This window comes from Micromonospora sp. SCSIO 07396 (assembly GCF_053667945.1).
Genome location: NZ_CM132210.1, coordinates 1,919,503 through 2,150,188, shown reverse-complemented (window position 1 = coordinate 2,150,188; position 230,686 = coordinate 1,919,503). Strand labels below are relative to the sequence as shown.

Genomic DNA, 230,686 nt, shown 5'->3' with positions numbered 1-230,686 from the left:
TCCATGTCCCCGTGGTAGACGTGCAGGTCGGTGCCGCAGATCCCGGTGTAGGCCACCGCGATCCGCAGCTGGCCGGGCCCCGGCGGCTCCGGCGCGCGCCGCTGCACCTCCAGGTGCCTGGCGCTGCGGTAGACCACTGCCTTCATACGTGCTCCCTCGCGGTCGGGTCAGTGCGGGACGGCGGACGGCAGGCCGTCGTGGTGGTGCGTCGGGGCGTCGGGCAGCGGTGTGCCGTACCGCCCGGCCGGGATGGCGGCCGGGTCGGGCCCGGCCAGCAGCCGACGGCCGGCCCGTTCCGGCCGTACGTTGGGACCGTCCGGCGTCGGTACGTCGGAGCGGCGCGGGTAGCTGCCGATCTCCTCCTCGCAGACCGTGACGCCCAGCCCCGGCGTGTCGCCGAGGACGAACGCGCCGTCCTCGACGTGCAGGTCGCGGGTGATCCCGACCGGCGGGTGGAGGTCCTGCAACTCGCTGACCATGTGGTTGGGCACCGACGTGGCGGCGTGCAGCAGGCCGACGGGGTGGTTGCCGATCGGACTGACCGGCAGGTCGTAGGCGTGCGCCAGGGCGGACACCCGCAGGAAGTGGGTGACCCCCCACACCGCGGCCATCTGTACGACGTCGACCGCCGCCGCGGCGATCAGCGGCCGGTACTGCTCCAGGCCGGTGAGGTTCTCCCCGGTGGCCACCGACGCCCGGATCCCGCGCCCGACGACGGCCAGGCCCTCGGCGTCCCACCGGCGGACGGGCTCCTCGATCCAGACGAGGTCCAGGGTGCGTTCGAGTTCGCCGACGTGCCGGACGGCCTGCTTGCGGGTCCACGCCTCGTTCACGTCGAGCATCAGGCCCGGCCGCTGCCCCCGGCCGGCCTCGGTCAGCACCTCCCGGACCACGTGCAACCGGTGCCGGTCCCGCTCGATGTCGAGGCCGCCCTTGAGCTTGGCGGCCCGCAGCCCGTGCCGGGCGTACAGCTCGTAGGTGGCGGCGAGCGCGTCGTCGTCGAGGCCGATGTCCAGGCCGGAGGCGTACGCGGGCACCCGCCTGTCGCGTCCGCCGAGCAGCCGCCACAGTGGTTGCCCCGCCGCCTGGGCCTTGATGTCCCACAACGCGGTGTCCAGCGCCCCGATGGTGCCGAACACCGAGCCGGCGTGGCCCGCCTTGAAGGTCTGCCGCAGCATCCGGTCGTAGAGGGTGGTCACCGCGCGGGGGTCCTCCCCGTCGATCGCGGCGAAGATCCGTTCGAGGTCGGTGTGCGGTCCGAGGCCGACGCCGGTGATGCCCTCGTCGGTCTCGACCAGGACGATCGGCACGGCGGTCACCCCGTCGGCGAACACGCCGTTGGCGTCGCCGACGGGCCGCCCCCAGTCCTGCACGGTGGTCAGGGTCCGGTATCCGGTGATCCGCATGTCAGCCCTTCGTGGCGCCGGCGGCCACACCGTCGGCGATCTGGCGCTGGAGGAAGAGGTAGATCACCAGGACGGGCACCGCGGCGATCAGCACCCCGGAGGCGAAGGTGGGGATGTCGTCGGAGTACTGGCCGCGCAGCGAGGTGACCCCGACCATCAGCGTGCGGTGTTCGGCCGAGGGCATCAGCAGCAACGCGATCAGCACGTCGTTCCAGCAGAACAGGGCGTCGAGGATGCCGACCGACAGCAGCGCCGGGGTGCCCAGCGGCAGCATGATCCGCCGGTAGACCCCGTAGACGCTGTTGCCGTCGATCCGGGCCGCATCGATGATCTCGGTCGGGATGGTCTTGTAGTAGCTGGTCATCAGAAAGATCGTGAACGGCAGGAACTGCGCCACGTAGGCCAGCACGAGCCCCGGGTAGGTGTCGACCAGGCCGGCGTCGGCCATCACCCGGGCCAGCGGCACCATGATCACCTGGAACGGCACGAACAGCGCCGCGAGGCAGCACAGGAAGAGCACCGACGAGCCCCGGAACCGTAGCTGGCTCAACGCGAAACCGGCCATCGAGCCGAACAGCAGCAGCAGGAGCACCGAGGCCGTCACCACGCCCACCGAGTTGGCCAGGTAGCGGGCCATCCCCACGCTGTTCCACGCCGCGCCGATGTTCTCGAAGCGCAGGGCGTCGGCCAGGGAGAACCGGTCGAGGACGTACTCGCGGCGGGTCTTCATGGCCACGTTGAGGGTGAACGCCAGCGGGTAGACGGTCGCCAGGGCCAGCACGGCCATCGGGAGGGCGAGCAGCCACCGCCCCCACCGCCTGTGGGACATCACGCCTCCCTCACCGCCCGCCGGAGCAGGCTGATCTGCAACAGCCCCACCACGAGCATGATGAGGAAGAGCACCGTCGAGGCGGCCGAGGCGAGCGCCGGCCGGTTCAGCTGCCCCTGCTGGATCCAGATGTAGTACTCCGGCAGGTAGGTGGAGCCCTCCGGGCCGCCGCTGGTCATCACGTAGAGCAGGCCGAACATGGAGGTCAGCATCCCGATCATCGTGGTGACGACGACGAACTGGATGGTGCGGGAGAGGCTGGGCACGATCACGTGCCTGATGGTCTGCGGCAGTGACGCACCGTCCACCCGGGCGGCGTCCAGCAGGGAGGCGTCCAGGGTGGCGAAGCCGGCGAGGAACACCACCAGCGCCATCCCGAAGGTCGCCCAGACGTGCACCCCGACCACCACGAACATCGCCACGTCCGGGTCGCCCAGCCAGTCCACCGGCCCGAGGCCGGCCCCGCCGAGCACGGCGTTGAGCGGTCCGTCGAAGGCGAGCAGCAGGTTGAAGATGGCCCCGACGATGACCGGCGACAGCACGGCCGGGAAGAAGTAGACGCTGCGGTACAGCCGGTGCCCGGGGACCCGCAGGTAGATGAAGGTGGCCAGCAGGCCGGGAATCGCCACCGCCACCGGCAGCAGCAGCACGAGCAGCCCGACGTTGCGCAGCGCGCCCCGGAACAGGGGATCCCCGAACAGCTCCCGGTAGTTGTCCAGCCCCACCGCCAGCCCGTCGCGGTCGCCGTCGCCGGTGAAGGAGAAGTTGACCCCGAGCAGCAGCGGCCAGAACCGCAGCAGCAGCAGGATCAGCAGGGCCGGGGCGAGCAGCACGTAGGGGGCGAGACGCTCGGAACGTCGGCCGCCGCGACCGTTCGGCGGGGTGGCCCGCGACCCGGGCGCGGCCCGTCGCGGCGGGCCGGTGGGGGCCGGGCGGAGCGCCGGTGTCACCTCGTCGACCGGCACGGTTCAGCCGGCCTGGTCGGAGGCGGCCAGCTGCTTCACCGCCTCGTCGACGGTGACCGAGCCGCTCAGCAGCTGCTGGGAGAGCCGGCCCATCAGGTCCAGGGTCTTCGAGGACAGCGCCACGTGCAGGGCGGGTTTGCCGGCCTTGAGGTCGGCGACGATGGTGGCCACCGCCGGGCCGCCCTGGGACACGTCGATGGTGGTGTCGGCGGCGATCGCCCCCGCGTCGGCGTAGAACGACTTCAGCGCGTCGGTGGAGGTCAGCGAGCGCACCAGGTCGGCGGCGACCTTCGGGTCCTTCGTCCACTTGGCGACGCCGTACCCGATGCCGCCGTCGAAGGGCAGGTTCGGGGTGGCACCGGGCTCGACGACCGGGGCGCGCATCACGCCCAGCTTCTCGGCCGGGACGAACTCGCTGAAGTCCTTCCAGTGCCCCACGTCCGACATCAGGCCGATGACGTGGGCCGCCTTCGCGGACTGGAAGATCGCGAAAGCGTCGTTGAACATGGCCGTCGAGTTCGCCCCGTCGCTGTTCAGCTTCGCGTCCTGGGTCTCCTTCCAGAGCGCGAAGATCCGCTTGACGTGGGGGGAGGTCCAGTCCCGCTTGCCGGCGATCCAGGCGTCCTGCTCCTGCGGGGTGAGCACGCCGGTGCCGAAGGCGGAGAGGAAGAACTGGATGCCGAAGCCCTCCTTGTTGCCGAGGGCCAGGCACTTCGCGCCGGTCCGCTGGGTGAGGGTGGCGCAGTTGGCGACGAACTCCGGCCAAGTGGTGGCCGGCTTGGCGGGGTCGAGGCCGGCCTTGGCGTAGAGGGTCCGGTTGTAGTAGATCGGGTGGCCCTGCAACGTGACCGGGCCGGCGTAGGTCTTGCCGTCCTTGCTGAACGCCTCCCAGCCGGCGAGCCGCTGCCGGTCCTCGGCCAGGTATTCGTCGAGGGGCAGCAGGGCGTCGGCCCGGTCCCGGAGCTGGCCGCCGCCGTTGAACAGGATCACGTCCGGGCCCTTGCCGGCCTGGATCGCCGTGCCGAGCAGCGTGTAGTACTGCTCGAAGGGCTGGGCGACGAACTCGACGGTGACGCCGGGGTGCTTGCGGGCGAAGTCGGCCTTCGCCTTCTGCAGGTACGCGGCTGAGGACGCCTCGCCGGACTTCCAGTCCCAGACCACCAGTTTCCCGTCCGCCCCGCCGGACGGGGATCGGGTTCCGCCGGCGCTGCCGCAGCCGGCCAGCGCCAGCGCCGCGACGAGGACGGCCGACCACACTGCTCGCTGCTTCATCGCTGCTCACCTTCGAACTCGGTCGATTGCGCTGATCGAGACGCATGAATTGACGAGAAAGTAACTCGTATGACGTATGACGTCAACAGCGGGACGTAGAATTCGCGGCAGTCAGGTCGTGGCGCGGTCCGCGGGAGTCACTGGAGGGGACATGACGGCACGGGAGGCAACCCTGAACGCGTCGACGCCACCGAGCTGGGCCCGACGACCGGCCAACCTCGCCACGGCGGTCACCGCGGAACTGGTGGAACGCATCGTACGCGGAGTTCACCCGCCCGGCGCCCCGCTGCCGCCCGAGCCGGCGCTGTGCGAGGCGTTCTCGGTCAGCCGCACGGTCGTCCGGGAGGCGGTCAAGATCCTCCAGGAGAAGGGCCTGGTGCAGGTCCGCCAGGGCAGCGGCACCATCGTCACCCCACCGTCGATGTGGGACATGCTCGACGAGCTCGTGCTCGCCGCGACCATCGCCGAGGACGACAGCCTGACCATCCTCGACGACCTGGTGGCCACCCGGCGGGTGCTGGAGTCCGACATGGCCAACGTCGCCGCCCGGCTGGCCGACCAGGACACCGTCGACCGGCTGCGCGCCCTGGTCGACCGGATGGACGAACTCGTCGACGACCAGGTCGCCTACCACGAGCACGACCGGGCGTTCCACGACGTGATCATGCAGGCGTCCGGCAACCGGATCGCCCGGGGCGTGGTGCGGTCGCTGGAGAGCCAGGTGGTCAACACCGCCCGCTACATGGGCCGGTCCGAGCGGGCGCTGTGCGTGGCGTCCAACCGGGGGCACCGGCGGATCTACGAGCGCATCGCGGCCCACGACCCGGACGGCGCGGCCGAGGCCATGGTCACCCACATCACCGAGGCCTGGCTGGTCCGGCGCGGCGGGCCGGACACCGGGCGGCTGGTGCGCTGACCCCGGCGGCGGGTGGACCAACCCGTCGTTGCGGCGGACCGGCCCCGCCGGGGCGTCCGCGATGACGCCGAGGTAACCAACGAACGTCAATGGCTTGCGGGTGTTAACGATAACAAGATACCGTCGGCCGCGGGAGCGAAGGGCACGTCTCCCCCGCTCCACCCCCGGGATCCGGGCGGCGGAGCGGAGTGCGGGCACGGGCGACGTCGGTGGGACACCTCCGGGCACCTCCGTGGACGCTGCACGCCGCCGGGTCGCATCGACACCTCGACGTACCCGGATCCCCCGGCGCACGTCGTCCACCGCCACGGTGGGGTCCTGACGCGACCGCGCGCCGACCGCAGTGCCGTAGCCGGCCGGCCGGGAGCGCGATCGCCGACCGTGACGCCACACCTGCGTACCCGCACGGCGGGCAACCCGGACGAGTTCCGACAGCACCGGCGCAGGGCCGGAGCGTCGGCGGAGTCCGGGGAGGCCACCGAGGCGTGACGCCCCACGACACGCATCGCCCACACTGGGAGGTACTGGTGAAACCCGCACTGCCACCGCTGACCCGACTTCGGCGTACCCTCGCCTGGCTGGCGGCCCTGCTCCTGGTCTCGACCCTGCTCCCGGCCGGCACCGCCAAGGCCGACAACCCCATCGTCCAGCACATCTACACCGCCGACCCGGCCCCGCTGGTGCACAACGGACGGGTGTACCTCTACACCGGCCACGACGAGGACGGCTCGACCTGGTTCACCATGAAGGAGTGGCGGGTCTGGTCCTCCGCCGACATGGTCAACTGGACCGACCACGGCTCGCCGCTCAACGTCGCCACCTTCAGCTGGGCCAAGGCCGACGCCTGGGCCGGCCAGGTCATCGCCCGCAACGGCAAGTTCTACTGGTACGTGCCGGTGACCGCGAAGTCGACCAACTCGATGGCCATCGGGGTGGCGGTCAGCGACAGTCCCACCGGCCCGTTCCGGGACGCCATCGGCCGGCCGCTGGCGGCCAACGGCGAGATCGACCCCACCGTCTTCATCGACGACGACGGGCAGGCGTACCTCTACTGGGGCAACCCCAACCTGTGGTACGTCAAGCTGAACGCCGACATGATCTCGTACTCCGGCAGTGTCACCAAGATCCCGCTGACCACCGCCGGATACGGCACCCGTAACGGCAACGCCACCCGCCCCACCCTCTACGAGGAGGGCCCCTGGGTCTTCAAGCGCAACGGGACCTACTACAACGTGTTCGCCGCCGAGTGCTGCTCGGAGTTCATCGGCTACTCCACGGCGCCCGGACCCACCGGGCCGTGGACCTACCGGGGCACGGTCATGCCCCGGCAGGGCGGCAGCTTCACCAACCACGCCGGGATCGTCGACTTCAACGGCGGGTCGTACTTCTTCTACCACAACGGCGCGCTGCCCGGCGGTGGCGGCTACACCCGGTCGGTCGCGGTGGAGAAGTTCAGCTACGGCGCCAACGGCACCATCCCGACGATCAACATGACCAGCACCGGCGCGCCGCAGATCGGCACCCTCAACCCGTACGTGCGGCAGGAGGCCGAGACCATCGCCTGGGGCTCCGGGATCGAGACGGAGGCGTCCAGCGAGGGCGGGATGAACGTCGGCTTCATCGAGAACGGCGACTACATCAAGGTCAAGGGGGTCGGCTTCGGCTCCGGCGCGACGTCCTTCAACGCCCGGGTGGCCTCGGCCGGCAGCGGCGGCACCATCGAGGTCCGGCTGGACAGCGCCACCGGCACCCGGGTGGCCAGTTGCTCCGTGCCGGTCACCGGTGGCTGGCAGAACTGGCAGACCGTCTCCTGTCCGGTGTCCGGCGCGACCGGCACCCACGACATGTACCTGCGGTTCACCGGCGGCAGCGGCACCCTGTTCAACGTCAACTGGTGGCAGTTCAGCGGCGGCGGCACCACGCCGACGCCCACCCCGACCACGACGCCCACCACGACGCCCACCGCGACCCCCACCCCCACCCCGACGACCCCGGCCCCGACGACGCCGGCTCCGACGACCCCCTCCGGGACGGCCTGCACGGCCACCAACACCGTGGTCAACACCTGGCAGGGCGGCTTCGAGGGCAAGCTGACCATCACCAACGGGTCCACCCCGATCACCGGCTGGCGGGTGTCGTTCACCCTGCCCAGCGGGCAGACGGTGGCCCAGGCGTGGAACGGCACCCTGACCCAGCAGGGCAACCAGGTGACCGTCACCAACGCCGCCTACAACGGGCAGCTCGGGGCGGGTGGCTCCACCACCGTCGGCTACATCAGCTCGACCACCGGCAGCAACCAGCCACCGACCGACCTGACCTGTACCCCCGCGTGACCCCGCCGCGCGGCTGACCGTTCCGCCGGCCCGCCCCGCCCCACCGGGGCGGGCCGGCACCCACCACCCGACACCACCGTCCGTACGACCATCCGGACGGGCGCTCGCCCGTGATCCGGTCCGCTGGAGGTTCCCATGTCCGTCCCGTCTCTCAACCGACGCCAGCTTCTCCAGGCCGCCGGCGCCACCGCGCTCGCCTCCGCCGCAGGTGGCACCCTGCTCGGGTCCGGGCCGGCCGGTGCGGCACTGGTGGTCCCCCCGGTCCGCGCCGACCTGGGCGTCTCGGCGTACCCGTTCGAGCTGGGTCAGGTCCGGTTGACCGCCGGCCGGCTGCTGGACAACCAGAACCGGACGCTGAGCTACCTGCGGTTCGTCGACGTCGACCGGATGCTCTACAACTTCCGGGCCAACCACCGGCTGGGCACCAACGGGGCCGCGACCAACGGGGGCTGGGACGCGCCGTCCTTCCCGTTCCGCACCCACATGCAGGGGCACTTCCTCACCGCCTGGGCGCAGGCGTACGCGGTGCTGGGCGACACCACCTGCCGGGACAAGGCCAACTACATGGTGGCCGAGCTGGCGAAGTGTCAGGCCAACAACGGCGCGGCCGGGTTCACCGCGGGTTACCTGTCCGGCTTCCCCGAGTCGGACTTCGCGGCGCTGGAGGCCCGGACGCTGTCCAACGGCAACGTGCCCTACTACTGCATCCACAAGACCCTCATGGGGTTGCTCGACGTGTGGCGCTACATCGGCAACACGCAGGCCCGCACGGTGCTGCTGGCGCTGGCCGGCTGGGTCGACACCCGCACGTCGCGGCTGAGCTACAACCAGATGCAGGCGATGCTGGAGACCGAGTTCGGCGGCATGAACGAGGCGCTGACCGACATCTACCAGCACACCGGCGACGGGCGCTGGCTCACCGTCGCCCAGCGGTTCGACCACGCGGGCGTGTTCAACCCGCTCGCCAGCAACTCCGACCAGCTCAACGGCAAGCACGCCAACACCCAGGTGCCCAAGTGGATCGGCGCGGCGCGGGAGTTCAAGGCGACCGGCACGACCCGGTACCGGGACATCGCCGGCAACGCGTGGAACATGACCGTCAACGCGCACAGCTACGTCATCGGCGGCAACAGCCAGGCCGAGCACTTCCGGCCGCCGAACGCGATCGCCGGTTACCTGACCAACGACACCTGCGAGCACTGCAACACCCACAACATGCTCAAGCTGACCCGGGAGCTGTGGCTGCTCGACCCGAACCGGGTCGCGTACTTCGACTTCTACGAGCGTGCCCTGCTCAACCACGTCGTCGGCGCGCAGAACCCGGCCGACGGCCACGGCCACGTCACCTACTTCACCCCGCTCAAGCCGGGTGGCCGCCGGGGCGTCGGCCCGGCCTGGGGCGGCGGCACCTGGAGCACCGACTACAACTCGTTCTGGTGCTGTCAGGGCACCGGTATCGAGGCGAACACCAAGCTGATGGACTCGATCTACTTCTACAACGACACCACGTTGACGGTGAACCTGTTCGTGCCGTCGGTGCTGACCTGGTCGCAGCGCGGGATCACGGTCACCCAGAGCACCAGCTACCCGGCCAGCGACACCAGCACGCTCACCCTCTCCGGGTCGATGAGCGGCTCGTGGAGCATCCGGGTCCGGATCCCGGCCTGGGCCACCGGCGCGACGATCGCCGTCAACGGCGAGACGCAGGGCGTCGCCACCACCCCCGGCAGCTACGCCACGGTCACCCGCACCTGGGCGGCCGGGGACACCGTCACCGTACGGCTGCCGATGAAGGTCGTCGTGCAGCCGAGCAACGACAACGCCAACGTCGCGGCCCTCACGTACGGCCCGGCGGTGCTCGCCGGCAACTACGGCAACACCGGCCTGAGCGCCCTGCCGTCGTTGAACACCTCGTCGGTGACCCGGACGAGCACCAGCACCCTGGCGTTCACCGCCACCGCGAACGGCTCCACGGTCAACCTCGGGCCGTTCTACGACGCGCACGGCTTCAACTACACCGTCTACTGGAGCACCAGTGGCGGCAGCACCGGCGGCAGCACCCGGATCGTCAACGTGGGCAGTGGCCTGGTTCTCGGCATCCAGAACATGTCCACCGCCGACGGCGGGCTGGCCCTGCAGTGGGGTGACACCGGCACCGCCGACCACAACTGGGTGGTGGTGACCGACGGCGACGCGGTCCGGTTCCGCAACGTCAACAGCGGCAAGGTCCTCGGCGTGGAGAACATGTCCACCGCCGACAACGCCCGCGTGCTGCAGTGGGCGGACAACGGCACCGCCGACCACCGGTGGACCCTGCTGAGCCAGGGTGACGGCACCTACAAGATCCGTAACGTCAACAGCGGGAAGCTGCTCGGCATCCTCAACGGCTCGACCGCCCAGGGGGCGCAGGCCGTGCAGGACTCCGACAACGGCAGCGCGGACAACCGCTGGCGGTTCGTCGCCAACCCGTAGGGACCACCGCCGGTCCCGCACCGCTGGCGAGACGGTGCGGGACCGGCGGTGCAGCGGACGGGGCCGCCCCTGCGAGGGGGCGGCCCCGTCGTGTGCGTGCCGGCCGACGGCCCGACGCGGCGGGCCGCCCGCGTGGCGGTGCCGACGGTACGGGCGGCCCGGTTGCTCCGCTGCCGCGCCCCGGGTCGGGTCAGGGGGTGCTGAGCTGGAACTGACGGATCGTGCTGGTGCCGCCGAGGGCCTGGGTGGCGTGGTTGAACAGGGCGAACCGGTAGCCCATGAAGAACTGCCAGGTGCTGTCGAGGGTCAGCGCGTTGCCCAGCGCGGTGAAGGTGACCCCGTCGGTGCTGTAGGAGAACCGGGCCTGCCGACCGGAGCCGGGACGGATGTCGGCGGTGGCCCGCAGCCAGATCCGGCCCCCGCTGACCGGGGCGGACGCTATCTCGGTGCCGGTGTTGGTGGTCCGCCAACTGCCGTCCATGGTGAGGTTGTTGGTCATCGACACCCGGGTGGCCCCGTTGTCGCGCCGGACGCCGATCCAGGCCGACGAGTTGCGGAGCACCGCCAGCCCGGTCCGGTCGCCGTCGCGCAGCGCCGAGTAGTCGAGTTCGACGGTGGCGGTGGAGGTCGGCCCCTGGATCCGGTGGGTGACCGTGTTCCGGGCGCTGTACAGGTCGTTGGTGACGGTGGCGGTCTGCAGGCGCAGGCCGTTGTTGACCGACCACTTGGTGTTGTCCGGGTTGTGGTTCCACTCCCACTGCGGGCCGAGGGTGCTGCCGCTGAAGGTGTCGGTGCCGGTCAGCGGCTTGACCGGTCGGGTCGGCAGCGGGTTCGGGTACGAGGCGCCCCAGCCGCCGTTGACCGTCTGGATCTGCGGCCAGCCGTCGGCGGTCCAGGTGATCGGGGCCAGCGCCGGTACCCGCCCACCGGGGTAGGCGTCGACGAACGACATGTAGTACCACTGGCCGGCCGGGGTCTGCACCAGGCCGCCCTGGTGCGGCACGCCGCCGCCGGAGATCGGGCCCGGCATGTTGAGCAGCACCTGACGCATCTCGTACGGGCCGAACGGGCTCGACGACTTCAGCACGTACTGCCCGTTGGCCGGCCGGGTGAGCCAGATGTAGTAGCTGCCGTTGCGCTTGTAGAACCGGGCCCCCTCCAGGGTGCCCACGCTCGACGGGGTGGAGAACACCTGCTGGCTGCGGACCTCGCTCTTGCCGTCCGCCGACAGCTGCGCCACGCTGATCTGGGTGTTGCCGTAGGCGACGTACATGGTGTCGTTGTCGTCGACCAGCATGCCGGCGTCGTAGTAGCACTTGTTGATGGTGGAGTGCTGGTTCCAGGCCCCGTCGACGGCGGTGGCGGTGTAGATGTAGGTCTTGGCGAAGTCGATGCAGCCGGCCCAGTAGTAGGTGCGGTTGCTCGGGCGGTAGTTCAGCGTCGACGCCCAGATCCCGTTGACGTACGCCCGAGCGCCGGACATGTCATATTTGGCACCGAAGTCCAGCTTGGGCACCGAGTGACCGGCGAACTCCCAGTTGACCAGGTCGTACGAGCGCAGGATCGGGGCGCCGGGCGAGTAGTGCATGGTCGAGGCGGACAGGTAGAACGCGTCGCCGACCCGGATGATGTCGACGTCGGCGAAGTCCTGCCACACCACCGGGTTGGTGAACGAGCCGCTCGCCGGGGGCGTGGTGGGCGGCGGCGTGGTCGGGGTGGTGCCGCCGTCGACCCGGACGAGCTGCCACTGTTGGTTGGTGCCGCCCCAGTCGGTGTACTGGACGATGTTGCCGCCGTCGGCGGTGGAGGCGTTCTGCACCTCGACCGCCTTGCCGCTGTTGCGGTTGAGCAGCCGGACGTAGCCGTCGGCCGAGTCGGCCAGCCGGAACTGCTGGTTGGTGCCGTTGCCGTCGGTCCACTGCACGATCGACGCGCCGTCGGCGGTGGAGAGGTTGTAGACGTCGAGGACCTTGCCCGACAGGCGCGACTTCAACCGGTAGTAGCCGCCGCCGGAGTCGACGAACTGCCACTGCTGGTTGGTGCCGTCGCCACGGGTCCACTGGGTGATCCGCGCGCCGTCGTTGGTGGCGAAGTTGTACACGTCCAGCGCCTTGCCGCTGTTGCGGTTGACCAGCACGTACCAGGCGGTGGTGTCCACCGTGGCCGCCGCCGCCCCGGTCGACTGGACCACGACGAGCCCACCGCCGACCAGCAGCGTCATCAGCGCGGCGACGACCCGTGACCACCAGCCGCGCCGTCGCCGGACCGTGACCGGCACCTGTCCCATGGCTACCATGACCCTCCCTCACCAACGGTCGATCGACGGTGGCCCCGGTTCCGGCCCGGGGCCACCGTCGTCGCATTGTTCGAAGCCTGCCGATGTCAACGTTCACTCGGCGGCGCGTCCGCGATGGCGCCCGACGCGGCGCAGCGATGGGTCGGGGCTGCCGACCAGCCGCTGCGGGAACGGCTTCAGCTATCCATAGACTGTGAGCGATAACATGATGCTCGTCAAGCTGAAACAGCGCGGACACGATCGACTAGCGCAAATGCCGACACCCCGGGTCGGGTCGGAACTGTCCGACCCGACCCGGGGTGTCCGGGCGAGGGGGTACGACGCGGCGGGTGCCGCGGCATCGGTCAGCGGGAGGCGCCGGCGCGACGCTTGTTGTAGACGTCGAAGGCCACGGCGACGAGCAGCACGAGGCCCTTGACCACCGACTGGATGGACTGGTCGATGCCCATGAGCTGCATCCCGTTGCTCATCACCGCCATGATCAGACCGCCGACCATCGCGCCGACCACGGTGCCGACCCCGCCGGTGACCGCCGCGCCGCCGATGAACGCGGCGGCGATCGCGTCGAGCTCGAACATGTTGCCGGCGGCGGGCTGCGCGCCGTTGGAGCGCGAGGAGTAGATCACCCCGGCCACCGCCGCCAGGAAGCCCATGTTGACGAACATCCAGAAGTTGACCGTGCGCACCTTGACCCCGGACAGCATCGCCGCCGAGAGGTTGCCGCCGATCGCGTAGACCTGCCGGCCGAAGACCGTACGCCGGGTGAGCAGGCCGTAGACCAGCACCAGCGCGGCCAGGATGATCAGGACGATCGGCAGGCCCCGGGCGTGCGCCAACTGCCAGGCGAAGTACATGATGACCGCGCCCACCAGCACCACCCGGGCCACGAACAGCGGGAACGACTCCACCGGCTGCTGGTAGCGGACCCGGGCCACCCGGGTCCGGAAGCCGCTCACCGCGTAACCGGCCACCGCGATCACGCCGATCAGCAGGGTGAACGCGTCGAAGCCCTCCCCGCCGAGCAGGCCGTTGAGGAACCCGGCCGCGACCTGCTGGTAGTCGGCGGGGAACGGGGACAGCGAGATGTTGTCCAGCACCCGCAGGGTCAGGCCCCGGAACAGCAGCATGCCGGCGAGCGTCACGATGAAGGCCGGGATGCCGGCGTACGCCACCCAGAAGCCGTGCCACGCGCCGACCGCGACCCCGACGGCCACCGCGGCCAGGATGCCCACCCACCAGGGGAAGCCCTCCCGGATCACCAGTACGGCGGAGACCGCCCCGGTCAGCGCCACCACCGAACCCACCGACAGGTCGATGTGCCCGCCGATGATGATGATGACCATGCCGATCGCCAGCACCAGGATGTAGGAGTACTGGAGCACGATGTTGGTGATGTTGCCGGGGCTCAGCGACACCCCGTCGGTGAGCACGGCGAAGAGCCCGACGATGACGACCAGGGCGACGTAGATGCCGCTCTGCCGCAGGTTGTTCATGACCAGCGCGCGCAGGTCGCTGGTGCCGGCGTGCAGGGCGACGCCCGGGCTCTTCCCGGTGGGCGGCGGGGACGGCGGCGATGAGGTCTTGACGCTGGTCATCCCACGCGCTCCTTGTCCTTCGTCATCAGATCCATGAGGTTCTCCTGGGTCGCCTCGGCCACCGGCACCTGGCCGGTGATCCGGCCGGCGGCGAGGGTGTAGATGCGGTCGCACATGCCGAGCAGCTCCGGCAGCTCCGAGGAGATCAGGATCACCGCCTTGCCCTCGGCGACGAGCCGGTTGACGATCGTGTAGATCTCGAACTTCGCCCCGACGTCGATGCCCCGGGTCGGCTCGTCCAGGATCAGCACGTCGGGGTTGGTGAACAGCCACTTCGACAGGACGACCTTCTGCTGGTTGCCGCCGGAGAGCTTGCCCACCACGGCCATCACGCTGGTCGTCTTGATGTTCATGTCGCGCCGGCTCTGCTCGGCGACCTTGATCTCCTCGTTGCCGTTGACCCAGCCGAGGCGGGCCAGCCGGCCCAGCGCGGCGGCGGAGACGTTGCGCCGTACGTCGTCGATGAGGTTGAGACCGAACCGTTTGCGGTCCTCGGTGACGTAGGCGATGCCGTGCTCGATGGCCTCCGCGACGCTGTTCGCCCGGACCTCCCGGCCCCGCACGAACAGCCGGCCGCGCACGTCCCGACCGTACGAGCGGCCGAACACGCTCATCGCCAGCTCGGTACGCCCGGCACCCATCAGCCCGGCGATGCCGACCACCTCACCGGCGCGGACGTCCAGGCTGGCGTCGTCGACGACGAGCCGGTCCTGGGTGGGGTGGCGCACGCTCCAGTTCTCGATGCGCAGCACCTCCTCCCCCGGTGACGAGACCCGGTCGGGATAGAAGCTGTCCAGGTCCCGGCCGACCATGCCCCGGATGATCCGCTCCTGGGTGACCTCCCCGGAGGCCAGCGAGAGGGTCTCCACGGTGCGCCCGTCCCGGATGACCGTGGTCGCGTCGGCGATCGCGGTGACCTCGTTGAGCTTGTGCGAGATCAGGATGCAGGTGATGCCCTGACCCTTCAGCCGGCGCAGCAGGTCGAGCAGGTGGGCGGAGTCGATGTCGTTGAGCGCGGCGGTCGGCTCGTCCAGGATGAGCAGCCGGACCTTCTTGGACAGCGCCTTGGCGATCTCGACCAACTGCTGCTTGCCGACGCCGAGCTGGATGACCGGGGTGACCGGGTTCTCGTGCAGGCCCACCGAGGCCAGCAGCTCGGCGGCCTCGGCGTTGGCGCGGTTCCAGTCGATGAGGCCACCCGGGCCGCGCCGCTCGTTGCCGAGGAAGATGTTCTCGGCGATCGACAGGTGCGGCACCAGGGCGAGTTCCTGGTGGATGATGACGACGCCCTGGGACTCGCTGTCGCGGATGCCCCGGAAGTGCACCGGCTTGCCGTCCAGCACGATCTCGCCGTCGTACGACCCGGTCGGGTGCACCCCGGAGAGCACCTTCATCAGGGTGGACTTGCCGGCGCCGTTCTCGCCGCAGATGGCGTGGATCTCTCCCCGGCGCACCGCGAGGGAGACGTCGGCCAGCGCGGTCACCCCGGGGAAGGTCTTCGTGATGCGTCGCATCTCGAGGATGGTGTCGTCCATGGTCAGCGTCCTGATCGTCGAAGCCTGAGGCGGGCTCACGATGCGTCGGGCGCGGCGGCCGTGACCGCCGCGCCCGACGACCGACTTACTTCTTGGCCTGACCGGCGGCGACCTCGTCGGCCGACCAGTAACCGGAGTCGACGAGCACCTTGGTGATGTCGTCCTTGTAGACGGTCTCGATCGGCAGCAGGTACGACGGGACGACCTTGACCTTGTTGTTGTAGGTCGTGGTGTCGTTGGCCTGCGGCTCCTTGTCCTGCAGGAACGCCTCGGCCGCGATGACGGCCTGCTCGGCGAGCAGTCGGGTGTCCTTGAAGACGGTCGAGCTCTGCACCCCGTCGTTGATCAGCTTGACCGACGCGATCTCGGCGTCCTGACCGGTCACCACGGGCAGCTTCTTGGCGCCCTTGCCGTAGCCGGCGTTCTGCAGGGCGGTGATGATGCCCCGGGAGATGCCGTCGTACGGCGACAGCACCCCGTTGACCACGGTGCCGTCGTTGTAGCCGGAGGTGAGCAGGTCCTCCATCCGCTTCTGCGCGGTCTCCTGCTGCCAGCGCAGGATCGCCGCCTGCTCGATGCGGGTCTGGCCGGACTTGACCTTCAGCGTGCCGTTGTCCATGAACGGCTTGAGGGTGTCCATCGCCCCGCCCCAGAAGTACTGGGTGTTGTTGTCGTCCAGCGAGCCGGCGAACAGCTCGACGTTGAACGGGCCGGTCGCGGTGCCCTTGCCGCCGTCCTTGGTCTGCAGGCCGAGGCCCACCAGCAGGGCGGTCGCCTGGGCGACGCCAACCTTGTAGTTGTCGAAGCTGACGTAGAAGTCGACGTTCTTGTTGCCCAGCAGCAGCCGGTCGTAGGAGATGACCGGGATCTTCGCGGCGGCGGCGGCGTCCAACTGGCCGCTGAGCGCGGTGCCGTCGATCGCCGCGATGATCAGGACGTCCGCGCCCTGGGTGATCATCTGGTCGACCTGCTGGGACTGGGTGGGGATGTCGTCGCCGGCGTACTGGAGGTCGACCTTGTAGCCCTTGGCCTCCAGCTTCTCCTTGACCGCCTTGCCGTCGGCGATCCACCGCTCCGAGGTCTGGGTCGGCATGGAGACGCCGATGGTCAGGTCGGCGGGCTTCTTGTCGCTGGTGTCACCGCCGCTGCCGGCACCCCCGCCGCTGCACGCGGCCAGGCTGAACGCCAGTGCCGCGCCGCCGAGCGCGACCAGGAATTTCCTGCGCACAGGTTTCTCCTCTCCGGAACTCCCGCCGACTGCGGGGACCACCTGTCACCTTTCGGGGTAGTGTTAGCGCTCACATCGCCGCCGTCAACAGTCCCCCGGAAATCCGGACGTCACGGTCTCGTAACGGGGCACACCGCGTGGATCACCCGTCCGCCGGGCCCGACCGACCGCCGGGGCCCTGGCCAGCGAACCGGTTCGCGGCACCCCGCACCGGAGGCCGGCCACCGGGCCGGAGCACGCCGACGCGATCGTCACGCCAGGTTTCCGGCTTGTTACGGGCTCGCCATTGACACGACGCGGGCCGACGACCATGCTCTGCTAAATCAGTTTAGCGACCGTCCTTTCTGCATAGTCGGTCGACGCCGGACCGGAACCCGACCCGGCGACCGGCGAGCCGGACCAACCGGCGTCGGGCGGCCGTGTCCCCAGGAAAGGACCCGGATGAGACTGCGCACCGGACTGATCCCGCTCGTCACCACACTCGCGCTGCTCGCCCCCGCCGGCGTCGCGTACGCCGCGCCCGACGCCGACCGCGGCGGCCGGGGCGCGATCCGCAGCATCACCCCGATCACCACCGTCTACACCTACGGCCAGAAGGTCTCCGCGGTGGCCGTCGAGTACGGCGCGACGGTCAACCCCCGCACCCTGGACAACGGCACCTTCACCGTGGCCGACACGATCTACAACTTCCGCTTCAACCCCATCGAGGACCTGCCGAAGCTCGCCGACCGCACGGTCACCCGCACCTACACCAACAGTGCGCCGGCCCTGCGCCCCGACCACCGCTCGGCCCCCGGCCGGTACGTCATCGTCGAGCTGGACCCGGCCGACCCCGGCGGCTGGACGGTCATCGTCTCCAAGTGCCCGACGTTCCTCTGCTCGGTGAAGGTCAACCCCGAGCTGCCCACCCGGGTGGTGCAGCGCAAGGACGTGCACGCCCAGCCCGGCCGGGGCCTCGGCAGGGGCCCGGTGCTGGCCAGGGCGACCCCGGGTGAGTCCCGACCGGTCACCGAGCCGCCTGTCGACCGCGAGGTCGACGCGTTCCGCTCCGGCTCGTTCGTCAGCGCCGGCACCGTGCTGCCCTACCACTACCGGCTGCCGCGCGACTACCGGCCGGGCCGCAGCTACCCGCTGATGGTCGTCCTGCCCGGTCACGGGATGGGCTGGGACGGCGACAACCTCGGCGTCCAACTCGCCGCCGACATCCCGGCGACCGCCTGGTCGCAGCCGGGCTGGACCGGCAGCCGCGAGGACGTGATCGTGCTGGCCCCGCAGCACCAGCGGGTCGGCGGCGTGGCCGAGGCCGACCTGCTGGTCAAGCTGCTCGACAGCTTCGTCGACGAGTACGCCGTAGACCGCCGCCGGGTCTACGCGACCACCGTGTCGTACGGCTCGCAGCTGCTGTGGGAGGCGTTCGCCAAGCGGCCGGACCTGTTCGCCGGCGGGCTGGTCACCGGGGGTTTCCCCGTCGACGCCGGCCAGGCCACCGCGATCGCCGCCGCCGGGGTACCGGTCTGGATCACCCACGGCGAGCACGACCACCTGCTCCCCGTCGCGGGCGCCCGCAACTCCGCGACCGCGCTGCGGCAGGCGTACGAGTCCCGGGGCAGGACCCCGGCGCAGATCGCCGACCTGGTCCGCTACACCGAGTACGCCGACTCGGCGTTCACCCTCCCGGACTACCACGCCGCGTTCGGGCCCACCTACGAGGACGGCCGCATCCTGCGCTGGCTGCTGGCCCAGCGCAAGCCGGCGCCCACCGGCCGCTGAGCCGGCGCGGCGGCCGACGGCAGCGCGCCCCGGGTGTCCCTCGTCGGGACGCCCGGGGCGCGACGCGTCGGGTCCGGCCGGTCAGTCGTCCAGGCAGGCCCGCAGGGCGGCGGTCAGCAGGTTGGCGCGTTCGTCACCCATGCCCTGCATCTGGTTCACCACGTAGCCGAAGCCGACCTGGTGGGCGTCGTCGCCGAAGCCGAGGTTGCCGCCCGCGCCGTCGTGGCCGAAGCTGCGCTCGGACAGCAGCGGCCGGGCCGGCGGGGAGTGCAGCAGGAAACCGGTGCCCCAGCGCTGGCCGGTGTCCGGCGGCCCGTGCCGCTGCTGGCCCCGGGACCGTACGACGGTCGCGTCGTCGATCGACGCCGGCTCGAGCAGGGGCGGTCCCACCACCGGCGACACGCAGGCGGCGTAGAGCCGGGCCAACCCGTCGGCCGTGCTCACCGCGCCCGCGCCCGGGATTCCGGCGGCCCGGATGGCGGGGTCGTTGAAGCTGACCAGGCCGGCGTCGTCGGCGGGGAACGCGAATGCGCCGCCCATGGTGATCCCCCGGTCGGCCACCGGGTCGACGAACGGCTCCGCCTCGGGCGGCGGGGCGACGTTCCAGGCGACCGTGTCCCGTTCGGCGGCCGGCAGCCCCAGCCAGGTGCGCAGGCCCAGCGGCGTCGCCAGGGCGTCACTGATGAACGCGCCGGGCAGCTGGCCGGTGATCCGGTGGATCACCTCGCCGATCAGCCAGCCGTAGGTCATCGGGTGGTAGCTGTGTGCGGTGCCCGGCTCCCACAGCGGGGCCTGGGCCTCGATCGCCGTGATCACCGGGTCCCAGGCGAGCACCTCGTCGAGGGTCAACGGGCGGTCGAGCGCGGGCAGGCCGGACTGGTGGGTGAGCAGCCAGCGCACCGGGATGTCGGCCTTGCCCTGCTGGCCGAACTCCGGCCAGTAGCGGGTGACCGGCGCGTCCAGGTCGAGCCGGCCCTGCTGCACCAGCAGGTAGGCGCAGACCGCCAGGATGCCCTTCGTGCAGGAGAACACGACGACCGGGGTGTCGGCCGTCCAGGGCCGGCCGGTGCGCGGGTCGGCGGTCCCGCCGTACAGGTCGACGACCCGGCGACCGCCGACGTAGACGGTGACCGCCGCGCCGACCTCCCCCCGGTCGGTGAAGTTCTCGCGGAAGACGTCGGCCACCCGCCCGTACCGTTCGTCGGCGTCGCCGTGGATCTGCGGGGCCACTGCTATCCCTTCAGAGAGCCCTGGATCAGGGCCTTGATGAACTGACGCTGGAAGATCAGGAAGACGATCAGGGTCGGGGTGAGGATCAGCAGCGAGCCGGCGCACAGCAGCACCAGGTCGGTGCCCCACTGTCCCTGGAACGCCCCGAGCGCACCCGCCATCGTCCGCTTGGCCGGGTCGTCGACCAGGACGATGGCCAGCAGGAACTGGTTCCACGTCCAGAGGAACATCAGGATGGTCAGCGACGCGATGGCCGGGCGGGCCAGCGGCACCTGGACCCGCCAGAACAGCTGCCAGGTGGTGCTGCCGTCGACCCGGGCCGCCTCGGACAACTCGACCGGCACGTTGCTGAAGTGGGCCCGCATCCAGAAGACCGCGAACGGCATGTAGAGCCCGATCAACGGCAGGATGATCGCCCACCTGGTGTTGAGCAGGCCGAGATCCTGCATCTGGTAGTAGAGCGGGGTGACCACCGCCTCGAACGGCAGGGTCAGCCCGAGCAGCAGCAGACCGAACACGATCCGGCCACCGGGGACCCGCAGCTGACCCAGCCCGAAACCGGCCATCGTGGCGATCAGCACCGAGACCGGCACCACGCCGGCCACGATGAGCAGGCTGGAGCGCAGCAGCGCGCCCATGTTCGCCACCGTGAACGCGTCGGCGAAGTTGCCCCACTGCGGGTCCGACGGCCAGGCCAGGCCGCTGGGCACGGTGCCCCGGGGCTGCAACGCCGCGGAGAGCATGCTGACGAACGGCAGCAGGGTGACCACGACCAGGACGAGCAGGAAGACCCGGCCGGTCAGGTTCTCGCGCCGGCTCAGGTTCATGACTTGTCCCCCCGGGTCAGTCGCTGGATCGGCAGCACGCAGAGCAGCACCAGCAGCATCAGCACGACGGCCAGCGCCGAGGCGAGGCCGACCTGCCGCTGCGAGAAGGCCAGCCGGTAGATCTCCAGGCCGGGCACCGTGGTCTGCAGGCCGGGGCCGCCGCTGGTCGAGATGTAGACGATGTCGAAGCTGGCCAGGGCGGCGATGATGGTCACCGTGAGGCAGACGCCGATCTCCTGACGCAGGCTGGGCAGGGTGACGGCGAAGAACTCGCGGACCGGGCCGGCGCCGTCGAGGCGGGCCGCCTCGTACAGCGCGGGGTCGATCTTGCTCATACCGGTGACCAGCAGGATCGTGCAGAGGCCGAGCAGCACCCAGGCGCCGATGACACCGACGGCGGGCAGCGCGGTGTCGAAGTCACCGAGCCAGGCGCGGGCCACCCCGCCCAGGCCGACCGCACGCAGCACCTGGTTGATCAGCCCGTTCGTCGAGAGCAGCCAGCTCCACGCGATGCCCGCCGCGACCAGCGGGATGACCTGGGGCAGGAACAGCACCGTGCGGACGACGGTGCCGAACGCGCCGGTGGTGATCCGGCGGACCAGGCTGGCCACCAGCAGGCCGAGCGCGACCGGGACGAAGCTGAAGAAGACGATCAGGACCAGCGCGTTTCCGATGATCTTCAACAGGTCGCTGTCGGTGAACACGGTGAGGTAGTTGTCCAGCCCGGCCCAGCGGGCCACCCCGATGCCGTTCCAGTTGTAGAACGAGTACTGGATGGTGAGCGCGAGCGGACGCAGCACGAACACCGCGTACATCAGCACGGCGGGCAGGACGAAGAGCCAGCCCGTCCCGCCCGCGCGGGCCCACCGTTTCCGGGGGGCCCGCGCGGCGGAGGGACGGGTGGGACGGGTCGGTGTGGACACCGGCCCGCCCCGCCCGGCCGGTGCGCTGCCGAGGGCAGACGTCATCGGGACAGTTCCTTCGCGTACTCGGCCTGGACCGCCTTCACGTACCCCTCGGGGGTCTGCTGACCGGCGATCAGCTTCTGCATCTCGGGGGTGATCGCCGCGGCGAAGATGCCACCGGTGGCGTTGGCGGTGAAGTCCACCGCGCCGTTCTCCTCGCCGAGCTGCTGGGAGGCCTTGAGCGTCTCGGCCAGCACGGTGCCGGGGGCGGCGGCGGGCACGGGCAGGTCGCTCGGGCCACCCGGGCTGGAGCCGCCGATCTTGACCGCGATCTCGCGGGCGGTGGCGTTGGTGTGCGCCCAGTTCAGGAAGTACGCGGCGGCGTCGGGGTTCTTGGCCTTGGCGCCGATGCCGAAGGTGTTCGGGGCGGACATCGCCACGTGCTTGCCGCCGGCCGACTCGGTCGGGAACAGGAAGAAGCCGACGTTGCCCGGCATCGTCTTGTCGAGGTTGGCCGACTCCCAGTCACCGTTGAACATGAACAGGCCGTTGTTCTTCTGGAACTCGCCCACCATGCTCGCGTAGTCCAGCGCGTTGGCGTCCTTCGGGAAGTAGCCGGCCTGGGCCCACTTCTGGATGGTCTGGGTGGCCTTGAGCGCGGCCGGGGTGTCGAACGTCGCGCCCGGCTTCTGGAAGATCCAGTCGGCCACCTGGGCCGGGTCGCCGAACTGGTTCTGCAACGCCTGGTGCGGGAAGTTGATGCCGGCGGTGTTCTTGTTGAACTGCATGATCGGCTGCACCCCGGCCGACTTGGCCTTGGCCAGCAGCTCCTCGAACTCGGCGATGGTGGCCGGCGGCTGGGTCATCCCGACCTGCTCGGCCAGCTTCTTGTTGTAGAACACCCCGGTGACGCTGTAGCCGAGGCCCATCCCCCACAGCGACCCGGTGCCCCGGGTGGTGCCGCCGTCGCCGACCCGCAGCTGCACCAGCTGGGAGGCGGGGAACTTGTCCCAGCCGTACGCGTCGAAGTACGGGTCGAGGTTCTTCAGCAGGTCGTCCTTGACCAGGTCGACCATCGTGGGGAGCCGGATGATGTCGGGCGAGTTGTCCGAGGCCATCACCCGGGGCGCGTTCTCCACGATGACCGTGAACTGGTCCTCACGGATGTTGAACTTCACGTTCGGGTGCTGCTTGGTGAACTCGTCGGCCAGCGCCTTGGCCAGCGGGAAGCCGGTCTCGGCGTACATCTCCAGGGTGATCGGGTCGCTGCCCAGCTCGGTGCTGACGGTGGCGTCGCCGCCGGTGCTCGGCGCGTCGTCGGCCCCGGGGGCGCTGCACGCCGTCGCGGCCAGCCCCAACGCCAGGACGGGGGCCAGGAGCGCCGTCCGGCGGGAGAACCTTGCCAGTGGTGTAGCCAATTGAGGACTCCTCGACTCTTCCGTGCGTGCCCCGGCGGCAGTGCGGGCCGGGCCGGCAGACCATCACGGTGGGTGACCAGCCGCAACAGTACGTCGCCGTCGGCGTGCCGCCGCAGCACGCGATGTCGTTACCGATGACCATGCCGAGGGTCACCGAGGGTGCCACCCGACCTGCCAAAAGTAGCCGCTAAACTGATTTAGCAGAGCATGCGCGCGGCGACCTGAGCTGTCAAGAAGCAAACGGCAACGGTCAGGAAACATCCGGTTCACGCTCGCCCGCCCGCCCCACCGGCCGTCGCGGGTGGTGACCGACACACACCCCGGGTGACCACCGCCACCGGGCCGGGGTCGGACCACGCATCATGATGGGCGGGAGCGCGGCCGCGACGCCGCCGGCGATTCGGAGGACTGATGGGCCGCAACAGAGCAACCCTGGCCGACGTCGCGCGGCGGGCCGGGCTGTCCAAGACCGCCGCGTCGATGGTCCTCAACGGCCGGGAGGGCACCCGGCTGTCGGCCGAGGCGCACCAGCGCGTCTTCGCCGCCGCCGAGGAACTCGGCTACCGGCCCAACCTGGCGGCCCGCAGCCTGCGTACCCGCAAGACCGCCACCATCGCGTTCGTCTCCGACATCGTCGCCACCACCCGGTTCGCCGGCGGCCTCATCCGGGGCGCGCTCGACGCGGCCCGGGAGCGGGACCACGTGCTGCTCATCACCGAGACGCAGGGCGACGCCACCTTCGAGCAGTACGCCATCGAGGCGATGCTCGACCGGCAGGTCGACGGCGTGATCTACGCCGCGATGGCCACCCGCCGGCTGACCGTGCCCCCGGCCATCCTCGGCGGCCCGGTGGTGCTGCTCAACGCCACCAGCCCCGACGACCTGCCCTGTGTGCTCCCCGACGACGAGCGGGCCGGCCGTACGGTCGCCACCGCCCTGCTCGACCACGGCCACCGGGACCGGATCGCACTGATCGGCCGCAACCGGCTCAAGGAGGACGACGCCGAGGTCTCCCTCGCCGCGCGGGCCCGGCTGCGCGGCGTCCACCGGGCGCTGGAGGACGCCGGGGCCGACCTGCTGACCGAGTGCTTCTGCGCCGAGTGGCTGCCCGAGCACGGTTACGCCGCCATGCGGACGCTGCTGGGCCGGCCGACCCGGCCCACCGCGATCATCTGTATGAACGACCGGCTGGCCTTCGGCGCCTACCAGGCGCTCGCCGAGGCGGGGCTGACCGTCCCGGACGACATCTCGGTGGTCTCGTTCGATGACGACCCGATCGCCGCCTGGCTGCGGCCCGGCCTGTCCACCACCGCGCTGCCGCACGAGCAGATGGGGCGGCGGGCGGTCGAGGTCCTGCTCGACGGCGGCGGGGCCACGCCGTCACTCGTGCCCATGCCGCTGCGCCGCCGCCGCTCGCTGGCCGCCCCGGCCGGATAGCCCTCCCCCACCGCCCGTCGACCACGCCAGCGCAGGTCGTCGTAGCAGGGCCGACCTGGCCGCTAAAACGATTTAGTGCTAGCTTCCCCGGCATGCTACGTCTACCCGACCACTGGGTGTGGGACAGCTGGTACGCCCGGGACGACACCGACCGGTGGCACGCGTTCTTCCTGCGCGCCTCCCGCGCCCTGCACGACCCGCACCGCCGGCACCGCCGCGCCACGATCGGCCACGCCGTCTCCACGGACCTGCGCACCTGGCAGCTCGTCGCCGACGCGATCGTGCCGGCCGACGCGCCGAGCTGGGACGACCTCGCGACCTGGACGGGGTGCACGGTGCGCGGCCCGGACGGGCGGTGGTACCTGTTCTACACCGGGGTCGGTCGGGCCGAGGACGGGCTGGTGCAGCGGATCGGCCTGGCCGTCTCCGACGACCTGACCACCTGGCACCGGCACGGCACCGGACCGCTGGTCGAGGCCGACCCCACCTGGTACGAGCTGCTCGACCGGACGCTGTGGTACGAGCAGGCCTGGCGTGACCCGTGGGTGTTCCCCGACCCGGACGGCGACGGCTGGCACATGCTGATCACCGCCCGGGTGAACACCGGCCCGACCGAGGCCCGGGGCGTCGTCGGGCACGCCACCTCACCGGACCTGCTGCACTGGACCGTGCAACCGCCGCTGTCGGTGCCCGCCGGATTCGGGCACCTGGAGGTGCCGCAGGTCGCCGTCGTGGACGGGCAACCGCTGCTGCTGTTCTCCACCGACGCCGCCGGCACCCGCCGCGACGGCCACCGGATCTGGGCGGTCGAGGGGCACGACGTACGCGGCCCGTGGGACGTCGCCGCGGCCCGCCCGTTCCCGCACCCGCACCTGTACGCGCCCCGGCTGGTCGCCGGCCCCACCGGCGACTGGTCCCTGATCGGGTTCCTCGACCACGTCGACGGGGAGTTCGTCGGCGCGCTGACCGACCCGATCCCGGTCCGCTACCGGGCCGCCACCGGGCTGACCCCGGTCGGCACGCCCGTCGCCACCGGCTGAGGGTTCCCGACCACCGCCCGGTCGTCCCTTCCGGGCGGACCCGACGCCCACCGCCACCTCGACGGGGGGACGTCGAAGGACCGGGCCCGGACGGTGCCCGCACCACACCGTCCGGGCCCGGCAACCACCGGTCGTCGGCCACCCGGGGTGCCGGGTGGCCGACGACGTCCGGTCAGATCCGGTTCCACCGCTGGTTGGACGCTCCGGTGCAGGTCCACAGGAGCACGGTGGTGCCGTTGGCCGTGCCGTTGTTGTTCACGTCGAGGCACAGGCCGGACTGCACGTTGCTGATCGTGCCGTTGGCGTTGAACGTCCACTGCTGGTTGGTGCCGCCGTTGCAGTCCCAGATCTGGGCCTTGGCGCCGGCGGTCGCGTTGAGCGGCGCGTCCAGGCACTTGCCGAGGGCCTGGAGGGTCTGGCCGTTGGCCGTCCAGCGCTGGTTGGCCGCCCCGTTGCAGTCCCAGATCACCGGCTGGGTGCCGTTGGCGGTGTTGCTCTGCGGCACGTCCAGGCAGCGACCCGAGGAGACGCTGGACAGCGCGTTCGCCGTGGACGGCGGCGGCGTCGTCGGCGGGGCGGTCCCACCGCCGCTGACCCGGTAGACCACCGTGCCGTGCGACGGCACGCTGGCCGAGATGGTGCCGGTGCTGGTGGTGCTGGCATTGGTCCAGGCGTCGACCAGGGTGAAGGAGGACCCGGACTTGCCGATGGCGGCGGCGGTGGTGGTGATGGTGGTGGTTGAGGTGCCTTGGTTGAACAGGGCGACGGCGACGTCGCCGTTGGCGAGTCGTTTGGCCAGCACGCGGCGGGTGCCGTCGAAGGAGATTTGGGTGGCTTGGAGGGCGAGGGGGTCTTGGCTGATGGTGATGAGGTTGGTGTTTTTGAGGATGGTTTGGGTGGCGGTGTTCATGTTTCGGAGGTCGTTGCCGGCGATGAGGGGTGAGGCGAGGATGGTCCAGAGGGCGAAGTGGGAGCGCATTTCGGTGTCGGTCATGCCGCCGCGGCCGACTTCCATCATGTCCATGTCGTTGAAGGCGCCGGGTTTGGCGCGGGCGGCGAGGGGGATGGTGACGTCGAGGATGTTTTGGATGCCCATGGGGTAGCCGTTGGTTTGGCCGCTGTTCCAGGTGTTGGTGATGTCTTCGGTGGTGCGCCACATGTTGGAGACGTCGCCCCAGTCGCGTTGGGGTCCGGTTTTGGAGTGGATGCTGTTGCTGTTGATGCTCAGGACGATGGGTCGGCCGGTGGCGGCGAGGCCGTCGCGCATTTTGGCGAAGGCGCGGGTTTGGTCGTCGATGGTGCCGGTGGGTGAGCACCAGTCGTATTTGAGGTAGTCGACGCCCCATGCGGCGAATTGGCGGGCGTCTTGGGCTTCGCGTCCTTGGCTGCCGGTGGCGCCGGGGTAGGAGTTGAAGTATTGGGCGCAGGTTTTGTCGAGGGGTGCTTGGTAGAGGCCGAATTTGAGGCCGCGGGCGTGGATGTAGTCGCCGAGGGCTTTCATGCCGGAGGGGAAGCGGGTGGGGTCGCCTTGGAGGTTGCCGGCGGAGTCGCGGTTGGGGTTCATCCAGCAGTCGTCGACGACGACGTATTGGTAGCCGGCGTCTTTCATGCCGGTGTTGACCATGGCGTCGGTCATCTGCCGGATCAGGGTTTCGTTGATGTTGCAGCCGAACGTGTTCCAGCTGTTCCAGCCCATCGGCGGCGTCCGCGCCACCCCATTGTCCAACGCCTGCGCCATCGGGGCGCGTACGCCCACCAGGACGCCCGCCAGGAGCAGGCCGGCCGCTGCCGCCCGCCCCCAGTTCCGGGCCCGCACGAATCGCTTCACGAGGTCTCCAATCAGTGGCGCCGCCCCGGCCGGAGCCTGCGCGGGACGCGAGAATCCGTCCGCTCGACCACCCGGTGTGAGCGCTAACAATGGCCCCTCATGTTACGGAAGCGTTTCGAGGTATTCAACTGCTTCCATGGATCGATCCATGGTCCACGGCTCCGCCGCCGGGACGGAGACCGCGGCGGCATCCGTGGTCATGGAGCCATCATGGAGCCATCGACGCGCCTGACATCGAATACGATAGCTCCATGCCATTTGGCTCCAGACCTGGTCGACGGGCCCGCGGTGAGATCGAGGAGCTACCCAGCGGCTCCCTGCGGGTGCGGGTGTACGCCGGCATCGATCCGGTGTCCGGGCGGCGACGCCACCTCACCGAAACGGTGCCCGCCGGACCGACCGCCGCGCGGCAGGCCGAATCCGTCCGCAGTCGACTGCTCGACACCGTACGGCGGCAACACGAGCGTCCGCCGGCACCGCCCACCCCGGCCGGCGACGCCCGGCCCGTCCCCGTCGACCCCACCCGCGACGCCCCGGTACCCGTCCCCACCACGGTGACAGGTCGGGCGACCGGGCCGCAGCGGCGCAGCCGCCGACGGCGCGAACCCACGCTGACCACCATCGCCCAGCTGGCGGACGTGTCGGCACCCACCGTGTCGAAGGTCCTCAACGGCCGCTCGGGGGTCGCGGCGGAGACCCGCGCCCGGGTGGAGGCGCTGTTGCGCGAGCACGGCTACCGCCGCCCGGAACTGGGCACCCCGCACGCCAGCATCGAGGTGGTCTTCTACGGCATGCAGAGCAACCTGGCGGTGACCATCATGCAGGGCGTGCAGCAGGTGGCCGGGGCGCACCGGTTCGCCGTCGGCTTCACCGACGCCCGCCGGCAGGTCTCGGAGGGCCGGTTCTGGGCCCGCGACCTGCTGTCCCGCCGCCCGACCGGGGTGATCGCGGTCCACCTCGGCTTCACCTCCGAACAACACGCCCTGCTCGCGGCGAGCGCGATCCCGCTGGTGGTCCTCGACCCCACCGGAGAGCCGCCGCTGCACGCCGTCCCGTCGGTGACCTCGACCAACTGGAGCGGTGGCTTCGAGGCCGCCCGGCACCTGCTCGACCTCGGCCACCGCCGGATCGGGGTGATCTCCGGACCGACCGAACGGCTCTGCGCCAAGGCCCGGCTGGACGGCGCGCGGGCGGCCCTGGAGGCGGCCGGCGTCGGACTACCCGCGCGTTGGCTGCGCCACGGCCACTGGTTCTCCTTCGAGGACGGCCTCAACCACGGCCAGGAACTGCTCCGGCAGGACCCGACGCCGACCGCGATCGTGTGCGGCAACGATCTGCAGGCGCTCGGGGTCTACGAGGCGGCCCGGCTGGCCGGCCGACGGATTCCCCGGGACCTCAGCGTGGTGGGCTTCGACGACATCCCGTACACCATGTTCTGCGGGCCGCCGATGACCTCGGTGCGGCAGCCGTTGACCGAGATGGGCGCCGCCGCGGCCCGGATGGTGCTGACCATGGCCGCCAACGAGCGCCTCGCCCAGACCCGGGTGGAGTTGGCGACCACGCTCGTGGTGCGGGACAGCACCGCCGTCGCGTACGGCAACTGAGCCGGCCCGGTGACGTGGGCGGATCGCAGAAACCTGTCCTTGTCGTTACCGAACGGTTTCGAGTAGCATCCGATCCGATCGATACGGCGGGTCGGCGGGGCGCGGTTTCCCCACCTGTGGCGCACCGTCGACGCGCCCCCGGCACGCCTGTCGAGGACACGCAGCACCACAGGTCGGCCGGCCCGGCGCGACGCGGGCCGGGCACCCGCGAGGACCCAGGGAGGGACCAGGCCAGCCGTCACCGCCAGTTCGCCCGCCGCCCGCGTTCCGTGATGACGAATATCACGGCACGCGGACGACACTCGGCCGCGTCACCGACCCCTCCTGGGCGACACGCCGCGTAGACTCTCGCTGATCCAGCGTTGTCCACGGCGTGTGCGCCCATGCCTCGTGTCCGTCGTCCCTGCCCGGACGCCGGGCCGGGCCGCTGCGCCGGCAACGGGCTGCGGGGCGGACCGAGAGGTGTGGGATGACTGTGCGCGCTCCAGCGATGAGAGACGTGGCCCGCCTCGCCGGAGTGTCCCACCAGACCGTGTCGCGGGTCCTCAACGGCCATCCACACGTACGGGAACAGACCCGCCTGCGGGTCCAGGCCGCGATCAGCGAACTCGGCTACCGGCCGAACCGGGCGGCCCGCACCCTGGTCACCGGGCGGTCCCAGGTGCTCGGTGTGGTGGCGCTCAACACCACACTCTACGGCCCGGCCTCCCTGCTGTCCGCGTTCGAACTCGCCGCGGCCGAGGCGGGATTCGCGGTCAGTGTGGGCAGCGTGCGCAACCTGGACCGCACCTCCATCACCGCCGTCGTCGAGCGGCACCTCGCCCACCGGGTCGCCGGGATCGTGGTGATCGCGCCGGTCGAGTCGGCCGGTGAGGCGCTGGAGTGCCTGCCCACCGACATTCCGCTGGTCACCGTGGACGGTGATCCCCGGCGACCGGTGCCGCTGGTCACCATCGACCAGGTGGAGGGGGGCCGGCTGGCCACCAGGCACCTGCTCGATGCGGGCCACCGCACGGTCTGGCACGTGTCGGGCCCGGCGGACTGGTTCGACAGTGCCGGGCGGATCGTGGGGTGGCGGGAGACCCTGCAGGCGGCGGGCGCGGAGATCCCGCCGGTGCTCCAGGCCGACTGGTCCGCCGCCTCGGGATACCGCTGCGGGCAGATGCTGGCCCGGACCCCGGAGGTGACCGCGATCTTCACGGCCAACGACGACCTTGCGCTGGGCGTGCTGCACGCGCTGCACGAACATGGTCGGCGGGTGCCGGAGCAGGTCAGCGTGGTCGGCTTCGACGACGTGCCGGACGCTGCATACTTCATCCCGCCGTTGACCACCGTCCGGCCGGACTTCGACACCGTGGCTGAGGCCAGCCTCGACCTGCTGCTCGCGCAGATCGACGCGGGCGTCGACCATCGGTTGCGGCGCACCGTCTCCCCCACCCTGATCACCCGGGACAGCGTCGCACCACCCGGGTGACCGGTCGGCCGCGCCGCCGTCGTCACCGCCGCCACCTCCGGCCCCGACCAGGCCGACGCCGCACCGCGCCCACCAGCTATGGACAGCGGTCACTGTTAACGTTAACGTAACGACAATCGTCAATTCTCGGGAACGACCTCGGACCGCCCGGTGACCTTCCTTCCGATCCCGGGTCCGGCCGACGGCGGCGTGACGCCCGTACCGCACACCTCCGGCGCGGCGCTCCCACCCTGGAAGAAAGGCCATCGATGAAGGGCAGTCTGCGCGCAGCGCTGGCAGCCGTCGTCCTCGGTCTCGCGGCAGCCACCGTCCTGGTGACCGCACAGCCCGCGAGCGCGGCGACCCTGACCAGAGTGACGGGATTCGGCAACAATCCCACCAACCTCAACATGTACATGTACGCCCCGAACACCCTGGCGGCCCGACCGGCGCTGCTGCTCCTGGTGCACTACTGCGGCGGCTCGGCCAGCGGGATCTTCAACGGCAACGGGCACGACTACGTGACCGCCGCCGACCGCTACGGCTACCTCATCGTGGTGCCCGAGGCGACCCGCAGCGGAAACTGCTTCGACGTCTCCACCCCCGCCGCACTCACCCGCAACGGCGGCGGCGACTCGACCGGGATCATGTCCATGGTCGCGTACGCCCGCCAGCGCTACGCCGTCGACCCGGCGCGGATCGTGGTCTCCGGTTTCTCCTCCGGCGCGATGATGACCAACGTGCTCGCCGCGCAGTACCCCGACGTCTTCTCCGCCGCGTCGGCGTTCTCCGGGGTGCCGGCCGGCTGCTTCGCCACCACCGACGGGTCACTGTGGAACAGCAGGTGCTCCGGTGGCACCGTGATCAAGACGGCGCAGCAGTGGGGCGACCAGGCCCGCGCGATGTACCCCGGGTACACCGGCCGCTATCCCCGGATGCAGCTGTGGCACGGCGTCACGGACACCACCCTGGCGTACCCCAACTTCGGTGAAGAGATCAAGCAGTGGACCAACCTGCACGGGTTGAGCACCACGCCCACCGCCACCGACCGCCCGCAGTCGTCCTGGACCCGCACCCGGTACGGCGGGACGGGCCCGCAGTCCCCGGTCGAGGGGATCAGCATCGCCGGGGTGGGCCACCAACTGCCGATGGCCGGCCAGCTCGGGTACGCCATCACCTTCCTCGGCCTGGACGGCACCGCACCGACGCCCACCCCCACCGTGACCCCCACGCCGACGGCCACCCCGACGCCCACCCCGACCCCGACGCCGACGGCCACACCCACGCCGACCCCGACGGTCACCCCGACCACCACGCCGACGCCCACGCCGACGTCGTCGCCGCAGTCGGGGGCCTGCCGGGTCAGCGACACGATCAGCGCGTGGAACAACGGGCTGACCGCGAGCATCACCATCACCAACACCGGGAGCACCACGCTCAACGGCTGGTCCCTGGGGTTCACCCTGCCCGCCGGGCAGGTCATCACCGGCGGCTGGAACGCCAGCTACGCACCGAGCAGCGGCCAGGTCACCGCCACCAACGTCAGCTACAACGGCACGTTGGCCCCGGGGGCGTCGACGACGATCGGCTTCCAGGCCACCCACACCGGCAACGCCACCGCCCCGGCGACGTTCACCCTCAACGGCGCGACCTGCGCGACCGGCTGACCCGCCACGGCCGGGTCACCCCGTCGTCGTCCCCGCGCGGCAGCGGAGGGTGACCCGGCCGCCGGGGCGTACCGCACCATCCGTCCACCACCAGGAGATCCCGTGCGAGAAAACCGATTCCTCCGCCGACGGCCGGCGCTGGTCGCCGCCACCGCCACCGCGCTCCTGCTCGTCACCGCCGCCGCCACCCAGACCTCGGCCTCGGCCGCCGCCGCCGGCTGCCAGGTGAACTACACCGTCAGCTCGTCGTGGCAGGGTGGCTTCGGCGCGAACGTCACCATCACCAACCTCGGCGACCCGGTGGACGGGTGGCGGCTGACCTGGAGCTACGCCGCCGGGCAGACGATCACGCAGCTCTGGAACGGCAGTTACACCCAGGCCGGCGCCCAGGTCACCGTCACCAACGCCAGCTACAACGGCGCGATCCCCACCAACGGCAGCGCCAGCTTCGGCTTCAACGGGGCGTGGACCGGCAGCAACCCCGCCCCCACCGCGTTCAGTCTCAACGGCACCACCTGCACCGGCGGGGTGAACCCGACCACCGGACCCCCGCCGACCACGCCCCCGCCGACCACGCCGCCGCCCACCACCCCGCCACCGACCACCCCGCCGCCCGCCACCAGCCAGCCGTGTGACATCTACGCCGCCGGCGGCACCGCCTGCATCGCGGCGCACAGCACCACCCGGGCGCTCTACGCCGCCTACAACGGCTCGCTCTACCAGGTGCGCCGGTCCTCGGACAACACCACCCGCAACATCGGGGTGCTGTCGCCGGGCGGGCGGGCCAACGCCGCCAGCCAGGACAGCTTCTGCGCGAACACCACCTGCGTCATCACGATCATCTTCGACCAGTCCGGACGCGGCAACAACCTCGGTTACCAGGGTGCCGGCGGCGTCGGTGGCGCCGTGCAGCCGGCGGTCGCGAACAAGGAGTCGGTGACGGTCGGCGGGGACAAGGTCTACTCGCTCTACATCCCCGGCAAGAGCAGCTACTGGCGTGACGGGCACCTGACCGGGGTGCCGACCGGTGCCGCGCCCGAGGGCATGTACATGGTCACCAGTGGCACCCACGTCAACAGCGGCTGCTGTTTCGACTACGGCAACAGCGAGACCACCAGGCGGGCCGACGGCGCGGGTGCGATGGACGCGATCTACTTCGGCACCAGTTGCTGGTTCGGTGGCTGCTCCGGCTCCGGCCCGTGGGTGCAGGCCGACCTGGAGTACGGCCTCTACCCCGGCGGCAGCAGCTCGTGGAACTCCAACCAGCGGGCCTTCACCAGCAAGTTCGTCACCGCCACCCTGAAGAACAACGGCACCTCCCGGTTCGCCATCAAGGGCAGCAACGCCCAGTCCGGCAGCCTCTACACCCTCTACGACGGGTCGCTGCCGCGCGGGTACAGCCCGATGCGCAAGCAGGGCGCGATCATCCTGGGCAGCGGCGGGGACTGCTGCATCGACAACACCAACCAGAGCGTCGGCACCTTCTACGAGGGGGCGATGGTCGCCGGCTATCCGTCCGACGCCACCGAGAACGCGGTACAGGCCAACATCACCGCCGCCGGCTACCGCTGACCCGATGGTCGAGGAGGTCCGATGCACCAGCGTGTCATCCACCCGGCGACCCGACGGGCGGCCGTCCTGCTCGCCGTCGTCCTCCTGCTCATGACGGGCCTGGTCGGCACCCCCGCCCCGCAGCCGGCGCAGGCGTGGGACAACGGGGTCGCCGACACCCCGCCGATGGGGTGGAACAGCTACGACTCGTTCAACTGGAGCGTCACCGAGGCCGACGTCCGGGCCAACGCCGACTACATGGGCGCGAACCTGCGCCAGTACGGCTGGCAGTACATCGTCGTCGACTGGGCCTGGTACTTCCCCGGGCAGCACAACGGCAGCCCCAACCAGGACGCCAACCTGCAACCCCGGCTGCGGATGGACGCCAACGGGCGGCTGCTGCCCGACACCACCCGGTTCCCGTCGGCGGCCGGCGACAACGGGTTCAAACCGCTGGCCGACCACGTGCACGCCCAGGGGCTGAAGTTCGGCGTCCACCTGATGCGGGGCATCCCCCGGCAGGCGGTCGCGGACAACGTGCCGATCCTGGGCACCTCGTGCCGGGCCAACCAGATCGACGCCGGCAACAGCGCGGCCTGGCTCAACCTGATGTGGGGGCTGGACATGGCCAACCCCTGCGCCCAGGCGTACCTCGACTCGGTGTTCCAGTTGCTGGCCGCGTGGGGCGTCGACTTCGTGAAGATCGACGACATCGCCGCGCCGACGTACCGGCAGGCGGAGGTCGAGGGCTACCGGACGGCGATCGGGCGCAGCGGCCGGCCGATGGTGCTGAGCCTGTCGCCGGGGGCGACGCCACTGTCCGCCGGCCCGCACGTGCAGAGCAACGCGCACATGTGGCGGATCGTCAACGACCTGTGGGACAACTGGTCGTCGGTGGACGCGCTGTTCGACCAGTTGCGCAACTGGACGCCGTACCGCAGGACGGGGGCCTGGCCCGATCCGGACATGATCCCGATCGGCCGGCTGTCGAAGTACGGCCCGGTCGGCTCGCCGCGCTACTCGAACCTCAGCGCGGACGAGCAGCGCACCCTCATGTCGCTGTGGGTGATCAACCGGGCCCCGCTGATGTGGGGCGGCAACCTGGTGGAGAACCGGCCGGCGGAGCTGGCGTTGATGACCAACAGCGCGGTGCTGGCGGTCGACCAGCGCAGCGCCAACAACCGGCAGCTCACCGGCGGCACCCGGCAGGTGTGGGTGGCCGACGTGCCGGACAGCACGGACCGGTACGTGGCACTGTTCAACCGGGAGGGTGCCACGGCCACCGTGTCGCTGAACCTCGCCGAGCTGGGCATCGGTTCGGCCACCGCGACCGATCTGTGGTCCGGTGCGGCCCTGGGCACCTCGACGGGGACGTTCAGCCGCGCGCTGCCCGCCCACGGCGCCGGGCTCTACCGGCTGACCCCGCAGACCACCACCCCGACCCCGACGACCGCCACGTTGACTGCCCGGCACAGCGCGAAGCTGCTGGACGTCAGCAACGCCGCCACGACCGACGGCGCGAACGTCGTGCAGTGGGCCGCGAACGGTCAGGCCAACCAGCGGTGGCGGCTCTCCGACGTCGGCGGCGGCTGGTCCACGGTGGTCAGCGTCAACAGCGGAAAGTGCCTCGACGTCTACGGCGGCGCCGGCACGACCGCCGACGGCGCCCGGGTGGTGCAGTGGACCTGCAACGGGGGCACCAACCAGCAGTGGCGGCTCCAGGACGTCGGTGACGGCTGGGTGCAGCTGGTGGCCCGGCACAGCAACAAGTGTCTCGACGTGCTCAACGCCGGGCTGACCGACGGGGTGCAGGTCGTGCAGTGGACCTGCGGCACCGGCACCAACCAGCAGTGGCGACGGACGCCGGTGTGACGCGGCGGGGACGCCTGCGCCGGTGAGCAGAGGCGCAGGGTCGGGTTCGCTCCCCGGCCCTGCGCCTTGTCGCTGGTCGCCCGGAGTGTTCCGGGTGCGACGGGCTCCGGGCGGGCACCTCTGCGGGGGGTGCGCCGCCCGGAGCCGTCGGTCGCGTCGGTCAGCTGGCGGTGCAGGTGGGGGTCATCCCCGCCCCGCTACCGTTGCCCTGGAAACCGAACTCGGTCGACTGACCCGCACCGAGCACACCGTTGTAGTCCACGTTCGTGAACCGCACCGTCCCGGAACTACCACTGGCCGTCGCCGACCACGTCCCGGTCACACTCGACCCACCCGGCAGGGTCATGCTCACCGTCCACCCACGCGTACCCGACGAACCCGCCGTCACCTTCACCGTGGCCACGAAACCACCGGTCCACGAATTCAACGACACCGACGCCGAACATCCGCCGGTGGCCGGCGGAGTCGTCGGCGGTGGCGTGGTCGGGTTCGGCGGTGGCGTCGTCGGGTTCGGCGGCGTCGTGGTCGGGTTCGGCGGCGGCGTGGTGGGGCTCGCGCTGTCGAAGCCGAGGAAGCGGACGGCCTGGGCGGCGTCGAACGGGATGGAGTGCCCGTAGCCCTGGAAGCTGATCGCCTCCACCGGCGGCGTGCCACCGGTGCCGCCGTAGCGGGTGCGGGTGGCGCTGGTCTGCGGGTAGTCGGTGGAGCTGGGGGTCTGCGAGACACCGAGCACGTTGGTCCACTGCTTGACCTGCTCGCCGAAGTTGACGTAGCTCAGCGTGGTGTCGGTGGTGCCGTGCCAGATCTGCATCCGGGGCCGCTTGCCGGTGTAGCCGGGGTAGGCGTTGCGGACCAGGTCACCCCACTGCTGCGGAGTCTTCACGATCCGCCCGCCGGAGCAGTCGCTGTTCCACTCCGAGCCGTTGGTGGTGGCGAAGCAGCCGAACGGGACGCCGGAGGAGCTGACGCCGGCGTTGAAGACGTCCGGGTAGACCCCCGCCATCACGTTGGTCATCATCGCGCCGGAGGAGAACCCGGCGACGCCGATCCGGTTCGCGTCGACCGGGTAGCGGCTCTGCACGTAGTCGATCATCGACTTGAGGCCGACGGGGTCGCTGCCGCCGTTACGCCGCAGCGCCTGCGGGGAGGAGACGTCCCAGCACTTGCTGCTGCGGGTCACCGACGGGTAGATCACGATGAAGCCGTAGCGGTCGGCCAGCGAGCTGAGCCCGTAGCCGGTGTGCAGCGCCGGGCCGCTGCCGGTGCAGTAGTGCAGGGCCAGCAGCAGCGCCGGCCGGGCGGCCACCCGGTCGGGCACGTAGAGGTGCATCTGCAGGTTGGTCGGGTTGGTGCCGAAGTTGGTCACCTGGGTCAGCGTCGCGGCCGAGGCCGGGTTGGGGGCCGTGACCACGGCCGTGACGGTCGCCAGGGCGGTGGCGAGCGCGGCGGCCAGCAGTGCGAGTCTGGGTTTCATCGACGGTTCCTCTGTCGGAATCGGTGGTCAGCGGCGGACGGCGGGCTGTTCCGACGCGCGGGACGGCGGTCCGGACTGGCCCGGTCCGGGGCTGGCCGACGATGGTCCGGCGGCGCGACGCGCCGGCCGGCGGGTGGTGGTGATGCACCGCCGGCCCGACCCGGTACGCCCGGGTCGGGCCGGCGGCGGTGGTACTCAGTTGGCGGTGGTGCTCAGCTGGCGGTGCAGGTGGGGGTCATCCCCGCCCCGCTACCGTTGCCCTGGAAACCGAACTCGGTCGACTGACCCGCACCGAGCACACCGTTGTAGTCCACGTTCGTGAACCGCACCGTCCCGGAACTACCACTGGCCGTCGCCGACCACGTCCCGGTCACACTCGACCCACCCGGCAGGGTCATGCTCACCGTCCACCCACGCGTACCCGACGAACCCGCCGTCACCTTCACCGTGGCCACGAAACCACCGGTCCACGAATTCAACGACACCGACGCCGAACACCCCGACCCACCCGGAGGCGGCGTCGTCGGGTTCGGGGGGGTGGTCGTCGGGTTCGGCGGCGTCGTGGTCGGGTTCGGCGGCGTGGTCGTCGGGTTCGGGATGCCCGTACCGGCGTTGAGCGCGTTCAGCACCGAGTCGTACGCCGGCTTCTTGTTGCCGTTGCAGTCGAACAGCAGGGCGTTGTCGGAGCCGCGCCACGAGTCGCAGTCCCGCACCCCCCACACGGTGATGCTGGTGCACCGCGAGATGGCCATGCAGGCCCGGGTGACCGTGCCGAAGATGTTGGCCTGGTTGCCGCCGGTCATCACGTCCAGCTCGGTGATCTGGACGTCCACGCCCAGGTCGGCGAAGCGCTGGAGGTTGGCCTGGTAGTCGCCCGCGATCGTGGTGCCCAGGTGGGACTGGAAGCCGACGCAGTCGATCGGCACGCCCCGGGACTTGAAGTCCCGCACCATGTTGTAGATGCCGGTCGACTTCGCGTTGATCCCGTCGGTGTTGTAGTCGTTGTAGCAGAGCTTCGCGCCCGGGTCGGCGGCGCGGGCGGCCCGGAACGCCGCCTCGATCCAGTCGTTGCCGGTGCGCTGCAGGTTGGAGTCACGACGCCCACCGCTGCCACCGTCGGCGAACGCCTCGTTCACCACGTCCCAGGCGTAGACCTTGCCCCGGTAGTGGGTGGCGACCTGGGTGACGTGGTTGATCATCGCGCTGCGCAGGGCGCTGCCCGACATGCTCTGCGCCCAGCCCGGCTCCTGCTGGTGCCAGAGCAGCGCGTGGCCACGCACGCCCATGCCGTTGGCCTGGGCGTGACTGACCAGCCGGTCGCCGCCGGTGTAGACGAACCGGCCCTGGGACGGCTCGGTGGCGTCCCACTTCATCTCGTTCTCGGCCGTGACGGAGTTGAACTCACGGTTGAGCACGGTGGTGTAGGTGCTGGTGGACAGCTTGCCCGTCGCGACAGCCGCGCCGAAGTAGCGGCCCTTCTCGGCCGCCGCCGCCCGCAGGGTCGTCCCGGCGCTGGCCACGGGGGCCATCGCCAACGTCATCCCGACGGTGAGTGCGCCGGCCACGGCGAGGGTCGCCGTGGCCAGTAGGGCTCTCTTGGGTCTCATGTCGCATCCTTTTCGAGGTGGGTGCAGCGGTGGTGGTGCTGAGGTGCCCGGTTCCCGGTGCGGTGGGCCGTGCCGGCCTGCGGGGTCCGCCGTCCGGCCGGCCAGGACGCACCATCGTGGCCGCCGTACCCGGCACGGACGAGGGACCGTCGGTGACGCCCCCGTCGCGGTCCGTGCCAGCCGACGAACTCGGTGACCTCGACGCCGGGGCCGCAGCCCGGGTCGGCGCGAGGATCACCGGCTGCGGGCAACGGCGCAGCGCCTCCCGAAAAGGGCGCCATGATCCTCCTTCGAGGAGACCGGGCCGGCCGTCGACGGAGTCGCCCCACCCCTGGTCGGGGCCGGTCACGCCGTCGCCGGCAGCTGCTGATGGAAAGTCCTGACCCGACGTCCCACATGCCCTGGGGGGGACGTCGCGATCCGAGGCTCGACCAGCACGGCTCGCCCGGTGAGCCATCAGGTGCGGTGGTCCTCGACATCGACTGTGAGCGATAACATGTGTTTCGTCAAGTCGTACCGCAGTGAGCTGGGTCGATCGTGGCGACCAGGTTCACCGGCGGAGCGGGCGGGCCGTAGAGTCTCTCGCCGTGATCGAGATCGGCACGCAGGTCGACCTGCTGCACCCCGCTGACCGGGTCTGGCACGCGGTGACCGATCCGGCGCTGCTGGCCCGTTGGTTCGCCGAGGCCGAGGCGGTGCCCGACCGGCCGGGCCGGTGGCGGGTGGGCACCGCCGGGCTGCCCGGCTTCGACGGCGACGTCGAGATCGCCGCCGTCCGCCGGCGGGAGCCGGAACTGCTCGTCGTACGGTGTGTCGAGGGGGTCCGACACACCGAGCTGACCTGCGTCGTCACCGCCACCGGCGAGGGCTGCCGGGTGACCGTCCGGGAGACCGTGCAGCAGGGCGGGTGGTCCGTCGGGCAGGGCGCGCGCCGCGAGGAGTGTTACCGGCAGTCGCTGGCCGGACGCCTGCCCGCGCTGCTCGACTGGCTGGCCTTCCGGGAGGTCGACCTGCGGCGGGACAACGCCGCGCCGACGGCCGTGCTGCCGGTGGCGCTGATGGCCGAGGTGGCCCGCCCGTCGACCCGGGGCCGCACCGGCTGGGTGGTGGTCGGGTCGGGCGCGGCGGTGCTGGCGCTCGGGTTGGCCGGGTGGGCCCTGCTGCCGCAGGATCGGGAGGAACCCACAGTGGCGGCCCCGGTGCCGCCGTCGGTACGTCCGAGCGCCACGCCGGGACCGTCGCGCTCCGCCGCGTCGGCACGCCCGACGTCGGCCCCGCCGTCGCGCAGCGCCACGCCGAGCCGGTCGCCGTCACCGACCCCGTCGCGCACCCCCACCCCGACCCCGGCGGTCGCGGAGCCGCTGCAGGCCCGGTACGCGACGGTGTCGACCCGGGTCTTCGGGTACACCGGGGAGGTGGTGGTCGCCAACCCGGGCGGGACGCGGGCCACCGGCTGGACGGTCGTCGTCACGCTGCCCCCGGGCAGTTCGGCGGCGGAGGTGACAGGTGCCGACTGGCGGCAGGACGGGCAGTCGGTCACCTTCAGCGGCCCGGCCGTCGCGGCGGGCGGGACGCAGGCCGTCCGCTTCGAGGTCCGCACCGCCGACCCGGTCACCAAGGCGCCGCAGGGCTGCACGGTCGACGAGCGCCCCTGCGCCGGGCTGTGACGCCCCGCGCCGGCCGGGGTCCGTCGTGGACCCGGGCGGCGGCGACCCGGCTCCGGTCAGGCGGGCGGTGGTGCGGTGCTGTGGCGTACGGTCAGGGTGGTCGCCAGTTCCAGACGGACCTGGCCGGTCGGTTCCCCCCGACCGAGGGCGAGGGCCAGTTCGGTGGCGGTGACCGCCATCTCGCGCAGCGGTTGGTGCACGGTGGTCAGCGCCGGGTCGACCAGGGTGGCCACCGGCAGGTCGTCGAAGCCGACGACGCTGAGGTCGGCGGGGATCCGCAGCCCGAGCGTGCGGGCGGCCTGGTAGACCCCGACGGCCTGCAGGTCGTTGCCGGTGCACACCGCCGTCGGGCGGTCGGGGCGACGGAGCAGGTCGAGGGCGGCGGCCCGGCCGTCGGCGTCGGTCAGGCCGGCGTACCGGACCAGGTCGGACGCCACCGGCAGCCCGGCGGCCTCCAGGGCGGAGCGGTAGCCGTCCAACCGGGCCCGGCAGCACAGGACGTGTTCCGGCCCGGCGATCATCGCGATCCGCCGGTGCCCGAGCCCGATCAGGTGGCGGGTGGCCGACCGGCCGCCGGCCCAGTTCGTCGCGCCGACGAACGGGACGTCCTCGGGCAGCTCGGTGGTGGGGTCGAAGACCACGAACGGGATGCCCCGGGCACGCAGCAGCCGGTGCTGTTCCGCGTCGAGTTGGGCCACCATGACCAGGCAGTCCGGCCGTCGGGCGAGAGTGTCGTCGATCCAGTACCGGATCGCGTTGCGCTGCGGCCCGAACTCGGTGAGGACGACTCCGACGCGGTGTAGCCGGGCCACCCGCTCGACCCCCCGGATGATCTCCAGGCCCCACATGTCCTCGATCTCGTCGAAGACCAGTTCCAGCATGTTGCTGCGGGTGACCGGGGTGGCCCTGCGGTAGCCGTGCCGGCTGATCGCCGCCTCGACGCGGGCCCGGGTGTCCGCCGCGACGCCGGACCGGCCGTTGATCACTTTCGACACCGTCGGCACCGACACCCCGGCCGACGCGGCGATCGCCGCGATCGTCACCGGTCTGGTGGGAACGGCCAGCGACGCCCGTTCGCCGCCCGGACCGCCCGACTCGACGTGACTCAACCCGGCCTCCTCCCCGGCGGTGGCTGCCGGTCACGCCCGGCAGCTGCGCGCGACCGGGCCGCCGGCACCGTCGCGCCGACCGCCGGCATCGTTCAGGGGGCCCAGGATAACCGACCGCCGACGTCAGCCCTCCGGGTGCGCGGCGGGACCGGAGCGGAAAATTTCCATCAGCCACGGAAAGCATTCGATGTCCACTCGGAACAGAGCGGCAGGTCACGACCGGCGGGCGGGCCCGGCGGACGGTCCGCCCCGGTCATTGACGCACGTCGACCGATACTTGTAAGGTCTGCGGCGGAAACTTTCCGGGATCAGCATCCGATCGTTTCCAGGCGGGAGCCTCGCCACTCATCGCGGACGTCCTGGGCAGCGTCCGCACCCGCTCCGTTCCGGCCGGGCCGCCCGGCCGACGGGACGTTCGACGACCCCCCTCCACAGGTGCCATCCCGGCGAGGAGTTCCCCTGATGAGTACCCAGCACCTCCGACGAATGCGACAGCGGGCCGGCCTGCTCGCCGGCACCCTCGCCGCCCTGCTCCTGGCGGGCCTGATGGTCGCCGGCAACGCCCAGGCCGCCGCCGGCTGCCGGGTGGCGTACACCGTGCCGGCCCAGTGGCAGGGCGGTTTCACCGCCGACGTCCAGGTCACCAACCTCGGTGACGCGGTCAACGGTTGGAGCCTGGCCTGGACCTTCCCGGCCGGCCAGCGCGTCACCCAGGCGTGGAACGTGACGACCACCGCCGCCGGCGACCAGGTCACCGCCAAGAACCTCAGCTACAACGCGACGATCGCCACCAACGGCACCGTCTCCTTCGGCTTCAACGGTTCGTGGACGGGCAGCAACCCGGTACCGACCTCGTTCACCCTCAACGGGGTCGCCTGCACCGGGAGCGTGAGCACGCCGACGCCGACCGGCACCACCGCGCCGCCGTCCCCGACGGTCTCCCCCTCCCCGACGGTCTCGCCGACGACCTCGCCGTCACCGTCACCCGGTGGCGACCCGATGGCGGCGGTGGCCGCGATGCAGCCCGGCTGGAACCTGGGCAACACCCTCGACGCGATCCCCGACGAGACCGCGTGGGGCAACCCGCTGACCACCCAGGCCCTGCTGCGGCAGGTGCGCTCACAGGGCTACCGCAGCATCCGCCTGCCGGTGACCTGGAGCGACCACACCGGGCCGGCCCCGACGTACACCATCGACCCGGTCTGGCTGGCCCGGGTCCGCCAGGTGGTCGACTGGTCGCTGGCCGAGGGCTTCTACGTGATGATCAACCTGCATCACGACTCCTGGCAGTGGCTCAACGGCTACCCGGGCGACCGCACCACGGTCATGAACAGGTACACCGCGCTGTGGACCCAGCTCGCCACCACGTTCCGCGACCACTCGGCCAAGCTGGTGTTCGAGAACATCAACGAGCCGCAGTTCAACGGCACCGCCGACGACGCCCAGGGCGACGAGGTGCTGCGGGAGCTGCACCTGGCGTTCGTCCGCCTGATCCGCCAGTCCGGCGGCGGCAACGCCACCCGGTTGCTGGTGCTGCCCACCCTGCACACCAGCGGCGAGCAGGCCCGGATGGACGCGCTGAACACCACGATCAGCCAGCTGCGCGACCCCAACATCGCCGCGACCATCCACTTCTACGGGTACTGGCCGTTCAGCGTGAACATCGCCGGGGGCACCCGCTACGACAGCAACGTCGAGCAGGACCTGGTCGGCACCTTCGAGCGGGCCCGCGCCTCGTTCGTCGCCCGGGGCATCCCGGTGATCATCGGGGAGTGGGCGCTGCTCAGCTACGACTACACCCGGCCCGGCATCATCGAACGCGGCGAACTGCTGAAGTTCTTCGAGGCGGTCGGCTACCACGCCCGCACCCGCAACCTCACCACCATGCTCTGGGACGCCGGCTCGTTCCTCAACCGCACCACGTTGCAGTGGCGGGACCAGGGCATCTACGACCTGATGAAGGCGAACCTGACCACCCGCTCGGCCACCGCCTCCTCCGACCAGGTCTACCTGCCGCGCAGCGGCACCATCACCGCCAAGTCGCTCACCCTCAACCTCAACGGCACGTCGTTGCAGGGCCTGCGGCAGGGCAGCACCAACCTGGTCGCCGGCACCGACTACACCGTCTCCGGCAGCACGCTGACGCTGACCGCGTCGGCACTGACCCGGCTCGCCGGCAACCGCGCCGCCGGGGTCAACGCCACCATCGAGGCCCGCTTCTCCCAGGGCGTGCCCTGGCAGATCAGCATCATCTCCTACGACCCGCCGACCCAGTCGGCGGCCAGCGGGACGACCGCCTCGTTCGCCATCCCCACCCAGTTCCGGGGCGACCAGCTCGCCACCATGGAAGCCAAGTACGCCGACGGCAGCGGCGCCGGACCGGCCAACTGGACCTCCTACAAGGAGTTCTGGACGCACTTCCAGCCGGACTACACCGCCAACACCATCCTGCTGAAGCCGGAGTTCTTCGCCGAGGTCAACGACGGCCCGGTCACGCTGACCTTCCACTTCTGGAGCGGCACGCAGAAGACGTACCGGATCACGAAGTCCGGGAGCACGGTCACCGGCAGCCCGGCCTGAGCCGGCCGGGGCGTCGCGGACGATGGAGCGCGACGCCCCGGCCAACGGGGTGAGGGTGTCCCGCCGGGCCTCAGGGACGCCCTCACCCCACCGGGGACCACGGCCAGGGCACCCGGTGACCGCCAGCTCCACCGCGCCGGGGCGTCGACACCCGCTGACGGTGTGCCACCCGGGCGCGGACGGTCAGGGCAGCCAGCACGCCTCCGCCGACGCCCGGGACGCCGCCTCCTCGTAGACCGCCAACGCCAGCCAGGACTCGGCGAACGCCTGCCCGTCGTCGTCGGTGAGCCGCCCGAAGGCGTCCCGGGGCCGGGACCGGGCCGCCGATCCCATCGCGGCGAGCAGGTGCGCGCCCAGGTCCAGGCGGGCCGAACGCAGCCTCCGCTCCGTCGGGTCGGCCAACGCCTGGATCGCCCGACCACCCGAGACGACCCGCTCCACCTGCCGACGCAGCAGCCCCAGGGCGGGATCGCCGAGCCGGGGACGGGGAGCGGCAGCGTCCGGAAGCCGGTCGGGCGGTGGCACCGCCGACGCGCCATCAGCCGTCCTGAGCTGGCTCGTGTGCAGCCGGTCGTAGCCGAGGTCGGCGTGACCCGCCCAGCTCTCCGGCAGGGCCAGCCCCGGCCCGTCGCCGTCGACAGGTCCCACGGCGAGCGCCTGGACGGTCGCCCGGCGGGTCGGATCGAGACGACCCACCAGGCGCAGCCGCGCCCCCACCGCCTGCCCCAGCAGGCGCAGGTTGGCCCGGTGCGGCAGGGCGGCGTGCTCGTCGGCGACGGTCAGCGTGAGGACCACCCCGTCGGCGGTGTCGACCAGGACGGTGTGCTCGTGCCCGCCCAGCACCCGTACGGTCAGGAAGAGCAGGTCGGCACCGGCGGGCCGCTCCGGCAGCGGCACGGCCACCGCGCCGAAGGCCCGCCGGACCTGGTCGGGCAGGGGCTGCGTCCAGAGCCCGGCGAGGGGTTCGTCGGCCCAGCCGACCCCGGCGGCCCGGGCCGCGCGGACCGCCCGGCCGGCACCCAACTGCCCCGACTCCGAAGCGGTGCCGCCGGAGACCACCAGCCCGGCCCGGGTGAGCTGCCGGTGGCTGAGCCCCGACTCGCCCACCGCCACCGTCGCGTCACCCGCACCGGCGGCCCGGCCCACGTCCCCCGGGGCGAGGTCGGCGACCATCCAAAGTCGACAGTCGCGGTCGGCCAGGTAGGTGACCACCCCGGCGTACCCGGAATCGGCCACCACCGGGACCGTGCAGAGCCCGTACAGGCGCAGGCCGGCCTGTGGGTCGTAGGCCCGCCGGGCGGTGCCCAGCAACGCGCCGAGCTCACCGGCCGGCGCGTCCCCACGCAGCCGGTGGGACACCGCCAGCAGCTCCCGCAGGTCGTCGGTCAGATCGGCCAGCCGGTGCTGGGGTTCACCCTCCCGGGCGGCCCGCAGCCCCGCCGCGACCCGGGTGCCGGAGGCCGCCGCCCGGTGCAGGCCATTGGCCCGCGCCTCGTGCACCGCCCGCAGCAGGGCCGTCCGCAGCACCACCCCGCAGCCGACGGTCCCCGCTGCGAGCACCGCCACGCCCACCTGCCACAACCCGTCGGCGGCGGCCCGCTGCCGCCCGGTGGGTGCGGGCGGCGACCCGGCACCGGCCGGCACCGCGGCACCTGTCGACCCGGTTGGTGGGTCGACAGCGCCCGGGTCGACGGCCCGCGGCAGGGCCGCCCCGTCCCCCGGAGCCGCCTCGTCCCCCGGAGCCGCGTCGGCGGCCGGAGCCGCCTCATCCACCGGGGTCGCGTCGTGCACCGGAGCCGCCTCGTCCACCGGGGCCAGGGCGAGCACCGCCATCCGGTGCAGGCAGTTCGGCGCGAGCAGACAACTGCACCGGGCGTCGGCGGCGTGGCGCACCACCCCGTCGACCGTCACCAGGGTCACCGTGGTCGCCTCGTCGACCTGGACCGTCACCCCGCCGTCCATGCCGGTCACCGGCCAGCCGCCGGCCCGGACGACCGCGTCGTCGACCTTGCGGCGTAGCCGGGCGGGCAGCGCGTCCAACGCCTCGGCCAGCACCGGGGCGGTCACCGGCGGCAGGCCGGTCACTGCCGCACCTGCTCCCCGACCCACCGGGCCAGCTCCAGCGGGCTCAACGCGGCCACCGGCATCCCCGCCGCGACCAGCTGACCCGCCGCCGCCACCGAGTACCGGGGTCGGCCGGTGTCGTCCAGGCTGGCGCAGCCCAGCACCTGACAGCCCGCCTCGACCAGTGCCCGGGTCTCGGCCAGCAGACCACCCATCGGGTACCCCTCCTCGAAGTCGCTGATCACCACCACCATCGTCCGCTGCGGAACGGTGACCAGCGACCGGGCGTAACGCAGCCCGGCCGCGATGTGCGTGCCCCCGCCGACGCTGACCTCCAGCAGCAGGGCCAACGGGTCGTCCACCCGCTCGGTCAGGTCCACCACCTCGGTGGAGAACGCGACGAAGTGGGTGCTGAGCGCCGGAACGCCGGCCAGCACGGCGGCGGTGAGCGCCGACCAGATCACCGACTCCTCCATCGACCCGGAGACGTCGACGACGAGCACCAGCCGCCAGTCCACCCCCCGGCGGGCCCGGGTGCGGAACACCGGCCGCTCCGGCACCAGCGTCAGCCGGCCCCGCCTGTCACGACGGGCGGTGGCCAGGTTGGCCCGCAGCGTCCGGGACAGGTCCAGCGGCCCGCCCGGCCGGTAGGTGGGACGCGGGGTGGTCAACCCGGTCAGCGCCGGACGCAGCCGGGCAGCCAACTGCCGGGTCAGCTCCGCCACGATCCGGGCCACCAGCGGACGCAGCCGCGCCACCGTGGACTCCGGCAGCCCACCGGCGAGGGTGAGCAGGTCGCGGAGCAGTTCGACGGACGGGCGGACCGCCGCCGGGTCCAGCTCGGTGGCCGCGTCCAGCCGGCCCGCCTCCACCGCCCGGGCCAGCACCTCCTCGCGTACCCCGGGGCCGAACAGGGCGGACAGTTCCCCGGCCCACTCCCGTACGCCGGGAAAGGAGGCCTCCCGACCGGCGCGACCGGCCGCCTCGGCCGCCGCCCCCTCGCCCCGGCCCGCCCCGTACAGCTCGTCGAGGGCGGTGGCGTACCGGCGGGCGCGCGGCCCGACCCGGGTCGACTCCCGGCCGAGCACCAGTCGCCACCGGTCCACCGTCGACAACCCGCCGGCCGGGGTGGACCGGGTGGCCGGTCGCGTCGCGTCGGCGGCCGTCGGCGGCTCCGGCGACGGGTCCGGCGGCTCGGCGGCGAGCAGGCCCTGCGCCTGGAGCGCCAGGCGGCCCGCCGCGTCGGCACGCAACCGGATCAGCAGGGCGTCCGGATCGTCGAGCACCGCGATGTCGGCGTCCGGGCCGGTGTCGTCGAGCCGCCCCCGGACCACCTCCAGCAGCCGGTCCCGGCCGGCCGGGCTGACCACGTGGAAGCCGGCGCGCAACGCCGGCAACCGGCTGAGGAACTCCTCGTCGGGTAGCGTCTCGACCCGCTCCAGGAGCCCGTCGAACACCTCGCCGCTGGCCCGCAGCAGCGGTTCGGCGACGACCAGCAGCCCGGTCAGGTGGCCCTGGAGCTGCTGCCGCCCGGCGGGCGTGGACGCGGTGTCCACCCAGGACGCGACGAGTCGCCCGAAGGCGGCGGGTTCCCGCAGGCCCAGCAGCACCCGGACCGCCCCGGCGGCGGCCGCCATCAGCGGGGTGCCCCGGGCGGCGAGCCGGGCCAGGCAGTCGGCCAGTCGCAGCCCCGCCCCGGCCGCGTCGGCCCGCTGGGCGAGCGTGGCCAACGCCTCGGCGTCAGCGACGTCCTGGGCGCCGGTCAGCCCGTCGACCTGCCGGACCGCCGCGCTCTCCAGCGCCTCGGCGACCCGGCCCAGCTCGTCCGGCGGCAAGTCGGCACCGCCCGGCAGCTGACCGAGACGCAGCCGGTCGAGCAGCGCCAACGCGGTGACCAGCTCACCGAGGGTGCCCTCGGCCGGCACGGTGACCGCCACCTCGGCGAGCCGGCGGGCCGCCAGCCCGCTCAGGTCGCACCGGGCGGCGTCCGCCAGGCCGGTGATCACGGCGGCGACGGTCGGGCCGTCCTCGGCGCGTTCCCGCCGTCGCCGCTGCACCAGCGCGCCCTCGGCGGCCTGGCCGAGGGTCACCCCACGCAGCCCGGCCACCTCGATCGTCGCCTCGGTGCGGGGCGACCACTGCACCCGCCACCGGGTGGTGACCGCGTCGACCCCGCCGACGCCCGTGCCGCCGACCTGTTCGGCGTACGCGACGTCGCAGACCTGGAGCCGGTGCAGGGTGACCTCCCGCCGCCGGTCCAGGGCGGAGCGCAGCGGGTCCAGCCGCAGCTCCCGGGCCGGGTCGCCGGCACCGGGCAGCCGCAGCCCGGCCAGCAGCTCACGGACCGCCGGGGCCAGCCCGGAGCGGGGGGTGCCGGGGGCCAGCACGCCGCGCCGGTCCCCGACGAGCACCTGTTCCATCGCGTGGGCCACCGCCCGGCCCCGGCCGAGCACCTCGCCGTGGGCCAGCACGCTCTGGATCGCCTCGACCAGTTCGCCCCGGCCGGGCGCGGGCAGGCCGCGCAGCCGGGCCAGGTCGAGCGCGAGCCGGACGGCCTCCCGGGCCTCCCCCGGGCCGGCCGGGTGACCGGCCCGGCGGATCGCCGCGCAGACCGCCACCACGGCGTCCGTCGTAGCCGACTCGACGGCGGCCGGGTCGCCGTCGGCGGTGAGGACCGACTGCTGCCACTGCGGGTCACGGATGCCTGCCGGATAGCCCGACCGGGCGTCCAGCAGCCCGAACGTGTACGGCACCAGCGAGGTCACCACCGCTGACGCCCCGGTCGGGTCGGCCGGTGCCGGGGCCTCCTCCCCGGCCAGCAGCGCCGGGGCGTGGAACGCGCCGACCAGGGCGGCGACCCGACGCTGTCCCGCCTCGGCCAGGCACTGCCGCATCCGGGCCTCGCGGCGCAGATCGAGCGGGGACACCCCGGACCCCCGCTCGGCGTCGGCGCGCAGCGCCCAACCGACCGCGAGCGCCGCCCGGCGTACCGCCTCCGGGTCGGCGCCCGGGGCGCGGGCCTCGACCGTCCGATCCCACAGGTCCTCGTCGGCCCGCCCGCTGCCGGCGGCGCGCAGCGCGCCGGCGAACGACAGGCCCGGCGTCGGGGCGGCACCCGGCTCCCGCTGCCGCCAGGCCGGGTCGGCCAGCGGCAGGTCACACGGTACGACCGGGACCCCGTTACGGGCGGCCCAGCGCACCGCGACCAGCTCCGGGGAGAAGTCGGCGAACGGGTAGAACGCCGGCCCGCCGCCGTCGCCGAGGACCCCGGCCAGCGCCACCGGGGCGGCGGTGGCCGGGTCGGCGAGCCACGGCAGCCACCGCCCCAGCTCCGGCGGGAGCTCCAGGAGCAGCACCTCGGGGCGGTATCCGGCCAGCAGCCGGGGCAGGGCCACCGCCAGCGCGGGCGAGTGGTGCCGTACCCCGATCAGGTACGGCCGGCGGTGCCCGGCCAGCGCGGCGACCGCGACCGTGGGGTCGACCGCCGTCGGCTCCCCGGCGGCGGGCGCGGGCGGGTCAGTCGGTGAGGACATCGCGCAGTTCCCACAGCCGCCGCCACAGGCGTGCGCCGTCCTCGGCCCGTCGCCGCACCGCGCCGTCCCAGTAGCCGAGCAGCTTGGCCCCGTCGGCCGGGTCGTCCTTGCGGACCACGCCGAGCAGGTGGCCGGGCAGCAGCGACACCACGTCCCGGTCGCCGGGGAAGTAGGCCGCCGCCAGCGCCAACGACGACGCGACCGCCACCGCCTCGGCGGTGCTCATCACGGTGGACGGCCGTTCCACCTCCCAACCCTCGACCGACTGCCCGGCCCGCAGGTCGCGGAACGCGGTGACCAGCGCCTCCAGCACGGCGTCGTCGACGGCGAACGGGGCGTGCACCCGCTCCAGGGTGGCGCGGGCCTGCCGCTGCACCAGGGCGATCTCCTGGGCCAGGTCGCTGATCGGGCCGACGGTCTCGAAGTTGAACCGGCGCTTGAGCGCCGCCGACATCTCCGACACCCCCCGGTCGCGCAGGTTGGCGGTCGCGATCAGGGTGAACCCGGGCGCGGCGGGGACGGTGGCGTCGGCGGTGCCGGACAGCTCCGGCACCGCGATCCGCCGGTCGGACAGGATGGACACCAGGGCGTCCTGGACCTCCGGCAGGCAGCGGGTGATCTCCTCCACCCGGGCCACCGCACCGGTGCGCATCGCGGACAGGATCGGCGAGGGCACCAGCGCGGCGGCGCTCGGCCCGTGCGCGAGCAGCAACGCGTAGTTCCAGCCGTAGCGGAGCTGGTCCTCGGTGGTGCCGGCGGTGCCCTGCACGACCAGTTCGCTGCTGCCGCAGATCGCGGCGGACAGCAGCTCCGACAGCATCGACTTCGCGGTGCCCGGTTCGCCGACGAGCAGCAGGCCCCGTTCCCCGGCGAGGGTGACGACGCAGCGTTCGACCAGCGCCCGTTCCCCGACGAACTTGGCGGTCACGGTCAGTGTGCGGGGCAGCTCGTCGCGGCGGGCCGACCGGGGCAGCTCCAGGGCGACGCCGCCGCTGCCGACGATGAACGTGACGACCGCGCGCGGCGTCAACCGCCAGCCCGGCGGCCGGGGCCCGTCGTCGTACGCGGCGAGGAACGCCAGTTCGGCGGCGTGGGCATGCTCGGCGGGCTGGACCTGCCGGGCCGCCGGGGTGGTCGTGGTGCTCATCGGCGCCTTTCCGTAACGAGATCGTCGAAGCGGGGTGCGTCGCCCGCGCACACCCGGGCCCAGGCGAGCGCGAACAGCCGGGGCGGGGGGGCCACCGGGGAGACGATGCCCAGCGCGGTCACGCCGCCCTCGCCCCCGATCAGCAGCGGGAGCTTCCACCGTTCCAGCGGCAGCAGCGGCGCCTTGAGCGCCAACCAGCCGCCGGGCAGGAACAGCGACCGTCCGGCCCGGGGCCGTTTCGCCGCCACGACGTGCCCGGTGGCGGCCAACTCGGCGCGGGCCGCCTTGAGCCGGGCCGGCTTCCAGCCGGTCCACCGGGCCACGTTGCGGTCGGTCGGGTCGGGCAGGGCGAGCAGTTGCAGGTAGAGCGCCGCCGCGTCGGCACCCAGCCCGAGCGTCGAGGCGACCGTGGCGACCAGGTCCGGGTCGGAGCGGGTCGGGTCCTGCGCGAAGCCGTCGTCCATCGCCGGGACGACGTGCGACACCACCTCGGTGAGCTGGCCGCCGAGCAGCGCCCGCAGCGCCGCGAGCAGTTGCTCGTTGACGTGGTCGAGGCGGGCCCGCAGCACGGCCAGCGCGGGATCGTCCGTTCCGGACAGCCGCGACGGGTACAACCGGACCCGGTGCCAGCGGTTGGTCGGCGGGATCAGCACCGGGCCGACCTCGGTGCCGGCCGGGCCGGTCGTCACCGGCAGGCCGAACGCGGCGGTGAACGCCGACAGCTTGGCCTCGTCGACGTGCCCGACGAAGAGGGTGAAGCCGGGGTCGGCCAGCCGCTGCCGGGCCAGGTCGGCGGCGACCGGCAGCGCCGCCCGCATCGGGTCGTCGACGGCCAGGTGGTACGCCAGCCACGGCAGCGTCCTGGTCAGCGCGATCAGCGCGTCGTCGTCGTCGATTCCGGTGTCGGCTCCGGCCAGCCACCGGCCGGTGGCCGCGTTGGCGACCCAGTGGAGCACCGTCGAGGCCGGCAGCGGGCTGGTCACCTCGGCCCGGTCCACCTGAACGATCAACTCGTCGGACACGGGTCGCCGTGGCCCGTGCCGCCGCACCCACTCCTGCACGATCAGATCCTGTCGGGGCCCGTCGACCCACAGCCGCGCCGGGTCCTCGGGGATCAGCCGCCCGAGCAGGCTGGCGAAGGCCTGCCGGCCGCGACCGCCGGTGCCCCAGAACCGGGCCGCCGCGGCGGGTGCCGCCGGGTCGGGCAGTTCCAGGATGGTCAGCAGTTCGGCGGGGGCCTGCCCCCACACGAGCCGGGGCAGGCCCGCCAGCAGCAGCACCGCCTCGGCGTGGCTCATGCCCGCCGCCTCGGACAGGGTGCGGGCCCACTCGGGCTGCCACTCCATCGGCTCGTTGGCCCGGGCGAGCCGGAGGAACCCGTCGATCCGCTGCGGCGTGACGTCACCGGTCGGCAGGATCTCCTCCTTGGTGATCCGGAAGCCGGGCACCGCCGAGAACCGTCCGGTCGGCGTCCAGTCGAGCACGTCGAGTTCACGGTCGTCGGTGTCGACGGCGAGCACCAGCAACCGCCGGCCGCCCACGGTCAGCACCTGCCCCCGGACCTGGTCGAGCGGTTGGTGGGCGTCGGCGACCAGGGTGGCCCGCCGCAGCCGGCTGCCGGGGGCGAGGAGCCCGGAGCGGGCGCACACCTCCAGCAGCGTCAGCAGCGCCTCGCGTACCTCGGACAGGCAGATCGGGGCCACCGCCCGGTACATCGCGGCCGGCAGCACCCCCAGCAGGTCGAACCAGTCGAGGTCACCGTCCAGCTGCACCCGCGCAGGCGTCGGGTCGGTGCCGGTGAGCGCGGCACCCGCGCGGGAGATCAGCCGCAGGGAGCTGTCCTCCGCGGCGTAGCAGTACTGGATCAGCCCGGCGAGCCCCTCGGAGAGCAGCCGGTCGACGGCCGGCGATCCGACCGGGGCCTCCTGCGCCGGCAGGGCGTTGTCCTGCTCGCCGTCGAGCACGGCGGCCAGCGTCCGCAGCCGCGCCACCTGCTCGGCGGCCCGGGTGACGAGCCCGGCGACCCCGGCGACGAGGGCGGGCGCGGTGAGCTGCGGCAGGTGCCGGGCGACCAGGGCACGCACCTGGTCGGCGTCCAGCCCGGCCGCCTCGGCCAGCAGCGCGCCGGCCTGCGCGTCGGTGACGCCGCGCAGCGCCGCCGAGCCGGCCTCGTCGCGGGGCCGCAGGAAGTGCCAGTACTCCGCCGGCGGCACCAACCGGCTGCCGGCGGCGAAGGCGGACCGCTCACCGCCGGACGGGTAGCGGCCGAGCAGGAAGCCGTCCTCGGCGCAGAGCAGCAGGTCGCCGTTGGCGCCCCGGCCGCCGTGCAGCAGCCCGAAGGTGGTGTCCGCGCCGGGGAACCGCACCGCCGCCGCGAGCCTGCCGTCGGCGGTGCCCGCCGGCAGGGCGAAGGACCGCCCGTTCACGGCCTCGCCGGACCAGCCGCCGTCCGCCGCGCGTCGCACCCGCCAGCCGGCCAGCCCGTCGGCGCGGCCCAGCGGGCTGTCGGACGACTCGGTGGGGCGCAGCCAGGACGTGCCGGCGTCGAGGGGTCGACCGTCGACGGTGCCGTCCTCGAAGAACGTCGGCCGGGAGAACCGGCCACGCTCGCCCGTCGTCGGGTCGTACTCCTGCCAGCCCAGCGGGTTGTCGGCGGCGCGGACCCAGTAGGTGGTGCCGTCGCTGATGATCCGGCCACCGGTCCGCTCGGCCCGGTCGCCGACCCGCAACGGACGCCGCCCCATGGTGCGCCCGCCGCCGGGCAGCGGCAGCGACAGCTGGGGGTAGGTGGTGAAGGCGTCGTCGGCGAGGGTGAAGACGTCGTCCGGGGTGCCGCTCCAGTAGGCGGCCCGGTCCCGGCCCCGGTCCCAGCAGACCAGCAGTTGCCCGTCGACGTGGCGCAGCACCAGCCGCCAGCGGTACCGGTTCTCCCCGGCCGGGATCCGCATCAGGTGTTCCTGCTCCACCCCGTCCGGCCCGATGACCGTCACCAGGTCGCCGGTGAGCAGCAGCAGGTTCGGCCACTGCCCGGTGAGCTGCATGTCCGACGTCGACTCGGTGAGCCGTTCGGCGGCGGTGTCCAGGGCGGGCCAGCCGTACTCGTCGAGCAGGCCGGAGCGCAGCGTACGGCCGAGGACCGGGCCGAGGTCGTGGTCGACGAGCCGGCGTACCGCGTCGGGGTTGACGGCGAAGCCGGTCGGGCAGGCGACCGTGCCGACCCGGTCGAGGTGCTGGTCGAGCGTCGGCAGCCCCTGTCGCCCGACGGCGTCGGCGAGGGTGTCCAGCCAGCTGCGCAGGGCGGTCCGCAGGCCGGGCACCGCGACGATCTCGCGTACCCGGGGCGTCGGGTCGTGCTGGTCGCGCCCACCGGTGCGCAGTCGCCGTTCGACGCCCTCGACCAGCACCGGCAGGAACCGGGGGTCGGCGGCGACGGCGACCAGGTCACGTCGGCCGTCGGTGTCGTCGGAGAACCAGTTGTCCAGCCGGTGCCGGACGTCGCCGGCCGGGTCCGCGACGGGCACCCCCAGCGCCAGGCAGGTGTCGAGCAGGTCGAGGTCCACGGCGTCGTGGGCGCGGCAGAGCTCGACCGGCACCCCGTCGGCCTTGAGCCGTCCCGCCATCCGCTCCACCAGGGCGAGCAGCCCGGGGTGCCGCTTGCGGACCCGCCACGAGCGGCGTTCCCGGTGCTCGTCGAAGCGGCGCAGCCAGCCGGCGGGCCCGTCGGGCGACTCGGCCTCGGCGGGTACGGCACCAGCCGGCCCGGTCAGCGCGCTGGTGGCGTCGGCCTCCTCCAGCACCGCCAGCCACACGTCGTCGCCGCAGTTGCGGGGGGTGAGCCCGAGCAGCCGGCCGCGCAGCGCGGGGTCGGTCGTGGCGAGCCGGGCCAGTGGCTGCCGGTAGGCCGTCCAGAACGCCTCCGGGGCCCGGTGCAGGGCCGGCGCGGCCAGCAGTTCGCCGAGCACCCGCTCGTCCTCGGTGGCCGGGTCGAGGCCGGCGGCGCGGGCCAGTCGACGCAGGTCGGTGTGCATCGCCGCGTACGGCGGCAGGCCGCCCAGGGTGCGCTCCACGCACAGCCGCAGGAACATCGCGTACGCGTCGGCGGGCGTACGCCGGGCCGCGAGGTCCCGGGCATGGCCGGAGAGCGCCTTCGCGGTCAACGCCCCGGCCAGCGCGAACTCCAGGAACACGGCGTGCTGGCGGTCCTCGTCGATGGTCAGGGCGTAGGCGCGTTCGGCGTCGCGGGCCTTGCCGAACATGGTCGCCGCGTGGGTGACGCTGTCGGCGGCGAGGAACGCCCGGCCTGCCTCCTCGTAGAACGTCGGCAGGAAGTGCGGCACCGACCGGGCCAGCCGCTCGCCGAGGGCGTTGAAGCCGTCCTTGGCCGGGCCGACCCGGGAACGCGCCATGCGGGCCAGCCGCTCGATCTCCTTGACCAGGGCGAGCGCGTGGTGGCCGTTGGCGGGGTCGTGGACCAGGGCCCAGGCCGGGAAGCCGAGCGCCTGCTGGCGGACCACGCCGACCGGGGTCACCCGCTGCGGCCGGTCGAAGCCCAGGAACTCCATGGACAGGTCCTCGGCCTCGCCCAGCGCGTCGCTGACCAGCCGGACCACGGTCCGTCCGGCGAGGACGGGATGGGTGTACCGGCGGGCGGTCAGGGTGTCGGTGGTGTCGTCCTTGGCCACCACCGTGCCGACGGGCAGCACGGCGCCCGCCTCCAACAGGTCCGTCGCGTCGACGCTCACTGGTCCTCCTCCTGCTCTGCTGCCACGACCCGGCCGGCGTACAACGCGGCGGCCATCCGGGTTCCCTCCGACCAGGCCACCGGGCCGACCGCGCCCAGCGGCAGGGCGGTGCCGTGCCGGTCGGTGAAGACGAGATCACCGGTCTCGGTCTCGTAGTAGGGGTCGTCCGCACCGACCCACGACCGGGCCTCGACGGTGACGCCGTTCTCGACGATCCGGCACACCGCGTTGCCACCGCGTACCGGGTAGCCGAGCGACGTCGCGCGGGCGGTCAGGTGCCGGAGCTGGTCGTACCGGCCGCCGGCGTAGCCGCCGTAGCGGGTCGCCGTCGCGTCGACGTCCGCGCCCCGGACCCAGGTCTGCCGGAAGAGCTGGTCGACTGACTGTCGCACCTGGAGTTCGGCGGCGAACTCCCGCAGGTCGTCGAGGTCGTCGAGGGTGACCGGGTGGGGGATGACCACCCGGTCCGCGCTGCGGCGGACGCTGTCGCCGTCGAGGTCGACCAGACCGACCTGGCCGTCGACCACCTCGCGGAGCAGCCCCACGCCGTCCGGGTCGCGCCGGCCGTCGTCGTCGAGCACCGCGACGACCAGGTCGGTGAGCGCGGAGCGCCACGTCTCGTCCGGCCACACCTCGGTCAGGACCGCGACCGGCACCGGCAGCGAACGCACCATCCAGCGTTCGATGTCGGTGCGGCACTGGGTCTCGTGCCGGGTCAGCCACTCGGTGAGCTGCCGCAGCCCCACCACCGTCGGATCGTCGCGCAGGGACGCCGGCACGGAACGTAGTTCCCGCCCCTTGGCGTTCCGGGCGACGACGTCACCGTCGCGGAGAGTGACCTGGTAGCCACCCGACACCTCTGACCATCCCATGTGGACTCCCCACGTCTCGACGGAAGAAGACACCGGAGGCTAGCCCACCCGGGCGACAAAGTCCGGGCGTCGTCCCGCCACCCGGCGGGGCCCCGACAACGGCACGACGACCTCACCGTCGGTGACCATCGATGGGCATGCCAGCACGTGTCCGGCGGACCGCGCCACCCCGCCCGCCCGGCACCGGTCCGCACCCGCGACCGGCAAGGCTTTGCGGACCGCGACCGACGGACCGCCCCGGGGGGTGCGGCACCACCCCGGGGCACCACAGCGGCCCGCCGCGCCGGCGGGGCAGGGCGGCGGAACACGGCCGGCGGTTCACCGCCAGTGATGATTCTTACTCGACGTCGACCGCCGACAGCACCGTGACCTATGGGGTTGGTGGGACGACTGGGACCACCGCGAGTCAGGACACCCGGGCGGCAACCACGCGTCCGGGCTGCCGCGACGCCGAAAACTGACCGAACGGACGGTGACCCACCGTAGCCTTTCCGCGGCCGGACGGCTGTTCGACGGACAGTCGACGGGGCGGCCGGGTCGGCACTCTGGGGTCACCACTGTTCACCTTCCGTGAGGGCCACCGACCATGTCGCAGCTCCTGCCCGCCGCCCGGGCCGACCTCCCGACCAGCGCGCCCGCCTCCCCCGTCGCCCCGCCGGAGCCGGCCGCCGTCGCCGCCGGACCCGGTGCGCGTACCGCCGTGGTGGGCCTCGGCTACGTGGGCCTGCCGACCAGCCTGGCCCTGGTCGCCGGCGGCGCCCGGGTCACCGGGGTGGACATCTCCCCGGCCCGGCTCGACGACATCCGGGCCGGGCGGGCCGACCTGCTCGACGACGACCGGGACCGGCTGCGCGACACGCTGCGGGCATCCGACCCGGCGCTGCGCCTCACCACCGCGGTCGCCGAGATCGCCGACGCCGACACGGTGCTGATCTGCGTGCCCACCCCGGTGGACCGGCACCTCGCCCCCGACCTCACCGCGTTGCGGACGGCCTGTGCGGCGGTGGTCGCCCACGCCCGCCCCGGCCAGACCATCGTGCTCACCTCCACCAGCTACGTCGGCACCACCCGGGAACTGCTGGTCGAGCCGCTGGCCGCCCGGGGCCTGCGGGTCGGGCAGGAGGTCTTCGTGGCGTTCGCCCCGGAACGGGTCGACCCCGGCAACGACCGGCACCGGCAGGAACTCACCCCCCGGGTGGTCGGCGGCACCACGCCGGAGTGCACCGCGCGGGCCGCCGCCGCGCTGGCCCGGATCACCCCGCTGGTGCACCGGCTCGGCTCACCCGAGGCCGCCGAGATGACCAAACTGCTGGAGAACACCTTCCGGGCGGTGAACATCGCCCTGGCCAACGAGTTCGCCGACCTCTGCCGGGACCTGCACCTGGACGTCACCGAGGTGATCGACGGGGCGGGCACCAAGCCGTACGGCTTCATGGCCTTCCAGCCCGGCCCCGGCGTGGGCGGGCACTGCATCCCGTGCGACCCGCACTACCTGCTCTGGCAGGTCCGTGGCCAGCGCCGCGAGGCACCCCTGATCGAGACCGCGATGCGCGGGATCGCCGCCCGCCCCCGCCGGGTCGTCGACCGGATCCGGGAACTGCTCGCCGGGGCCGGCCGCCCCCTGCTCGGGGCCCGGGTGCTGCTCGCCGGGGTGACCTACAAGCCCGGGGTCGCCGACGTCCGGGAGTCCCCCGCGCTGGAGATCATCGGTGAGCTGATCCGGGCCGGCGCGCAGGTCGGCTTCGTCGACGACCTCGTCGACACGGTCCGCACCCCCGACGGCCACACCCTGCACCGGGTGGCCGACCCGGCCGACCGGGAGTGGGACCTGGTGGTCGTGCACACCCGCCAGTCCGGCCTGGACGAGGCGTGGCTGCGTGGGCAACCGATGGTGCTCGACGCCACCTACCGGCTGGCCGGGCTGCCCCGGCGGGAGGTCGTCTGAGATGCCGGCGACCGCCCCCGTCCGGCGCGGCCTGCGTCGGCTGCTCACCGTGCTCGCGCTGCTGCCGCTGATCGTGCTACTGGCCCGGCAACTGCCCCAGTTGCCGTACGCCCCGCTGCTGGCGTTCTACGGCTTCGCCGTGCTCACCGCCACCGTCGCCGTGTTCTACCTGGCCTACGCCCGCTACGTCGACCCCGCCGAGGCCCCGGCGCAGCCCCGGCACGGCGCCGCGTTCCCGCCGCTGCCGCCGGCCCCGACGGTCAGCCTGCTGGTGGCCGTCAAGGACGAGGCCGACGGCATCGAGGCGTGCGTCAGGTCGATGACCGGCAGCGACCACCGCCCGTTGCAGGTGATCGTCGTCGACGACGGCTCCACCGACGGCACCGCCGAGGTACTCGACCGGCTCGCCGCCGAACTCCCGGTCACCGTGCTGCACCTGCCCCGCAACGTCGGCAAGAAGCGGGCCCTGGTGCACGCCGCCCGGTACGCCACCGGCGACGTGCTCGCCTTCACCGACTCCGACTGCGTGCTCGCCCCGGACGCGGTGGGGCGCTGCGTCGAGGCGCTGCTGCGGCGACCGGACCTCGGCGCGGTCAGCGGCCACGCCCGCGCGCTCAACCCCGACGAGTCGCTGCTCAGCCGGGTGCAGGATGTCTGGTACGAGGGCCAGTTCCGGATTTCCAAGGCGGCCGAGGCGTCGTTCGGCGCGGTCACCTGCGTCTCCGGCCCGCTGGCGGTGTTCCGGCGGGAGGCGGTGCTCAACTACCTGCCCGCCTGGGCGGCCGACCGGTTCCTCGGCGGCGAGTTCCGGTTCGCCACCGACCGGCAGCTCACCGGCTACGTGCTGGGGCAACGCTGGATCGGCGACCGGCTCAAGGCGCGGTTCGCCGACTCCCCGTTCGTCCGCGACGAGGACCATCCGCCGCGCGCCTGGCGGGTCGGCTACGTCCGCTCGGCGAAGGTGTGGACCACCGTGCCGGCCCGGCTGCGGCCGTTCCTGCGCCAGCAGACCCGCTGGAAGAAGAGCTACGTGCGGAACCTCTTCTTCACCGGCACGTTCATGTGGCGGCGGGGCGCCGGCCCGGCCGCGCTCTACTACGGGCACGCGCTGTGGGTGGCGCTGGCCCCGGCGATGGCCTTCTCCCACCTGGTCTGGGCGCCGCTGCGCGGCTGGTGGGCGGTGCCGTTGCTCTACCTGTGCGGGGTGCTGCTCAAGGGCACCGCGTGGGGGCTGGCCTACCGGCTGGACAACCCGGGTGACCCGCGCTGGGCGTACCGGCCGTTGATGAGCGTGCTGTCCGCCACCATGTTGTCCTGGCTGCTGCCCTGGTCGGTGGGGACGATCCGGCGTGGCGTGTGGTCGCGGAGCACGGTGTGAACGCCGGGCGGCGGGTGCTGACCCGGCTGGCCCGGGTCGCGCTCACCCTCGCCGGAGCGGGGACGCTGGTGCTGCTCTACGCGGTGGTGTTCACCCGGGGCGAGGTGCTCCGGTGAGCCGGCTGTGGCCCCGCGCGCTCGGCGGGCTGCTGTCGCTGGTCACCCTGCTGGTGGTGGCGGCGCCCTTCGGGGTGTCCTGGTACCTCGACGACCTGCGCCGCCACGTCAGCGGGCAGCACGACACCCCGGTCACCCGGGTCGACCCCGCCGACCTGCGCCGCTTCACCGAGACGGCCGGGCGGCTGCCGGACCGGGCCGCGCCGGTGGTGGTCGCTTACCACGACATCCGGCCGCACGGCGACGACCCCGAGGCGACCGGGCCGACCGGCCGGGAGCACTACGTGGTCACCCCGGAGGCGTTCGACGCCCAGCTCACCGCCCTGCGCACCGCCGGCTACCGGACGATCTCCTCGGCCCAGTACGTCGACTACCTGCGCGGCGGCGAGGTGCCGGCCCGCTCGGTCTACCTCACCTTCGACGACGGCACCCGGGGGCTGTGGTCGTACGCCGACCCGATCCTGAAACGACACCGGATGGTGGCCGCCTCCTACCTGATCACCGGGCAGGTGGGCACCCACCGGCCGTACTACCTGAGCTGGGCGGAGATCGACCGGATGCGGCGCTCCGGCCGGTGGGACTTCCAGGCGCACACGCACGACCTGCACACCCGGGTGCAGACCGCGCCGGGGCGGCTCGGCTCCCCGCTGACCCACCGACGGTGGGAACCGGCCACCGGGGCGCAGGAGAGCCTGGCCGACTACCGGCAGCGGTTGACCGCCGACTTCGACGCGATGTTCGCCGCGTTCACCGACCACCGGCTGCCCCGCCCGCAGTTGTTCGCGTACCCGTTCTCCGAGATCGGCGACGCGACGACCGACCCGGAGGCCGCCGCGTTCAGCCGCGACCTGATCGCCACGCGGTTCGTCGCCGCGCTGACCAACAAGTCGCTCGCCCCGCAGCCGAGCAGCCGCCGGTCGGCCGCCGACGGGCAGGTCGAGCGGGCCGAGGTGTACGCCCGGACCACGGCCGCCGAACTGGTCAGCGCCGTCGTCGAACGCACGGCCGTGCCCGCCGTGGTGACCGACCCGTTCGCCCGCGCCTGGGACTGGCGTGACCAGCACGGTGAGCCGATGACCGAGCTGTCCCCGCTGACCGCCGGCCGGTTCCCCGCCGACAGCCCACGCCGTGCCTACGGCACCCTGCTCGCGTACGCCAGCGCGGACTGGACCGGCTACACGGCCGACGCCACGGTGCGCGGCCTGCGCGCCGACGGCGGCACGGTGACAGTGCTGGTCGGGGTGGACGGTGACGCCACGGTGTCGGTCCGGGTGACCCATGGCCGGGTGGCGGTGCTGCGTGCCGGCCGGGTGGTCGCCGAGGCCACGCTGGACCCGGCCGCCACCCACCGGGTCACGGTCACCGTGCGCGACGGCGTGACGGCGGCCCGGGTCGACGGCGGCCCGGCCCTGCGGGTGCCCACCCCCACCGGGCCGGGGGCCACCGGCGGGTTGGCGGTGGCGATCGACGACGCCGAGGGCCCCGTCCACCCGTCGGTCGCCACCCTGGCGGTGACCGCCGCGGGGTGAGCGACGGTCACTCCCGCCAGCCGGCCAGCTCGACGCCCTTGCCGAGTTCGACCCGGAACCCGAGGGTGATGTCGCCGCCCTCCCCCGGCCCGAGCCGCAGCCGCCAGGTCAGCTCGCCCAGGTCGGTGCGCTCGTCCGGCGGCGGGACGACGGTGGCCTCGCGGACGGTCACCGCTTCGTCGCGGGAGACCGGCAGCTGGTCGTGGACCTCCACCGTCGCCGGTCGCGGGGTGTGGTTGGCGACGCTGATCCGGTATTCCACGTCCCGCCGCCGGGTGGAGCCGAGCGCGGCCCGGGTGTCCGAGCGCCGGGTCAGCTCGCGTTCCACCCGGACCCGGTCGTCCACCCCGAGCGCCACCTCGGTCTCCTCGCCCGGCGCCCAGGTCGGCAGCCGGGTGGTGGCGACGAAGTCGGCGTCGTGGAACACCGCCGCCGGGCCGGGCAGCAGGGTGTGCGTGGAGGTGTTGCGGACCGTCGCCCGCAGGTGCGCCTCGGCGGCCCGCAGCGGCACGGTCACGTGGTCGAGACGGACCGGCAGGTCCAGCACGGCGATGACGGCCCGGTAGGCACTGCCGTCGGCGGGCACCGCCACCGGGCGGGCCGGCCGGTAGGTCGCGGCGGTGACGCCCTGCTCGATCTCGGCGACGCTCTCCCGGACCATCGGGCGCGGCTCGCCCGCGCGGGCCGCCCCGCCGCCGCCGGCCGGGGCCACGCCCGGCGCGGGCGGCGGCGGCGCGCCGAAGCTCGCCGCCGCCCGCGCCACCGGCACCGGCACCGGCCGGACCCGGTCGAGGTACCAGGGCGACAACTCCGGTACGCCGGCAGCCGCCGCCGGGCGGGCGGTGGAGAGCTGCAGCGCGCACTCCGGCCAGTCCTCGCCGGTGTCCTGGGTGACCAGGGCCGACCAGGTGACGGTCATGGCGTCCCCGACCAGCCGCAGGTCGTAGGAGGACTGCCAGCGTGCCCCGTCGACCAGGTAGGTCAGCTCCAGGTCCACGGTGGTGTCGTCGGCGTCCACCGCCACCGTCACGTCGGCGGCCAGCCGGTCCGGCTGCTGCTTGCCGCCCGCGTCGGCCAGCTGCCGTTGCACGGCCGACAGTTCCTCGGTCAGGTCGGTGTGCCGCCGGACCAGCGCGCGTCGGCGGCGGTGGGATTCGGTGAGCTGGGCGGCGACCGTGTCGGCGAAGGCCGTCACGTCGGTCGGGGCGGTGTCACCGGCGGCCAGCGTGCGGGCGTACGTGCCGCCGGCCCGCTCGGCCAGCCGGGTGAGGAACTGTTGCCGCTGCGTCTCGACCTCAGCGGCGTCGTCGGTCTCGGCGAGTTCGTCGGCCAGTTCCCGGGCCCTCCGGGTGAACGCGTCGACCTGGGCGTCGGTGCTGCGGGCCTGCCGCCAGGTGCTCACCTCCACGCCGAGGACGGTGACCGCGCCGGCGCCGCCGGTGCGCAGCGAGTCCCGGCGCAGTCGCATCGGCAGCGGGGCGATCCGGAGCCGGTGCTCACCGGCGGCCAGCCGCAGGCTCGCCCGGCGGGTGACCCGGGCCCGGTCCGGGTACACGGTGACGGCGACCACGGGTGCTTCGATCTCCACAGCGTCCACGGCGGCGAGGGTAGCCGGGGCGCGCACCCCGGCCGCGACGGCGGGCCGACCGGCGGGTGGGTGGGTGGGTTACTCCGGTGGCAGGCAGACGATGTCGAGGCGGCGCGGGCCGTGCACGCCCTCCACCCGGCTCAGCTCGATGTCGCTGGTCGCGGACGGGCCGGAGATCATCGTGATCGGGCGGGTGGGGTCGGGCAGCGCGCCGACCAGATCGGGCACGTCGGCCACGATCTGCGCGGCCCGGACCACGCAGACGTGGTGGTCGGGGACCAGGGTGAGCAGCCGGCGGCCCTGCGCCGGGCCGCCGTCGAGGACCAGGGTGCCGGTCTCGGCGACGGCGAGCGCGCAGCCGGTGAGCACGGCCAGGCCGGGCGCGTCCAGTTCGGTGGCGGTGAGCAGGTCACCGGGGAGGGTGGGCGGGCCGAGCCGGGCGGTCCACTGCGCTGGCGTCGCGGGCGGCAGCACCACGGCGGTGGCCCCGGCCAGCAGGGTGGCGAGCAGGTCGGGCAAGTCGGTCGGGGTGCAGCGGTGCACCCCGGCCCGGTAGTCACCCGCGCGGGCGGCGAAGAGCGCACCCAGCTCAGGAGTCATGGGTCCGACGCCACCAGTCGCGGAAGGACTCCGGGGCCGGCAGCGGGGCGTCGCGGTGCGCCGTCCAGGCCGACAGCGGCCAGGGTGCCCGGCGCAGCCGCCCGCCGTGCCGCCGGCTGAGCACCCGCAGTGGCCGGCCACCGGCGCGGGCCGTGCGCAGCGCCGCCCGCCACCGTCGGCGGTCGCGCATCGTCCAGGCGAGCCACGCCATCGCCGCGCGTTCGGCTGCCGGCTTCGGCCCCGTCTGGCGCAGGTGCACCAGGATCGCCGGGATGTCGATCTTGACCGGGCAGACGTCGTAGCAGGCCCCGCAGAGCGTCGAGGCGTAGGGCAGGGTCGCGTTGTGGCCGGCGTCCTGCCCGGTGAGCTGGGGCGACAGGATCGCGCCGATCGGGCCGGGATAGACCGAGCCGTAGGCGTGGCCGCCGACCCGCTCGTACACCGGGCACACGTTCAGGCAGGCCGAGCAGCGGATGCAGCGCAACGCCGCCCGACCCACCGGGTCCGCCGCCATCCGGCGACGACCGTTGTCGAGCAGCACGACGTGCAGCCGGCGCGGCCCGTCGCCGGGCGTCACCCCGGTGAAAATCGAGGTGTACGGGTTCATCCGCTCGCCTGTCGACGAGCGTGGCAGCAGCCGCAGGAAGTCGCCGAGGTCGGTGAACCGGGGCAGCAGCTTCTCGACCCCGACCACGGCGATCAGGGTGTCCGGCAGGGTCAGGCACATCCGCCCGTTGCCCTCGGACTCGACGACCACCAGGGAGCCGGTCTCCGCCACCGCGAAGTTGGCCCCGCAGATGGCGACCCGGGCGGACAGGAAGGTACGCCGCAGGTACTCCCGGGCGGCGCCGGCCAGCACCGCGGGGTCGTCCGAGTCGGCGGTGAAGCCGGGCATCCGGCGGGTGAACAGCTCGCGGATCTGCCCCCGGTGGTAGTGGATCGCCGGAACCAGGATGTGTGACGGGGTGTCGTCGGCGAGTTGCACGATCAGCTCGGCCAGGTCGGTCTCGACCGCCGTGACACCCACCGCCGCGAGCGCCTCGTTGAGGCCGATCTCCTGGGTCGCCATCGACTTGACCTTCACCACCCGGTCGACGCCCTGCGCCCGTACCAGCTCGGTGACCAGCGCGTTGGCGGCGGCGGCGTCCACGGCGTGGTGCACGGTCGCCCCGGCGGCGGTGGCCGCCCGCGCGAACTGGTCCACCAGCTCGGGCAGCCGGTCGATGACGTCGTCCTTGACCCGGGCGGCCCGCTCGCGCAGCCGTTCCCAGTCGGGCACCTCGGCCACCACGGCGGCCCGCTTGTCCCGGATGGTGCGGGTGGCCCGGCCCAGGGTGGCCCGCAGCTGGGCGTCGCGCAGCGCGCCGGCCGCCGCCCGGGGGAACGGGGTGGCCGCCACGATGGGCAGTCGCCGCCGGGCCGGGGGCGTCATCCGGTCACCCCCGGCCCGGTGGCGGCGAGGATCTCGGCGTAGTGGATGGGTCGCGGGGCGTCGGGGCGTCGGGCCAGGCCACCGCCGATGTGGGCCAGGCAGGAGCTGTCGGCGGCGGCCAGGTAGTCGGCGCCGGTGGCGACCGCGTGGGCGCACTTGTCGGCGAGCATCGCCGCGGAGACGGCGGCGTTCTTCAGCGCGAAGGTGCCGCCGAAGCCGCAGCACTGCTCCGGTTCGGGCAGCGCCAGCAGTTCCAGGTCACGTACGGCGGCGAGCAGCCGCAGCGGCCGGTCCCCCAGCCGCAGCATCCGCAGCCCGTGGCAGGTCGGGTGGTAGGTGACCCGGTGCGGGAAGCGGGCCCCCACGTCGGTCACCGCGAGCACGTCCACCAGCAGTTCGGACAGCTCGTGCACCGGCAGCCGGGTGTGCGCCCGCAGGTGGGCCACGCAGGAGCCGGACGGCGAGACGACGACGTCGTGTCCGGCGAACGCCGCCTCGGTGTGCCGTTCCAGGTCACGGGCCGGGGCGCGGTGGCCGGTGTTGGCGTGCAGCTGGCCGCAGCAGCTCTGCCCGACGGGGAAGGTGACGGTGTGGCCGAGCCGCTCCAGCAGGGTCACGGTGGCGATGCCGACCCGGGGGAAGAACGCATCGTTGAGGCAGGTGACGAACAACGCGATGCGCACCGTGCCCCCTCGCCCTGCCTCCTCGCCGTGCCCCCTCGTCACGCCCCCTCGCCAGCCCGGGACGTGATTGACGGATTCTATATGATCTATGCAGTCGGCGCGGGGTGCGGCATCCTGGCGCACCGGCGGGGGCGGCCCGGCGGCCGTCGCGGCGTGCCGGCCCGGTGGGCGTCGGGCGCGGGTGGGCGTCCCCCGGCCGCCACCGCCCGTCGACGAGGTGCCGAGATGACGGATTTCCGCGGCCTGGTGGCCGCCGTGACCGGGGGTGGTTCGGGCATCGGCGCGGCCGTCGCCGACCTGCTGGCCGCGCGCGGGGCCCGCGTCGCTGTGCTCGACCGCGATCCCGGGACCGGCGGGACGCACCTGCGGCTCACCGCCGACGTCACCGCCCCGCTGGAGCAGACCATGGACCGGGTCGCGGCGACCCTGGGCGGTCTCGACGTGCTGGTGAACTGCGCGGCGGTCAGCGCGGTCGGTGCGGTGGAGGCCGCCGACGACGCCGAGTGGCACCGGTGCCTGGACGTCAACGTCGTCGGGGTGGCCCGCGCCTGCCGGGCGGCCCTGCCGCACCTGCGCCGCTCGACCAGCGCCGCCATCGTCAGCATCACCTCGATCGCCGCGACGGCGGGCCTGGTCGACCGGGCCGTCTACTCGGCCACCAAGGGCGCGGTGCACGCGCTCAGCCTGGCGATGGCCGCCGACCTGGTGGGCGACGGCATCCGGGTCTGCACGGTGGCGCCGGGCACGGTGGACACCCCGTGGGTGGCCCGGCTGCTCGCCAACGCGCAGGACCCGGCGGCGGAGAAGCGACGGCTGGCCGCCCGGCAGCCCACCGGCCGGCTGGTCACCGCCGACGAGGTCGCCCAGGCGGTGGCGTTCCTGGCCTCCCCGGTCTCCGGGGCGACCACCGGCACCGCGCTGGCCGTCGACGGGGGCATGTCCGGCCTGCGGCTGGTCCGCTGACCCGGGGCCGCGGCCCCGGCTCCCGACCGCCGGCTCACCCGTCGCCGGTCAGGCCGCCGCCATGGTGACCCGCTGCCGGCCCAGGCCCTCCACCTCGACCTCCACCACGTCACCGGGGCGCAGGTAGGGGAACCGGCCGGACAGGGCCACCCCCTCCGGCGTACCGGTGTTGACCACGTCGCCCGGGTCGAGGACCGTGTACTGCGACAGGTGCCAGATCAGGTACGCCACGTCGAAGATCATGTCTGCCGTGCGCGAGTCCTGCCGGGGCTCGCCGTTGACCCAGGACCGCAGGCGGAGGTCCTGCGCGTCGGGGATCTCGTCCGGGGTGACCAGCCACGGGCCGAGCGGCTGGAACGTCTCGCACGACTTCCCCTTGGACCACTGGCCACCGGAGTCACGCAGTTGGAAGTCGCGTTCGGACACGTCGTTGGCGACCAGGTAGCCGGCGACGTGGGCCAGGCTCTGCGCGGGCGACTCCAGGTAGCGGGCTCGCCGGCCGATGACCACGGCCAGCTCCACCTCCCAGTCGGTGGCGGTGGCGCCCCGGGGCACCAGCACGTCGTCGTACGGGCCGACCACCGTGTTGGGCGCCTTGTAGAAGACGATCGGGGTCCCGGGCGGAGCGACGCCCGACTCGGCGGCGTGCGCGGCGTAGTTCTGCCCCACGCAGAGCACCACGCCGGGGCGGGCCACCGGTGGACCGACCCGTAGCCCGGTGACGTCCAGCTCCGGCAGGTCGCGGGCCGCCCGGATCCGGTCCGGGCCACCGGAGGCGAGGAACGCGCCGTCGATGTCGGGGGTGAGTGCGGACAGGTCGAAGTACCGGCCGTCGGCGTACAGCACCGGCCGTTCCGCGCCGGCCGGGCCGACCCGCATCAGCTTCATCAGGCGCCCCCTCCACTGACGACAGTGCACGCCATCCTGCCCGACGGCACGGCGACGACGCTCACCACCCACGGGTGCGCCGGCGCTCGCGGGCCTGCCGACGGCGGAGCACGCCGCGCCCTGAGGCCACGGCTGCCCCCGGGGCGGGTCGCCGACGGCTCCTCGACCTGCCCGGGGGCCGGGAGGTCGAGGAGCCGTCGGCCGAGCTGTCAACTCGACGCGGTGGCGGGCTCCCCGGTGCCGTTCTCCGGCCCGACGGCGACCGGCGTGGCCTGCCGGTCGGCCAGGTGCCGGCGCAGCGACCAGGTCACCGACGCCGCCCAGAGCACCGCGACGACCAGATAGCAGGCGTACCGGACGGCGTCCGGAGCGTCGATCCACTCGCTGCGCAGCAGGGTCCGGATGTTGGTCAGCACGATGACCCCGCCGACGGCGGAGCCGAGCACCCGGGGCGGGACCAGTCGCACCAGCCAGGCGGCGATCGGCGCGGCGATCATGCCGCCGAGCAGCAGCGCGCCCACCCAGCCGAAGTTGATGTTCTCCGAGCCGATGCCGACCAGGAAGCCCAGGCTGGCGGCGACCGCCACCAGGAACTCGCTGGTGTCGATCGAGCCGATCACCCGGCGGGGTTCCAGTCGGCCGCTGGCCAGGATCGCCGGGGTGCCGACCGGCCCCCAACCACCGCCGCCGGTGGCGTCGACGAAACCGGCGACGAGCCCCAGCGGGCCGAGGAAGCGCTTGCGCAGGGGCAGGCCGACCCGGTCGCGGGGCAGGCCGGCGACGGTGAACCGGATCAGCACGTAGAGGCCGAGGGCCAGCAGGATCAGCGACATGATCGGGGCTGCGGTCGCGGTCGAGAGGCTGGACAGGAAGGTCGCCCCGGCGAACGCCCCGACCGCACCCGGCACGCCGACCCGGCGGACCACCGTCCAGTCGACGTTGCCGAACCGCCAGTGGGCGGCGCCGGAGACGAGGGTGGTGCCGATCTCAGCCAGGTGGACGGTCGCCGAAGCGCTCGCCGCCCCTGTGTTGAGAGCCAGCAATAATGTGGTGGATGTCACGCCGTACGCCATCCCGAGACTGCCGTCGACCAGTTGCGCACCGAGGCCGACGAGGGCAAGAAGAAGCAGGCTACGCACAATTACCGCCGATCCGGAAGGAGAATTGGGAAGGCCTGCCCCGCCGGGCCTGACCATCGTCGCGGTGATGGCCGTCCCGGCTGGTCGCGGCCTGTGTGAGGTCGGTACTGCCGGAGGAATCGCCCCCGCAGATCGCGCGCCGCGGGCAGGTATGACCACCCGGCGGACTGCGCGTGAAACGTTCGTTAAGGGAGTACGTCAACCGTCGTCATGGGGTGGCGTTTTGCCAGCCCAGAGCCGCTATCGGTGACGCCTGCGGGGCTTCGTCGCCCGGTCGGCGGTCACCGCCGAGGTCAGTGGCGGCGGGTGGGACGGATGCACGGTCGGCGACCTATCCGCGCCCCACCAGGGAGTCTAAAGATCGGAAACCAATCCCACCTCGCCTCACGAATGCCACAGCTAATCGATGGGCAATGACGGCATGAATACCAATACGGATCTTTGATGTACACCGCAATCGATGGCAAGGGTCGTTCCACATAGTGGGATATGGGAAGGATCGGTTTCCACTACCAGGGACTTCATCGTTGCCGGAAAACAGTTTGGAAATAAAACCGCAAATGACTGGACAAGCATCGGTGCCACGATCTGGTGGCAGCGGCGTCACATCGAAGAACATCGTCCCTGGTTAACCCGACGTCATATCCGGTAGCCTTGGTAGGAAATCTTCATCCAGAGCCCGATGATCGTTGGATTTAACCGGGCTGTAACTGGTCGCCGCTAGATTGTGACGCAGCGCGACATTGACTGCGGCAAATCAGCACCGCGCTCGCCGGTCCTCTGCCGGCAGATCCCCTAGTCAGCACGCGATCCTTCGCGACCGAAGTGGGAGCCCGATGAGTAGCGCACCGTACACACGTGACCTGATCCTGGTCGTCAACCCCGTCGGCGTCCTGGAACCCGGCCCACGGATCACGGCCGCCACCGCAGCCGGTGGTGGGCGCGGCATCATCGACCTGGCCACCGGCGACGACTGGTCGCTGCGGGCGCTCGCCCGCGCCGCCAGCTGGTCGTCCGCCCCGATCGGCGTCCGGGTCCCGGCCGGCTGCCGGGCCACCCCCGCCGAGGTGCAGCGCGCCGCCGACGGCCGGGTGGACCTGATCGTGGTCGAGCCGACGAGCCCGTGGCCGCTGGCCGACATCACCGCCCACCACCGGGTGCTGGTCGAGGTGACCAGCCGGGCTGAGGCCCACGCCGCGGCGCAGGCCGGCGCGCACGGGCTGATCGCCCGCGGCATGGAGGGCGGCGGCCGGGTCGGCGAACTCAGCTCCTTCGTCCTGCTCCAGCAGCTCGTCGCCGACGACACCCTGGACCTGCCGGTCTGGGTGGCCGGCGGGATCGGCCCACGGACCGCCGGGGCCTGCCTGGTCGGCGGCGCGGCCGGCGTGGTGCTGGACACCCAGCTCGCCCTGATGCCCGAATCGGAGCTGCCGGCCGACGTACAGGCAGTCATCAGGCGGATGGACGGCTCGGAGACCGTGCTGCGCGACGGCGTACGCGGCATCCGCCGGGGCGGCCCGCACCAGGGCGACAGCGAACTGCTCCCGGTCGGCCAGGACGGCTGGCTGGCGGCGGCCTTCGCCGACCGCTGGGCCGACACCGCCACCGCCGTACGCGGCATGCGCGCGGCGATGCTCGACGCCGTCGACGGCCCCGACGCCGCCGACCTGCTCCAGCCGCACGCCCCCCTGGCCGAGGCCCTCGGGGTACGGGTGCCCGTCGCCCAGGGCCCGATGACCCGGGTCAGCGACGAGGCGTCCTTCGCCGCCGCCGTCGCCGACGGCGGCGCGTTGCCGTTCATCGCGCTCGCCCTCAACTCGGCCGACCAGTGCCGCCGGATGCTCACCGAGACCGCCGCCCAGCTCGGCGACCGCCCGTGGGGCGTCGGGGTGCTCGGCTTCGCCCCCGAGGAGCTGCGCGCCGCCCAACTGGAGGTCATCCGGGAGATCCGGCCCGCCTGCGCGATCATCGCCGGTGGCCGGCCGCCACAGGCCCGCGCCCTGGAGGAGCAGGGGATCAGCACCTTCCTGCACGTGCCCTCCCCCGGCCTGCTGCGCCAGTTCCTGCGCTCCGGCGCCCGCAAGTTCATCTTCGAGGGCGCCGAGTGCGGCGGGCACGTCGGACCCCGGGCGAGCTTCCCGCTGTGGGAGGCCCAGCTGGCGGTGCTCGACGAGTACCTCGACACCGATCCCGCCGCCGGCGCCCAGCTGCAGATCTTCTTCGCCGGTGGGGTGCACGACGCCCGGTCGGCGGCGATGGTGGCCACGATGGCCGCCCCGCTGGCCCGCCGGGGCGCCCGGATCGGCGTGCTGATGGGCACCGCCTACCTGTTCACCGCCGAGGCCGTGACCCACGGCGCGGTCCAGCCGTTGTTCCAGCGTGAGGCGCTCACCGCAGAGCACACCGCGCTGCTGGAGACCGCCCCCGGGCACGCCACCCGCTGCCTGCACACCCCGTTCGTCGACGACTTCCACCAGCTGCGCACCCAGCTCGAAGGTGCCGGGGCCGAGAACCGCGAGGTGTGGGAGCAGCTGGAACTGCTCAACGTCGGCCGGCTGCGGATCGCCAGCAAGGGCCTACGCCGCTCGGGCGACGTCGTCGAGTCCGTCGACGAGAGCGTCCAGGCCAGCGAGGGACTGTTCATGGCCGGCCAGGTAGCCGTGCTGCGCGACCGCGCCACCACCGTCGCCGAGCTGCACGACGACGTCACCACCCGGGTCCGCGGCTTCCACGCCGACCGGCTCGACGCGCTGCGGGCCCGGCTCACGCCGCCGGCCGTCGAGATCGCGGAGCCGCCCGCGCCGCTGGACATCGCCATCGTCGGGATGGCCTGCATGCTGCCCGGCTCCCCCGACCTGGACAGCTTCTGGCGTACGGTGCTCAGCGGCGTCGACACCGTCACCGAGGTCCCGGCGCAACGTTGGGACACCGAGCACTACTACGCCCCCGAGGTCGGGCCGGGGCAGACCGGCCGGATCAGCGTCTCCAAGTGGGGCGGGTTCATCGACCCGGTCCCGTTCGACGCCATCGGCTACGGCATCCCCCCGGCCGCGTTGAGCAGCATCGACCCGACCCAGCTGCTCGCCCTGGAGGTCTCCCACCGGGCGCTGGTCGACGCCGGCTACCCGTACGACGCACCCGGCGCGGACCACGCCCGCACCGGCGTCGTGTTCGGCGCGGAGGCCGGCAGCGACATGGGCCACGCGCAGACCCTGCGCACCATGCTGCCGGCGTACCTCGGCGAGGTGCCCGAGCAGATGGAGGAGCTGCTGCCCACGGTCACCGAGGACAGCTTCCCCGGCGTGCTGGCCAACGTGATCGCCGGCCGGGTCGCCAACCGGCTCGACCTGGGCGGGCCGAACTACACCATCGACGCCGCCTGCGCCTCGTCGCTGGCCGCGATGGACGCCGCCTGCAAGGAACTGGTCGCCGGTGACAGCGACCTGATGATCTGCGGCGGGGCCGACCTGCACAACGGGGTCAACGACTACCTGATGTTCACCTCGGCGCACGCGCTGTCCCCCACCGGACGGTCCCGCCCGTTCGACAGCACCGGTGACGGGATCGCCCTCGGTGAGGGCGTCGCGTGCGTCGTACTCAAGCGGCTGGCCGACGCCGAACGCGACGGTGACCGGATCTACGGCGTGATCAAGGGGCTCGGCGGGGCCAGCGACGGGCGGGCCCTGGGCCTGACCGCGCCGCGCCCCGACGGGCAGCGGCGGGCCCTGGACCGGGCCTACCACCGCACCGGCATCTCCCCCCGGGAGGTCGGGCTGGTGGAGGCGCACGGCACCGGCACGGTGGTCGGCGACCGCACCGAACTGGAGACGCTCACCAAGATGTTCGTCGAGGCCGGTGCCGAACCGGGCAGCTGCGCGCTCGGCTCGGTGAAGTCCCAGATCGGGCACACCAAGTGCGCCGCCGGGCTGGCCGGCCTGATCAAGGCGACGCTCGCCCTCTACCACGGCATCCGGCCGCCCACCATCCACCTGGAACGACCCAACCCGGCCTGGCACCCGCAGCAGAGCCCGTTCGCGTTCTTCACCGAGGCCCGCCCGTGGCCGGTGCCGGCCGCCGAGCGCATCGCCGGGGTCAGCGCGTTCGGCTTCGGCGGCACCAACTTCCACGTCGTGCTCAGCGCCCACGCCAACGCGCCGGAACCCCGGCACGCGCAACGGATCTGGCCGGCCGAACTGTTCTGCTTCCGGGGCACCGACCGGGCCGCCGCCCACCAGGGCGTCCGGCAGCTGTTGGAGCGCCTGGCCGCCGACGGGCCCGGCAACCGGGCGGGACGGCTGGCCGAGCTGGCCGCTTCGGTCGCCGCCAAGGCCGCCAACCGGCCCGGGACGACCCAGGTCGCGGTGGTCGCCCGTGACCTGACCGAACTGGAGACCCTGCTGCACCGGGCGCTGGCCGGCGAGCACGACCCGGCCCGGGGCCTGGTCCAGCCGAGCGGGGTCGACCCGGTCGGGCCCGGCCAGGTGGCGTTCCTCTTCCCCGGCCAGGGCAGCCAACGCCCCGGCGCCCTCGGGGAACTCTTCGTCACCTTCCCCGAGCTGCGGCACTACCTCGAACTCGACAAGGCCGCCGCGGAGCTGCTCTTCCCGCCGGCCGCGTTCGACCCGGACTCCCGCCGCGCCCAGGAGGACGCGGTACGCGACACCCGGACCGCCCAGCCCGTGCTCGGCATCGGCGGGCTCGCCGTGGACCACCTGCTGCGCCGCCTCGGCGTCCGACCCGACATGACCGCCGGCCACAGCTACGGCGAACTCGTCGGGCTCTGCGTCGCCGGGGCGTTCGACGCGGCCACCCTGCTCGACCTGAGCCGGCAGCGGGCGGCGGCCATCCTCGACGCCTGCGGCGAGGACCCGGGCACCATGGCGGCGGTCGCCGCCAGCGCCGAGCAGGTCGCCCAGGTGCTCGCCGGGGCCGGCCTGACCAGCGAGGTGGTGCTGGCCAACCGGAACGCCCCGCAGCAGGTGGTGGTCTCCGGCCCGACGGCGAAGGTGCAGTCGGCGGTGGTCGCGCTCAAGGAGGCCGGCCTGTCGGCCCGCGCCATCCCGGTGGCCTGCGCCTTCCACAGCCCGGTGGTGGCCGGCGCGGTGGAGACCTTCGCCGAGGTGCTCGCCGAAAGGTCGATCAGCGAGCCGCGCATCCCGGTCTGGTCGAACCTGACCGCCGCCCCGTACTCCGGCGACGCCGGCCAGGTCCGCCACCACCTCGCCGAGCAGATCGGCGCGCCGGTGCGCTTCGTCGAGCAGATCGAGGCGATGTACGCCGCGGGCGCCCGGCTGTTCGTCGAGGTGGGCCCCGGCCAGGTGCTCAGCCGGCTGGTGCAGGCGGTGCTCGGCGACCGGCCGCACCAGACGGTCGCCTGCGAACGCGGCCCGGCCGACGGCCTGCGCGGGTTCCTGATCTCGGTCGCCGAGCTGGCCTGCGCCGGCACCCCGGTCCGCACCGACTGGCTGTTCCACGGCCGGATCGCGGACGGCACCGCCACCACCGCACCGACCCGTCGTCCGCTCTGGACGGTCGACGGCCAACTCGTCCGGGACCAGCACGGCAACTGTCTTCCCGGTGGCATGACCCCTCCCCGACGGATCAAGGAGTTGTCGATGACCCCTGCCAATGGCACCGCCACCACCCCCGGCGCCGCCACCGGCACCGTCAGCGGCCCCGCACCGTCGACCGTCCGGGACGTCCGGACCGTCGACGAGCCCGCGCCGGCCACCGTCCGGGACATCCGGGGCGAGCTGCTCAGCGAGTACCTGCGCACCACGCGGGAGATGATCGCCACCCAGCGGGACGTGATGCTCGCCTTCCTCGGAGACCCCGGGGACGGGGGCAGCCGGCCCGCCGGGGAACCCACCGGGACGTACCGGGTCGAGGGGTACGCCGGGCCGGCACCCACGCCGACGCCCGCCCCGGCCCCCCGGTCGCTGCCCGCCGCCGCCCCCGCGCCGGCCCCGACCCCCGCCGCCACCCCGCGCCCCGCCCCGGCCCCCACCGTGGCCGGGTCCAACGGCGGCACCGCGCTGGCCATCGCCCCCGCGCCGACGGTCGCCCGGCCCCGACCGGTCACCCCGGACGTCATGCCGGTCTCCCCCGCGGTCGGCGGTCCCGTCGCGATCCCCGCGCCGGTCGCCGCTCCCGTCGCCGCGCCCGTCGCCCCGGTCGCCGCACCGGCCGGACCGGGCATGGCCGAATTCCAGCAGGCGATCCTGGCGGTGATCAGCGAGCGCACCGGCTACCCGGTCGACCTCATCGAACTCGACCTCGACCTCGAAGCCGACCTCTCCATCGACTCCATCAAGCGCGCCGAAGTCGCCGGCGAGGTCGCCCAACGCCTCTCCCTCAGCGTCGAAGGCGACGAAAGCGAACTCGAAGACCTCGTCAAGGCCCGCACCGTCCGCGCCATGGTCACCTGGCTCGACGAGAAGATGAGCGGCACCGTCACCACCACCGCCACGCTGACCGCCGCGCTGCCGTCGGGCGACCAGATCGGCGTCACCGCAGCGGACTTCCAGCAGGCGATCCTGGCGGTGATCAGCGAGCGCACCGGCTACCCGGTCGACCTCATCGAGCCCGACCTCGACCTCGAAGCCGACCTCTCCATCGACTCCATCAAGCGCGCCGAAGTCGCCGGCGAGGTCGCCCAACGCCTCTCCCTCAGCGTCGAAGGCGACGAAAGCGAACTCGAAGACCTCGTCAAGGCCCGCACCGTCCGCGCCATGGTCACCTGGCTCGACCAGAAGATGAGCGGCACCGTCCACGTCTCGGCCAGCACGACCGGTCCGCTGGCGCTCGCCCCGGCCCCGACGGTGGCACCGGCCGCCGCGCCGGCCGTGGCCGCCGTGCCCGCCGCCGTGGCCGCCGCGCCCGCCGGGGCCAGCCTCGCGGAGTTCCAGCAGGCCATCCTCACCGTGATCAGCGAGCGCACCGGCTACCCGGTCGACCTCATCGAACTCGACCTCGACCTCGAAGCCGACCTCTCCATCGACTCCATCAAGCGCGCCGAAGTCGCCGGCGAGGTCGCCCAACGCCTCTCCCTCAGCGTCGAAGGCGACGAAAGCGAACTCGAAGACCTCGTCAAGGCCCGCACCGTCCGCGCCATGGTCACCTGGCTCGACCAGAAGATGAACACGACAGTCACCGCGACGGTGACCGTCGCCGCGCCGGCCGCCGTGCCCGCCGCCCCGCCGGCGAGCGTCGCCGCGCCGGCCGTCGCACCCGCCGCGTCGCCCGCACCGACCGAGGTCGGGGTGGGGATCGCGCCGAAGCGGCTGGTCGCCCGGGAGAGCGTCCAGCCCGGACAGCGCGTCGACCCGGGCACGCTCGCCGGGATGCGGTTCCTGATCACCGGAGGCGGACCGGTCGGGGCGTACCTGGCGGAGCTGCTCGGCGCGCACGGCGCCGGCGGCCAGCTGGGCGTGCTCGACAGCGAGCAGGCCGACCAGGGCTTCGACGGGGTGCTGGTGCTCGACGGGTTGACCAACCTCGACGAGCCGCTGCTGCCCGCCGTGTTCCCGCTGTTGCAGCGGGCCCTGGCCGCCGGACCGCGCTGGCTGCTCGCCGCCGGGGCGCAGGACGTCGCCGGCGCGGCCGACGGCATGCCCGGCCTGTTCCGCACGATCGCCCGCGAGTACCCGGGGCTGACCGCCCGGTTCGTGGCGGTGGACCCGGCGGCGACGCCGGAGGTGCTGGCCCGGCAACTGCTCGACGAACTGCTCACCGCCGCCGACGCCCCGGTGGTCGCCAGGCGTGGCGACGGGCGCTACGTCGCCGACCTGGTCCCGGTCGAGCTGGGCGCGCTGGCCGCCGGGGGTGCCGGACCGGCCGGCGACGGGGTGTCCGAGGCCGCCGCGATCGGGTTGGAACGCGACTCGGTGGTGGTGCTGATCGGTGGGGCACGGGGCATCACCCCGTGGTTCGCCCGGGCGCTCGCCTCGGCCAGCGGCTGCCGCATCGAACTGGTCGGCCGTACCCCGCTGCCGTCCGGCCCGGAGGACCCGGAGCTGGCCGCCGCCACCGACCGTGCCGCGCTGGTCGGGGTGCTGGCCCGGCGGGGGCTGTCCTCGCCGGCCGAGATCTCCCGCACCGCGCAGGCCGTCCTGGCGGCCCGGGAGGTGACCGCCACGATCGCCGAGCTGACCGAGCTGGGTGGCGAGGTCCGCTACCACGCCCTGGACGTCCGGGACGCGGCGGCGACCCGCGCGCTGCTGGCCGCGATCCACGCCGAGTACGGCCGCCTCGACGGGGTGGTCTACGCCGCCGGGATCATCGAGGACAAGCTGATCGCCGAGAAGGACCCGGCGTCGTTCACCAGGGTCTTCGACACCAAGGTCGACGGGGCCCGGGGGCTGCTGGCGGGTCTCGACGCGCTGCCCGGCGCGCCGCGGTTCCTGGTCTTCTTCGGCAGCATCGCCGCCGCCTACGGCAACCGGGGACAGGCCGACTACGCGGCGGCCAACGACGCCCTGGACGCCATCGGCACCCGCTACGCGGCCCGGACCGGGGTGCGCACCGTGACCGTCCACTGGGGGCCGTGGGCGCCCGGTGCCGGCCACGGCGGCATGGTCACCGCCGAACTGAGCCGCGAGTACGCCCGGCGCGGCATCGGCCTGATCGACCCGGAGGAGGGCGCGCTGGCCCTGCTGCGCGAGCTGGCCTGGGCCGACGCGTCGGTCACCTCGGTCGTCTACACCGCCTCCGGGTGGTGAGGGCGTCGATGAGCCGTCCCGCCCCCACCCGCCCCACCCGTCGGAGGAACCGATGAACAACGGCGCCGCTGCGCCCGGCCAGATCGCGATCGTGGGGATGGCCGCCCTGATGCCCTCCGCCGGTGACCTGGAGAGCTACTGGCGCAACCTGATCGGCGGGGTCGACGCGATCACCGACGTCCCCGCGCACCGCTGGGACGAGGAGTTCTACGACCCGGAGCAGTCCCACCGGGCCGACCGGATGTACTGCCGGCGTGGCGGGTTCGTCGACGAGTTCGCCACCTTCGAGCCGCTGCGGTTCGGGGTGATGCCCGCCTCGGTGGGCGACATCGAGCCGGACCAGCTGATCACGCTGGAGGTGGCCGCCGCGGCGATCGACGATGCGGGCGGCGGGGACCGGCTCCCGGCCCGCGACCGGATCGGCGTCATCCTCGGCCGGGGCGGCATCCTCAGCCCCGCCCAGGCCCGCTACGCCCAGCGGGTGCGGATGTCCAGCCAGGTGGTCAGCATCCTGCGGGAGCTGATCCCCGACGTCGACCCGGCCCGGTTGGAGCTGCTGCGCAAGAAGTTCGACGAGCGGCTCGGGCCGTACCAGCCGGAGGGGACGATCGGCCTGGTGCCCAACCTGGCCGCCTCCCGGGTGGCCAACCGGCTCGACCTGCGCGGCCCGGCGTACACCATCGACGCCGCCTGCGCCTCGTCGCTGATCGCCGTGGACCAGGGCATCACCGAGCTGCTCAACGGCCGGTTGGACGCGGTGCTCGCCGGTGGCGTGCACCACGTGCACGACATCAGCTTCTGGTCGGTGTTCAACCAGCTCCGGGCGCTGTCGCGGCGGGGCGAGATCCGGCCGTTCGACGCCGCCGCCGACGGGCTGCTGATCGGCGAGGGCACCGGCGTGGTGGTGCTCAAGCGGTACGCCGACGCGGTGCGCGACGGCGACCGGGTGTACGCGGTGATCCGCGGCAGCGGGGTGTCCAGCGACGGCAAGTCGGCGAGCATGTTCAACCCGGCCGTCTCCGGCCAGGTGCTGGCGATCCGGCGGGCCTGGGAGTCCGCCGGGCTCGACCCGACCGCCCCGGACGCGCTGGGGCTGCTGGAGGCGCACGGCACCGGCACCCCGACCGGGGACGCCGCCGAGCTGACCACGGTGGCGCAGGTGTTCGGCCCGTACACCGGCGGGCCGCGCCCGGTGATCGGCTCGGTGAAGTCGATGATCGGGCACACCATGCCGGCCGCCGGGGTGGCCGGTCTGATCAAGGCGGCGCTCGCGGTGCACCGGGGGGTGCTCCCGCCCACCCTGCACTGTGAGACGCCGCGCAAGGAGATGGCCGCGACCCGGTTCGCGCCGATCGACACCGCCCGCCCGTGGGAGAGCGACGGCCCGCGCCGGGCCGGGGTCAACGCGTTCGGGTTCGGCGGGATCAACGCCCACCTGATCATCGAGCAGGCCCCGGTGTCGGTGGGTGAGCCGGTGGTGGGGTTGACCGCCCCGGCCGCCGGCCGGGCCGTGGTCGACGAGCCGGACCAGGTGCTCTGGCTGGCCGCGTCGGACCCGGCCGGGCTCGCCGAGCTGCTGGACCGCGACGACCAGGAGGTACGCCGCATCGGCGTCGAGCTGGCCGCCCGCTCCGGCGGGGAGGCTCCGCCGCAGACCCGGCTGGGCATCGTCAACCCGACGGACAAGCTGCTCGCGGTGGCCCGCAAGACGGTGGCCCGGGGGCAGGCGTGGCGGGGCGGGCGGGACATCTGGTTCAGCCCGCAGCCGCTGCTCGGCGCGGGGGCCGGCAAGCTCGCCTTCGTCTTCCCCGGGCTGGAGGCGGAGTTCGCCCCCCGCACCGCCGACCTGGCCGCCCACTTCGGGCTGCCGGACCGCGAGTGGTCCGCCGCCGACCTGGGCCGGCACGGTGCCGGCCTGATCGAGGTGGGCAAGCTGCTCGACACGGCGCTGGCCCGGATCAAGGTACGACCCGACGCGGTCGCCGGGCACAGCATCGGCGAGTGGACCGCCGCCGCGGTCAGCGGCCAGATCAGCACCGCCGCGATGGACGAGTTCCTCGACCTGTTCAACGCCGACTCGGTGGAGGTCTCCGGGTACGTCTTCGCGGCCGTCGGGGCCGGCGCGGACCGGGTCGCCCCGCTGCTCGGCGACTTTCCGGGGGTGGTCCTGTCACACGACAACGCCCCGGCGCAGTCGGTGGTCAATGGCCCGGAGCCGCAGGTCGACCGGCTCGTCGAGGCGCTGCGTACCCGCAACATCCTGTGCCAGAAGCTGCCGTTCCGGTCGGCGTTCCACACCCCCGCCTTCGCCGAAGGGCTCACCTCGATCGGTGCCGCCCTGGGCCGCTGGGAGGTGCACCCGACCCGGATGCCGGTGTGGTCGGCGACCCTGCACGCGCCGTTCCCCGCCGACGAGGAGCAGGTCAACCGGATCTTCGTGCGGCACATGATGGAGCCGGTCTGGTTCCGGCAGACCGTCGAGGCCATGTACGCCGCCGGGTTCCGGGTGTTCCTCCAGGTCGGCGCGGGGCAGCTCGCCTCGCTGATCGGGGACAACCTGCGCGGACGCGAGCACCTGGCGATGCCGGTGAACACCGCGCACCGCAGCGGGTTGAACCAGTTGCGCCGGGTCGCCACCGCCCTGTGGGTGGAGGGGGCGGCACCGGACCTGGGCGCGCTGTCCACGCCGGCCACCGCCGCACCGGCGGCCCCGACCGGCCGTACCCCGGCCACGGGTGGTGTCGACGGCGCGGCGAAGGCCGGCGTCCGCAAGGGCCCCCGGTTGAAGCTCGACCTCGGTGGACCGCTGGTCCGCCTCGGCGCGGACGCCGCCGGCCTGCTCGGGGTCACCGTGTCCGACGGCTCGGTGGCCACGCCGGGTGCCGGCGACGGCGTCACCCGGCCGGTCGTCGCCGGGCCCGGCCGGCCCGGGTCGACGCCGGTCGCGGCAGCGCCCCCGGTGACCCGGGCGGCGACCGTGCCGACGCCCGCCGCCGGGCCGACCGGCGTGCCGGCCACGACGCCACCGGCCGCAGCGCCATCGGCTGCCACGCCACCGGCCGCTGCGTCGGTGCCGGCCGCACGGGCGGCCGGGCAGCCCGGCGTGGCGAAGCCCGCCGCCGCGCCGTCCGGCGACCCGGCGGCCGCGCTGGACGCGCTGCACCGGCTCGCCGGCGGCTCCAGCGCGGCGGCCGAACTCGCCGCCCTGCTGAAGGAGAACACCCGGGGCACGGCCACCGCCGGCACCACGACCCCGGCCCGGCCCGCCACGCCGGCCGCCCCCGTCAGGGCGGCAGCCCCCACCGCTCCGTTGGCGAAGCCGACCGTCACCCCGGCGGCGACGCCGCCCACGGCGGCCCGCCCGACCGGCGCGGCCGGTACGGAGGTCGGCCGGATCACCAGGCGGATCTCCCTGGACACCATGCCGTACCTGCTGGACCACTGCTTCTTCGTGCAGCCCGACGACTGGCCGGACCCGGAGGACCGGTGGCCGGTGGTGCCGGCGACCGCCCTGGTCGCGCACATGATGGAGGCGGTGGAGCAGCTCGTGCCCGGCGTCCCGGTGGTGGCGGTGCACGACGCGAAGTTCAACAAATGGCTGATCGCCGAACCGGCCACCGACGTGGAGATCGTGGTCCGCACCGCCGGGGAGAACCGGTACGCGGTCGCCTTCGCCGGGTACGCCCGGGCGACGATCGAGGTCGGCCCGGCGTACCCGCCGCCGCCGCCGGTCTGGACCCACGACCCGGCCACCGAACGCCCGCCGACCCTCGGCGCCGCCGAGATGTACGCGGAGCGGCTGATGTTCCACGGCCCGCAGTTCCAGGGCGTGACCGAGGTGCACGCGCTCGGCGACATGCACGTACGGGGCATCGTCACCGCGCCGGTGCCACCGGGGGCACTGCTGGACAACGCCCTGCAGCTCATCGGCAACTGGCTGATCACCACCCAGCCGTTCCGCACCGTCGCGTTGCCCGTGGGGCTCGGCCAGGTGCGGTTCTACGGTCCGCCGCCGCCGGCCGGCCGGGCGTTCGAGTGCGTCGCCCGGGTCCGCGCCATCGACGACGGGAAACTCGTCGCCGACACCCAGCTCAGCTACCAGGGGCGGGTGTGGTCGGAGATCGAGGGCGCGACGGACCGCCGGTTCGACAGCCACCCGCAGGCCCGGGTGGCGGAGCGGTTCCCCGAGCGGCACCCGATGTCGCTGTTGCAGCCCGAGGGCTGGACGATGGCGTTCGACTGCTGGACCGACCTGGTCACCCGGGGCATGGCCGCCCGGGGCATCCTCGGCGGGGCCGCCTACGCCGACTACGAGCGGCAGCCGGCCAAGACCCGCAAGCAGTGGATGCTGGGCCGGATCGCCGCCAAGGACGCGGTGCGGGCCCGGCTGTGGGAGGACGGCCACACCGACATCTACCCGATCGAACTGACCGTCGGCAACGACCCGAACGGCCGGCCGTGGGTACGCGGACGGCCCGGCCGGGGGCTCGGCGACTGCGACGTCTCCCTGGCGCACTGCGCCGAGATCGGGGTGGCGATCGCCAGGCGCCGGGCACCCGACGCGGTGCCCGGGGGACCCGGGGTGGGCATCGACGTCGCGGAGGTCACCGACCACCCGGAGAGCACCCTCACCTTCGCCCTCACCCCGGCCGAGTTGACCCTGCTGGCCTCGCTGGCCGGCGGGGACGTCGAGGCCCGACGGTTGTGGTTCACCCGGTTCTGGGCCGCCAAGGAGGCGGTCGCCAAGGCCGAGGGCACCGGACTGGACGGCTCGCCGCGCCGGTTCCGGGTCTACTCGGCCACCGACTCGGGGCTGACCGTGGAGATCGGCGGTCGGGCGTACCGGGTCGGCCACCGCGACGTCGCCAACCCCGAGGACCTGCCGCCGCGCCGGTACGTCGTCGCCTGGACCTGGGGGCCGGAGCCCGCGCCCGCCACCCCGCCCGGAGTGTCCCGGCCGTGAGCCGGCACCCGGCACGCAGCACCGCCCAACCCATCCGATCAGCAGAAGGAGCAACGCCCATGGCCTCGGCCCAGGACACCATCCTCGCCGACCTCACCGAGATGATCGACGCCGTGCTGGGCGACTTCGCGGACGACCAGGTGGTCACCATGGACACCACGTTCTCCGAGGACCTGGGCATGGAGAGCATCGACGTCATCGCGCTCGCCGGCCGGCTCCAGACCCGCTACGGCGACACGGTCAACTTCGCCCACTTCGTCGCCAAGCTGGATCTGGACACCGTCCGGGAACTCAAGGTCGGGCAGCTCGTGAACCACATCGCCGAGTCGCTGGCGCAGGCCGACGAGGTCGGGGCGGGCAGCCGGTGACCATGGTCCGGGCGAACGGGATCACGCTGCACACGCAGCGGCTCGATCCCCCCGGTCCGGCCGTCGACGGCCGGACCGGGCCGACGCCGACCGCCGTGCTGATCCACGGGATGGCGTCGGACACCATGGCGAGCTGGTACTTCACCCTGGCCGAGCCGCTGTCCCGGGCCGGTTTCCCGACCGTGCTGTACGACCTGCGCGGTCACGGGCGCAGCGACCGTCCCGCCACCGGGTACGCCCTGGACGACTTCGTCGACGACCTGACGGCTCTGCTGGCCGCCCTGGACGTCACCGGCCCGCTGCTGTTGCTGGGCAACTCGTTCGGCGGCACCATCGCCTTCGGGTACGCCGCCCGGCACCCGGAGCGGGTGGCCGGCATCGTGACTGTCGAGTCGGCGCCGCCGATCCCGCAGTGGATGCGTCGGGTCCGCGAGCGGCTCGCCCGTGTCGCCGCCCGGCTGCCCCGCGAGGGGGCGGTGACCGAGATCGGGGTGCGGCGGGGTCGGGTCGCCGCGCAACGCGCCGCCGAGACGCACCGGATGCTCTCCGACACCACGCTGGAGCAGGAACTGCCGGCGAGTCCGCTGCCGCCCGCCGAGGCGTTGGCCGCGATCGGCTGCCCGGTGCTCTGCCTCTACGGCGGTGACTCGGCGGTGGTGGAGCTGGCCCCGGAGGTCCGCGCCCTGCTGCCGCAGACCCGGGTCGAGGTGCTGCCCGACCAGCGGCACACGGTGCTGATCGACCAACCGCAGGAGGTCCGCCGGCTGGTCTTCGCCTGGCTCGCCGAGTCCTGCTCGCTCGACGTGACCCAATCCACCACCGCATGACGACGCGACATCCAGGAGGTCTTCCGATGGACACCCCGATCACCGGCCGGTCGATCATCATCAGCAACGGCCGGTGCGGTTCCACGCTGTTGTCCGACCTGATCCACGAGGAGCCGGGCACGCTGTCGGCCCAGGAGTTCTTCATGTCGGTGGCGCCGTGGGCCCGCAGCGCCGAGGTGATCAGTGGTGCCGAGTACTGGGAGGTGTTGTCCAGTCCCAAGGCGGAGCTGGCCACCCTGTTCCGGATCGGCCTGCCGCCGAAGGAGGTCCGCTACCCGGCGACGGGCCGCTGGAGCGACCGGCTGACCGAGCTGCCCCGGATCCTGGCGATCACCCTGTCGAAGCTCACCACCGATCCGGACGCGCTGTTCGACCAGCTCGCCGCGCGGGTGCCGCAGTTCCCCGACCAGGCCGTGACCCAGCACCACCGCGACTTCCTGGACCTGCTCGCCGTGCTGACCGGCAAGACCCGGTGGGTGGAGCGGTCGGGCGGCTCCAGCCACGTGGCGCCCTACCTGCTGCGGGGCTTTCCGGACTGCAAGTTCGTCTACCTGACCCGCAGCTGGGAGGACACCGCCCGGTCGATGAGCCGGCACTCGTCGTTCCAGCTGCTGCAACTGCGGGTGGAGTTCCTCGGCAAGTGCGGCCTGGACCCGTTCCGGATCGAGGACGACCAGGCGGTGCCGGAGGACCTCAAGCCGTACCTGCCGGACCGGCTGACCCCCGACGCGCTGCGCGAGCGGGGTGCGGACCTGCGCCGCTACCTCGGGTTGTGCGCGTTCATGAGCAGCCAGGCCGACCAGGCGCTGCGTGACGTGCCCCCGGATCACCTGCTGCGGATGTCCTACGAGGACCTGGTCGCCGACCCGGTGGCCGAGCTGACCGGCCTCGGCCGGTTCCTGGACTTCCCCGACCCGTCCGGGTGGGCCGAGCGGACGGCGTCGCGGGTCGTCGCCCCGGCCTCCCGGAAGTTGCCGGCCGCCGTCTGAGCGGCCCCTGTGTGTCCCTGCCCGCCCCGGGTCCGCCTCCGTCGGGCCCGGGGGCGGGTGTCCGCCTTCCTTCGAAAGAGAGACTGTTGGTGAATCCACTCCGGTTCTCCGCACGGCGGTTGTCGACCGCCGTCGCCGTACTCGGACTCGGGTCGGTGTTGGCGGTACCCTCGGCGGCGCTCGGCGCGCCACTCGACGCCGCCGACCCCGGCAGCGCGGCCAGCGTGGCCGGCGCGCAGCAGGCCAGCCCGCAACTGCTCGCCAAGGCCCAGCCGGACGAGTGCTTCGCCGGGATCGGCCTGCCGTATCCGGCCGGCCCGCCGTGCGCCACCGGCCAGGCCAAGGTCAACCAGGCGTACCTGTGGGGGATGACCCGGGCCGGCAAGACGCTGTGGTTCGGCACCGGAGCGAACGTCAACTGCCTGACCAGCGGACGGGCCCTGCGCAACACCACGCCGACGGTCAACGACGACTGGGCCTGCGAGTACGGCGAGAGCCAGGTGGCCAAGCGCAATCCGCAGCTGCCCCCCATCCTCGGCGACCACCGGCAGCCGCGGCTGTACACCTACGACACCCGCGCCAACCGGCTGACCGAGAAGACCGACCTGGTGAAGGCGGCCTCCACCGACGACGCGAACCGGTTGCAGACCACGGCGGGCATCCGGGCGGCGGGCAACTTCAACGGGGTGGCCCTGCTGGGCGGCCCGGCGCTGGGCACCAGCGTCAACCTGTTCGCCTTCGACACCGACACCGGCGCGTTCCTGGGTTCCCGCAACTTCCCGATGTACGGCAACATCAGGCACTTCACGGTGGCCGGTGAGGCGCTGTACGCCGGGGTGGGCGTCGGGGCCAACGGCGGTGAGCGCGGCAACGTGCTGCGCTGGACGGGGAGCAAGTCCGACCCGTTCGCGTTCACGGTGGTGGCGAACCTGCCGGCGCAGGCCGCCGACCTCACCGTCCACCAGGGGCGCTTGTTCGTGACCACCTGGCCGGGCTCGGACGCCGAGCTGGCCGGACCGACCGCCGGTGCCGCCGCGCCGACCACGAGCATCGCCGCGGTGTGGATGAGCCCGCTGCTGGCGTCAGGGGCCCCGGGGCTGAACCCGGAGGACGCCGACGGCTGGCAGCAGGTGTGGAGCGCGTCGTCCTACGAGCCGGACCCGGTGGTCGCCCGCGCCTACGCCCTGGGTGGTCTGGCCTCCTACGGCGGGTTCCTCTACTGGGGCACGATGCACGTGCCGATGAAGGCGACCACCCTGCACATGACCACGTACCCGCCGGCGGACGACGCGGCGGCCCAGGCCACCATCCAGAACACCCAGCGGTCGATCAGCATCTACCGGGGCCGTAACTTCGGTTCCCACTTCGAGAAGGTCGAGCTGCTGTACGGCGCGACCGAGCTGCCGGCGTACGACCCGGCGGCCAACGGCGGGGCCGGGGCGTGGGCGTTGCAGTCGACGCACCAGACGCCGAAGTTCGGGCCGCCCGGGTTCGGCAACCCGTACAACAACTACACCTGGAAGATGGTGGTGGCCGGCGGGAAGCTGTACGTCGGCACGATGGACTGGAGTTACCTGGCCAAGGAGCTGGGCGACGAGACCGCCGCCGAGCTGGGTCTGTCGCCGGATCTGGCCGACGACCTGGCCCGCGCGCCGATGGACGCGGCCGGGATGCGCGCGGGCGCCCTGCCGGAGGCGGTCTACGGCGGTGACCTGTACGCCTTCTCGTCGCCGACGAAGCCGGCGACGACGGTGGACAACACCGGGTTGGGCAACTACCTGAACTACGGCATCCGCAACATGGTCGCCGACGGTCCGACCCTGTACCTGGGCATGGCGAACCCGATGAACCTGCGGACCGACCCGACGGACGACGTGCCCGAGGGTGGTTGGGAGCTGATCCGGCTGCGGGGCTACTGAGCGCGCGGGGACGTCGGCCCGGCGACAGCGTCGTCGCCGGGCCGACGGACCCGGCCTGCCCTGCCCCGCCCCGCCCCGGCACTGACGGTTCCGGGTGCCCCTTGCCGAATCCTCGCGCGTCCCTGACGTTGCTCGAACATTCCCGGGCGAAAGTATTGATATGATGCATTTTACTGTTTTTCGCCCTGAAGTCGGGCGGCACCGCACCGGCCGGTCCACCGCCCGGCTCGCGGGAACGCTCGCCCTGCTGCTCGCCCTGACCGCCCCGGCCGGGTGCAGTCCCCGCCGTGACCAGAGCGGCTCCCCCACCGGCCCGGCGGCCAGCGCACCGTCCGGCGCGGCGGGACCGGCGTCGGACGTGCCCGTCGGCAGCTCCACGCACACCCTCACCGTGGACGGGCGGGAACGCAGCTACCGGCTCTACCGGCCGGCCTCGGCCGACCTGAGCAAGCGGGTCCCGCTGGTGGTGATGCTGCACGGCGCGGCCGGCACCGGCGAGCAGGCCGAGCAGGCGTACGGCTGGACCGGCCAGGCCGACCGGGACGGGTTCCTGGTGCTCTTCCCGGACGGGCTGAACCGGGCCTGGGCGATCGGTCCACAGTGCTGCGGGGCCCCCGCCCGCGACGGTGTCGACGACGTCGGGTTCATCACCGAACTGGTCGCCACCGTCGGTCGGGAGCTGCCGGTCGACCCGGCCCGCCGGTACGTCACCGGGATCTCCAACGGTGGGCTGCTGGCGTACAAGCTGGTCTGCGACACCACCACCTTCGCCGCGATCGGGGCGGTGGCGAGCACGCTGACCGGGCAGTGCACCGACCCGAAACCGGTGTCGGTGCTGCACATCCACGGCCAGCAGGACCAGACCATGCCGTACGGCGGCGGGCCCGGCCGGCGCGACAACGGCGGCACCGGACGTAACCCGGTGAAGATCGACGGCCCGCCCACCCCCGAGCTCGCCGCCCGGTGGCGCAGCATCGACTCCTGCGGCGCGCCGAAGGTGACCACCGACGGGCCGGTCACCAGGTCCACCGCGAGCTGCCCCCAGGGCCGCGCCGTCGAGCTGATCACCGTCGCCGGCGCGGGACACCAGTGGCCCGGCGGCCGACCCAACCCGCCCCGGGCGGAGAAGCTGCTCGACCTCGATCCCCCCTCCACCGCACTGAACGCCACCGACACCATCTGGCGGTTCTTCGCCGCGCACCCCCAGCCTTCCGGCGGCTGACGGCACCGCCGCCGGCCCCGGCGGCACCCGCGCACCCCCTCAGGACAGGAGTTGAGATGCCCAGCAGAGACGGGCCGGCCGTGGTCGAGGTCGACGACCTCGTCAAGCGCTACCCCCGCGCCGACACCAACGCGGTCGACGGACTGTCGTTCACCGTCGCGCCGGGCGAGATCTTCGGGCTGTTCGGGCCGAACGGGGCCGGCAAGTCCACCACCGTCGGCATCCTGACCACCCGGCTGCGGGCCACCGGGGGCCGGGCCGTGGTCTGCGGGGTCGACGTGGGCCGGGACCCGGCCGCCGCCCGCGCCCACCTGGCCGTGGTGCCCCAGCACAACAACCTGGACCGGGCGCTGACCCCCCGGCAGAACCTCGTCTACCACGCCACCTACCACGGGGTACGGCGACGGGAGGCGCAGGCCCGCGCGGCGGAGCTGCTGGAGCGCTTCGGCCTCACCGAGCGGGCCGACCGGCGGATCGAGGCGTACTCGGGGGGCATGGCGCAGCGGTTGATGATCGCCCGCGCGTTGACCCACGAGCCGGCGGTGCTCTTCCTCGACGAGCCGACCAACGCCCTCGACCCGCAGACCCGGCTGCTGATCTGGGGGCAGCTCCGCGAGCTGCGCCAGCGGGGGGTGGCGATCGTGCTGACCACCCACGCGATGAACGAGGCGGCCCGGGTGGTCGACCGGGTCGGCATCGTCGACCACGGCCGGCTGCTCACCCTGGACACCCCGACCGCCCTGGTCCGGGGTCTCGCCGGGGACGCGCTGCTCGACCTCACGGTCACCCCGGCCGGCGGGGACGACCCGGACGCGCTCTGCGCCGCGCTGGGCGAGCTGCCCGGCGTACGCAAGGCGGAGCGGGTGGCGACGCCCACCGTGCCGGCCGGTGGGCGGCCGGGCCTCGGTGGGGCCGGGCTGGCCGGGGTCGGGGCGGGCGGCGCCGGGATGCTCGCCGCGCTCGCCGCCGGCGGGGGGCCGCCCGGTGCCGGCCGGCTGGCCGCCCTGGCCGGGGCGGGCCTGCTCGGGCGCGGCGGCGGGGCGGCCGGCAACGGTGGTCGCGGTCGGCTGCGCATCCGCCTGCACCTGGCCGGCGATCCCGCGACGCTGCTCGGCCCGGCGGTGACCGTGCTCGCCGCCCGCTCGGCGGCGGTCAACGCCGTCGACGTCGGCGAACCCAGCCTGGAGGACGTCTTCATCGAACTCACCGGAAGGCAACCGAGGTGACCGCTCTCGACACCCCGACCCCGCTGCGCCCGACGGCCGCGCCACGCCCCCGTCCCGGGACCGGGCGGGTGTTCGCCGCGGTGCTGCGCCGCGACCTGATGGTCACCGGCCGGGAACTCTGGGTCATCCTGGTCCAGGTCGGGCTGACACCGCTGTTCATGCTGTTCGTGTTCGACACCGTGCTGGGCAGCCAGGGCCTCGTCGGGCGGGGCTTCGCCGACGTGTTCCTGCCCGGCATCATCGCGCTGGCCGCCCTCACCACCGCGTTGCAGAGCGTGGCCCTGCCGCTGGTGAAGGAGTTCGGCTTCACCATGGAGATCGAGGACCGGCTGATGGCGCCCCTGCCGACCGGGTACGTGGCGATCGGCAAGCTGGTGATCGCCACCATCCGGGGGCTGCTCGCGGCCGTGCTGATCTATCCGCTCGGCGCGCTGATGGTCGGTTCTGCGCCGTGGCGGCCGGCGGGGCTGCCGCTGGCGTTCGTGGTGGCGCTGCTCGGGGCGTGGATCGGCGGGGCGATCGGGATGAGCCTGGCCACCACCCTGCCGGTGCAGCGGATCAACGTGACCTTCTCGGTGATCCTCACCCCGATCATCTGGACCGGCTGCATCCACTACCCGTGGCCCCGGCTGTCGTCGGTGCCCTGGTACCAGGTGATCACCGCGCTCAACCCGATGACCTACGTCTCCGAGGGGGTACGCGGGGCGTTGCTGCCCGACGTGCCGCACCTGTCGGCGTGGGTGTGCCTGACCGTGCTGACCGGGGTGGCCGTCGTCCTGACCTGGGTCAGCGTCCGCTGCTTCACGCGCCGGGCCGTCCAGTGACCACCCGCACCCGCACCGCCCGCGTATCCGAGAGGTCGAGGAGTTGCCATGGTTGACCCCACCATCGCCGAATCCGACGTGGCGCTGGCCCGCCGGCTCGCCGCCCACGCCGGTGAACTGCTGCTACGGGTACGCGCCGACCACGGTCACGCCGATCCCGCCGCGCTGAAGGCCGCCGGCGACCGGGCCGCCCACGACTTCCTGCGGGCCGAGCTGGCCCGGTGCCGGCCGGCCGACGCGGTGCTCTCCGAGGAGGACGACGGTTCCCGGTTGGTGGACACCGACGAGGGCGTGTCCCGGCGGACCGCCGACCGGGTGTGGATCGTGGACCCGTTGGACGGCACCCGGGAGTTCTCCGAGCAGGGGCGCGCCGACTGGGCGGTGCACGTGGCGCTCTGGGCCCGCGACGCGGCGACCCCGCACGGCCTGGTCGCCGGTGCGGTCGGGTTGCCGGCGCAGAGCCGGGTGCTGAGCACCGACGACCCCACCGCCCCACCGGTCGCGCCGTCCCCGCCCGACGGGGTGATCCGGCTGGCGGCCAGCCGCAGCCGTCCCCCCGCCTTCCTGGCCGCGCTGGCCGACGAGGTCGGCGCGGAACTGGTGCCGATGGGTTCGGCGGGGGCGAAGATCGCGGCGGTGGTGACCGGTGACGTGGACGCCTACATCCACGCGGGCGGCCAGTACGAGTGGGACTCCGCCGCACCGGTGGCGGTGGCCACCGCCGCCGGCTTCCACGCCTCGCGCATCGACGGCTCCGCGCTGACCTACAACGAGGCCGACCCCCGGCTGCCGGACCTGCTGGTCTGTCGCGGTGAGCTGGCCGCGCCGCTGCTCGCCGCGCTGCGGCGGCAACTGGCCGGCACGGCGGCCACCTCCGGTTCCCCCGTCCCCCACCCCGGAAAGGACCCGCGATGAGCAGCGGATCGGCTGCGTACCAGGTCTCCCAGCTCGACGAGTTGGAGGCGGAGAGCATCTTCGTGATGCGTGAGGTGGTCGCCGAGATGGAGCGGCCGGTGCTGCTCTTCTCCGGTGGCAAGGACTCGATCGTGATGTTGCGGCTGGCGCAGAAGGCGTTCGCCCCGGCCGGCATCCCGTTCCCGGTGATGCACGTCGACACCGGGCACAACTTCCCCGAGGTGCTCGACTACCGCGACCAGCGGGTGACCGAGCTGAACCTGCACCTGATCGTGGCGAGCGTGCCGGAGGCGCTGACCCGGGGCCTGGTCCGTGAGTCGGGTGACGGGATGCGCAACCGGATCCAGACGCCGGTGTTGTTGGACGCGGTGGAGAAGCACCGGTTCGACGCGTTGTTCGGTGGGGCGCGGCGGGACGAGGAGAAGGCGCGGGCGAAGGAGCGGGTGTTCTCGTTCCGGGACGAGTTCGGGCAGTGGGATCCGAAGAACCAGCGGCCGGAGTTGTGGTCGTTGTACAACGGTCGGCATCATCCGGGTGAGTCGATCCGGGTGTTCCCGTTGTCGAACTGGACCGAGTTGGACATCTGGCACTACATCGCCCGGGAGCGGGTGCCGTTGCCGTCGATCTACTACGCGCACGACCGCGAGGTGATCGAACGCGACGGCATGCTCTACGCCGTCAACGAGTTCTTCACCCCCCGCGCGGGCGAGGAACCCTTCACCGCCAGGGTGCGCTACCGCACCGTCGGCGACGCCTCGTGCACCGCCGCCGTCCGCTCCGACGCGGACACGGTGGAGAAGGTGATCGACGAGGTCGCGTCGACCCGGATCACCGAGCGGGGTGCCACCCGGGGCGATGACCGGGTCAGCGAGGCCGCCATGGAGGACCGCAAGCGGGAGGGCTACTTCTGATGAGCACCGAGATGCTGGCGCCGGCCGATTCCCCGGCCGAGGCCCGACCGATGGACCTGTTGCGGTTCGCCACGGCAGGCAGTGTGGACGACGGGAAGTCGACCCTGATCGGGCGGCTGCTGTACGACACGAAGTCGTTGTTCACCGACCAGTTGGCCGCGGTGGAGGCGGTCAGCGCGGCCCGGGGCGACGAGTACACCAACCTGGCGTTGCTCACCGACGGCCTGCGGGCCGAGCGGGAGCAGGGCATCACCATCGACGTGGCGTACCGCTACTTCGCCACCCCCCGGCGGAAGTTCATCATCGCCGACACCCCCGGGCACACCCAGTACACCCGCAACATGGTCACCGGCGCGTCCACCGCCGACCTCACCCTGGTCCTGGTGGACGCCCGCAAGGGGCTGGTGGAGCAGTCGCGGCGGCACGCGTTCCTGTGCTCGCTGCTGCGGGTGCCGCACCTGGTGCTGTGCGTCAACAAGATGGACCTGGTCGACTTCTCCCAGGAGGTCTTCGAACGCATCGCCGACGAGTTCACCGCCTTCGCCGCCAAGCTCGACGTGCCCGACCTCGCGGTGATCCCGGTGTCGGCGCTGCAGGGTGACAACATCGCCGCCCGGTCGGAGAACATGCCGTGGTACGAGGGGCCGTCGCTGCTACACCACCTGGAGCACGTGCACATCGCCTCGGACCGCAACCTGGTCGACGTCCGGTTCCCGGTGCAGTACGTGATCCGCCCCCAGTCGACCACCGTCACCGACTACCGGGGCTACGCCGGGCAGGTCGCCTCCGGGGTGCTCAAGCCCGGCGACGAGGTGATGGTCCTGCCGTCCGGGTTCACCAGCCGGATCGCCGCCATCGACACCGCCGACGGCCCCGTCGACGAGGCGTTCCCCCCGATGTCGGTCACCGTCCGCCTCGACGACGAGATCGACGTCTCCCGGGGCGACATGATCTGCCGGCCGAACAACGCACCGACCGTCTCACAGGACATCGAGGCGATGGTCTGCTGGATGGACGAGACCCGCCCGCTGGAGATCGGCGGCCGGTACGTCGTCAAGCACACCACCCGTTCGGCACGCGCCATCGTCCGCGAGCTGCACTACCGGCTCGACGTCAACACCCTGCACCGGGACGAGACCAGCACCGCGCTCGCGCTCAACGAGATCGGCCGGATCAGACTGCGCACCACCGTGCCGTTGCTGGTGGACGACTACCACCGCAACCGCACCACTGGCGGTTTCGTCATCATCGACGAGACCACCAACCGCACCGTGGGCGCCGGGATGGTCATCCAGCGGGACTGACCCGACGCTCCGCATCGGCCGGCCCGGCACCCTCCCCCGCCGGGCCGGCCGAACCCCGTCAGGACCGGTCGGTGCCCGGCGGGCCGAACCAGCGGGCGAGCGCGGCGGTCAACCCGTCGGCGTCCGGCCCGTCCGGCGGGGACTGCCAGGCTACGTAGCAGTCCGGGCGCAGCAGCAGCGCGGTCGGCATGGCGTCGCCGGGCGCGTCGGCCGTCGCGCCGTCCGACGTGAACCGTCCGGTGAGCACGTCGACCCGGTCCCGCCACGGCCCGGCCAGCCCGGCGTGCACGCCGGTGGGGTCGAGCAGCAATGGGCGGGCGGTCCGGGTGAGCTCGGCCAGCCGGACCGGGCCGGCGTCGGTGTGCCACACCAGGTCGGGGGCGAAACGGCCGACCAGCGGCCCGTCCGCGGCACCCATCGGGTAGCGGACGTCCGCCCCGGCCAGCAGGGCGGCGACGTGGGCCGCGTTCTCCGGCCGGTCGAGCAGTTCACCGAGGAGCACCCGCAGCGCGGTGACCTCGCTGCCGGGGGCGATCAGCGCCGACTGGGCCTGGGTCGACATGGTGACCCGCTGCGCGGCCGGCCGGCGTTCCGCCTCGTAGGAGTCCAGCAGCCCGTCCGGGGCCCGGCCGTGCACCTGGGCGGCCAGCTTCCAGCCCAGGTTCACCGCGTCCTGGAGGCCGAGGTTGAGTCCGGGCCCGCCGATCGCCGAGTGCACGTGGGCGGCGTCGCCGAGCAGCAGCACCCGGCCGGCGCGGTACCGCTCGGCGAGCCGGGTGTTGCCACCCACCAGGCGGCGCAGCAGGTGCGGCCCGGGGCCGGCCGGCGGGTCGATCGGCACGTCGACCCCGAGCACCCGGGCGACACTGGCCCGCAACTCGGCGAGGGTCGGCGGCCCGTCGAACCGCGTCGACTCGGGCCACTCGATCGTGCTGAGGCCCGCCGGACGCCCGGTGAAGGGGGCCCACGCGATCAGTCCCCGCTCGGTACGGGTGTGCTGGAACGGTGCGACGGTGCCGTACCCGGGGATCACGAGGCCACCGGTCGCCGCGTCGATCAGCTCCGCGGGCAGGCTGACCTGGGCGGTACGGGAGACGGTGCGGTCCGTCGACACGCCGGGGAAGCCGATCCCGGCCAGCCGGCGGACGATGCTGTGTCCGCCGTCCGCGCCGACCAGGTAACGGCAGCGCAGGGTCGTGCCGTCGGAGAACGTCACGCGTACGTCGTCGACCTCCTGGGTCAGCCCGGTCACCTCGTGCCCCCGGCGGACCTGTACGCCCAGTTCGGCGGCCCGTTCGGCGAGCACCCGTTCCAGGTGCCGCTGCGGGGTCTGGAGCAGGTACAGCGGGTTGTCCGGCACCGCCCGCAGGTCCAGCGGCAGCGCGCCGAAGACGAACCCGGGCGCGGGCTGCGGCGGTGCCGGGTCGTCGACGAGGCGGTGGTGCAGGCCCCGCCGGTCGATCATCCGGACCACCTGCCCGACCAGCCCGTTGGCACGCTGCTCGGTGGTGGGTGCCGGCAGCCGCTCGCACACGACGGGTCGGACGCCGGCCAGGGCCAGTTCGGTGGCGAGCAGGAGGCCGTTCGGGCCGGCGCCGACGATCACGACATCGATCATCGCAAGATCCTTTCCAGGGTGGGGTGGATCCGCTCGCCAGCGGCGGCGGCGGACCGTGGGCATCCCCCGACAGGGGCGAGGGTGGACGTGGTGGGCCGGGCGTGGGCGATTCAGCGCGGGCGGTCGTCGCGGTGCGCGGATGAGGCAGGCGGCGCGGTCGGGCCGGCCGGCCGCGCAGGGTCAGGGATGCACGGTCAGCGGCGGCACGGGAAGCGGGCGGGGACGGGAACAGGGCAGGGACACGGCCGGGGCGACGCAGGGGACGTGGTCATCGCGGCGTGGGCACCGGCAGGCCGGCGGCGAGCTGGGCCAGCGCGTCGGGAAGCAACCGCTGCATCGGAACGGGTGGATCGGCGCGCAGGTAGTGCCGGATCGCGGCGTTCACGGCGGCGTTCACGCTGGCCGCCACGAGGTGCGGATAGAGGTCGCGGTCGGGGTCGGTGCCGGTGCGTTCGGCGACGGCCGCGGCCAGGTCGGCCTCGGCGATCGCGCCCGCGCGCAGCATCTCGCCCTGCAACGCCGGCTCGGCCAGCATCACCGCGAGCCCCTCGACCCACTCGGCGTGTGGGTGAGGCGGCGACTCGGTGACCTCGGGGCCGGGGACGAAGCGGGTCAGCGTCGCCACGATCAGCGCCGGCCAGAGGGGTTCGTCGGCCGGCCGTCGGCGCAGTTCCTCGGCCACCCGCCGGCTGCGGTCGAGGTGCCGGAAGGCGATCGCCTCGGCCTTGCTGGAGAAGTAGTTGTTGAACGTACGCGGGGACACGCCCACGGCCTGGGCGATGTCCTCCACCAGGACGTTGTCGAAGCCCCGGGCGACGGTCAGCCGGATGGCCGCCCAGCTCAGCGCCGCCCGCGTCTCGGCCTTCTTGCGCTCCCGTAGCCCGCTCACCCATTCAGCATAGCCGAAAGTGCGTGGCACGCAATATTACGTGCCACGCACTTTCCTGTTCGCCACAGTGCCCGGTCAGGCGGGCAGCGCATGCTGGGGACGACCGCGACGGCGGAAGGCGAACCCGGTGAACAGAAGCAGGACCACCGCCGACGCGACGATCCCGCCGGTGAGCACCAACCCGGAACGGTCCGTGCTGGTCGCGGCGGCGGCCGTCGACCCGCCGAAGGAGACGGTTCCGGTCGCGGTGCGCTTGGTCCAGCCGCTGGCGAGGTCGAGCCGGGCGTTCCACGGCCCGTCGGGCAGCCTCGGGTCCAGCAGCACCCGGACGGTGGTGGTACCGCCGAGAGCGAGCGTGTCGGCCTCGGCGCGGACCGGCCCGACCGACAGCCCACCCGGGCCGTCGGTGAGACGTAGCTGGCCGGCGAGGTCCAGCGCCCGCTGCCCGGTGTTGCGCACCTCGGCGGTGACCACCGGTGCGCCGTCGCCGTCCCGGTGACCGGTGAGCCCCGACACCTCGAAGCCCGACGGGGGTTCGCCGCCCGGCCCGACCGACAGGTAGACCCGGATGCCGACCCGGCCGATGTTGCGCACGTTCGCGCCGTCGACGGTGGACGCCTCGGCCCAGATGACCGCGTACCGCTCCCCGGCGGACGCCTTCGCCGGCACCACGATGGTCACCGTGAGCACCGCCTCGTCGTCGGGCTCCAGCTCCACCTCGCCCTGGTCGACGGTGATCCAGCTGCTCAGCTCGTTGGGCGTCCGGTCGGGCGCGAAGACGAAGCCGGTGCGGTCGACCTCGGCGGCGGCGGCGTAGACGGCGATCTTCCGCTCGATCTCCGAGACGTTCTGCACCACGATCCGCCGCTTAATGGTGGTCCCGGGGTGGACGTGGTCGACGATGTACTTGTGCGCGCGGCTGTCGTCGCGCCGGTTCACCGGGGCGTCGAGCAGGCGGATGCCGACCGCTGCGGCCGGGCCGCTGAAACTCGGGCTCGGCGGGGGTGACGGCGACGCGGCAGACGCCGGTGTCCCAGCGGTCACCAGGACGGTGACGGCCAGGACAGCAGCGCGGAGTCGGTCAGGCCACCGAATGGGTCACCGTCCCCGTGTAGAGGCCGCCGACGGCTGCGGGCGGGAGGGTGATCCGGAGGCTGGGATTCCAGGTGGCCGAGTTGTTGCCGCTGCCGGAGGTCTTGGAGAAGGCCGTCCGGGGCAGGTTCAGCGTCACCGCGTCGGCCGAGGTGGGCTGTCCGGGCACGAAGGTGCCGGTGCCGGTGGTGGAGATCGCCGGCCCGGACCAGTACTCCACCAGGTTGGGCAGGATCGTCTCCGGACCGGTGCCCCCGCCGGTGGTGAACGCGGTGCTCGTCACCGACGCGGTCCAGGTCGCCGCTAGCGCCGCCCGGCTGTCGGTGACCGTGACGTTGCCGAGCGCGCCGGTGATGGTGGAGCCGGCGAAGGCCGCGCCCAGGTTCACCGAGGCCGGCACGGTGATGTCCAGGTTGGCGGTCGACACGGTGAAGGTGACGATGGTGTCGCCCGACGGGGCGGCGGCGGCGGGCGATGCTACGGCGAGCACCGCTGCCCCGGCGGCCAGGGCGAGCAATGGCTTCTTCATGCCCCCACGCTAAGCACCGAAAGCGCTCATATCTGTCATTCAGCGCGAATCACTCATTAGGCGACAGAGTGCGTGATGGTGCCGGTGTACACGCCTGCCACCGCAGCCGCGGGGATCGCCACCCGGAGGGTGGGTGCCCAGCTCACGCTGTTGCGCTGGTTGCCCGAGGTCTTGCTGAACGCGACCCGCGGCACGGTCAGCGTCACCGCCTGCGCGGCGGTGGCCTGACCCGGCACCTTGGTGCCCCCACCGTTCTGCTTGGTCACCGGCCCCGACCAGTAGGAGACCTGGGTGGCGGCGATGGTCTTGCCCGCACCACCGCCGGCGGTGATGAACACCGTGGTGGACACGGTGGCCAGCCAGGTGTTCGGGTTGGTCGTCCGGGTGTCGTTCACGGTGACGGTGCCCAGCGAGCGACTGAGGGTGGCCCCGGGCACGCCCGCACCGAGGCTGGCCGTGGGTGGCACGGTGATGTCGAGCCCGACCACCAGCGCCATCGCCCGCACACGGGGAACGGGTGCCGCGCCGGGCGGTGCGACACCACCCACGAGCAACAGCGGGCTGACCAGGGCTGCCAGGAAGTGCACGGACGACACTATAAGAGTGTTATGGGCGTTTTGTCCAATACGAAGTGGGGTTCACCCCTCCCCCGAACCAGGACGGGCCCCGGCCATCGGCCGGGGCCCGTACAGCCGGGTCGGATCAGGACAGGTCGAACCGGTCCAGCTCCATGACCTTCGTCCAGGCCGCCACGAAGTCGGTCACGAACTTGACGCCCGCGTCCTGGCTGGCGTAGACCTCGGCGAGGGCGCGCAGCTGGGAGTTGGACCCGAAGACGAGGTCGACCGCGGTGGCGGTCCACTTCACCTCGTCGGTGGCCAGGTCCCGGATCTCGTAGACGTGCTCGTCGGACTCCGACGCCCTCCACCGGGTGCCCGGGGAGAGCAGGTTGGCGAAGAAGTCGTTGCTGAGCACGCCCGGCCGGTCGGTCAGCACGCCGTGCGCGGCGCCGCCCACGTTGTTGCCGAGCGCCCGCAGGCCGCCGACGAGGACGGTCATCTCCGGCGCGGTCAGGTTGAGCATGTATGCCCGGTCGACGAGCAGCACCTCCGGCTGGGTCTTCTCACCCGCACGCAGGTAGTTGCGGAACCCGTCGGCGCGCGGCTCCAGCACGGCGAACGACTCGACGTCGGTCTGCTCCTGGCTGGCGTCGGTGCGGCCCGGCCGGAACGGCACGGTCACCTCGACACCCGCGGCCCGGGCCGCCTGCTCGACGGCGGCCGAGCCGGCCAGCACGATCAGGTCGGCCAGTGAGATCTTCGCCCCACCGGCGTCGTTGAACTCGCGCTGGATCCCCTCCAGAGTGGCCAGCACCGTCGCGAGCTGCTCGGGCTGGTTGACCTCCCAGCTGCGCTGCGGTTCGAGCCGGATCCGCGCGCCGTTGGCGCCACCGCGCTTGTCGGTGTGCCGGAAGCTCGCGGCGGAGGCCCAGGCGGTGCTGACCAGCTGCGCGGTGGTCAGGCCGGAGTCGAGCACCTTCGCCTTGAGGGCGGCGACGTCGGCGTCGGACACCAGCTCGTGGTCGACGGCCGGCAGCGGGTCCTGCCACAGCTGCGGCTCGGCGACCCAGGGGCCGAGGAAGCGGCTGACCGGACCCATGTCGCGGTGCAGCAGCTTGTACCAGGCCTTGGCGAACGCCAGCGCGAACTCGTCGGGGTGCTCCAGGAAGCGCCGCGAGATCTTCTCGTACGCCGGGTCGACGCGCAGCGACAGGTCGGTGGTGAGCATCGTCGGCTTGTGCTTCTTCGCCGGGTCGTGGGCGTCCGGGATGATCGCCTCGGCGTCCTTGGCGACCCACTGCTTCGCCCCGCCGGGGCTGGTGGTCAGCTCCCACTCGTAGCCGAAGAGGATCTCGAAGAAGCGGTTGCTCCACTGCGTCGGCCGGTCGGTCCAGGTGACCTCCAGACCGCTGGTGATGGTGTCGCCGCCCTTGCCGCTGCCGTGGGTGCTCAGCCAGCCCAGGCCCTGCGCCTCCAGCGGGGCGCCCTCGGGCTCGGGGCCGACGTGGTCGTCGGCGACGCCCGCGCCGTGGGTCTTGCCGAAGGTGTGGCCGCCGGCGATGAGGGCAACGGTCTCCTCGTCGTTCATCGCCATCCGGCGGAAGGTCTCCCGGATGAAGTGCGCCGCCGCGAGCGGGTCGGCGTTGCCCCGGGGGCCCTCCGGGTTGACGTAGATGAGACCCATCTCGGTCGCCCCGACGCCGGCCGACATCTCGGTCTCGGAGGAGTACCGCTCGTCACCGAGCCAGGTGTCCTCCGGGCCCCAGAAGATCTCCTCCGGCTCCCAGACGTCCTGCCGGCCGAAGCCGAAGCCGAAGGTCGTGAAGCCCATCGACTCCAGGGCCACGTTGCCGGCGAGCACGAGCAGGTCGGCCCAGGAGATCTGCTGGCCGTACTTCTGCTTGACCGGCCAGAGCAGCCGGCGGGCCTTGTCCAGGTTGGCGTTGTCCGGCCAGCTGTTCAGCGGCGCGAACCGCTGCCCGCCGTCCCCGGCGCCACCGCGGCCGTCCTCGATCCGGTACGTGCCGGCGGCGTGCCAGCTCATCCGGATCATCAGGCCGCCGTAGTGGCCGAAGTCGGCCGGCCACCAGTCCTGCGAGGTGGTGAGCACCTCGGTGATGTCCCGCTTGAGCGCCTCGACGTCGAGCTTGGCGAACTCGCGGGCGTAGCTGAAGTCCTCCCCCAGCGGGTTGCCCTTGGCCGAGTGGGCGTGCAGGACCGAGAGGTCGAGCTGGTTGGGCCACCAGTCCCGGTTGGTACGCGGACGCCCGCCGGTCTTCGGCTTCGGGGAGTCGATCGCCGGGTTCTCGCTCTCGCTGCCCTGCGCGGTCGCCGAGTCGTGCGCGACCGGGCAGCCGGCCGCCGCCTTCTGGTCCACGCCCTGCGCGCTGGCGGGGGCGTTGTCCTGGGTGTCGCTCATGTACTTCCTTCCGAACTGGTGGATCACTGGGAGATGCGGTCGGCCGCGCAGTCGGGGCAGGTGCCCCAGTAGACGACCTCCGCCTCGTCGACCACGAACCCGTGGTCGTCGGAGGCGGTGAGGCACGGAACGTGACCGACGGCGCAGTCGACGTCGGCGATCACGCCGCAGGAACGGCAGACGACGTGGTGGTGGTTGTCCCCCACCCGCGCCTCGTAACGCGCGGTGGACCGGCCCGGCTGGATGCGGCGCACCAGGCCGGCCTCGGTGAGCGCCCGCAGCACGTCGTAGACCGCCTGGTGGGAAACCGTGGGCAGGTCGGCCCGGACCAGCGCGATCACCGTGTCGGTGTCGACGTGCGGATGGTCCCGCAGCGCGGCGAGCACGGCGAGTCGGGGCCGGGTCACGCGCAGCGAGGCCGCCCGTAACTGTGCCTCGAGCTCGGCCGTCATGGGTCGACCCTAGCCCGCTGTTCTGGAGCAAATCAAGTTTACGGCCGGTGTGGCGGCGGACATCCCTCCCCTGGGTGACGCATGACTCACCCAGCGCGACCGGATGGTGACGGGAGTGGGCGGGTGGGCTCAGCGGCGGCGGGGTGGCGCGGTGCTGCCCCGCACCACCAGCGACGTGCCGAGCTCGTACCGGTCCTGCGCCAGCGGCTGGCCGTCGGCCAGGGCCAGCGCCAGCCGGGCGGCGGTGGCCCCGATCTCCCCGAACGGCTGCCGCACCGTGGTCAGCGGCGGCGCCAGCCAGGCCGCCTCGTCGACGTCGTCGAAGCCGACGACGCTGAGGTCGTCGGGAATCCGCAGGCCGGCCTCCCGGGCCGCCGCGTAGACACCCAGCGCCTGAAGGTCGTTGCCGCAGACCACGGCGGTGGGCGGCGCGGGCCCGGCGAGCAGCTCGCCACCGAGCCGCAGGCCGTCCTCGAAGGCGAACACGCCGCTGCGTTCGAGGCGCTCGTCGAACGGTACGCCCGCATAGTCAAGCGCGGCCCGGAAGCCGTCGCGGCGGGCCCGCGCCGACAGGTCCCGGACCGGGCCGGTGAGCACGCCGATCCGCCGGTGGCCGAGGTCGACGAGATGGCGGGTGGCCGACAGCGCCCCGCTCCAGTTGCCCGACCCGACGACGGGGACGGGGAACAGGTTGTCGGCCGGGTCGACGGCCACCAGCGGTATGCCGGCGGCGGCGAAGCTCGTCCCGTCTTCGGCGGTCACCAGGGAGAAGACCGTGATCACGGCGGCCGGTTGGCGCAGCTGCACCGCCTGCGCCCAGGGCTGCCCGGCCCGCAGCCAGTGCCGTACGTCGGTGAAGCCGACCGTGTGGTCCCGGGGGCCGGCGACCTCCTGGACGCCGCGCAGGATCGGCATGGCGATCGAGGAGAGCATCTGGTGGAAGACCACCTCGATGCAGGGCGTGAAGCTTCCGGCCGGCCGGCGACGGTAGCCGTGGTCACGTAGCAACGCCTCCACCCGCTGCCGGGTCTGCTCACCCACCCCCCGGCGGCCGTTGAGCACCTTGGAGACCGTCGGCGGGGACACCCCGGCGAGTTCGGCGATCGTGGCGAGGGGCAGGTCGCCGCGCCGGGGCTTGCGGGAGCGGCGACGTCGACCTTCCTCGATCACGCAGGGAAGTCTACGTGTCCCGGCGTCCCGGCCCGGCGCACCGGCGAGGGCCCCGACCGGACCGGCTCCCGCTCAGTGCGGCGGTGCCGCCGGGCGGTGGCTGAACCAGTCGAACGCCGCGCTGCCCCCGGTGACGTACATGCCGATAACCCGGCCGGTGAACCCGGCGGCGACCTCGGTGGACAGGTAGCGCCCGTCGAGTTCGGCCAGTACGACGGGGCCGGCCGGGCCGGCCACCTCGAAGGTGACCATGTCGCAGCCCGCCGCGCGTACCCCCCGGGGCGCGGTCCGGGCCGCCAGGTCGGCGGCGGAGGTCACGGTCGGCGGGTAGAGGTCGTGGGTACGGGTGGCGACCGTCAGCACCAGCGGGCCGTCCGGGACGGCATGGGTGGCGAAGACCTGCCGGAACGGCCCGGCCCGGCCGATCACCCGGACGGTGCCGGCCCGAACCTCCAGGTCGTAGTGGTGCGCCTCGTCGATGCGGATGGTGAGCCCGGCGACACTGGTGCCCGGGTCGACCCGGACGCTGGTCCGGCTGTCGTGGTACCGCTGGCGCAGCGCCACGATCGTCGCACCGGCGAGGTCGAGGGTCGCGCCCACGGCGTGCAGGGTGAGCCAGCCCGGCCTGGCGGTCAGCGACCAGCAGTCGTCCGGGCGGCTGCGGGGCGAGATCCACTCGGGCGCGAGGACGGCCGCGTCGAAGTCGTCGTGGAAGGCGTCCGGCCCGGCCGGGTCGGCACCGGCCGGGGGGCTGCCGGGAGGCGCGGGGGTGACCTCCCGGACCGGGTCGACGACCGGCCAGCCGTCGACCCAGCGCACCGGCGCGAGGAAGGTCTCCCGGCCGAGGACGTGGTAGGGCGGCCACTGGCCCCGGGCCCGGATGCCGAGCAGGACCAGCCACCAGCTGCCGTCGAGCGCCTGGACCAGGTCGCCGTGCCCGGTGGCCTGCACCGGAAGATCGGTGCTCCGGTGGGTGAGGATCGGGTTGGCCGGCGCGGGGGTGAACGGGCCACGCGGGCTGCGGGAGCGGGCGACCGAGACGGCGTGGCCGGTGTGTGTGCCGCCCTCGGAGAGCAGCAGGTACCACCAGCCGTCGATCCGGTAGAGGTGCGGGGCCTCCGGGTACTGGCCTCCGGTGCCCGACCACAGCGGGATCGGCCCCTCCAGCACCCGGCCGCCGTCCGGGTCGATCCGGTAGGCGTCCACGCCGGAGGTGGTCAGCCAGCAGGTGCCGTCGTCGTCCCAGGCCAGCGAGGGGTCGACGTGCGGCAGGTCGAGGTAGACCGGGTCGGACCAGGGGCCGGTGGGTTCCGGCGCGGTGACGATGAGGTGCCGGCCCAGGCTGACGTTGGTGGTGACCAGCCAGAACCGGCCGTCGTGGTGGCGCAGGGTGGGCGCGAAGATGCCCCGGGACGCCTCGGTGTCGGCGGGCAGCGCCAGCTGGCCGGGCCGGTCCAGGATGTTGCCGATCTGCCGCCAGCTGACCAGGTCGCGGCTGTGCAGCAGGGGTACGCCCGGGAAGTACTCGAAGCTGGAGCAGACCAGGTAGTAGTCCGCGCCGACCCGGCAGACGCTCGGGTCGGGGTGGAATCCGGGGACGACCGGGTTGCGGTAGGACGCTCCGGTGGACACCGCGCGGCACCTCCTCGACGGCACAGGCACAGGCACGATGGACGACGCCGGGGCGGGTTGCCGCGCCCAGAAATGTTTGCGATAACATTTCGCAAACCCGGATGCTACGGAAAGCCGTCCGCCGATTCAAGGGCGGCACCGCCGCCCAGGGTCGCGCGGACGTTGCGCCCCGTGGCCAGGCACCGCCGGAGAACCGGTCCTGAGCTGGCATCCCGCCCGCACGCCCGAACTAGGACGGCGGCCCGTCGGACCATTCCGGACGCCGGCCGGCAACCACCCGGGGCAGCCGACGGACGACGACGCGGACCTCCGGACCGGGCCAGGAACATTCGCGCAACATGGCCGTCATATCTTGACGGAGCCCAAGGAATCCACGAGAGTCCATATGTGGCGAGATGGTGCGCCGCCGGGAGCTCGACGCGCCGTCACGGTAATCATGGATGCCGACGTCAGGGCGCGACGGGCCGCGCCTGTTAGCGATAACAGCAGGGTTTCCGCTGCGGCCGACCGGAACACCGGTCCGGGCCGGGTGGCGGTCGACCGTGTCCCCGGCACCGGGTCCACGGCGGCGGCCGCCAGTGCCGCCCTCCCCCATCCGTACCCGGCTCTGATCCGCACCCCTGGGAGAAAACATGTCTGAAGTGACCCGAAGGAACGTCCTCAAGGCCGGAGCGGTGGGGGCCGGCGCCGCGCTGGTCCCGGTCGCCTGGTCCGCCACCGCCCGCGCCGGTTCGGCCGCACCACCGCAGGTGCTGGCCGCGAACGACCTGGCCCTGTGGTACGACGAAGGGGCCGGCACCGACTGGTTGCGCGCGCTGCCGATCGGTAACGGCCGGCTCGGCGCGATGGTGTTCGGCAACGTCGACACCGAACGCCTCCAGCTCAACGAGGACACCGTCTGGGCCGGCGGCCCGTACGACTCGGCCAACACCCGGGGCGCGGCCAACCTGGCCGAGATCCGACGACGGGTCTTCGCCGACCAGTGGACCTCGGCGCAGGACCTGATCAACCAGACGATGATGGGCAACCCGGGCGGTCAGCTCGCGTACCAGACGGTGGGCAACCTGCGGCTGGCCTTCGGCTCGGCCAGCGGGGTCAGCCAGTACGTCCGGACCCTCGACCTCACCACCGCCACGGTGACCACGACCTACGTGCTCAATGGCGTACGGCACCAGCGGGAGGTCTTCGCCAGCGCACCCGACCAGGTGATCGTGGTGCGGTTGACCGCCGACCGGGCCAACGCGATCACGTTCTCCGCCACGTTCGACAGTCCGCAGCGCACCACCGTGTCCAGCCCGGACTCCGCCACCATCGGGCTGGACGGCATCTCCGGCAGCCAGGAGGGGGTCACCGGCTCGGTGCGGTTCCTGGCCCTGGCCAACGCCGCCGCGACCGGGGGCACGGTCAGCAGCTCCGGCGGCACCCTGCGGGTCTCCGGGGCCACCAGCGTCACCATCCTGATCTCGATCGGCTCGAGCTACGTCAACTACCGCACCGTCAACGGCGACTACCAGGGCATCGCCCGCACCCGGCTCAACGCCGCCAAGGGTGTGGCCATCGAGCAGTTGCGCAGCCGGCACCTGGCCGACTACCAGGCGCTGTTCAACCGGGTGAACATCAACCTGGGTCGTACGGCCGCGGCCGACCAGCCCACCGACGTGCGGATCGCGCAGCACGCGAGCAGCAACGACCCGCAGTTCGCCGCGCTGCTGTTCCAGTTCGGCAGGTACCTGCTGATCTCGTCCTCGCGGCCCGGCACCCAGCCGGCGAACCTTCAGGGCATCTGGAACGACTCGCTGACGCCGTCCTGGGACTCGAAATACACCATCAACGCCAACCTGCCGATGAACTACTGGCCGGCCGACACCACCAACCTGTCCGAGTGTTTCCTGCCGGTGTTCGACATGGTCAAGGACCTGACGGTGACCGGTGCCCGGGTCGCCCAGGCGCAGTACGGCGCGGGTGGCTGGGTCACCCACCACAACACCGACGCCTGGCGTGGCGCGTCGGTGGTGGACGGGGCGCTGTGGGGCATGTGGCAGACCGGCGGAGCGTGGCTGGGCACGTTGATCTGGGATCACTACCTGTTCACCGGCGACCTGGGCTTCCTCCAGGCGAACTACCCGGCGCTCAAGGGTGCCGCCCAGTTCTTCCTCGACACGCTCGTCGCCCATCCGTCACTGGGCTACCTGGTGACGAACCCGTCGAACTCCCCGGAGCTGCCGCACCACTCGAACGCCAGCGTCTGCGCCGGCCCCACGATGGACAACCAGATCCTGCGGGACCTGTTCGACGCCGCCGCCCGTGCCAGCGAGATCCTGAATGTGGACAGCACGTTCCGGTCGCAGGTGCGTACCGCCAAGGACCGGCTCCCCCCGACCCGGGTCGGCTCGCGGGGCAACGTGCAGGAGTGGCTCGCCGACTGGGTGGAGACCGAGCGGAACCACCGGCACGTCTCCCACCTGTACGGCCTGCACCCCAGCAACCAGATCACCAAGCGGGGCACCCCGGCGCTGTACGAGGCCGCCCGCAAGACCCTGGAGCTGCGGGGCGACGACGGGACCGGCTGGTCGCTCGCCTGGAAGATCAATTTCTGGGCCCGGCTGGAGGACGGGGCCCGCGCCCACAAGCTGTTCAAGGACCTGGTGCGCACCGACCGGCTCGCGCCGAACATGTTCGATCTGCACCCGCCGTTCCAGATCGACGGCAACTTCGGTGCCACCTCCGGCATCGCCGAGATGCTGCTGCACAGCCACACCGGTGAGCTGAACGTGTTGCCCGCGCTGCCCAGCGCGTGGCCCACCGGGCAGGTCGCGGGCCTGCGCGGGCGCGGCGGCTACACCGTCGGGGTGGCGTGGAGCAGCGGGCAGCCCGACGAGATCGGCATCCGCGCCGACCGCGACGGCACGCTGCGGGTGCGGTCCCGATTGTTCACCGGCAGCTTCACCATCACCGATGTCGCCGACGGCAGCGTGCCGGCCACCACCCGTCCGGAGACCGACGTCGTCCAGTTCGCCGTCCAGGCCGGGCACACCTACCGGGCGGCCCGGCCGGGCGTGACACCGACCCCGACGCCGACCGCCACGCCCACCGCCACCCCCACGCCGACCCCGACCACCCCGACGCCGACGACCCCGGTCCCGACGACGCCGGTGCCGACCACCAGCTCCCCCGCACCCTCGGGGGCGCGGGCGACGTACGCGGTGACGGGCTCGTGGTCGGGTGGCTTCCAGGCGGAGGTCACGGTGACCGCCGGCGCGACCGCGATCCGGGGTTGGACGGTGTCCTGGACGTTCCCCAACGGGCAGACCATCAGCCAGATCTGGGGCGGGTCACACACCCAGAGCGGCGCGAACGTGACGGTCCGCAACGTCGACTACAACGGGACGTTGGCCGCCGGTGCCTCCACCACGTTCGGCTTCATCGGCACGGTGAACGGCACCAACAACGCGCCGACGAACCTCACCTGCACCACGAGCTGACCGGCACCCACGATCCCCGAGTGAAACGGACGGAAGACCATGAGAAGACCATCTACCCGTAGCCGTCGGCTCCTGACCGCCGTGGCGGCGGGGCTGCTGCTGGTGGCGGGCCCGGCGGTGGCGCTGCGGACCTCCCCGGCACTGGCCCTCGACAATGGGGTGGCGCGGACGCCGCCGATGGGCTGGAACAGCTGGAACACGTTCGGCTGCAACATCAACGAAACCCTGATCCGGCAGATGACCGACGCCATGGTCAACACCGGCATGAAAGACGCCGGCTACCAATACGTCGTCGTCGACGACTGCTGGATGAACCCCAACCGCGACTCCGCCGGCAACCTCCAAGGCGACCCCACCCGCTTCCCCTCCGGCATGAAAGCCCTCGGCGACTACATCCACGCCCGCGGCCTCAAATTCGGCCTCTACCAAGCACCCCTCGACAAAACCTGCGCCCAATACTTCAACTCCTACCCCGGCGCCACCGGCAGCCAAGGACGCGAAGCCCAAGACGCCCGCCAATTCGCCGCATGGGGCGTCGACTACCTCAAATACGACTGGTGCTCACCCACCGGCACCATCGACGACCAAACCCGCGCCTTCGCCAAAATGCGCGACGGCCTCGCCGCCACCGGCCGACCCATCGTGCTCAGCATCAACAGCAACAGCATCCACTCCAAAACCGGACCCCAACGCGACTGGGGCGACGTCTCCAACATGTGGCGCACCACCGAAGACATCACCAACACCTGGAACAGCGGCCAAACCAACGGCTACCCCATGGGCATCCAAAACATCCTCGACGTCACCATCCCCCTCGCCGCCCGCGCCAAACCCGGCGCCTTCAACGACATGGACATGATGGAAGTCGGCCGCGGCGGCATGACCGACACCGAAATGCGCTCCCACTTCGCCCTCTGGACCATCCTCGCCTCACCCCTCATCGCCGGCAACGACCTCCGAAACATGAACACCGCCACCCAAACCATCCTCAAAAACACCAACCTCATCACCATCAGCCAAGACCCCCTCGCCCTCCAAGCCAGCCAGGTCTCCTTCGACGGCACCCGCCGCATCCTCGCCAAACGACTCACCAACGGCGACGTCGCCGTCGCCCTGTTCAACCAAGGCACCTCAACCACCACCATCACCACCACCGCCGCCGCCATCGGGTTGTCGGGCAGCTCGTTCACCCTGCGGGACGCGTGGACCAACACGACCAGCACCACCACCGGGGCCATCTCGGCCAGCGTGCCGGGTCACGGGACGGTCGTCTACCGGGTCAGCGGCACGACCAGCACCCCCACCCCGACCATCACCCCCACCACCCCGGCCCCCACCACGCCGGCCCCCACCACGCCGGCCCCCACCACGCCGGCTCCGACCACCCCGCCCCCGGCGACCATCTCCTGCCAGGTCAGCTACGCGATCACCAGCCAGTGGCCGGACGGGTTCCAGGCCGAGGTGACGATCCGCAACACCGGCACCACGGCGGTCAACGGCTGGAGCCTGCGCTGGTCGTTCGCCAACGGCCAGCAGCTCAGCCAGTCGTGGGGCGTCACCTACACCCAGAGCGGGGCGCAGGTCACCGCCAGCAGCGCCGGCTGGAACGGCCTGCTCAGCCCCGGCGCAAGCGTGGGCTTCGGGTTCCTCTCCAGCTGGTCCGGCAGCAACGCCAAGCCGACCGCGTTCACCCTCAACGGCCAGACCTGCACGGTGGCCTGAGCGGGCCCACGGAAACGACGGGACCCCCGGTCATGACATCGGCCCGGCACCGGGACGCGACATGACCGGGGGTCCCCCGCCACGGCAGGTCGGGTCAGTTGTCCAGCGTGGCCAGCACGGCGGTGGCCATGCCCTGCTCGCCCCGGGCGTTGGGGTGGAAGGGTGCCGCCGCGTTCTCCGGCACCAGGCCCTCCACCCACCGGGTGCCGCTGCTCTTGCAGGTGTCCCGCCCGATCGACGGGGTGTAGACGTCCGCGTAGACCGCGTCGTTCGTCGCGGCGGCGTCGGCCAGCATCGCGTTGAGCGACTTGGCGACCCCCCGCAGGTAGGGCACGTCCTGGTAGGCGATCGGGACCAGCGGCCAGCAGCCGTATCCGCTGTCCGGCACGATCGCCGGATAGCCGAGCACCACGATCCGCGCGCCGGGCGCGGCCTGGCGGACCCCCTGGAGCACGGCGGCGACCTTCGGTGCGGTGGCGGTGATCCGGGCCTGCAACTGGTCGGTGCCGCCGGCGGTGTAGAGGTCCTTGCACGGCGAGCCGAACGGGCTGCTGAAGCTCGCCTGCGCGCAGTCGCTGATGATGCTGGAGAAGCCGATGTCGTTGCCGCCGATCTGCACCGTCACCAGGGCGGTGTCCGCGGTGACCGCGTCGAGTTGCGGGGGCAGCGGGCGGCCCAGCGAGCCGTTGCCGCCGTAGCGGATGTCGTCGGTGGTGGCCCCGGAGCAGCTCACGTCGACCAACGGGGACGAGCCGGCGGACGCGGCGACCAGGGACGGGTAGTTGCGGTTGGAGCGCAGGCAGTTCAGGTCGACCTGGGTGGGGATCAGCGGGCCGGACGTGTACGAGTCACCGAGTGCGACGTAGCGTCCGGTGGGGACGGCGGCGCTGGCGGGCGCGGCGACGCTGAGCACACCGGCGGTGGCGGCGGCGAGTGCGAGCATCCGGGTGGCGGTCCGCAACAGCGGCCGGCGGGAACGGGGCATGACGCCTCCCAGGGCGGATCACGGTGGTGGTGCCGCGATCCTGCGCCCTTGGACGCCGGACGTCAATATAGAACATTGTCATTGAATTCCCCCGGCATGCGCCCCGGGTCCGACCCGACCAATTGACGAAGGTCAAATTCGGACGGGATAATCCGCAGCGGAGCCGGGCTGGCTGCGGGCCGAGGGACACCGTACGACACGACCGGGGTGGGTCGGCCGACGGCGTGTCGCCGTCCACCGCACCCCACCTCAGCACCGCGCGGCCATCAGCGCCCGGAGCGGGACCATCCCTCCCGCCGGCGGAGCCGCCCCGTCGACGCGGCCGACAGTCGTCGCCGCCCCACCCCCTGCGGGAGGATCATCCATGGGACCCACGCGTTCCCGGTTCAGACTGGCGGTGTCACTGTGCGCTGCCACCACCGTCGTCGTCACCGCCGCGCTCGCCGGCACCGTCCCCGCCCAGGCGGCGGCCGGCTGCCGGGTCACCTACACGGTGACGAGCCAGTGGCCTGGCGGATTCGGCGCGAACGTCGACGTCACCAACCTCGGCGACCCGCTCACCGGCTGGCGGTTCACCTGGACCTTCACCGCCGGGCAGGTGATCAGCCAGTGGTGGAACGGCACGGCGACCCAGTCCGCCGGGCGGGTCACCGTCGGCAACGTCGACTGGAACGGCAACCTCGGCACCGGGGCGAGCGCCCAGTTCGGCTTCGGCGCGTCCTGGAACAACGTGGCGAACCCGACGCCCGTCGACTTCGCCCTCAACGGGGTGCCGTGCACCGGCCGTACCTCCGGGCCCACCGCACCACCGACCACCACGCCGCCGCCGACCACCGCACCCCCGACCACGCCACCGCCCACCACGCCACCGCCCACCACGCCGCCGCCCACCACCCCACCGCCCACCACACCGCCGCCGGGGACCGGGGCGCTGGACCAGACGACGACGGTGGGGCGGGTCAGAGCGGTCGGCAGCAGCGCGCAGTACACCTGGCCCGGCATCTACTTCGAGGGCCGGTTCCGGGGCACCGGGGTCGGGATCGTCCTCGACGACTCCCAGAACGACTACCTCGTGCAGGTCGACGGGACGACCGTCGCCACCCTGGTCACCCCGGGCCGGACCACCTACTGGGTGCGCAACCTGACCGACCGCGAGCACACCGTACGACTGGTCAAGCGCACCGAGAGCCCGTGGGCCGTCGGCGAGTTCGGTGGGCTCGTCCCCGCCGCCGGCGGGGCGATCCTGACCCGGCCCGCCCCGCGCAGCCGGCAGATCGAGTTCATCGGCGACTCGTGGACCGCCGGCTACGGCAACATGTCGACCACCCGCGACTGTTCCGGCAACGGTGGGGTCACCCGCAACTCCAACGCCGACGTCACCTTCGGCGCGCTCACCGCACAGAGCCTGAATGCCGACTACCAGCTCACCGCCTGGTCCGGCCTCGGCATGGTGCGCAACTACAACGGTGGCGGCACCGACAACTTCCGCACCTACTACGAGACCGACCTGCAGGCCCTGTGGAACAGCACGGTGTGGCAGAAACCGGCCACCTGGAAGCCGCAACTGGTGGTGGTCGGGTTGGGCATCAACGACTTCTCCACCGCGCTCAACCCCGGCGAACGCTGGGCCACCGTCGACCAGCTCGCGGCCGACTTCCGCAGCGCCTACCTGGCCTTCCTCGACAAGCTGCGCAGCCGGTACGGCCCCGACACGTTCATCGTGCTGACCTACCCCGACCTCTCCCCCACCACCGCGCTGGCCAGCTCCGTGCAGCAGATCGTGCAGACCCGCGCCAGCCGGGGCGACACCCGGATCCGGTCGCTCTACTACGACGACAACGCGCTGGGGCTCGACAAGCTCGGCTGCGACTGGCACCCCTCCCGCCGCGACGACCAGCTCCTCGCCGGCGCGCTCACCCGGTTCGTCAACACCCTGCCGCTGACCTGGTGAACGGCTGACGCCTGGCGGACCGAACGGCGCAGGGGCCGGCGACGCGGACAGCTCCGCGTCGCCGGCCCCTGCGGTGGAGCACCCCGGCGTTTCCCCTGGTCGGGCCGGCACGCCCGGACCCCCTCCGGGACGCACCGCGACCGCCCATGTGTTGACATCATACGTCATACGGATTACGTTCGTAATCATCGATGAATGTGATCAACTGCCCCGGCCGGTGGCAACCGCCGGCACGGCCGGGATCACCGGGTCGCGGCCGGAGTCGGGCGTCCGGTCACACCCCACCACCACGCTGCTGTCGAAGGAGTTCCCCTGATGTCGAGACACCGACTCGTGGCCGGCGTCGTCGCGGCGACGGCGATGCTCGCCCTCGCGCTGGGCGGCGCCGCGATCACCACCGGGGCCGGGCCGGCCGCCTGGGCGAAGGACGCCGGACCGCTCGCGGCGACCGCCGGGTGCGGCAAGACGCCGACGCTGACCAGCGGCACCCGGACGATCTCCAGCGGAGGCCAGAACCGCACCTTCATCCTGCGGATCCCCGACAACTACGACCGCAACCGCCCCTACAAGTTGATCTTCGCGTTCCACTGGAACGGCGGCACCGCCAACGACGTCGACTCGGGCGGCACGAGCGGCTATCCCTGGTCCTACTACGGCATCCGCGCCCTGGCGAACAACAGCGCGATCTTCGTCGCCCCACAGGGCATCGGCAACGGCTGGGCCAACACCGGCGACCGGGACCTGACCTTCGTCGACGACATGATGCGGCAGATCGAGTCGGACCTGTGCGTCGAGACCACCCAGCGCTTCGCCATGGGGTTCAGCTACGGCGGCGGGATGAGCTACGCCATCGCCTGCGCCCGCGCCTCGGCCTTCCGCGCGGTCGCCGTCTACTCCGGCGGGCAGCTCAGCGGCTGCAACGGCGGCACCCAGCCGATCGCCTACATCGGCATCCACGGCCTGCGGGACACCGTGCTGCCCATCTCGACCGGGCGGTCGCTGCGCGACCGGTTCGTCCGCAACAACGGCTGCACCCCGCAGAACCCCCCGGAGCCGGCGCAGGGCAGCCTGACGCACACCGTCACCTACTACTCCGGCTGCCGGGCGGGCTACCCGGTCGCCTGGGCCCCGTTCGACGGCGGGCACGCCCCCAACGCCGTGGACGGCACCGCCGACCCCTACGCGCCCGGCGAGAAGTCCTGGACCCGGCCGGTGGTGTGGAGCTTCTTCACCCAGTTCGACGGGACCACGCCCCCCACCACCCCGCCACCGGTCACCACCCCGCCGGCGACGCCCACCACGCCCCCGGCGACCCCGACCACGCCGCCGCCCGGCGGTGGCGGCTGCACCGCGACCGTGACGGTCAACCAGTGGAACGGCGGCTTCACCGCCTCCCTGCGGGTGACCGCCGGGTCCGCCGGGACCACCGGCTGGACGGTCAGCACCACCCTGGCCGGCGGCGCGAGCGTCACCAACACCTGGAACGCCACCGCCAGCGGCAGCACCGGGACGGTCCGCTTCACCAACGTCAGCTACAACGGTCAGCTCGCCCCCGGCCAGGTCACCGAGTTCGGTTTCCAGGGCAACGGCAGCGGGTCCGGGCTCACCCCCAGCTGCACCGCCCGCTGACCCGGACCGGTCACCGGCCCGACGGCGAACGGCGGGGCCGGTGGGCGGGAGCGCATCCTGCCCACCGGCCCCGCCGACGGCCGTCCCACCGCCACGGCGGGTCGGCCGACGCGCCGCCCGCTGTCACCCGATCCGCCAAATTCGTCACGGCCGATCGGCGATCCCCCGGTCCGACCTGACTCCGGCTGCCATGATGGCGGACGTGGGAGCTGCGAAAACGAATACACCTGCCGTCTCACCGTTGACCGGTGAGCCGATCAAACGTGCCGATGCGGAACGGCTCGCGGGAGTGCTGAAGGCATTCGCCGACCCTGCCCGCCTACGACTGCTCAGTCTCATCCAGTCCGCCCCGCAGGGCGAGGCGTCCGTCACCGACCTCACCGCGCCGCTCGGGCTGTCCCAGCCGACGGTGAGCCACCACCTGCGGATCCTCACCGAGGCCGGGCTGATCGAACGCGAGAAGCGGGGAGTCTGGGCGTACTACCGCACGGTGCCGTCCACCATCGCCGCGATCGCCGACCTGCTGACCCCGCCCCGCAAACGGGCCACGAAGAAGACCCGGTGACCCGTCACCACCCGCTGAACGCCACCAGGAAGGCCACCCCCAGCCCGCCGAGCACCACCAGGTAGCCGACGCCGATGAACAGGGCCCGCCGGTGCCGCAACGGCATCGGCAGGAAACCGACCAGGGCGAGCAGCACCCCGAGCAGGGCGCCCCCGGTGGGAGCGACCAGCACCACGAGTTGACCGGCGGGCCCGCAGATCAGCAGACCCTCGGTGCCCTCGGTGCCGCAGCCGTCGGCCGCCATCGGCAGGAACATCCCGACCAACGCCACCGCCAGGGCGAGCACGACCAGGAGCAGCACCGCCACCACCGCGCCGACGGTGGCCGCTACCCCGCTGCGGCGGGTGCCCGCCGGCACCGCCACGCCGCCCTGCGGACCACCCGTGACCACCATGCCCAGCCTCCCGCCCGGTACCCGTGACCGCCGGCGACCACGGTGGGCGGCGGCACGCCGTCCCGCGTCGGGTCAAGGTGTGCTCCCCGGCCACCAGGTCCGGCGCGAGAGCGAGCGTAGGGGACGGAATCCGGCCGGGAGGAGGACCGTCCGGCCGGAGTGCCGACCCGACCGGCACTGGATGACGTCGTCCTCCCGGGTGCGTCACCTTCATCATATGGGCCGGGCAAGCCGTCCGGATCGTCCCGGATGACGATTTTCGCCACCCCGTACCGCGCCTAGTCTCGACCGGTCCGGGCCGCGGGGCCCGGCGGGAAGAACGGGGGGCCCGTGTCCGAGACGACCCGGCAGATCGCCATCGAACAGCAGGTGGTCGACCACGTGTACGCCCGGCTGGAGGTCATGCGGGCGCAGGCCCAACAACTCGGCGAGGAGGGGCGTCGGCGGGCCGGCGGCGGGCCGGTCACCGGGCTGGTCGAGCGGGACGCCATGGTGCTGGGCGCCGCCGCCCGGATGTCCGACCTCGACGGCCAGGAGGAGGGCATCGTCTTCGGCCGCCTCGACTACGACGACGAAACGTACCGCATCGGTCGGTTGGGGGTCCGCGACGCCGACCGGGAGCCGCTGGTGGTGGACTGGCGGGCCCCCGCCGCAGCACCGTTCTACCGGGCCACCCCCGGCGAACCGCTCGGGGTTACCCGTCGCCGCGTCATCACCTGCGCCGGACGTACCGTGGTCGGCCTCGACGACGAGGTGCTGTCGGCCGCGCCCGTCGACGGGGTGGTCGGCGAGGGCGCCCTGCTCGCGTCGCTGACCCGGGAACGCGGCGCACACATGCGCGACATCGTCTCGACGATCCAACGCGAGCAGGACGAGGCGATCCGCGCGCCGACCCACGGGGTCACCCTGATCACCGGTGGGCCGGGGACCGGCAAGACGCAGGTGGCCCTGCACCGGGCGGCCTACCTGCTCTACCGTGACCGGGGCCGGTTCGCCGGCGGCCGGGTGCTGGTGGTCGGCCCGTCGGCCGTGTTCACCGAGTACATCGGCCGGGTGCTGCCCGGCCTCGGCGAGGACAGCGTGCACCTGCGCGCCATCGGTGAACTGTTCGACGGTGTCGTGGCCACCCGACGCGACCGCGCCGAGGTGGCCCGCAGGAAGGGTGACCTGCGGATGGTGCGGGTGCTGACCGACCTGGCCTGGGACACCCCGCCGAACGTGCCGGACCGGCTGTGGGGTCTCGACGCCGACGACCTGACGCGGGCCCGCCGGGAGGTCCGCCGCCGGTGCGAGGCCGCCGGGATCACCCCCAACGCCGCCCGGCCGCAGGCCGCGACGGTGCTCGCGGAACTGCTGCCCGGCCGGGAGGTCCCCGACGCCTTCCTGACCGCCTGGTGGCCGACGCTGACCCCGCAGGACGTCCTGCCCGCCCAGCGGGGCGAGTGGTCGGTGGACGACGTTCCGCTGCTCGACGAGCTGGCCGCGATCCTGGGCCGGCCGCCACAGGTCGCCGAGGTCCGACCCGGGTGGCAGCGCCGGGAACTGGGCAACGGCGTCCGGCTGGCGGAGACCTTCGTGCTGAGCCCGAGCCTCACCGACGGGTGGCAGCTCTTCGCCCCCGGCCTGGCCACCCCCATGGCGCAGTCCGGGCAGTCGCTGGACAGCGGCCACTGGGGTGCCCAGCGCTGGGCCGCCGCGATCATCCTCCGCGAGGGTCACCAGGTGGTCGGCTGGATCGACGGCGTCGACCCGTACGGCGAGGAGGGCTACGTTCCGGTGCTGGCCGAGCCGCTGCCGGTGGCCGAGGCCGAGGAGCCCGTCGAGGACGCCTACCAGCACGTCATCCTCGACGAGGCGCAGGACCTGTCGCCGATGGAGTGCCGGATGATCGCCCGCCGGGCCGAGTACGCCTCGATGACCATCGTGGGCGACCTCGGCCAGGCGACCCATCCGCTGGCTGCCGGCTCGTGGCCGGAGCTGGTGCGGCGGCTCGGCAAACGGACCGCCCGGACGCTGGACCTGCCCACCGGTTACCGGGTGCCCGAGGTCATCGCCGACTTCGCGGCCCGGGCCCTGCCGCCCGGCATCGCACCGACCCGGTCGTTCCGGCCCGGCGGCAGGTTGGAGATCCGTCGGGTCGACGACCTGGCCGGGGCCGTGGCCGGGGAGACCGGGACCGTCATCGCCCCCGACCACCTGGCCGAGGCCCTGCACGCGGTCCCGGTCAGCCAGGTCAAGGGCCTGGAGTACGACCGGGTGGTGCTCGTCGAACCCGCCGACATCGTCGCCGCCGAACCCCGGGGCATGAACCGGCTCTACGTCGCCCTCACCCGGGCCGTCGGGGAGCTGGTGATCCTGCACCGCAAGCCGCTGCCGGAGCAGTTGACCCGCCCCTGAGCCGTCAGGCACCCGCGCCGATCCCCATCCTGCGCGCCCGTCGCGAGGGGGCCGCCCCGCCCGGGCGCGACCTGACCGGATCGGCCCGCCCGTGGGGCCGACCCGTCGGGGGCCGGCCCCCGCGACGGGTGTTCAGCCGGCGCGACGCGGTGGCACGCCGAGCGCGGCGCACGCCTGCTCGTACATCCGGACCACCTCGCGGCGGATCTCGGCCCGCTCGGTGAGCCGGTGGGCGAACGGCAGCCGCACCGGCACCTCGATGTCGTCGAGGGTGACGGCGAAGTCCATCCCGTCGCCGTCCAGCCCGGTCACCCGCGCCCGGGTGGCGTCCGGGCAGCCGCCGAGGGTCCGGCAGATCAGCAGCGAGTCGGCGGCGTGATCGTCGTTCATGTGCCGGCTGACCGCCGCCACCGTGTCCGCGTCGAACGGCTGCCCGGTCACGCCACCGCCTCCGTGATCTCCGGGCCGTCCGGCACGTGCCGGGCCAGGGCCGCGAACACCGCCGTGTTGTGCCGGTACGCCAGCAGCACCTCGTCGAGCAGCGCCGCCTCGTCGGCCGGGCTCAGCCGCAGTGCGTCCAACCGCGCCCGGTACGCCTCCTTGTACGCCTTCGGCCGGTCGATCCGGGCGAAGGTGTAGAAGGCCGTCCCCGCCTGCCCGGTCAGCCCGTAGCGTCGGGCCACCGCCCGGCCGATGTACAGGCCACCGGAGAGGTCGCCCAGATAGCGGGTGTAGTGGTGGGCGACGAAGTGGACCGGGGAGGTGCCGGCCACCGCCCGGATGCGCTCGGCGTAGGCCACCGTGGCCGGGTGCGGTGCGGTGCGCAGCGCCCAGTCCGGCCCGGCCAGCTCGGTAAGGTCCGCCTCCAGGGCGGGCAGCCGGGTCAACGCGTCGTCGACGAAACCCCCGGCGACCGGGTCTGCCCGCATCGCCTCCGCGGCCGACTCCAACGCCTGGTAGAGGGCGTGGTGCTGGACCACCAGGTCGAGGTAACCGGCGAGGTCCAGCTCACCGGCGACCAGCGCGGTGACGTAGCGCTGGCCCTCGGCGGCGGCGTGCGCGCCCGCGGTGGCGGCCCGCAGCCGGGCCGAGAACGGCAGGGGTGGGGTGTCCATCTATTCCTCCGTGACGCAGGTGGTGCGGGCCGGGCCCCGACGGCGGGGCACGACCAGCGGCAGGCGGGTGTCGGGGTGCGGCACGACCTCGATGTCGTGCCGGTAGACCTCGCTGAGCAGGGGCGCGGTCAGCACCGTGTCGGGAGGGCCGGCGGCCCGGACCCGCCCGTCGGCGAGCAGGGTGACCCGGTCGGCGTACGCCCCGGCCAGGGCGAGGTCGTGCAGCACCACCACGACGGCGTCGCCGGCCTCGGCCCGCTCCCGGGCGATACGCATGACCAACTCCTGGTGGTGCAGGTCGAGGGCGGCGGTCGGTTCGTCGAGCAGCAGTACCCCGGTCTGCTGGGCCAGCACCCGGGCCAGCGCCACCCGGGCCTGCTCGCCGCCGGAGAGCGACGGGAAGGGACGGGCGGCGAACCGGATCACGTCACAGCGTCGCATGGTCTCGGCGACCACCGCATCGTCGTGGGCCTCCTCCGGGCGACCGGCCCAGGGAGAACGACCCATCCGGACCACCTCGACCACCCCGAACGGGAAGCTCAGGACACTGTGCTGGGTCAGCACCGCCCGGCGCATCGCCAGCTCCACCGCCGACCACTCGGCCAGCGGCCGGCCGTCGACCTCGACGGTTCCGGCGGCGAGCGGCAGGTCACCGCTGACGGCGGCCAGCAGGGTGGACTTGCCGGCGCCGTTCGGCCCCACCAGGGCGTGCAGTTCGCCGGCGCGGACCGCGAGGTCGACCCGGTCGAGGACCGGTCGGCCGGCGCGCTCGACCCGGACCCCGGTGGCCCGGATCCGGGTGCCGCCCGGCTCGGGAGCGGTCGGCACCCGGGGGGCCGGCCGGGCTCCGAGCAGCCGCAGCGGCCCCCGTCGCCGACGTTCGTTCACCACGGTCTCCCCTCGGGTGGGCGGGTCGGGTTGCCGGAGCCGCTCACGCCCAACCGCCGGCGCGGTCCCGGGTGCGGCGCAGCAGCCAGAAGAAGGCGGGGCCGCCGACCAGCGCGGAGAGCACTCCCAGCGGCAGTTCCTGGTAGTCGACGAGGGTTCGGGCGGCGAGGTCGGCGGCGACGACGACGATCGCCCCGCCGAGCGCGCTGGCCGGCAGCAGCAGCCGGTGTCCGGGGCCGGCGACCATCCGGACCAGGTGCGGCACGACCAGGCCGACGAAGCTGATGATGCCGGTGAAGGCCACCGCCGCCGCGCCGAGCAGCGCGGTGACCACGATCATCCGGACCCGCAGCCGTTCCACGTCGACCCCGAGGTGCCGGGCGGACCGCTCGCCCAAGGCGAGCAGGTCGAGCCGGCGGGCGTCGGCGAGGGTGGCGAGCAGCCCCACCGCGAGGCAGGGCGCGGCCAGCACGACCGCCGACCAGTTGGCCTGGGCCAGGCTGCCCAGGTTCCAGAAGGCGATGGCCTGCACGCCCGACTCGTCGGCGACGAACATCAGCAGCCCGATGGCGGCCCCGGCGACGGCGTTGACCGCGACCCCGGTGAGGACCAGGGTCACCACCTCGGTCCGGCCGCCGGAGCGGGCCAGCAGGTAGACCAGCCAGGTCGTGGCGAGGCCACCGGCGAATGCGGCGGCGGGCACCGTCCAGCCACCGAGGACGGTGACGCCGGTGACGATGGCCAGCGCCGCACCGACCGCCGCGCCGGCCGAGACGCCGATGACGCCCGGTTCGGCCAGCGGGTTGCCGAACACCCCCTGCATGACCGCACCGGCGCAGCCGAGCGCCGCGCCGACGACGGCGGCGAGCGCGACCCGGGGGAAGCGGACCAGCCACAGTGCGCTCTCGCCGTGTACGGCGGCGGGCCGGGGGCCGAGGTCCAGGCCGAGGCGGTGCAGCACCGAGCCGAGCACCTCCGTCGGGGCGACGGCGACCTGTCCCCGGCCGGCGGCGACCAGGGCGACCAGCAGCAGCCCGACGCTGAGCCCGGTGAGCAGGACCGGCCCCCGTCGGAGCGTGCGGCGAGGGCGGCCGGTTCCGGTGTCCCCGGTGGCCGGTCGGGTGCCGGTGACGGTCATCGTGGGCCCCGGCAGTGCAGCGCGTCGGCGAGCGCCCGGACCACCTGCCCGGATCGGGTGCCGAAGCTGAGCAGGACGCCGTCGTCCATGTCGACGACGCGGCGGGCGACGCCGGCCGGGGTCTGCCCCACCCCGGGGAGCCTGAGCAGGCCCTCGACACCGCCGACGGACTCCAACCCACCGCTCATCACCAGGATCACGTCCGGGGCGGCGTTGATCAGGCCCTCGCTGGTCAGCGGGCGGAACTTCGCCAGGCCGATCGCGCTGCCGGCGTCCACTCCCCCGGCGGCCTCGATCATCGCGTCGCTGCCGGCGCCCCGCCCGCCGATCAGGTAGACCCCGGCGGTGCCGCGCAGGTAGAGGAAGGCGACCCGGGGGGCGGTGCCGCCGCCCGCGCCGGCGCGGGCGGCGGCGATGTCGGCCTCGATCCGGGTGACCAGCCGGTCGCCGGCCGCGCCGACACCGAGCGCCGCCGCGATGGCCCGTACGTGCCCGGGGACGGCGTCGAGGCGCTGTTCGGCGGCGACGAGGACCACCGGGATGCCGGCGGCGCGCAGTTGCCGCAGCGTCTCGGGTGGACCGATGCTGTCGTCGGCGAGGATCACCGTGGGGGCCAGCGCGAGCACCGCCTCGGCGGACAGGTCGTGCCCGGCCGGGGTGACCACCGGCAGGTGCGCGGCGGCCGGGAAGGTGGTGGAGGTGTCCCGGCCGACGACGTTGCCGCCCAGGCCGAGGCTGAACACGATCTCGGCGATCGACCCGTAGAGGTTGACCGGCAGGATGCGGGTGGCGTCGGTGACCGTGGTGACGACGCCGTCGGTGGAGGTGACGGTGGCCGGCAGGGCCGGGGCCGGCGGCGGGGTCAGCGGGGTGACGTCGGTGTCGCCCACGGCGGCGGTGACCGGGCCACAGGAGGTCGGTGTGCCCGGTCGGGCCTCGGCGGCCGGGTCGGTGCAGCCGACCAGCGCCCCGGCGAGCAGCACCAGGACGAGCGGCAGCGCGCGCCGGGTCACGATGCGGCCCGGCGTCGGCGACGCCGGCGCAGGCCGGCGAGCAGGGCCATGACGAGCAGGGGTACGACCAGCGCCACGAGCCACCAGCGGCCGGTGTCGGAGGCGGCGCTGACCCGGGTCACCTGCGCCTGGTCACCGGCATCGGCCGGGCCCGCCGGACCGACCGTTCCACCGGTGCCGGCGGGGGCGACCGCGGTGGCGGCCGACGCCGGTGCGCCACCGGTGGACGCGCCGGCCGGGGTCGCCGCCGGTGGGGTGGTCCGGGCGGCACCGCCGGTGGTCGCCGGGGCGGCGGCCGGGGTACGGGTCGGTGCGGGCGCTGCGGCGGCGGCGAAGGTGACGGGCACCCGGACGTCCTGGGAGCGGTCGGCGGTGCGGGTGTGGTCGGCGCGGGAGGCGACCACACAGCGACTGACGGTGCAGTCGACGTCACCGATGCGGGGGCTCACGGTGAGGGTCACCCGGAACGACCCGCCCGGGCCGTACGGGACGGCCAGTCCCTCCCCGTAGGAGGGTGGGTTGGACGAGATCCAGTGCGACGCGCCGCTGCTGCCGGTGGTGTCGACACCGCCGCCGCACGGGGTGGGGGCGACGCCGACGCCGTTGTCCACGCAGAAGGCGACGTAGATGCCCTTGGTGACGTCGTATCCGCTGCCGCTGACGGTCACCGTCGCCCCGGTGCGAGACACCCCGCTGCTGGGGGTGGCGGTGAGGGTCTGCCCGGCGGGGCCCCGGCCGGTGCCGGCGTGGGCCGGTGTCGACGCCGCACCGATACTGACAGTGACCGCTACGGCGGCCAGGATGGCGCGAGGCAGTGCCCGCATCAGGCTCCTCCCATGACGGATCGGGCCGGCTGCCACACCGACCGTAGTTAAGGTTTGCCTAACCTAAGCGACTGATCCGCTGTTCACAAGGGGTTCTTCGGCCCAAGATCTTCGGCTGCTCGCCGGGTGCCTCGTTGGTTAGGTTTGCCTAACCTCAACCACTGTCCGTATTGGGCATCACAGAGGGAGCACCATGGTCAGATCCAGAACCAATGCCGGTCGGTGGCGGTCGTTGCGCTGGGCGGCGGTCGCCCTGCTCGGCGCGTCGACCGTCCTCGTCGGGGTCAGCCCCGCCCAGGCCGCCGGGACGGAGCTCAGCTCCGGCAGCCTGACCTGGGGTTTCAAGGCGTCCTTCCGCGCCTACGTGAACACCGGCAACGGCAACCCGCCGATCGCCGCCAGCGACGGTGCCCGCATCAACAGCGACGGCACCTTCACCTTCCCCGCCAAGGGCGGCACGTACGACGCCGACACCGACGCCATCGACGCCGCATACGGCGGGAAGATCGTCTTCTCGTACCCGGCGCACTTCTTCACCATCGCGTTGGCCAACCCGACGATCGTCGTGACCGGCGGCACCGCCGCGGTCAAGGCGGACGTCGACCTCACCACCACGGCAGCCGAGCCGGTCTCGGTCCGCCAGGCCACCATCGCCACCATCACCGCAAGCGACGACAACCCCGGTGGCAGCGGCGGCACGGTGACCGCGACCGACCTGGCGGCGACGCTGACCGCCGAGGGCGCCTCGGCGTTCAACGGCTTCTACACCGCCGGCACCGCGCTCGACCCGCTGTCGTTCAGCTTCTCCACCGGTGGCGGCGGCGAACCGGCCGGACCGGCCGTCGGCGTCACCCCCGCCACCGGGCTCGACCCGGCCGGGGCGACGATCACGGTCACCGGCAGCGGCTTCGACCCGGAGGCCAACGGGGCGGCGGGGATCTACGTCTCGTTCGGCCCGAAGGTCGACGAGCACTGGACCAATGCCGGTGTCCTGCAGGTCACCAAGTGGGTCAACAAGACGAACGAGCCGACGGAGGCCCGCGACCGGCTCAACGCCGACGGCACGTTCCGTACCACGCTGCCGATCAGCGCGGTCTACACCGACCGCACCGGCACCCGGGTCGACTGCACGGCCGTGCAGTGCTACGTGATCACCTTTGCCGCCCGGGGCTCGGCCGACCGCAGCCAGGACACCTTCACCCCGGTGACCTTCACCCGTACGCCGGCCGGCGGCGGCGACGCCGACCAGCAGATCACCGCCACCGTCACCGGTGGCGCGCTGACCCTCGGCGTGGCCGGCGCCACGGTCGCCCTGCCGGCGGTCAGCAACGGGCAGGTCACCACCGGGGCGCTCAACGCCGCCACGGTGGCCGACCTGCGCGGCACCAACGCCGGCTGGAGCCTGGTCGGGCAGGTCTCCGACTTCGCCTCGACCACCGGCGGCACCATCGCCGCGGACAACCTCGGGTGGACGCCGAGCGCCACCGTCGGCACCGACGGCCTCGCCGGCACCCCCGGCGTGGTCACCCCGGGCGCGCCCGCCACGCCCGGCGCCGGTCTCGGCACCGCTCGGGCGCTGTGCACCTCGGCGACCGGCGCGAGCAACGGCACCTTCACCTGTGGCGCCGAGCTCCAACTCGGGGTTCCGGCGTCCGCCCTGGCGGGCGACTACAGCGCGGTGCTCACCCTCACCCTCTCCTGATTCGGCACCACCCCGGTGGGGCGGGCTCGCCACCCGCCCCACCGGGCCCGATCACGTTCCCGGAGCCCGGCATGTCCCTGCGTACCATCCTGTCCCGGGCGAGCGCCGTGCTCGCCGTCACGCTGCTCGTGGCCATGGCCCCGCCAGCACCGGCCCCCGCCGCGCCCGCCCCGTCGCCCGGCCCGACGGCCGCCGCCGGCCAGACCGGAGCGGCGCGCTGGGCCGTCCAACCGTCCAGTGCTAAGGGCCCGACCGGGCGCAACTACTTCATCTACGACCTGGCCCCGGGCAGCACCCTGACCGACCACGTCGGCATCACCAACCTCGGCGACCGCCCGGTCACCTTCGACGTGTACGGCACCGACGCCTACACCTCCACCGACGGCGCGTTCGCCCTGCTGCCGGCGGACCGGCCGGCCACCGACGTGGGCTCCTGGATCAGGGTCGAACGGCGCGAATGGACGATTCCGGCGGGCAAGCGGGTCGACATCCCGTTCCGGCTCACCGTGCCGGCCAACGCCACCCCGGGCGACCACACCGGCGGGGTGATCGGTGCGGTCGCCCGGATCCGGACCACCGCCGACGGGCAGCGCGTCCTGGTCGACCAGCGGCTCGCCGCCCGGGTCTACCTGCGGGTCACCGGCCCGGTCCGGCCCGCCGTCACGGTGGAGGCGGTCGACGTCTCCTACGACAACCCGGTCAACCCGTTCGGCGGCGGCGACCTGGTGGTCCGCTACCGGCTGCGCAACGACGGCAACGTGCGGGTCGGCGGCAGCGGCACGGTGACCGTGCGCGCGCCCTTCGGCCGGGAACAGGCCCGCACCTCCCCCACCGACCTGCCGGAACTGCTGCCCGGGGCCACCTTCACGGTCACCGAGCGGATCACCGGCGTACCTCCGCTGCTGCGGCTGAACGCCGAGGTCGACATCGCGGCGACCACCACGGACACCGCGCTGCCGCCGGTGGTCCGGACCGCCGGGGTGTGGGCCCCGCCGTGGCTGCTGCTGGCCCTGCTCGCCGGGGCGGCCGGCTGGGCCGGGCTACGGTGGTGGCGACGCCGGGCCGCTGCCGCCGCCGGTCGACCGTCCACCCCGGACCCTGCCGACACCCCGCGACCGGCCGCAACCTCCGCGACCGGCGCTGCCGCCGACGGGCCGGCTCCGGTTACCGCCACCGGGGCGGCTCCGGGTGTCGACCCGCGTCCCGACGCCCCGCCCGCCCGGTGACCGGGCCGCTGCGTGCCGTCGCCCTGCTGGCGGTAGCCGCCGCGCTGGCTCCGGCCCCGGGGGCGAGCGTCGCGGCCGGTGCCCCGGCGGGTGGTGGTCCCGGCGTCACCGTGCCGGCAGGGACGCTGCGGGTCGGCCAGCGGGTGCTGGTCGGCCTCGACGGCTGGCCCGCCGGCACCGTCCAGATCGAGGTGTGCGGCAACGCCGCCCGGCGCGGCGTGCTCGACTGCGCGACCGGGGCCGCCACCCACGGCCAGGTGCCGCCGTCCGGCCGGGCCACCCTGCCGGTGCTGGTGGCCGCCCCGCCGGTGGCCTGCCCGTGCGTGCTGCGGGTCCGGACACCGACGGGCACGGCCACCGCCGTCGCCGACCTGACGTTGGCCGGGGTGACCGCGCCGGCCGTCGCGCCGGCCGTCCCGGCCGGGTTGACCCTGGTGGAGGTGCACGCCGACGACCGCTCCGGGCCGCGCGGCTGGTTCGGTCTGCCGGGTGAACTCGCGGTACGGATCACCCTGCACAACCCCGGCCCGCAGGACGTCACCGATCCGCCGGTGCAGCTCACCGTCGGGCCGCCCGGCCGGGCCCGGACCATCGTGGCCACCCCGACGCTGGGCACCATCGCCGCCGGGCAGACCCGGGACTACCACCTCGCGGTACCCACCGACGCGGCCCCGTTCGGCCGGTACGAGGTGGACGGTCGGATCGCGGTGCCCGGCCGGCCGCTCGCGTTCACCGTGGCGGCGGCCCGGCGGCCCTGGGGGCTGCCGGTGGCGGCGGCCGTCCTCACGGTGGGGCTGCTGCTCGCCCGTCCGCTGCGGCGGTCGACCGGTCGTCGGTCCACGACCAGACCGGTGCCGCGCGTGGGGTCGGCGGTCACGGCACCTGTGACGCCGACCCCACCCAGGAGGAATTCCGGTGCCCCCGGCCGGCGGTCGCGCCACCCCGCGTCCCCACGGCCGTAGTGGCTGCTCCGCGGTCACCGGGGCGTCGCTCCGGTGCGGGCCTGCGGGGTGGGGCCGATCAACCTCCCGGCGGGCGGGCCCGGGCCAGCCGCGTGGTCGGGCGGGCCGGCCGGCCCTGACGACCCGACGGGAGGAGGAGAGGCCACGCCCGCGAGCGTGGGCCCTTCAGACGCCGTGCCGACACGGGTGCTCATGGTGTGGCTCCTCTGGTCGTGTCAGTTCGCGGTGGACGTCCCGGGGACACGGGCTTCAACCCCGTCCGTGGCGACACCGTGGTCCGGGTCTGGTCAGACCCGGCACCGGTGCGTGGCACCGCCGGACGCCTTGGACACGCACTGCGGCAACCGACCGATGGTGAACACCTCGTCCGGCCGGTTCGTCTTGGCGTACGCGTGGGCCAGCGACACCAGGGTGGTGTGGTGGTGCCAGCCCCGAAACGACCGTCCCTCGAAGTGGGCCAGTCCGAACTCGTCGCGCAGCCGGGCCATCTCGGCGCGGGCCCTCGGCTGGGTACGGATCAGGTCGACCAGTTGCGGAATGCGCGGCGATCTGAGGTTCGTCAACCAGATACCGGTCGGCCGGTGCCGACCGGCTGACCACTCGGCGAGCAGATGCCGTGGCCGGTTCCACCAGAATCCGAGGTCACCCCCCACGGGCCGGGGGAGCACCTGCATCACGAGGCGGGAGGTGGCGAGCAGTCCGCTGTTGTCGTCACGCCAGTTCAGCGAGGTGCTGCCGTTGCCGTTACGGGCCAGGGACGCGGCGAACTCCCCGGCGGTCAGCGCGCCACCGGCCTCCGTGCCGACCGGAGTACCGGCCGCCACCCGGACGACGTATCGCAGTCCGCGCTCGTCGAACGCTTTGAGCAGCGGCTCGACCTGGGTGTCGTGGTGCGCGTCGAGCACGATCGGCACCGGGGCTAACTCCCAGTTCATCGTCATCTCGCAGACCATGTCGAGCAACGACTGCCACCGTGACCGGTGCCGCTCGGTAGACGGGATGTGCGCCCGCGTCCGCCGCCCGGCGTCCGCGTCCCATTCCGGTGGCAGGTGCAGCCGCCAGTTGACCGGCACGATGTCGCTCGGACCCTCACCGACCAGGAACGCGCTCAGCCCGAGTTGGCAGTTCATCACCCTGCCGACGGTCGGCGCGTACTGGCGGGCCACCCCGACCGAGTTCGCACCGTTCTTCGGGAGCACCACCTCCTCGAACACCCAGGCGGTCGGGCGGTATCTGCTGTGGACGAAGGTCGAAAGTTCGCGCCGCACCGGCGCCCACTCCCACGGACTCTGGTTGACGAACTGTTGGATGCCCTGGTCGGCGCCGCCACCGACGATGACCTCGGATATCCCACGGACGGACTTGCGGCCCGGGACCGTCAGCAGCCCCCGGACGTAGACCTCGCCCCATCGCCGCTGGTCCGAGCGCGAGAGGCTGGTCAGCATGTTCTGACAGAACCGGGAGAGCCGGCTCGTGTCTTCGAGTCGAACGGTCGGATTCGGTAGGCCGTACGCCATTGCTGAGCTCCCGTCATTTCAGTCTCGTTGAACGCGTTCCACCAGTTCAGAAGCATTTCTTCTTTCTGACGAACGTGGTTCTCACCACCCCTCGGTGTCTGGTGGGACAACGATTCGTGGCAGCCCGCACCACCGGCTTCGGGGCTGATTCGGAGGGCATCGGGCACTGCCGGGGGACATCAAACGCGGTGAGGCATTTCTCTGCCATCGACGGAGCGGAACAGATGAATTCCGGGGTCGCGGCGGGTAGCACGCCACTCCAACACCACACGAGCTGACCGACAGGCATCGGACACACACTCTAGGTAAACAAGGCGATCAGAAAAGTAACCGGTAGGTAAACTACGGAGAGCAACCTCCGATCCCCAGCCGCAGGGGGTTCGCGCACCGGTCCCGACCCCGACCCACGCCCGCCTGGTGGCCGCGCCAGGACACCCGGAACGGTGGGCGACGACGACAGACCGCCACCCCGTCCACGAATCCGACATCCCGCCCCCCGAATGGACCACGAGGGGCGGGAGACGGCCGACCGCCACGACCGGCCCGGCCGACGGCGTCCACAGCGCCACCGGTGGCGGACCGGCCACGCCGGCACCGTCGGGTCGCCCACCGTGCACCTTCGCGGACGCCGCCGGTCAGGCTCCACCGCCAGGGAAGGCACTACCGCGTCCGACTCCGGACCACGGGACGGAGGCCGCCGCGCCTGCAACATCCACCTACGCACCCCTGGTCGGCAGCACGGCGCACGGTCATTTCCGGTTCTGAGATACACGCTTCCCCCGCGACTGTCGCCAATGCCTATAGAATTGGTATTACATTCTTATGCCGGCATCCAGAAATCGGGGATGGCAGCACTATCAGTACCAGTTCTCACCACATCGAGTCATGCACGGATTGTCACCGAGCTCGACCTGCGATCACGGCAAGCGCGGCACGGACGTCACTCTCAGTGCATGATCAGTAGTGATTTGCACGAGTCCGGACTCAGTTCAAGCTGACTATGTCAACTAAAGGTTGGGCACGGGCAATCTGCCGACAGAATATTGGAACGAACGGCTCCGGCATGGGGCCGTCAGCGCCTTGCAGCAGCAACTATGGGGGTTAGCGTGTCCGCTCGATCGGTCCCTCGCACGGAATGCCTCGACGCAGTCGGCGCGTGGTTGTCGACACCCCGACCAGGACCCCTGATCGTTTCGGGCGAACCCGGGGTCGGCCGAACGAACCTGTTGGCGCAGTTGCTGGCCGTCGTCGACGGACGGGTACACCGGATCGTGTTCCTCGATGCCGCCGGCACGTCGGCCGGCGCCGGCCCGGTGGAACATCTCCCCGCGACGGCAACCGTAGTGGCGGAGCTCCCGGACCCGGCCGACAGCCGACGGCTTCTGGTGGTCCTCGACGACGCGCACCGGATCGGCCATTCGGTCGTGCAGGCACTGCATGACCTGCACCGAAGGACCGGTGCCGCGCTGCTGCTCACCAGGCCGACCGGCCTGGTGGTCAAGCCCGATCCGCTCGACTGCCTGAGGTACGAGTCCGGTGCGACCTTCCTGACGCTCGCGCCGCTCGACAAGGCTCAGACCTGGGTGCTGCTCAACGAGTTGGTGGGCGGGCAGGTCCGAGACGGAACGGTGACCGCGCTGCACGCGGCGACCAGCGGCAACCCGCGCCACCTGACCGACCTCGTGCTCTCCAACCGGCTGGCCGAGCGCCTCGTGGAGCAGGATGGATGGCGGCGGTTACCAGCCGGGCTCCCGGGTCCGCTCCGGGTCGACGAGGCTGGCCGGCGTCGCCTCCGGGAGGCGCTGGAGCAGGCGTGGCGGCAACTGTCCCTGGAACCGCTGCACGACCTGTGCACGCTGATGACGGCTCTCGGCCCCACGGAGGACGTTGCGCCGGTGCTCGCCATGAGTCTGCTCCTGACCGGCAGAGCCGAGCAGGGCCTGCAGCTCCTCGACACCCCGGCACATCGGCGCGACGGCACCGTCGAGGCCCGCACCGTCCTCACCCGGGCCCTGCTGTTGGCCTTCGGCACCGGACGGATCGATGCGGCGGTGGAACTGCTGGGCAGCCCGACCGCCCGGGCGTCGGTGCCCGAGTCCAGACTCGCCGCGGTACGTGCCTGGATCCTGAGCGTGACCGGCCGGGACGACCCGGTCGGTGCGACGCCGCTGGCAGCCGACCCAGCCGGCGACCCGGAGGCGATGGTGTTCGCCCGGGCGGCTGCCGCGACCCGGGAGCTGAACGCCGGGCGGCCCCGGCAGGCGGTGCCGCACCTGCGCCGCGCGATCATTGGCGCCAGACAGCTACACGAGGAGCTGCCATGGCTGTCCCCACTGCTGACCAGCGCGCTGATCGACGCCCTGTTGCTGGCCGGCAGGGTCAACGAGGCTACTGCCGCGGCGGCCAGCTTCCACGCCGCCCAGAACGGCAGCGGTTGGGACGCCGCCGTGTCGCTGTCGGCGCTCATCCGCTCCGCCTCCGTCGCTGAGCTGGCCTTTGTGGACACTCACTGACAGCAAGCCAACACTCATGGTGAACTAGTAAGAATGTGGACCCTCTTCCGGTCGACCACAGAAGAGAGCGGGGCTATCTCTGTTGATGACCAATCACACCAGGTCCGACCTCGCGATGTTCCTGCGCAGCCGGCGGGAGCGCATCATGCCTGCGCACGTGGGTCTGCCCGTGGGGCCCCGCCGGCGTACCCCGGGACTGCGCCGCGAGGAGATCGCGATGCTCGCAGGTCTGAGTCCCACCTGGTACACCTACCTGGAGCAGGGACGCGACATCCGACCGTCGCCGGAGGTGCTGGACAGCCTAGCCCGCGTGCTGCAACTGAGCGAGGACGAACGACGTTACCTGCACCTGCTCGCCGTTGGCGAACAGGTGCAGAGCACGCCCACCCAGCCACGGGACCTGGACAAGGAGATGATGCGCCAGGCCGTCGCCCTGATCGGCCAGGTGGACCTGCCCGTGTACGCCGCCGACGTGTACGGCGACATGGTGGCGTGGAACGCCGCGACGACGCGGTGGTACACCGATTTCGAAACCCTTCCCCCCGGACGCCGCAACATGTTGTGGTGGCTCCTCACCGCCCCCGAGGCACGGTCGCGGTTGGTGAAGTGGGAGGAGGACACCCGGGACGTCGTCGGCCGCTTCCGGGCGGCCTCCGCGACCCGCCCCTGGGACCAGCGCTTCCGTGAACTGATCACCGCGATGCAGGCGGTCAGCCCGGAGTTCTGCACCTGGTGGCCCGAGCACGACGTGCGGGGCCAGCAGATCCGCCCCCGGCATCTCCGGCTGCCCACCGGCGAATCACTCACCACCGAACTCGTCGTGCTACGGATGGCCGACTCGTTCTTCTCCCTGATCATGCACATCGATCCCGGCACGACGGCGGCACCCACCGAAGTGGCGCGGCGTGTGCTGTGCGACAACCCGGAGCATTACGTCAAGTAGCGATTGACCATTCGATTCGAGGAAAGCAGGGTGGCTCTCGGTGGTGCCGCTGCCACCTTCGCCCTTGACTGCCCACCGCCGTGCAGTCGGCCACGCCCTCAGGAGGACGGATGGACGACGCGACGGACGCACGACGCTCCCCGGTGGCGATTGTCGGCATCGCGCTGCGGTTGCCCGGTGCCGCCAACCACCAGCAGTTGTGGGACCTGTTGAGCACTGGCGGGGACGCCGTCGGCCCCATCCCACCCGAGAGGTTCGACATCGAGCAATGGTTCGACCCGCGACCGGGACGGCCGGGGCGGATCGCCACCCGCATCGGCGGCTTCCTGCCCGGGGTCGACCAGTTCGACGCGGGCTTCTTCGGGCTCTCGGCGTACGAGGCGACCCGGCTGGACCCGCAGCACCGCCTCATGCTGCACACGGTCTGGGAGGCGGTCGAGGACGCCGGCCTCACCCTGTCCGGTCTCGCCGGCAGCAACACCGGCGTCTACACCGCCTGCATCGCCGCCGACTACTGGGACACCGTCCGCGAGGCCGGGTTCTTCGACATGCACGCCGCGGTGGGGACCGGTTCCTGGGGGCTCCCCGCCGGCCGCATCTCCCACCTGCTCGACCTTCGGGGCCCGAGCATGGGCCTGGAGGCCACCTGCTCGAGCGCCCTGCTGGCCGTGCACCTCGCCTGCCGCGACCTGTGGAGCGGAACCACCGACACCGCCATCGTCTCGGGGGCGAACCTGCTCCTCGCGCCCGATCTCTACCTCGGGTTGTCCGAGGCCGGCATCCTCACCCCCGACGGGCAGCTGCGTTTCGGCGACGCCGGTGCCAATGGCTACACCCGCAGCGAGGGCGTGGTGACCGTGGTGCTCAAGCGGGCGGATACGGCCCTGGCCGACGGTGACCAGGTCTACGCCACGATTCTCGGCGGCGCAGCCAACAACAACGGGCGCAGCAGCGGAACCCTCATCGCGCCCGGTGCGGAGGGTCAGGCCGAGATGCTGCGCGCCGCGTACGCCGACGCGGGTGTCGCGCCCTCGCAGGTGGACTATGTCGAGGCGCACGGTGCCGGCACGCCGCGCGGCGACCAGGTCGAGCTGACCGCGCTGCGCGAGGTCCTCGGGCCCGGTCGCCCGGCCGAACGGCCCTGCCTGGTCGGCTCGGTGAAGTCGAACATTGGGCACATCGAGGTCGCTGCCGGGCTGGCCGGCCTGGTCAAGGCCGCCCTGGCGATCAGGCACCGGGTCATACCGGCGACCCTGGGAGTGCGCGACCCCCACCCGGTCGTCACCTCTGCCGGCTCCCCCCTCGCCCTCGCGCTCACCCAGCAGCGGTGGCCGGTGACAGGTCACCCGGCGGTGGCCGGAGTCAGCTCGTTCGGTCTCTCCGCCACCAACGTGCACCTCGTCCTTGGAGAGGCCCCAACGGACGTGGCGGCCCCGCACGAGGCCGTGGTGGACGATGCCGTCGTGCTGCCGCTGTCCGCTCGCGCCCCGCACGCCCTGCGGCAACTGGCCGTCGCCGTCGCCGCCCGGATCGAGAACTCACCCGGCGAACTGGCCGACCTGCTGTACAGCGCCGGGGTACGCCGCAGCCACCACGCCCGACGCCTGGCCGTGGTCGGCACCGGTCCCGACGACCTCGTCGCCGCCCTGCGGGACGCCGCGTCCGAAGACCGCCCCGGGCCGTCGGCCCCCGGCCTCAGGCGGGCCGACGTGCCACCCCGGGTCGTGTTCGTCTTCTCCGGTCAGGGGTCCCAGTGGGCCGGCATGGCGGTCGGTCTACTCCGGACCGACGAGGTGTTCCACGCCCGGATGACCGAGTGCGACGAGGCGATCCGGCGGGAGACCGGCTGGTCGCTGATCGACCGGCTGAACAGCGGCGGGCCCTGGGAGACCGAAGACGTGATACAACCCGCGCTATGGGGGATGCAGGTGTCGCTGGCAGCCCGCTGGCGACACTGGGGCCTCCAGCCTGACCTGGTCATCGGACACAGCATGGGCGAGGTGGCCGCCGCGTGCGTGTCCGGCGCGCTGAGCCTGGCCGACGGTGCGGCCGTCATCTGTCGGCGCAGCGCTCTCGCGGCCCGCACGGCCGGCACCGGTGCCATGGTCGCGGTGCAGTTGGGCGAAAAGGAGGCGTGGGAGGCGATCGGCGAGCTGGCCGGCCGGGTCAGCGTGGGCGTGGTCAACAGCTTCCGGTCCACGGTCCTGGCCGGTGACACCGACGCGGTCGCCCGGGTCGTCGAGCCGCTGCGGGACCGGGGGGTGTTCACCCGGCCCGTCCAGGTCCGTTACGCCTCGCACTGTCCCCAGGTCGACGCCGTCGCCGGTCCGCTGGGTGAGGCTCTCGCCGAGCTGCGGCCCCGGCCACCACAGGTCCGGATGTGGTCGACCGTCCGGGACCGGCTACTCGACGACGACCTGCTCGACGCGTCGTACTGGATGGCGAACCTGCGGGAGCAGGTACAGTTCGCCTCGGCCGTCACCGCCGCGTTGGCCGACCCGGGCCCGGTGGTCTTCATCGAGGTGAGCCCACATCCGCTGCTGACCGGGTCGATCGAAGACCTGGTGCACGACCTTGACGCGGACGCCGTGGCAGTGGGTTCCCTCGTGCGCGACGAGTCGGAGGACGTGACGCTACGGCGAGCGCTGGCGGCCGCATACGTGCATGGTTGCGATCCCGACTGGGCGTCGGTGCAGCCCGCCGGGCGGTTCGTCCGGCTGCCGCCCTACCCGTGGCAGAACCGACGGTACTGGGCACGGCCGGCCGCCCCCGACGCCCCGGCCGCTCTTCCCGCCCGGCCTGCCCCGGCCGTCACCGACCCGACGGTGCCCGAAGCCGACGTATACACCCTGGACAGCACGGTGCCCGACGGAGTCGTCCCCGACCTGGGGGTCAGCCTGTCGGCTGCGCTCACCGCCCTGGCCAGACTCGCTCGCGACGGCAGCCTCACCGTGCTGGAGGACATTGTCCTGACCCCGCTGGCCGGAGCCGGCACGTACGCCGTCCGGACCGTCGTCCACCCGGGGAATCCGGAGTGGCGGTTCTCGGTGCGGCTGTGCCGCGACCGGTCGGGTGGGCTGGCGACCTGGGCCGTCACCGCCGACGGGCGGGCCCGTTGGAGCTCCCGGAGCCGGGAGACGGGTGCCGCGCTGGCCATGGTCCGGCGATGGTGCACCGAACCGGTGCCCGACCGGGGGGGTGCGGGCTTCGCGGGCATGTGGCGACGCGACGGCGAGGTGGCCGGCGTGTTGGAGCAGGTGGACCGCCTGACGCTGCCACAGCTGTTGCACGCGACGACGCGGGCCGTGCAGGCCACCATCCCGGACGGCAGCGGTCTCTCCACGGCCGCGTGGACGGCAGTCCGGGAACTGCGTGTCGGCGGCGAACCGGAGGCCGCCGTCTGGGTCCACGCGTGCCTGCGGGGGCTGTCGGAGTCGGGCAACTCCGCCATCGCGGACGTCCTCGTGCTCGACCGGGACGGCCTGGCCGTGGTGGAGCTGCGCGGAGTCCGCCTGGGCCGCGAGCCCGGGACGTTTCCGCCGGCCGAACCTGTCGTGCGCTACCCGGCGGCCGCCCCGAGGTCGGCGGACCGGACGGAGCAGGTGGTGGAGGCGGTCGCCGGCCTCCTCCAGACCACACCGGGCGAGCTGGACCGCCACACGCCCCTACCCCTGCTCGGGATGGACTCGCTGCTCGCCGCCCGGCTGCGCGCCCAACTACAGCGGGAGCTGGGTCTGGAGCTGCCGGTCGGCCGCCTCCTGCAACCGGTCAGCCTCACCGAGCTGGTGCGCGAACTCATCGGATGAGTGCGGCCCGGCCGCGGGACCGGGTGGGTGGGCGGACCCGGGTCGCGCGGCGCTGCGGGCTGTCATGTCCCGTGGCGCAGCGCGAGCATGGTGATGTCGTCGAACTGCTCGGAGTCTTGGACGTGGACGTCCAGCCGGTCCTGCACGACCCCGAGCGCGGTGCGGGGCGACCCCGCGCCGTCACGCAACGCGTCCAGCAGCCGGGAGAAGCCGAACGGCTCACCTTTGCGTGAACGGGCGTCGACGACACCGTCGGTATAGACGAACAGGGTGTCCCCGGGTGCCAGCATCGCCGTACCGAGAGCGAAGCCCCGGTCCGTCACCATGCCCACCGCCGGGCCTGTGGCCGCGAGCAGGGTGTGTTCACCGCTGGCCCGCAGGAGCACCGGGGCGTTGTGCCCGGCGTTGACGAACAGGAGCGCACCGGATACCGGGTCGAGCACGCCGAAGAACAGCGTCACGAAGTAGCCCTGCTGCCGGTGGGTCCGCAACAGGTACGCGTTGGTCGCCTCGACCGAATGGACCAGCGGGCCCGCGCCGACGGCCAATCCGCCGACCCTTCCGGCCGGTGGCGTCGGGGCGTCCGCCGTCTCCAATGCGGTGGTGGCGCCGGCGCAGGTGGCGCTGTGGCGCAGTAGCCCCCGGATCAGTGCCATGAACATGGCCGCGCTCAGACCCTTGTCGCAGACGTCGGCCACCAGGAACCCCCACCGGTGCCCACCCGCCAGGTCGAAGTAGTCGTAGAAGTCGCCGCTGACCTCCCGCGCCGGCCGGAACCACACTTCGGACCCCCAGCCGGACGGCGCCACCCTCGTGTCGGGCAGGAAGCCGGCCTGGATCTCCGCCGCGCCCCGAAGATCCCGCTCATACCGACGCAGCACCGCTTGCGCCGCCATCTCCTCCGCAACGGTCACGAGCCGCCCCCGCTCCCCTGCCGACGCCAGCCGATTGTCCAGCAGGGCGGGCAGGAAGGGCGGGGTGACGTAGTCGAATCCGGCCCGGACACACGCCTCCAGCGCGGACAGGTCGCCCTCGGGAAAGACTAGCACGGCGCACCGCCGGCCACTGCCCAGCCGGTGGCTGAGCAGTGCGACGTGCTGGAGGCCGAGGGACGACGAGACGAACACCGCGTCGACGCCGGCCAGTTCGTCGACGCGCTCGATCAGCTCGTCCGGGGTGACCTGCACGGCGTCCACACCGCCCCCGGTGAGGGCGTGGCGCAGATCGGTGGCGTTCATCGTGGCGATGGTGGTCGCGCTGACCACCATCGCCGTACGTCGTGCCACGTCACTCCCCCGTCGCATCCACGACGCCCTCGCCGTTCCGCCACACCCAGAGCGTATTGTAGTTACAGCCCTCGGTGTATTCGTGGTCGAGCCGGTAGAGGCTCCAGCGCACCAGCAGCAGCCCGCAGCCCCCGGGTCTCCGGGTGACCAGGTCGTCGTCCCGATGCCGGTCCGCCTGTGCCCAGGCGATGCGGGGATCGAAAGGCGGGGCTTCGTCGGAGATGGTCAACCAGGCCAGGTCACCACTGACGCCGGCCAGCAATTCTATCGGTCCGGGCTGATCCCGGTAGCCGTGTCTGAAGACATTGGTGGTCAGCTCGTCGGTGGCGAGCCGCAGCCGGTAGGCCGTGTGCGGGGTCAGACCGGTTCGGGCGGCGAGGTCGGAAACGAACCGCGCCACCTCCGGTGACGGGGGGCGAACCGGCACCAACCGCAGCCGGCCGTGCGACATCAGCCCTCCCCTACCGGCAGCATGGTGACGCCGGCCGCGAACCCGGTGATCCGCATCGTCTCGGCCACCTCCCCGGCGGCGCCGACCACCACGATCGGCACCCCCCGGCCCAGCGCCTGGTGGGCGTTCACCAGGCAGCGCAGGGCAGCCGACGACAGGAACGTCAGCCCGGTGAGGTCCAGCTCCAGCCGGCGCACCGGCGTTTCGAGGAGCCGACCGAGGGCACGGTTGAGCACCGGTGCCGCAGCCGAGTCGGCGTCACCACTCAGGAGCATCCGCACGGTCCCGTCCTCGACGGTGACCTGGGTCCGCAGGCTCACTGTTCCTCGCTCTCCTCAGGTATGGCGGTCAGCAGGACGACCGATCGGGGTGCGACGTCAATGACCGCTTCGGTCAGCGGCGTCTCGTGCCCCGGGGCACGGACGGCGGCGGGTCGCGACACGGCCGTGTCGGCGGCCAGTGCCCACCGGTGCCGCGATGGCGGCTCGGGCAGCCGCAGCCGGGCCGGTTCCCAGTGCGCGTTGGCAGCCAGGTAGACGACGTCGTCGGGGCCTCCGTCCGGGTCCTCGGCCCGGATCATGACGGCGACCAGTGGAAGGTGCCACTGGGGTGTCCACGGTTGCTCGCCGTGCCAGCTCAGCCCCGGCGGCTTCCCGGGTTTACCGGCGTCAGCCCCGGAGAGGTGGTGAGGGGACCGCAGCGCCGGGTGTGCGCGCCGCAGTGCGATCACCTCGCGGGTGAACGCGACCAGGTCCGCGTTCTCCTCGACCAGGTCCCAGTCCAGCCAGGACAGCTCGCCGTCGTGGCAGTAGGCATTGTTGTTGCCACGTTGGGTGCGTCCCAGTTCGTCGCCGGCGGTGATCATCGGTATCCCATGGCTGGCAAAGAGAAGCAGCAGCGCGTTGCGTGCCTGCCGGCCCCGCAGCGCGCGGATCTCGGGATCGTCGGTCGGTCCCTCGTGACCGCAGTTCCAGGAGAAGTCCTCGTGCCCGCCGTCGCGGCCGTCCTCGCCGTTGGCGGCGTTGTGCTTGCCGTCGTAGGCGAACAGGTCGTGCAGCGTCAGACCGTCGTGCGAGCTGACGAAGTTGACCGAGACGAGCGGACCGCGACCGGGATAGAGGTCCGGTGAACCGATCAGGCGGGTCGCGACCTCACCGGCGGAACCGGGATCGCCCCGCAGGAACCGCCGTACCGCGTCCCGGTACGGCCCGTTCCACTCCGCCCACCGGTGGTGGTGTGGGAAACTCCCCACCTGGTAGAGGCCGCCGGCGTCCCACGCCTCGGCGATGAGTTTGCAGTCGCGCAGAACCGGGTCGGCGGAGATCGCCTCGATCAGCGGCGGGTTGCCCATCGGCGCGCCGTCCACGCCCCGTGTCAGGGTGGACGCCAGGTCAAACCGGAAGCCATCGACGTGGAAGGTGGTCACCCAGTACCGCAGGCAGTCCAGCACGAAGCCACGGACGACCGGATCGTTGCTGTTGAGGGTGTTGCCGGTGCCGCTGAAGTTGCGGTAGGAACCGTCCGGACCGAGCAGATACCAGAGCCGGTTGTCCAGGCCCCGGAAGGAGATCGCCGGACCACGCTCGTCGCCCTCGGCGGTGTGGTTGAAAACGACGTCCAGGAGCACCTCGATACCGGCCCGGTGCATCGCCTTGACCAGGGCTTTGAACTCCGCCACCTGCCCGTCCGCCCGGGCGGAGGCGGCGTAGGAGGCCTTGGGGGCGAAGAAACCGACGGTGTCGTAACCCCAGTAGTTGTAGAGCCGTCCGCCGGTGAGCGGGTTGGCACGGTCGTTGGCGCACTCGTCGAACTCGAAGGCCGGCATGAGCTCGACGCAGTTGACGCCGAGCGCACGCAGGTACGGGATCTTCTCGACGAGCCCCGCGAACGTGCCGGGACTAAGCACCCCGGAGGACGGGTGGCGGGTGAAGCCCCGCACGTGGACCTCGTAGACGACCAGGTCCCGCAGCGGTAACCGCGGCGGACGGTCGTCACCCCAGTCGAAGTCGTCGACAGCCACCCGCGCCCGGTACGGGTAGGGGTCACCCGGCCCGTGAGGGCGACCCCATTCCTCCGAACCGCCCAACACTCGTGCGTACGGGTCGGTCAGTATCCGATTGGGGTCGAAGCGGTGTCCCCTCGCCGGGTCGTACGGGCCGTCGACCCGGTACCCGTACTCGAGGTTGGCCGGGTCGAGGCCACCGACGGTCATCGCGTAGACGTCGCCGACCCGGAAGCGGTCCGGAATCGACAGCTCCGCGAAGGGTGTCGCCGCGCCGCGCCGGAACAGCACCAGAGTCACGGCTGTGGCGTCCCGGGAGTGGACCGAGAAGTTGATCCCGTTCGCCACCCGGGTCGCCCCGTACGGGAGGGGCTCGCCGGCACGGATGCGCAGTTCGGTGAGGTCCGGCGCAGCGGACCACGCGGTGGTCATCGGCGCAGCGCCAGCACGCCGGCCTCGACCGTCTCGGTAACGAGGAACGCGTCGATGAACCCGGTCGCCTCCAGGACCGCACGCATGTCCGACGGGACGTCTGCCAGTGCGAGGCGCATGTTGCGCTCCCGGGCCTGCTGATGGACCAGTAGCAGGACCCGCAGGCCGGCGCTGGACAGGTAGGCGACCCCGCCCAGGTCGAGCAGGACCCGGCCGGACCGTGCCACGAGGTCGCTCAGCTCGTTGCGTACCTGCTCGGCGGTCATGCTGTCCAGGTCTCCCGTCAGCGACACCACAGTCACTTCACCGTGCAGCGTCTTGTTGACGCGCATGTCGTCCTCCAAGTCGTCGGGTGTTCCGTGTCAGTCGACCGCCGTGAGCCGAACACGGACCGACAGGGGGGTCGACGCGTCCGGCAGGTTGACCGTCATCGTGGTCGGGTCGAAGTTCCGGTACGGGCGGTCGTCGATGCGCACCCGTTCTAGCCGGACCCGGCCCGGCGGGAGGGCGTCCGGCGCCACCCGGAGCACCCGCCCGGGGAAGCCACCGGGAACCGGACGGAAGTAGAGGTCCAGGGGCTGGCGATGGATCAGCAGCCGCTGGTAGACGGTGGCCAGGTAGCACAGTTCGGCCGCGTGGTACATGCTCATCGAGTGGCTGCCCTTGAGCCGCTCCGTGCCCAGCAGGTAGGGCATGCCGTCGGCCAGGACGTTGAAGTAGATACCACCCTCATCGTGGTCCAGGAAGAAGGCGTTGTAGAAGGCGGCTGACTCCCGGGCGTACCGGTGGAACTCGGCGTCACCGCCGTTGCCGGTCAGGATCAGGTAGGCCAGCACCGCCTGTTCCTGCTGCCACCACGCCTTGCGGTCGTGCCAGGTGTGCCGGTGGCGGCTGGTGGACGTCGCGTCCCGTTCGAGCACGTCGTACCAGCCGCCGCGCTGGGTGTCGGCGGCCAGCGCGGGCATCAGGCGGCCGATCCGTTCGGCGAGCTGCCGGTAGCTGTCCTTCGGCCGAATCGCGTTCATCCGGAGCATGTTCCAGGCGATCTTCAGGTTGTGTCCCACCACCGCCCGGTTCTGCTGCCAGCCCCAGGACCGGTCGGTGCGCCAGTCCTGGTGGAACCGCTCCTGCACGAACGGGTTGCCGGGCTCCGGAAAGTGCGTGACGACCAGGTCGAAGGTGTGCTCCAGCATGTCGGCGTACGACTTGTCACCGGTGGCCAGGTACAAATTGATCAGGTAGGCAGGCGCGTGGTCACCGATCGAGTTCCAGTTCTTGCGCGACCGGTTACGCCCGAGTGAGGCGTGGTGCGGGCTGAGGTGCACCGGGTCGATGTGCGAGTAGTAGCCACCGTGCTGCGGATCGCGGAAGTACTTCTCGAACAGCCGCACCGTCGCCTCGATGTCGGCGAGTATCTGCAGGTCCCCGGTTATCCGGTACGTCTGGGTCATACCCACCAGGGCGTAGATCTGCTCGTACGCCGGGATCGCCGCCCGGTCGTCGTCGAACACGGAGGTGAACAGCTTCGACTCGACTCCGTCCCGGACGTCGATGCCGTGGTACCAGTAGACGACGTCCTCGTCCCGGTCGACGAACCGCATGTGCTCACGCATGTACCGCGTGCCCTCGTCGGCGACGGTGAGCAGGTCCTCGTCGCCGCTGAGTAGATAGGCGCTGGCCATGCCGTAGATCAGGCGGGACAGGGTGTCCGTCTCCTGGACGTGGTGGTCGCTCTTGTCGCCGCCGAGCCGCAGGACGGTCCGGTAGTCGGCGAAGTCCGGCAGGGCCGCGTCACCGAACTGTGCCCGCCGGTAGAACCGGGCCAGTTCGGTGAGCTGGGCGGGCCACCAGTTGGGCCGCTCAAAGACGTAGTCGTCGGGAGCCCGCCCCGGCAGCACGAGGTGGTGGGCGACGAACTCGTACCCGTCCCCGTCAGGGGTGAAGATCCCGTACGCGAACACGTAGCGGTCCGGCAGCAGGAACTGGTCCAACTCCCCGGTGACCCAGATCCCGGGTTCACCGAGATTGCGGATGATCTCGGCGTACATGTCGGGGGAGTAGACGCCCGGGACGTGCCGCCCGTCGCTGGTACGCAGTTCGAACCGGCGCGATTCCAGGTCGTGCCGGACCAGGTAGCCGGCGACCAGATCGGAGAAGACGAAGTCGGGGCGGTAGTCAGCGGCCACGGCCGGACCCGTTCGCCGGCACCGAGGAACGCCACCACCTGCGCCCGCCTCGCGCCCCGCGGGCCACCAGCAGTTCGATGATGGTTCGGGCAAACAGGTGGCAGTGCTCGGCGCTACGCCCGGTGACCAGGTCACCGGAAACGACCACATCCTGGTCGGTGTAGACGGCACCCATGTTGCGCACATCGCTGACCAGGTTGTTGTGGCAGGTGACCGCCCGGCCGCGCACCACGTCCGGGACCGGGGCCACCAGCCACATCCCATGGCAGATGACGCCTTTGAGCACCGACGGTTCGGCGAACGCCCGCCTGATCAGGTCGACCGCCGGCGCCGTGCCGGACGGATGCTCCGCGTAGCGCAGCCGGTCGGCCACCATGCCACCGGGGACGATCAGCGCGTCCAGGTCGCGCAGCCGTTCGTCGTCGACCTGTTCGAGGTCTCCGTCGACGGTAAACGGCACCTGCTGCTCGTGGCCGGTGAAGGTCAGTGCCGGCTGCCCCCACAGCCGGGTGAGGAAGACGACGTCGGCGCCCTCCTCGGCGAACCGACGCGCGTAGTAGTCGATCTCGTACTCGACATGATCGCTCTCCATCAGGATCGCGACAGTCCGGCCCTCCAGAGGGCCTCCGTCGCGACGGACGATGTTGTTCACTGTGCCGGCTCCAGCCGTGAGGTCAGTGTCGGGACCGCGCGTGCCGCCGGCCGGGCAGACCGGCGGCACGCGCGGTGCGGGAGGGGTTCACCCCGTGATGAGGTCCACCAGGAAGGGACCACGGTGCGCGAGCATCCGGCGCACCGCCGGCTCGACATCGTCAGCCTTCTCCACCCGTACCGCCTCGACGCCGAGGCTGCGGGCGAGCGCCGCGAAACCGATGTCCGGCCGGGAGAGGTCGAAACCTTCCGGGTGGGCGTGCGGGTCGATCCCACGCTCCCGCCAGTACTGCTCGATGTTGAGGTCGAGCAGCTCGTACCGGTGGTTGTTGCAGATGACAAACCTGGCCGGGATGTCGTACCTGGCCGCCGTCCACAGCGCCTGGATGGTGTACATGCTTCCGCCGTCCCCGGTGAAGCCCACCACCTCGGCGTCCGGCCGGGCGAGTTTGGCGCCGATGGCGCCGGGGATGCCGATGCCCAGGGACCCGCCCCGGGTCAGGAAATAGTTGCCGGCCGTGCGGGGCGGCAGGTGCCGCGCCAGCCCGGGCGAGGCGGTCAGCGCCTCGTCGAAGACCACCAGGTCGGAGCCGGCCCGGTCGGCCAACTCCGCCGCGAACAGCTCGATGAGGGAGCTGTTCGCGGTGAGCTGCGGTCGTGGCGGCTCCCCCCGGTCGCCCGGGGCCGGGGCCGCGTCGAGCCCCTCGGCCAGGGCGGCCAGGGTCGGCTTCGGATCGGCGATCAGCGCAACGTCAACCGGGAAGTTCTTCGCCACCTCCCAGTCGTCCAGATCGACGTGCACGATCCGGGCGTCGGGGTGGAACGGGCTGTGCAGGGCCGGGAAGACCTCCGGGAAGACGTACGTGCCCACGATCAACACCGCATCGGCGTCGGCCACCGCCGCCGCACTGACCTCACCGAACATGTGGCCGAGCTGGCCCCGGTACAGGGGGTGGGTGGCGTCCATGTTGAACTCGGAGTTGTCCAGGCCCCACACCGGCGCGTTCAACCGTTCGGCGAGCATGGTCAGTTCCGGCTGGGCGCCCGAGACCGCGACCCCGTCGCCCATCAGCACCAAGGGCCGGCGTGCGCCACGCAGAATCTCCACGGCGTGGTCGAGTTCCGCCGGCACCGGCACCACCGATCGGGTCGGAATGGTGCTGGGCACCACCGGCTCGTCGGTCAGCTCGTCGAGCACGTCCATCGGGAGCGCGACGAAGACCGGACCCCGTGGTGGGGTCATGGCTACCTTCACGGCCCGGCGCAGCACCCGCAGCACCGAGTCCGGGTGCAGCACCCGGGTAGCGTACTTGGTCACCGGCCGAGCCATCGCCACCAGATCGGCGGCCATCTGGGAGTCCATCGCGTCGTACCGGACCCCGGCCTCACCGGCTATCACCACCAGCGGCGAGTGGCCGCGCTTGGCCTGGTAGAGCATGCCGATGCCGTTGCCCAGGCCGACCCCGGTGTGCAGCTGCACCAACGCCGGCCCCCCGGTGGCCCGGGCGTAACCGTCGGCGATCCCCACCGCGACGGTCTCCTGGAGCCCCAGGATGTAGCGGAACGCCGGCAGTTGCTCCAGGACGTCGAGAAAACCCTGCTCCACCGTCCCGGGGTTGCCGAACATGGTGGTCATACCGTCCGCCGCGAACTGTTCGAAGATCGCGACCTTGCCTGGTCTGGCGGTCACTGGTCCACCTCCCCACCTCGTTGTCGACCCGCCAGCTCACCAGCCGTAGCGACGGAGACCGTTCTCCAGCACCTCGACCAGCTTCTCTCCGCCGAGGAAGGAGTCGGGGGTGGACCTGGCGGTGATGAACGGGTAGTCCACGAGCACCGAGGTCTCCTTGCCGACGTTCCCGTGGAACCGCCCGTCCGGCCCGGTCGCGTCCCGCAGGATGTACTCCAGCGGGTACGGCGGCGGCCCCATGTTGAAATTGACGCCGACGAATCCCGTGCCGTCCTTGTAGTCGTACTCCTTGCAGTGCCCGGTGACATGCTTGCCCCAGATGATGCTGTCCCGGGTGTCCCAGTCACGGGCGAAGGCCAACGGCGCCACCCCGTAGCACAGGCCGAGGATCGGCTTCTGCGCCCGGTTGAAAGCCAGGATCAGCTCGTGCACCCGGCCGTTGTTCGCCAGATCGACGATCGGGCCGCTGCCACCGACGATGGTGAGCGCGTCATACTGCTCGATGTCGGTATCCAACGATGCCAGTTCCCGGTAGTACGCCTCCATCGCACGCAGCGGATTCGGCACGCTCTCGTAGGGGCGCTCGGGAATCCAGTCGGCGAGGCTGACCGGGTTCTCCAGCCGGTCGGACTCGTCCAGTTCCCGGGCGGCCACCGCCACCTCGGGGGTGGTCACGGCCCGTCCCAGCGGCGGGTCGACGTACCCGGGGTCCAGGCTCGGCGGCAGCGCCACCGGACGCTTGCCGTTCGGGGTGGCGAAGACGCTCTCGTAGCCCTGGTTGTCGAAGGCCACGAGCGGCCCCAACAATTCCTCACCCCAGTATCCGTACTCCGACAGGATGATGAGAATTTTCTTCGACACTTTTCCTCCCAAATTCGGGCCGGTCATCGATGCGGCAGCAGTGCACCGCCGAATTAATTCAATCAATCCCGGGGAATCACTGGCAAGGCGTCAGGGGTTCGTCGTCCACACTCGTACAGGTCAAAAATCCAACGTGACGAAATACCGCCACACCTCAGGAACCGGAAATGGACTCGAGCACCGCACGCCACGGCACCGACACCCAGTCCGGTCGGTTCCGGGTCTCGTAGACCACTTCGTAGAGCGCCTTGTCCAACTCGTACGCCCGCAGCACGGGCGACGCCCCGGACAGTTCCGTCCCGCCGGCCCGGCCGTAGCCGGCCAGGAACGCCTCCCGGGCGGCCGGCAACCACCGGCGCAGCCACGGTGCCCGCTCCGGCGCGAGGCGTTCGACGTGGCCCGCCGCGTAGCTCAACGAGCGCAGCACGCCGGCCACGTCCTGCAGTGGTGACCGCGGGACGGCACGGTCCGCGATAGGCACCACCGGCTCCCCCTCGAAGTCGATGAGCAGCCACCCGGTGCCGGTGCGCAGCGCCTGCCCCAAATGCAGGTCGCCGTGGATGCGCTGGAAGGGCCCGACGCCCGCCGACCGCCCGGCCGGCGCCAGGGCGGTCCGGAGCCGGGACAGGTAGGGCTGAGCGTCGTCCACCTCGTGGACGGCCGTCTCCAGCCTGGCCGACATGCGGTCGCGGACTGCTGCCAGCATCGCCCCGTCCGGTGCGGCGGCACCGAACTCCTCGGCGAGCATCCGGTGCACCACCGCCACGGCGGCACCCAACTCGCGGACCTCCGTCAGCAGCCCATTGCCGGCCCCGAGTGCCCCCGTCACCAGGGTCCACCCGTCGACTGCGTCCGGCACGAACTCCTGCACGATGCCGAGGGTGACCGGCCCGGCATCCAGGCTGGTCTCGATCGCACCGATCAGCGGGGCGAGGTTCGGCCCGGACAGGCGACGGTGGACCTCCAGGTCCGGGTTCACCCCGACATCCAACCGGCGAAACAGCTTGAGGATGAACCGGTCGCCGAAGACCAGTGACGTGTTGGACTGCTCGGCGGTCCCCCGCCGCACCGGCAGGCCCGCACGACTGGCGAAGGCGAGTGCCTGCGGTCTGTCCACGACGAACCGCACACCGTCGATCCGATGCCCCTCAGCCACCGCCCGTAGCAGGGAGGCCATCACCTCCGGATCGCCGGTCGCGTCGTACAGCAGGTCGCCGTCGTGCTCGCCGATCAGGTCGTCGGGCCCGGGACCGCCGTGGCGGTCACCGCGCAGGGCCAGCGGCAGTTGGTGGTGACGCAGTTCGGTGCCGCCCGGACCGCTGACCCGGACCGCGACGATGCCGAGCATGCCGCGCGGACCGGTCGGCCGGTGCCGTGGTCCCAGGTCGACGAGCCGCACAAACTCGACGCCCTCCACCCGGCTTCCGCCGCCACCGAACCAGCGGCGGCCGGGCAGCCACAGGGCGACCGCGGATGCCCACCAGCCGGGCGCGGCGGTCACCCCGACTCCGGGCGGTGGGTGACTCCGAACCAGAAGAAGCCGTGTGCGGCGAGGGTCAACGTCCGTTCCGGCGTCAGCACCGGACCGAACGAGGTACCGCCGGTCAGCTCGACCAACTCGGCGTGCAGGCACGGCGACAGGTCGATCTGCACCAGCTGCGGATGCTGAGACAGGTTGAACACGCAGACCACCGACCCCTGGTCGCCGGCGTCACGCAGGAAGGCCAGGACGCCCGGGTTCGAGGAGGGCAGCTCGGTGTAGTCACCCAGCCCGAAGGCGGGGTGCTCCTTGCGAAGCTGGATCATTCTGCGGGTCCAGCGCAGCAGACTGGCCGGATTGTCGGTCTGTGCCTCCACGTTCACCGCCTGGTAGCCGTACACCGGGTCGAGGATGACCGGCAGGTAGATGCGGCCGGGGTCGCAGTCGGAGAAGCCCGCGTTACGGTCCGGCGTCCACTGCATGGGGGTACGGACCGCGTCACGGTCGGCGAGCCAGATGTTGTCACCCATCCCGATCTCGTCGCCGTAGTAGAGCACCGGTGACCCGGGCAGGCTCAGCAGCATCGCGGTGACCAGTTCGATCTGGTTGCGGTCGTTGCCGAGCAGCGGAGCCAGCCGGCGACGGATACCGATGTTGGCGCGCATCCGGGGATCGGTGGCGTACTCGGCGTACATGTAGTCACGCTCTTCGGCAGTGACCATCTCCAGCGACAACTCGTCATGGTTGCGTAGGAAGATCCCCCACTGCGCTCCGGACGGGATCGGCGGTGTCCGCGCCAGGATCTCCGCCACCGGATAGCGGCTCTCCCGGCGCAACGCGCCGAAGATCCTCGGCATCAGCGGGAAGTTGAATGCCATGTGGCACTCGTCACCGCCCGATCCGGGGTCACCGAAGTAGTCCACCACGTCCTGCGGCCACTGGTTCGCCTCGGCGAGCAGGATGCGCCCGTGGTACTCGTCGTCGACGACCTTGCGGCACAGCTTGAGGAACTCGTGCGTGGCCGGCAGGTTCTCGCAGTTGGTCCCCTCGGCCTCGAACAGGTACGGCACCGCGTCCAGCCGGAACCCGTCGATACCCAGGTCGAGCCAGAACCGCAGGACGTCTGTCATCGCCTCGACGACCCGAGGGTTCTCGTAGTTGAGGTCCGGTTGGTGGGAAAAGAAGCGATGCCAGTAGTACTGCCGCCGCACCGGATCGTACGCCCAGTTCGACTTCTCGGTGTCGATGAAGATGATCCGGGCGTCGGGATACCGGGTGTCGGTGTCCGACCAGACGTAGAAGTCGCCGAACGGGCCGTCCGGGTCCCGCCGCGATTCCTGGAACCAGGGATGGGTGTCCGAGGTGTGGTTGAGGACAAGGTCGATGATGACGCGGATGTCCCGGCGGTGGGCCTCGTCGAGCAGTTCCACAAAGTCCTCCACCACCCCGAAGTCGGGCAGCACGTTACGGAAGTCGCGGATGTCGTACCCTCCGTCGCGCAACGGTGAGTCGTAGAAGGGCGGCAGCCACAGACAGTCCACTCCCAGCCATGCCAGGTAGTCCAGACGGCTGGTCAGGCCGCGTAGGTCACCGCTGCCGTTGCCGTCGGAGTCCTGGAACGCGCGCACCAGAACCTCGTAGAAGACCGCCCGCTTGTACCACTCGGCGTCCGGCTGGGGCGGGCGGGCGCTGGACAGGCCGGGAGCCTGCGTTCGGGAAGTCACTGCTGCCGCCCGGCGATGTGCGCCACGGCCCGCTGCGGATCGAGTTTGACGTAGGTGTCGGCGCCCCAACCGAACAGCTCGCCGCTGACCTCGTCGAGCACGGTGAACCGACCGTCGGCGGGTAGGCCGAGCACCGGCATGTCCCAGTGCACGAAGCCCTCCCGCGGGTGCCGTGGGTCGAGGTTCACCACGACGAGCACCAGGTCCCCGGTGGCGGGGTCCTGCTTGGAGTAAGCCAGCAACGCCTCGTTGTCCGTGGGATGGACATGCAGGCTTCGCAGCCGGCGCAGCGCCGGGTGGGCACGACGGATCTGGTTGAGTCGGGTGAGCCACAGTTCGAGCGAGCGGTCCTGTGCCACCGCCGTCGCCCAGTCCCGGGGACGGAGTTGGTACTTCTCGGAGTCGAGGTACTCCTCGCTGGTCTCGCCGAGGGCCTGGTTCTCGAACAACTCGAACCCCGAGTAGACCCCCCAGGTCGGGGAGAGCGTCGCGGCCAGCGCGGCGCGGACCGCGAACATCGCCGGACCACCGTGCTGGAGGCTGGCGTGCAGGATGTCGGGGGTGTTGACGAACAGGTTCGGGCGGCACTCGTCGGCGTGCGCAACCAGGTCGACGGCGAACGCGACCAGCTCGGCCCGGCTGGTCCGCCAGGTGAAGTAGGTGTACGACTGGCTGAAGCCCAGCCGGGCCAGACCGTACAGCCGTGCCGGGCGGGTGAACGCCTCGGCCAGGAACAGCACGTCCGGTCGCTGCCGCTTCACCGTCCAGATCAGCCAGTGCCAGAAGTCCGCAGGCTTGGTGTGCGGGTTATCCACCCGGAAGAACCGGACGCCGTGGTCGACCCAATACAGCACCACGCGCAGCATCTCCGCCCGAATGCCCTCGGGGTCGTTGTCGAAGTTCAGCGGATAGATGTCCTCGTACCTCTTTGGCGGGTTCTCGGCATAGGCGATGCTGCCGTCGGGGTTGGTGGTGAACCACTCCGGGTGCTCGGTGACCCACGGGTGGTCCGGAGCGCACTGCAGTGCCAGGTCGAGGGCGACCTCCAGGCCCAACTGGGTGGCGCGGGCCACGAAGGCGTCGAACTCGTCGATGGTGCCCAGTTCAGGGTGCACCGCGTCGTGGCCGCCGGCCGCCGATCCGATGGCCCACGGCGAACCGGGGTCACCCGGTGCGGCCACCACCGAATTGTTGCGGCCCTTGCGGTTGACCTCCCCGATCGGGTGGATCGGTGGCAGGTACACCACGTCGAACCCCATCCGGGCGATCCGGTCGAGTTCGGTGGTGGCAGTGGCCCAGGTGCCGTGCACCGGCCGCCCCGCACCGTCCCAGCCGCCGGTCGACCGGGGAAAGAACTCGTACCACGAGCCGAACAGGGCACGTTCCCGGTCGACGTGGACCTCGTAAACGTCGCCCTCGGTCGGAAACTCGCGCAGCGGAAACCCCTCCAGCACCGTCCGGAGGGCGGGGCTGCTGATCGGGCCGAGCCGTTCGTCGAGTGGCAGTCCCTGATCGCGCAGCACCGCAGCCGCCTGTCGCAGCGTCCGGGCGGCCGTGCCGTCCCGGGTGCGGGCCGCCTCGTCGAGCAGGACCGCCCCCGCTACCAGGTCACCGGCGAGCGTCACGGCGTCCTGTCCGGCGGACACCTTCGCCGCGACGGCCCGGCACCAGGTCGCCCAGGGATCTCCCCAGGCGTCGACCCGGAACGTCCAGGTGCCGGGAGCGTCAGGGATGATCGTGGCGGTCCAGGTGTCACTATCGACCCCGTCGGGGACCATCCGGGTGAGCCGCGGTTCCTCATCCGCGGGTCCCTGCCACACCACGGTCGCGGCGAGCGCCAGGTGGCCCTCCCGCCAGACCGTCGCGCGGATCGGGAGGTGCTCACCGACCACGGCCTTGGCGGGATACCGTCCGTCGGAGACGACCGGGGAAACGTCGTCGATCGCTATGCGTTTCATGTTCGTCGCCTTTACATGTCAGGAAAGACGCACGCCGCGGACCCGTGACCGAGCCCGCGGCGTCCCATGGGTCAGGTGGTCCCGGACGGGACCGTCGATCAGCGGGCCTCGGGACCGATGATCCAGTGCTCCCGGGTGAGCATCTCGTTGGTGTACCGGGGCTCGACCAGTTCGGCCAATTCGTCCTCGGCGAGGCGGAACTGGGGCGAGTCGAGCGCCGCCCGGGCGGACTTTACGTCCTCGAACCAGAGTTGGTGGACGGCGTCCTTGACGGTCTCACCGAGGCCGTACCAGGAGTCGCGGGTGACATTCTGCAGGTAGCCACGCAGGCCCGGAACGTCCAGCACGAGGTCCGCGTACTTGCCCAGACTGCGCTCGCGGAAGTCGGCCAGCGTCCGCCCCTCACGGCGCTTCACCAGGCGGATGAGCTTGACGCCCGGCTCCTGCGGCGGGGCCAGCACCTCGTGCGCGTCAGTGTCCAGAACCAGGGTGCGCCAGAAGGCCGCCCACCGGGGCTCGTCGAGCCGCGCCCCGTTGAGGAACTCATCGGTCTGCAACGAGGCGATCTGCTCTTCCTCGTTGGCCAGCCAGATCTCGGCGACACCACTCCACAGGAACTCGTCCGGACGGGGTCCGAAGGGAATGCGGGTATCGATCTTGTACTTGCGGATCTGCGGGATCTGGCTGGCGTACCGGACCGCGTGGACCTCCAGCCAGTAGCGCTGGAACTCCTCCTCGGTCATTCCCGGCTTCGGATGGGCGAAGATGAGTTGGTGGATCATGGGGTTCCCTTCTCTACGATCCTCTGGGGTCAGAACTTGTACCGCTTCAGGACGTCCTCGGCGAATCCGAGATAGTCCCGCAGTGGCCACACCACCTCGAACTCCAGGTACTCGCGCATGGGCAGGCGGCCGAGCGCGGTCCGGTCGAGTTCCTCGGCGTCAGGCGAGTCGATGATGCCGATTACCCTCTTCTGGCCGGCCACCTTCCACAGCCCCACGGCGAAGCCGGAATCCAGCGTCTCCTGTGCGTGCACGGCCTCCTCGGCCTCGATTTCCCATAGCTCGTCGAGACTGATTCGGCCTTCGTGATTCCACTTCATCTGGACGTAGAACAGCACTTCATGCCTCCTGTCTGCAATTTCTGACTGAACGGGTCGGCCACCAGATAGCCGCTTCAGCTAACCATGACGCCCAATCGTCGTGGGCTATTCGCGCGATTTGCCGACTCGGCGGCTCACCAGCCGGCACCAGCTCCGGCGGACTATTTCAATTCTGCTTTCCGGATACAGCTCCGGCAATATCGACCACACGGAGTGGGTACGGTCTCCGCGTCGACGGGTCCGCCGTGCCGAAGGAGCCCGGTCAGCGGTCCAGACGCCAGGTCACGGCGGGTGGGGCAGGGCGGTCGGGGTGTCCTGCGGGCCGCGGCGATACAATCGGCGCGGGGCCGGCGACACTCGACCGCGGGATCGCTCGCCGGGAGCGGAAGCCCGGGCGGCGGGTGTCGACTGACGATCCGACGGGGCGGCCCTGGCGGACCTACGCGTCCGACCTGTCCCGGACGAGGGTCCGCAGGTCGACGGAGTCGTCCCGGAGTCTGGTGGCGTCGACCGGCATGCCGCGGTCGATGGCCCGACGCAGGATCTTCAGATCGGCGGGCCGGTTGATGCTGACCGCTCCGACGGCCCGACCGTCCCGCACCGCCACGGCGAGCAGATCGTCCTGGTCCAGACCGCCCCGTACCACGCTCAGCCGACCCGACTGGGGATCGCCGACGACCTCCAGGTGCAGGTCCGTGCGGCTGGACCAGAACCACGGAACGGACGGCTCGGGAAGTCGCTGCCCGAGCATGGCTGCTGCCGCCGTCCGCCCGGTCCGTAGCGCGGCGTCCCAGTGTTCGACCGGGCGGGCGGGACCGGTTGGACCGCCCTGTTGGGCGACGTCACCGGCGGCGAAGATCTGCGGATGGGAGGTGCGTTGTGCGTGGTCGACCAGGATTCCCACGTCGACGGCGAGGCCGGCCGCCTCGGCCAGGGCAAGATCGCGTTCGATACCGATCCCGACGACGACCACGTCGCAATCGACCGTATCCCGCTGGCCGTCGACCCGGATGCGGACCGCACCGGACCGTGCCTGCACCTCGCGCACGGCACCCGTGACCAGTGCGATCCCGTGCCGACGGTGCCGCAGATGCACCATCTCGGCGATTTCGGAACCGAGCACTGCGGCCAACGGCCAGCGCACCGGATCGATGACGGTGACCGCCGCGCCGAGCGCCGCAGCGGAGGACGCGACCTCCGCGCCGATCAGCCCGCCACCGACCACGCCGAGCCGGACACCCGGCCCGAGCTGTTCCCGCAGTGACTGCGCATCGGCGAGGGTACGCAGCGAGTAAACCGCAGGATGCCTCGCGCCCGGCAGGTCCAGCCGTCTCGGACGACCCCCGGTGGCGATGAGTACCAGGTCGGCCGTCTCCGCCGCACCGGTCGACAACTCCACGCGGGCCGACCTCGGCCGGACGGCACGGACGCCGACCCCGAGGCGCAGCCGGATTCCACGCTCGTCGTACCACCGGTGCGGGTGCAGCAGGGCAGAGGCAGGCTCGGCGGTCCCGCGCAGGACGTCCTTGCTCAACGGCGGCCGGTCGTACGGCAGGCTTTCCTCGGCCCCCACGATGGTGAGCCGGCCGTCGTAGCCGAGCGCCCGTAACTGTTCGGCGGCGCTGACCCCGGCCAGTCCCGCGCCGACGACCACGATGGCCCGGGGCGGGACGGCGTCTCCGGTCACTGGCGGACGTCGGCGTCCGCGACGAGAACGATCATCCCGTCGTCGCCGACCTCGACGCGGTGGGTCACCGCGTCCCGGGTCGCCGGCAGCGCGGTGGCCGTGCCGGTGCTCAGCTCGAACCGTCCACCGTGCAGCGGACACTCGACCTCACCGTCCTCCACCCACCCCTCGGCCAGGGAGGCGAGAGCGTGGGTGCAGGTATCGTTCAGGGCGTAGAACCGGCCGCCGTCGTTGAAGACGGCGATGTCGTCGGAGGCTCCGACCGTGGTCCGGGAGACCCGGACAGCGAATCCGTCCGGAACGTCCCGGGCGGCGCAGACCTGGATGCGTCGGGCGTCCGCCATGTCCCCTCCCCCGCTCATGCTGCCGGCTCGAAGTCGTACCGACCGGCCAGTTCGACGATCAGGTCACGCTGGCTCGGTGTCATCGGCAAGGGGACCTTGCCGGCCTGCGCGTCGACACCTATCGACATGAAGAAACCCTCCATCCCGCCGGGCGTGAACAGGAACAACAACCTGGCGGTATGCTGACCGATGTTGCGAAACCGGTGCCGTGTACCCCGTGGGACGAAGACGAAGTCCCCGCGGCCGGCCGGGAAGGTGTCCTCACCGTTGAGGAACTCCAGCTCGCCGGCGAGCACGTAGAAGGCCTCGTCGGTGTGGTGGTGCCGGTGTGGGGGCGGCCCGCCGCCCGGTGGTACCGACGCCTCGGCGAAGGTGAGCGCGCCGCCGGACTCGGCGGCCGAACACTTGAAGGTGTAGGTGGCGTCCCCGAACCAGATCGTGGGTCCAGCCTCGGCCGGACGGTGGATCACACCAGGCATCCTGGCGCCTCCTTTCAGGACGGACACCGATCGGCGTGCCGGGAGGCCCGGCACGCCGGACCGGATGTCAGAGGGTGGCGACAAAGCCGCCGTCGATGGCAAAGTTGGCACCGACGACGTTGGCCGCGCGGTCACTTGCCAGGAGAAGGACGAGGTCGGCCACCTCCTGGGGATTGGTGAACCGCCCGCTCGCGGCCTGCGCGGAGATCTGCTTCACGAAGGTGTCCGGGTCGATGCCGGTGGCCTTGCGTACGGCCGGCGCGATGCCGTCCTCGCGCAGCCACATGTCCGTCAGCGTCGGCCCGGGGCTCACCGTGTTGACCCTGATGCCCCGGGGGCCGAACTCCTTGGACAGCGCCTTGGAGAAGTTGCTGAGCGCGGCCTTCCCGGCGGTGTAGTCGTACACGTCGGGATCGGGCAGGTACGACATGATCGAGCTGACGTTGACGATCGACCCGCCACCGCGCTCGATCAGGTAGGGAACGGCCGCGCGGATCGTCCGCACCGCCGCCATCAGGTTGATGTTCAGACCCCACGTCCAGTCGTCGTCGGTGATCGACAGGAAGCCCTCGCTGCGGCGGACCACGCCGCCGACGTTGTTGACGACCACATCGATCCCACCGTGCAGGGCCAGGGCCTCGGCGACGAGCCGGGGTCCACCCTCGGGAGTGGCCAGGTCCACTGCGACCGGGTGTACCAGTCCCTCCGTGGCCAGGTCCGTCAGGTCGCCGGCGACGTTGCGGGCACCGGCGATCACTCGGGCACCCTCGTCGGCGAGTGCTCGGACGATTGCCAGTCCGACGCCCCGGCTGGCGCCGGTCACGATGGCGACTTTTCCGGACAGGTGCAGGTCCATCTCTCTTGTCTCCTCTGCTTGTGCTTCGAGGCCCGCAGGTCGGCCCCTGGGTCAGGAGTCGGTGGTGGCCACGGCATGGTCGGCCACCAGGGCAGTTCGCGTCGGGCGAACCGGCCGGCGACGGTTACGGGGCCGCAGCACGTACCACTCCACGAAGACGACGTGCACGGCCAGCGCGGTCCACAGCGCCACGGCCTCCAACTGGTGGGCCGTCGACAACGGCTCAACCCCGTAGGTCTCGGGCAGCGCCGAAAGCGTGCCGTTGATGAACAGCAGTGACAGCGGTCGGGCGGTGATGGTGGAGGTGGTGATCGCGACATTGCGCAGCATCCATCTCCGATGGTCGTCGATCCGACGTTGCAGGATCGCCCGGAAACCGGCGACGACCGAAACGGACCAGAGCAGACCCATCATCAGCAGGGCCGACCGAACTCCCTGCCCCGCCGGTGTCAGGATCGCCACCGGAAAGGACAGGATCGCCGACGGGATCACGCCGCCGAGGTAGTAGACCCAGCCGGCCCGGCGGTGCACCGCCGGGTGCCGTTCCCGCAGCCACGGCCAGACCTGGAGCCAGGCGAGCAGCACCGCGACCACGCCGAACAGAATGTGGATCACCAGCAGGGGGTAGTGCCACGGCACGTCCGGGCGGATCGACACCCGGGACATCCGCTCGTCCAGGGTGCCGTAGGGGTAGCCCCCGAAGATGCCGAAGCCGATGCAGTACACGGCGAGCGCGAAGACCCACCACTCCCGCAGCCACCGTGGTCGGGATCGGGCGGGCCGGATGCCGGAGGTCGGCTCCTGGGCCGGCACGCTGATCGTTGTCACGTCATTTCCCTCCTTCGAAGGTGCACGAATGGACCGCCCCTGGCGGTTCGCCGGGAGGACGGATCAGACGGTCTTCAGCAGCCCGCCGTCGATGACGAGGTCGGCGCCGCTGATGTTGGCCGACCTCCCGGCGAGGTACACCACCAGATCCGCCACCTCCGCCGGCGTGGTCAGCGCGCCAGTGGAGATCCCCGTGAGGGCCGGGAGTCGGGCGATCAGCTCACTCTGGGTGATCCCCGCCGCCCGGGCAGCGGCGGCGCCGATGCCGTCGGGGCCGGTCCACACGTCGGTGGAGACCGGGCCGGGCGAAACGGTGTTGATCCGGACGCCGACCGGACCGAACTCCTCGGCGAGGGCCTTGCTCAGGTTGGTCAGCGCCGCTTTGGCGGCCGAGTAGTCAGCGACGTTGACGTCCGGCCGCCGGGAGTTCACCGATCCGACGGTGACGATGCTGCCCTGCCGTTCGATGAGTGAGGGCAGCGCCGCCCGGGTGGCCCGCACGGCGCTGAAGAAGTTGACGTCGAGGGCCCATTGCCAGTCGGCGTCCCCGATCGACAGGAAGCCGCCCGGTCGAGCCTCGGCAGCGCCGACGTTGTTCACCAGCACGTCCACGCCCCCGGCCGTCCTGGTCGCGAGGTCGACGAGCGCTGCCGGCCCGTCGGCGTGGGCCAGGTCCACCTGGAGGGTGTACGGCGTCACGCTCCGCAGGTCGTCGCCGACGGTCCGGGCACCGGCGAAGACCAACGCCCCCTGCGCGACGCAGGCCCGGGCGACCGCGAGGCCGATGCCCCTGCTCGCTCCGGTGACGATCACGGACTTGCCTTCGATGGTCGAATTCATGGCACACCTTCCATTCATTCGGGGGTGTGTGCGGACCTGCCCTGGTGCCCCACTGCGGCAGAACAGGCAAGGGATCATCCGCCGGCAATCAATTCGACAAGTCGGCAGAGTCGTCGCATATCGACAGTAGAAAATCTATCACCGAATCACCGGTGAATAGCGCTCCGCCGGTGAAGCCGAACCCACTTCGTTAACTTTTCGCCTGCCCCTCCACGCAGAAATGCGCACGCGATGCGTGCGCATTTCTGGTGCCGAACAGGACGACCCGGACCGGGCCGGCTCCTCCCTGAGGGGGGAGGGAGGAGCCGGCCCGGATTCTTTCCGCTAGCGTGGACCTGAACGGCAGCTGTGCTCCACGTGCGGTAGAACCTCACAGGCCAACCACTCCAGCGCTTCGCCCACCAGGCGACCGTCGATGGGCATCCACAACGAGCACATCGTCACGCCCGCGTCGGCAAGCTGGCGAAGATCCTCGATAATGGCCTCGGTGCTGGCGTCAGTGCCGCCGAGCAGCCGACCCGGGACGGGCCGGACCGCCGGAACTCCCTGCGGCACCAGGAACCCGACCGTGCTGATCTCGATCGTGGCCGGGTCGCGTCCCGTACCGACCGCCAACTCCTCGATCCGACGCCGGAAGAAGCGTGCGTCCTCGTGGGTGATGCCGGAGCCGTGCCAGCCGTCACCGAACCGCAGCGCCCGTCGGATCGCCGCATCGCTGTGCCCACCCACCCAGATCGGTGGCCCGCCGGGCCGGTGCGGGGGCACGCCGATGACCGCATCACGGAGAACGGCGAACCTGTCGTCCAGGTCTGCGGTGGTGCCGGACCAGAGTGCCTTCATGATTTCCAGGCTCTCGTCGGTCCGCTGACCCCGGAGCCGGATCGGTACCCCCAGTGCGTTGAACTCCTGGGGATTCCAGCCGGTGCCGACGGCGACCACCAGGCGACCCGCCGACATCACGTCGAGCGTCGCGAGCTGGTTGGCCAGCACCACGGGCCGGTAGTAGGGCAGGACCAGCACACTCGTGGCGATGCCGATGTGGGTCGTCGCGCCGGCCACCGCCGACAGCAGGACCACCGGATCGAGGCCTACGCCGTTCGGATTCTCCAGCACGTGGTTGGCCATGAGGACGTACTCCAGCCCGATCTGCTCAGCGTCACGCGCCGCCCGGAGCATGGCGTCGCCCGCGTCACGCGGCCACGACTGCGGCTCCAGGGAGAGTCCGAACTTCATACCCGTCTCCTGACGATGATGGCGACATGGGAAGCAACGGTTCAGCGGTCGTCGCAGCTCAGACCGGGGCAGGCTTGGCCTCGGCCTTACTCCCCCGCTCCCAGGACGGGACCAGACTCACCACCACCGCACCGACCACGGCGGCGACTGCCGCCACCACGTAGGCGACGTGGTAGCCGTGCAGGACACCGGCCTGACCGTCGGCGCTGACCGTCGACATGGCCGCGACGACCACCAGGGCCGCAACCCCGACGCTGGCGCCGACCTGCTGGGCGGTGACGTTCAGGGCACCGGCCACGCCGTGCCGCTCCGCCGGAACTCCGGTCAGCCCAGCGGTGGTCATGGTGGGGAACACCGCGCCGACGCCGATCCCGATGACGATCAGACCGGGCAACATGTGCACCCAGTAGTTGCCGTCGAGCGGGGTCCACGCCCAGGCCAGTATGCCCAGGCCGATCAACATCAACCCGAGGGCGAGCATGATCTTCTGGCCGAAGCGGGACAGCAGGCGGCCGGTGAAGAAGTTCGCCATCAGGAAGACGCTGAGCGAGAAGGGCATCACCGCGATGCCGGACTGGAACGGCGAGTAGTCCAGCATCTCCTGCAGGTAGAGCGGAGCGAAGAACTGCAGGCCCAGCGCGGCGGTGTAGAGCAGGAACGCCGAGAGGGTCGCCAGTCGTACGGGAACGGGGCGCAGCACCGACAGGGGCAGCAGCGGGTCCGCAGCCCGTCGTTCCCAGGCGACGAAGCCGACCAGCAGCAGGACGGCGCACGCCACCGACCCGACCACTACGGTGTCGTCCCAGCCAGCGGAGCCGCCCCGGCTTACCCCGAAGACCGCCAGCAGCAGACCCGCCGTGACCATGACCGCACCCGGCACGTCCAGGGGATGCGGGTTCCGGGCGGTGGCGGGTAGTGCCGCCCGCAGAGGCAACAGCACCAACAGGCCGAGAACCACCGAGAACGCGAACACCGCCCGCCAGCCGAACAGGTCGGTGAGCACACCGCCGAGCACGAAACCGCCGCTGCCGCTGGCGGCACCGACCGCCGCGTACATGCTGAAGGCCCGGTTGCGGGCCGGCCCGGCAGGGAAGACGTCGGACAGCAGCGCGATGGCGGCCGGGCCGGACAGCGCCGCGCCCAACCCCTGCAACGCTCGACCGACGATGAGCACCTCGACGCTGGAGGCCACGGCACCGGCCAGCGCCGCCGCCGTGAACAGCGCGACCCCGAGGCCGAAGACCAGGCGTCTGCCGAACACGTCGGCGAGACGGCCGCCGAGTAGTAGGAAACCGGCGAACGTGACGGCGTACGCTGTCAAGATCCATTGCAGGACGGAGCTGTCGAGCGCGAACTGTCGCTGCATGCCCGGCAGCGCGGCGTTGATGACGTTCATGCTGCCAATGTCGAGCGCGAGGGCACCTGCGAGGACCGTGAGAGCAAGCCAGTGTCGGGACACCTGGATTGCGTCGTCCTTCGTCTCAGCGTCATGTTCGATGGTCAAGGCAAGCTCCTGACAGGGGCGTTCCGGACAGCGTCGAGCGACCCGGGTCACCGGGCGCACCCGCCGGATGCGGGAATTCAGTTACTGGTGGCGGTGGCGAAGACCGGCTCGTCGACAGGCGCCCTGTCACAGGCCATCGCCGTCTCGGTCTCGGAGACCTGCCGCGCGAGCCGCCGGCGCAGATCTTGCAACGCGGCGATACGCCGATCGAGGGCGCCGAGCCGGTCGGCGGCGATCCTGATCGCGTCGGGACACATGGGCAGGGTGCTCAACGGCTGATCGAGACACCCCTTTTCGATCGAGATCCGAATGTCCTCGACGGTGAGCCCGGACTCCAGCAGCTCACGAATGTTCCGGACCCTGACCACCGAGAGTTCGTCGTACTCCCGATAGCCGTTTGCGGCACGACGTGGTGCGATCAGGCCCTGCTGCTCGTAGTACCGCACTGACCGGGCACTGACGCCGCACTTGTGAGCCAGTTCTCCGATGCGCATCTCGATCATCCCCTCGTGCACATGGCGATGCTAGAACATTGACACTAACGTCAAGGTCAATCATTGCACCGATGTCCGGGGCCGTGTGAACCTGGCCGCAGACGCCACTCCGGTCGCCCGTTCGTGGTACCGGACGACCGGAGTGGGTGTCGGGGTCACAGCGGTTGCGGCTGCTCCAATCGGAACTGCCGGACGTCGATGTCCCCGTCGACGAGCCCGGGCAACTCCGCCATGAACCCCGAAAGGTGCTCCTGCCCGAGGTGCCTGTCCAGGTCCTCGGCCGACCGCCACGCCTCGTAGAAAAAGAGGTTTCGCGGCTGCTCGGGGTCCTGGTGCACGCGGTAGTCCAGGCAGCCCGGCTCGTCGATGGTCAGCCGGGCCAACTCCACCATCCTGGCCTTGAGCTCCTCGATCCGGCCGACCCTCGCGCAGGCGAAGCCGGCGACCACAAGCGCCCTGTCGGTCATGTCACCCACCTCCATGATGTTCGTCAACCGACGCCGTGGTAATCGACGTCCAACAGGCCGAACCCGAGACCCGCCTCGATCGGATCGAAGTACTCGGCGTACAGTCGGATCTTGCCGTTGTCATCAAAGGTGAGCAGGGATATATAGGTGTTCCGGTAGATGTCACCACTGTGCATGACGCACTCGCCGTCGAACTGGACGATCACCGTGTCACCCTCGGCCCACATGCCCCGAACCGGGAAGCTCAACCGACGGAAGGTCTGGGGCAGGTTGCGCCACCGGGCGTGGATCGCGTCGCGGCCCACGATGTGCTCAGGGAACATCCGCCGACCGAACGGGTAGAAGTGCTCGGCGTCCTCGGCCCACAACTCCATCCACGCGTCTATTCGCTTCTCCTCCAGCAACCGGAGGAAGGCCCGTGCCGACGCCTTGTTCGCCTCGGCACGCTGGCTGTTCGCCAATGACATCACCCATCTCCATTCCCCGGCGTGACCGTGGGTGACGCGGCCGCAGGGCCACGTCACCCACGGTCAGTTCGCCTCGGTGTTCAACCCAGGCGCGAACGGATCTCCCGGGGGAGCCGGTGGTCCGCGCCGAAGACCTCCTCGGCCAGGTCGAGCGGGGTCTTGCCATCGTGCCCGACGAGCGTCAGCGACGCACCCGCCTCGATCACGATCTGGCTGCACTCCTCGTACCCGTGCCACAGCGCATCGTGCAGCGGCGTGTAGCCGTTGGTCGCGCCCTGGAAGTCCAGATCCACCCCGGGCCAAGCGGAGATGAGCCGGGTGAGGTCGACGTGCCCGTTGTAGACGGCCTTGTGGAGCGGCACGGCACCGAAGGTGGGCTCGGTCGCGTTCACGTCGGCCCCGGCATCGAGCAGCAGCCGCGCGATCTCCGTGTGGCCGTCACGCGCCGCCACCAGCAGCGGAGTGTGGGCGTCGTTGAAGCCGTTCACGAACGGGAACCGCTCATCGACCTCCGCCCCCGCGGCGAGCAGACGGCGGACCGCCTCGACGTCACCGGTCGTGACGGCCAGCATCAGGCGTTGCCCGGCCACCCGCCGCTCGTCGGCCGCCATCCGGTCCTTGAGGTGCTGCTCCGCTTCGAGGAGCCGCTCCTTACCGATGGTGTTGACGTTCAGTTCGTACTCGAAGTGCTCCTTGAGCGAGAACCCGTAGTGGGTGCTCAGATTGAGGCCGGCACCCATGTCGAGCAGGAACCGGGCCACATCGGGGAACTTGTACCACAACGCGTCCATCAGTGGCGTGTGACCCGTGGTGGGAGCGACGCTGTCGACGAACGCGCCCGCGTCGACCAGCGCCCGCACCACCGCCAGATCGCCGCCCTGGCATGCCTTGTGCAACGCGGTCAGGCCGGCACGCGGCTCCGCGGTCAGGACGTCGGCGCCGCTGTCCAACAGCAGCCGCACCGAATCGGCGTCACCCTGCCCCGCCGCGATCATCAGCGGGGTCAGGCCGCTCGGATCACGGGTGTCGACGTCCGCCCCCGACCGGAGCAGCTCGGCGAGCTCGTCGTGCGCCCGCCGACGAACCGCCTCGACCAGTCGTGGCCCCGAGTCGGCGGTGAAGGCAGCCACCTCTCCGTTGGGGTCGAAGTAGACCTTCCACGCCACGATCCGGCCATCGTCGTCGACGACCAGCTTGTGGGAGTCCTCGATCTCGAACTGTTCCCGTGTCCGCGCGTGCAACGCCTTGGTGTAGATGACCGCGAACGCGGTGTCGCCGTCGGCCCGTAGTTCCCGCATCGCGTAGTCGACGATCTCCGTCGTCTCACCACGCACGACGAACGCCTCGCGGACCGCGTCGATGCCGACGTGGCGCCCCAGGTAGGGGATCACCTCGTTCCAGCGGTCCTTCGGAAGCTCGAAGTCGATGTCGGGGGACAGCGCCGCGAGGGCCGCGTCGAGATCCCCCCTGGCCAGATCGGCGAAGTACGTCTCGACGACCCGCCGTGTGAGTTCGGTACCCATCACAGACCTTTCTCCGGTCAGAACGTCAGTTACTCAGAGTCGGAACCCACCGGGGTCGGCCACGACCACGTCGAGCATCCGGGGGCCGTTCGCACTGAGGGCCTCCCGAAGCGCGGTCCGCAGCCCCTCCGGCGAGACGATCCGCTCGCCGGGCACCCCGAACCCGCGCGCCAGCGCCGCCATGTCGACCCCGCTCAGGTCCCAACCGGCCTGCCACGCCTTCTGGTCCTCCAGGTAGTACTTGAGCGACAGGTAACCCGAGTTGTTCGGGATCACGTAGGTGATAGGAAGGTTGTGCTGCGCCGCCGTCCACATCGAGTGCAGGGTGTACTGGGCGGACCCCTCCCCCATCACGACCACCGCGCGCCGGTCGGGTCGGGCCAGCGTGTAGCCGACCGCCCCGGCGAACGGGAAGCCCAGGGCGCCGCTGGCGGTGGCGAAGTAGCCGTTGTTCGGGCCCAGCGGGATCTGCTCGTGGAAGTCCGCCCTGCCGATCGGCAGTTCCTCGAACAGCACCGCGTCGTCCGGCAGCTCCTGCGCCAACAGGTGGAACAGGTAGGCCTGGGTCAGCGGCTCGGAGGCGGTGGGCGTGGCGATCTGCGGTCTGGTCGAGGCCAGCGGCACCCGCTCCCGTTCCCGCACCCGGGGCACGAGCTGACGCACGGTCGACCCGGTCGGACAGACGAACGCCGTACCGGCCATCGACCAGGCGGCGGCGACCGGATCGTCGGTGACGTGGTAGAAGTCGACCCCCTCCGGGAGTTGGGGCTGGGCGCTCGTGTCCGTCGCCGCCGGGTTGGTCGAGAAGAGGTCGAAGGACGTGAAGAGGGTGAACAGCGGGCTTCCGAAGACCACCACCACGTCGTGCTCGGACAGCCGTTCCGAGATCATCTCCGGGATCGGCGGCAGGACGCCACCGAATAGCGGGTGGGTCTCGGGGAAGCTCCCCCGGGGCCAGACAGGGCTGCCCCACACCCGGGCGTTGAGCCGCTCGGCCAGCCGGACGAGGTCATCGCGGGCCCCGTCCACGTCGACCCGCGGCCCGGCGACGATGCCCGGCCGCTCGGCGCTGTTCAGGACGTCCGCCAGCCGGTCCAGGACCGCCGGGTCGGTGACCACGGCAGAACTGACCTGCCGGACCCGGTGCGGCAAGGGGCTCGCCGGCCGGACCCAGTCGTCCTCGGGAATCGCGACGAACACCGGACCCTGTGGCGACTGCCGGGCGATGTGGTAAGCCTTCTCCAGCAACGCCGGCACGTCCTGCGGCCGGGCCGGCTCCCCAGCCCACTTGATGTACGGCCTCGGCAACGACGTCGCTTCGCTGGCGGTCAGGAACGCCTCGCCGAGCAACAGCTTACGCGCCTGCTGACCACCGATGATCACCATTGGGGTGTGCGCACTGGCGGCGGTGTACAGGGCGCCCATCGCGTTGCCCAGACCGGGACCACCGTTGATGACGACCAGGGACGGCTCACCCGTGGCCTGGGCGTGACCGTCGGCCATGCTGACGACCGACGCCTCCTGGAGCCCCATGACGAAACGGAAGTCGTCCGGCCACGACTCGAACAGCTTCATCTCGGTGTGACTCGGGTTACTGAAGACCGTGGTCATGCCCAGGTCCCGCAGCAGATCGATGGTCACCTCTCGGATCGTTCTTGATTCACCCTGTTCTGCTGGCACAGTCAGCACTCCTCCTGTGATCTGGGGGCCCGGCGAATCCGACGTCGTCCGAACGGTGGCGCGCTTTTCCGGCGTTGACTGGCAGACACGGCCGGTGAGCCTTGAAACGCGTCGGTCGAATCAGTCGGGCATCTCCTTCGTAAGGAAGATGTTTACGAACCGGTCGCACAGGTGACAAGGCGGCAGGACCGAAGTATCGGCACTTCGTTAGCACAGCGCCCGTACTTCGTGTGGTCACCCGCCGGCGGAGTGACGACCTCTGCTGGGCGGACTGCCGTAACGGTAGACCGGGGCCGGATCCCGGAATCATTTCCGCCCTCGATAATCAACGGATGAGGCCGACCACTTGACCTGAACCGGATTTCCTGCTTGGGTGATGAAACGTCCTTTACCGCGATGCGGTCCCCGACGATCCAACAATGCTCGCGACGTGATTATCGGTTACGCACCGGGCACCGGGCGGCCACCCTACCGGAATTCCTCACCGGCTACCGTCGCCCTCGGAGGGAGTTGATGGTGCACCACACGGGTACTGACCGCCACGAGGTCAGCCAAACATCATACCGCGTCGACGGTGACCGGGCCGCACCGGTGGGCCCGTGAACCGGGTCACCGTGGTCTCCGGAGCCAACCGGGGCATCGGCCGCGCGGTCGCCCGGCTGTTGGCCGAGGCAGGCGACACCGTCTATCTGACCGCCCGGCACGCCACCGCTGCCGAGCGTGCCGTCACGGACCTGGGTCCCCCCGCCGGGGAGGGGAGTCTGACGGCCCATCAACTCGATGTCACCGATCCGGCGAGTATCGCCCGCCTGGAGCACACTCTGCGCGAACGGCATGGCAGGCTCGACGTCCTGGTCAACAACGCGGGCATCCTCTACGACACCTGGCAGAGCGCCACCGACGCCGACCTGTCCGTCGTTCAGCAGGCCCTCGACACCAACCTGTACGGCGCGTGGCGCACCACGATGCGGCTCCTGCCCTTGCTGCGCGCCGGCCGTCACGCCCGGGTCGTCAACGTCTCCAGTGGCGCGGGGTCACTGGCCGACATGGCGGGTGGCCTACCGGCGTACCGCATCTCCAAGGCCGCGCTGAACGCCCTGACCCGCATCCTCGCCGCGGAGTTGCGCGCCGACCGAATCCTGGTCAACGCCGTCGGCCCCGGCTGGGTCGCCACCGACATGGGTGGCGCGGGCGGCCGCCCGGTCGCCGACGGTGCCGAAGGCGTCGGATGGGCCGTCGACCTGCCCGACGACGGCCCCACCGGTGGCTTCTACCGGGACGGCCGCCCCGTACCCTGGTGAGGCGAGCGCCGCACCCCGGAGTACGGCGCGCTCACCGGACAGGCGGACCGCCCGTGGGCCGAGGATGGGCTGGTGGGAACTCGACGCCACACCACCGGATGCGGCAGCGACGGGTGTCGCTGCGACGGGAGACGCCGGGATTCCCCCGGACGGGGTGGCGGGGTGGCCCCCTGACCGGGCCACCCCGCGTTCGCGCCCCTCACCGACGGGCGGGTACGACAGTCCGCCGGCCGGTCCTGACGGGGGCGCGGGTCAGAAACGCGCCCAGTCGTCGGCGGCCGGCCGCCACACGTCGATGTTGCGCGGGTCGACCGCCATCCGGCGGGCCCGGTGGGTCTCGTGCTCCTCCGGCGTGAACACCCGGTGCCTGTCGCACAGCTCGTAGCGCGGCCCGTGCCGGGTGTCGTGCATGTAGAAGGCGATCGACGTGGACGCCGAGTGGTTGACCAGGTCGGAGGCGATCGGGACCTGCTTGTACTGGGCCCGTGCCCGGCCGCGCATCACGTGGTCGAAGCTCTTCATCATGAAGCACAGGTGCGCGACGTAGAACTCGTTGTTGCGCTGGATCGCCAGGCTGTGGTGGTAGCGGTCCTCGCTGCGCAGGAAGACCGTCACGTCGCCGACGTGGTCGGACTCCAGGAAGCCGAGCACCTTGGTGTAGAACGCCAGCGTCTCGTCGTACTTGTCGGTGGCGAGGAACGGGTGCACCAGGTCCAGCGGGCGCAGCTCGATCAGCGGCGGCTCGGCGTACTCCTGGAACTCGGTGAACAGCTCGACGATCAGCCCGTTGGGGTCGCGGACGGCGAAGCCCCGCTGGACCAGGCCCTTGACCCGGTCGGCCAGCTCGAACACCTCGTGCCCGGCGGCGGTGACCCGCTCCCGCAGGTCGTCCAGGACGGCGTCGTTCTCGACGCTGAACCCGACCGCCGTGGTCCACGACTCGGTACGCTGCGGCGCGGCGACCAGCTCGATGCTGTGGTGTTCCAGGTCGGCGCGCAGGAACGCGTACTCGTCGTCGTGCTGCTCCAGTTGCAGCCCGACGTGGTACTGGAGGAACTCGATGGAGGCGGCCAGGTCGGGCACCTCGATCCGGGCGTACTCCATGCCGTAGGGCCCACGGCGGCGGGCGGTGGCCTCGGTGGTCATCTGTGACCCCTCTCGATGGGCTGGGCGTCCCCGGCGGTGGGGATACTGACGATGGCCTGACGCTCGATGACCGGCCGCCAGCGTTCCCGGACGAACCGCTCGTGCGAGTCGCTGTGCAGGTAGTCGAGCAGGTCCTGCTCGGTGGGGAACTCCACGACGAAGCCGTGGGTCATGCTGGTGTCGCGGGTGCTGACGTTGACCCCGCTGCGCCAGTTGCGCATCGCGGGATACCGGCTCGGGAAGGTCTCCAGCTCGGCCAGGACGGACTCGGCCGCGCCGGGCGGCAGGTCGTCGCGGAACCGGAAGACCAGCATGTGGGTGATCATGGCGGCCGGCTCAGAGGATGAAGCTGAGTCGGGCGCCGGGGTCCATCGACTCCATCACCGGGACGGCCCGGCGCAGCCGGAACCGCAGCCCGTCCGGGTCGACCTTGAGCACGTGCTCGTAGCGGCCGACGTAGGTGTAGGCGCCGTTGTCGCGGTAGCGGTGGATGATGAAGTTGGCGCTGATCCAGACGGTCTCCGCGCCGGCCTCCAGCAGCAGCACGTTGGAGATCATCCGGTGGGTGCGCGAGTGCGGGTTCTCGGCGTGTGCCTTGCGGCTCTTGAGCCGCTTGACCCGGGCCTGGATCAGCTCGTAGTCGTCGGCCACGAAGTACCCGGCGGTGGTGGCGTCCCAGCCGGCCCAGTCGGTGGTCGGCACCTCCAGCCGGCCACCCGGCTCGATCAGGGTGAGCCACTCGTCGAGCCGCCACTCGTCGAGCAGTTGGGCCTCCCGGTAGAGGAACTCCTCCACCTCGGCCCGGGTCACCTCGCGCGATGCCACACTGACCACTCCCCCACGGCTCCCGGCCGTCGTCGACGACACGCTCACTTGCCCGCACCCCCCGCGGCGGGTCCGGCGGCGGGCGTACCGGCCGGCGGGTCGCCGGCCACGCTGGTGCCCGCCCCGACCTTCTCGGCCCAGCGCCGCCAGAAGCTGCGCATCGCGCCCTCGTCGATCGAGCGGCCCTGGTTGCCCTGCTTCTCGTTGGCCATGCCCCGCGACATGTCGCTCCAGTCGTGGGCGGGGTCGACCGCGTCGGCGGTCGCGGTGATGCCGCGCTGCACCGCCTCGTACGCCTCGATGTCGTCGGGGGTGGCCAGGCCGCCCGGCCCGACGAAGCTGACCATCGTCTTGATCCGCAGCGCGCGGACCGACTCCGGCTCGCCGACCTCGACGAACTGCCACGCCCGCACGTCGGTGCGGTCGGCGGCGACCGGTTCGAGCTGCCTGATGGTCAGCGCCTCCAGGTCGAACAGCAGCAGGTTGGGGAAGACGAACAGGATGCGGCTGGCGTCGGCCACCTCGGCGGCGAGTTCGGGGCCGAGGCGGGCCTCCAGCTCGCGGCGCTTGGCGACGGTGCGGGTCTTCTCCTCGTCGCCGAAGCGGGGCTCCCAGACCATCCCGATCCGGCCGTTGTGCCCGGTGAGCACGAGCAGCCCGTGGCCGCCGCCGAGGTCGTAGGCGTACTGGTCGTCGTCGGTGACGGCGAACCCGGTCTCCCGCAGGTAGCCGACGAAGGTGTTGTGGGTGGGGGCGAAGTGGTAGCCGTCCATCGCGTTCTCGACGGCGAGCTTCCAGTTGCCCTTCACGCTGTAGAGCTGCACGCCCGGCAGGGTGGTCATGCCGTGCTCGCCGATCTTCGCGGTCAGCGACATGTAGTGCGCGGCCGGCCCGAGGTGGGTCAGCAGGTCGGGCACGTCCGCGTCGAAGGCGACGAAGACGAAACCCTCGTGGATCTGGAGCCGGGGCACCTGGCGCAGCGCCATCGACGCCCGGAAGGCGGGGTCGTCGGGGTACGCGTCGTCGCCGGGCAGCGCAGCCAGTTCGCCGGAGTTGCTGAACGCCCAGGCGTGGTAGAAGCACTGGAAGAACTTCGTGTTGCCCTCGCTGTGCCGGCACAGCACGGTGCCCCGGTGGGTACAGGCGTTGAAGAAGGCCCGCACCTCGCCCCCGGCGTCCCGGCAGAAGATCAGCGGTCGACCGCCGAGGGTGCGGGTCTTGAAGTCACCCGCCTTCGGGATCTCGGTCTCGTGGCCGAGATAGAGCCAGGTGTGATTCCAGATCCGGTCGATCTCGGTCCGGAACACCTCGGGGTCGCGGTACGCCGAGCGGTGCACGCGGAACCGCAGCGCCTCCCAGTCCTCGTCGATCATCGCGCCGGCTGCACCGAGCGGACGTACCGGCGTCTGCTGCGCCATCACCTCACCGCCTTCTACGTCATGCGAGACAGCATCTCGCTACACGATGCTGCTACTCGGCCATGGCAACTGTCAAGAGCAGGGCAGACTCCGACACCGGGTTACTCGCTGTTAATACGAACGCAACACGCAACTGTTGCTTCGCCGGTCACGATCCCCTACATCCGACATGGCCCGGCCGATCCGCCCGCCCCGATCGCCGGCCCTTGGACGCGGCCCGCGCATCCCGTCGCCGGCCGCCGGCCACCCGCACCGGGCAGCGCCGTCCCGTCGCACCGCCAGCCGGTGTCACCCCTTCCGGAGGATGTCATGCTCCAGCCGCACGATGGCCCGATCGGTGGAACCCACTACCTGCCCAGCACCCCGGACACCTGCCTGTGGGGCCGGCTGCCCGACCGGCGGCACGAACCCGTGCTGCGGGTCGGCTCCGGCGAGACCGTGACCATCGACACGCTCAGCCACGAGGGCATCCTGGAGGACCAGGGCCGCGACCCGGTCGGCTTCCTCAAGCAGTTCGACGTGCCCACCGACCGGGTCCTCACCGACGCCCGCGACCTGGCCGCCTCCGACGTCGCCCACGACTACGACGCCGACGGCCCGCACGTGGTCACCGGCCCGATCACGGTGGCCGGAGCCGAACCCGGCGACCTGCTCCGGATCGAGGTGCTCGACCTGCTCGTCCGCGCCCCGTACGGCTTCATCAGCAGCCGGCACGGCTACGGCGCGCTGCCCGGCGAGTACCCGCTCACCCCCACCGACACCGGCCCGGACGGCGACGGCCCCCGGGAGTACGGCACCGTCAGCCACTTCACCGAGGTGATCCACCACGGCGGCCGGCTGTTCGGCACCCTGCCGTACGGCGACGGCCGGGCGGCCCGCTTCCCGCTCGCCCCCTTCCTCGGCCTGATGGGCGTCGCCGTGGACACCGACGAGCCGGTGCACTCGGTGCCGCCCGGCGCGTTCGGCGGCAACCTCGACATCAACGAACTCCAGGTCGGCTCCACCCTCTACCTGCCGGTGCAGCTGCCCGGGGCGGGCTTCTACGCCGGTGACCCGCACTACGCCCAGGGCGACGGTGAGGTGGCGCTGACCGCCCTGGAGGCGCCACTGCGGGCCACCCTGCGACTGTCGGTGATCCCCGGGGCACAGGCCGGTGGCCTGGTCGGGGCCGTCGACGGGCCGTTCGCCGAGACCGCCACCCACTGGCTGCCGGTCGGCCTGCACGGCGACCTCGACGAGGCGATGCGGCGGGCCGTCCGGGCCGCCGTCGACTTCCTCGTCCGCACCCAGGGCATGCCCCCGCAGACCGCGCTGGCCTACCTGAGCGCCGCCGCCGACTTCGAGGTGAGCCAGGTCGTCGACGGGGTGAAGGGCATCCACTGCCTGATCCGCAAGGCCGACTTCCCGGCCCACTTCTGACCGACGACGCGTCCCGGCCCGTGGCGGTGTGCCGCGGGCCGGGGTGGGCGGCGCACCGACGCGCGCAGGGGTCGCCGCCACGCCGCTGCCCCCGACCGGGACGGGCCGGGGGCAGCGGACGCAGCCGGCCGGAGCCGGGCCGCACCGTCACCGACAGGCGGCGTGCGACGGGCGGCAGGACCGGGGACCGCGGCGGCGACGGCCGGGCCGGGTGGCGCTGCCCGGCCGGGCCGACGGGGTGGGGTTCAGGCGCTGGTGGGCACCTCGACACGACGGGGTGCGGCCTCCATCGCCCCGGGCCGGGTGACCGTCACCGCTGCCGCCCGGCTCGCCCACCGGGCCGCCTCGTCGATCGCCGCGCCGTCGAGCAGCGCGTCGGCCAGGGCGGCGCAGAAGGTGTCCCCGGCACCGGTGGCGTCGACCGCGTCGACCCGCTCAGCCGGGATCAGCCACTGCCGGTCGGTGGTCACCACCAGCGCGCCGTCACCGCCGAGGGTCACCACCACCGGCCCCCGGGTGCCCAGCGACCGGGCCATCGCGGCCAGCGCGTCGGCCCCGGCGTCCGTCGGCGGCGCGCCGGCCAGGGCGGCCAACTCACCCCGGTTGGGCACCAGCACGTCGACCCGGGCCAGGGTCGCCGGGTCGACCGGGCGGGCCGGTGCCGGGTTGAGCACCACCAGGCCCTCGGCCAGCCGGACCGCCTCGGCCACCACCGCCGCGTCGACCTCCTGTTGCAGCAGCACCGCCCGCGCCGACCCGAGCAGGTCACGCAGCGGGCCGAGGTGCTCGGCGGCGAGCCACATGTTCGCCCCCGAACTGACCGCGATGGTGCTGTCGCCGTCGGCGGTGACCAGCACGATCGCCTGCCCGGTCGGGCGGGGGGCGCGCAGCACCGCCTCGGTGGCCACCCCCTCGGCGGCGATCAGCCCGAGCAGCCAGTCGCCGTCGGCGTCGATGCCGACCGCGCCGACCATCGCCACCCGGCGACCCAGCCGGGCGGCGGCGACGGCCTGGTTGGCGCCCTTGCCGCCGCCGGCCCGCCGGTGGTCGGCCGCGCCGAGCACGGTCTGCCCGGGGGCGGGCAGCTCGTGCAGCGGCACCACCACGTCCACGTTGAGGCTGCCCACCACCACGATGTCGGTCATCGCCGGTCAGCCCTGCCCGGGACGCCAGGCGTGCGGCAGGAAGTCCGCCCGGGGCGGGGCGAAGACGTCCACGTTGATGCACGGGCCCTCGGTCGGTTCGATGTAGTGCTCCGCGCCGCGCGGCACCAGCAGCATCGAACCCGGCCCCATCGGGTGCGGCACACCGTCGACGTAGTAGTTGCACCGGCCGCCGAGAATCAGCACCAGCTGGTCGAAGTCGTCGTGGTGGTGCGGGTTGAGGTCCATCCCGACGGCCAGTTCGTGCCAGGCGAAGAGAACCTCGTCGGTGGCGTACACCTTGCGGCGCACCCCGGGCCGGACGTCGGTGGCCGGGATGTCGTCCCAGTTGACCGAGGTGCGGTAGAGCTGCGGGTTGAGCATGTGAACGCGTCCCTTCTCGGGCGGGTCAGAGGGGTGCGGCGAGCCGACGCAGGCCGGTGCCGAGCAGGTGCAGGTCCGAACCGACGACCAGGTAGCGCGCGTCGGTCAGGCCACAGCGGTCCAGCGCCGCGGCGGACCGCTCGGGCACCCAGCCGCCGAGGTGGGTCCCGGTCGTGCGGGCCGCGGCGGCGATGTCCCCGGTACGCCGCAGCAGCGGCCCCGGGTCGTCGGTGGTCGACAGGCCCAGGCTCACCGCCAGGTCGGTGGTCCCGACGAAACCCACGTCCACCCCGGCCAGCAGGGCGGGCAGCGGGTCGTCGGTGGTCGCCGTCTCGATCTGGGCCACCAGTACGGGCGGGTGCTCGGCCTCCACCGCGAGGTACCGGTCCAGGCCGTCGCCGCCGTACCCGGCCGACGGGTGCGCCAGGCTGATGCTGCGCCGGCCCTGCGGGGCGTACCGGCTGGCCGAGCGCAGCGCCTCGACGTCGGCCCGGCGGCGCACCGTCGACAGCTGGATCCCGACGGCCCCGGCCTCCAGCAGCCGGTTGACCTGGCCGGGGTCGACGGCCGGCACCCGGACCAGCGCCGGCAGGCCAGCCAGGGCGGCGAGCCGGAGCTGGTCGGTGGCGGTCCGCTCGTCCAGGCCGGAGTGCTCCAGGTCGATCACGACGAAGTCGAGTCCGGAGCGGGCGGCCAGGGCGATCACGTCACCGCCGGGCAGCTTGACGAACGTGCCGGCGAGCTGACCCCCGGCGCGCAGGGTCGCCCGCAGCCGGGCGCGGTGGCCGTGCACCCCGGCCGGCGGGGTCGGCTCGACGGAGGTCGGCGGCGTCTGCCCGACGGACGTGGACGGGGTCGGCTGGGCCGGCCCCGGCTCGCCGGACACCGGCCCGACGGCGGACATCAGGGCCTCACGCCCGGGTGGCGGGCAGCCCGCGCCACGGCACGGTCGGCACCTGCTCGCCGCCGAGCAGCACCACGCTCGGCTCCAGCCGGGGTGCGGTGATCGTGTTGCCGGCGGCGTCGGGGAGCACCGCCTCCTCGGCCTCGGCCAGCACGGTGACGTGGGCCGGGCCGCCCTCGACCAGGGTGCCGTAGCCCTCGGCGTCCAGGCCGGTCAGCCGGGCCGGTGCGGTCGTCACCCGGGGCACCAACTGCTCCAGGGTCATCCCCATCGCGCGCAGCTTGGCCATGCTGGTGACCAGGTCGAACACCGGGCCGCGCCAGTTGCGGGCGCTGGTGTCGGAGGTGACCACGTCGGGCAGGAAGCCCTGCTCGATCGCCGGGCGGGCGACGGCGAAGCTGAGGTTGCTCTTGCCGTGGGCGGATTCGAACAGCACCCCGCGCTCGCGGGCGGCGTACACCTCGGGCAGCACGGTGCCGTCGTTGAGGATGCCGTACGGCTTGCCGGTGTAGCAGTGCGCCACCACGTCGCCGGGGCGCAGCAGGGGCAGGATCACCGGCAGCGGCTCCGGCGTCTCTCCGATGTGGATCATCAGCGGCAGGCCGGCCTCGGCGGCGAGCGCCAGGGAACGCTTGAGCAGCGGACGCCAGTCCAGCCCGACGACGTCCTCGGAGAGCCGGATCTTGAACCCACGTACCCGGTGCGGGTTCGCCTCGGCCACCGCCAGGGCGTCCTCGGGGACCAGCGTGCCCGGGTTGATCAGCTCACCGAACCGGAAGTCGATCAGGCCGAGGACCGAGACGTTGAGGAAGTTCACCAGCCGCATCCGGGCCGGCTCGGCGACGTACTTCTCGAACGCGGCGAAGGTGGACGCGCCGACGGTGCCGGCGTCGCAGGCGGCGACGACGCCCCGGTGCAGGTGCGCCTCGTCCGGCGGGGCCCCGACCTTGGAGACCTCGGCGAAGATGTGGGTGTGCGCCTCGACCAGGCCGGGCAGCACGTACTGCCCGGCGCAGTCGACCACCCGGTCGGCGGCGGCGGCGAGGCCGGGCGCGATCCGGGCCACCCGGTCGCCGGTCACCGCGACGTCGGCGACCTGGCTGGCTCCGGTCTGACCGTCGAACACCTGGCCACCGGCCAGCACCAGGTCGTACCGCTCGGAATTCTCACTCATGACATCGGGCTCTCTGTGCGAAGCGAGTGGGTCGACGCGTCGACGGCGGCCGGCGCGGGGTGGTCCGGGCTCTCGGCACCGAACCGGGTACGCAGGGGCAGCACCCCGGCGACGGTCACCTCCACCTGGTCACCGGGGCGCAGGAAGCAACCCCGGTCCTGGCCGGTGCCGGTCGGGGTGCCGGTGAGCACCACGTCACCGGGCTCCAGCACCACGTACCTGGTGATCCAGGCGAGCAGGTCGGGCACCGGGAAGATCAGGTCGGCGGTGCTGGCCTGCTGGCGCAGCTCGCCGTTGACCGTGGTGCGGACGCCGATGGCGTCGCGGTCGGCGACCGCGCCCAGGCCGAGCACCGAGGCGCCCAGGGCACCGAACCCGGGAAAGCTCTTGGCCAGGGTGGGATTGCCCGTGGCGGCCATCACGTCCCGGGCGGTCAGGTCGTTGGCGGCGGTGATCGCGGCGAGGTGCGCCCAGACCTGCCCGGCCGGGGTGTGGTGCATCCGGGTGCCGACGACCAGGGCGACCTCACCCTCGTAGTCGGGCTGGCTGCTCACCGAGCCGGGCAGCGGCACGGTGTCCCCGGGGCCGGAGCCGGCGCTCGGCGATTTCAGGTAGAGCACCGGCTGGGTGGGCAGGGCCCGGCCGGTGGTGCGGGCCTTGCAGTGGTAGTTCAGCCCGACGCCCCACACCGCGCGGGTCCCGGCCAGCGGCGGGCGCAGGTCGCCGACGAGGGTCTCCAGCGGTAGCCGGCGGCGGACCCGGGCCTCGGCGGCGGGGGCGAACCCCCGGCCGGCGCGCAGCAGGGCGGCCACGTCCGGGGTGGGCAGGTCGAGCAGTTCGACGTCGTCGCCGGTGATCCGGCCCAGCCCGTACCGGGTGACGACGAGGTGCGCGTCGGTGGGCGCGGGGGCGGTCATACCGCGTCCGAGGAGTGGCCGGGTACGGTGCCGAGCGCCGGGTTGACCAGTGGGGCCAGGTTGTTGACGGCGGCGGCGGCCTCACCGAAGCCGACCGAGATCAGCCGGACCTTGCCGTCGTAGTCGGTGATGTCGCCGGCGGCGAAGACCCGGGGCAGGTTGGTCCGCATCGACCGGTCCACGGCGACGTAGCGGCGACGCATCTCCAGCCCCCAGCGCTCCATCGCGCTCAGGTCGGCGATGAAGCCGAGCGCGGCGACCACCGCCTGGGCGGGCAGGGTCTGCCGGCCCTCGCCGCGTACCTCGGCGATCCGCACCGCCTCGACGTGCTGTTCCCCGTCGATCCCGCTGACCTCGTACGGGGTGAGCACCCGCACTGTCGACTCGTGCAGCTGGGTGACGCTGCGTTCGTGGGCGCGGAACTGCGGTCGCCGGTGCACCAGGGTGACGCTGCTGGCGTACGGCTCCAGGGCCAGCGCCCAGTCGACGGCGGAGTCGCCACCGCCGACCACGACGACGTCCTGCCCGGCGAGTTCCTCCAGCCGGGGGACGAAGTAGCGCAGTCCCCGGCCGAGGTGGTCGCTGCCGACGGGCAGCTCCCGGGGGGTGAAGGTGCCGATGCCGGCGGTCAGCAGCACGGCCGCCGCCCGGACCTGGGTGCCGGTGTCGGTGCCGATCAGCACGTGGTCCTCGGCGCAGGTCAGCTCGATGGCGCTCTGCCCGAGCAGGAACGTCGGCTTGGCGGTGGCGGCCTGGGTGAGCAGGGCGTCGACGAGTTCCTGGCCCCGCACGGCGGGCAGCCCGGCGATGTCGTAGATCGACTTCTCGGGGTAGAGGGCGGCGATCTGCCCGCCGGCCTCGGGCAGCGAGTCGATCACCGCCACGCTCATCCCGCGGAAGCCGGCGTAGTAGGTGGCGTAGAGGCCGGCCGGGCCGGCGCCGATGATCGCGAGGTCGACCTCGTGCCGCTCGGTCATCAGCCGGCGCTTTCCGCGATGGCCGGGTGGTCGTGGCCGACCCGGCCGATCTTGCGGGCGCCGCCCGGGGTGCCGATCTCGGTGAAGAACTCGGCGTTGATCGGCCCGAACCGGGCGCGGTCGGCGGGCAGGTCGTCGAGGTGGAAGATCGAGGTGACCGGGCAGACCGGCTCGCAGCGCCCGCAGTCGACGCACTCGTCCGGGTTGATGTACATCATCCGGTCGCCCTCGTAGATGCAGTCCACCGGGCATTCCTCGACGCAGGACCGATCCTGTACGTCCACACATTCGTCGGTGACCACGTAGGTCATCGGTCCTCCTGCGGTTCGGTCGGCCGGCCGCATCCGCGCCGCAGCGGCAGGTCCGGACGGGCAGCCGATCCGGGTGCCGGGCCCGTTCCGCGACGTCGCCGGATGCGGGGCGATGTCGTTTGGTGTCAGGCCACGCTAGAGACCCGGCCCAGAGTATGTCAACATACGAGACGTCATCTTGAATGAAGTCACGCTGGCGAGAGGGAGCGGATGGACGACGAGGTACCGGCGCCCCTGCGCCACGCCGCCGCGCGGGCGGTCGACGAGGCCACCCTGGTCGACGCCCTGGCCGCGCTCACCGCCCAGCCCAGCCCGTACGGCCGGGAGCGGGCCACCGCGCTGCGGGTCGCCGACTGGGCCGCCACCCGCTGGCCGGAGCTGTCCTGGCAGGTCGACCCGCTGGAGCGCACCCCGACCACGCCCGACAGCGCCAACCTGGTCGGCGGCACCGACCTGGGCGACCACCCCGAGCTGTTGATCTACTCGCACCTGGACACCTCGCTGACCGGCGGGAACGACTTCGACGCCCCGATCACCGGCCGGCGCACCCCCGCCCCCGCGCTGGAGTTGTCCGGCCCGGCCAACGAGGTGGTCAGCGGCTTCGGCCTCGGGGTGGCCCGGGCGGCGGCCGCCGCCGCCCTGGTCGGCTACGCCGCCGCTGCCGAGACCCTGCGGGCCGCCGGCCGGCCACACCGGCTGACCCTGCTGCTCGCCGCCACCGGCACCCACCGCGACGACCCCACCGCCGGCCCGGAGGACGGCGTCGCGCCGGCCCCCACCACCGGCGGGGTCCTGCACCACCTGCGCGGGCGGCCACGGCCGGCCGCCGCGATCGTGGCCAAGACCAGCCCACCGGGCATCCTCACCGCCGAACCGGGGGCGATGTTCCTGCGGGTACGCCTGTCCAGCGGGTTCCACCCGGCGCTGTTCCGGGACACCGCCACGCCCCCCGGCGGGCTGCTCGCCCACCTCGGCGTGGTAGTCGAGGCGCTGGAGGAGTTCCGCCGGGCCCACCTGGCCCAGCGGGCCGACCCGGACGCCCAGGTCGGGGCGGAACTGGGCCTGGGGGCGGTCCGCGCCGGTCAGCCGGGCAAGCCCGACCTGCTGCCCGGGGTGCTGGACCTGCACCTCTACCTGACCACGGTGCCCGGCGACGATCCGCGGCAGATCACCGACGCGCTGCGGGCCACCCTGACCCGGCGGCTGCGCAACACCCCGCTGGCCGACTGCGGGCTGGCCGTGGCCGGACATCCGGCCCACCCGTCCGCGGCCACCCCGCCCACCGCGCCGATCTGCCGGCACGCCGGCGACGCCTGGCTCGCCGCGTACGGCCGGCCACCGGCGCCGCTGCGCGGGTGGACCGGGTCGACCGACGGGGTGGTGCTGCGCGCCCGGGGGGTGCCCACCGTACGGCTGGGTCCGCCGGCGTTACCGCCCGATCCGGCCGACCCGCGACGGGACCGGTACGCCCTGTCGGAACTGGTGCGTTTCGCCCGGTTGTACGCCGACATCGCGGTGCGCCACCAGCAGGCATCGACAGGCTGACGTGTCATATGCCATGATACTGTCTCACTCTGCGCACAAAGGAATCCAGATGGCGGACGATGCCCCTTCGCCGGTCAAGAGCGCTGACCCCAGCTCACCGGCGATCCAGACCGTGCAGCGCGCGGCGGTCATCCTCAATGCGTTCACCGCGGCCCGCCCGCGCCTGAGCCTCAACGAACTCACCGCCAGCCTCGGCACCAGCAAGGCCACCGCGCACCGCTACACCAAGGCGCTGCGGGAGAGCAACCTGCTGCGCTACGACGAGCGGGAGGGACTTTACTCCCTCGGCCCGCAGATCCTGACCCTCTCCGCCGCCGCCCGCGCGGCGATGCCGGTGATCAGCATCGCCGGCCCGCGCATGCAGCAACTGGTCCGCGAGATCGACGAGACGGTCGTGCTCAGCGTCTGGGACGGCGACACCGCCGTGGTGGTCCGCGCCGACGACAACACCGACCGGGTGATCCGAGTCAGCGTCCGGACCGGCTCCCGGCTGTCCCGCACCGAATCCGCCCAGGGCCGGGTGTTCTGCGCCTTCCTCCCCGAGGCCGACGTGCCGGGGCTGGCCGACGAGATCGCCGCCTCCGCCGAGCTGCGCCGGGAGGTCGAGAAGATCCGACGGACCGGCATCTCGGCCAACACGCCCTCGGCCAACGGGGTCCGCAGCATCGCCGCGCCGATCTTCCGGGGCAGCACCCTGATCGCCGCGATGGCCATCGTCGGCACCACCACCTCGGTCCCCGAGGGCACCGACAGCACACTCGCCATCGCCCTGCAACGCGTCGCCGCCCTGGTCACCGCCGAACTGGGCAGCGGCGGCAACGGCCACCACCTGCCCGGTAACGGCAACGGCCAGCACCCCCCGGCCGGCAACGGCAGCCGCTGACCTGCCACGGCAGCCCGACCGCGGCACGCCGGTCGGGTCACCGGGCCGGCGGTCGGGGTCAGCCCGCGCCGAGCGCCTCGGACAACTCCCGGGCCACCAGCCGCAGGCTGTCCGCCGCCGCGGCCTCCACCGCGCCGGACAGCGCCGTGCTGGTGCCCAGCACGGCCAGCGCGGCCACCACCTGGGTCCGCTCGAACACCGGGGCGGCCAGCACGCGTACCCCGAAATCCTCGGGCGAGTTGGCCGCGTAGCCGTCCCGGCGGACCTGCTCGACGACGGCCCGCAGGCCCGCCGACAGCCGCAACTGGCGGGCCACCGCGGGCGCCTCGGCGGCCGACAGGTAGGCGCAGAAGACCCGACCCTGCGCCGAGCGCAACAGATCCAACGGCGAACCGGTGCGCACACTGAGCCGCACGTCGCCGCTGGTGTTGTCCATGCAGCGGACCACCGTGGGCGCCTCACCGTTCCACACGCTGAGCACCGAGGTCTGGTTGGTCAGCCGGGTGAGCCGGTCCAGGTGCGGTTCGGCGGCGGTGACGATGGGCAGCGCCGCGCGGGCGGCGGCCTCCATCGCCAGCACCTGCGGACCCAGCGTGTAGGTGGCGGTGGCCGTGTCGAAGCGCAGCAGGTTGGCCGCCCGCAGCGCGCGGGCGTACCGGTGCGCGGTGGCCCGGCTGACGGCCAGGTCGGCGGTCAGCTCGGCCAGGGTGAGCCGGGGCCGCTCCACGGAGAACGCCTGGAGGATGGTGGCGGCCCGCTGCACGGTCTGGATCGCCGGCGCGTCACCTGCCGACTCGTCGACTCCGCCCGTCACCGCGCCACCTCGCACTCGCCGTCCACCGAAAGGCGAACTCTACCGAGCACGGGCCGGATCCGGCGACACGGACACCACCGCACGCCGGATCCGGAAACCGGCTACGCCGGGCCGCCCGCCCCCGAACCGGGGACGGGCGGCGGTTCGGGTGCCCCCGCGAGCTGGCGGTGCACCTCGCCGCTGTCCCAGTAGTCGACCCGGTGGGCGATCAGGCCGTCGGCGTCGACCCGGAACCGGAACACGCCACGGATGCGCACCGGCGCCCGGCCGGCCGAGGCCAGCCGGAACGACATCCGGTACGCCACCGCCGCCCGGTCGGCGTCGGCGAGCAGTTCCTCCACCTCGTAGCGCAGGTCGACGAACTCGGCCAGGAAGCCGTCGAGCCGGGCCCGGTAGCGGGCCCGGCCGACCACCGTCCGGCCGAGGGCGGCGGTGTGCTCGTTGACGAAGTCGACGCTCACGCAGCCGGCCACGGCATCGGCGTCGTGGGCGTTCAGCGCCGCCAGGTACCGCTGCACGGCGGCGCGGGTGGACGCTGCGGTCAGCTCCCCCACCGACGCCGCACGGTGTCGAAGACCTGCTGGTCGTGGGAGATCTCGATGACGTTGCCGTCGGGGTCCTTCAGCGCGCAGATGTAGCCGACCGGCGGCGGCATCTGACGCGGCTCCCAGTGCAGGCAACCCAGCTCGCGGGCCCGCCCGGCGATCTCGTCGACGTCCGAACGCTGCGGCACCTCGATGCCGATGTGCGCGAACGGGTGCAGCAGGCCGAGCTGGCCGCCCTTGTCCTTGTTGAAGGAGACGAGCACCAGCACGAACGGGGTCTCGACCTGCTTGTCGTTGGAGAGCCAGACGCTCTCGCCGTCGGCGTCGGCGAACCGCTCCACCACCACCAGCGGGGTGAGCGTGGTGTAGAACGAGATCGCCTTGTCGAGGTCGCCGGTAGGCAACGCCACATGCGTCCATCGGGCTTGGGTCAGGCCGGTCGCCACTGTTACCTCCACCGTACCGAAATGTCCATCACTATCGCGTCCACCAGCCTATTCACTCTTTGCCGGCGGGGGCGATGTGCCGGGGACACAAAGCCGGCACGCCGGGTTCGACGCGCCGGGACGGTGCCGTCGGCCGGCCCGCGTGCCAGCGTGGGGGCACATCGCGTACGGGAGGACGATCGGATCATGCAGTACCGCAGACTGGGTGGGACCGGGGTCGAGGTGAGCACCCTCTGCCTGGGCACCATGATGTTCGGCGCCTGGGGCAACACCGACGAGCAGGAGTGCCACCGGATCGTCGCCGAGGCGCTCGACGCCGGGATCAACCTGGTCGACACCGCCGACGTGTACGCCCACGGCGAGTCCGAGGAGATCCTCGGCCGGGCGCTGCGCGGCCGGCGCGACGACGTCGTGCTGGCCACCAAGTTCCACGAGCCGATGGGCGACGACCGCAACCGCCGGGGCAACTCCCGCCGCTGGATCCGGCAGGCGGTCGACGGCAGCCTGCGCCGGCTCGGCACCGACTGGATCGACCTCTACCAGGTGCACCGCCCCGACCCGCTCACCGACGTCGACGAGACCCTCGGCGCGCTGACCGACCTGGTCCGGGAGGGCAAGGTCCGGATGATCGGCACCTCGGCGTTCCCCGCCGAGCAGCTCGTCGAGGCGCAGTGGGTGGCCGAACGCCGGCAGCGGGAACGCTTCACCACCGAACAGCTCGGCTACTCGGTCCTCACCCGGGGTGTCGAGGCCGCCGCTCTGCCCACCAGCGAGCGGTACCGGCTCGGCGTGCTGGTGTTCAGCCCGCTCAACGGCGGCTGGCTGACCGGCAAGTACCGGTCGACGGCCGTACCGGCGGACTCCCGCGCCGGGCGCAACGGCGACCATTTCGACTTCCGCGACGCCGCCGCCCGGGACCGCAAGCTCGCCCTGGTCGACGAGCTGGCCACGCTCGCCGACGAGAGCGGCCTGACGCTGATCGACCTGGCGCTCGGGTTCGTGCTGAGCCACCCGGCGGTCACCAGCGCCATCATCGGCCCGCGTACCCTCGCCCAGCTGCGCAGCCAACTGCCCGCCGGGGAGCCGGCCGGGCTGCCGGCCGACGTGCTGGACCGGATCGACGAACTGGTCCGGCCCGGCCACGACGTCAACCCGGCCGACGCCGGCTACCGGGTACCGGCCCTGACCGACCCGACCCTGCGCCGCCGCCCCTGACCGTCGTCAGCGGCGGTCACCCCGGACCCAGGCGGCGGTCGCCGGCCCGCACGCCGGGGCCGCCACGCCGTACCCCGGGACCACCACGCCGCAAGGTCACGCTCGAACATGGTCGTCAACACCGTTGCGTTGACGCCGTGGGCGGCTGGTCAACCCAGAGCAGGAAGTGCCCGATCGAGAAGCGGGGTCGGCCTCCTTGGCGATCATGGAGTCGGGTGCCGATTTTGGCTGCTTTACGGGCGTTTTGTTACCCCCGCAGCTCCATGATCGGCGAGGCAGTGCTGATTGACGAACAGCCGTTCCACCTAACGCAACAGTTTTGACATGGTTGTAGTGGCCTCGCTGTGCCCGGAGGCCACTACAACCAGGAAGTAACACGCTCTTGCCGGCCGGCGACGGCACCGCAGAGCGGGCAGCGGGCGTCGGAGGCGGGAAGTGGGTCGCCGGGAGTGGCGGCGGGGGGCGGTGCGCTCGGCGGTGAGCAGGGCGCGGGCGGCGGCGACCCGCGCCAGGTCCACCGCGACCGGCCCGAACCCGGTCCGGGGGTGGTCGTGGCCGTCGCCGACCCGGGCGGCCATGCCGGCGGCCTCGTCGAGCAGCTCGGCCGTGGTGTGGACGTCGCGTCCCGGGCAGGCGGCCAATGCCGCCTGCATCACCAGCGTTCCGCACAGCGACAGCTCCGCAGCGGGCGCGTCGTCGAGGTCGGGCGGGACGATCCGGTACGCGGCAGCCAACGCCGTCGACCGGGCCATCCGCGCCCGCCCCGAGGTACGAAGCACCTGGCCGAGTTGCACGGTGGCGGTGGCCACCAACACCGCGTCACCGGTCGCAGTGGTCATCGCCCGGTCGGCGGCCAACCACGCCAGCTCCATCGCCGGGACACGCAGGTATCGACAATGCGGTCTGGACGACCAGGTGCGAGATGCCGGCACGGCTAGACGCATACCGCCTGTGCCACCCACACAGTTGACGGTAGGCGCGACGGCGACCACGGATCGGGCGACGACAGCGTGCCTCAGATCCAGCCCTGTTCCCAGGCGATCGCGGCGGCGTCGGCGCGGGAACCGACGTTCAGTTTCGCCATCGCGGACGAGATGTGGTTGCGGACGGTGCCGTGGGCGAGGCCGAGCTGCCGCGCGATGTGCTTGGTGGGCAGGCCGTCGCGGGTCAGCCGCAGCACGTCGATCTCGCGCAGCGTCAGCGGGGTCTCCTGCTCGGTGAGCGCCGACGCGGCCAGGCGCGCGTCGACGTAGCGTTCGCCGGCGGCCACCGACCGGATGATCCTGGCCAGCTCCGACGCCGGGGTGGACTTCGGCACGAAGCCGTGCACCCCGGCGTTCAGCGCCCGCTTGAGGGTGCCCGGTCGGGCGTGCCGGGTGACGATGACGACCTGCGTGGCGACGAGCCGCAGCAGCCGGCGGGCGGCGTCGACCCCGTCGAGTCCGGGCATCTCGAGGTCGAGCAGGGTCAGGTCGGGGCGGTGGGCGACGGCGGCGGCGACTGCGGCCTCGCCGTCGGCGACGTCCGCGACGATCTCGATGTCGGCCTCGAGGGAGAGCAGCGCCACGAGCGCGCCCCGGATGAGCTCCTCGTCGTCGGCGATCACAATCCGGATCACTTGCCGGTCCCCCGTCGTCTCCCCGACGCGGTGGGCTCCGGCGGGGCAGACCCCGCGGCGTCCGGCGTGGGGATGCGGACGACCAGCACGAACGTGTCCCCCTCACGGGTGGTCTCGACCGTTCCACGCTGGGCCGCGACCCGGTCGGCGAGGCCGGCCAGGCCCGTTCCGTCGCGGCGCGGCACCCCGGCGGCGTCGTTGGTGACGGTCAGCCGGTACTCCGCCGCGTCGGCCCCGGGGTGCCCCGGTTCGGGGGTGCCGACGCGGACGAGTTCGATGGTGGCCTCGGTCGCCCTGCTGTGCCGCAGCACGTTGGTCACCGCCTCCCTGATCGCGACGGCGAACAGCGCGCCGAGGGCCACCGGCAGGTCCGGCGTGTCGATGCGTGCCGTGCAGCGGATGCCGGCGGACCGCAGCACCGCCGCCGCGTTGCGCGCCTCCGTCGCCACGGTGACGGTGCGGTAGTCGTTCACCACGGCGCGGGTGTCGTCGAGGGCCACCCGCGCGATCCGGCGGATCTCGGCGATCTCCCGGCCGGCCCGCTCGGGCTGGCCGATCAGCAGGCGCTCCGCCAGTTCACTCTTCAACGCGATCACCTGGAGGTTGTGGCCCTGGATGTCGTGCAGGTCGGTGGCGAACCGGAGCCGCTCCCGCGCCACCGCCAGGTCCGACGCGAGCCGGCGGGCGTGTTCCAGCCGCAGCACCACCTGCTGCACCCAGACCGCGCTCAGCGGCAACAGGGTGAACACCGCGAGGGTGCTGAGCACGATGGCGTCGGCGGCCGCATCGGGCGGCGGCCCGACGCGCGACGGGGCCAGCACGCTGATCAGGCCGCCGAGACCGATCACGGCCCAGCAGCCGAGGATCACCGTCGCCCGCCACCGGCCCCGGACCAGACAACTGAGCACCCCGCCCGCCATCGCCAGGGTGAACGCCCACCCCCAGCCGGCGAACGGCGGCACGACGGCCAGCACCCACACCGCGCCGGACAGCGCCAGCAGCACCAGGACGAGCGGATGGCCGGGCGGCACCTCGTCGGGGCCCCGCAGCAGCAGGGGAATCGCGGCGAGCCCGGCCAGGACGGCGGCGGTCGTCGCGACCAGCAGGACGACCGTCCGGGGGCCGCTTGCCATGCCGACGCCGAGCAGCACCTGCACGACGCCACCGATCAGCATGCCCAGCCCCAGCGAGAGCACCGTGAACAGGCGCATCGCCCGCAGGTCGGCGGCCACTCGCGGCGCACCCTGCCAGGTGTCCGTCACCGGCTCAGCGTAGCGACCGGGCCGTCAGGAAAGCCCCGGTCTGCTGGGCGATCTCCGGCGACAGCGTGTGGTGCAGGTAGTGGTCGCCCTCCAGGACGACCACCTGACCGGTGTCGACGCTCGCCGCCTGCTGCTCGTGCAGGGCGACCCAGTCCGCCACGTCGGTGTCGTTCGACCGGACGAACAACAGGACGGGCAGCCCTTTCGGGAAGGTCTTCCCGCTGACGCTGGCAAAGTTCGCCGGGGCGTGCTCCATCTCGTTCACCATGGTCGGGGCGGCCGTGTTCTTCGCGGTGAGCAACCGCAACTGCTCCCGGGTCCGCCCGTCGTAGGGCAGGCCCGCGTACGGGTCGTCGGCGATCGCCGCCAGCGCCCGGGTGACGCCGAGCCTGCTCAGGCCGACGATCACGCCGGTGGGGATCGGGTCGTCCCAGCCGGGCTGGTCGGGGACGCTGCTGTCGATGCCGACGAAGGCGACGAGTTCGTCGGGGTAGCTGGCGGCGTAGGTCAGCGCGTAGATGCCGGCGATCGAGTGGCCCATCAGCACGTACCGGTCGATGCCGAGGTGCCGCAGCGCCTCGTGCACCTCCCGGGTGATGTTCGCGGCGGTGCGGTCGGTGTCGGTGGGGTCGCTCAGGCCGGTGCCGAACGGTTCGACCGCGACGACCCGGTACGTGCGCTGGAGTTCCGTGATCAGCGGCTGGAAGTCGAGCGCGGGGGCGGCGGTGCCGAGGCCGGGCAGCAGCACGATTGTCTCGGCACCGCTGCCCGCGACCACCACGTTCATCCGTTTACCGTCCACGGGCACGGGTTGCCCGTACCGGGTGATCGAGGAGGCTTCCGAGCGCGTCGCCACGACGTTGACCACGGCGGTCGTCGCGAGCAGGAGCACCGGCACGGCGATCAGGACACCGAGGGTGGTGAGCACGACCCGCACGGGCTTTCGCATGGGTTCTTCTTTCGGATCGGCGGCGCATCCGGATCACTCCCGTGATGCCTGACCAGCCAATCAAGCGCGCGAGGCGCTGCGGAAGTGTCCCGCTGTCACGACCGATCGTGACAAAAAGTCATGGTATGCCCCGTGAGCCCCCGGGTCCGCGTGCGCAAACGAGATCCCCACGGCGGGCGGCTGCCGACCCGGGACCCACACGGCGCAGCGACCGCCACCGGAGGAGGGTGGCCGCTGCGCCGTGCGGGCGGACCGGAGTCGGGGAATCCCCCGTCAGGTGGTGCCGCGTTGGAACGGTTGGGCCAGTGCCCGGGGTTCGCGGTGCGCGGTGGCGAACACCAGCATCGCCAGCAGGGCCAGCAGGTAGGGCGCGGCGATCAGCAGCTGCGAGTTCATGGTGACCCCGAGCGCCGGCAGCGCCAGCCGCATCGCGTCGGCGAGGCCGAAGACGACGCAGCCGACCAGGGTCCGGCCGAGCCGCCAGGCCCCGAAGATGACCGCCGCGATGACCAGGTAGCCCCGGCCGGCGGTCATGTTCTGGTTGAACGAGCCGACCTCGCCGACGGCCAGGTACGCCCCGCCGAGCCCGGCGAGCAGCCCGCACCAGAGCAGCGCCTGCCGCCGCCGCTTGTTGACCTCGATCCCGCTGACGTCGGCGGCCTGCGGGTTCTCCCCCACCGCCCGCAGCTCCAGCCCCCACCGGCTGCGCTCGACCAGCCACCAGGTCAGCGGGATCACCGCCAGCAGCAGGTAGACCGGCCAGCGTTGCACGAACAGCATCGGGCCGATGATCGGGATGTCGCGCAGCACCGGGATGTCCACCTGCCAGACCTGGTGGCCGGTGAACGTGCTCACCGTGATCAGGTAGCTGGTCAGGCCGAGCACCAGCGCGTTGAGCACCAGGCCGACGACGAACGTGTTGATCTGCACCCGGTGCGACAGGATGCCGTGCACGAACGCCACCGCGACCCCGACCAGCGCGCCGGCCACCAGGCCGATGGTGGCGCTGCCGGTGGCGCTGGCGACCGCGATCGACCCGAACGCAGCGCCGAGCATCATCGCCTCGACGGAGATGTTGAGGGTGCCGGCGCGCTGGGCGACGTACTCCCCGCAGGCGGCGAAGGCCAGGGGCACGGTGAGCCGGGCCCCGCTGGAGAGGATGGTGGCGATGTTGTCGGCGGCGCTCATGCCAACCTGCCTTCCATGGCGTCCTTGGTGCCGGCGGTCCCGGCGTCGCCGGGGTCCGCCGGTTCCGGCGCGGTGCTGCGGGGGCCGGGCACCGACGCGGTCGGGGTGGCCGGGGCCGACGGGTCGGTCGGCTCCGGCGAGGCCACTGCGGCGGTCGGGGTGGCCGGAGTGGCCGGAGTGGCCGGGGTCGTCGGCTGGTCGGCCAGGCGGCGTCGACGCAGCATGCCGATCACCACCGGCGGTGCGACGAACGCCAGCACCAGCAGCGCCTTGACCACGTCGACCAGGAACGACGGCACGCCGGTGGCGGCCAGGAAGCTGCCGCCGGCCCGCAGCACGCCGAACAGCACCGCCACCGGGATGGCCAGCAGCGGGTTGTTCCGGGCGACCAGGGCGACCAGCAGGCCGTCCCAGCCGATGTTGAGCGACATCCCCGGCTGCAACCGGTTGGTGCCGACCGGGCTGGTCAGCAGCAGCGCCCCGGCCAGGCCGGCCAACGCGCCGGAGATCGCCAGGGCGATGCCGCCCAGGGCGCCGACCCGCACCCCGGCGTGCCGGGCCGCCGCCGGGTTGAGACCGACCATCTTCAACCGGAAACCCCAGCGGGTACGCGCCATCACCAGCGCCAGCACCACCGCCACCACGACGGCCAGCACCAGACCGCCGTTGAGCTGGAGGTTCGGGTACTCGCCGAGGGAGGTGAGCCGGGCGTTCTCCGGCACCGGGTTGGACTGCGGGGACAGTGTGCCCCGGCCCAGCCGGGACTCCTGGAGCAGCCACGGGGTGTTCACCGCGAACGAGATGAGCTGCTGGGCGAGGAACGTCATCAGCATCGTGCTGACCACGACGTTGACGCCCCGGAACCGGTACATCAGGGCACTGAGCCCGGCCCAGACGCCGGCACCGATCACCGAGGCGAGCAGCACCAGGACCAGCAGCAGCGGTCCGGGTACGGCCAGCCGCAGGCCGACCCACGCGCCGGCGAGCGCGCCGATCAGCACCTGCCCCTCCTGGCCGATGTTGAAGAAGCCGGAGCGGGCGCTGACGCACGCCCCGACGGCGACCAGCAGCAGCGGCGCGACGTACAGCAGGGAGGTGGACCAGGCCGCCGGGGACGCCATGCTGCCCTGGTAGAGGGCCTTGGTGGAGGCGGTCGGTGAGCCGCCGGTGACCGCGATCAGCAGGGCGGACAGGCCGAGCGCGACGCCGATCGTGGCGACGGTGGCGAGGCCGACCTGCCAGCCGCCGGGGCCGGGGTTGAGCCGGCGCAGCAGCCGCTGGCCGGTGCCGTCGATACCGAGGGTGGCCATCAGTGACTCACCCCGCCGACCAGCATGCCGAGCCGCTCGGCGGTGGCCTCGGCGGTGGGGAGCACCCCGACGATCCGGCCGGAGGAGATCACCGCGATCCGGTTGGCCAGGGCCATCACCTCCTCCAGTTCCGTGGAGATCAGCAACACCGCCACCCCTTCCGCGGCGGCCTGCCGCAGCCGCACGTACATGTCTTCGATCGCGCCGACGTCCAGCCCGTGGGTCGGTTGGGCGGCGACCAGCGCCTTCGGCCCGGCGGACAGTTCCCGGGCCAGCACCACCCGCTGCTGGTTGCCCCCGGAGAGGCTGCGCAGCGGGGTGTCCGGCGAGGGGGCCACGATGTTGAACTCGACCATCTGCCGCTGGGCGATCCGGTGCATCCGCCGCCGGCTGAGCACCCCGCGTGAGCTGACCCCGGCGAGGGACTTCATCACCAGGTTCTCGGCGACGCTCATGTCGAGCACCACGCCGGAGTGGTGCCGGTCCTCGGGCACGATGCCGAGTCCGGCGGTGTGCAGCGCGCCGGGGCGGACCAGGTCGACCGGCCGGCCGTCGAGTTCGACGGTGCCGGAGTCGGGGACGAGCAGCCCGGACAGCAGCTCACCGACGGTGGCCTGGCCGTTGCCCTCGACCCCGTACAGGCCGACGATCTCGCCGGGGGCGACGTCGAGGCTGAGCTTGTCCAGCACCGGCAGGCCGCCGACGAGCAGGGTCACCTCGCGCAGCCGCAGCGCCGCCGGCCGCTCCGGCGCTGCGGGGGCGCCGGCCGCCGGGGCGGCACCGGTGGCGACGCCGTCGACCGGTTCGGGACGTTCGACGGGCAGCAGGCCCAGCGCCGCGCTCTCGGACTGCAACGACACCTCCCGGCCGACCATCTGCCGGGCGAGCTGCTGGGCGGTGGTGTCCTTCGTCGCGCCGTGGAACGCGACCGCGCCGCGCCGCAGCACGGTCACCCGGTCGGTGGCCGCCATGATCTCGGCGAGCTTGTGGCTGATCAGGATGACCGCCCGCCGTTCCGCCTGCACCACCCGACGCAGCACGGTGAACAGCTCCGCCGACTCGGCCTGGGTGAGCACCGAGGTCGGCTCGTCCAGGATCAGGATGGACGGGTCACGGCGCAGGCACTTGATCAGCTCGACCCGCTGCCGTTCCCCGGCGGAGAGCCGGTCGATGCGGGCGTGCGGGTCGATGGGCAGCCCGTACCGTCGGGACACCTCCTCGACCTGGGCGCAGGCCGCCGCCCGGTCGATCCGCCCGGTGTCGCCGAGGATGACGTTCTCCCAGACGGTGAGCGGTTCGATCAGGCTGAAGTGCTGGTGCACCATGCCCAGGCCGAGGTCGGCGGCGACCTGCGGACTGTCGATCTCGACCGGTTCGGTGCCGCGCGTGATGGTGCCGGCGTCGCGGTGCACCAACCCGAGCAGGATCTTCATCAGGGTCGACTTTCCGGCCCCGTTCTCGCCGAGCAGGCCGTGGATCTCGCCGGGTCGTACGGCGAGATCCACGGCGTCGCAGGCGACGACCGGACCGTAACGCTTGCTGACCCCGCGCAGGGTGAGAGCCGGCGTCAGCTGGTCGTCAACGTCCACAGTCCGTTTCACCTCGTTGGTCGTCGGGCAGCGGGGGTCAGGAGCCGAGCTTGGCGACCGTCGCGGCGGTGTCGGTCTTGCCGCTGGCCACGTCGGCGACGAAGGCGTCCATCTTCTGGGTCTGCTCCGGGGTCGGCTTGCAGATCTTGACGGCCGGGTACGGGTCCTTGCCCAGCTCCCACTTCTTGGTGGTGCCGAGGGTCATCTCGCCCTTGGCGAACAGCTCCAGCGCGGCGGCGAAGTACGCGCCCGGGTCGAAGATGACCGAGATGTCGAAGCGCGGGTCGGTCGAGTCGCACCGGTCGGTGCCCGGGGTCAGGGTGAGCGCGCCGCCGGTGTTGGCCAGCTTGGCCGCCGCGTCGGTGGCCCCGCCCAGGTACGGGTAGACGACCTTGACGCCCTGGCTGATCTGCGCCTGGACGGCCTCCCGGGCCTTCGCCGAGTCGTTGAAGTCACCGGTGTAGGTGGTCACCAGGGTCGCGTTCGGCACCACCATCCGGATGCCCGCCTTGTACGCCTTGGCGGCGTTGACCGAGAAGTCGGCCTCCATGCCGGTGACGAAGCCGGCCTTGGTGGCGTTCTTCTCCTGCATGACCAGGCCGGTGGCGTACCCGGCGGCGAGCATGCTCTGGTTGGGGTCGTCGCTGGACAGCGTCACCCGGGGCGTCTGCGGGATGTTCTCCGACGACGGCACGTACCAGGAGGTCTTGGCGCAGACCGGCTCCTCGGAGGCCGGGATGGCGTCCTTGAGCTCGGAGGCCCCGAGCGCCACCATGTCCACGCCCTGCTGACACAGCGCGCGGGCGGCGCTGAGCGCCTCGGTCGGCGGCACGTTGCCGCGCTTGATGACCTGCCAGCCCTTCTCGGTGGCGAACTTCTCGGCACCGACGACGAAGCTCTCGTAGTAGCCGTTGTCGTTGATGTCGCCGGGGCTGAGCACGCCGATGACGACCTTGCCGTCACCGTTGGCGTCGGGCTGCCCGGCGGGGGCCGTACCGCTGCTGGCCGACCCTCCCGCCGACGGCGCGGTCGCGTCGTTGCTCGCGCAACCGACCAGGGCGAATCCCAGCGCTCCGGCGAGCAGCGCCGCCGGACCCCGAGCAATCCTCATTGTCATGGTGCTTTCCCTTCACGTGGGGTCGGCGCGCCGCCCGGCACGGACCGGCGCGCGGAGTACTCGGTCGCTGGCACGCTGGGCCAGCGAGGGGGGATGTCGATGCCGACCCGGCGCAGCAGGGCGGCCCGACGCTGGGCGGCCTCCTCGCGCAGGGCGTCGACGTCGACGGTGGTGATCCGCCGGTCGCGGACCACCAGCCGGCCGTCGACCAGGACGTCCCGGACGGTGTGCCCGGCCGCGCCCCAGACGAGCTGGGTGGGCAGGTCACCGCGCGGAATCCAGGGGATGGTCCGGGTGTCGAGCAGCACCAGGTCGGCGGCCTTGCCGACCTCGATCGAGCCGGTCAGCGCCCCGAGCCCGACGGCGGCGGCGCCGTCGACGGTGGCCAGGGCGAAGACCTCGTCGGCGCGCAGCGGGTCGGGGACGCCCCGGTCCCGCTCCAGGCCGGCGAAGAGTCGGGCGGCCCGCCACAGGTCGGGGGTGTCCCCGGCGTTGTGCGAGTCGCAGCCCAGCGCGAGCCGGCCGCCGGCCCGGTGCAGGGCGGTGTGCCGGCCGGCCCGGGTGAAGCCCTGCCCGAGCCGCAGGTAGGCACCCGGGCAGGAGGCGACGGCGGTGCCGGTCCCGACGAGCGCGTCGACCTCGGCGTCGTCGAGCCACACCGCGTGGCCGAGCAGCAGCCGGGGGCCGAGCACGCCGAGGTCGGCCAGGTGGCGTACGGGCCGGGCCCGGCCGGCGGCGGCGTAGGCGGCGGCGTCCTCGGGGCCGGGCGACAGGTGCCAGGTCATCGGCACGTCGAGCCGCTCGGCGAGCGCCGCCGCGCCGGTGAACAGCGCGTCGCTGACCAGGTCGTGCCCGACCAGGGTGATCCAGCCGGTGACCAGCGGGTCGCCGGCCAGGGCGGCGACGGTGTCGGCCTGCACGGCGAGGGTGTCGGCGGCCGGCATGGCGTACGGCGCGTCGTCGGCGTCCCAACCCCAGCCGCCGACCCGGGCCCGGATGCCGGCGGTACGCAGCCCGGCGGCGACCCGCAGCGGGTGCGCCACCGTGCCGGGCTCCAGCAGGGTGGTGACCCCGTAGCTGAGCGACTCGACGGCGGTGAGGGTGGCCGACAGTTCGTCGTCGTCGCCGGTGACCGCGGCGTGCAGCGGCACGATCCAGTCGAAGATCGCCTGCTGGGCCGGGACGTCGTCGGGGATGCTGCTGCGCACCAGCGGGTCGGCGGTGGTGTGCTGGTGGGCGTTGACCAGGCCGGGGACGGCCACGCAGCCGGTGGCGTCGAGTTCGGGGCTGCCCGGGTACGCCGCGCGCAGGGTCGCCACCGGGCCGATCGCGGCGATCCGGCCGTCGACCACGGCGATCGTGCCGCCGGGGACGACCGCCCGGTCGGGGGCCATGGTGACGATCTCGGCGTCGACGACCAGCAGGTCCGCCGGGCGGGGGTCGGCGGGGGTCGCCGTCGGGGTGGTGGTCATGGCCGGACGAGGATCTTGCCGACGAGGTCGCCGGACTCCTGCCGGGCGTACGCCTGCGCCAGGTCGGTCAGGGGGTACTCCGCGCCCCGGAGCACCCGCAGGCCGCCGGCGAAGTAGGCGTCGAGCATGTCGGCGAAGTCGGCCGGGCGGTACGCCCCCGCCCCGAGCAGCCGCAGACCGCGCCGGTAGACGTCGGAGAGGGAGAAACTGACCTGGTCGCCCGTGGTGTTGCCGAGCAGCACGATCCGGCCGCCGGTGCGCAGGCTGGCCAGCGAGGTGGCCCAGGTGGCGGTGCCGACGTGGTCGACGACCAGGTCGACGCCGTGGCCGTCGGTGTGCTCGCGTACCCGCTCGACGGTGTGCTCGTCGAGGTCGAGCACGTCCGCGCCGAGGTCGGCGGCGACGGCCCGCTTGGCTTCGGTACGCGCCACCGCGAGCACCCGGGCGCCGGCCCGGCGGGCGAGTTGGACGGCGGCGATGCTGACCGCGCTCGTGGCGGCCTGCACCAGCACCCACTCCCCGGGGCGGACCGCGCCGACGCGGTGCACGGCGTGCCAGCCGAGGCTCCACGCGGTGGGCAGCGCGGCGGCCTCGGCGAGGTCGACGTGGGCGGGCACCCGGTGCACCACGGTGGCCGGGACGGTGACGTACTCGGCGAAGCCGCCGGGGCGGTTCCCGCCGACCACGGCCAGCGTGGCGCAGTAGCCCGGTTGGCCGTCCTTGCAGGTGGCGCAGCCTCCGCAGCCGATCGTCGGGTCGATCAGCACCCGGTCGCCGGGGCGTACCGTGGTGACCTGCGGTCCGACGGCGTCGACCTGGCCGGCGACGTCCATGCCGCCGATGTGGGGCAGCTGGAAGCCGGGCAGCAGGGCGGTGCGCCGCTGGAGCAGGTCGAGGCGGTTGACGGCGGCGGTGTGCACCCGGACGACCACGTCGGCCGGGCCCGGCTCGGGATCGGGCAGGTGCCGCAGGCTCAGCACCTCGGCGCCGCCGAAACCGGTCTGGACCATCGCCCGCATCGCAACCTCCCCACGGTCTACCAGTCAATATGGCGTCTTGCATTGTGATTCTCGCTGCTTGGGGTCGTACTCTGCCTGCGGGGCGGCGGCGTGTCAACGGCTTGCCGCAAAAGAGGCGGAACGGTTAACGAAGGCGGGCGTCCAGGCTGTTCACAGGCCACCCACCAGGGGATCAACCGGCCTCGGACGCGGCCAGCAACTCCCTGGCGACAAGCGCCGTACGCAGCACCGCGACCGTCTGCGGGTCGAGCGGATCCACACCCAGCAGCCGCTTGATCAGGCCGACCCGGTAGCCCACCGAGTTGCGGTGCAGGTGCAGCCGTTCACTGACCGCCTGCCGGCTGCCCCCGGTGGCCAACCAGCAGTCCAGGGTGCGCAGCAGGTCGTCGCGGTGGGCGATCGGCCCCAGGTGCCGGTGCACGAACCAGCGCAGCCGCTCGTCCGGCACCGCCAGCAGGACCTGCGCCAGCCCGGCCTGCCCGAACGGCAGCTCGGGCCGCTCGTCCGACGAACGCAGCAGCAGCCGCAGCAGCCGGTCCGCGTCGCGGAACGAGGCCGCCGTCCGGGCCGGCCCGGTCACCAACGCCCCGGCGACCACCCGGACCTGCCCGGGGCCGACGATCTGGTCCAGCCGGGCCCGCAGCCGGGTCACCTCGCGCTCCACGTCACCGTGCAGCAGGGTCCAGGCCAGCCGCCCCTCGGCCAGCACCGGCCGGTCCAGCCAGCTCAGCGCGGACGCCCAGCGGCGCTGCTGTTCCCCGGTGTACGCGATCCCGGCGACGGCGTGCGGCTGGTCCAGCCGCCAGCCGTGCACCGCACCGGCCCGCAACAGATCCGCCTCGCCCATCCAGGGCGTCGTCGACGCTCCGGCCGGCCCGCCGGGGCCGTCGCGCAGGGCCCGCAGCACCGTCGCGGCGTCCCGTACGGCAGCCGGCGGCGACTCGTGCCGGACCGCCTCGATCAGCAGCGCGGTGGTCGCCGCCGTCGCCAGCTCCCACTGCCCGGTCGAGACCGGCTCGGCCAGCAGCAGCGCGCCGATCCGCCGGGGTCCCGCGCCGACCGCCACCGCCCGGCCGGTCCACCCGTCGGCGCAGCGGACCGTGGCCGGCACGCCCCCCGGCGGCCCCGCCCCGCCGGTCCGACCGGCGGCCAGGGCGCGGCGGACGTCGTCCGGTGCGGCGTCGCGCCCCGGACCACCCGTGCCGTCGCTGTCGGCGAGCAGTTCCCCCGTCTCGGCCACCAGCCGGCAGGCCGCGCCGGTCCGCTGCGCCACCGCAGCCAGCAGTTCCGGCCAGCCGGCGCCGCCGAACGCGAGTTCGGCGAGCCACTGGGCGAACGCGGCAGGTGGGGGCGCGGCGGCGACGGCCAGCCGCGGGCGGGCCGCCGCCAGCTCACCCGATCGGCTCACGCCGACGGTCGGTCGAGCAGCCGGACCGCGACGGCCTTCTCCTGGGTGTACTCGCGCAGCGCCGCGTAGCCGCCGCCCCGGCTGAAGCCGCTCTCCTTCTGCATGTTGAACGGGAAGCCGATCACCCCGGCGTCGTGGAACTGGTTGACCGCCACCTGCCCGGCGCGGGCCTGCCCGGCCACCCGCAGCGCGCGCGACACGTCGGTGGTCCAGATGCAGGCCAGCAGACCGAAGTCGGTGTCGTTCATCATCGCCACCGCCTCGTCGACGCCCCGGAAGCCCTGCACCGCCAGCACCGGGCCGAAGATCTCCTCGCGGGCCAGCCGCATGTCCGAGTCGACCTGGTCGAAGACGGTGGGGGCGACGTACCAGCCGTCGTCGAACGCGGCGGTGGCCGGCTCGCCACCGGTGACCAGCCGGGCCCCGGCGGCCGGGCCCTCGGCCAGGAACCCCCGGACCCGCTCGTACTGGGCCTGGCTGACCAGCGGGCCCATGTCCAGGTCCTGGTCCCAGGGGCCAGTCCGGACGGCCGCCATGCCGGCGGCGACCCGCTCGACCACCTCGGCCCGGATCGACTCCTCGACCAGCAGCCGGGAGCCGGCGTAGCAGTTCTGCCCGGCGTTCTCGGTGATCGAGGCGATGATCGCCGGGATCGCCGCGTCCAGGTCGGCATCGGCGAAGACCACGTTCGGGGACTTGCCGCCCAGTTCCAGCTTGACCGGGACGAGGTGCTGGGCGGCGGCGCGCATGACGGACCGGCCGGTCACCGTCGAGCCGACGAAGCTGATGTGGTCGATGTCGGCGTGCCCGGTGAGCGCCACCCCGGCCTCGGGACCGAGGCCGGTGACCACGTTGAGCACGCCCGGCGGCAGGCCGGCCCGGCGGCCCAGCTCGGCCAGCGCGAACGGCGACAACGGCGCGACCTCGGACGGCTTCAGCACCACCGTGTTGCCGGCGGCCAGGGCCGGGGCGACGTTGGCGGCGGTGAGCACGGCCGGCACGTTCCACGGGATGATCACCGCGCAGACGCCGTACGGCTCGGGCCGGGTGTAGCCGAAGTAGTCGGGCGTACGGGTGGGCAGGGTGACCCCGGTGAGCTTGTCAGCGGCCCCGGCGAAGTAGTCGACGATGCCCTGGGTGATGTACATGTTGAGCCGCCCGCCGGAGCGGGGTTTGCCCACGTCACGCGCCTCGTACGCGGCGAGTTCCTCGACGTGCTCGCCGATCAGCGCGGCCCAGCGCGACAGGATCGCGCCCCGCTCGCTGGGCGAGGTGGCCGCCCAGCCGGGGGCGGCCCGGCGGGCGGCGGCGACGGCGTGGTCGACGTCCACCTCGCGGGCGCGGGCCACCGACTGGATGGGCTCCCGGGTGGCGGGATCGAGCACCGGCAGCTCACCGCCGTCGGCCGCGGGGGTCCAGTCGCCGTCGACGAGCTGGCGGGCGGTGGGAATGTCCAGGTCAGCCATGTGCGAATCCTTGACCCTTCACGTTTCGCATGTCAAGATGCAATCTCGCTTTATGAGTCACTAGGAGGGCGCGTGCGGATCACAGCGGCGGTGCTGGAGAGCGCGGGAGGGCCGTTCACCCTCCAGCAGATCGACCTCGCCGACCCGGGGCCGGACGAGGTGCTGGTCCGGGTGCACAGCGTCGGGATCTGCGCCACCGACCTGGAGTTCGCCAACTTCTTCCCCACCCCGGCGGTGCTCGGCCACGAGGGCAGCGGGGTCGTCGAGCAGGTCGGCGAGCGGGTCACCGGCGTCTCCCCGGGCGACCACGTCGCGATGAGCTTCACCTCCTGCGGCGACTGCCCGCTGTGCCGGGGCGGAAACCCCGCCTACTGCCGCCAGTTCGACGCGGTCAACTTCAGCGGCCGACGGCCGGACGGCAGCTCGGCGCTGTCGCGCGACGGGCAGCAGGTCAACGGCCACTTCCTGGGCCAGTCGTCGTTCGCCAGTCACGTGGTCGCCCCGGCCCGTGCGGTGGTGCCGATCAACAAGGAGATCGACCTGGGCGTGGTCGGCCCGTTCGGCTGCGGTTTCGGTACCGGCGCCGGCGCGGTGCTCAACGTGCTGCGCCCGGAGGTCGGCTCCTCGCTGGTGGTCTTCGGCGCGGGCGCGGTGGGCGTGGCGGCGATCCTGGCCGCGCGGGCGGCCGGCTGCGCCGTCGTCGCCGCCGTCGACGTCAACACCGGCAAGCTGGACACGGCCCGGCTGCTCGGCGCCACCCACGGGGTGAACTCCACCGAGGGCGACCCGCGTGAGCTGCTGACCGCCATCGCCCCGCACGGCTTCGACGTCGCGATCGACACCACGGGCCGGGAGGACGTGCTGCGGCTGGCCGTCGAGTCGCTCGGCCCGCTCGGCCGGTGCGGCGTGGTGGGGATCGGCCCGAGCGAGCAGATGAGCTTCGAGTGGCGCAGCGTGCTCAACGGCCGCAGCATCACCGGCATCATCGGCGGCAGCAGCCTGCCGCAGGTGTTCCTGCCCAAGCTGCTGGACCTGCACGCCGCCGGCAACTTCCCGGTGGACCGCCTGATCACCCGGTTCCCCTTCACGCAGATCAACGAGGCGGTGGCGGCGCTGCGCTCCGGCGAGGTCGGCAAGGCCGTCCTGACCCTCTGAGCGGGGACGCCAACCACCCCATCGACACTTCTGCATCTCATCGTGAAACATTGTCTCGCAATGTGAGCGACATTACCCTTGGTGTCAGACCCACACCCAGTGGCGCGGCTGGGCAACACCGCGCAGCGTCCCGCACCTGTGGAGCACGTCCCGATGACCGAACAGCAGCGCACCGCCCCGGCCGGCACGCAGACCGCGACCGAAGACCGGCCCGTCGCGCCCTTCGACCACCACTCGGCCGAGTGCAACACCGACCCGGTGGGCTACTACCGGGAGTTCCGCCAGACCTGCCCGGTCGGCCGGACCGACGCGCACGGCGGCTTCGTCTACACCACCCGGTACGCCGACGTGGTCCGGATCGCCCGCGACGACGACACCTTCTCCTCCGCCCGCGCCACCGCCGGGGGTGACGGCACCGCCATCGTCATCCCCCGGGGCCCCGGCCTGGAGCAGTACCCGATCGAGCTGGACCCGCCCGCCGCGACCGGCTACCGCGACCTGATCAACCCGCTGCTCACCCAGGACGCGGTGGCCGAGCTGGCCCCGATGGTCGCCCGGCACACCACCCGCGTGGTGGACGCCTTCATCGCCGAGGGGTCGGTGGACTTCGTCCGCGACCTGACCAACCCGCTGCCGGCCGCCGTCACCCTCGACTGGCTGGGCTTCCCCGAATCCGACTGGGCCAAGCTCGCCGGCCCGATCCACGACATCTTCGCCGCGCTGCCCGGCAGCGAACGCGCCGTACGCGGGGCCGCCGGCCTGGCCTACCTCGACCAGCGCATCCGCGAGCTGATCGTCGAGCGGCGGGCCGTGCCGACCGGCGACGCGGTGAGCTACCTGGCCGCCCAGCGCCGCCCCGACGGGGAACTGTTCGACGCCGACGAGCTGGTCTCGGTCATCGGGCTGCTGATCGCCGGCGGGGTGGACACCACCACCTCGCTGACCGGCTCCACCCTGGTGCACCTGAGCCGGCACCCCGACGACCGGCAACGCCTGATCGACTCCCCCGACCTGCTGCTCACCGCCACCGACGAGTTCCTGCGGGTGTTCGCCCCGTCCCAGTCGATGGCCCGTACCGTCCGCACCGACACCGAGGTCGGCGGCTGCCCGGTCAGCGCCGGTGAGCGGGTGCTCATCCCCTGGGTCGCGGCCAACCACGACCCGGCGGTCTTCCCCGACCCGGAGCAGCTGCGGCTGGACCGCGACGCCGCCCGGCACCTGAGCTTCGGCATCGGCAGCCACCGCTGCGCCGGTGCCCACCTGGCCCGGCTGATGTTCCGCGAGATGATCACGCAGGTGCTGACCCGGCTGCCCGACTTCCGGGTGGTGGAGGAGGGGCTCGTCGCCTACCCCACCCGGGGCAACCAGAGCGGTTGGGACGCGATCCCGGCCGTCTTCACCCCGGGTCCCCGCCGCGACGCCGACGCGGCGGGGACCCGGCCCACCGCCAGCCTGACCGGCGACCGGGAACTGGTCATGGCGGGCACCGCCACCGCCACCGACGACGTGCTGGAGGTCCGCCTGGCCGACCCGACCGGCGCGGAACTGCCGCCCTGGACGCCCGGCGCGCACCTGGAGGTGCGGCTGCCGTCCGGGCGGGTCCGGCAGTACTCGCTGTGCGGCGACCCGGACGACACCCGGCACTACCGGATCGCGGCCCTGCGCGAGCCCGCCGGCCGGGGCGGTTCGGTGGAGCTGCACGCGCTCGCCCGCGCCGGCGTCACCCTGTCGGTACGCGGCCCGCGTAACCACTTCCCGCTCGTCGACGCCCCCGACTACCTCTTCCTGGCCGGGGGCATCGGGATCACCCCGATCCTGGCGATGGCTCGCGAGGCCGACCGCCGGGGCGTGCCGTTCCGGCTGGTGTACGGCGGTCGCAGCCGGGCCTCGATGGCCTTCGTCGACGAGGTGACGGCGCTCGCCGGTGACCGGGTGACCCTGCTGCCGCAGGACGAGACCGGCCTGCCCGACCTGGGGGCGCTGCTCGACTCCACCGGGCCGGACACGGCCGTCTACTGCTGCGGGCCGACCGGCATGATCGACGCGTTGGAGCGGGTCTGCGCCGCGACCGGCCGGTCGGAGCGGCTGCACGTCGAACGGTTCACCGCCGGGGACGACCTGGAGGTCGCCTTCGACCCCGCGGCGAACACCGAGTTCGAGGTGCACCTGGCGCGGACCGGGGCGACCCTGCGGGTGCCCCGCGACCGTCGCATGATCGACGTGCTGCGCGAGGTCGTGCCGGGCCTGACCTACGACTGCGAGAAGGGCTACTGCGGCGCGTGCGAGACCCGGGTGCTCGCCGGCACGCCGGAGCACCGCGACTCGCTGCTGACCGAGCAGGAGCGTACGGCCGGGCGCAGCATGATGATCTGCGTCGGGCGGTGCCGCTCGGAGCGGCTGGTGCTGGACCTGTAGGTCCTGTCCGGACGGGTCGGCCCAGGTCCCAGGGCCGGCCCGTCCGGACGTCCGTCCCCGGTGGTCGTCAGGCCGCGTTCGCCAGCGCGTCGAACGTGACCGCACGGCCGTACGGGTGACCGCACACGGACGGCCCGCCGCGCCACGACACTGGGGCGCTGCGGGCCGTCCTGACGAGGGGCCGGTGGGTCAGTTGCCCCACTCGAAGTTGGGCTCGACCGCCTCGGCGATGCGGAACCGGCCGCCCGGCGCGATCTCGCTGCCGCGCTCGGTCACCACGTGCTTGCCGAACCCGTCGACCAGCGGCCGACCGACGTCGCGCTTGAGCCACAGCCGCAGCAGGTGCCGGCGACGCTCCGGCTCCGGGAAGTCGACGTAACCGGTACGCGAGTGCAGGGCGGCGTAGTTCAGCAGCCACTGCACGTCGCCGGGCTGGAAGTCCATGTCCAGGGCCAGGCCGGGGGCCTGGGACACCTCGTCGTAGAGGTGCAGCAGCTCGATCTGCGCCTCGGTGAGCCGGGGCACCTCCGGGTAGTCCTGCGCCGAGAAGATCATCGAGCTGCCGGCGTAGGTGCTGAACACGCCGTCGACGTAGCTGCAGATCGGCGAGGTGTAGGTGCGGGCCGGGGCGTCCGGGTCCTGCCGGTGCCAGTCCCAGTGCCACGACTCGAACAGCAGCGGCGCGAGGTCGGGCCGCCGGCGCAGGATCTCGTTGTAGATCGTGGTGCCGCTGACCAGGCTGCTCGCCCCGCCGGCCTTGGCCGCCCGCAGGCACATCAGCGCGACCACGTCGGAGCTGTCGGAGTGGAACGGCAGCCGGTCACGGACCCGCGACGGCAGCGCCGACGGGTCGTCGAGGGTCTTGTTGGAGGTGGCGATGACGTGGTCGAGCACGTCACCCATCTGGTTCTGCCCCATCGGCACACCGAGGTGCAGCCCCATCAGGAAGAAGATCGCCCCGGCGAGGGTGTCGCCGTACTCCTCCGTACGCAGGCCCCGGACCAGGATGAAGCCGCGTCCGGAGTCGAGCTGGCGGGCGCATTCCTCGTTGAGGCCGGCGCAGGCCGGCAGCGGGTAGTCGGCGGCGGTCACCGTACGCAGGTCGGGGTTGTCGGCGACGAACTGGCGGCCGACGGTCTCCAGTTCGGCGCGCTCGGCGTCACTGAGCTGGTAGACCCACTCGGTCGAGGTACGCAGCTCGTCGCCGCGCCAGGCGGACGGGCCGGAGATGGGGGCGAGATCGATTGCGGTGGTCATGATGATGCGCTCCGAGGTTCGGTTCTGCGGAAACGGGTCGGTGTCCCGGGCGGACGGTGCCGCCACCGGGCTGATCAACGACGTGGGCGCTCGCCGCGTCCCGGGCGGGAGGCGGCGGGCCGATCCGTCAGAACGGGGTCTGCGGGTCCCCGGCGGCGGTCCCGGGGCGCATGCCCTCCCGCGGCGGGTGGACCCGCAGCGGCTCCTCGTAACCGCGCACCAGCAATCCAGAGCCTTGCGGAACTCGGATCATGGCGTTCTCCTGCGGCTGGCGATGATCGGTCCAGGCTAACCAACCCCCGCCGCAACGTCAACAGAGACACCATCTCGCAATACGATCTATTCTCGTCCCCGGTCGGCCCGTCGCGCCTGACCGTCCCGGGCCACCAGCGGCTCGGCCAGCAGCAGCCCGGTGACCACCCACGACGCCGCCGTCAGCCCCGGGTCCCGGGCGGGCGCACCGGAACTCAGCCGGGCAGGCGGGCGTTGAGGCGGGCGGCCTGACGGATCAGATGGTCGCGTTCGGCGAGGTGGGCAGCCCGGTGGGCAGCCTCGGCATACCACCGGGCCGCCGTCACCGGATCACCGGCCCGCTCGTGCAGGTACGCCGTCACCGCCGCGTGCCGGGGCACCGCCGGGTCCACCGCCGCGAGGGCCGCCAGCCCCGCCCGCGCCCCGTCGGCCTCCCCGACGGCCACCGCCCGGTTGAGCCGCACCACCGGGCTGTCGGCCAACCGCACGAGTTCGTCGTACCACTCGACGATCTGCACCCAGTCGGTCTCGGCGGCGACGGGCGCGTCGGCGTGCAACGCGGCGATGGCCGCCTGGGCCTGGAACTCGCCCAACCGGTCCCGGGCCAGCGCCGCCTGCAGGATGCGGACCCCCTCGGCGATCGCACCGGTGTCCCACCGGCTGCGGTCCTGCTCCGCGAGCGGGACCAGACCGCCGTCGGGCGTGGTCCGGGCCGCGCGCCGGGCGTGGTGCAGCAGCATCAGGGCGAGCAGCCCGGCCACCTCCGGATGGTCGACCAGCACGGCGAGCTGCCGGGTGAGCCGGACCGCCTCGGCCACCAGGTCGACGTCACCGGAGTAGCCCTCGTTGAAGACCAGGTAGAGCACCCGCAACACGGTGGTGACGTCGCCGGGCCGGTCGAGGCGCACCCCGGCCACCGTGCGCTTGGCCCGGCTGATCCGCTGCGCCATGGTCGCCTCCGGCACCAGGTAGGCCCGGGCGATCTGGCGGGTGGTCAGCCCGCCGACGGCACGCAGGGTCAACGCGACAGCCGACGACGGGCTCAGCGACGGATGGGCGCACAGGAAATAGAGCCGGAGCGTGTCGTCCACCTCCGACGTCGGCCCCGGCACCGGTTCCTCGACGACGAGGTCCTCGCGCCGACGGCGGGCGACGTCCGCCCGGCCCGCGTCGAGGAACCGGTGCCAGGCCACGGTGACCAGCCAGCCCTTCGGGTCCCGGGGCGGGTCGACCGGCCAGACGTCCAGCGCCCGGACCAGCGCGTCCTGCACGGCGTCCTCGGCCGCCGCGAAGTCCGCCCCGCGCCGCACGAGCACCCCGATCACCTCCGGGATGAGCCGGCGCAGCAGGTCACCGTCCACCTGTCACTCGGTGACGGTCGGCGGCGCGGTCAGGAACGGGCGCAGCTCCAGCCACTCGTGGATCGGCCTCCCACCCGCCCCCGGCGCGGCGGACAGCTCCCCGGCCAGCTCGACGGCCCGGTCGTAGCTGTCCACGTCGATCACCATCCACCCGGCGACGAGATCCTTGGTCTCGGCGAACGGCCCGTCGGTGACCGGCGGACGGCCCGGCCCGTCGTACCTGACGAACGTCCCCTCGGGGGCGAGGGCCTGACCGTCGACGAACTCGCCGGTGCCCTCCAGCCGGGCCGCGAAGTCGTTCATGTATTGCACATGGGCGGTGACCTCCTCGGGCGTCCACTTGTCCATCGGGACGTCGTTGACCGCGGGTGGGGCACCCCGGTAGTGCTTGAGCAGCAGGTACTTTGCCATCAGGTCTCTCCTCGGTGCCGGCGCGACCCCCATTCTGGCCGCGTTCACCCCGGGGACGACGCCGGTCCGTCGTTCTCGACATCGGTGGCGGAACTTTTTCTCCGGCCGGAGTGTCGGGACCCGGCACGGCTCACCTGTCGACAAGTTGCCGGACCCGCAGGCGGCGGATACCCGAGGCCCGCTCCGGCACCTCGGGCGACCGGGTGGCGGGCAGCCGGACGGTGAAGACCGCCCCCCGGTGCGGCCGGCCCTCGGCTTCGATCGTGCCCCGGTGGCTCGTCACGACCTCCTGGAGCAGGGCCAGCCCCAGCCCGAACCGGTGCTCACCGGAACCCCCGCCCCGGTGGAAGCGGTCGAAGATGCGCCGCGCGTCGGCCTGGTCGAACCCGACCCCGGTGTCGGCGACCACGAACTCGACGTAGTCGCCGCCGGCCCGCAACGACACGTCGATCCGGCCGCCGGGCGGGGTGTGGGCGAGCGCGTTCGCCAGCAGCTCACCGGCCACCCGGCGCAGCGCCGACGCGACCCCCGGCACCGGCAGCGACCCGTCGGGCAGGTCGGCGGCGAGGGTGACCTGCCGTTCGGCGGCCCGTTCCGTCTCGGCGGCGACGGCCGCCCCGACGAGCGCGGTCAGGTCGACCGGAGGGTACGGGCGGCGGTCGGCGGGAGCGGCGGCGAGCTGGGCGGAGAGCAACAGGTCGTCGACGATCTCGCCCAGCCGGCGGGTGCCGCCGATCAGCCGGTCGAGATCCTCCAGGCTGGTGACGCCGCCCCCGGTCCGCGCCCGCCGCGCCATCAACTGGGCGCGGATGTGCACCTGGGCGATCGGGGTCCGCAGCTCGTGGCTGGCGTCGGCGATGAACCGCCGCTGCCGGGTCAGCGCCTCGGCCAGCGGTGCGACGGCCCGCCGCCCGACCAACGCGCCGGTCAGCACCGCGACGAACAGCCCGACCGTGGCGGCGAGGCTGAACGCCAGCAGCAGGTGCCGGCGGTCGGACAGTTGGAACCGCGCGTCGAACACCGCCTGCACGACCACCCCGTCGCTGCGTGACTCGGTGCGCACGTGGTAGGTGGTGCCGTTGCGGGTCACGGCGGTGACCTCGGTGATCCCGGTGGCGGCCACCGACCGCAGCGCCCCGGTCAACGGGAAACCCGCAGGCGGCGGGTTGAGACCGGTGTCGGTGGTCAGCCCGTTGTACCGGAACACCCAGCTGCACGCCGGCGGACCGGGGATGGTCGCGTGCCGGGTGCCCCAGGCCAGCTCCCGGTGGATCTGCGCCTCCTGGCTGCGGACCAGGACGGCGTACGAGATGCCGCCGGCCAGCAGCAGCAGGGCGCTGATGGCCAGCCCCACCAGCAGCCCGATCCGCAGTCGGGCCCGGCGTACCATCGACTGCTCAACCAGCTCCATCACAGCGCTCCGAGTCGGTAGCCGAGCCCGTGCACGGTACGGATCACCGACCGGCCGAGTTTGCGGCGCAGGTAGTAGACGTAGGTGTCGACCAGCGACGTCGCGGCGGCCTCGTCGAAGACCCGGCGGCGCAACTCACCCCGGGAGTGCACGGTGCTCGGCCGGGCCGCCAGCACCCGCAGCAGCTCGAACTCCCGGGCGGACAGCGCCACCCGGGTGCCGTCGGCCAGCACCACGTCGTGCGAGGTCAGGTCGAGCCGCCCGGTGCCGATGCGCAGCACGGTGGTGGACTCCGCGCCGCGCCGGCACAACGCCCGGACCCGGGCGCTCAGCTCGTCCAGGTCGAACGGCTTGCCGAGGTAGTCGTCGGCGCCGGCGTCCAGCCCGGCGATCCGGTCACCTACCCCACCGAGCGCGGTGAGCATCAGCGCCCGGGTCGGGACGGCCCGGGACCGCAGCCGGGCGACCAGGTCGAGACCGTCCAACACCGGCAGCATCCGGTCCACGACCAGCACGTCGTAGCTGCGGGTGAGCCCCAGGTGCAGGCCACGCTGGCCGTCGGCGGCCCGGTCGACGAGGAACCCCTCACAGCTCAGTGTCTCGGTGAGCAGGTCGGCCAGTTCCTCGTCGTCCTCGACCAACAGCAACCGGTTAGGTCCTCCCCCGTGCATGCCTCCACAATCCCACAGGGCAGGCCCAAAAAGTGATAACTATCTTTTTGTCATTTCACCGTGGCGAGTGCCGGTGTCCGGACGGCGTCGCCCCGACGGGCCTCCCGGCGCTCGATCCAACTCAGCAGCGGAGTCGTCATCATCGTGGTGATCAGCGCCACCAGCACCAGCACGGTGAACAGCGAGGCGTTCACGATGCCCGCCTCCAGACCGACGTTGAGCGCGATGAGCTGCATCAGACCCCTGGCGTTCATCAACGCGCCCACCCGCAACGCGACGCCCTGCGACTCGCCCCGGAGCCGGGCCGCCGCCCAGCAGGCACCGAACTTGCCGACGATCGCCGCCGTCACGCAGGCCACCGCGAACAGCAGCACCGGCGCGCTGCCCAGCAACCCGAACTCCGTACGCAGCCCCGAATAGGTGAAGAACAGCGGCAGGAAGACCGTCGCGGCGACCGGGGTGAGGGTGTCCACCACCCGGTCGGTGTTGGCGGTGTGCGGCATCACCACGCCGACCGCGAACGCGCCGAACACCGCGTACAGGCCGATCTCGTCGGTGTACCAGGCGACCAGGAAGAGCAGGGCCACCGTGCCGAGCACGCGGGCGGAGTCGTTGAGGCGGGAACTGGTCATCAACGCCGTGGTCACCCGCGGCCCGCACAGCCACAGCACCAGCGCGAACAGCACCGCCCCACCGGCGGTGACCACCGCCGGCCCGGCCCGGCCGGAGGCGAACGCCAGCACCACGGCCAGCATGATCCAGGCGACCATGTCGTCGAGCGCGCCACTGGCCAACGACAACGTGCCGTGCCGGGTGCCGGCCTGTCCGCGTTCGGTGATGATCCGCGCCAGCATCGGGAAGGCGGTGATGGCCAACGCCACCCCCACGAACGCGGCCGACACCCCGATCGACGTCCCGTCGGCCCGCATCGGCACGGCGTCCGCGGTGACCACGACCAGCCCCACCCCGAGGACCAGCGGCGCGGTCACCCCGGCCAGCGACACCAGGCCGGCGGTGCCGACCAGGCCGGTGACCCGGTGGGCGCTGAAGGCGTACCCGGCCTGGAACATGAACAGCACCAGGCCGACCTGGCCCACCACGTACAGGACCGGCAGCAGCGCGGCCGGGAACAGGGCGTCCTTCACCTCCGGCAGCACGAACCCGAGCAGCGACGGGCCCAACAGCACACCGGCGAGCATCTCGCTGACCACGGCGGGCTGCCCCACCCGGCCGAGCAGCCAGGCCACCGCCTTGCAAAAGATCAGGATCACCGCGACCGCGATGAAGAACCGTGGAGCCAACTGGGTGGGGGTCACCGGACCGCCTCCTCGAAGTAGTTGGTGCACAACCGTTGTCGCCGGGCGTCGACGACCATCCAGGCGCCGAACACCAGTTGCCGGACACTGCGCCCCACGTCGGCCCAGCGGTCCCGCCCCCGCATCGCGGCCAACCGCAGCCACCCCGGACCGGCCACCCCGGCCGGGGTCAGGTACGCCGGACCCCGGCTGGGCAGGGACCGGCTGTGCGCGGCCGAGGACGCCAGGGCGTACCGGCGCAACACCTCGCGGGTCGCGGCGCGCAGCATCACCGGCGCGACCCCGCGCGCCGGGCAGGCCCGGTTCGCGGTGACGCCGTACGGGATGAACCGGGCGTCGCGGCGGCGCAGCGTGCGCCACCGGTCCGGGTCGAACCGTTCGTCGCCGGGGGGTCCGCTGCGCTGGAAGGCCAGGTAGTTGAAGAGCAGCACCGACCCGGCCGGCAGGGTCACTCCGGAGGGCAACCCGATCGGCGCGGAGGTGATCCGGTGCGCGACGCCGAACAGCGGGTGCAGCCGCAGCGTCTCGTCGATCACCCGGTCCAACGCGTCGTCGTCGTCCAGACCCCGTTGCAGGTCCGGCCGGTTGGCCAGGGCCAGCAGCACGTGCGCCATCGCCTCGGACATCTGCACCACCGCCGTGGTGCCGAACGCGCCGTGCAGGTACCAGGCCGTCTCCTCGGTGGTGAACGGGGCCGGCAACGTCACCGGGCAGGTGCCCGCCTCGACCCGCCCACGCAGGTAGCGGGTCAACGGGTCCCGCCGGTCCATGTGCCGCAGCCCGGTGCACTTCAGCGCGGCGGCCACGTCGGCGGCGTTGGCGACGAACAGCGCCCGGACCTCCGGCGGGCACACCTCACCGAAGATCAGCTCGTGGTAGACCTCCGCCCACACCGGCATCATCAGGTCCCGCAGCCGGACGTGGACCCGCCCGGCCGGCAACTCGTCGAGCACCCGCCGGGTGGCGGCGGTGGCCAGCGCGTCGGCGCGCTGGGGTCGCACCGCGAGCACCTGCCGGGTCACCCCGGCCACCGTCCGGTACCGCTCCCCCGGCTCCAGGTGCTCCTGGTGCATGTGCGGGCCGGGCGACAGCCAGTACCAGAACAGGTCGGACAGGCCGGCGCCCCGGCTGCGCCCGTCAGCCGCCGGATCGGCGTACAGCCGCTCGAAGTCCTCGACGTCGACGAGCGGGCCGGGCACCGGGATGCCCTCCCCGCCGTTGACCCGGGCGAACACCCACTGCCGCAGCCGCACCACCGCCGCCGGCAGCCACCGGGGCAGGGTCCAGGCCACCCCGAGCACGACCAGCGCGCCGCACAGCACCGGCGCGCTCACGCCGGGGCTCCCGTGGTGACCAGATCGGCGCTCAGGTCCCCCGGCCGTGCGGCACCCACCAGCGCCAACGCCCGGTCGAGGTCGGCGCGCAGCAGGTCGAGCACGTGCCGCACCCCGGCCGCGCCGCCCACCGCCAGCCCCCACAGCACCGGACGGCCGACCAGCACGGCCGTCGCCCCGAGCGCCAACGCGACCAGCACGTCGACGCCGCGCCGCAGGCCACCGTCGACCAGCACCGGCAGCCGCCCGCCGACGGCCGCCACGACGGCCGGCAACGCGTCCAGGGTGGCCGTCACCCCGTCGAGTTGCCGGCCGCCGTGGTTGGAGACCACCACCCCGTCCACCCCGTGCTCGACGGCCAGCCGGGCGTCCTCGGGATGCAGCACCCCCTTGAGCAGGATCGGCACGGTGGTGAGCCGGCGCAGCCGGGCGACCAGCTCCCAACCCACCCGGGCGGTCATCTCGATATCCCGGACCCGGCCGTCCGCGTCACGCATGTTCTCGCAGACCAGGCCGGGTGGCAGGTCGACGAATCCGTGCCGCAGGTCGCGCTCGCGCCGACCGAACACGGGCGAGTCGACCGTCACGACCAGGGCCCGGCAGCCGGCGGCCACCGCCCGCCGGACCACGGTGGTGGTGAACTCCAGGTCGGTGTGCGGGTAGAGCTGGAACCACAGCGGCCCGCCGGCCGCCGCGATCTGCTCGACCGGCCGGGTGGCCGCCATGCTCACCACCATGACCGTGCCGGCGTCGGCGGCGGCCCGGGCGGTGGCCAGCTCGCCGTCGGGGTGGGCCAGCCGGTGGAACGCGGTCGGCGCGACCAGCACCGGCATCGAGACCTCGCTGCCGAGCAACGAGATCCGCAGGTCCCGGTCGCCGGTGCCGCGCAGCACCCGGGGCACCAGGAAGCGCCGGGCGAAGGCCGCCTCGTTGGCCCGCAGGGTCCGCTCGTCGCCCGCGCCGCCGGCGAAGAAGTCCCAGTGCACCGGGTCGAGGCGACGCCGGGCGACGGTGGCCACGTCGGCCAGGTTCAGCGCCACCTCGTCGAGGGCCGGCACGTCAGTCCCCGGCCCCGCGCAGGCACCTGTCGACGAAGGCGGCCAACGGTGTCACGTGCACCTGCGGCCGGTCCCACCGGTTCTCCAGGTTCTCCGCCAGGTGGTGGGTCGCGACGACCTGCCCCGCCCGGTGGTGACGCACCACCGGATGCAGGTACGCCGCGTCGTGGGCCTGGCCGACGACGTCCTGGGCGACCCGTCTCACCGTGACGTCGAACGGGTCCACCTGGTCGTGCTCCGGGCCGTACTCCAGGGTGACCACGAACGCGTCGGAGTAGTCGTGGTCGGCGGTGCGCAGGCCGGTCTCGGTGAAGTAGTCCACCGGCACCTCCTCGTGGTAGCGCGCGTCGGCGTCGGCGACGGTCACCACGTCGGCGAGGACGTCGAACTGCTGCCACAGCGCGGAGGTGCGGTTGACCCGGGCGATGATCGCGTCGGCGATCGACGCCCCGTTCGCGTCCAGCTTCTCCGTCGGCCACGGCGTGTCCCCGTACCGGCGTTCGAGGATGCGGTGCAGGGCCCGCACGGCGTACCGGAAACCGTGGATGAACCCGTTGGTCGAGCGCTTGAAGTCCCGCTGCTGGGTGATGGTGCCGGCGAAGAACAGGTCGGGCACGTTCACCGACTCCCACTGTGCGGTCTGGGCCGGGAAGCGGTCCCGGATCGCCAATTCCGGCCGGCACGACCCGTCGAAGATCGACGCGTCGAAGGCGAACCCGGTGCAGACCAGCACCCGGTCGTAGCGCAGCTCCTTGGTCACCTCGTCGGCGCGGGAGAACGCGAACGTCACCGTGTAGCCGTCGGCGTCGCGGGTGATCCGCCGGACGGTGCCGTCCAGGATCGCGTTGGCCGACTTGAGCTGGTAGGTGTCGAGGAAGTTGTTGTTCACCGCCCGCAGGTGCCCCACGTAGTGGGTGCGCCAGGCCATCCGCACCGAGCTGGGCCCGGCCAGGTGGATCAGGGTGGTGGTCTCCATCAGGTTGTCCGCCGTCTCGAACGCGGAGTTGCCCTTGCCGATGATCAGCACCTTCTGGTCGAGGTAGTCGCGCGGGTCGACGGGCATGTCCGCGTACTGCTCGGCCAGCTCCAGCCCGGGAATGTCCGGCAGGTACGGCCGGGACACGCCGGTGGCGACGACCACCCGCCGGGCCCGGAACGTCTCCCCGGCGTGCACCTCGAAGATCCCGTCCACCTTGGACACCGAGGTCACCCGCGCGCCGTAACGCACCTTCACCCCGGTCTTCGCGGCGAAGTCGGCCAGGTAGCGGACCATCACGTCGGCGTCCGGGAAGTACCGCTGCGTGTACGTGGTGAACCGCAGCGCCGGATCGTCGGTGAGCAGCGAGTTCCAGTCCAGCCGCAGGTTGAGCTCCGGATCGTCGGAGCCGGTGTGCGGCTTGTTGATGGAGATCAGTTGCCGGTGCCGGGGGTAGGTGGCGAAGAACGCGCCCGGGACGTCCGCGCCCTCCAGCACCAGGTAGTCGCGCCGGCCGTCGGCTTCCAGCAGGGCGGCCAGTTGCAGGCCGGCGGGGCCGGCTCCGATGATCAGACAGTCAAGCGTCACGACGGCCATCCAGGGTGAGAGGGGTCAACGGAAGTTCCAGTGCGTCCATCACGTCGGCGGCCCGCCGGACGTCACCGTCGAGCGGTCGGTCCGGGTCGACCGGGGGGATCGCCGCGACCAGCGCCGCCAGCGCCGCGCCGCAGCCCGGCGCGGTGGGCGTACGGGCACCCACGTACGCGGCCTGACGCAACCCCAGCGCCAGCGAGCCGACGATCAGGCGCAGCAGCCCGGCCTGGTCGAAGACCCGCAGGGCGGCCTGGGTGCCGAGCGGGATGACGTCCTGGTTGTGCAGGTTGGTCGGCAGGCTCTGCATGCTCGCCGGCATGGCGTCGCGGCGGATCTCGGCGATCAGCGCGGTGGAGGCCAACTGCACCCCCTGGAGCCCGTGCTGCTGCCCCGGGCCGGCGGCCAGCATCGGCGGCAGGCCACCGTTGCGGTGCGGGTCGACGAGCAGGTCGAGTTGCCGCTCGACGAGGTTGCCGACCTGCGCCACCACCATCGACAGCAGGTCGGCGGCGAACGCGGCGGGCTGGCCGAAGAAGTTGCCGCCGTGCACCACCAGGTCGTCGTCGGGGAAGAACAGCGGATTGTCGCTGACGCTGCCCAGGTCGGCGGTGACCACGGAATCGACATGGCGCAGCGCGTCCTCGGCCGCGCCGAGCAGCTGCGGGGCGCACCGGATGCTGTACGGCTCCTGCAACGCGCGCTTGCCCGACGGGACGAGCCCCTCGCTGACCTGCCGCATCCGCGCGCCCACGGCGATCGCCCCCGGGTGCCCGTACGCGCGCAGCAGCCGGGCGTCGAGGAACTGCGGGTCGCAGCCGAGCAGGTCGGCCAGCAGGCAGGTGAGCACCTGCGCCGACCGGTGCGCGGCGCGGACCGCGGACAACGCCAGCGCCGTCGCCGCGGTGGTCAGCGAGGTGCCGTTGACCAGTGCCAGGGCGTCGCGGCCGTCCAGCGGCAACGGGGTCAGGCCGGCCTGCTCCAGCGCCTGCGCCGCCGGCAGGCGTACCCCGTCGAGGTAGGCGTGGCCGCGACCGCGCAGCGCCTGGGCCGCCGCGCCCAGCGGGATCAGGTCACCGCTCGCGCCGACCGAACCCCACCGCGGCACGGCGGGCACGAAGCTGGTGCCGAGCATCGCCGCCAGCGCGTCGACGACGTGCGGGGACACCCCGGACGCGCCCCGCGCCAGCGACCAGGCCCGGACCAGCACGGTCGCCCGGACGATCTCGGGGGCGAGATCCGGGCCGTGGCCCGCGCCGAGGTGGGCGAGGGTGTTGTCGGCCTGGTCGCGCAGGTCGGCCCGGCCGGCGTACCCGACGAGGGCACCGAAACCGGTGGTGCTGCCGTACACCGCGCGGTCCTCGCCGAGCACCTCGGACAGGAACGTGCGGGTGTGCGTGACCCGGTCGCGGACCTGCGGCCCGACCACGACCCGGACCGGGTCGCGGGCGGCGCTCAGGTCGGCGATCCGCAGCGGCGCCGCGAGATCAACCTCTGTCGTCATGCGACCGGACCCTAGAGAGCGATTCTCAGAACGCTCTGAAATCGGGCCGATACGGTGCGCCGCATGACGCTCGACTACCTGATCATCGGAGCCGGGCCGGCCGGGCTCCAACTCGCCGCCCTGCTGGAGCGCGACGGCCGCGACCATCTGGTGCTGGAGGCCGGACCGACGCCGGGCACGTTCTTCGGCCGCTACCCGCGGCACCGCCAGTTGATCTCCATCAACAAGGTCTGGACCGGTTCCGACGATCCGGAGTTCAACCTGCGCTCCGACTGGAACTCGCTGCTCACCGACGATCCGGCGCTGCTGTTCCGCAACTTCAGCCGGCGCTACTTCCCCGACGCCGACGACATGGTGCGCTACCTCGCCGCCTTCGCCGACGGGCTGCGGGTCCGCTACGACACCCGGGTCACCCGGATCGCCCACGACGGCGACCTGTTCACCGTCGAGGCCGGCGGCGACAAGCTGACCGCCCGCCGGGTCGTCGTGGCCACCGGCGTCTCCCAGCTGTACGTGCCGCCGATCGAGGGCGTCGACCTCGCCGAACGCTACGACACCGTCAGCGTCGACCCGGACGACTTCACCAACCAGCGGGTCCTGATCATCGGCAAGGGCAACTCGGCCTTCGAGACCGCCGACGCCCTGGTCGAGACCGCCGCCGTCATCCACGTCGCCGGCCCGCACTCGATCCGGCTGGCCTGGCAGACGCACTACGTCGGGCACCTGCGCGCGGTGAACAACAACTTCCTCGACACCTACCAGCTCAAGTCGCAGAACGCCGTCCTCGACGGCACCGTCGAGCGGATCGCCCGCCGCGACGACGGCGGCTACCGGATCGACTTCCGGTACGCCCGTACCCGCGAGTCGCTGCGGCAGCTCGACTACGACCGGATCATCCTGTGCACCGGTTTCCGGTTCGACGCGGACATCTTCGACCCGTCGGCGCGGCCCCGGCTGGTCATCAACGACCGCTTCCCCGAGCAGACCTCCGGCTTCGAGTCGGTGAACGTGCCCGGCCTGTACTTCGCCGGCACCCTCACCCAGCAGCGCGACTTCAAACGCTCCACCAACGGCTTCATCCACGGCTTCCGGTACGGCGTACGCGCCCTGCACCGGATGCTGAACGCCAGGCACCACGGCACGCCGTGGCCGTCGACCACCCTGGACGCCACCCCCGAGGCGATCACGGATGCGATCATCGCCCGGATCAACCGCACCTCCGCGCTGTGGCAGCAGTTCACCGTCCTCGGCGACGTCGTCGTGATCGCCGACGGTGTCGCGCGCTACCACGAGGAGGTGCCGGTGGCCTACCTGCACGACGGCGGCCTGGGACCCGAGCCGTTCGCGGTGGTGACCACCCTGGAGTACGGCCCGGACCACGACCAGGTCGACCCGTTCGACATCACCGTGCCCCGGATCGCCGAGAACGACGCCGAACGCGCCCACGACGCCAGCTACCTGCACCCCGTCGTCCGGGTGCACCGGGGCGGGCGGCTCGTCGCCACCCACCACCTCGCCGAGAACCTGGAGAACAACTGGGACCTGCCCGGCGTGCACCAGCAACCCCTGGCGCTGTTCCTCAAGGGCGTCCTGTCCGATGCCGGCTGAGCACGACAACGACGGCCGTCGCGCGGCGGAGCACCAGCACGCCGACCGCCGCGCGACGGGGCCCGGCCACCACGGCGGGCACGACCGGACCGGTCGCGGGTCGGCGGACCGCGACCGGGCCGGGGCCACCGCCGGTGGTGAGCTGTGGCCGCAGCCCGTGCTGCGGCTGCTCACCACCGGCGGTGACCGGCCGGTCTTCGAGGACGGCGACCGGACCGTCGGCGCGGCCGAACTGGCGGACCTGGTCCGGCGGACCGCCAGCGGCCTGCGCGCCGCCGGCATCGGGCCGGGTCGCGCGGTGGCGCTGCGGATCGGGGTCACCCCGGAGGCGCTCGCCGGTGTCCTCGCCGCGTTCACCGTCGGCGCCCGGGTCTCCGGCATCCGGCCCGAGCTGACCCCGGCGCAACTCGACCGGCTGCTGGCCAGCGATGACGCGCTGCTCGTCGACGACGCCCGACTCGCCACCCTGGCCCGGACCCGCGACGACGGCAGCCCCCTGGTCGCCGCCGGCCGGCCCGGTGACGTCGCCCGGATCACCTGGACCAGCGGCAGCACCGGCCACCCCAAGGGCTGCGCCCAGACGTACGCGGCGATGAGCGCGGCCTGGGCGGCCCACCCCGACCGGTGGCCGCCGGCAATCGCCGAGCTCGCCCCCCGGCTGGGGCGCTACCTGGTCTTCGGCTCGCTGAGCAGCCAGGTGATGCTGGAGTACGGCATCCTCACCCTGGCCGCCGGGGGAACCCTGGTCGCCGCCCGCCCGCCCGGCTTCCCCGGCATGATCACCAGGCACCGGGCCACCGCGAGCGTGATCACCGTCGGCAAGCTGCACCAGCTCGTCCGCGACCAGCGCGCCGACCCGGTCGACCTGGGCAGCCTGCGGGCGCTCCTGGTCTCCGGATCACCGCTCACCGCGTCCCGGCTCGCCGAGGCGCTCGACGTGCTCGGCCCGGTCGTCTTCCACGGCTACGGGCAGACCGAGACCGGCATGATCGCGATGGTCACCCCGGCCGAGCTGCTGGCCGACCCGGGCCGGCTCGCCTCGGTCGGACGCGCGCCCGAGGTGGTCGACCTGTCCATCCGCGACGCCGACGGCCGGCCGGCCACCGAGGGCGAACTCTTCGTCCGGACCCCGGCACAGGCCGACGCCTACTGGGGCGACCCGGCCGAGAGCGCCGAGGTGTTCACCGACGGCTGGGTACGCACCCGCGACCTGGCCCGGTTGGATGCCAACGGCTACCTGCACCTGTCCGGCCGGGCCCGGGACGTGATCATCGTCAACGCGAACCTGGTGTACGCCGGTCCGATCGAACGGGAGCTCGCCGCCGACCCCGCCGTCGCCGAGGCGTACGTGGTCAGCCGTCCCGACGACGTCACCGGCGAGGCGGTGCACGCGTACGTGGTGCCGGCGGCCGGCCACCCGTTGGACGTCGGCCGGTTGCGCGCCCGGGTCGCGGCGGCCCTCGGTGCGGCCGCCGTCCCGACGACCGTCGAGGTGATCACCGGGGTGCCGGTGGGGCCGAGCGGCAAACCGGACAAGCGCGCCCTGGGCGTGGGAGTCGGTTCCTGAGCGGCGGCCACCGTTTCCGCGCGACCGGCGGCGTCGGCGCTGCCCGCAGAGCGCGGCGGCCCGGACCACCCACCCCGGCAGCGCCACGATCACCGGCACCCGGCAAACTCCACACTGATCCGACTGAACCTTCGGCTGGCTCAGTGCGTTGAGAGGTCGAAGCCACAGCCTGTCGAGGAGCGCACCGGTGCCACTGACCTCCACGTCCCACCGCCGGCGGCTAGAACGACTCGTCGGTGGGGTGCGGCAACGGCTGTCACCACTGACCGGCGTCGTCCGACGGGCAATGTCCCGCCTGCCCGGCCCGCCGATCGTGGCGCGGATCGTCGCCGGGCTGATGGCGCTGGCGCTCGCCGTCCTCGCCGGCTTCGCCGCCAGCACCGGGTTCGGCACGGCCACCGCCCAGACCGTGGAGGGCAAACCGGTCCCCGCCGAGCAGGTGCCCCTGATCGCCCAGGCCGCGCTCTCCTGCCCGACCCTCACCGCGCCCCGGCTGGCCGGTCAGCTCATGGCCGCCTCCGGGTTCGTGGCCGACGCCCGCACCGACGACGGCGGCTCCGGGGTGGCCGGGCTCACCGACGAACTCTGGCAGCGGTGGCTGCCCTGGCCCGACGCGCCCCGGCTGGACGTCGCCGCGAACATCGTCGCGCTGGCCCACCACATGTGCGACCTCGTCGGGCAGGTGTCGCACGGCGACATCGACGGCGACACCTGGCAGCTCGCGCTCGCCGCGCACCGTTCCGGGATGCCCGCCGTCCAGGCCGACCGGGGCGTCCCCGACGCGGCGGCCGGGTACGTGCGGACCGTCGTCGACTACGCCGAGTGGTACTCCCGGCAGCCCGACTTCGACCCGGACGCGGCGGACGCCTCACCGACGCCCGCCCCACCCGCGCCGCCCGCCGGCAGCGCGCCACGCCCCATCCCCGACGAGCACCTGGCGGCGATCCTCGCCGCCGGCCGGACCTGCCCGGCGGTGACCCCGGCGAAGATCGCCGGTCAGCTCATGGCGGCGTCCGGGTTCAACCCGAACCTGCTCGGCCCCAACGGCGCGCAGGGCATCGCCCAGTTCCTGCCCACCGTGTGGAGCCGCTACGCGACCGCCGGCCAGTCACCGTGGGACGCCGCGACGGCGATCGCCACGCTCGGCAAGACGATGTGCGCCCTCACCACCGACCTGGGTGGGCTCACCGCCGACCCGTACCCGCTCGCGCTGGCCGCCTTCCAGTGGGGGCCGGGGGTGCAGGCCGGCGGCGCACCCGACCTGGGCACGGTGGACGAGAACGCCGGCCGGGTCCTCGCCTACGCCGCCTTCTACGCCCAGGACCCCCGGCTCGGTGGGCGTCCGTCCCCGCGTCCGCCACTGCCGGCCGGCACCCGGGGCCCGGTGCTGGCCCTGCCGCCCACGCCCGCCGGCGCGGGCCCCGGCCCCGCCGGCAACCCGACCAGAGCCGGCGTCAACCCGACCAGACCCGCCCCGGCGGCAGGCGCCCCGTCCACGCAGGCGGCGGCCCGTCCGACCACCCCCGCGCCGGCGGCGGCGGCCTCCACCGGCTACCGCATCCGCGGGTACGGCAGCACCTGCCTGTACGCCCCGTCGGCCGTGGACGGCCAGCAGTTGGTGATCTGGGACTGCAACGGCTCGGCCCGGCAGAAGTGGACGTTCGGCGGCGACGGCACGATCCGGATGGGGTCGCTCTGCATGGACCTGGCGGACGCCTCCAGCGCCGACGGCACCCGCATCCAGCTGGCGACCTGCAACGGCGGCTGGGCACAGAAGTTCTGGATCAACGGCTCCGGTGACCTGGTCAACTCGGCGATCGGCAGGTGCGTCGACATCCGGGACTGGTCCACCGCCAACGGCACCGGCCTGCAACTGTGGACGTGCACCGGTGAGGCCAACCAGAAGTGGACGCGGGTGAAGGTCTAGCGGGGGCCGGCGGGGCGGCCGATCCGGGCCGACACCAGCGCCGTCCCGTCGGTCTCCGCGACGGCGAAGAACGCCAGCGTGTCGACGGCGGCGGGGATCTCCCCGGTCACCTCCTGCGGCCCGGCGGTCGCCGTCCACTGTGCCACCTGGTAGGTGCGGGTGTCGGCGGCGACCGCATAGAGCCGGTACTCCACCCCCGCCGTCAGGCCGAGCACGGTGGCCCGTACGTCGGAAGCCGACCCGGGGCTGTCGGGGCGGGCCGAGACGGTGACGGACAACCGGGTGGCCGCACCGACCCCCTCCACCGTCACCCCGGCGGCGACCGGGTTGACGGTGGACTGCCGGGCGTCGGGCGCGCCGCCCTGCTGCCGCTGCCCGAGGGTCACCCCCAGGGACACCGCCGCGACCATGGCGAGCGTGCCGGCGACGAGCCACCGCCGTCGACCCCGCCGGGACCGGTCGGACGCGCGGCCGGCCGGACCCCGCCCGCCCGCGTCCCGGGAGGGCGGCCGGTCCGCCGGTCCCGGGCGCGACGCGGCGGCCGGCGGGAGTCCGGGGGCCGGCAGCGTTTCGGAGACCGACGTGGGCTCGGGGGCCGGCAGCGTCTCGGAGACCGGCGTGGGCTCGGGGGTCGGCAGGTCGGGGGCGGGCGCGGAGGCCGGAGCCTCACCGAGGGCCGGGACGGCGGTGGAGGTCGGGACGGCGTCAGGGGCCGGGGTGGCGGTCGGGAGGGCCGGTGCGGTGACGTCGACCGGATCGGTACGCAGGTCGGCGATCTCGCCCGGGGTCAGCCCCGCGAACGCCCCCACCAGGGGGGCCAGCCGGTCACACTCGTCGAGGCAGATCGTGCAGGTGCCGAGGTGGCGTTCGAACTCCCACTCGTCCTGCGGATCGAGGTCACCCCACAGGTAGGGAGCGCACTGCTCCAGGGGGGCGTGGGCCACCGGACCGGGGGCGTCGCTGTCGCTTCGGAGGTCGGTCATGGCCTGTCAGCTCTGCTCGGGGAGGCAGCGCCTCGCGGCCCCGCCGCCGTCATCGTATGCCATCGCGGTCGTGGTGGACGCCTCACGCACCGTCGACCTCCCCGATGACGGCGCGCAACGCGCGCAGGGCGTAGTGGGCGCGGGACTTGACGGTGCCCTCGGCGATGCCGAACTCCGCGGCGATCTCGGCGGTGGAGAGCCCCCGGAAGTAGACCGCCTCCACCACCCGACGGTGCTCGACGCTGATCTTCGGCAGCGCGTCGCGGATGGTCCGCGCCGCCACCACCCGCTCCGCCACGTCGGCGGTCGCCGGAATCCGGTTGAGGTCCAGCGCGCCGACCTCGGTCGGGCGGGCCTGCCGGGCCCGCGCCACGTCGATGGCGACCCGGCGGGCCACGGTGAACAGCCAGCGCCGTTGGGTCTCCAGGTCGGCGGCGAGGCTGTCGATGCTGCGCCAGGCCCGCATCATCGTCTCCTGCAGCAGATCCTCGGCGAGCTGCCGCTCCCCGGAGGCCAGCCGGAGCAGGAACCGGAACAGCGGCTCGGCGTGCACCGCGTGCAGCTCCCGCAGGCGCGCGTCGGGGGCGAGGTCGGGGGCGGGTGGCGGGGGCCCGGCGTCGACGGCCGACGCGTCCGGGTCGACTGCTGCCGCCACCCCGATGCCCGCCCCGCCCGGCGCGTCCGCGTCCGGCCCGCGAGAAAGACCTGCCAACCGGTGCCTCCCCAGCACGCTCACCGTCCGCGTGACCGGCCGCGCGGGCGCGCCCGCAGCTCCGGTCCCACGTCGATCCAGGAGAGCATACGGGGCACCGTCGGACCCGCTGCCGCTGATGCCGCCCGTGGCCCGGCGGCGCGGCCGGCTCCGATGCGGACGGTCCACCGGCCGCAGCCGCCACACCGTGCCACCCGGCCGGTCAGCCATGCGACGCCGCCACCGGGGTGACGTCCTCGGCCCGCAGGGTACGCAGGTCCGCGACGGTCGGCCCAGTCAGCCCACGCAGCCGACCCGCCTGCCGGGTCACCGCCTCGTCGAGCACCTGGCGGGCGTACCGGCCGTTGCCGAAGGCCGGACCGTGCGGGGCCTGCTCGAAGTGCTGGCGCAGCGCGGTCAGCGTGTCCCCGGGGCAGTCGTACCCGCCGGCCCGGGCCAGCCCCTCGAAGATGGCGACCAGCTCGTCGGCGGTGTACGGGGCGAAGTGGACCCGGCGGGAGAACCGGGAGGCCAGCCCGGCGTTCGCGGCGAGGAACTGGGCGATCTCCGCCTCGTAACCGGCGACGATCACCACCACCTCGTCGCGGTGGTCCTCCATCAGCTTCACCAGCGTGTCGATCGCCTCCCGGCCGAAGTCGTTGCGGGCGTCCGGCGGCGCCAGCGTGTACGCCTCGTCGATGAACAGCACCCCGCCCCGGGCCCGTTCGAACGCCTCCCGGGTGCGGTGCGCGGTGTGTCCGACGTACTCGCCCACCAGGTCGGCGCGGGCCACCTCGACCAGTTGGCCGCCCCGCAGCACCCCCAGCGCGGTCAACAGCTGCCCGTAGAGCCGGGCGACGGTGGTCTTGCCGGTTCCCGGTGGCCCGGAGAAGACCAGGTGCCGGGAGACCGACGGCGCGGGCAGGCCGGCCCGTACCCGAGTCCGGGCAGCGGCCAACAGGTCGATCAGGTCGGCCACCTCCTGCTTCACCGCGTCCAACCCGATCATGGCGTGCAGCCGGGCCAGCAGCGCGTCCACCGCACCGGCGGGCGGCTCGTCGTCGGTCGGGCCGGCCGCCGACTCGTCGAGGTCCTGCGGCAGCAGCTGGGCCAGCTCCACCCCGGAGGCGGCGCCGCTGCCGGACAGCCGGAACGCCTGCCGGCTGACCATCTCCTCGAAGGTCTGCCGGGCCACCCGGGCGTTGCCGAACGACCCGGTACGCGGCATCGACTCGAACCACGACTCCAGGGCGATCCGGGTGTCGTACTCCAGGGCGTAGTGGTGGCTGCTGCACAGCCGCTCGACGATCTGCACCAGCTCCGGGGAGGTGTAGCTCTCGAACTCGACGGTCTTGGAGAACCGGGAGGCCAACCCCGGGTTCGCCGCCAGGAACGTACGCATCTGCGCCGAGTAGCCGGCGACGATCACCACCACCTCGTCGCGGTGGTCCTCCATCAGCTTGACCAGCGTGTCGACCGCCTCCCGACCGAAGTCGTGCCCCGAGCCGCCGCCGTCGACCGGCGCCAGGGTGTACGCCTCGTCGATGAACAGCACCCCGCCGATGGCTTCCCTGAACCGTTCGGTGGTCTTCACCGCCGTACCGCCGATGTGTTCGGCGACCAGGTCGGCGCGGGCCACCTCGACCAGCTGCCCGCCGGGCAGCACGCCGAGGGCGGCCAGGATGCGGCCGTAGAGCCGGGCCACCGTGGTCTTCCCGGTGCCCGGCGCACCCGCGAAGATCATGTGCCGGGACATGGGTGGGGCGGGCAGCCCGGCGGCGGCCCGTCGCCGGCTGATCCGGTGCAACCCGACCAGGGTCGCCACCTCCCGTTTCACCCCGGCCAGGCCGACCAGCGTGTCCAGTTCGGCCAGCAGCGGCGCGGCCGGGTCGTCGGCGGGCGGAGCACCGGCCGACGGCGTCGCCGGCACGGCGGGCTCGGCGGCGCGCGCCGGGACCGCCGGGTCGGGTCGCCCGGCCGGCTCGGGCGGTCGGTGCGCCCCGTCCGCCGGGCCGGCGGGCAGCGGGTCACCGGCCCGGCCGGTGGGCGCGGGACCGGCGTCGGTGCCGACGAGTTCCACCGCGGCGTCGTCCACCGTGGTACGCAGCCGACCGCCCCCGTTGCCGCGCAGCCCGGTATCGACCAGCCGGACCGGCCGACGGGTCTGCACCAGCACCCCCGGCCCGGTGTTGCCGAACACCTCGCACCCGGTCACCTCACCCTGCGACTCGCCGGCCAACCACACCCCCGGGCCGTCGCTACCCCGCACCCGGCTGCGCCGCAGCTGCACCGTCGCCCCGCGCTGCGCGGTCAGCCCGGCACCCCGGCTGCCGAGCACGTCCACGCCGGTGGCCCGCAGCCGCCCGGCCGACACGACGAGACCGGTGGCGCAGTCGCGCAGGGTCATCCCCTCCACCGTCAGTTCCCCGTCGGTCACCGACACCCCGGCCGAGCCGGCGTCGGTCACCGCCCCCCGTCGCGCCCGGAGCCGGGCCGCCTCCGCGACCCGCAGCCCCTCCTGGGTCGGCGCGGTGACGGTCAGGTCGTCGACCTCGGGCCGGGAGGTGCCCCGGGCCAGCAGTCCGGACCGGGTCCGGACGATCGTCACCTCCCGGGCGCTGCCGGTCGCCGCGTCGGCGAAGAGCAGGCCGACCCCGTCGGTGGCGGTCAGCGTGCCGCCCTCGATCCGGGGTGCCGCCGTGCCACTGGCCACCACCGCCGCACCGGTGTCCACCTCGACCCGTAACCCCAGGTAGCTGCCGGTGGCGGCGGCCTGCACGCTGAGCCCGTGCCCGCTGCCGGCCCCGACGACGCAGTCGCGCAGCGTCGGGTCGGCCGTCCCGTCGACCAGCACCGCCGGGCCGGTCGCCGTACGCAGCTCGCAGCCGGTCAGCTCGGGGCTGCCCCCGGTCACCAGCACCGCGGGGCCGGCGGTATCCACGATCCGGGTGTCGACCAGCCGGATCGTGCCGTCCTCGACCAGCAGGCCGGGGCCGTCGACGGCGGTGACCACGCACTGTTCCACCAGCCCCCGGCCGCCCCGGGTGCACAGCACCGCCGTGCCGCGTACGTCGGTGACCGTGCACCCGCGCAGCACCGGGTCGCCCCCGGCGACGGCCACCGCCACGGTGCCGATCCCGGCGACCGTGGTGCGGACGACCTCGCCGGTGCCGGCGCGTTCGAACAGCAGACCCGCTCCGGCGGGGTTGCCCACCCGGCAGTCCCGCATGGACAGCTCCCCACGGGGGACGTGCACCGCGACGACGCCCGCGGCCCGTACGCCGCACCTGGTGAGTTCCAGCCGACCGCCGCCGACCTGGACCGTCGGGAGCTGCCCACCGCCACCTACCAGCTCGATCCCGTGCAACGTCACCTCGCCCGCACCGACGAAGAGCGCCACCCCCTCACCGCCGTCGATGGTGACCGTGCCCGGCCCCTCCTCGGCGATCAACGTGACGTCGCCACCGAGCTGGACCTGCTCCCGGTACACCCCCGGCTGTACGACGACGGTGGCGCCCACCGGGGCGACCGCCAACGCGCCGGCAATCGTCGGTTGACAGCCCGGCTCCGTCTGGGAAACCGCCATCACGGTGCTGCTCACCCCTCACCACACTTTCGTCCGATTGATCCTGCGCCCCGCGTCCCGTCCGCCCACCGGAACCGTCCGCCGCCGTCCGGCCGGCGGTGGGCGGGTCGCGTCGTGCCGCCCACCGCCACCGCGGTCACCCCGACGGCAGGGCGAACAACCGCCCCGCCCCGTCGACGCCGATCCCCACCGGCAACGGCGGGGTGCCGCCGTCTGCCGCATCGCCCACCCCGGCGACCGCCCGCAACCGCCGCAGCGTCTGTTCCCCGCCCGGGGCCGGCCGGCCGCCCGGCAACTCCCGCAGGAAGACCTGCCGCGGCCCACCGTCGCCCACCGGCTCGTCCGCGAGCACCTGGAAACAGGTCCCGGCGGGAAAGACCGCCGTACCGTCGGCCCGGGGTCCGGTGTGGACGCCGGCCGGCGCGGTGCGGGCCCCGGTGCCGGCCGCGCCGAGACCGCCCAGCCGGCGGGCGCCGACGGACCAGATCACGAACTGCACCCCGGCGTCCGGCACCGGCGTGGGCGTGGCGTCGACGTCGAGGAAGGCCGGCTCCACCAGCAGCGTGCCGGGCGGGTAGCCGCCCGGCGGCGGGCCGGTCGCGGCGCGGAAGACCGGGCCGAAGACCACGGGCAGGCGACGCAGTCCGTAGCCCACCCAGCGGGCCAGCGCCGTCGGATCGTCGGCCGGCGCGGCGTCGCCACGCAGGACCGCGTTCACCGCCTCCCGTTCGCCGGTGCAGTAGGCACGGACGGCGACCAGGCCCGCCGGCAGGTCCGGCGCGCTCACCGCGGCCACCCGCAGGCCGGGTTCCTCCGCCAGGGTCCGGGTCACCACCTGCGTGTACGAGTCGTAGCGCCCGGCGAGGATCCGCCGCAGGGCCGTACGGTCCCCGCCGGTGGGCGTGCCTGCGTCCAGCCGGACCGTCACCGGAACCCGCGTCGGGCCCGGCGGGGCCGGACGCGGCCCGGGAACGACGACCGGCGGCACGCCGAAGTCGCCGGCCACCGGGCCGGGAACCGGTTCCGGCCGGCCGGCCGGCGGCCCGGGCGACCCGGCAGGGGTGTCCGTCCGCCCGGGGGGCACGGTCACCGGGTCGTCGGCTGCGGCGGGCGGCACGGTCGGGCCGGGCCGGGCGTCCTGCGGGACGGGCGGGGGCGCGGCCGTCGGCTCCGGGGCCGGCGGAGCGCCGTCCCCGGTCACCTCCGGCGACGCCACCCGCAGCAGGTCGAGCCGGGGCACGGCGAGCCGCTGCCACCGGTGCGCACCGTCCGTCGGCACGACCGCCGGGTCGACGGCCGACGCGGACACGCCGACCAGGAGCACGCCCGGGGTGTCGCCTGCCGCACCGGAGCCGTCCGACGGCGCGGCGGCCGGCCCGGCCGGACGGGCGGCGGTCACGGCAGGCGCGGCACCTGTCGTGGCAGGCGCGGCAGCGGGCGGTTCGGGTGTGCCGGGTGCGACAGGTGGCGTGGCAGGCCCCGTGGGCAGGGCGGCCGGGGTGGGGAGCACCGGACCGAGGTCGGTCACCGTCCGGGCGGTGCCGGCCGACCGGGGACGCCACCGGCGGAACGTGCCCGTGGTGGTCAGCAGCCCCGACGCGGTGACCTCTACCCGGGCGTCACCGGCGACGACCGGAGCGCCGAGGGCGTCGGCGAGGGCCCCGAACAGCATCCCGGCGGCGGCGGGGTAAGGCACGTCCCCACAGAGCACCACGGGTCGCCCGTCGCGCCGGAGGGCCGCGAGGTGACCGGCGAGCACCCCGGGCGGCACCGGTCGGCCGGCCACCTGGAAGCCGCCAGCACCGAGCGCCACCTCGACCAGGAACACGTCGAGCGGCACCGGAGGCTGTCGTCCCGGGTCTGCGGGGTCGTCCCGCCCCGCCGGCGTGCCGACCGTCGGTGTGTCGGCAGGAGCGGGCAGGAACGACCAGCCGCCGGGGACCGGCCGTCCCGGCACGCCGCCGGGGGTTCCCGGGCCACCGTCACCCGTCCGCTCCGCGCCCCCGCCGGACGGAACCTGCCCGCCGGACGGGGCAGGCACACCGGACGGAACCTGCCCGTCGGTCAGGGCAGGCACGCCGGACGGGGCAGGCACAGCGTGAGGAACAGGTTCGGCGGCCAGCGCGGACCCGGCGGGCCCGGCGGGTCCGGGGTAATGCGGCCCGGTTGCCGGCGGTGGCCACCCGGCGGGCAGCCACGTGTAGCCGTCCCCGACCGGGGCGACCAGCCAGCCCTCGGGGCCGCCGTCGGGTCGGGACGGTCCGGCGGGCGGTGGGCACCAGGCGGCGGGCGGCTGCTCCGGTCGGGCCGGCCCGCCGTCGGCGACGATCCACCGGCGGGCCGCCGGCACCGCCCGGGTGGACACGGCCGGGGCGTCCAGCGGCACCGCCCCGTCGATCCCGAGATCCGTGGCGAGCCCGGCCGCCCGGCCCGGCACCGCCGCCGGGTCGGCGTAGCCGCCGAGCGGGACCAGCCGGAACCCGGCGGCCGACCCGCCGAGCTGGCGGGGCAGCAGGTCGGCCAGGAGGTCGAACAGGTCCGGCCGGGCGGACACGGTCGTCGAGCAGAGCACCACGGTACGGTCCGGATCGGCCGGCAACCTGGCGGCCACCCCGGCCAGGGCGGCGTAGGGCTCCGTGGCGGCATGGACGAGGAGCACCGCACCGACGGTGCCGGCGTGGACGGGCTCACGAGGGTCGGTCATCGCCGGTCAGCCCGCCGACCGTCCGACCACACCGGTGGCCTCGACCAGCGCCGCCCGGGACCGGTGCACCGCCACCGCGTCCACGTCGGGGGGCGCGTAGCCGGCCGCCCGGATCGCCGCCAGCAGGCCCTCGTCCGGGGCGATCCGGTACCGGGTGAGGTAGTGCCCGGTGGCGGCGGACCAGATCCACCGGCCGTCGCCGAGCAGGTCGACCGGCACCGTACGGCCCGGGGTCACCACGTCGGGCACCCGGGCCACGCCGGTGAGCAGGGGAACTCCGGCGGCGAGGTAGCCGGCGACGCGGTTCGCCTCCTCGATCGACAGTCGTGCCCGGTCGGGGCCGAACGTCGGGTTCCCGGTCGCGTCGAGGGTGTCGAAGGTCGCCGCGACGCATACCCGCTCGGCCGGTCGGGCGGCCCAGAGCAGGACGGCCCCCGCCAGCGCACGCCTGTGGTACGCGGGCAGCCCGGCCAGGTGCCCGAAGACCTCGACCAGCGGGTCGGTCTCCCCCACCGCCACCAGGGCGGCCTGGAGCCGGGCGGTGAGCGCGACCGCCCCGGCGCGGGCCTGGGCCAGGTAGACCCGGGTGGCCGGCGGGTACGGCGTCGCCGGGGCGGGGCGTCGCCAGACCCGCCACAGCCCGACGGGTTGCGTCTCCCCGTTGCCGAGGGCGTCGACGGCGGCCCGGTCGACCTCGTCCAGGCCGCCGGAGACGGCCTGGACCTCCCCGCCGGACGTGCCCTGGACCTCTGCGGCCGAGGCGGGCGTGCCGGCGGCGTGACCGCCTCCGGTCGGCGCACGCCCGGTGGGCGGGTCCGGCGTCCAGGTGTACGGCGGGGTGTGGTCGTCCCCGGCGCGGGGCAGGTCGGCGAGCAGGTCGTCGGGCACACCGGCGGCGGTGAGCACCCCGGTGAGCAGCAGCACGTCGGGGTCGGTCAGCCGGATCTGCCGGGCGAGGGCGGCGAAGGCCACCATCCGGGCCACCTCGGTCACCGCACCGTCGGCCAGCCCGGCGCGGGCGGTGCCGAGCAACGCGGCGGGGGCCTGCCCGGCGATCCGCAGCAGGAGCCGGTGCATCGCCGACGGCACGCTCATGCCTCCACAACGGCGGGTTCGGCATGCTGGTTCACCCCGGTCCGGTCGGGGTCGCACATCGCCGCGAAGAGGTACGACAGCGACCGGTGCACCGCCACCGCGTCGAGGGTCGGTGCGGTGTAGTCGGCGGCCCGGATCGCCGCGAGCAGGTCCGGTTCGGGGGCGAACCCGTACTGGTCGGCGTAGTAGGTGACCGCCTCCGACCACAGCCACCGGCCGTCGCCCCGGACGCCCGTGGGCACCGGGTCGGCGGCCGACGCCGGGTCGAAGCCGTCGGTCGAGCGGTGCGGGCTGGCCAGCAGCGGCACCCCCGCGCCGAGGTAGGCGACGACCCGTTCCGCCTCGTCGTCGGTGAGGGTGCCGGGTGGGGCGGCGGGGTCCGGCGGGGTGGCCAGCCGCAGCGGGGTGGCGGGGCGGTCCGCCCAGAGCAGCGCCGAGTAGGCCAACGCCCGCCGCTGGTACTCCGGCAGGTCCGTCGGCTCGCCGAAGACCTCCACCAGCGGATGCCGTTCACCTGCCGCCTCCAGGGTGGTGGCGATCCGGGCGGCGAGGGCCACCGGTTCCGGGCCCTGCACGAGGTAGAGCCGCTTCGGTTGCGGATACCGCGCGGCGACGGCCGGGTACCGCCAGGACCGCCAGAGCCCCACCGGCCCGGGTGCGGCGGTCACGGCGGCGACGGCGGCCCGGTCGAGGTCGTCGGGCCCGCCGGGGCCGTCCCCGCCGACGGTCAGGTCCATGCTGTACGGCATCCGCCCGTCGGCCCCGGCCAGCACCTGCGGGCCCACCGGGGCCATCCCGTACGCCACCGGCGGGGCTTCGCCGGTGACCAGTCGAGCGAGCACGTCGCCGTCCGCGCCGGTGTCGTGCAGGATCCCGGTGAGCAGGACACGCTCGGACGCGGTGAGCCCGACGCCCCCGGTCAGGCAGGTGAACGCCACCGCCTGGGCCACCTCGGCCAACTGACCCGCCGCGAGCCACTGCCGGGCCGCGCTGACCACCTCGTCCGGGGCCTGCCCGGCGAGACGCAGCAGCAGCCGGTGCACGGCGGTACGCCTGTCGGTGGTCGGCCCGGTCGTCGTGGTCATGCCCCCACAACGGCCGGCGGGGCGGGCCGGTTCACCCCCGATCGGCCGTCGGTCGCGGGGTGCGCCGTCGCCGGCGTGGCGGGCTGCCGGGGCGGTCCGGTACCGGGGCGGGTGTGGTCGACCGCGCGCCGGGCGGGTACACCGGCAGTCCGGGGAGTCCGGTGACCAGGATGTCACCGAGTCCCGGCACGACGACGGTGCCCGGCAGGGCCACCCCCGCCAGGACCATCCCCGCCAGGACCGCGCCCGGGGGCACCGTACCCGGCAGGACCGGACCGGCCGGCACCAAGCCCGGCGGGACCGGACCGACAGGCACCGTGCCCGGCGGGACGGCAGCAGCCGGACCGGCGTCCCGACGGGTGACCGGGGGGACGGCGGTGCCGGCAGGTCGGTCGTCGGTGGCGACCGGGGACGGCTCGGGGCGCGGTCGGTGTCGGGCGTTCGGCTCCCGCGTCGGCAGCATCCGGCTGGCCTCGTCGACGGTGACGACCGGGGTGTCGGCGGCGGCGAGCGCGTCCAGGGCACGGGTGGTGTCGTCGACCGCTTCCGGGTCGGTCGCGTAGCTGTCCAGCGAGCCGGGTTCGGCCCGGCCGACCAGGGCCGCGAAGTCACGGGCCGGGAAGACGTACACCTGCGCGTCGGCCGGGGCGGTGAACGCGTCGGCGTCGACCACGAACCGGCGTACCACCGGGCCGTCGCCGGAGGGCAGACCCACCCGCGCGAGGTGGTCGGCCATCCCCCGGGCCACCCCGTACGCGGTCTCCGGCCGGGTGAACACGGCGACGGGGGCGTACGGGTCACCGGTCGTGACCTGTAGCCGTCCGGTGGCCGGGTCCTGGTACAGGTCGGTCGACACCGGCTCCGCGGACTCGCTCTGCTGCCCCCGGGGCACCTCGACGACCAGGTGCAGCAGGACCTGACCGGGGCCGGGCCGCACCGTCCCGGGGCCGGTCAGGCCTGCGGCAGACCGGACCGGGGTGGCCGGACGGCGGGCCCCGGCAGCCGGCGCGTCGAGGACCCGGTCCGACACCGCACGCGGGTCGCCACCGGAAGCCTCCCGGTTGGCCAGCCGGACGAAGTCGTCCCGACCGGCCGCGATGCCGTCGCGGACCTGTCCGGCGAGGCGGTGCATGGCACGCAGCCGGGGCAGGTCCGGCTCCCCACCGTTCCAGAGGGCGCTCATCTGCTGGACGGTGCGCAGCAGCGTCATCCAGTCGGCGAGCGGGCCCGGCGCGCCGGGGATCCCGGCGAGCGCGCCACGGCCGGGGTCGCGGCTGATCCGGAACGTGTCCAGGGCGGCGGTCGCCGCGTCGAGCAGCCCGTCGAGCATCGCCTCCCGGGTGTCCAGGGCAAGCCGGTCGAGCTGCGCGTCGGTGCGCAGACCCACCACCGCCAGCGCGTCGTCGAGCCGGGCGAGCTCCCGATCTGTCGCCGCCGGGTCGGGGCGGGGACGCAGCCAGCCGGCCAGCACCCCGACGGCCCCGGCGGCCCGGTCGAACGCCGCGAGATCGGCGGTGCCGGCACCGAGCCCGCCGACCACCTCGTGGTACGCGTCGAGCGCCGCAGCGGCAGCCCCGAGAGCGCGTGAGTCCGCGACCGGTTCGGGGCCCCCGGTGACGCCGAACCACAGCGCCCCGAGTGCCTGGGTCAGCAGTTGCCAGCCGTACACCTGCATGATCGGCCCGTCCAGCGCGATCCCGGTGGCGTCGCGCAGCCGGGTCAGCTCGGCACGGAACCGGGCCAGCGCCGCGACGTGGTCCGTGTCGTCCGGCTGGTGGCCGTCGACCAGCGGTGTCAGGTCGAGGTCGCGATGGGCGGCCGGGGCCAGCTCGATCAGCGGCGTCAGGCCGGCTATCGCATCGAGCGTCCCGGTAGCGCGGGTGACCAGCTCGGCGACCTCGACGTCGCCGGTACGCCACTGCTGCGCCCACCGGCCCACCAGCCACCGGAAGTCGTCCAGCACGCCACGCACCGGGGCGGCGTGGACCGCGAACGGGGCGGCCAGGGCCGGCGTGACGAGCACCGGCAGCAGCCGGACCAGGACGCCGCCGAGCTGGTGGACGACGATCGCCGCCGCGGTCTCCGGTTCCCCGGCGGGCAGCCCTTCGAGGGCCTGCCGCGCCTCGGTGACGCGCAGCAGCACGTCGTTGCGGAGGTCCCGACCGTCGTGGACCCCGCCGACCGCACCGCCGGACGTCGGGGTGTCGGCGTAGACCGGGCCGGGCAGCACCCGGCGCAGCGACAGTTCGATCTGCATCAGGATCTGCTCGCGGACCCCGTCGACGACCCCCTCGAAGGCGGTGACCTCGACGAGAACCCGCACCGGGAGCATCCCGACGGGGAGCTGGGCGTCGAGCTGGCCCCGGAGGAAGTCGGCAGCGGCGTCGGCGAGGACGCGGGCCACGGCGTTGTCCCGGGAATCGGCCAGCAGCTCCGGGGGCACACCCAGCACCAGACCGAACTCCACCGCCGTGCCGGCTGTCGCCGGCTGCGGCAGGCCGGCCAACCAGGAGGTGACCAGCGCGGCCCGCCTGGCGATCGCGTCGCGGGTCGGTCCGGTCAACACCGCCCAGTCAACTACCGGTTCAGCCGGGGTGAGCCGCTGGTGGCCCCCGGCGGTCGCCGACGGCGGGGTGTCGCCGAGCAGTTCCAGGTTCCACGGCCGGCGGAGCAGCTCCACCCGGTCGAGAACCGCCCGGACGGCAAGGTCCGCGGCGATCCGGACCGGGGCCTCGACGTCGCGGCGCTCGGGCCGGGCGCGCCAGGTGCGTTCCAGCTGGGCCGCCCTGACCGGCGGCACCGTCGGATCGGCTGCCGGAGGCTGCTGCCCCGGCTGGTCCGTCGTGGTCTGCGGTGCGAAGGGCGCGACACCGAGCGGTCGCAGCACCGGGTCCACCGCACGGTACTCCCCGTCGGCGTCCGGTTCACCGACCAGCGCCGCCAGCAGGTGGAGGTGCCGCGAGCGCAGCCCGGCCCACCGCATGCCGCGCAGCTGGGCCTTCTCCTCGTCGGACAGCGCCGCCCGTTCCTCGTCGGACAGGGCGTCGGTGGGACGACCCGCGAGGTCGCCGAGCAGGCTGCCCGGCACGTGCGGGCGGTGCGGCGCGGTGTCGTCGCGGTACTCCTCGCGCAGGCCGAGCTGGTGGGCGAACTCGTGTACCAGGTCCTCCTCCGAGGCGTCGCGACGCCAGTGGAACTGGTCGGTCGGCCCGTCGTCGATCACCTGCACCCGCAGGTGGGCGTCGTGCGGGGAGGCGGCCCGCTCCACGGTCACGTGCAGCAGGTCGCCGGCCCGGTTGGGCAGCCGGTACGCCAGTGTGTCGGCGCTGCTGTTGAACACCCGGTTCACCCCCCGTTCGAGGGCGGCGAACATCGCCCGACCAGTGTCCCCGTCGAGCCACACCCGCACGGTCAGGTCGGTCACCGGCTGCCCGCCGTAGTGGAACCGGCGGGCCGCGAACCGCGACACGACCTCGTAGCGGTCGTCCCGGGCGGGTCCGGGCCGGCTGACCGGGTCGACCCAGTGGTGCTCGCGGACCGCGACCTGTGCCATCGCGCGCCGGATCACCCACTCCAACGGCTCGTCCTCCCCGCGCGGCACCGTGCCGGGTTCGGGGCGGGGCGGGGCCGGCTCCGCCCCGTCGGGCCCCAGCGGGTCCGCATTGTCCTGCGGCTGTTCCGGTGCCACGGTCGGGGTGGTGATCACCGCGCGCAGGTCGGCGGGGACGGCACTCGTGCGGCCCTTCTGGTCCGGCCGGAACACCCGCCAGCCGTCGAGGCCGTCGGCGGTGGACACCATCCGGGCCGCACCGGCGCGCGTCGTGATGTCGATGTCCGCCCCGTGGGTCAGGACCACCGGTGTGACGAGCAGTCCCGGCCGCTCAGCCACCGCCTGTCCGAGCACGTCGACCAGGGTCTGCGCCGCCGCGTGCGGCAGCGGGTGCCCGACGAGGACGAGACCCTCGACCGGTGTCGACTGGGCGATGACCGTCTCGACGACGGTCGTCGCCCAGCCGGGCAGGTACGTCGGCGCGTCGGGCCCTGCGAAGATCAGCTGTCGGCTGTCGGTCGCCTGGATCAGTGGCACGAGGTCGAGCACGTCGAGGTCCTCGGTGCCGTAGAGAGGGGGCAGGACGTGCGCCACGTCCGGCGGATACAGGTTCAGGTGGACCGTCGTCGGCTCCAGCAGGTCGACCCGGTCGTCCAGCGGGACGAGCGCCCCGTCGGTGTCGATTCCCCGCCGGACTCCCCGGTCGCTGTCCGCGTCGTACAACGCCGGCAGGAACTCCAGCCAGGGCCGCACGCCGTCGGGCCAGTCGACCCGAAGCTCCCCCGCATCCGGATCCCACCTCGGCGTCGCCTCCTCGGCCAACGCGTACACGGGCCGGCCGGTGAGGTCCGCGAGGCGTTGCAGGAAGACGAAGTGCTCGGAAAGGCCCACGTGCTGGACGACCCGGATCGCCGTCACCGCGTCGGAAACCGGCAACAGGGGGCGTAGCGACCAGTTCGGCGCGTACAGCGGCAACTCGACGGTGAGCAGGCCGGGCGGGCCGGCGTGCCGCCACATCGGCCAGAGGTCCCGGTCGGGCAGGGCCAGCTGAAGGCCCGCCGGCCGCTCCACCGCCACGCCGGTGACCAGCAGCGCCTCGTCGAAGGCCGCCCCGGCCTCCCGGCGCAGGACGGCTGCCTCCACCTGGGCGGTGGCACCGTCGACGTGCTGCGCGCCGAAGTACCTGACCTCCAGCACCATCAGCGGCAGCGCGCCGTTGGACGTGTCGAAACCGTCGATCACGGTCATCCCGCCGTACCCGAGATGCTGCCGCACGTCTCCACGGAGGTAGTCGATGATCGACTGCTGCTTGTTCCCGTTCCTCTTGTCGATGAAGGAGATGTTCGCGAAGAAGTCACCGACCAGCTTGAAACCGGTCCTCAGCTCGAAGAGCTGCTCAATATCCGGGATCCGGTCGGTGAACATGCCGCGGAACAACTCCGCGATCTCCGTGAAGTTGTCCTGGAAATAGGCCTGTGCCGCCGGGGACAACCCGTCGAGCAGCATCCGCATGTCCTGCCGGGACAACGCCGCGACGTTCTCCTTGATCAGACCCCCGTGGAGCCACTCTCCGGCGACGCCTGCGGTGTTGGCGTACAGCACGGTGGCGAAGCCGCGTAGCTCCGCGACGTCCCGGGGGCTGCCGCCCTCGCCGGCGAAGTGATCGGCCACGGTGTCGGCGAAGGACAACGCGTCCTCCAGGTGGGGGCGGGCGTAGGAGGGGGACACACTCGTCGGGCTGCGCCAGGTGTGCCGGGCGACATAGGTCAGGAACGAGTGGACCCCGGCGAGCGGGACCCCGATGCTGTGGTGCACCCGGGCGCCGGGCTCACTGTCCGACGGGCGCGGGCCAACGGTCGCCTTGCGCCCGAGCGGTGTCAGCACCACCTCGGAAAGGTGGCCGGCGGCCTGCACCGTGCCCAGGAGCTGGGCGAACGGGACGGGTCCGGTGAGCGCCGACAGGGCCTGGCCCAACGCGGTCATCGCCGGGTACAACGACTCGCCGCCGTGGTGGGCGTCCATCTCGGCGTCGGTGTCGGGTACGACGCCGACGATGACCTCCAGGATGGCGACGACCTCCTTGGTCCGCTGCGGAGCCGGTTGCCGGTAGAGCTGGCCGTCGCCGCTGTCGCGGAAGTAGGTCTTGGTCTCCACCTCGATGGCTACCGTGCCCGCGGGGTCCTTGGCGAGCGCGCTCGTCCGGGCCTGACGGGGCAGCGTCTCGGCGGTGGCTCCCGTGAACATGTCGGCGGCCGCGCTGAGGTCGAGCGTCTCGAAGAACTCGAACTCCGCGCCGTGACCCAGGAAGGTCCGGTTCACCGGCGCGTCCACGATCGCCCGCGCCACCGAGGTCGAGGCGACGG

General features: G+C 72.8%; 167 protein-coding genes (2 of these 167 running past the window's edge). 51 read left to right on the top strand and 116 right to left on the bottom strand.

Annotated features, from left to right (window positions below):
• The 5 genes in view from ACWCHM_RS09065 to ACWCHM_RS09045 are tightly spaced (at most 21 nt apart) and all read right to left on the bottom strand, a layout consistent with a single transcriptional unit that may run on beyond the window.
• A protein-coding gene (locus ACWCHM_RS09065) for a zinc-dependent alcohol dehydrogenase (protein ID WP_454222064.1) crosses the window boundary here: on the bottom strand, nt 1–146 show its 5' portion. It extends 883 nt beyond the left edge of the window; the window shows 146 of its 1,029 coding nt (coding positions 1–146); its start codon is at nt 144–146; its stop codon lies off the left edge, out of view.
• Nucleotides 147–167: 21 nt separating this feature from the next.
• Entirely contained in the window at nt 168–1,406 is a 1,239-nt protein-coding gene (locus ACWCHM_RS09060; protein ID WP_204960369.1) for a mandelate racemase/muconate lactonizing enzyme family protein, read from the bottom strand.
• A gap of 1 nt (nt 1,407) precedes the next feature.
• Nucleotides 1,408–2,235, bottom strand: a complete 828-nt coding sequence (locus tag ACWCHM_RS09055; protein ID WP_204960368.1) for a carbohydrate ABC transporter permease — start codon at nt 2,233–2,235, stop codon at nt 1,408–1,410.
• On the bottom strand, nt 2,235–3,200 hold the full coding sequence (locus tag ACWCHM_RS09050; RefSeq protein WP_454222063.1) for a carbohydrate ABC transporter permease: 966 nt from the start codon (nt 3,198–3,200) through the stop codon (nt 2,235–2,237). Before ACWCHM_RS09050 ends, ACWCHM_RS09055 begins: the two co-directional genes overlap by 1 nt.
• Before the next feature lie 3 nt (nt 3,201–3,203).
• The gene (locus ACWCHM_RS09045) at nt 3,204–4,472 is read right to left on the bottom strand and encodes an ABC transporter substrate-binding protein (protein WP_454222062.1); all 1,269 of its coding nucleotides are present in this window, start codon (nt 4,470–4,472) and stop codon (nt 3,204–3,206) included.
• Nucleotides 4,473–4,623: 151 nt separating this feature from the next.
• On the opposite strand from ACWCHM_RS09045, the gene ACWCHM_RS09040 reads away from it, so the two are divergent.
• From ACWCHM_RS09040 to ACWCHM_RS09030, 3 genes are all read left to right on the top strand, one after another.
• Nucleotides 4,624–5,388 carry a FadR/GntR family transcriptional regulator gene (locus ACWCHM_RS09040; RefSeq protein ID WP_281896683.1) on the top strand — a complete coding sequence of 255 codons (765 nt, stop codon included), beginning with the start codon at nt 4,624–4,626 and terminating at the stop codon, nt 5,386–5,388.
• A gap of 527 nt (nt 5,389–5,915) precedes the next feature.
• The gene (locus tag ACWCHM_RS09035; RefSeq protein ID WP_281896681.1) at nt 5,916–7,721 is read left to right on the top strand and encodes a family 43 glycosylhydrolase; all 1,806 of its coding nucleotides are present in this window, start codon (nt 5,916–5,918) and stop codon (nt 7,719–7,721) included.
• 135 nt (nt 7,722–7,856) lie between these two features.
• Nucleotides 7,857–10,193 (top strand): beta-L-arabinofuranosidase domain-containing protein, encoded by a 2,337-nt coding sequence (locus ACWCHM_RS09030; protein ID WP_204960365.1) that lies wholly within the window; start codon nt 7,857–7,859, stop codon nt 10,191–10,193.
• Nucleotides 10,194–10,383: 190 nt separating this feature from the next.
• Here the strand turns inward: ACWCHM_RS09030 and ACWCHM_RS09025 are convergent, their stop codons facing one another.
• The 4 genes from ACWCHM_RS09025 to chvE form a co-directional block, all read right to left on the bottom strand.
• Nucleotides 10,384–12,489, bottom strand: a complete 2,106-nt coding sequence (locus ACWCHM_RS09025; protein WP_204960364.1) for a family 43 glycosylhydrolase — start codon at nt 12,487–12,489, stop codon at nt 10,384–10,386.
• 344 nt (nt 12,490–12,833) lie between these two features.
• Nucleotides 12,834–14,084 (bottom strand): multiple monosaccharide ABC transporter permease, encoded by a 1,251-nt coding sequence (gene mmsB / locus ACWCHM_RS09020; protein ID WP_204960363.1) that lies wholly within the window; start codon nt 14,082–14,084, stop codon nt 12,834–12,836.
• On the bottom strand, nt 14,081–15,619 hold the full coding sequence (gene mmsA / locus ACWCHM_RS09015) for a multiple monosaccharide ABC transporter ATP-binding protein (RefSeq protein WP_204960362.1): 1,539 nt from the start codon (nt 15,617–15,619) through the stop codon (nt 14,081–14,083). The genes mmsB and mmsA overlap by 4 nt, the downstream gene beginning before the upstream one ends.
• A gap of 85 nt (nt 15,620–15,704) precedes the next feature.
• Entirely contained in the window at nt 15,705–16,847 is a 1,143-nt protein-coding gene (gene chvE / locus ACWCHM_RS09010; protein ID WP_204960361.1) for a multiple monosaccharide ABC transporter substrate-binding protein, read from the bottom strand.
• 441 nt (nt 16,848–17,288) lie between these two features.
• Here chvE and ACWCHM_RS09005 point away from each other — a divergent pair, with 441 nt between their 5' ends.
• A complete protein-coding gene (locus ACWCHM_RS09005; RefSeq protein WP_454222059.1) occupies nt 17,289–18,617 on the top strand; it encodes a hypothetical protein in 1,329 nt (442 codons plus the stop codon).
• A gap of 81 nt (nt 18,618–18,698) precedes the next feature.
• On the opposite strand, the gene ACWCHM_RS09000 is transcribed toward ACWCHM_RS09005, so the two are convergent.
• From ACWCHM_RS09000 to ACWCHM_RS08985, 4 genes are read right to left on the bottom strand one after another with little or no spacing between them, the layout of a single operon-like run.
• Entirely contained in the window at nt 18,699–19,847 is a 1,149-nt protein-coding gene (locus ACWCHM_RS09000) for a serine hydrolase domain-containing protein (protein WP_454222057.1), read from the bottom strand.
• A gap of 2 nt (nt 19,848–19,849) precedes the next feature.
• On the bottom strand, nt 19,850–20,674 hold the full coding sequence (locus ACWCHM_RS08995) for a carbohydrate ABC transporter permease (RefSeq protein ID WP_454222056.1): 825 nt from the start codon (nt 20,672–20,674) through the stop codon (nt 19,850–19,852).
• Entirely contained in the window at nt 20,671–21,642 is a 972-nt protein-coding gene (locus ACWCHM_RS08990) for a carbohydrate ABC transporter permease (protein ID WP_204960358.1), read from the bottom strand. Before ACWCHM_RS08990 ends, ACWCHM_RS08995 begins: the two co-directional genes overlap by 4 nt.
• The gene (locus ACWCHM_RS08985; RefSeq protein ID WP_281896666.1) at nt 21,639–22,997 is read right to left on the bottom strand and encodes an ABC transporter substrate-binding protein; all 1,359 of its coding nucleotides are present in this window, start codon (nt 22,995–22,997) and stop codon (nt 21,639–21,641) included. Before ACWCHM_RS08985 ends, ACWCHM_RS08990 begins: the two co-directional genes overlap by 4 nt.
• Before the next feature lie 411 nt (nt 22,998–23,408).
• On the opposite strand from ACWCHM_RS08985, the gene ACWCHM_RS08980 reads away from it, so the two are divergent.
• Both ACWCHM_RS08980 and ACWCHM_RS08975 read left to right on the top strand, forming a co-directional pair.
• Entirely contained in the window at nt 23,409–24,434 is a 1,026-nt protein-coding gene (locus ACWCHM_RS08980) for a LacI family DNA-binding transcriptional regulator (RefSeq protein ID WP_454222055.1), read from the top strand.
• 92 nt (nt 24,435–24,526) lie between these two features.
• A complete protein-coding gene (locus tag ACWCHM_RS08975) occupies nt 24,527–25,474 on the top strand; it encodes a family 43 glycosylhydrolase (RefSeq protein WP_204960355.1) in 948 nt (315 codons plus the stop codon).
• A 172-nt stretch (nt 25,475–25,646) separates the two neighbouring features.
• On the opposite strand, the gene ACWCHM_RS08970 is transcribed toward ACWCHM_RS08975, so the two are convergent.
• Entirely contained in the window at nt 25,647–27,212 is a 1,566-nt protein-coding gene (locus ACWCHM_RS08970; protein ID WP_454223045.1) for a glycoside hydrolase family 27 protein, read from the bottom strand.
• Nucleotides 27,213–27,553: 341 nt separating this feature from the next.
• Here ACWCHM_RS08970 and ACWCHM_RS08965 point away from each other — a divergent pair, with 341 nt between their 5' ends.
• The 5 genes from ACWCHM_RS08965 to ACWCHM_RS08945 all read left to right on the top strand — a co-directional run bounded on the left by ACWCHM_RS08965 (nt 27,554) and on the right by ACWCHM_RS08945 (nt 35,449).
• Nucleotides 27,554–28,906 (top strand): LacI family DNA-binding transcriptional regulator, encoded by a 1,353-nt coding sequence (locus ACWCHM_RS08965; protein ID WP_454222053.1) that lies wholly within the window; start codon nt 27,554–27,556, stop codon nt 28,904–28,906.
• A gap of 490 nt (nt 28,907–29,396) precedes the next feature.
• A complete protein-coding gene (locus ACWCHM_RS08960; RefSeq protein WP_204961965.1) occupies nt 29,397–30,380 on the top strand; it encodes a LacI family DNA-binding transcriptional regulator in 984 nt (327 codons plus the stop codon).
• A gap of 248 nt (nt 30,381–30,628) precedes the next feature.
• A complete protein-coding gene (locus tag ACWCHM_RS08955; RefSeq protein WP_454222052.1) occupies nt 30,629–32,026 on the top strand; it encodes an extracellular catalytic domain type 1 short-chain-length polyhydroxyalkanoate depolymerase in 1,398 nt (465 codons plus the stop codon).
• Nucleotides 32,027–32,128: 102 nt separating this feature from the next.
• Nucleotides 32,129–33,598: an arabinofuranosidase catalytic domain-containing protein gene (locus ACWCHM_RS08950; RefSeq protein WP_454222051.1), complete on the top strand. Its 1,470-nt coding sequence runs from the start codon at nt 32,129–32,131 to the stop codon at nt 33,596–33,598.
• Between the two features lie 21 nt (nt 33,599–33,619).
• Complete coding sequence (locus ACWCHM_RS08945; RefSeq protein WP_454222049.1) at nt 33,620–35,449, top strand: RICIN domain-containing protein; 1,830 nt, start codon at nt 33,620–33,622, stop codon at nt 35,447–35,449.
• A 160-nt stretch (nt 35,450–35,609) separates the two neighbouring features.
• Here the strand turns inward: ACWCHM_RS08945 and ACWCHM_RS08940 are convergent, their stop codons facing one another.
• Nucleotides 35,610–36,923, bottom strand: coding sequence for an extracellular catalytic domain type 1 short-chain-length polyhydroxyalkanoate depolymerase (locus tag ACWCHM_RS08940; protein ID WP_204961969.1), 1,314 nt, complete (start codon nt 36,921–36,923; stop codon nt 35,610–35,612).
• A 212-nt stretch (nt 36,924–37,135) separates the two neighbouring features.
• Nucleotides 37,136–38,530 (bottom strand): endo-1,4-beta-xylanase, encoded by a 1,395-nt coding sequence (locus ACWCHM_RS08935; protein ID WP_454222048.1) that lies wholly within the window; start codon nt 38,528–38,530, stop codon nt 37,136–37,138.
• A gap of 587 nt (nt 38,531–39,117) precedes the next feature.
• Between ACWCHM_RS08935 and ACWCHM_RS08930 the strand changes: the two genes are divergently transcribed.
• Nucleotides 39,118–40,197, top strand: coding sequence for an SRPBCC family protein (locus tag ACWCHM_RS08930; protein WP_454222046.1), 1,080 nt, complete (start codon nt 39,118–39,120; stop codon nt 40,195–40,197).
• A 56-nt stretch (nt 40,198–40,253) separates the two neighbouring features.
• On the opposite strand, the gene ACWCHM_RS08925 is transcribed toward ACWCHM_RS08930, so the two are convergent.
• A complete protein-coding gene (locus ACWCHM_RS08925) occupies nt 40,254–41,306 on the bottom strand; it encodes a LacI family DNA-binding transcriptional regulator (protein WP_454222045.1) in 1,053 nt (350 codons plus the stop codon).
• 462 nt (nt 41,307–41,768) lie between these two features.
• On the opposite strand from ACWCHM_RS08925, the gene ACWCHM_RS08920 reads away from it, so the two are divergent.
• Entirely contained in the window at nt 41,769–43,886 is a 2,118-nt protein-coding gene (locus tag ACWCHM_RS08920; RefSeq protein WP_454222044.1) for a cellulase family glycosylhydrolase, read from the top strand.
• 183 nt (nt 43,887–44,069) lie between these two features.
• Here ACWCHM_RS08920 and ACWCHM_RS08915 read toward each other — a convergent pair whose 3' ends face one another.
• The 5 genes from ACWCHM_RS08915 to ACWCHM_RS08895 are packed head-to-tail and all read right to left on the bottom strand — an operon-like array spanning nt 44,070 to nt 56,244.
• Complete coding sequence (locus ACWCHM_RS08915; protein WP_454222042.1) at nt 44,070–45,971, bottom strand: hypothetical protein; 1,902 nt, start codon at nt 45,969–45,971, stop codon at nt 44,070–44,072.
• Entirely contained in the window at nt 45,968–49,483 is a 3,516-nt protein-coding gene (locus tag ACWCHM_RS08910) for a vWA domain-containing protein (RefSeq protein WP_454222041.1), read from the bottom strand. Before ACWCHM_RS08910 ends, ACWCHM_RS08915 begins: the two co-directional genes overlap by 4 nt.
• Nucleotides 49,467–50,630, bottom strand: a complete 1,164-nt coding sequence (locus tag ACWCHM_RS08905; protein WP_454222040.1) for an ATP-binding protein — start codon at nt 50,628–50,630, stop codon at nt 49,467–49,469. Before ACWCHM_RS08905 ends, ACWCHM_RS08910 begins: the two co-directional genes overlap by 17 nt.
• Nucleotides 50,627–55,372: a hypothetical protein gene (locus ACWCHM_RS08900; protein ID WP_454222039.1), complete on the bottom strand. Its 4,746-nt coding sequence runs from the start codon at nt 55,370–55,372 to the stop codon at nt 50,627–50,629. The genes ACWCHM_RS08905 and ACWCHM_RS08900 overlap by 4 nt, the downstream gene beginning before the upstream one ends.
• A complete protein-coding gene (locus tag ACWCHM_RS08895) occupies nt 55,369–56,244 on the bottom strand; it encodes a DUF4132 domain-containing protein (protein ID WP_454222037.1) in 876 nt (291 codons plus the stop codon). The genes ACWCHM_RS08900 and ACWCHM_RS08895 overlap by 4 nt, the downstream gene beginning before the upstream one ends.
• A 586-nt stretch (nt 56,245–56,830) precedes the next feature.
• On the opposite strand from ACWCHM_RS08895, the gene ACWCHM_RS08890 reads away from it, so the two are divergent.
• The 3 genes from ACWCHM_RS08890 to ACWCHM_RS08880 all read left to right on the top strand — a co-directional run bounded on the left by ACWCHM_RS08890 (nt 56,831) and on the right by ACWCHM_RS08880 (nt 61,212).
• Entirely contained in the window at nt 56,831–58,189 is a 1,359-nt protein-coding gene (locus tag ACWCHM_RS08890) for a nucleotide sugar dehydrogenase (RefSeq protein WP_454222036.1), read from the top strand.
• A gap of 1 nt (nt 58,190) precedes the next feature.
• Complete coding sequence (locus tag ACWCHM_RS08885; RefSeq protein ID WP_454222034.1) at nt 58,191–59,567, top strand: glycosyltransferase family 2 protein; 1,377 nt, start codon at nt 58,191–58,193, stop codon at nt 59,565–59,567.
• 112 nt (nt 59,568–59,679) lie between these two features.
• Nucleotides 59,680–61,212: a polysaccharide deacetylase family protein gene (locus ACWCHM_RS08880; protein ID WP_454222033.1), complete on the top strand. Its 1,533-nt coding sequence runs from the start codon at nt 59,680–59,682 to the stop codon at nt 61,210–61,212.
• A 7-nt stretch (nt 61,213–61,219) separates the two neighbouring features.
• Here ACWCHM_RS08880 and ACWCHM_RS08875 read toward each other — a convergent pair whose 3' ends face one another.
• The 4 genes from ACWCHM_RS08875 to ACWCHM_RS08860 all read right to left on the bottom strand — a co-directional run bounded on the left by ACWCHM_RS08875 (nt 61,220) and on the right by ACWCHM_RS08860 (nt 65,515).
• Nucleotides 61,220–62,809 (bottom strand): DUF4139 domain-containing protein, encoded by a 1,590-nt coding sequence (locus tag ACWCHM_RS08875; protein WP_454222031.1) that lies wholly within the window; start codon nt 62,807–62,809, stop codon nt 61,220–61,222.
• Nucleotides 62,810–62,878: 69 nt separating this feature from the next.
• Entirely contained in the window at nt 62,879–63,400 is a 522-nt protein-coding gene (locus tag ACWCHM_RS08870; protein WP_454222030.1) for a LutC/YkgG family protein, read from the bottom strand.
• Entirely contained in the window at nt 63,390–64,832 is a 1,443-nt protein-coding gene (locus tag ACWCHM_RS08865; RefSeq protein ID WP_454222029.1) for a lactate utilization protein B, read from the bottom strand. The genes ACWCHM_RS08870 and ACWCHM_RS08865 overlap by 11 nt, the downstream gene beginning before the upstream one ends.
• On the bottom strand, nt 64,829–65,515 hold the full coding sequence (locus tag ACWCHM_RS08860) for a (Fe-S)-binding protein (RefSeq protein ID WP_204961984.1): 687 nt from the start codon (nt 65,513–65,515) through the stop codon (nt 64,829–64,831). Before ACWCHM_RS08860 ends, ACWCHM_RS08865 begins: the two co-directional genes overlap by 4 nt.
• A 225-nt stretch (nt 65,516–65,740) precedes the next feature.
• Between ACWCHM_RS08860 and ACWCHM_RS08855 the strand changes: the two genes are divergently transcribed.
• Nucleotides 65,741–66,478 carry an SDR family NAD(P)-dependent oxidoreductase gene (locus ACWCHM_RS08855; protein ID WP_421488124.1) on the top strand — a complete coding sequence of 246 codons (738 nt, stop codon included), beginning with the start codon at nt 65,741–65,743 and terminating at the stop codon, nt 66,476–66,478.
• A 48-nt stretch (nt 66,479–66,526) separates the two neighbouring features.
• On the opposite strand, the gene ACWCHM_RS08850 is transcribed toward ACWCHM_RS08855, so the two are convergent.
• The gene (locus ACWCHM_RS08850; protein WP_454222028.1) at nt 66,527–67,366 is read right to left on the bottom strand and encodes a fumarylacetoacetate hydrolase family protein; all 840 of its coding nucleotides are present in this window, start codon (nt 67,364–67,366) and stop codon (nt 66,527–66,529) included.
• A gap of 209 nt (nt 67,367–67,575) precedes the next feature.
• Nucleotides 67,576–68,505, bottom strand: a complete 930-nt coding sequence (locus tag ACWCHM_RS08845) for a sulfite exporter TauE/SafE family protein (RefSeq protein WP_204961987.1) — start codon at nt 68,503–68,505, stop codon at nt 67,576–67,578.
• A gap of 836 nt (nt 68,506–69,341) precedes the next feature.
• On the opposite strand from ACWCHM_RS08845, the gene ACWCHM_RS08840 reads away from it, so the two are divergent.
• From ACWCHM_RS08840 to ACWCHM_RS08785, 12 genes are all read left to right on the top strand, one after another.
• Nucleotides 69,342–77,225 (top strand): SDR family NAD(P)-dependent oxidoreductase, encoded by a 7,884-nt coding sequence (locus ACWCHM_RS08840; RefSeq protein WP_454222027.1) that lies wholly within the window; start codon nt 69,342–69,344, stop codon nt 77,223–77,225.
• 52 nt (nt 77,226–77,277) lie between these two features.
• Nucleotides 77,278–82,188, top strand: coding sequence for a beta-ketoacyl synthase N-terminal-like domain-containing protein (locus ACWCHM_RS08835; protein WP_454222026.1), 4,911 nt, complete (start codon nt 77,278–77,280; stop codon nt 82,186–82,188).
• Between the two features lie 59 nt (nt 82,189–82,247).
• A complete protein-coding gene (locus ACWCHM_RS08830; protein WP_088647663.1) occupies nt 82,248–82,556 on the top strand; it encodes an acyl carrier protein in 309 nt (102 codons plus the stop codon).
• Between the two features lie 2 nt (nt 82,557–82,558).
• Nucleotides 82,559–83,383, top strand: a complete 825-nt coding sequence (locus ACWCHM_RS08825; RefSeq protein ID WP_239486494.1) for an alpha/beta fold hydrolase — start codon at nt 82,559–82,561, stop codon at nt 83,381–83,383.
• 26 nt (nt 83,384–83,409) lie between these two features.
• Nucleotides 83,410–84,372 (top strand): sulfotransferase domain-containing protein, encoded by a 963-nt coding sequence (locus ACWCHM_RS08820; RefSeq protein ID WP_204961990.1) that lies wholly within the window; start codon nt 83,410–83,412, stop codon nt 84,370–84,372.
• 89 nt (nt 84,373–84,461) lie between these two features.
• On the top strand, nt 84,462–86,291 hold the full coding sequence (locus ACWCHM_RS08815; protein ID WP_454223044.1) for a hypothetical protein: 1,830 nt from the start codon (nt 84,462–84,464) through the stop codon (nt 86,289–86,291).
• Nucleotides 86,292–86,454: 163 nt separating this feature from the next.
• Nucleotides 86,455–87,513 carry an extracellular catalytic domain type 1 short-chain-length polyhydroxyalkanoate depolymerase gene (locus ACWCHM_RS08810; protein ID WP_239486487.1) on the top strand — a complete coding sequence of 353 codons (1,059 nt, stop codon included), beginning with the start codon at nt 86,455–86,457 and terminating at the stop codon, nt 87,511–87,513.
• A 56-nt stretch (nt 87,514–87,569) separates the two neighbouring features.
• Nucleotides 87,570–88,739: an ABC transporter ATP-binding protein gene (locus tag ACWCHM_RS08805; RefSeq protein ID WP_281896610.1), complete on the top strand. Its 1,170-nt coding sequence runs from the start codon at nt 87,570–87,572 to the stop codon at nt 88,737–88,739.
• Nucleotides 88,736–89,563 carry an ABC transporter permease gene (locus ACWCHM_RS08800; protein WP_454222025.1) on the top strand — a complete coding sequence of 276 codons (828 nt, stop codon included), beginning with the start codon at nt 88,736–88,738 and terminating at the stop codon, nt 89,561–89,563. The genes ACWCHM_RS08805 and ACWCHM_RS08800 overlap by 4 nt, the downstream gene beginning before the upstream one ends.
• A gap of 48 nt (nt 89,564–89,611) precedes the next feature.
• Complete coding sequence (locus ACWCHM_RS08795) at nt 89,612–90,478, top strand: 3'(2'),5'-bisphosphate nucleotidase CysQ (protein ID WP_454222024.1); 867 nt, start codon at nt 89,612–89,614, stop codon at nt 90,476–90,478.
• The gene (gene cysD, locus ACWCHM_RS08790; RefSeq protein ID WP_281896606.1) at nt 90,475–91,389 is read left to right on the top strand and encodes a sulfate adenylyltransferase subunit CysD; all 915 of its coding nucleotides are present in this window, start codon (nt 90,475–90,477) and stop codon (nt 91,387–91,389) included. Before ACWCHM_RS08795 ends, cysD begins: the two co-directional genes overlap by 4 nt.
• The gene (locus tag ACWCHM_RS08785) at nt 91,389–92,693 is read left to right on the top strand and encodes a sulfate adenylyltransferase subunit 1 (protein WP_454222023.1); all 1,305 of its coding nucleotides are present in this window, start codon (nt 91,389–91,391) and stop codon (nt 92,691–92,693) included. Before cysD ends, ACWCHM_RS08785 begins: the two co-directional genes overlap by 1 nt.
• 58 nt (nt 92,694–92,751) lie before the next feature.
• Here the strand turns inward: ACWCHM_RS08785 and ACWCHM_RS08780 are convergent, their stop codons facing one another.
• From ACWCHM_RS08780 to ACWCHM_RS08740, 9 genes are all read right to left on the bottom strand, one after another.
• Entirely contained in the window at nt 92,752–94,311 is a 1,560-nt protein-coding gene (locus ACWCHM_RS08780; protein WP_454222022.1) for an FAD-dependent monooxygenase, read from the bottom strand.
• A gap of 268 nt (nt 94,312–94,579) precedes the next feature.
• Nucleotides 94,580–95,200, bottom strand: a complete 621-nt coding sequence (locus ACWCHM_RS08775) for an acyl-CoA-like ligand-binding transcription factor (RefSeq protein WP_454222021.1) — start codon at nt 95,198–95,200, stop codon at nt 94,580–94,582.
• A 75-nt stretch (nt 95,201–95,275) separates the two neighbouring features.
• Nucleotides 95,276–96,244: a hypothetical protein gene (locus ACWCHM_RS08770; protein ID WP_454222020.1), complete on the bottom strand. Its 969-nt coding sequence runs from the start codon at nt 96,242–96,244 to the stop codon at nt 95,276–95,278.
• Nucleotides 96,245–96,281: 37 nt separating this feature from the next.
• Complete coding sequence (locus ACWCHM_RS08765; protein WP_454222019.1) at nt 96,282–96,821, bottom strand: hypothetical protein; 540 nt, start codon at nt 96,819–96,821, stop codon at nt 96,282–96,284.
• A gap of 56 nt (nt 96,822–96,877) precedes the next feature.
• The gene (locus ACWCHM_RS08760; protein ID WP_454222017.1) at nt 96,878–97,408 is read right to left on the bottom strand and encodes a hypothetical protein; all 531 of its coding nucleotides are present in this window, start codon (nt 97,406–97,408) and stop codon (nt 96,878–96,880) included.
• Nucleotides 97,409–97,523: 115 nt separating this feature from the next.
• Nucleotides 97,524–99,800, bottom strand: a complete 2,277-nt coding sequence (gene katG / locus ACWCHM_RS08755) for a catalase/peroxidase HPI (RefSeq protein WP_454222016.1) — start codon at nt 99,798–99,800, stop codon at nt 97,524–97,526.
• A 23-nt stretch (nt 99,801–99,823) separates the two neighbouring features.
• On the bottom strand, nt 99,824–100,252 hold the full coding sequence (locus ACWCHM_RS08750) for a Fur family transcriptional regulator (RefSeq protein WP_204962147.1): 429 nt from the start codon (nt 100,250–100,252) through the stop codon (nt 99,824–99,826).
• 129 nt (nt 100,253–100,381) lie between these two features.
• Nucleotides 100,382–101,422, bottom strand: a complete 1,041-nt coding sequence (locus ACWCHM_RS08745; protein ID WP_281896590.1) for a LacI family DNA-binding transcriptional regulator — start codon at nt 101,420–101,422, stop codon at nt 100,382–100,384.
• A 72-nt stretch (nt 101,423–101,494) separates the two neighbouring features.
• On the bottom strand, nt 101,495–103,054 hold the full coding sequence (locus ACWCHM_RS08740) for a glycoside hydrolase family 43 protein (RefSeq protein ID WP_454222015.1): 1,560 nt from the start codon (nt 103,052–103,054) through the stop codon (nt 101,495–101,497).
• A 632-nt stretch (nt 103,055–103,686) separates the two neighbouring features.
• On the opposite strand from ACWCHM_RS08740, the gene ACWCHM_RS08735 reads away from it, so the two are divergent.
• Both ACWCHM_RS08735 and ACWCHM_RS08730 read left to right on the top strand, forming a co-directional pair.
• Nucleotides 103,687–106,536 (top strand): glycosyl hydrolase family 95 catalytic domain-containing protein, encoded by a 2,850-nt coding sequence (locus ACWCHM_RS08735; RefSeq protein WP_454222014.1) that lies wholly within the window; start codon nt 103,687–103,689, stop codon nt 106,534–106,536.
• Between the two features lie 39 nt (nt 106,537–106,575).
• The gene (locus ACWCHM_RS08730) at nt 106,576–108,258 is read left to right on the top strand and encodes a cellulose binding domain-containing protein (RefSeq protein WP_454222012.1); all 1,683 of its coding nucleotides are present in this window, start codon (nt 106,576–106,578) and stop codon (nt 108,256–108,258) included.
• A gap of 94 nt (nt 108,259–108,352) precedes the next feature.
• On the opposite strand, the gene ACWCHM_RS08725 is transcribed toward ACWCHM_RS08730, so the two are convergent.
• Nucleotides 108,353–109,243 carry an SGNH/GDSL hydrolase family protein gene (locus ACWCHM_RS08725; RefSeq protein ID WP_454222011.1) on the bottom strand — a complete coding sequence of 297 codons (891 nt, stop codon included), beginning with the start codon at nt 109,241–109,243 and terminating at the stop codon, nt 108,353–108,355.
• A 364-nt stretch (nt 109,244–109,607) separates the two neighbouring features.
• Between ACWCHM_RS08725 and ACWCHM_RS08720 the strand changes: the two genes are divergently transcribed.
• The 3 genes from ACWCHM_RS08720 (at nt 109,608) to ACWCHM_RS08710 (ending at nt 113,388) form a co-directional block, all read left to right on the top strand.
• A complete protein-coding gene (locus ACWCHM_RS08720) occupies nt 109,608–111,194 on the top strand; it encodes a cellulose binding domain-containing protein (RefSeq protein ID WP_454222010.1) in 1,587 nt (528 codons plus the stop codon).
• 315 nt (nt 111,195–111,509) lie between these two features.
• The gene (locus ACWCHM_RS08715; protein ID WP_454222009.1) at nt 111,510–112,823 is read left to right on the top strand and encodes a cellulose binding domain-containing protein; all 1,314 of its coding nucleotides are present in this window, start codon (nt 111,510–111,512) and stop codon (nt 112,821–112,823) included.
• Nucleotides 112,824–113,016: 193 nt separating this feature from the next.
• Nucleotides 113,017–113,388, top strand: a complete 372-nt coding sequence (locus ACWCHM_RS08710) for an ArsR/SmtB family transcription factor (RefSeq protein ID WP_088647720.1) — start codon at nt 113,017–113,019, stop codon at nt 113,386–113,388.
• Between the two features lie 4 nt (nt 113,389–113,392).
• On the opposite strand, the gene ACWCHM_RS08705 is transcribed toward ACWCHM_RS08710, so the two are convergent.
• Nucleotides 113,393–113,782, bottom strand: coding sequence for a hypothetical protein (locus ACWCHM_RS08705; protein WP_281896576.1), 390 nt, complete (start codon nt 113,780–113,782; stop codon nt 113,393–113,395).
• Between the two features lie 330 nt (nt 113,783–114,112).
• On the opposite strand from ACWCHM_RS08705, the gene ACWCHM_RS08700 reads away from it, so the two are divergent.
• Nucleotides 114,113–116,179, top strand: coding sequence for a HelD family protein (locus tag ACWCHM_RS08700; protein WP_454222008.1), 2,067 nt, complete (start codon nt 114,113–114,115; stop codon nt 116,177–116,179).
• A 132-nt stretch (nt 116,180–116,311) separates the two neighbouring features.
• On the opposite strand, the gene ACWCHM_RS08695 is transcribed toward ACWCHM_RS08700, so the two are convergent.
• The 6 genes from ACWCHM_RS08695 to ACWCHM_RS08670 are packed head-to-tail and all read right to left on the bottom strand — an operon-like array spanning nt 116,312 to nt 121,157.
• Complete coding sequence (locus tag ACWCHM_RS08695) at nt 116,312–116,620, bottom strand: DUF2470 domain-containing protein (RefSeq protein WP_281896572.1); 309 nt, start codon at nt 116,618–116,620, stop codon at nt 116,312–116,314.
• On the bottom strand, nt 116,617–117,294 hold the full coding sequence (locus tag ACWCHM_RS08690; RefSeq protein WP_454222007.1) for a biliverdin-producing heme oxygenase: 678 nt from the start codon (nt 117,292–117,294) through the stop codon (nt 116,617–116,619). Before ACWCHM_RS08690 ends, ACWCHM_RS08695 begins: the two co-directional genes overlap by 4 nt.
• Nucleotides 117,295–118,182: a heme ABC transporter ATP-binding protein gene (locus ACWCHM_RS08685; RefSeq protein WP_454222006.1), complete on the bottom strand. Its 888-nt coding sequence runs from the start codon at nt 118,180–118,182 to the stop codon at nt 117,295–117,297. It abuts the gene before it with no gap.
• Nucleotides 118,183–118,225: 43 nt separating this feature from the next.
• On the bottom strand, nt 118,226–119,320 hold the full coding sequence (locus ACWCHM_RS08680) for a FecCD family ABC transporter permease (protein ID WP_454222005.1): 1,095 nt from the start codon (nt 119,318–119,320) through the stop codon (nt 118,226–118,228).
• Entirely contained in the window at nt 119,317–120,333 is a 1,017-nt protein-coding gene (locus ACWCHM_RS08675) for a heme/hemin ABC transporter substrate-binding protein (protein WP_454222004.1), read from the bottom strand. The genes ACWCHM_RS08680 and ACWCHM_RS08675 overlap by 4 nt, the downstream gene beginning before the upstream one ends.
• On the bottom strand, nt 120,330–121,157 hold the full coding sequence (locus tag ACWCHM_RS08670; protein ID WP_454222003.1) for a hypothetical protein: 828 nt from the start codon (nt 121,155–121,157) through the stop codon (nt 120,330–120,332). Before ACWCHM_RS08670 ends, ACWCHM_RS08675 begins: the two co-directional genes overlap by 4 nt.
• A gap of 193 nt (nt 121,158–121,350) precedes the next feature.
• Here ACWCHM_RS08670 and ACWCHM_RS08665 point away from each other — a divergent pair, with 193 nt between their 5' ends.
• From ACWCHM_RS08665 to ACWCHM_RS08655, 3 genes are all read left to right on the top strand, one after another.
• Nucleotides 121,351–122,859, top strand: a complete 1,509-nt coding sequence (locus ACWCHM_RS08665) for an HtaA domain-containing protein (RefSeq protein ID WP_454222002.1) — start codon at nt 121,351–121,353, stop codon at nt 122,857–122,859.
• Nucleotides 122,860–122,930: 71 nt separating this feature from the next.
• Nucleotides 122,931–124,085, top strand: a complete 1,155-nt coding sequence (locus ACWCHM_RS08660) for a WxL protein peptidoglycan domain-containing protein (protein WP_454222001.1) — start codon at nt 122,931–122,933, stop codon at nt 124,083–124,085.
• The gene (locus ACWCHM_RS08655; RefSeq protein ID WP_454222000.1) at nt 124,082–125,047 is read left to right on the top strand and encodes a hypothetical protein; all 966 of its coding nucleotides are present in this window, start codon (nt 124,082–124,084) and stop codon (nt 125,045–125,047) included. The genes ACWCHM_RS08660 and ACWCHM_RS08655 overlap by 4 nt, the downstream gene beginning before the upstream one ends.
• Nucleotides 125,048–125,334: 287 nt before the next feature.
• Here ACWCHM_RS08655 and ACWCHM_RS08650 read toward each other — a convergent pair whose 3' ends face one another.
• On the bottom strand, nt 125,335–126,564 hold the full coding sequence (locus ACWCHM_RS08650; RefSeq protein ID WP_454221999.1) for an IS701 family transposase: 1,230 nt from the start codon (nt 126,562–126,564) through the stop codon (nt 125,335–125,337).
• Between the two features lie 1,226 nt (nt 126,565–127,790).
• On the opposite strand from ACWCHM_RS08650, the gene ACWCHM_RS08645 reads away from it, so the two are divergent.
• The 3 genes from ACWCHM_RS08645 to ACWCHM_RS08635 all read left to right on the top strand — a co-directional run bounded on the left by ACWCHM_RS08645 (nt 127,791) and on the right by ACWCHM_RS08635 (nt 133,826).
• Entirely contained in the window at nt 127,791–129,077 is a 1,287-nt protein-coding gene (locus ACWCHM_RS08645; RefSeq protein WP_454221998.1) for a hypothetical protein, read from the top strand.
• A gap of 85 nt (nt 129,078–129,162) precedes the next feature.
• On the top strand, nt 129,163–130,020 hold the full coding sequence (locus ACWCHM_RS08640) for a helix-turn-helix transcriptional regulator (RefSeq protein ID WP_454221997.1): 858 nt from the start codon (nt 129,163–129,165) through the stop codon (nt 130,018–130,020).
• 110 nt (nt 130,021–130,130) lie between these two features.
• The gene (locus ACWCHM_RS08635) at nt 130,131–133,826 is read left to right on the top strand and encodes a type I polyketide synthase (protein ID WP_454221996.1); all 3,696 of its coding nucleotides are present in this window, start codon (nt 130,131–130,133) and stop codon (nt 133,824–133,826) included.
• A gap of 62 nt (nt 133,827–133,888) precedes the next feature.
• Here the strand turns inward: ACWCHM_RS08635 and ACWCHM_RS08630 are convergent, their stop codons facing one another.
• From ACWCHM_RS08630 to mdlC, 27 genes are all read right to left on the bottom strand, one after another.
• Complete coding sequence (locus ACWCHM_RS08630; RefSeq protein WP_454221995.1) at nt 133,889–135,112, bottom strand: PP2C family protein-serine/threonine phosphatase; 1,224 nt, start codon at nt 135,110–135,112, stop codon at nt 133,889–133,891.
• Between the two features lies 1 nt (nt 135,113).
• Nucleotides 135,114–135,563, bottom strand: coding sequence for an ATP-binding protein (locus ACWCHM_RS08625; protein ID WP_454221994.1), 450 nt, complete (start codon nt 135,561–135,563; stop codon nt 135,114–135,116).
• Complete coding sequence (locus ACWCHM_RS08620; protein WP_454221993.1) at nt 135,563–135,883, bottom strand: STAS domain-containing protein; 321 nt, start codon at nt 135,881–135,883, stop codon at nt 135,563–135,565. The genes ACWCHM_RS08625 and ACWCHM_RS08620 overlap by 1 nt, the downstream gene beginning before the upstream one ends.
• Complete coding sequence (gene glgX / locus ACWCHM_RS08615; protein WP_454221991.1) at nt 135,880–137,997, bottom strand: glycogen debranching protein GlgX; 2,118 nt, start codon at nt 137,995–137,997, stop codon at nt 135,880–135,882. Before glgX ends, ACWCHM_RS08620 begins: the two co-directional genes overlap by 4 nt.
• A complete protein-coding gene (locus ACWCHM_RS08610) occupies nt 137,994–138,329 on the bottom strand; it encodes an STAS domain-containing protein (protein WP_454221990.1) in 336 nt (111 codons plus the stop codon). The genes glgX and ACWCHM_RS08610 overlap by 4 nt, the downstream gene beginning before the upstream one ends.
• 30 nt (nt 138,330–138,359) lie before the next feature.
• Nucleotides 138,360–140,183 (bottom strand): AGE family epimerase/isomerase, encoded by a 1,824-nt coding sequence (locus ACWCHM_RS08605; RefSeq protein ID WP_454221989.1) that lies wholly within the window; start codon nt 140,181–140,183, stop codon nt 138,360–138,362.
• Nucleotides 140,173–140,835 carry a DJ-1/PfpI family protein gene (locus ACWCHM_RS08600; RefSeq protein ID WP_454221988.1) on the bottom strand — a complete coding sequence of 221 codons (663 nt, stop codon included), beginning with the start codon at nt 140,833–140,835 and terminating at the stop codon, nt 140,173–140,175. Before ACWCHM_RS08600 ends, ACWCHM_RS08605 begins: the two co-directional genes overlap by 11 nt.
• 87 nt (nt 140,836–140,922) lie before the next feature.
• Entirely contained in the window at nt 140,923–142,524 is a 1,602-nt protein-coding gene (locus tag ACWCHM_RS08595; RefSeq protein ID WP_454221987.1) for a thiamine pyrophosphate-binding protein, read from the bottom strand.
• Between the two features lie 36 nt (nt 142,525–142,560).
• Nucleotides 142,561–143,385, bottom strand: a complete 825-nt coding sequence (locus ACWCHM_RS08590; protein ID WP_454221986.1) for a type 1 glutamine amidotransferase domain-containing protein — start codon at nt 143,383–143,385, stop codon at nt 142,561–142,563.
• A gap of 154 nt (nt 143,386–143,539) precedes the next feature.
• Nucleotides 143,540–144,886, bottom strand: a complete 1,347-nt coding sequence (locus ACWCHM_RS08585) for a maltokinase N-terminal cap-like domain-containing protein (protein ID WP_454221985.1) — start codon at nt 144,884–144,886, stop codon at nt 143,540–143,542.
• A complete protein-coding gene (gene treS / locus ACWCHM_RS08580; protein WP_454221984.1) occupies nt 144,883–146,589 on the bottom strand; it encodes a maltose alpha-D-glucosyltransferase in 1,707 nt (568 codons plus the stop codon). Before treS ends, ACWCHM_RS08585 begins: the two co-directional genes overlap by 4 nt.
• Entirely contained in the window at nt 146,586–148,547 is a 1,962-nt protein-coding gene (locus ACWCHM_RS08575) for a maltotransferase domain-containing protein (protein WP_454221983.1), read from the bottom strand. Before ACWCHM_RS08575 ends, treS begins: the two co-directional genes overlap by 4 nt.
• A 98-nt stretch (nt 148,548–148,645) precedes the next feature.
• Nucleotides 148,646–149,329: an EthD domain-containing protein gene (locus ACWCHM_RS08570; protein ID WP_454221982.1), complete on the bottom strand. Its 684-nt coding sequence runs from the start codon at nt 149,327–149,329 to the stop codon at nt 148,646–148,648.
• A gap of 29 nt (nt 149,330–149,358) precedes the next feature.
• Nucleotides 149,359–149,667, bottom strand: a complete 309-nt coding sequence (locus ACWCHM_RS08565) for a muconolactone Delta-isomerase (protein WP_454221981.1) — start codon at nt 149,665–149,667, stop codon at nt 149,359–149,361.
• A gap of 421 nt (nt 149,668–150,088) precedes the next feature.
• A complete protein-coding gene (locus ACWCHM_RS08560) occupies nt 150,089–151,336 on the bottom strand; it encodes an NAD(P)/FAD-dependent oxidoreductase (protein ID WP_454221980.1) in 1,248 nt (415 codons plus the stop codon).
• On the bottom strand, nt 151,333–151,680 hold the full coding sequence (locus tag ACWCHM_RS08555; RefSeq protein WP_454221979.1) for a bifunctional 3-phenylpropionate/cinnamic acid dioxygenase ferredoxin subunit: 348 nt from the start codon (nt 151,678–151,680) through the stop codon (nt 151,333–151,335). Before ACWCHM_RS08555 ends, ACWCHM_RS08560 begins: the two co-directional genes overlap by 4 nt.
• A 14-nt stretch (nt 151,681–151,694) precedes the next feature.
• The gene (locus tag ACWCHM_RS08550; protein WP_454221978.1) at nt 151,695–152,159 is read right to left on the bottom strand and encodes a cupin domain-containing protein; all 465 of its coding nucleotides are present in this window, start codon (nt 152,157–152,159) and stop codon (nt 151,695–151,697) included.
• 67 nt (nt 152,160–152,226) lie between these two features.
• Complete coding sequence (locus tag ACWCHM_RS08545; protein WP_454221977.1) at nt 152,227–153,015, bottom strand: oxidoreductase; 789 nt, start codon at nt 153,013–153,015, stop codon at nt 152,227–152,229.
• Between the two features lie 51 nt (nt 153,016–153,066).
• Nucleotides 153,067–153,843, bottom strand: coding sequence for a DUF2306 domain-containing protein (locus ACWCHM_RS08540; protein ID WP_454221976.1), 777 nt, complete (start codon nt 153,841–153,843; stop codon nt 153,067–153,069).
• A 63-nt stretch (nt 153,844–153,906) separates the two neighbouring features.
• The gene (locus tag ACWCHM_RS08535) at nt 153,907–154,683 is read right to left on the bottom strand and encodes an SDR family NAD(P)-dependent oxidoreductase (RefSeq protein WP_454221975.1); all 777 of its coding nucleotides are present in this window, start codon (nt 154,681–154,683) and stop codon (nt 153,907–153,909) included.
• 324 nt (nt 154,684–155,007) lie between these two features.
• A complete protein-coding gene (locus ACWCHM_RS08530; protein ID WP_454221974.1) occupies nt 155,008–155,916 on the bottom strand; it encodes a TIGR03619 family F420-dependent LLM class oxidoreductase in 909 nt (302 codons plus the stop codon).
• A 58-nt stretch (nt 155,917–155,974) separates the two neighbouring features.
• The gene (locus ACWCHM_RS08525; RefSeq protein ID WP_454223043.1) at nt 155,975–157,375 is read right to left on the bottom strand and encodes an MFS transporter; all 1,401 of its coding nucleotides are present in this window, start codon (nt 157,373–157,375) and stop codon (nt 155,975–155,977) included.
• A gap of 122 nt (nt 157,376–157,497) precedes the next feature.
• Complete coding sequence (locus ACWCHM_RS08520; RefSeq protein WP_454221972.1) at nt 157,498–157,935, bottom strand: MerR family transcriptional regulator; 438 nt, start codon at nt 157,933–157,935, stop codon at nt 157,498–157,500.
• A 134-nt stretch (nt 157,936–158,069) separates the two neighbouring features.
• The gene (locus ACWCHM_RS08515; protein ID WP_454221971.1) at nt 158,070–158,381 is read right to left on the bottom strand and encodes a putative quinol monooxygenase; all 312 of its coding nucleotides are present in this window, start codon (nt 158,379–158,381) and stop codon (nt 158,070–158,072) included.
• A 23-nt stretch (nt 158,382–158,404) separates the two neighbouring features.
• Nucleotides 158,405–158,848 (bottom strand): nuclear transport factor 2 family protein, encoded by a 444-nt coding sequence (locus tag ACWCHM_RS08510; RefSeq protein ID WP_454221969.1) that lies wholly within the window; start codon nt 158,846–158,848, stop codon nt 158,405–158,407.
• A gap of 80 nt (nt 158,849–158,928) precedes the next feature.
• Complete coding sequence (locus tag ACWCHM_RS08505; RefSeq protein ID WP_454221967.1) at nt 158,929–160,371, bottom strand: ankyrin repeat domain-containing protein; 1,443 nt, start codon at nt 160,369–160,371, stop codon at nt 158,929–158,931.
• Between the two features lie 33 nt (nt 160,372–160,404).
• Nucleotides 160,405–162,012, bottom strand: coding sequence for a benzoylformate decarboxylase (mdlC, locus tag ACWCHM_RS08500; protein ID WP_454221966.1), 1,608 nt, complete (start codon nt 162,010–162,012; stop codon nt 160,405–160,407).
• A 638-nt stretch (nt 162,013–162,650) separates the two neighbouring features.
• Here mdlC and ACWCHM_RS08495 point away from each other — a divergent pair.
• On the top strand, nt 162,651–163,352 hold the full coding sequence (locus tag ACWCHM_RS08495; RefSeq protein WP_454221965.1) for an SDR family NAD(P)-dependent oxidoreductase: 702 nt from the start codon (nt 162,651–162,653) through the stop codon (nt 163,350–163,352).
• A 252-nt stretch (nt 163,353–163,604) separates the two neighbouring features.
• On the opposite strand, the gene ACWCHM_RS08490 is transcribed toward ACWCHM_RS08495, so the two are convergent.
• From ACWCHM_RS08490 to ACWCHM_RS08475, 4 genes are read right to left on the bottom strand one after another with little or no spacing between them, the layout of a single operon-like run.
• Entirely contained in the window at nt 163,605–164,498 is an 894-nt protein-coding gene (locus ACWCHM_RS08490; RefSeq protein ID WP_088647651.1) for a VOC family protein, read from the bottom strand.
• Nucleotides 164,495–164,824, bottom strand: coding sequence for a Dabb family protein (locus ACWCHM_RS08485; RefSeq protein ID WP_145919475.1), 330 nt, complete (start codon nt 164,822–164,824; stop codon nt 164,495–164,497). Before ACWCHM_RS08485 ends, ACWCHM_RS08490 begins: the two co-directional genes overlap by 4 nt.
• A gap of 10 nt (nt 164,825–164,834) precedes the next feature.
• Nucleotides 164,835–165,323 carry an aromatic-ring-hydroxylating dioxygenase subunit beta gene (locus tag ACWCHM_RS08480; RefSeq protein WP_204961612.1) on the bottom strand — a complete coding sequence of 163 codons (489 nt, stop codon included), beginning with the start codon at nt 165,321–165,323 and terminating at the stop codon, nt 164,835–164,837.
• A gap of 44 nt (nt 165,324–165,367) precedes the next feature.
• Complete coding sequence (locus ACWCHM_RS08475) at nt 165,368–166,741, bottom strand: aromatic ring-hydroxylating oxygenase subunit alpha (RefSeq protein ID WP_454221964.1); 1,374 nt, start codon at nt 166,739–166,741, stop codon at nt 165,368–165,370.
• Nucleotides 166,742–167,050: 309 nt separating this feature from the next.
• Here ACWCHM_RS08475 and ACWCHM_RS08470 point away from each other — a divergent pair, with 309 nt between their 5' ends.
• Nucleotides 167,051–168,160, top strand: coding sequence for an acetamidase/formamidase family protein (locus ACWCHM_RS08470; protein ID WP_454221963.1), 1,110 nt, complete (start codon nt 167,051–167,053; stop codon nt 168,158–168,160).
• A 245-nt stretch (nt 168,161–168,405) separates the two neighbouring features.
• Here the strand turns inward: ACWCHM_RS08470 and ACWCHM_RS08465 are convergent, their stop codons facing one another.
• Genes ACWCHM_RS08465 through fdxA form a run of 7 tightly spaced genes read right to left on the bottom strand, consistent with a single transcriptional unit; the run spans nt 168,406 to nt 173,969 of the window.
• On the bottom strand, nt 168,406–169,305 hold the full coding sequence (locus tag ACWCHM_RS08465; protein ID WP_204961609.1) for a ribokinase: 900 nt from the start codon (nt 169,303–169,305) through the stop codon (nt 168,406–168,408).
• A 6-nt stretch (nt 169,306–169,311) separates the two neighbouring features.
• A complete protein-coding gene (locus ACWCHM_RS08460) occupies nt 169,312–169,686 on the bottom strand; it encodes a cupin domain-containing protein (protein ID WP_088647236.1) in 375 nt (124 codons plus the stop codon).
• A 25-nt stretch (nt 169,687–169,711) separates the two neighbouring features.
• Nucleotides 169,712–170,590 carry an HpcH/HpaI aldolase family protein gene (locus tag ACWCHM_RS08455; RefSeq protein ID WP_454221962.1) on the bottom strand — a complete coding sequence of 293 codons (879 nt, stop codon included), beginning with the start codon at nt 170,588–170,590 and terminating at the stop codon, nt 169,712–169,714.
• Between the two features lie 7 nt (nt 170,591–170,597).
• Nucleotides 170,598–171,764, bottom strand: a complete 1,167-nt coding sequence (locus tag ACWCHM_RS08450; protein WP_454221960.1) for a hypothetical protein — start codon at nt 171,762–171,764, stop codon at nt 170,598–170,600.
• Nucleotides 171,761–172,681, bottom strand: coding sequence for a fumarylacetoacetate hydrolase family protein (locus tag ACWCHM_RS08445; RefSeq protein ID WP_454221959.1), 921 nt, complete (start codon nt 172,679–172,681; stop codon nt 171,761–171,763). Before ACWCHM_RS08445 ends, ACWCHM_RS08450 begins: the two co-directional genes overlap by 4 nt.
• The gene (locus tag ACWCHM_RS08440; protein ID WP_454221958.1) at nt 172,678–173,658 is read right to left on the bottom strand and encodes an NAD(P)/FAD-dependent oxidoreductase; all 981 of its coding nucleotides are present in this window, start codon (nt 173,656–173,658) and stop codon (nt 172,678–172,680) included. The genes ACWCHM_RS08445 and ACWCHM_RS08440 overlap by 4 nt, the downstream gene beginning before the upstream one ends.
• Complete coding sequence (fdxA, locus tag ACWCHM_RS08435; protein ID WP_067309107.1) at nt 173,658–173,969, bottom strand: ferredoxin; 312 nt, start codon at nt 173,967–173,969, stop codon at nt 173,658–173,660. The genes ACWCHM_RS08440 and fdxA overlap by 1 nt, the downstream gene beginning before the upstream one ends.
• A 210-nt stretch (nt 173,970–174,179) precedes the next feature.
• Between fdxA and ACWCHM_RS08430 the strand changes: the two genes are divergently transcribed.
• Nucleotides 174,180–175,514, top strand: a complete 1,335-nt coding sequence (locus ACWCHM_RS08430) for a hypothetical protein (RefSeq protein WP_454221957.1) — start codon at nt 174,180–174,182, stop codon at nt 175,512–175,514.
• 49 nt (nt 175,515–175,563) lie between these two features.
• A complete protein-coding gene (locus ACWCHM_RS08425) occupies nt 175,564–176,397 on the top strand; it encodes an IclR family transcriptional regulator (RefSeq protein ID WP_421488093.1) in 834 nt (277 codons plus the stop codon).
• Between the two features lie 58 nt (nt 176,398–176,455).
• On the opposite strand, the gene ACWCHM_RS08420 is transcribed toward ACWCHM_RS08425, so the two are convergent.
• The 3 genes from ACWCHM_RS08420 to ACWCHM_RS08410 form a co-directional block, all read right to left on the bottom strand.
• The gene (locus ACWCHM_RS08420) at nt 176,456–177,211 is read right to left on the bottom strand and encodes an IclR family transcriptional regulator (protein ID WP_204961601.1); all 756 of its coding nucleotides are present in this window, start codon (nt 177,209–177,211) and stop codon (nt 176,456–176,458) included.
• Nucleotides 177,212–177,312: 101 nt separating this feature from the next.
• Nucleotides 177,313–177,765, bottom strand: a complete 453-nt coding sequence (locus tag ACWCHM_RS08415) for a nuclear transport factor 2 family protein (RefSeq protein WP_245855058.1) — start codon at nt 177,763–177,765, stop codon at nt 177,313–177,315.
• Nucleotides 177,753–178,166 (bottom strand): VOC family protein, encoded by a 414-nt coding sequence (locus ACWCHM_RS08410; RefSeq protein WP_240762839.1) that lies wholly within the window; start codon nt 178,164–178,166, stop codon nt 177,753–177,755. The genes ACWCHM_RS08415 and ACWCHM_RS08410 overlap by 13 nt, the downstream gene beginning before the upstream one ends.
• Nucleotides 178,167–178,388: 222 nt before the next feature.
• Here ACWCHM_RS08410 and ACWCHM_RS08405 point away from each other — a divergent pair, with 222 nt between their 5' ends.
• The gene (locus ACWCHM_RS08405; protein WP_454221956.1) at nt 178,389–179,417 is read left to right on the top strand and encodes an aldo/keto reductase; all 1,029 of its coding nucleotides are present in this window, start codon (nt 178,389–178,391) and stop codon (nt 179,415–179,417) included.
• A 305-nt stretch (nt 179,418–179,722) separates the two neighbouring features.
• Here ACWCHM_RS08405 and ACWCHM_RS08400 read toward each other — a convergent pair whose 3' ends face one another.
• The 12 genes from ACWCHM_RS08400 to ACWCHM_RS08345 form a co-directional block, all read right to left on the bottom strand.
• A complete protein-coding gene (locus ACWCHM_RS08400; protein WP_454221955.1) occupies nt 179,723–180,289 on the bottom strand; it encodes a hypothetical protein in 567 nt (188 codons plus the stop codon).
• Between the two features lie 143 nt (nt 180,290–180,432).
• The gene (locus ACWCHM_RS08395) at nt 180,433–181,035 is read right to left on the bottom strand and encodes a response regulator transcription factor (RefSeq protein ID WP_454221954.1); all 603 of its coding nucleotides are present in this window, start codon (nt 181,033–181,035) and stop codon (nt 180,433–180,435) included.
• Entirely contained in the window at nt 181,032–182,297 is a 1,266-nt protein-coding gene (locus tag ACWCHM_RS08390) for a sensor histidine kinase (RefSeq protein ID WP_454221953.1), read from the bottom strand. Before ACWCHM_RS08390 ends, ACWCHM_RS08395 begins: the two co-directional genes overlap by 4 nt.
• A gap of 4 nt (nt 182,298–182,301) precedes the next feature.
• Nucleotides 182,302–183,246 carry an alpha/beta fold hydrolase gene (locus ACWCHM_RS08385; protein WP_454221951.1) on the bottom strand — a complete coding sequence of 315 codons (945 nt, stop codon included), beginning with the start codon at nt 183,244–183,246 and terminating at the stop codon, nt 182,302–182,304.
• Nucleotides 183,247–183,519: 273 nt separating this feature from the next.
• Nucleotides 183,520–184,434 (bottom strand): ABC transporter permease, encoded by a 915-nt coding sequence (locus ACWCHM_RS08380; RefSeq protein ID WP_421482676.1) that lies wholly within the window; start codon nt 184,432–184,434, stop codon nt 183,520–183,522.
• Complete coding sequence (locus ACWCHM_RS08375; protein WP_454221950.1) at nt 184,431–185,744, bottom strand: ABC transporter permease; 1,314 nt, start codon at nt 185,742–185,744, stop codon at nt 184,431–184,433. The genes ACWCHM_RS08380 and ACWCHM_RS08375 overlap by 4 nt, the downstream gene beginning before the upstream one ends.
• Entirely contained in the window at nt 185,744–187,333 is a 1,590-nt protein-coding gene (locus ACWCHM_RS08370; protein WP_454221949.1) for an ABC transporter ATP-binding protein, read from the bottom strand. The genes ACWCHM_RS08375 and ACWCHM_RS08370 overlap by 1 nt, the downstream gene beginning before the upstream one ends.
• Before the next feature lie 37 nt (nt 187,334–187,370).
• Nucleotides 187,371–188,444 (bottom strand): BMP family ABC transporter substrate-binding protein, encoded by a 1,074-nt coding sequence (locus ACWCHM_RS08365; protein WP_454221948.1) that lies wholly within the window; start codon nt 188,442–188,444, stop codon nt 187,371–187,373.
• 2 nt (nt 188,445–188,446) lie between these two features.
• Nucleotides 188,447–189,922 carry an amidohydrolase family protein gene (locus ACWCHM_RS08360; protein ID WP_454221947.1) on the bottom strand — a complete coding sequence of 492 codons (1,476 nt, stop codon included), beginning with the start codon at nt 189,920–189,922 and terminating at the stop codon, nt 188,447–188,449.
• The gene (locus tag ACWCHM_RS08355; protein ID WP_281896499.1) at nt 189,919–190,941 is read right to left on the bottom strand and encodes a zinc-binding dehydrogenase; all 1,023 of its coding nucleotides are present in this window, start codon (nt 190,939–190,941) and stop codon (nt 189,919–189,921) included. The genes ACWCHM_RS08360 and ACWCHM_RS08355 overlap by 4 nt, the downstream gene beginning before the upstream one ends.
• Nucleotides 190,942–191,113: 172 nt before the next feature.
• Nucleotides 191,114–192,349 carry a PucR family transcriptional regulator gene (locus ACWCHM_RS08350; protein ID WP_454221946.1) on the bottom strand — a complete coding sequence of 412 codons (1,236 nt, stop codon included), beginning with the start codon at nt 192,347–192,349 and terminating at the stop codon, nt 191,114–191,116.
• Nucleotides 192,346–193,815, bottom strand: a complete 1,470-nt coding sequence (locus ACWCHM_RS08345; RefSeq protein WP_454221945.1) for an aldehyde dehydrogenase family protein — start codon at nt 193,813–193,815, stop codon at nt 192,346–192,348. Before ACWCHM_RS08345 ends, ACWCHM_RS08350 begins: the two co-directional genes overlap by 4 nt.
• Before the next feature lie 72 nt (nt 193,816–193,887).
• Here ACWCHM_RS08345 and ACWCHM_RS08340 point away from each other — a divergent pair, with 72 nt between their 5' ends.
• Both ACWCHM_RS08340 and ACWCHM_RS08335 read left to right on the top strand, forming a co-directional pair.
• Entirely contained in the window at nt 193,888–194,970 is a 1,083-nt protein-coding gene (locus tag ACWCHM_RS08340) for an NAD(P)-dependent alcohol dehydrogenase (protein ID WP_454221944.1), read from the top strand.
• A gap of 81 nt (nt 194,971–195,051) precedes the next feature.
• On the top strand, nt 195,052–197,385 hold the full coding sequence (locus ACWCHM_RS08335; RefSeq protein ID WP_454221942.1) for a cytochrome P450/oxidoreductase: 2,334 nt from the start codon (nt 195,052–195,054) through the stop codon (nt 197,383–197,385).
• Between the two features lie 189 nt (nt 197,386–197,574).
• On the opposite strand, the gene ACWCHM_RS08330 is transcribed toward ACWCHM_RS08335, so the two are convergent.
• From ACWCHM_RS08330 to ACWCHM_RS08285, 10 genes are all read right to left on the bottom strand, one after another.
• Nucleotides 197,575–198,642: a TauD/TfdA family dioxygenase gene (locus ACWCHM_RS08330; RefSeq protein WP_204961588.1), complete on the bottom strand. Its 1,068-nt coding sequence runs from the start codon at nt 198,640–198,642 to the stop codon at nt 197,575–197,577.
• Between the two features lie 467 nt (nt 198,643–199,109).
• Complete coding sequence (locus tag ACWCHM_RS08325) at nt 199,110–200,255, bottom strand: RNA polymerase sigma factor (RefSeq protein WP_454221941.1); 1,146 nt, start codon at nt 200,253–200,255, stop codon at nt 199,110–199,112.
• 3 nt (nt 200,256–200,258) lie between these two features.
• Complete coding sequence (locus ACWCHM_RS08320; RefSeq protein ID WP_281896466.1) at nt 200,259–200,666, bottom strand: YciI family protein; 408 nt, start codon at nt 200,664–200,666, stop codon at nt 200,259–200,261.
• Nucleotides 200,667–200,796: 130 nt separating this feature from the next.
• Nucleotides 200,797–202,077: a sensor histidine kinase gene (locus ACWCHM_RS08315; protein ID WP_421488076.1), complete on the bottom strand. Its 1,281-nt coding sequence runs from the start codon at nt 202,075–202,077 to the stop codon at nt 200,797–200,799.
• Nucleotides 202,077–202,724 carry a response regulator transcription factor gene (locus tag ACWCHM_RS08310; RefSeq protein WP_239486328.1) on the bottom strand — a complete coding sequence of 216 codons (648 nt, stop codon included), beginning with the start codon at nt 202,722–202,724 and terminating at the stop codon, nt 202,077–202,079. Before ACWCHM_RS08310 ends, ACWCHM_RS08315 begins: the two co-directional genes overlap by 1 nt.
• A gap of 74 nt (nt 202,725–202,798) precedes the next feature.
• Nucleotides 202,799–204,064 (bottom strand): cation:proton antiporter, encoded by a 1,266-nt coding sequence (locus ACWCHM_RS08305; protein ID WP_421488075.1) that lies wholly within the window; start codon nt 204,062–204,064, stop codon nt 202,799–202,801.
• On the bottom strand, nt 204,061–205,398 hold the full coding sequence (locus tag ACWCHM_RS08300) for a cytochrome P450 (RefSeq protein WP_454221940.1): 1,338 nt from the start codon (nt 205,396–205,398) through the stop codon (nt 204,061–204,063). The genes ACWCHM_RS08305 and ACWCHM_RS08300 overlap by 4 nt, the downstream gene beginning before the upstream one ends.
• Entirely contained in the window at nt 205,395–206,456 is a 1,062-nt protein-coding gene (locus tag ACWCHM_RS08295; protein WP_421488074.1) for an alpha-hydroxy acid oxidase, read from the bottom strand. Before ACWCHM_RS08295 ends, ACWCHM_RS08300 begins: the two co-directional genes overlap by 4 nt.
• Before the next feature lies 1 nt (nt 206,457).
• Nucleotides 206,458–208,020 carry an NAD(P)-binding domain-containing protein gene (locus ACWCHM_RS08290; RefSeq protein ID WP_204961581.1) on the bottom strand — a complete coding sequence of 521 codons (1,563 nt, stop codon included), beginning with the start codon at nt 208,018–208,020 and terminating at the stop codon, nt 206,458–206,460.
• A complete protein-coding gene (locus ACWCHM_RS08285) occupies nt 208,010–209,527 on the bottom strand; it encodes an aromatic amino acid ammonia-lyase (RefSeq protein WP_281896457.1) in 1,518 nt (505 codons plus the stop codon). The genes ACWCHM_RS08290 and ACWCHM_RS08285 overlap by 11 nt, the downstream gene beginning before the upstream one ends.
• Before the next feature lie 63 nt (nt 209,528–209,590).
• Here ACWCHM_RS08285 and ACWCHM_RS08280 point away from each other — a divergent pair, with 63 nt between their 5' ends.
• From ACWCHM_RS08280 to ACWCHM_RS08270, 3 genes are all read left to right on the top strand, one after another.
• Nucleotides 209,591–211,135, top strand: coding sequence for an NAD(P)-binding domain-containing protein (locus tag ACWCHM_RS08280; protein WP_454221939.1), 1,545 nt, complete (start codon nt 209,591–209,593; stop codon nt 211,133–211,135).
• Complete coding sequence (locus ACWCHM_RS08275) at nt 211,125–212,702, top strand: class I adenylate-forming enzyme family protein (protein WP_454221938.1); 1,578 nt, start codon at nt 211,125–211,127, stop codon at nt 212,700–212,702. Before ACWCHM_RS08280 ends, ACWCHM_RS08275 begins: the two co-directional genes overlap by 11 nt.
• 187 nt (nt 212,703–212,889) lie before the next feature.
• Nucleotides 212,890–214,629 carry a ricin-type beta-trefoil lectin domain protein gene (locus tag ACWCHM_RS08270; RefSeq protein ID WP_454221937.1) on the top strand — a complete coding sequence of 580 codons (1,740 nt, stop codon included), beginning with the start codon at nt 212,890–212,892 and terminating at the stop codon, nt 214,627–214,629.
• Here ACWCHM_RS08270 and ACWCHM_RS08265 read toward each other — a convergent pair.
• The 7 genes from ACWCHM_RS08265 to ACWCHM_RS08235 all read right to left on the bottom strand — a co-directional run.
• Nucleotides 214,626–215,612, bottom strand: a complete 987-nt coding sequence (locus ACWCHM_RS08265) for a hypothetical protein (RefSeq protein WP_454221936.1) — start codon at nt 215,610–215,612, stop codon at nt 214,626–214,628. The genes ACWCHM_RS08270 and ACWCHM_RS08265 overlap by 4 nt on opposite strands.
• Nucleotides 215,613–215,694: 82 nt before the next feature.
• Complete coding sequence (locus ACWCHM_RS08260; RefSeq protein ID WP_454221935.1) at nt 215,695–216,324, bottom strand: sigma-70 family RNA polymerase sigma factor; 630 nt, start codon at nt 216,322–216,324, stop codon at nt 215,695–215,697.
• Nucleotides 216,325–216,526: 202 nt separating this feature from the next.
• Nucleotides 216,527–219,889, bottom strand: a complete 3,363-nt coding sequence (locus tag ACWCHM_RS08255; protein ID WP_454221934.1) for an AAA family ATPase — start codon at nt 219,887–219,889, stop codon at nt 216,527–216,529.
• Between the two features lie 136 nt (nt 219,890–220,025).
• Nucleotides 220,026–222,593, bottom strand: a complete 2,568-nt coding sequence (locus tag ACWCHM_RS08250; protein WP_454221933.1) for a hypothetical protein — start codon at nt 222,591–222,593, stop codon at nt 220,026–220,028.
• Nucleotides 222,594–222,599: 6 nt separating this feature from the next.
• Nucleotides 222,600–223,688, bottom strand: a complete 1,089-nt coding sequence (locus ACWCHM_RS08245) for a hypothetical protein (RefSeq protein ID WP_454221932.1) — start codon at nt 223,686–223,688, stop codon at nt 222,600–222,602.
• Nucleotides 223,685–224,773 carry a hypothetical protein gene (locus ACWCHM_RS08240; RefSeq protein WP_454221931.1) on the bottom strand — a complete coding sequence of 363 codons (1,089 nt, stop codon included), beginning with the start codon at nt 224,771–224,773 and terminating at the stop codon, nt 223,685–223,687. The genes ACWCHM_RS08245 and ACWCHM_RS08240 overlap by 4 nt, the downstream gene beginning before the upstream one ends.
• Nucleotides 224,774–224,804: 31 nt before the next feature.
• Nucleotides 224,805–230,686, bottom strand: partial view of a WXG100-like domain-containing protein gene (locus ACWCHM_RS08235; RefSeq protein WP_454221930.1) — the final stretch only. It continues 19,432 nt past the right edge of the window; 5,882 of the gene's 25,314 nt are visible here — the last part of the coding sequence; the start codon falls outside the window, past its right edge — the gene reads right to left on this strand; its stop codon occupies nt 224,805–224,807.

What these genes read in the sequence shown, in the direction of transcription:
- fdxA (WP_067309107.1), bottom strand. Translation starts at nt 173,969, where the DNA reads ATGACCTACGTGGTCACCGACGAATGTGTGGACGTACAGGATCGGTCC.
- ACWCHM_RS08975 (WP_204960355.1), top strand. Translation starts at nt 24,527, where the DNA reads ATGCTACGTCTACCCGACCACTGGGTGTGGGACAGCTGGTACGCCCGG.
- glgX (WP_454221991.1), bottom strand. Translation starts at nt 137,997, where the DNA reads ATGACCACCGCGTGGTCCGCTGCGCCGGACCTCACCGAACTGCGCATC.
- ACWCHM_RS08475 (WP_454221964.1), bottom strand. Translation starts at nt 166,741, where the DNA reads ATGGCGCAGCAGACGCCGGTACGTCCGCTCGGTGCAGCCGGCGCGATG.
- ACWCHM_RS08835 (WP_454222026.1), top strand. Translation starts at nt 77,278, where the DNA reads ATGAACAACGGCGCCGCTGCGCCCGGCCAGATCGCGATCGTGGGGATG.
- ACWCHM_RS08960 (WP_204961965.1), top strand. Translation starts at nt 29,397, where the DNA reads ATGAGAGACGTGGCCCGCCTCGCCGGAGTGTCCCACCAGACCGTGTCG.
- ACWCHM_RS08315 (WP_421488076.1), bottom strand. Translation starts at nt 202,077, where the DNA reads ATGGAGCTGGTTGAGCAGTCGATGGTACGCCGGGCCCGACTGCGGATC.
- ACWCHM_RS08355 (WP_281896499.1), bottom strand. Translation starts at nt 190,941, where the DNA reads ATGCGGGCGATGGTCCAGACCGGTTTCGGCGGCGCCGAGGTGCTGAGC.
- ACWCHM_RS08280 (WP_454221939.1), top strand. Translation starts at nt 209,591, where the DNA reads ATGACGCTCGACTACCTGATCATCGGAGCCGGGCCGGCCGGGCTCCAA.
- ACWCHM_RS08870 (WP_454222030.1), bottom strand. Translation starts at nt 63,400, where the DNA reads ATGACTCCTGAGCTGGGTGCGCTCTTCGCCGCCCGCGCGGGTGACTAC.
- ACWCHM_RS08840 (WP_454222027.1), top strand. Translation starts at nt 69,342, where the DNA reads ATGAGTAGCGCACCGTACACACGTGACCTGATCCTGGTCGTCAACCCC.
- ACWCHM_RS08400 (WP_454221955.1), bottom strand. Translation starts at nt 180,289, where the DNA reads ATGGAGCTGGCGTGGTTGGCCGCCGACCGGGCGATGACCACTGCGACC.
- ACWCHM_RS08345 (WP_454221945.1), bottom strand. Translation starts at nt 193,815, where the DNA reads ATGGCTGACCTGGACATTCCCACCGCCCGCCAGCTCGTCGACGGCGAC.
- ACWCHM_RS08715 (WP_454222009.1), top strand. Translation starts at nt 111,510, where the DNA reads ATGTCGAGACACCGACTCGTGGCCGGCGTCGTCGCGGCGACGGCGATG.
- ACWCHM_RS08830 (WP_088647663.1), top strand. Translation starts at nt 82,248, where the DNA reads ATGGCCTCGGCCCAGGACACCATCCTCGCCGACCTCACCGAGATGATC.
- ACWCHM_RS08375 (WP_454221950.1), bottom strand. Translation starts at nt 185,744, where the DNA reads ATGGCCACCCTCGGTATCGACGGCACCGGCCAGCGGCTGCTGCGCCGG.
- ACWCHM_RS08330 (WP_204961588.1), bottom strand. Translation starts at nt 198,642, where the DNA reads ATGACCACCGCAATCGATCTCGCCCCCATCTCCGGCCCGTCCGCCTGG.
- ACWCHM_RS08720 (WP_454222010.1), top strand. Translation starts at nt 109,608, where the DNA reads ATGGGACCCACGCGTTCCCGGTTCAGACTGGCGGTGTCACTGTGCGCT.
- ACWCHM_RS08250 (WP_454221933.1), bottom strand. Translation starts at nt 222,593, where the DNA reads ATGACCGACCCTCGTGAGCCCGTCCACGCCGGCACCGTCGGTGCGGTG.
- ACWCHM_RS08635 (WP_454221996.1), top strand. Translation starts at nt 130,131, where the DNA reads ATGGACGACGCGACGGACGCACGACGCTCCCCGGTGGCGATTGTCGGC.
- ACWCHM_RS08865 (WP_454222029.1), bottom strand. Translation starts at nt 64,832, where the DNA reads ATGACGCCCCCGGCCCGGCGGCGACTGCCCATCGTGGCGGCCACCCCG.
- ACWCHM_RS08255 (WP_454221934.1), bottom strand. Translation starts at nt 219,889, where the DNA reads ATGGCGGTTTCCCAGACGGAGCCGGGCTGTCAACCGACGATTGCCGGC.
- ACWCHM_RS09055 (WP_204960368.1), bottom strand. Translation starts at nt 2,235, where the DNA reads ATGTCCCACAGGCGGTGGGGGCGGTGGCTGCTCGCCCTCCCGATGGCC.
- ACWCHM_RS08515 (WP_454221971.1), bottom strand. Translation starts at nt 158,381, where the DNA reads ATGACCGACAGGGCGCTTGTGGTCGCCGGCTTCGCCTGCGCGAGGGTC.
- ACWCHM_RS08680 (WP_454222005.1), bottom strand. Translation starts at nt 119,320, where the DNA reads ATGACCGTCACCGGCACCCGACCGGCCACCGGGGACACCGGAACCGGC.
- cysD (WP_281896606.1), top strand. Translation starts at nt 90,475, where the DNA reads ATGAGCAGCGGATCGGCTGCGTACCAGGTCTCCCAGCTCGACGAGTTG.
- ACWCHM_RS08385 (WP_454221951.1), bottom strand. Translation starts at nt 183,246, where the DNA reads ATGCGAAAGCCCGTGCGGGTCGTGCTCACCACCCTCGGTGTCCTGATC.
- ACWCHM_RS08320 (WP_281896466.1), bottom strand. Translation starts at nt 200,666, where the DNA reads ATGGCAAAGTACCTGCTGCTCAAGCACTACCGGGGTGCCCCACCCGCG.
- ACWCHM_RS08365 (WP_454221948.1), bottom strand. Translation starts at nt 188,444, where the DNA reads ATGAGGATTGCTCGGGGTCCGGCGGCGCTGCTCGCCGGAGCGCTGGGA.
- ACWCHM_RS08905 (WP_454222040.1), bottom strand. Translation starts at nt 50,630, where the DNA reads ATGAGCACCACGACCACCCCGGCGGCCCGGCAGGTCCAGCCCGCCGAG.
- ACWCHM_RS08955 (WP_454222052.1), top strand. Translation starts at nt 30,629, where the DNA reads ATGAAGGGCAGTCTGCGCGCAGCGCTGGCAGCCGTCGTCCTCGGTCTC.
- ACWCHM_RS09025 (WP_204960364.1), bottom strand. Translation starts at nt 12,489, where the DNA reads ATGGTAGCCATGGGACAGGTGCCGGTCACGGTCCGGCGACGGCGCGGC.
- ACWCHM_RS08805 (WP_281896610.1), top strand. Translation starts at nt 87,570, where the DNA reads ATGCCCAGCAGAGACGGGCCGGCCGTGGTCGAGGTCGACGACCTCGTC.
- ACWCHM_RS08485 (WP_145919475.1), bottom strand. Translation starts at nt 164,824, where the DNA reads ATGATCACCCACATGCTGGTCTTCCGGTTCCGCGACGACCTGCCGCCC.
- ACWCHM_RS08850 (WP_454222028.1), bottom strand. Translation starts at nt 67,366, where the DNA reads ATGAAGCTGATGCGGGTCGGCCCGGCCGGCGCGGAACGGCCGGTGCTG.
- ACWCHM_RS08450 (WP_454221960.1), bottom strand. Translation starts at nt 171,764, where the DNA reads ATGAGTGAGAATTCCGAGCGGTACGACCTGGTGCTGGCCGGTGGCCAG.
- ACWCHM_RS08920 (WP_454222044.1), top strand. Translation starts at nt 41,769, where the DNA reads ATGAGTACCCAGCACCTCCGACGAATGCGACAGCGGGCCGGCCTGCTC.
- ACWCHM_RS08965 (WP_454222053.1), top strand. Translation starts at nt 27,554, where the DNA reads ATGCCATTTGGCTCCAGACCTGGTCGACGGGCCCGCGGTGAGATCGAG.
- ACWCHM_RS08910 (WP_454222041.1), bottom strand. Translation starts at nt 49,483, where the DNA reads ATGTCCTCACCGACTGACCCGCCCGCGCCCGCCGCCGGGGAGCCGACG.
- ACWCHM_RS08425 (WP_421488093.1), top strand. Translation starts at nt 175,564, where the DNA reads ATGGCGGACGATGCCCCTTCGCCGGTCAAGAGCGCTGACCCCAGCTCA.
- ACWCHM_RS08750 (WP_204962147.1), bottom strand. Translation starts at nt 100,252, where the DNA reads ATGACGGCCGAGCTCGAGGCACAGTTACGGGCGGCCTCGCTGCGCGTG.
- ACWCHM_RS08855 (WP_421488124.1), top strand. Translation starts at nt 65,741, where the DNA reads ATGACGGATTTCCGCGGCCTGGTGGCCGCCGTGACCGGGGGTGGTTCG.
- ACWCHM_RS08820 (WP_204961990.1), top strand. Translation starts at nt 83,410, where the DNA reads ATGGACACCCCGATCACCGGCCGGTCGATCATCATCAGCAACGGCCGG.
- ACWCHM_RS08765 (WP_454222019.1), bottom strand. Translation starts at nt 96,821, where the DNA reads ATGAAGAAGCCATTGCTCGCCCTGGCCGCCGGGGCAGCGGTGCTCGCC.
- ACWCHM_RS08690 (WP_454222007.1), bottom strand. Translation starts at nt 117,294, where the DNA reads ATGGACACCCCACCCCTGCCGTTCTCGGCCCGGCTGCGGGCCGCCACC.
- ACWCHM_RS09040 (WP_281896683.1), top strand. Translation starts at nt 4,624, where the DNA reads ATGACGGCACGGGAGGCAACCCTGAACGCGTCGACGCCACCGAGCTGG.
- ACWCHM_RS08535 (WP_454221975.1), bottom strand. Translation starts at nt 154,683, where the DNA reads ATGAATTCGACCATCGAAGGCAAGTCCGTGATCGTCACCGGAGCGAGC.
- ACWCHM_RS09005 (WP_454222059.1), top strand. Translation starts at nt 17,289, where the DNA reads ATGAGACTGCGCACCGGACTGATCCCGCTCGTCACCACACTCGCGCTG.
- ACWCHM_RS08360 (WP_454221947.1), bottom strand. Translation starts at nt 189,922, where the DNA reads ATGACCACCACCCCGACGGCGACCCCCGCCGACCCCCGCCCGGCGGAC.
- ACWCHM_RS08380 (WP_421482676.1), bottom strand. Translation starts at nt 184,434, where the DNA reads ATGAGCGCCGCCGACAACATCGCCACCATCCTCTCCAGCGGGGCCCGG.
- ACWCHM_RS08470 (WP_454221963.1), top strand. Translation starts at nt 167,051, where the DNA reads ATGCTCCAGCCGCACGATGGCCCGATCGGTGGAACCCACTACCTGCCC.
- ACWCHM_RS08530 (WP_454221974.1), bottom strand. Translation starts at nt 155,916, where the DNA reads ATGAAGTTCGGACTCTCCCTGGAGCCGCAGTCGTGGCCGCGTGACGCG.
- ACWCHM_RS08890 (WP_454222036.1), top strand. Translation starts at nt 56,831, where the DNA reads ATGTCGCAGCTCCTGCCCGCCGCCCGGGCCGACCTCCCGACCAGCGCG.
- ACWCHM_RS08725 (WP_454222011.1), bottom strand. Translation starts at nt 109,243, where the DNA reads ATGCCCCGTTCCCGCCGGCCGCTGTTGCGGACCGCCACCCGGATGCTC.
- ACWCHM_RS08575 (WP_454221983.1), bottom strand. Translation starts at nt 148,547, where the DNA reads ATGAAACGCATAGCGATCGACGACGTTTCCCCGGTCGTCTCCGACGGA.
- ACWCHM_RS08465 (WP_204961609.1), bottom strand. Translation starts at nt 169,305, where the DNA reads ATGACCGACATCGTGGTGGTGGGCAGCCTCAACGTGGACGTGGTGGTG.
- ACWCHM_RS08970 (WP_454223045.1), bottom strand. Translation starts at nt 27,212, where the DNA reads ATGGCGCAGGCGTTGGACAATGGGGTGGCGCGGACGCCGCCGATGGGC.
- ACWCHM_RS08455 (WP_454221962.1), bottom strand. Translation starts at nt 170,590, where the DNA reads ATGTCCGCCGTCGGGCCGGTGTCCGGCGAGCCGGGGCCGGCCCAGCCG.
- ACWCHM_RS08430 (WP_454221957.1), top strand. Translation starts at nt 174,180, where the DNA reads ATGGACGACGAGGTACCGGCGCCCCTGCGCCACGCCGCCGCGCGGGCG.
- ACWCHM_RS08705 (WP_281896576.1), bottom strand. Translation starts at nt 113,782, where the DNA reads ATGGTGGTCACGGGTGGTCCGCAGGGCGGCGTGGCGGTGCCGGCGGGC.
- ACWCHM_RS08995 (WP_454222056.1), bottom strand. Translation starts at nt 20,674, where the DNA reads ATGAACCTGAGCCGGCGCGAGAACCTGACCGGCCGGGTCTTCCTGCTC.
- ACWCHM_RS08240 (WP_454221931.1), bottom strand. Translation starts at nt 224,773, where the DNA reads ATGACCACGACGACCGGGCCGACCACCGACAGGCGTACCGCCGTGCAC.
- ACWCHM_RS08710 (WP_088647720.1), top strand. Translation starts at nt 113,017, where the DNA reads ATGGCGGACGTGGGAGCTGCGAAAACGAATACACCTGCCGTCTCACCG.
- ACWCHM_RS08885 (WP_454222034.1), top strand. Translation starts at nt 58,191, where the DNA reads ATGCCGGCGACCGCCCCCGTCCGGCGCGGCCTGCGTCGGCTGCTCACC.
- ACWCHM_RS08650 (WP_454221999.1), bottom strand. Translation starts at nt 126,564, where the DNA reads ATGGCGTACGGCCTACCGAATCCGACCGTTCGACTCGAAGACACGAGC.
- ACWCHM_RS08545 (WP_454221977.1), bottom strand. Translation starts at nt 153,015, where the DNA reads ATGGACCTGCACCTGTCCGGAAAAGTCGCCATCGTGACCGGCGCCAGC.
- ACWCHM_RS08245 (WP_454221932.1), bottom strand. Translation starts at nt 223,688, where the DNA reads ATGAGCGTGCCGTCGGCGATGCACCGGCTCCTGCTGCGGATCGCCGGG.
- ACWCHM_RS08625 (WP_454221994.1), bottom strand. Translation starts at nt 135,563, where the DNA reads ATGTCGCACGGCCGGCTGCGGTTGGTGCCGGTTCGCCCCCCGTCACCG.
- mmsA (WP_204960362.1), bottom strand. Translation starts at nt 15,619, where the DNA reads ATGGACGACACCATCCTCGAGATGCGACGCATCACGAAGACCTTCCCC.
- ACWCHM_RS09030 (WP_204960365.1), top strand. Translation starts at nt 7,857, where the DNA reads ATGTCCGTCCCGTCTCTCAACCGACGCCAGCTTCTCCAGGCCGCCGGC.
- ACWCHM_RS09045 (WP_454222062.1), bottom strand. Translation starts at nt 4,472, where the DNA reads ATGAAGCAGCGAGCAGTGTGGTCGGCCGTCCTCGTCGCGGCGCTGGCG.
- mmsB (WP_204960363.1), bottom strand. Translation starts at nt 14,084, where the DNA reads ATGACCAGCGTCAAGACCTCATCGCCGCCGTCCCCGCCGCCCACCGGG.
- ACWCHM_RS08940 (WP_204961969.1), bottom strand. Translation starts at nt 36,923, where the DNA reads ATGAAACCCAGACTCGCACTGCTGGCCGCCGCGCTCGCCACCGCCCTG.
- ACWCHM_RS08780 (WP_454222022.1), bottom strand. Translation starts at nt 94,311, where the DNA reads ATGATCGATGTCGTGATCGTCGGCGCCGGCCCGAACGGCCTCCTGCTC.
- ACWCHM_RS08730 (WP_454222012.1), top strand. Translation starts at nt 106,576, where the DNA reads ATGAGAAGACCATCTACCCGTAGCCGTCGGCTCCTGACCGCCGTGGCG.
- ACWCHM_RS08660 (WP_454222001.1), top strand. Translation starts at nt 122,931, where the DNA reads ATGTCCCTGCGTACCATCCTGTCCCGGGCGAGCGCCGTGCTCGCCGTC.
- ACWCHM_RS08895 (WP_454222037.1), bottom strand. Translation starts at nt 56,244, where the DNA reads ATGGGATGGTCAGAGGTGTCGGGTGGCTACCAGGTCACTCTCCGCGAC.
- ACWCHM_RS08825 (WP_239486494.1), top strand. Translation starts at nt 82,559, where the DNA reads ATGGTCCGGGCGAACGGGATCACGCTGCACACGCAGCGGCTCGATCCC.
- ACWCHM_RS08785 (WP_454222023.1), top strand. Translation starts at nt 91,389, where the DNA reads ATGAGCACCGAGATGCTGGCGCCGGCCGATTCCCCGGCCGAGGCCCGA.
- katG (WP_454222016.1), bottom strand. Translation starts at nt 99,800, where the DNA reads ATGAGCGACACCCAGGACAACGCCCCCGCCAGCGCGCAGGGCGTGGAC.
- ACWCHM_RS08810 (WP_239486487.1), top strand. Translation starts at nt 86,455, where the DNA reads ATGCATTTTACTGTTTTTCGCCCTGAAGTCGGGCGGCACCGCACCGGC.
- ACWCHM_RS08460 (WP_088647236.1), bottom strand. Translation starts at nt 169,686, where the DNA reads ATGCTCAACCCGCAGCTCTACCGCACCTCGGTCAACTGGGACGACATC.
- ACWCHM_RS08640 (WP_454221997.1), top strand. Translation starts at nt 129,163, where the DNA reads ATGACCAATCACACCAGGTCCGACCTCGCGATGTTCCTGCGCAGCCGG.
- ACWCHM_RS08610 (WP_454221990.1), bottom strand. Translation starts at nt 138,329, where the DNA reads ATGCGCGTCAACAAGACGCTGCACGGTGAAGTGACTGTGGTGTCGCTG.
- ACWCHM_RS08550 (WP_454221978.1), bottom strand. Translation starts at nt 152,159, where the DNA reads ATGCCTGGTGTGATCCACCGTCCGGCCGAGGCTGGACCCACGATCTGG.
- ACWCHM_RS08980 (WP_454222055.1), top strand. Translation starts at nt 23,409, where the DNA reads ATGGGCCGCAACAGAGCAACCCTGGCCGACGTCGCGCGGCGGGCCGGG.
- ACWCHM_RS08665 (WP_454222002.1), top strand. Translation starts at nt 121,351, where the DNA reads ATGGTCAGATCCAGAACCAATGCCGGTCGGTGGCGGTCGTTGCGCTGG.
- ACWCHM_RS08555 (WP_454221979.1), bottom strand. Translation starts at nt 151,680, where the DNA reads ATGGCGGACGCCCGACGCATCCAGGTCTGCGCCGCCCGGGACGTTCCG.
- ACWCHM_RS08670 (WP_454222003.1), bottom strand. Translation starts at nt 121,157, where the DNA reads ATGCGGGCACTGCCTCGCGCCATCCTGGCCGCCGTAGCGGTCACTGTC.
- ACWCHM_RS08265 (WP_454221936.1), bottom strand. Translation starts at nt 215,612, where the DNA reads ATGACCGACCTCCGAAGCGACAGCGACGCCCCCGGTCCGGTGGCCCAC.
- ACWCHM_RS08275 (WP_454221938.1), top strand. Translation starts at nt 211,125, where the DNA reads ATGCCGGCTGAGCACGACAACGACGGCCGTCGCGCGGCGGAGCACCAG.
- ACWCHM_RS08490 (WP_088647651.1), bottom strand. Translation starts at nt 164,498, where the DNA reads ATGACCACCGAGGCCACCGCCCGCCGCCGTGGGCCCTACGGCATGGAG.
- ACWCHM_RS08990 (WP_204960358.1), bottom strand. Translation starts at nt 21,642, where the DNA reads ATGACGTCTGCCCTCGGCAGCGCACCGGCCGGGCGGGGCGGGCCGGTG.
- ACWCHM_RS08510 (WP_454221969.1), bottom strand. Translation starts at nt 158,848, where the DNA reads ATGTCATTGGCGAACAGCCAGCGTGCCGAGGCGAACAAGGCGTCGGCA.
- ACWCHM_RS08445 (WP_454221959.1), bottom strand. Translation starts at nt 172,681, where the DNA reads ATGACCGCCCCCGCGCCCACCGACGCGCACCTCGTCGTCACCCGGTAC.
- ACWCHM_RS09060 (WP_204960369.1), bottom strand. Translation starts at nt 1,406, where the DNA reads ATGCGGATCACCGGATACCGGACCCTGACCACCGTGCAGGACTGGGGG.
- ACWCHM_RS08505 (WP_454221967.1), bottom strand. Translation starts at nt 160,371, where the DNA reads ATGGGTACCGAACTCACACGGCGGGTCGTCGAGACGTACTTCGCCGAT.
- ACWCHM_RS08285 (WP_281896457.1), bottom strand. Translation starts at nt 209,527, where the DNA reads ATGACGACAGAGGTTGATCTCGCGGCGCCGCTGCGGATCGCCGACCTG.
- ACWCHM_RS08735 (WP_454222014.1), top strand. Translation starts at nt 103,687, where the DNA reads ATGTCTGAAGTGACCCGAAGGAACGTCCTCAAGGCCGGAGCGGTGGGG.
- ACWCHM_RS08795 (WP_454222024.1), top strand. Translation starts at nt 89,612, where the DNA reads ATGGTTGACCCCACCATCGCCGAATCCGACGTGGCGCTGGCCCGCCGG.
- ACWCHM_RS08570 (WP_454221982.1), bottom strand. Translation starts at nt 149,329, where the DNA reads ATGATCCACCAACTCATCTTCGCCCATCCGAAGCCGGGAATGACCGAG.
- ACWCHM_RS08440 (WP_454221958.1), bottom strand. Translation starts at nt 173,658, where the DNA reads ATGACCGAGCGGCACGAGGTCGACCTCGCGATCATCGGCGCCGGCCCG.
- ACWCHM_RS08945 (WP_454222049.1), top strand. Translation starts at nt 33,620, where the DNA reads ATGCACCAGCGTGTCATCCACCCGGCGACCCGACGGGCGGCCGTCCTG.
- ACWCHM_RS08935 (WP_454222048.1), bottom strand. Translation starts at nt 38,530, where the DNA reads ATGAGACCCAAGAGAGCCCTACTGGCCACGGCGACCCTCGCCGTGGCC.
- ACWCHM_RS08405 (WP_454221956.1), top strand. Translation starts at nt 178,389, where the DNA reads ATGCAGTACCGCAGACTGGGTGGGACCGGGGTCGAGGTGAGCACCCTC.